The sequence below is a fragment of the Streptomyces sp. f51 genome (genome assembly GCF_037940415.1).
In the GTDB taxonomy this organism is placed as follows: Bacteria; Actinomycetota; Actinomycetes; order Streptomycetales; family Streptomycetaceae; genus Streptomyces.
This window is the reverse complement of the sequence record NZ_CP149798.1, coordinates 4,406,859-4,637,544: the sequence shown is the minus strand read 5'-3', so window position 1 is coordinate 4,637,544 and position 230,686 is coordinate 4,406,859. Positions and strand designations below refer to the sequence as shown.

Genomic DNA, 230,686 nt, shown 5'->3' with positions numbered 1-230,686 from the left:
CCGCGTGGGCGTCCTGCTGACCGTGCTGTGGGCGGCCCTGCCGGTCGGCCTGGTCCAGTGGATGGGCTACACGGAGTCGCTGTTCACGGCGTTCGCCGCGTGGGCGCTGTACGCGGTCCTCACCGGCCGGCTGCTGTGGGCCGCCTCGCTGGCCTCGCTCGCCGGGCTGACCCGGCCCACCGGTGTCGCGGTGGCCGCCGCGGTCGCCGTGACGGCCCTGCTGTCGCTGCGCCGGGGCTTCACCGTCCGCGCCCTGGCGGCGGCCGTCCTGGCACCGGCGGGCTGGCTCGCGTACGTCGGCTGGGTGGGCCTCAGGCTGGGCCGCTGGGACGGCTACTTCGCCGTGCAGCGGCTGTGGCACAACGAGTGGGACGGCGGCGCGGAGACCGTGCGCCGGCTGCGGGAGGTCCTGGCGCAGAACTCGTCGCCGGAACTGTTCCTGATCATGGTGACCGTGACCCTGCTGGCGTCGGTGGCGCTGTACGCGCTCTCGGCCTGGGACCGCCAGCCGCTGCCCCTGCTCGTGTTCACCGGGGTCCTGCTGCTGATCGTCCTCGGCAGCGGCGGCGTCTACTTCCCCCGGGCCCGCTTCCTGCTGCCCGGCTTCCCGCTGCTGCTCCCGGTCGCCCTCCACCTGACCCGGGCCTCGCCCCGCTTCCGGGCCCTGTTCCTCACCGCCGCGGTACTGGGATCGGCCTACTGCGGGGCGTACATGGTCCTGGTGTGGCCGAGCGCGCCCTAGGGACCCCTCCGCGGCCTCTCCGGCCCCCCGAAGGGGCTCACCAGTCCGGGAGCCCCACCACGGCGGCCAGCAGCGCCGTCAGCCACGCCAGGACGAACGGCACGGCAAGCGGCCACAGCGGCCGCCCCCGCTCCTTCTCCTCGCTGTCGCCCGTGGGGCGCAGGGCGCGGTCGCCGAGCATGGCGGTCACCTCGGCGGCCAGGGCGTCGTACGGGTGGGGCACGCCGCGCCGGCGCTGGAGCCAGGCCCAGCGGGGCGCGGAGACCGTCCAGGCCCCGCCGTGGCTCCAGCGCAGCTTCAACTCCAGGGCCTCCCGGCGGGCCGAGCGGAGGTCGTCCCACGGGACGTGGGTGGTCCCGCGCAGGCCGTTCAGCCAGAGCCCGGTCCGGTCGGCGGTGATCCGCCAGCGCAGCTTCACGGGGACACGGAACGCGGCGTACAGGCCGGTGAGGGCGGCGACGGTTCCCTGCCAGAGGCCGGAGACCCCGTCGCTGATCGCCCAGTACATCGAAGCGCCGGACACGACCACCAGGAGCCCGGCCAGCCTGTCCACCGGGCCCGCGCGCCAGCGGCGCACCGGCACGGTCGTCATCAGGCGGGCTGCCGCCACCAGGCCGAGGTGCTGTTCGTCCTCCGCCGCCCTGCGGGCCGCCGCCCGCTTCGCCTGTTTGAGCCGTCGCCGCACGGTGCTCTCCGGCACCGGGCGTACGGGCCCGGACGAGCGTTCCGTCACGAGCGGCCCGCCGGGCTCGGCCGCGGCGCTGACGAGCACGACCTCGGCGCCGTCGTACGGGGCCCCGTACAGGACGGCCTCCCGCAGCGGTCCCGGCTCGTCGTCGTGGAGCGGGTTCGTCTCCGCCGGTCCTGCGATGTCCGCCACGTCCGCCACGAGGTCCACCGTGCCGTCCGCCACGTCGTCGGCGTCGTAGTCCCCCTTGTGGTCCGGAGGGACCACGCCGACGGTGAACAACGGTCGCAGGCCCGCCACGTCGTCCGCGGCGAAGACCCTCGCGTCGCCGTGCCGGGTCGCGCGGGTCAGGACGCGCAGGACGGGCGCGGGCGCGGAACCCAGCGCGGCGGCCCGCCGTCCGCCCAGCAATCCGGAGATCAGCGCGGTGACGCCGAGCCCGGCCACGAAGCAGCCGCAGCCGACCACCACCCGGCGGCCGTCCGATGAGCCCCACAGGCCGGCGGTCGCGGCCAGCGGGACGCCCGCGAGAATCAGGAAGGTCCCGAGCCCGGAGAGGAACCGGCCGCGCCCGACCGGCCCGCCCGCGTCCGGCAGGGGTGCCGTCACACCTGCGGCGGCGGCCAGTGCCGCGTCCCGCTGCCGGGTGCGGGCCCGCAGCCGCAGGCCGGAGACCGCCAGGGCGGTCGCGCTCAGCAGGAGCGCGCCGGCGATCACGGGGAGGACCGGCGCGGGGTGCACGGCCAGGACCGTCAGGGCCAGGGCCGGCGCCGACACCCATACGATCTCGGGCCGCAGCGGCACCCATACGAGATGGAGCCCGGCCGCGGCCGCGAGGTACGGCGGCAGTCCGGCCGAGACCAGTCCCACCGCGGCCAGCACGCCCGTGAGCAGCGCCAGCTTCAGGTTCCGCAGCCCGAGCCGTTGCACGGACGTCCAGCCGGGTGGCAGCACCCGCGTCCAGCGTTGGGTCTGCTCCGTGCTCCAGGGCAGGCAGCCGTCGGGTATCGCGGTGGCGGGCAGGGTCCGCCGGACCTCGGTGTTCATCGTTTCCCAGGGACTCAGGCCGGGGGGCGGTCGTACGGAAGGCCCTCGGCTTCGTCTCCGGGTGGGGGAACGGTGGTCGCGGCCGAGGCGGGGCGGGGCCCCGCGAAGGGACGCGTCAGCCCGTCGCCAGCAGGATGGCCAGGACGACGAGGCCGGCGAGCGCGGGGCCGATGACCTCGTAGGCCCAGCGGACCGTGACCTCGCCCTGCGCGCCCTCGGCGGTGGCACGGGTCTCGGCCAGCTCACGCAGGTCGTCCATGATCCGGTCGGTCTCGGGGCGGGTCGGGGCGTCGGTGACGGCGCCCCGGCCGAACGCGGACGAGAGGCCCAGGGGCGACGGACGGCCGCCTCCGCGGCCGGACCTGCCCTCCACCGGCTGCCTGGCCGCCTTCTTGCGGGCGCGCAGCGACACGGGCACCGCCCAGAGCTGGTACTTCGTGCCCGAGGTGTCGATCACCTCGTTGGAGTAGTGCGAGCGCAGCGAGGCGACCTTGCCCCAGGGGAGCACGATCACGCGGAGGGGGTTGCGGACGCGCAGGCGGTCCTCGTTGGCGTAGACCGCGGGGCGCAGGGTGAAGGCGGTCACCACGGGGACGGCGAGGATCAGTCCGGCGAGCGCCAGCCAAGGGGTGCGGCCGGATCCGGAGATCAGCGCGTCGACGCCGAGCCAGCCCACGAGGAGCAGCAGGAGGACGCCGCCCGCGATACCGGCGGGCGACCGGTAGATCCGGTCCTTGGCCTCGGGTCGCGAGGCGTCCGGAAGGGGTGACTGGTGGTCCGGGGTGCTCATGGTCCCGATTGTGCACGACGTGTGCCGGACGGTTGAGGTCGGTGGGGTCTCGCTTCGGTCGCGAAACCCCGGGCGGGCCTGAGGGACCACGAGGGGTACGTGGGGTACGACGGGTACGGGGTGTGCGGGGTGTGCGGGGTGCGGGAACGGCGTACGGGGGCAATCCACGGGAGGCGGCATGGGAGCGAATCGCAGGGTGGACGGTACGGAGGACGGCGGACAGGCCGCGCGCTGGAACGGGCCGGCCGGGAACGCCTGGGTCGAGTCCCAGGATCTGGTGGACGCCCTGTTCGCGCCGCTGGAGCGGCTGGTCGTCGACGCCGTTCCGGCCGGGCAGGGGGGACGGGTCCTCGACGTGGGGTGCGGCACCGGCGGCACGACGGTGGCCGTCGCGCGCCGGCTCGGGCCCGGGGGACGGTGCGTGGGCGTCGACATCTCGGAGCCGATGCTGGTGGCGGCGCGGGCCCGTGCGGAGCGGGCGGGCGTGCGGGCGTCCTTCGTCCGGGCCGACGCCTCGGAGCACGTGTTCGAGCCCGCCTCCTTCGACGCGGTCGTCTCCCGGTTCGGGGTGATGTTCTTCGCTGATCCGGTGCGGGCCTTCGCCCGTCTGCGGCGGGCCGCGAAGGAGGACGCCGTGCTGCGGTTCGTCGTGTGGCGCGACATCGCGGAGAACCCGTTCATGACGACGGCGGAGCGGGCGGCTGCGCCGCTTCTGCCGGACCTGCCTGAGCGGGTGCCCGACGCGCCGGGGCAGTTCGCGCTGGCGGACGCCGGGAGGGTGCGGGGGCTGCTGGCGGAGGGTGGGTGGGCCGGGGTCGGGGTGCGGGCCGTCGACGCGGAGTGCGTGATGCCGGAGGCGGAGCTGGTGCCGTACTTCAGCCGGTTCGGGCCGGTCGGGATCGCGCTGCGGGGGGCGGATGCGAGGACCCGGGACCGGGTGGTCGAGTCGGTCCGGGGGGCGTTCTCGTCGTTCGTGCGGGGTGGGGAGGTGCGGTTCACGGCGGCGTGCTGGCAGATCGAGGCACGGGCCTCCGGCCGGTGAGCGGGGTTCGCACCGGTCCGGTGGGGGGTCGGGGCCGTGCCGGTGCATCAGCCCGTCGCCGTTGGGTGAGGAGTGGGCGTCGGTGGCGACGGGCATCGATGTACCGGCACGGCCCCTCGCGTCACATTCCGGCTGCGGGTGAGATTCCCAGCCCCTCCGGCGTTTGAGGAGCGGGGTCTGGGGCGGAGCCCCAGGGGTGGGCTCCCGGGGGGCTCCGCTTGGGGGCCGGGGGTGGGGTGGCTTGGGGTGGGGGAGAAAATCACTCGGGGGCCCGGGACTGTACAAGCCGCTACGCGCGTAGATATGCTCGTCTGGTGACCATGCCCACCTCTGCACCCGCCCTCGGCGACGTAACCGCGTCCGACAGCACGCTGCGCCGCTTCCTCCACGGGCTGCCCGGCGTCGACGCGGTCGGCCTGGAGGCACGCGCCGCCTCGCTCGGCACCCGTTCCATCAAGACCACCGCGAAGGCGTACGCCATCGACCTGGCCATCTCGATGGTCGACCTGACGACGCTGGAAGGCGCGGACACCCCGGGCAAGGTCCGGGCGCTCGGCGCCAAGGCGGTCCTCCCGGACCCGACCGACCGCACGGCGCCCACCACGGCGGCGGTCTGTGTCTATCCCGACATGGTGGCCGTCGCGAAGGAGGCCGTCGCCGGCTCCGGGGTGAAGGTCGCCTCGGTCGCGACCGCGTTCCCGGCCGGCCGCGCCGCGCTCGACGTGAAGCTGGCCGACGTGCGTGACGCCGTCGCCGCGGGCGCCGACGAGATCGACATGGTGATCGACCGCGGGGCGTTCCTCGCGGGCAGATACTTGAAGGTGTACGACGAGATCGTCGCCGTGAAGGAGGCCTCGGGCGCCGCCCGCCTGAAGGTCATCTTCGAGACCGGCGAGCTGTCGACGTACGACAACATCCGGCGCGCGAGCTGGCTCGGCATGCTGGCCGGGGCCGACTTCATCAAGACCTCCACCGGCAAGGTGGCCGTGAACGCGACACCGGCGAACACGCTGCTGATGCTGGAGGCCGTCCGCGACTTCCGCGCCCAGACCGGCGTGCAGGTCGGCGTGAAGCCGGCCGGCGGCATCCGCACCACCAAGGACGCCGTCAAGTTCCTGGTCCTGGTGAACGAGACCGCGGGCGCGGACTGGCTGGACAACCACTGGTTCCGCTTCGGCGCGTCCTCGCTCCTGAACGACCTGCTGATGCAGCGTCAGAAGCTGGCCACCGGCCGCTACTCCGGCCCCGACTACGTGACGGTGGACTGATCCATCATGGCTTCCGCATTCGAATACGCACCGGCGCCCGAGTCCCGCTCCGTCGTCGACATCGCCCCCTCCTACGGCCTGTTCATCGACGGTGAGTTCACCGAGGCCGCCGAGGGCAAGGTCTTCAAGACCGTCTCCCCCTCCACCGAGGAGGTCCTCTCCGAGATCGCCCAGGCGGGCGAGGCGGACGTCGACCGCGCGGTGAAGGCCGCCCGCAAGGCCTTCGTGAAGTGGTCCGCGCTGCCGGGCTCCGAGCGCGCCAAGTACCTGTTCCGCATCGCGCGGATCATCCAGGAGCGCAGCCGCGAGCTGGCGGTCCTGGAGACGCTGGACAACGGCAAGCCGATCAAGGAGACCCGCGACGCCGACCTCCCGCTGGTCGCCGCGCACTTCTTCTACTACGCGGGCTGGGCCGACAAGCTCGACCACGCCGGCTTCGGGGCGAACCCGCGTCCGCTGGGCGTCGCGGGCCAGGTCATCCCGTGGAACTTCCCGCTGCTGATGCTGGCGTGGAAGATCGCCCCGGCGCTCGCGACCGGCAACACGGTCGTCCTCAAGCCCGCCGAGACCACGCCCCTGACGGCGCTGTTCTTCGCGGACATCTGCCGCCAGGCGGGCCTGCCCAGGGGCGTCGTCAACATCCTTCCCGGGTACGGCGACGCGGGCGCGGCCCTCGTCGAGCACCCGGACGTGGACAAGGTGGCCTTCACCGGCTCCACCGCCGTCGGCAAGGCGATCGCCCGGCAGGTCGCGGGTTCGCACAAGAAGGTCACGCTCGAACTGGGCGGCAAGGGCGCGAACATCGTGTTCGACGACGCCCCGATCGACCAGGCCGTCGAGGGCATCGTCAGCGGCATCTTCTTCAACCAGGGCCAGGTCTGCTGCGCGGGTTCGCGTCTGCTGGTCCAGGAGTCGATCCACGACGAGCTGCTCGACTCGCTCAAGCGCCGTCTGTCGACGCTGCGTCTGGGCGACCCGCTCGACAAGAACACGGACATCGGCGCGATCAACTCCGCCGAGCAGCTCTCCCGTATCACCGCGCTGGTCGAGCAGGGCGAGGCCGAGGGCGCCGATCGCTGGTCCCCGGCCTGCGAACTGCCCTCCTCCGGCTACTGGTTCGCCCCGACGCTGTTCACGAACGTCACCCAGGCGCACACCATCGCCCGCGACGAGATCTTCGGTCCCGTGCTGTCCGTCCTCACGTTCCGCACCCCGGACGAGGCGGTCGCCAAGGCCAACAACTCCCCGTACGGCCTCTCGGCGGGCATCTGGAGCGAGAAGGGCTCCCGGATCCTCGCCGTGGCGAACAAGCTGCGCGCGGGTGTCGTCTGGTCCAACACGTTCAACAAGTTCGACCCGACCTCGCCGTTCGGCGGGTACAAGGAGTCGGGCTTCGGCCGCGAGGGCGGCCGGCACGGTCTGGAGGCGTACCTCGCCCCGTCGAGCCCGGAGGGCGAGCGATAAATGAGTGCAGCCGAGAAGTCCGAGCAGCAGCGTCTGAGCGTCTTCAAGACCTACAAGCTGTACGTGGGCGGCAAGTTCCCGCGTTCCGAGAGCGGCCGGGTGTACGAGGTGAGCGACTCCAAGGGCAAGTGGCTGGCGAACGCCCCGCAGTCGAGCCGCAAGGACGCCCGTGACGCGGTCGTCGCGGCACGCAAGGCGTTCGGCGGCTGGTCCGGCGCTACGGCGTACAACCGCGGACAGGTCCTGTACCGCGTCGCCGAGATGCTGGAGGGCCGCAAGGAGCAGTTCGTCCGCGAGGTGGCCGACGCGGAGGGTCTGTCTAAGGCGAAGGCCGCGGCCGTCGTCGACGCGGCGATCGACCGCTGGGTCTGGTACGCGGGCTGGACCGACAAGATCGCCCAGGTCGTGGGCGGCGGCAACCCGGTCGCGGGCCCGTACTTCAACCTCTCCTCCCCCGAGCCGACGGGCGTGGTGACGGTCCTGGCGCCGCAGGAGTCGTCCTTCCTCGGGCTGGTGTCCGTGATCGCCCCGGTGATCGCCACCGGCAACACGGTCGTCGTGATCGCCAGCGAGAAGGCCCCGCTCCCCGCGCTGTCGCTCGGTGAGGTGCTGGCCACCTCCGACGTGCCCGGCGGTGTCGTGAACATCCTGTCCGGCCGGACCGCGGAGATCGCGGCCCCGCTGGCCGCGCACCAGGACGTCAACGCGATCGACCTGGCCGGTGCCGACGAGGTGCTGGCGAAGGAGCTGGAGATCGCCGCGGCGGACAACCTGAAGCGCGTCGTCCGTCCACAGGCTGTGGATTACGCGCGGACCCCCGGGACCGAGCGCCTGACGGCCTTCCTGGAGACGAAGACGGTCTGGCACCCGACGGGCTCCCTGGGCGCCGGGGGCTCGTCCTACTGAGTCCCGGCCCGCGCGCCGCGGCGCCGGCGCCCTGAGACGCCGGGGCCCCGATCCGTGTCCCCGGGGCCCCGCGCACGAGAGAGCCGCGCTTCCCCTCCGTCCAGGGGGAGCGCGGCTCTCGCGTGTCCGGGGCCGTGCGCGAGGTTCAGTGAAGGAGCCCGGTCACCTGGCCGAGCACCGGGATCCCGCCGATCGACTGTGCCTCCGCCACCGGCCCGGTGAGCGCCTTCGAGGACAGCGGCCTGAAGTCGGCGAGCTGGGTGACCACGCCGTTGTCGAGCGGGTCCACACCGGTGCCGGCCAGCGGGTTGGGCTTGAGTCCCTCCACGGGACCCGTGACGTACCCCACGGTCCCGTTCAGCGCCGACAGTCCCGCCAGCGCGTCGACGTTGCCGAGGGGGGCGGACGGGCGGTGCAGGGCGTCCAGGGAGGGGGCCGAGTCCGCGAAGGCCGGGGTCGCCGCGGCCGCACCGGCGGCGGCCACGCCGACCGCCACGGCGATCCGCGCGGTCGTACGGGCCAGGGTGTTCCGCTGGGCTGCGTGTCGCGCCATCAGGTTTTCCTCTTCGGCTAGCGGTGGTCGAACAACGGGGGACGTGAAGCACAGTGCGATGGGTGCGACACGCAGAGTAGTTGACCCGGATCGTGCCCGGGCGAACTCCGCGACGGATTCGCCCCTGCGGGGCAACAGGCATATCAGCGCCACTCGTCACATCCGTCCGGTATCCGTCCGCACCCGCGGCGGAGCCGGGGATAATGAGGGGGAACCGCGCCGACGCGCGGTCCGCCGGACCTGTCACAGAAGGTACAGACCCTTGGGTTCCCCTCTCCCGATACCCGCCCGCGTGGTGCTGCTCTGCGGCCCCTCCGGATCCGGGAAGTCCCTTCTCGCCGCCGCCTCGGGACTCCCCGTGCTCCGTCTCGACGACTTCTACAAAGAGGCCACGGACCCGACGCTGCCCCAGGTCGAGGGCAGCGAGGACATCGACTGGGACCACCCGCGGTCGTGGGACGCGGACACCGCCGTCGCCGCGATCGAGGAACTGTGCCGTACGGGACGGACGACCGTCCCCGTCTACGACATCTCCCTGAGCGCCCGCACCGGGGCCGAGGCCCTCGGCATCGACGGGGCACCGCTGTTCATCGCGGAGGGGATCTTCGCCGCCGAGATCGTCGGGCGCTGCCGCGAACTCGGCCTTCTCGCCGACGCGTTGTGCCTGTCCCGGGGCGCGGTGACCACGTTCAGGCGCCGGTTCGTGCGGGACCTGAGGGAGGGCCGCAAGTCGGTTCCGTTCCTGCTGCGGCGCGGCTGGCGGCTGATGCGCTCCGAGCGGTCCATCGTGGCCCGCCAGGCGGCTCTCGGCGCCCACCCGTGCGACCGGGACGAGGCGCTGGACCGGCTGACGGCGGCCTCGGCCGCGCGGCGGGCGTCCGCGCCCACGACGGCCGCGTAGCCCATCACGGCGCCGCGTGGCCCGTCACGACAGCCATCGCGGCCATGACGGCCGCGGGGCTCCGCCGGGTCCGCGCCCCCTGAACACGAAGAAGGTCCAAGCGGACCCCCGACCGCCTGGACCTTCTTCTCTTCCCCCGTGGTCCCCCGTGACACGGTCTGTATCCCCGTGACCCGTTTCCCCGTGACCCCGTCGGTGTCGGCTCCCCCCGGAACCGACCTCCCGTCACCGGCTCCCCCCGGAGCCGGCCCCCCGTTCCCTCAGGCGACGAGCTCCCCGAAGGACTCCTCCTCGTCACGGCCGAAGCTGAGGACCTCGTCCTCGCGCATCCGGCGGAGCGACCGCCAGATGCTCGACTTCACCGTGCCGACACTGATGCCGAGGATCTCCGCGATCTCCGGGTCGGTGCGGCCCTCGTAGTAGCGGAGGACCAGCATCGTGCGCTGGAGTTCGGGCAGCCGGGCGAGCGCCTGCCACAGGACCGCGCGCAGCTCCGTGCCGCGCATCGCGTCCGTGTCGCCGGGCGTCTCCGGCAGCTCCTCGGTCGGGTACTCGTTCAGCTTGCGGCGGCGCCACGCGCTGATGTGCAGGTTCGTCATGGTGCGGCGGAGGTAGCCCCCGACCGCGGCCTTGTCACTGATCCGGTCCCAGGCCCGGTACGTCGAGAACAGCGCGCTCTGGAGCAGGTCCTCGGCCTCGAAGCGGTCACCGGTCAGGTGGTAGGCGGTTGCGTACAGGGAGGCGCGGCGCTCCTGGACGTAGGCGGTGAAGGCCGCTTCGGCCTCCGCGCTCACCGTCCCGGAGCGACGCTCCCCCGAGCCCTCCCCGTACGCGGCTCCCCCGTGAGCCTTCCCCCCCGTCGTGCCCACGGCGGCCTGCGCCGTGGTGTTCTCCCCCGTGAATCCGTCAACCACCGTCATGTACACGGTGTGCTGACGCCCGGCGCCACGAGCGCACCCCCGCTGGCTCACGACACCGGACTTCTCCGCCGTCCGGTTGACGTCGTGGAGCCGCGTGACAACTGCGCTAGTGCTGGTGCTGTGCAGCGTGTTCATCTCGCGCCCCCCGTCGTGGAGTCCCGGATCTTCGGTTCGTTCCGTCGTGCGTCCTGCCTTGTGCCGAGAAGCCTGCCGGGCCCACTTCATGGCCGTGTCCGCCGACTGTCACAGACCTGTCACAGGGGCCGGCCCCGGGCGCGGCACAGCCCGATCACAGAGAAGAGCGGTACGACTACGCAGATGATCCCTCGGGCCCCGGCCGCCGCCCGGGAGGGCTTCCGATGTGGCCGGGAGGTGAGTGGGAGCGCTCCAACAGTCGATACCCGGGCCTGACATGGGCCAGAATGACGTCCGTGCCTTCCCTGTTGCTGATCGAGGACGACGACGCCATCCGGACGGCCCTGGAGCTCTCTTTGACGCGCCAGGGTCACCGGGTGGCCACCGCTGCCACCGGCGAGGACGGTCTGAAGCTGCTGCGCGAGCAGCGACCGGATCTGATCGTGCTGGATGTGATGCTGCCCGGCATCGACGGTTTCGAGGTGTGCCGGCGCATCCGGCGCACCGACCAGCTGCCGATCATTCTGCTGACCGCGCGCAGTGACGACATCGACGTCGTGGTCGGACTGGAGTCCGGCGCCGACGACTACGTCGTCAAGCCGGTGCAGGGCCGGGTGCTCGACGCCCGGATCCGTGCCGTGCTGCGCCGCGGCGAGCGGGAGGCGAACGACTCGGCGTCGTTCGGCTCGCTGGTCATCGACCGTGCCGCCATGACGGTCACCAAGAACGGTGAGGACCTGCAACTGACGCCCACCGAGCTGCGGTTGCTCCTTGAGCTGAGCCGCAGGCCCGGACAGGCCCTGTCCCGGCAGCAGTTGCTGCGCCTGGTGTGGGAGCACGACTACCTCGGCGACTCGCGCCTGGTCGACGCCTGTGTGCAGCGGCTGCGCGCCAAGGTGGAGGACGTGCCGTCCTCGCCCACCCTGATCCGTACCGTGCGCGGCGTCGGCTATCGGCTGGACAACCCTCAGTGACCAAACCGCAGGACAAGCTCCGCGGCTGGGCCGCGGCGCGCAAGGCGTTGCTGTCCGGTCTGCGCTTCACCAGTCTTCGGCTGCGCCTGGTCGTGGTGTTCGGCCTCGTGGCGCTCACCGCCGCGGTGTCCGCCTCGGGCATCGCGTACTGGCTCAACCGCGAGGCCGTGCTGACGCGTACCCAGGACGCGGTGCTGCGCGACTTCCAGCAGGAGATGCGCAACCACGCGAGCATGCTGCCCGTGCACCCGGCGCAGGACGAACTCCAGCGCACGGCCGGGCAGATGGCCAACAGCAGCCAGCGCTTCAGCGTGCTGCTGACCGCCGAGGACGTCGACGGCAAGATGATCACCGGCAACTCGGAGCTGGACACGTTCACGCTGGAGGACGTGCCCAAGTCCCTGCGGAACGCGGTGAACAGGCAGCAGCCGCTGACCTCGACCAACACCTCCGCGTACCACCTGTACTGGCAGCGGATCACCGAGCACGACAAGTCGTATCTGGTGGGCGGGGCCCGCGTGATCGACGGCAGCACGACCGGCTACATGCTCAAGTCCCTGGAGCCGGAGGCCAAGGACCTCAACTCCCTGGCCTGGTCCCTCGGGATCGCGACGGGGCTGGCCCTGATCGGCTCCGCGCTGCTCGCCCAGGCCGCCGCGACCACGGTCCTCAAGCCGGTCCACCGCCTCGGCATCGCGGCCCGCCGGCTCGGCGAGGGCAAGCTGGACACCCGGCTGCGGGTCTCCGGCACGGACGAACTCGCCGATCTGTCACGGACGTTCAACCGGACGGCGGAGTCGCTGGAGAAACGGGTCGCGGACATGAGCGCCCGGGACGAGGCGTCCCGCCGGTTCGTCGCCGACATGTCCCACGAGCTGCGGACACCGCTCACCGCGATCACCGCCGTCACCGAGATCCTCGAAGAGGAACTGGACGCGCAGACCGGCAGCGTCGACCCGATGATCGAGCCGGCCGTACGGCTGGTCGTCAGCGAGACCCGGCGGCTCGGCGACCTCGTGGAGAACCTGATGGAGGTGACCCGCTTCGACGCGGGCACCGCCCGGCTCATCCTCGACGACGTCGACATCGCGGACCAGATCACCGCGTGCATCGACGCCCGCGCCTGGCTGGACGCCGTCGACCTGGACGCCGAGCGCGGGATGACGGCACGGCTCGACCCGCGCCGCCTCGACGTGATCCTGGCGAACCTGATCGGCAACGCGCTCAAGCACGGCGGCTCTCCGGTGCGGGTGTCGGTGCGGCTCGAGGGCGAGGACCTGGTCATCGAGGTGCGGGACCACGGCCCCGGCATCCCCGAGGACGTCCTGCCGCACGTCTTCGACCGGTTCTACAAGGCCAGCGCGTCCCGCCCGCGGTCCGAGGGCAGCGGTCTGGGCCTGTCCATCGCCCTGGAGAACGCGCACATCCACGGCGGCGGGATCACCGCGGCGAACTCTCCCGAGGGCGGGGCCGTGTTCACGCTGCGCCTGCCCCAGGACCCCTCGGAACTGCTCGCCGGCGACCCGCGGGACCGTGACGGCTCCGCGCCGGCGAACGGCACGGAAGGCACCGCCGGATGACCACCGCACACCCCACCGGCCCGGGAACGGGCCCCTCCTCCCGCCGAAGGGCGCTGCCCTGGCTGGCCGTTCCGCTGCTCGCCGCGCTGCTCACCGGGTGCGGCATCCGGCCCACGCAGGTGCCCACCGACTTCGGTCCGGCTCCCTCGCGGGTGCCCTGCGCGCTCTCCGGCCCCGACATCACCACCCAGTCCTCGCACGGGGTCCCGGTCCAGGTCTTCCTGCTGTGCTCGGAGCAGCTGGTGACGGTCGACCGGTCGGTGCGCATCGCGGACGGCACGGCGGAGGCCGCGCGCCGGGTCCTGGTGGCCCAGGCGCTGCTGGACGAGCTCGCCGAGGCGCCGTCGACGCCCGAGGAGCAGGCCGGGTACACGACGGACGTACGCGGCGGCATGACGGTCAGCGGTCCCCGCGCCGGGGACCCCGAGGACACGCTCCGGCTGAGCACCCCGCCGCAGGACCTCACCTCGACGGCGCTGGCCCAGATCGTCTGCACCTTCTCGGACTCGGCCGCGGCGCGGGACGACGGCAGTGTCGTCCTGGGCGGTCCCGCCCCCGCCGGCCTGCGCAGTTACGAGTGCACGCCCGAGACGCGCGCCGCCCCCGGCGACAAGGCCCCCACGTCCACGGCGGTCCGGGGTTCGTGACGCTGCGGGGCCGAAAAGCACCGCAGCGGAACCGATCGTGCCGGACTCCGCGTCTTGGGGGGCGTGCAGCGTCATGGTTCAGAGGACGGCAGCGCCGTCACCCGCGTCCGTGTGGCAGGAGGTGTCCTCCTCGTCGCACATCTGGCGCTCGTCGCCTGGATCACGCTGCGTCCGCTGGACGTCCCCTGGGTGAGCGCCGCCAACCTGCGGCCCTTCGCGGGCATCAGAGCCGACCTCGCACTGGGCCCCGAGGTGGCGGCCCGGCGTATCGCCGCGGGCCTCGGGCTGCTCGCCCCGCTCGGGGTGCTGCTCCCGATGGCGGGGGGCAGGCTCTGTGTCTCCCGGGTCGGCTCACTGCTGCGCACGACCGCGGCCGGCGTGCTGCTGTCGCTGGGCATAGAACTGCTCCAGACCGGGGTGCCCGGCCAGGTCGTGGACATCGACTCGATCATCCTGAACACCGTCGGCGTGGCCCTCGCGCACCTCGCGATCGTGCCCGCCGTCCGGGCCCGGCTGCGCCGCAGGGCCGAGACCCGGCGTCGTGCGGCCGTCCTCCCGGAGGAGCACGCTCAGGGTAGGACCCCGACGATTCCCAGGGTCGGGATCGCTCCCTGGAGCGAGGTCTCGCGCACGTCGTCCTCGTAGCGTTGAGGACATCGGTGAAGACACCGGTGAGAACGAGGAGGCCGGTCCCGCCGGCACTCGACGACGGTTCGCGAAGGAGCCACCATGACCGCCCTTGCCCGCCCCACGAACGGCCGCATGATCGGCGGAGTCTGTGCTGCGCTGGCACGGCGCTTCGGCACCTCGGCGACGACGATGCGTGTCGTCTTCGTCCTGTCCTGCCTGCTCCCCGGCCCGCAGTTCCTGCTCTACATAGCGCTGTGGATCCTCTTCCCGTCCGAGGACAAGGTCGCCCAGCGCGCCTGGTGACCCGCGGCGGGACCCGGCGGACGCCGGGGGGCGACCGCATCCGCACATGGCGAACGCCGGTGGGGCGCACCCGAGAAGGGTGCGCCCCACCGGCGTTCGTACGGCCGGGGACGGGCGCGGCCGGAACACACGCGAACCGGTCCTCGTACGGCGGAAGGCCCCGAGCTCGGACAGGCAGGGGGCTCTCCGGCGGCCGGGGAGCGCGGGCGGGGCGCGTCAGCCCAGCGGGATCCCGTTGACCGGCAGGCCGTGCGTGGGCAGACCCTGGAGCGGCAGACCCCCGAGCAGCCCGGCCACGGGCGCGGCCGGCCCGTCGGCGAGCAGACGCGTGGCGGCGGGCTTCGCGGCGGCCACGCCCGAGCCGAGCGCGCTCTGGCTCTGGGCGAGCGTCTGACCGGCTCCGGGCAGCATCGCGGCGACGTTCTCGGCGGGCAGCGTCCTCGTGACGGTGTCGAGCGCCGAGGAGGCGTCCGGCACGGCCGGGGCGGCGTTCGCGGCACCCGCGCCGACGGCGGCGAATGCGGCGCCGAGAGCGGCGACACCGAGAGTCTTGGCAGCAGACTGCTTCATCGTGAATGCGTCCTTGGGGTGGGTGAGACGGGTATGTGAGCGGTCCAGAACCGTAAACACGTGATCCCGCCGTCCGCAAACATCGAAAAGCGGCCGAGTCATGGAGGAAAAGTGAAGACCCGGCCGCTTTCCATTCGCCTCGATCAGGCCTGACCTCCCGCAGAACCGCTGGTGGAAGCGGTCTGCTGGAACAGCCATTCGGACTTCAATTCTGCATATCCGGGCTTGATCACGTCATTGATCATGGCGAGTCGTTCATCGAAAGGAATGAATGCTGACTTCATAGCATTGACCGAGAACCACTGCATGTCGTCGAGCGAGTAACCGAACGCCTCGACCAGGTGCTCGAATTCCCGGCTCATGCTCGTGCCCGACATCAATCTGTTGTCGGTATTGACCGTGGCGCGGAAATGCAGCCGGCGCAGCAGTCCGATGGGGTGGGCGGCGTAGGAGTCCGCGGCGCCGGTCTGGAGGTTCGAGCTCGGGCACAGCTCCAGCGGGATGCGCTTGTCACGGACGTACGACGCGAGGCGCCCGAGCTCCACCGAGCCGTCCTCGCGGACCTGGATGTCGTCGATGATGCGGACGCCGTGCCCGAGGCGGTCGGCGCCGCACCACTGGAGGGCCTGCCAGATGGACGGCAGTCCGAACGCCTCACCGGCGTGGATGGTGAAGTGGTTGTTCTCGCGCTTGAGGTACTCGAAGGCGTCGAGGTGCCGGGTGGGCGGGAATCCCGCCTCGGCGCCCGCGATGTCGAAGCCGACGACGCCCGAGTCGCGGTAGCGGTTGGCCAGTTCGGCGATCTCCAGGGCGCGGGCCGCGTGCCGCATCGCGGTCAGCAGGGCGCCGACCCTGATGCGGTGGCCGTTCTCCCGGGCCAGCCGTTCGCCCTCCCTGAAGCCCTCGTTGACCGCCTCGACGACCTCTTCGAGGCTGAGCCCGCCCTCCAGGTGCTGTTCGGGCGCGTACCGCACCTCGGCGTAGACGACCCCGTCCTCGGCCAGGTCCTCGGCGCACTCGGCGGCGACCCGCACCAGGGCCTCACGGGTCTGCATGACGGCGCAGGTGTGGGCGAACGTCTCCAGATACCGCTCCAGCGAACCGGAGTCGGCCGCCTCCCGGAACCAGATCCCGAGCTTGCCGGGATCGGTCTCGGGCAGGCCCGAGTAGCCGGTGTCGCGGGCGAGTTCGACGATCGTGCCGGGGCGCAGGCCCCCGTCGAGGTGATCGTGCAGCAGGACCTTGGGCGCCCGGCGGATCTGCTCCGCGCTCGGGGTGTTCCGGATCTGGCTCGTCATTTCGGCACTGTAGCCCCTACGCGCGTAGATCTCCTGATGTACGCATCCGCCGATATGTAACGGTGACCGTGCGGACGGGTGGCGTACACCCTTGCTTCTGACACTGTTCTGTCATGGCACAGCAAGCGACGGCGGTTCGCAGGGCCCGGCTGGGGAGGGCGATCGGCCCGGAGCCGACGGCGGTCAGCGGAGTTGTTCTGCTGCTTCCGGGCGGCGAGGAGAGCTCGGCCCGAAGACCCTCACCCATGATGGCGACCGCCTCCGTACGCGCGCTGGGGCGCAGGCTGACCCGCGCCGGACGCGCGGAGGGCCTGGTCACCCACGTGGTGCACTACCGCGTCCGCGGCTGGAACGGCAGCGAGGCCCATCTCGCGGCCGACGCCTCCTGGGCCGCCGACGAGATCGTCCGCCGCTACGGCGACGTGCCCGTGTGCCTGGCCGGCATCGACATGGGCGGCCGGGCGGCGCTGCGCGCGGGCGGGCATCCGGCCGTCAACTCCGTGCTGGCGCTGGCACCCTGGCTGCCCGAGGAGGACGTCGCCGCGCCACCCGAACCGGTGAAACAGCTGGCCGGGCGGCGGGTGCTGATCGTGCACGGCACCAACGACGCCCGTACCGACCCGGAGTTGTCCTTCCGGCTCGCGGCCCGCGCGAAGAAGGCCAACCGCGGCATCTGCCGCTTCGAGGTCCACTCCGACGGGCACGCGCTGCACCAGCACCGGCACGAAGTCCTCGCCCTCGCGGAGGACTTCGTGCTGGGCTCGCTGTTCGGGCACGCCTACTCCCGCCCGGTCGAGGACGCCTTCGCCGCACCGCCGCCACTGGGCCTGCGGATGCCGCTCGCGGCGGGCTTCGGGCAGTCGCTGCGCCGCTAGAGCCTGTCCGGCCCTGCGCGTCCACCCGGCGACGGGCGCGTCCGCCCGGCGTCCGGGACCGGTCAGTCGGGCAGCAGGTGGCCCCGGCGGGAGAGCAGGAACTTCTTGAAGGCGGCCACCGGCGGGGTGTCCGGGTGGCCGTCCAGCCAGGCGACGCCGATCTCGCGCACGGCGCGCGGGGCGGTGACCGTCAGTTCGACGACTCCCGGACGGGCGACGGCCGGTGGCGGCAGCAGGGCGACCCCGAGGCCGGCCGCGACCAGGCCCCGGAGCGTCTCCGCCTCCTCGCCCTCGAAGGCGATCCGCGGTCTGAACCCCGCCTCCTGGCACAGGTCGTCAGTGATGCGGCGCATCCCGTAGCCGGGTTCCAGGGTCACGAAGATCTCGTCGGCCGCCTCGGCGAGACGCACCCGCCTGCGCCCGGCGAGCGGATGGTCGGCGGGCACGACCAGCCGCAGCTTCTGCTCGTCGAGTCGGCGGCCCACCAGATCGGGGGCGTCCGGCACGGGCGAGGTCAGACACAGGTCGAGCTCGCCCGACCGCAGCCGCTCCAGCATGGCCTCCCCGTAGTTCTGCACGAGGCTGAACCGGATGCCCGGGTGATCGGCGCGGAAGGCGCGGATCAGCCCCGGTACCGTCTCCGAGCCCATCGTGTGCAGGAAGCCGAACGCGACCTTGCCGGTGGCCGGGTCGGCGTCCGCGCGCACCTCCTCGGCGGCGCGCTCGACCTCGGCGAGGGCCCGCTCCACGGAGGAGAGGAAGGCACGGCCCGCGGGGGTCAGCGACACCGTCCGGCCGTGGCGCGCGAACAGGTCGACGCCCAGGTCCTGTTCGAGCCTGACCATGGCCCTGGACAGGGTCGACTGCGGGACCCGCATCTGCTCGGCGGCCCGGGTGACGTGCTCGGTGCGCGCGACGCCGGCGAAGTACGCCAGGCGCGGAGCGAGCAGCCTCGCGAAGTGCGCGCCGTCTTCTGTGTCACTGAACGGTGACAGGTGAGCCTCTGACCTCTGCTGATGCGCCATGGGAACGATTATGGCGATTCCATGCATTGGACGGATGAACGGTCGGTCCCTACGTTCGGGGTATGCCTTCCGCCAGTACCGGGGCGCCCGTCACCACGGGCGCCGCCGCCTCCGCTCCCGCCGCCGTCTCCGTCCCCGCCGCCACCGACTCCCGCATGGCCCCCGGCGGGCCCGGCTACCGCAGGATGAGCTTCGCGCTCTTCCTGGCCGGTGTCGCGACCTTCGCGCTCCTCTACTCCACCCAGGCCCTGCTCCCGCTGGTCTCCTCGGACTTCGGGGTGAGCGCGGGCGAGGCGAGCTGGACGGTGTCGGCGGCCACGGGCGGCCTCGCGCTGTTCGTCCTGCCGATGAGCGCGCTGTCGGAGCGTTTCGGACGGCGTACGTTGATGACGGCGTCCCTCGTGGTGGCGGTCACCGTCGGTCTCCTGGTCCCCTTCGCGCCCTCGATCGGGGCGCTGGTGGCACTGCGGGCGGTGCAGGGCGCGGCGCTCGCGGGACTCCCGGCGTCGGCGACGGCGTATCTGGCGGAGGAGGTCCGCCCCAAGGCGCTGATCACCGCGATCGGTCTGTTCGTCGCCGGCAACAGCGTCGGCGGGATGAGCGGCCGGATCATCACCGGCTGGGTGGCGCAGGAATGGGGCTGGCGGGTCGCCGTCGGCACGATCGGGCTGATCGCCGTGGTCTGCGCGGTGGCCTTCCGGCTGCTGCTTCCGGCGCCGCGGCACTTCACGCGGGGTTCGCTGCGGCCCCGGGTGCTGGCCCGCACAGTGCGCGGCCATCTGGCGAACCCGCTGCTGTGCCGTCTGTACGCGATCGGCGCGCTGTTCATGATGGTGTTCGGCGGGGTCTACACGGTGATCGGCTACCGCCTCGCCGAGGCGCCCTTCTCGCTCCCGCAGGGCATCGTCGGCTCCGTCTTCCTGGTCTATCTCGTCGGTACGGTGTCGGCGTCGACGGCGGGCCGTCTGGCCGGCCGTGTCGGCCGCCGCGGCTCCCTCTATCTCGCGGGCGCCACCACGACCGCCGGTCTGCTGCTGTCCCTCGCCGGTTCGCTCGCGCTGGTCCTGCTCGGTCTGGTCCTGATCACCGCGGGCTTCTTCGCGGGCCACGCGGTCGCGTCGTCGTCGGTGAGCCACACCGCGAAGGAGGGACGGGCCCAGGCGTCGGCGCTGTACCAGTCCGCGTACTACATCGGCTCCAGCGCGGGCAGCACCCTGGGCGCGGTCGCCTTCCACGTGGGGGGCTGGGCGGGCACGGTGGCCATGGGGCTGTTCGCGGTCCTCGGCGTCGTCTCGATCACCCTGTTCGGCTCCCGCGCGGCGCGTACCGCCGCACGCAGCGCTCCCGTTCCCGCGCCCGCCCGCTGAGGTCCCGCCCCGGAGGGCCCCGAGCGGGGTCCCCGGGGCCTCGGGGTTCCTCAAGCACTTCTCGGGGCCCTCACGAACACCCCCTGTGACCTGCCGTCATGTCCGCTCCGCACGCCATTGTCAGTGGGCTGCGGTAGCTTCCGAAGTGCCGGCGCGAGACCGCGCGAACCGGCGACGGCCACAGGGGTGGGTTGGCGATGAGCGAGGGTACGGCGACGACGACGGACCTGGACGTCCGGCTGGAGAGGCACCGGGTCGAGCTGACCGGGTACTGCTACCGCATGCTCGGCTCGTCCTTCGAGGCCGAGGACGCGGTGCAGGACACCATGGTCCGCGCCTGGCGCAGCTACGACAAGTTCGAGGGCCGCTCCTCGATGCGGTCCTGGCTCTACCGGATCGCCACGAACGTCTGTCTCGACATGCTCAACGCGGGCAACCGAAGGGCTCGTCCGATGGATCTCTCGGCCCCCTCCCCGCTCGCCCGGGCCGCGCTCACCCCGCGCCCGGACAACACCTGGCTGGAGCCGGTGCCCGACGCCCGCGTGCTGCCGTCGACCGGTGACCCGGCGGAGGCGGCGGTGGCCAAGGAGTCGGTGCGTCTGGCCTTCATGGCGGCCCTCCAGCAGCTGCCGCCCAAGCAGCGCGCGGTGCTGATCCTGCGCGAGGTCCTGGCGTGGCGGGCGAGCGAGGTCGCCGAGCTCCTCGGAACCACGGTCGCCTCGGTCAACAGCGCGCTCCAGAGAGCCCGGGCGACGCTCGCGGAGAAGGCCGGGGAAGGCGCGGACGCGGCCGTCTCCGACCCGCTCGACGAGGAGCAGCAAAAGCTCCTGGAGCGCTATGTGGCGGCCTTCGAGGGGTACGACATGACGGCCCTGACGGCACTCCTGCACGAGGACGCGGTCATGACGATGCCGCCGTTCGACCTGTGGCTGCGCGGCCCCGAGGACATCACGGGCTTCATGACGACCCTGGGCGCGGCCTGCGCCGGTTCGCGGCTGGTCCCGGTCGAGGTCAACGGCCTGCCGGGCTTCGCCCAGTACAAGCCGGACGAGGACGGGATCGGTCACACGGCCTGGGCGGTGCAGGCCCTGGAGATCTCAAAGGGCCGTATCGCCGGGTTCCACTGCTTCCTGGACACGGCCCGCTGGTTCCCGCTCTTCGGGCTCCCCCTGCGTCTCGACGGATCCGGGGAGTCCGGGTCCGTCGGCGAGGGGGCAGTCGGCGCGCCCGGAACCGGCGCAGGTCTCGAAGCGCAGGCCGACGAGGTCGAGTAGGGCGCTCAGCGCGGGGTCCGGGCCGTGCAGGCGTATCCGGCCGCCCGCACGGCGGGCCGCCAGTTCCATGCGCGCCAGCGCGTCGACGGCGGTGAGTCCGGGCGGCCCGAGGCCCTCGACGTCGCAGATCACCACCCCGGCGCCGGTCGTGCCGAGGAGCGCCCGGACGGCCTCGCAGAGCCGGGGCACCTCGCCCGGGGCGAGGAGTCCCGGCAGCACGAGCACGGCCGGTTTCGCGGAGTCCACGGTCAGTAGACCGGCCGGCGGCTCCGAACTCATCGCGGACGGTCCGGAAGATCACATTGACCCGTGCCCGCTCCTCCCCGTTGGGTTGGATGCATGCCCCATGAACCGGTTCCGCCCGCGATACCCGACGGCCCTCTCCGCGCCGAGGGGGCTCCGTGCAGGGGGTGCTGAGCGGCTTCGCGGTCATCGCCGTCGTCATCGGCGTCGGGTACGCGCTCGGCAGGGGCGGTCATCTCGGGGAGCACGGCCGCGAGGTGCTGACCAGACTCGCGTTCCACGTGGCCTCCCCGGCCCTGCTGTTCACCATGCTCGCGCGGGCCGACCTGTCGGTGATCTTCTCCGCCCGGCTCCTGGTCACGGCGATGAGCACGGCCGCGGTGGCGGGCGTCTTCGTCGCGGTGGGTGCCGTCCGGGGCTGGGGCGTGGGCCGGACGACGATCGGCGCGCTGTGCTCCAGCTATGTGAACTCCGGCAACCTGGGCATCCCGATCGCCGTGTACGTCCTGGGCGACGCCTCGCTGGTGGCGCCCGTGCTGCTGTTCCAGCTGATCGGCGTGACGCCCGTCGCGCTGACGGTCCTCGACCTGTCGGGCGAGGGTGCCGAGGGCTCGCTGTGGCGTCGGCTGCTCACTCCCCTGCGCAATCCGATCGCGGTCGGCTCGCTCGCCGGGGTCACCGTCTCGGCGAGCGGCCTGAGCATCCCCGGCCCGGTCCTCGACCCGCTCACGCTGATCGGCAACATGTCGGTGCCCGCGGTCCTGCTCGCCTTCGGCATCTCGCTGTGCGGCAGCACGATGCCGGGCCGGGGTCCCGACCGGTTCCCGGTGCTCCTGTCGGTGGCGCTGAAGTCGGTGGGCCAGCCGGCGGCGGCCTGGGCGATGGCCTCGGGCGTCTTCGGCCTGCACGGAGCCCAGCTGCTCGACGTCGTGGTGACCTCGGCCCTGCCGGCCGCCCAGAACCTCTTCACCTACGCCTCCAGCTACGGCGTGGGCGAGCGCCTGGCCCGGGACTCGATCCTGCTGTCGACGGTGGCCTCGGTGCCGGTGCTCGTCGTGGTGGCGGCGCTCCTCGGCTGACTTGCCGAACGGGACCGGCGGAGGTCGACCGGTCCCGTTCGTCGGAAGGATGAGACCGCAGGTCAGGCGATGCGGTCCAGCACGATCGGGCTCGGCTTGAAGTCCGTACCCGCCGCGGCGATGTCGTACGAGCCCTCGACGGCCTGGAGCGCGTAGTCGAAGCGGTCCGGGGTGTCCGTGTGGAGGGTCATCAGGGGCTGGCCCGCGGTGACCGTGTCACCAGGCTTGGCGTGCAGCTCGACACCCGCGCCGGCCTGCACCGGGTCCTCCTTGCGGGCGCGTCCGGCGCCCAGGCGCCAGGCGGCGATGCCGACGTCGTACGCGTCGAGGCGGGTCAGCACACCGGAGGCCGACGCCGTCACGACGTGCTGCTCGCGGGCGACGGGGAGCGTGGCGTCCGGGTCACCGCCCTGCGCGGCGATCATGCGGCGCCACACGTCCATCGCGGAGCCGTCGGCGAGCGCCTTCGCCGGGTCGGCGTCCTTGATTCCGGCCGCGTCGAGCATCTCGCGGGCCAGGGCGACGGTGAGCTCGACGACGTCGGCGGGGCCGCCGCCGGCGAGGACCTCGACGGACTCGCGGACCTCGAGGGCGTTGCCCGCGGTCAGGCCGAGCGGCGTCGACATGTCGGTGAGGAGCGCGACCGTCTTCACACCGTGGTCGGTGCCGAGGCCGACCATGGTGGAGGCCAGCTCGCGGGCGTCCTCGATGGTCTTCATGAAGGCGCCGGTGCCGACCTTCACGTCCAGGACCAGCGAGCCGGTGCCCTCGGCGATCTTCTTGGACATGATCGAGGAGGCGATGAGCGGGATGGCCTCGACGGTGCCGGTGACGTCACGGAGCGCGTAGAGCTTCTTGTCGGCCGGGGCGAGTCCGTCGCCGGCCGCGCAGATGACCGCGCCGGTGGTGTCGAGGACGTGCAGCATCTCCTCGTTGGACAGCAGCGCGCGCCAGCCCGGGATCGACTCCAGCTTGTCCAGGGTGCCGCCGGTGTGGCCGAGGCCGCGCCCGGACAGCTGGGGCACGGCCGCGCCGCAGGCGGCGACGAGCGGGGCCAGCGGGAGGGTGATCTTGTCGCCGACGCCGCCCGTGGAGTGCTTGTCGGCGGTCGGGCGGGACAGGGAGGAGAACTCCATGCGCTCGCCCGAGGCGATCATCGCGGCCGTCCAGCGGGCGATCTCACGGCGGTTCATGCCGTTGAGCAGGATCGCCATGTTGAGGGCGGCCATCTGGTAGTCGGCGACCTCGCCGCGGGTGTACGCGTCGATGACCCAGTCGATCTGCGCGTCGCTGAGCTCGGCGCGGTCCCGCTTGGTGCGGATGACGGAGACGGCGTCCATGGCCATGGCGTTCCTTCCGAAAGATGAGCGGCCCCTCCCCGGCTTCAGCCGGTCGGAGGGGCCGCGGGGCATTACTTGGTGAGATGGCCCGGCCCGAAGGCCTGCGGGAGCATCTCGGAGAGGGGCACGAGCCCGAGCGGTGTCTCCAGGATCAGTTCCTCCCCGCCGAACTCGAACAGCAGCTGCCGGCAGCGTCCGCACGGGACGAGGATCTCGCCCTGCCCGTCGACGCAGGTGAAGTGCGTCAGCCGGCCGCCTCCGGTGGCCCGCAGTTCGGAGACCAGACCGCACTCGGCGCACAGGCCGAGGCCGTAGGAGGCGTTCTCGACGTTGCAGCCGGAGACGATCCGGCCGTCGTCGACGCGGGCGGCGGCGCCGACCGGGAAGTCCGAGTAGGGGGCGTACGCACGGGTCATCGCCGTACGGGCCACCTCCCGCAGCTCCTCCCAGTCGACGTCCGCGGACTCCGCGCCGGCGGCTGTCACTTGCCCTGTCCCTTCCGGTACGGCAGGCCGTCCGCCTTCGGCATGCGCAGGCGCTGCGCCGACAGGGAGAGGACGAGGAGGGTGATGACGTACGGCGTGGCGGAGACGATCTGGCTGGGCACCTCGTTGGTCGTGGCGTACCAGAGGAAGGCGAGGACGCCGACGACCAGGGTGATGACGGCCGAGACGTACTTCTTCTTGACCGCGAGCCAGATCGCGCCGATGGCGAGCAGGATGGCGCCGAGCAGCAGCAGGGCGTGGACGTTCTCCGAGCCGCCGCGCAGGTTGAGGCTGTCGGTGTAGCCGAACAGTCCGGCGCCGAGCGCGAGGCCGCCGGGCATCCAGTTGCCGAAGATCATCGCCGCGAGACCGATGTAGCCGCGGCCGGCGGTCTGGCCCTCCAGGTAGAAGGGGTTGGCGACGAGGGAGAGGAAGACTCCGCCGAGGCCGGCCAGTCCGCCGGAGATGATCACGGCGATGTACTTGTACTTGTAGACGTTCACGCCGAGCGACTCGGACGCGATCGGGTTCTCGCCGCAGGAGCGCAGGCGCAGACCGAACGAGGTGCGCCACAGAACCCACCAGGTGCCGGGGATCAGCGCGATGGCGATCAGGGTGAGCCAGGAGACGTCGGTGACCAGACCGCCGAGCAGACCCGCGAGGTCCGAGATGAAGAACCAGCCCTTGGAGTTCAGGGTGGTGAGCCAGTCGGAGAGCCCTGGCACGGTGAACTGGCCGAGCGAGTCGACCGGCGGGGACTGCTTGGCCGAGCCGCCCTCGTGGCCCACGAAGGCCATCGGGGACAGATAGCGGGTGACGCCGAGCGCGAGGATGTTGATGGCCACACCGGAGACGATGTGGTTGACGTTGAAGGTGACCGTGATGATCGCGTGCAGCAGGCCGCCGAGGGCGCCGCCGATGATGCCGATCAGGACACCGGTCCACGGGCCCCACTGGTAACCGGCCCAGGCGCCGAACCAGGTGCCGAGGATCATCATGCCTTCGAGGCCGATGTTGACGACGCCGGAGCGCTCGGCCCACAGACCGCCGAGACCGGCCAGGCCGATCGGGACGGCCAGTTCGAGGGCGGTCGACATCTGGCTGACGTTGGTGATGCCGTCGGCGCCGGTGATGATCCGGACGATCGAGGTGAGCGCCAGGGCGCCCGCGATCACCAGCAGGAGGACGGGAAGCGACATCCGGCGGCTGCCGGGAGCCGCGGGCTGAAGCGTGGGCTGGTTGACGTCGGTTGCGGTGGTCACTGGCCAGCCACCTCCTTCTGGGTGTTGTCGGTGCCGCCGAGGACGTTGCCCGCGGCGAGTTCCGCGCCGACGCGGCGCTGCTGGCGGCGCAGACCCCACTCGCGCACGGACTCGTAGGACACGACGACGGCGATCACGATGAGGCCCTGCATGATGACCGCGATCTCCTTGTCGTACCCGTGGAAGTCGAGCTCGGGCGAGGCCTTGTCGAGCCAGGCCCACAGCAGGGACGCGAACGCGATGCCGACGGGGCTGTTGCGGCCGAGGAGTGCGATACCGATGCCGAGGAAGCCGATGCCGACCGGGAAGTTCAGGCTGTACGTGTGGGTGTCGCCGAGCAGGATCGGCAGACCCGCGAGACCGGCGATGCCGCCGGAGAGCAGCATCGCGGTGAGCACCATGCGCTTGGGGTCGACGCCGCTGGCCGCGGCGGCGGACTCGGAGGCGCCGGAGGCGCGCAGGTCGAAGCCGAAGCGGGTGCGGTTGAGGACGATCCAGTAGCCGATGCCGAGGAGCACGGCGAGGATGACCAGGCCGTAGATCTCGCCCGCGTCGCCCATGTTGAAGCCGGGGATCCAGCCGGACTTGTGCATCTCGCCGGTGGTGTTGTTGTTGCCGAGCTTGACGCCGAAGACGTCCGGCAGCCACAGGTAGGCGATGACGGAGGTCGCGATCGCGTTCAGCATGATCGTCGCGACGACCTCGCTGACCCCTCGGGTGACCTTGAGGACACCGGCGATGCCGGCCCAGAACGCGCCGGTGCAGATCGCGGTCAGCATCAGCAGCGGGACCTGGAGCGCGGCCGGCAGCGCGACGTGCGCGCCGACGATCGCGGCCATCATGGCGGCGAGCTGGTACTGGCCGTCCACACCGATGTTGAACAGGTTCATCCGGAAGCCGATGGCCACCGCGAGCGCCGCGATGTAGTACAGCGAGGCCTGGTTGATGATCAGGACCTGGATGTCGGAGTACGTCGCCTGCTGGAACATGATCGTGTACGGCTCGATCGGGCTCTTGCCCGAGGCGAGCAGCACGATCGACGTCAGCGCCACGGCGACGACGAGCGCGATGACCGGTCCGGCCACTCCGAGGAGGATGCGCTCCTTGTCGAACTTCTTCATCAGCGGGCCTCGTCTTCCGGGGCGTCCGCCGGGTTCTCGGCGGGCTCTTCGAGCTCGGCCGCTTCGGCGAGCTCCTCGTTCTCCAGGTGTCCGGAGGCGGCGCCGGTCATGGCCGAGCCGAGTTCCTCCGGGGTGATGGTGGCCGGGTCCGCGTCCGCGACCAGCTTGCCGTTGTAGATCACCCGGAGCGTGTCGGACAGGCCGATCAGCTCGTCCAGGTCCGCCGAGATCAACAGGACGGCGAGTCCCTCGCGGCGCGCCGCGCGGATCTGGTCCCAGATCTGCGCCTGGGCACCGACGTCCACACCGCGGGTGGGGTGGGCGGCGATCAGGAACTTCGGCTTGTGGCTCATCTCGCGGCCGACGATCAGCTTCTGCTGGTTGCCGCCGGACAGGGAGGCCGCGGTGACGTCGATGCCGGGGGTGCGCACGTCGTACTGCTCGACGATGCGGCGGGTGTCCTGCTGGGCACCCTTGATGTCGATCCAGACACCCTTGGCGTTGGGCTTCTCGGTGACGTGGCCGAGGATGCGGTTCTCCCAGAGGGGGGCCTCCAGGAGAAGGCCGTGGCGGTGACGGTCCTCGGGGATGTAGCCGATGCCGTTCTCGCGGCGCTTGCGCGTGGACAGCGCGGTGATGTCCTCGCCCGCGAACCGGATGACGCCGGAGTCGGCTGCCTTCAGGCCGATCAGCGCGTCGATGAGCTCGGTCTGGCCGTTGCCCTCGACGCCCGCGATGCCCATGACCTCACCGGCGTGGATGGTGAAGGAGACGTGGTCGAGCACGAGCCGTACGGCGCCGCGCTCCACCTCGTCCATGAGCAGGGCGGCGGAGCCCTTGCCCATCGACACCGAGCCCTTGGCGAAGACGACCAGGTCGTCGACCTCGATCACGGCCTGGTCGGTGACCGTCGACTCGGACGTCTCCGGCGTGGGCAGTTCGCTGCCGACCATCAGCTCGGCGAGCTGGCGCGGGGTCGTCTCGGACGGGACGGCGGTGCCGACCGTCGTGCCGCGCCGGATGACGGTGATGTCGTCGGCGACGGAGAGGACCTCGCCCAGCTTGTGGGAGATGAAGATGACCGACAGGCCCTCGGCCTTGAGCTCGCGCAGGTTGTCGAAGAGCGCGTCGACCTCCTGCGGCACCAGGACGGCGGTGGGCTCGTCGAGGATCAGGATGCGGGCACCGCGGTAGAGGACCTTGAGGATCTCCACGCGCTGCCGGTCGGCGACACCGAGTTCCTCGACGAGGACGTCGGGGCGGGCTCCGAGACCGTAGCGCTCGGAGAGCTCCACGATCTTGCGGCGGGCCTTGGCGCCGATCCCGTACAGCTTCTCGCTGCCGAGGACGACGTTCTCCAGGACGGTGAGGTTGTCGGCCAGCATGAAGTGCTGGTGGACCATGCCGATGCCGCGGGCGATGGCGTCGCCGGGCGACGAGAAGGTGACCTGTTCGCCGTCGACGGCGATGGTGCCCTCGTCCGGCTTCTGCATGCCGTAGAGAATCTTCATCAGCGTCGACTTGCCGGCGCCGTTCTCGCCGACGAGGGCGTGCACGGTGCCCTTGCGGACGCTGAGGTGGATGTCGTGGTTGGCCACGACGCCAGGGAATCGCTTGGTGATCCCGGCGAGTTCGACAGCGGTCGTCTGACCGTCGACCGCGCCGGCCGGAGGGCTGCTGGACGCGTTGATGGCGCACTCTCCTGAGGGAAAGGGGGTCGTCTACGCGCGTAGCGCCCCTACGGCAACGAAAGGGGCCACAGGCCGCGAGAACGGGATACGTGGAGCAAGACTCCTCGTATCCCGTTGAGCGGACGTAACCCCGCGGTTACCAAGCGACTCCGGGGCAGAACGGGCGCCTCCCCGTGCCGGACGGCACTGAGACTTGCCCGTACTTCCCCGGGACCGCATTGGCTGCTCCTGAGGTAACTCTCGTCAGCTGGTCTTGACCTTGATCGCACCGCTGATGATCTTCTCCTGGGCGGCCTTGACGGCGTCCTGGATCGCGGTGTTGCTCTTGAAGGACGGGTTGGAGTCGGCCAGGCCGACCTCACCGGACTTCAGATCGCCCCGAACGATACCGCTCTCGGGCTTACCGTCCTCGACCGACTTCGCCAGGTTGTAGACCGCCTTGGCGACATCCTTGGTCGCGGAGGTCAGGATCGCGTCCTTGTACTGCGCGAGCGCGGCCTGCTGGTACTGGTCGGAGTCGACACCGATCGCCAGGACCTTCTTGGCGGAGGCGGCCTCGATGACACCCTGACCGGACAGACCGGCCGCCGCGTAGACGACGTCGGCCTTCTTCTCGATCTGGCCCTCGGCGGCCGTCTTGCCCTTGTCGGGGCTGGAGAAGCCACCCTCCTGGGCGGTCTGCGTCAGGTACTGCGAGAGGACCTTGACGCCGGGCTTGGTGTCCTTGACACCCTGCTCGAAGCCCGCCTCGAACTTGTGGATCAGCGGAACGTCCACGCCGCCGATGAAGCCGACGGTGTTGCTCTTGGTGGCCTTGGCGGCGGTGACGCCGGCCAGGTAGGAGGCCTCCTGCTCGGAGAAGACCAGGTCCGCGACGTTCTTCGCCGTGACGGTGGAGTCGTCGACGATGCCGAACGTGGTGTTCGGGAGCTTGGCCGCGGCGGCCTTGACGGCAGGGCCGTAGGAGTAGCCGATGCCGATGACCGGGTTGTAACCCTGCTTGGCCAGCGAGATCAGGCGCTGCGTCTTGTCCGCGTCCGTCTCGCCGTCGGTGGGCTCGAGGTCGGCGGTGGCGTACTTGAACTCGGCCTTCGCCTTCTTCAGACCCTCGTACGCGGCGTCGTTGAAGGACTGGTCGCCCTTGCCGCCGACGTCGTACGCGAGAGCGAGGCCCTTGTGACCACTCTTGGAGTCCGAGGAGGACGAGGAGGTCGAGGTGCCGCCACAGGCGGACAGAGCGAGGGCGAGAGAGGCGGTCGCAGTGCCTGCGAGCGCGATGCGGGTAACCCGGCGCATTACGTGTGCTCCTGTCGTTCAGCGCCTGACGGTTCAGCTTCGGCGCTGGCTTCGCCGCAGATTAACGCGCGTAGACCAACTAGAAAACCCCTTCTGTCCACCTTGTTATGCGGCTGTGCCCGACGCCACTCGCCCGTGGGGCCGGGGCGTGCCGATCGCAAAGGGAAGGTCGCGGAGGGTGACTTCGCGTGCGGGCAGCGGAACGGGCGGGCACCTGGGGTGCCCGCCCGTTCCGCTGTGCTTCGGTTGTGTTCGCCCGTCGGGCGTGAGCGCGGCGGGCGGGGCCCGTCGCGCCCACCTCGCTAGGAGGTCTTGACCTTGATGTCACCGGCGATGATGGCAGCCTTGGCCTTCGCCACGGCGTCGGTCAGACCGGCGATCTGCGCCATCTTCGGGTTGCTGTCGGCGAGGCCGACACCGTTGACCTTGAGGTCGAAGGTCTGCGTGCCCGTCAGCGGCTTACCGTCGTGCACCGAGCCAGCCATGCTGTAGACCGCGCCGCCGACGTCCTTGAGCGCGGAGGTCAGGATCTTGTCCTTGTACGCGGACAGCGCCGCCTGCTTGTACTGGTCGGAGTCGACACCGATCGCCCACACGCCCGCCTTGGACGCGGCCTCAATGACACCCTGGCCGGAGAGGCCGGCCGCGGCGTAGAGGACGTCGGCCTTCTTCTCGATCTGGCCCTCGGCGGCGGCCTTGCCCTTGTCGGGGCTGGAGAAGCCACCCTCGGCGGCGGTCTGCGTCAGGTACTGCGAGAGGACCTTGACGCCGGGCTTGGTGTCCTTGACGCCCTGGGTGTAGCCGGCCTCGAACTTGTGGATCAGCGGAACGTCCACGCCGCCGATGAAGCCGACGACGTTGCTCTTGGTGGCCTTGGCGGCCGCGACACCGGCGAGGTAGGAGGACTCCTGCTCGGCGAAGACCAGGGAGGCCACGTTCTTGCCCGGGACGACCGAGTCCACGATGCCGAAGCTGGTCTTCGGGAACTTCGCGGCGGCCTTCTCCAGCGCGGGGCCGTAGGCGAAGCCGATGCCGATGACCGGGTTGTAGCCCTGCCTGGCCAGCGACTCCAGACGCTGCTGCTTGTCGGCGTCGGTCTCGTTGTCGGTGGGCTCGACGTCGGCCGTCTGGTAGCCGAACTCCTTCTTGGCCTTCTGGAGGCCCTCGAACGCGGCGTCGTTGAAGGACTGGTCGCCCTTGCCGCCGACGTCGTACGCGATCGCGAGGCCCTTGGCGCCACCGCTCGAACTGCTGTTGCTGCTGCTGTTGCTGTCGCTGCTGGTGCCGCCGCAGGCGGTGGCGGCGAGTGCGAGCGACGCGACCCCCACCGCGACGCGGGTCAGGCTGGCTATCCGACGCATCTGAAGTTCCCCATTCTCCAAAGCCCCGCAGTGGGTGCTGAGTTCGGCGCACATTAACGCGCGTAGACCGTCCAGGGAACGGGATTCCGCCTGGCCGTTATCCATTCGTGCCGATGGCCGGTTACGTCCTTGTGAACCACGCGGCCGAAAGGCGTGTAGCGGGACGCAGTGTCCTTCACCGCCGCCACGCGCCGGTCCCGGGAAACGGAACCGTCGTGACGGAGCGGATGGACCCTGCTCCACGGAGTGACAGTTGTCGAAGAACTGCCGACCACGCTACTGCGGGGGGTCGAGGGGCGCGACCGGAGTTCACCCGATCGCGCCCAGGGGTTCCGGTGGGCCCTGGGCGCCGGGTCGGACAGGAGCTAGGGAGTGTCCTGCGCCAGGAGGGCGGCGGCGGTGAACATCTCCACGCCGACCGTGATCGCGTGCTCGTCGGCGTCGAAGTCGCCGCGGTGCAGGTCGCGGGTGGTGCGGTCGCCGGGGCGGCGCACGCCGAGCCGGGCCATGGCACCGGGCACGTGCTCCAGGTACCAGGAGAAGTCCTCGCCGCCCAGGCTCTGCTCGGTGTCCTCGATGGAGTGCGCGCCGCGCCGGGCCGTCATCGCCTCGCGGAGCAGCTCGGTGACGGCCGGGTCGTTGACGACGGGCGGAACGCCCCGGATGTAGTTGATCTCGGACTTGGCGCGGTAGAGGTTCGCGATCTCGTCGATGGCCGCGTGGACGAGGTCGGGCGCGGCCCGCCAGGCGTCGAGGTCCAGGCAGCGGATCGTCCCCGACAGCTCGGCGTGCTGCGGGATCACGTTGCAGGCGTGCCCCGACTCGATGCGGCCCCAGGTCACCGCGAGTCCGCTGCGGGCGTCCACCCGCCGGGCGACGAGCGCCGGCACGTCGGTGACGACCCGCGCGGCGGCGGTGACGAGGTCGGTGGTGAGATGCGGGCGCGCGGTGTGGCCGCCCGCGCCGTCGAGTGCCACCTCAAGACGGTCGCAGGCCGAGGTGATGGCGCCGTGCCGCAGTCCGATGCGCCCCGCGTCGACCCGCGGGTCGCAGTGGACGCCGACGATCCGCCCGACCCCTTCGAGCACGCCGGACTCGATCGCGTCCGGCGCGCCGCCCGGCAGGACCTCCTCCGCGGGCTGGAAGATCAGCCGGACCCGCCGGGGCAGCAGGCCCTGCTCGTGCAGGGCGGCGAGGACGAGACCGGCGCCGAGCACGACCGTCGTGTGGATGTCGTGACCGCAGGCGTGGGCGCGGTCGGGCACGGTCGAGCGGTAGGCGCAGTCACTCTTCGTGTCCGGGATGGGCAGCGCGTCGATGTCGGCGCGCAGCGCCAGCATGGGGCGTACGTCGTCCGCGTCCCCGATGTCACAGATGAGACCCGTACCGATGGAGAGGACCCGCGGTTCGAGGCCCGCCTGCTCCAGGCGCGCCTTGATGGCCGCGGTGGTACGGAACTCCTGGTTGCCGAGCTCCGGGTGCATGTGCAAGTCGCGGCGGAACGCGACGAGTTCGGCGCGCAGTGCCTCGGGCAGCGCGCCCGGGAGCAGCGGCTCCCCGGGGAGATCGGCCTCGGACTCTCGGGACATCAGTTGGTTCACCCTTTGAAGGGTAGGACGATCGGGCGGCCAACTAACCCACGATCAACAAAAGTTCAGCCCGTTAGGGGAAGAAAATCTGGCCGTGCGGCGCATGGTCGGCTGTGCGGATGGGTAAACTCGCCCGACTCTCCGGGCGTTTGGATCTTGAACGGACGCGGGTGACCGGCCGTGATCCGGGGCGGCGGGTGGCGTCCGCCGCTGTGCACCGGGGAACGCCCGGCGGGCCCGGGCCCATTCCCCTTCGTGTCTCCACGGTCTCACACCGACGCGCCCCGCTCCCGGAACGGTCACCGGGTCCGGCCTCCGGTGTCACGCTCGGTGACGCGAAGGCCCGGGCCGCGGCATCGGCATCGGCATCGGTGGGTGCGGCTCAGCCGAAGCGGCCCGCCACGTAGTCCGCCGTGCGCGGGTCCCTGGGAGTGCCGAAGATGTCGGTGGTGGCGCCGTGCTCGACGATTCCGCCCGGGGTGCCCTGCTCGGCGAGGAAGAAGGCGCACTGGTGGGAGACGCGGGCCGCCTGCTGCATGTTGTGGGTGACGATGACGACGGTCACCTGGCCGGCGAGCTCGTGGATGGTCTCCTCGACGCGGCGGGTGGAGGTCGGGTCGAGCGCCGAGCACGGTTCGTCCATCAGGAGCACCCGGGGCCGTACGGCGAGGGCGCGGGCGATGCACAGCCGCTGCTGCTGGCCTCCGGAGAGCGCGCCGCCGGGCTGCCGCAGCCGGTCTCTGACCTCCTTCCACAGGCCGGCCCTGGTCAGACTCTCCTCGACCAGCTCGTCCTTCTCCCGGCGGCCGGCACGCGTGCCGGTCAGACGCAGGCCCGCGACCACGTTGTCGTAGATCGACATGGCCGGGAACGGGTTCGGCTTCTGGAAGACCATGCCGATCCGGCGCCGTGCCTCGGTCAGCCGCCGCTCGGGGGCGTAGATGTCCTCGCCGTCGAAGAGCACCTCGCCGGCCATCTGGGCGGAGGGGATCAGCTCGTGCATCCGGTTGAGGGTGCGCAGGAAGGTCGACTTGCCGCAGCCGGAGGGGCCGATCAGGGAGGTGACCTGTCCGGCGGGCATGGTGAGGGAGACGCGCTCCAGCACCAGGTGGCTGCCGAACCAGGCCGACACCTCGCGCGCGTCGAGCTCCGCGGGGCCCGCGCCCTGCCGGGCCCTGAACGTCCCGTCCGACGGGACGGGCGGCAGGACGGCGGTGTCGGCGGCGGCCTTCGGGTCGATGAGGGCGGTGGCGGTGGGCGCGCGGCCGGTCCCGGCCGGAACGCTTTCGGTCGGGGCGGTCTCGGTCGCGGCGCTGTCACGCGCGGCGGTCGCATCGGTCACGTCGGGCACCTCATGACGGGGTCGGGGTGGATCGGATCGGATCGGGTCGGGCCACGCGGCGACCGGGCGGTCGGCCGGGCCCGGCGGGGTGACGGGGACCGGGCGGGCTCACGGGGACCGGGCGGGCTCACGGGGCCCGCGGCACGGACCGGAGGTCAGGTCCGGGCCGGTCTGGCCGGCCCGGTCAGGCCCGGTCTGGTCCGGTCTGGTCTGGTCCGGTCTGGTCTGGTCTGGTCAGGTCAGGTTCGGGAGGAGTTCCGTGGCGCGGGTCGCGACCTGGAGGCCGAGGACCGCGACGACCGGGGCGAAGACGATCCAGGTCTGGTGGCGGCCCCAGCGGTGCCAGGCCCACACCGCGCCGACCGCCACGGCCACCAGCGCCTGGAGCCACATCACCAGCGGCCACGGCATGCCGCCGGGCCGCGCCAGCGGCTGCTCGGACCCGGGGAGCGTGCCGGAGCGGATGACCGCGGCCGGGGTCTGCGCCGGCGCCGAGACCAGCTCGGCGTCGACCCGGAGCACCCCGCCGGGCATGAAGTCCGCTCCGGTGGCCGTCAGGAGGACGATGCGGCCCTTGCCCGGGTCGAGCGGGGCGGGTGCGGGGTCACCGGCGCGCCGGATGCCGAAGACCCGGTACTTCGCCCTGCCCTGGCCGGTGGTCACACTGAACGTGTCGCCGGCGGCGAGGTCGCCGAGGCGCTCGAAGGGACCGCCGTACGCGGCGGCGCGGCCCATGAGCACGCTGGTGCCCGCCTGCCCCGGCATCGGGGTGTCCCGGCGGTGGCCGGGGCCGTCGGTCATCACCCCGGAGTCGGTGCCCTCCAGGACCACCTGGCGGACGTGGAGGGCGGGGATGTCGAGGACCGCCACCGGGGTACCGGGGGCGAGCAGGGCGCCCTCCTGGTCGGTCTGTGCCACCGGGGCGGTGCCGAGGGCGAGTTGGGCGCGCAGGGAGTCGTACGCGGCGTGCTGGGCCGCCCGTTCCTGGAAGCCGCTGAGGAACAGCAGCTGCGCGGTGAGGCCGAGCAGCAGGGCCGCGAGGGTGAGGAGTCCGCCGCGGGCGAGATGCCGGACGGCGGTGACGCTGCGAACACCCGGCCGCGGCAAGGGTGTTGCGAGCGTGGTCTGTACGGCGACCGTCACGGCGGCACGTCTCCTTCACTCAACTCATGGAACGGGTGGGGCGGATCGGGGGCCTCGCCGGGGGCGTCCGGGGACGCCCCCGGCGAGAGGGTGGTCGGAGTGACCGCGGATCAGGTGGACTTGATCTTGAAGTTGGCGCCGTTCTTCGAGCTCACCGTGGTGGAGCCGACGTACCAGGCGTGCAGGGTGTGCGTGCCGCGGGACAGCTTCGGCAGCTTGACGGTGACCTTGCCGCCGCTCAGGGTGCCGGTGGCGATGACGCGCGAGCCCTCGTAGATGCGGACCGTGCCGGTCGGCGTGGTGCCGGTCGCGGTGACCTTGACGGTGACCTTGGCCTGCGAGAGGTGGCTGATCGAGGCGGGCGCCGTGGTGGAGACGGTCGCGGACGCCTTCGAGACGGTCAGCGACGTGGTGCCGTTGGACGTCAGGAGCTTGCCGTTGCCCGCGTACGACACCGTGAGGGCGTGCGTGGCGACCTTGAGGTGGCTGGACAGGCTGACGGAGACCTTGCCGGTGCTGTCCAGGGTGCCGGTGCCGAGGGTGGTGGTGCCCTCCTTCACGGTGACCGTGCCGGTCGGGACGACACCGTGCGTGCCGGTGACCGCGACGGCGACCTTCGGCGTCTTGCCGTACGCGGTCGTCGCGGTGGTCGCCTTCAGGGTGGTCGTGTACTTGATGTCGCCGGTCCAGGAGGCGGCGGTACCGGTGCCGTTGAGGTTGGCGGCGGAGACCGTGGCCGTGTAGTGGCCGAGGGCCAGACCGCTGAAGGTGTACGAGGTGGTGGTGGCCGGGAGGTCCTTGACGGCCACGACGGCGCCGTCCGAACCGGTCAGGGTCACGCGGTAGTCGGTGACCGGGAGGGCGGTGGCGGCCGGGGCGGTCCAGCCGAGCTTGACGCTGCCGTCGCCGCGGGTGCCGCTCAGAGTGGGCGCGGCCGGCGTGGAGGCGTCGACGCCCGACTCCTCCAGGCCGCCGAGCTTGGCGTGCTTGGCAAGGTTGACCGAGCCGTTGTAGGACTCGTTCACGAAGCCGAACTTGGCGATGACGCCCTCGGCGGCGTCGGAGGCGAGAGCCGCCTCGTGGGTGCCGCTGGTGACGAAGACGTCGTAGAGGTCCTTGTCGAAGAAGACGCTGGTCGGGTCGATCGCCCGGCTCGGGACGACGTTGTAGACGTCGCGGCCGAAGGTGGCGTTCTCGTAGTAGGCGCCGACCGGGGCGAGCTTGCCGTTCACGGTGGCGACCGGCGTGGTGGCGCCGGTGTCCCCGGGCAGCTGCACGGCGGCCAGGTGGGCGCCGGCGGCGGCCGCGGTGGTGCTGAAGTCCGGGGCGATGCCGTTGTTCTGGGCGATCCAGCTGCCCACCGAGAACGGGACGAGCGCGCCGTCCGCGTCGACGGCGCCGTTGGCCTGGTTCTCCTGGACGGTCGCGACGGTCGGGGAGAGCGTGGCGTCGGTGAGACCGATGGCGCCGAGGAAGAACTTGCGGGTGCCGGAGCCGCTCTGCGGGATCTTCGGGTGCACGGTCTGGCCGTTCACCACGGTCAGCGTGCCCGAGTAGATGTCGTGCAGCTGGTCCACGGTCAGCGTGCCCAGGGCCGAGCCGCGGACCGCGACGCCGACCGCGTCCCGTGCGAACGGGATGTAGGTGAAGGCGGTTCCCGAGGAGCTCGGGCCGCTTGAGGAGCGGGCGAAGTCGACCTGGCCCTTGATGGAGACGCCCGAGCTGTCGGGGAACTTGTCGCCGGTGAGCGCCATGCTCAGGGCGAGGCGGCCCTTGCCGGAGCCGTTGGGGCGCAGGAAGGACGGGCCGCCCGTACGGGTCTGGATGTTCGACGTGGTGGAGCCGGTGACGGGCTCGATCGCGTCGTAGGAGGCGATGCCCGCGCCGTCGGCCGACTTCACGGCGGTGGCCGTGTAGGCGTTGCCGTTGACCGTGTCGCCGGCGAGGGCGTTGAGCACGTCCTGGGTGGTGTCCGAACCCACGCCGACCAGCTTGCGGAACGTGCCGGCGGGGGTGGGGTCGGCGGACGCCGGGCTCGCCAGAGCCAGCGTGCCGGACACCACGGCGGCGGCGACCATGGCCGCCGAAAGGCGCGTCGTGCGCATTGAGAGTCTCCAGAGGGTGTGCGAGATGACGTCGGGTGGATCTGGCAGGGTGGTACGGGCCGTCCGCCCCGACTGCCTTTCGGGGCGGGCGGCCGTCTGTGGGGAGCGGGGCCCGGCGGGCCCGCGCTCCGGTCGGTTCAGTTCCGGCCGGAGGGCAGCCGCCTGCGCAGCCACTCGGGCAGGGTGAGGGCGGGCACGGTCACCGCCCGGCCGCCGGGCAGCGGGACGCGCAGCGGAAACCGGAGCCTGCCGCCGCCGGCGAACGGCGCCCCGATGCCGGCGAACGCGCCGAGCGCGGCTCCGACCGGGACGGCGTACCGCAGGGAGTTGGACGGATCGTCGGGCGTGGTGCCCAGCGCGGTGGTCTGAAGGGCCTGGCCGCCGTCGTAGGAGGGTGCGGCGCTCGGCTTCGCGCTCGCGGTGGCACCGGGAGTGGCACCGCCACCGCCGCTGCCGGCGCCCGTGGAGCCGCCGTCGCCGCCGCCCGTCGAACCGCCAGTGCCGCCGCCGCCCGATCCTCCGCCGGAGCTGTCGGAGCCTCCGCCCGTGGAGCCGCCGCCCGACGATCCGCCGGCGGAACCCGAGCCGCCGGTGGGCGTGGGGCCGGGTCCCGTGTAGTGGACGAGGGCGTCGGCGGCGGTGGTCGCCTTGGTGCGCAGGGCCGCGGGGAGCGGGGCGTAACCGGCCGGGAGCAGGCCCGGGTCGGCGCCGCTGGTCTGGCCGTCACCGGCGGCGTACCGCAGCAGGGTCGCGTAGTCCTTGCGGGCCGTCTTGTCGATCTGGCCCGGACGGACGGCGGCGTACACCAGCTGGGCGAGCGGGTAGGCGCCTTCCGCGTCGGCCGTGGCCGGGGTGATCTCGGGGGCTCCGGTGCCGGTGGCGCCGGAGGCCGCCGCGGTCAGGGAGCCAGCGGCGGGGCCGACGAACGTGCCCGCGGTGTTGCGCAGGCGGGCGGTCTGAAGGCCGTAGCGCGCGGCGGAGGCCGCGTCGGTGACGGTGATCACGAACCGGGAGCCGACCGTCTGGGGGCCGGGGCTCTTGAAGGCCGGCGGGTTGGCGAGCGCGTCCCAGCTGGACTTCCAGAGCGTGTCGGCACGCCGGGTGTGCAGGGCGCCGGAGTGCATGTCCTCGACGTAGGGATGGAAGTCGGTCATGCACTGCTTGACGGTGGCGTCGGTGCCCGGCGGGATCGTGCACCAGGGGTCGCTCTTGGGATAGTCGTCGGAGTGCGCGGGGTCGAAGGCGACACCGGTCGGGTTACGGGACGCGGTGGTGCTGTAGTACGGGTTGACCTTGGCGCCCCAGTCGTCGACGTCACCGGCGAGGAAGCCGCGGGCGTCCTTGTCGGCGAGGATCCACTGCCACAGGGCGCGGGCGGAGTCGCTGTGCCCGAGCGAGGTGATCAGGTCGGTGTCGGTGGACGGGGTCTCGGAGACCGAGAGGTCCGCGAACTCGGGGTTCAGGGAGATGAATTCGGGGTCGCTCGCCAGGCCGGCCGGATTGTTCTTCGCCCAGTCGTAGCCGGTGGCGGCCGAGTCGCCGAGGACGGCTCCCCAGGGCGAGTTGCGATAGGACTCGGTGAGCAGTTTGGCGACCAGGCGCGGGGTGAGGTCGACGGACTCGACCTTGGTGCCCGCGAGTCGGCGGACGGAGTCCGGCGCTCCCGCCTTGGGTCTGCGTTCGACGGTGAAGCCGATGACGGTTCCGGAGAGTGCCACGGGCGCGTACACCGTCGGGTCGGAGGGTGCCGTGGTGCCCGCGTCGGCGCCGAGGGCGCGGGTGGTGAACGCGAGCCCGGAGGAACCGTCGTTGATGAGCCGGGCGCGGGTGTCGGGTTCGCCGAGCTCGGTGTAGCCGTAGACCGTGCCGGTCGGGCACAGGGCCGCCTGCCAGCTGGTCATGGCGTCGGCGGCGAGCTCGCTGCCGGTGGTGGCGCGCTCCTTGGCGCCGAGCGCGCAGTTGGTGCCGACCGAGTTGAAGCCGAGCGGGATCGCGACCCGGTTCTTCCAGTTCGTGGAGGAGACGGGGGATCCGGCGTTGACCTGGCTGTGGTCGGCGTACGGGTTCCCGTCCAGGTCGAGATGGCCCTGCGGGACGATGACCAGCCAGCACGAGCGGGGCCTGGTCCCCCCGTTGACGGTGACCGGCACTCCGCAGCCCAGGTGCGGGGCCTCGTTGGCGGTCTGGACCTCGAAGTACTCCTTGCCGGTGCCGTCGGCGCCGGTGCGGGCGAAGTCGACCTCGTTGGTGGTGTTGCGGTTGAAGAAGGCGTTGTTCTGGGTGCCCGAGGTGATGACGGTGCCGTCGACGGACTTGAAGGGCACCTCGCCGGGGGCGTTGGGGTTGGCCGCGCCGTACCGGTTGTCCTGGCCGTAGTTGGTGGGGTCGGCGTTGTAGAACACCTTGCGGGTGTCGTCGTAGTCGTTGCCGGGCCAGCTGCCCCGGTCGGTGGTCGGGGAGGCCCCGTACTGGCACTGGGTGCGCGCGGGGCCCGGGTTGGCGGGGACGGTGCCGTCGTCGTCGCCCCAGCACTGCATGATCTGCACGAAGTCCGTGTTGAACGCCGTGCCGGCGAAGGTGGTCGGGGTGCCGCCCGACCAGGAGACCGTGACGGCCTGGCTGGTCAGGTGGGCCGTCCGGTCGACGGTGAACCGCATGTCCTTGAACTCGCCGCGTCCGGAGACGGTGACGGCCGAGGAGCCGGCGGCCGCGGTGCCGGTCGCGGCGGCCGGGGCGGCCGCCTGGGCCACGCCGAGTCCGGCGAGGGCGCCGACGGCGGTTCCGGCGACCAGACGCAGGAGCAGCCGCCGTACGCCGGCGACGCGGGATCCCGCGGTGCGCGGTCTCGCGGTGCCCGTTCCCGTGCTGCGGGGGTTCATCGGCGCTGCCCCTCTCCGGTGTCCTTGCCCGCGCCGCGTCCTGTGATCACCCGGGAGACCACGGAGGGCAGCAGGACCAGGCCGAGCACCAGGAAGGCGGCGATCAGCATGAGCGTCTGGGTGGTGGTCCAGCCCTGGCTGCCGGACACGGCGACCGGCTGGGCGAGCGCGATGGTGTCGGCCGCCGCTCCGCTTCCCCCGTTGCCGCCGCCGCTGCCGCCGGAGGCACCCGTTCCCGAGCCGCCGCCCGAGCCGGGCGAGAGCGTCTGGCCGGTGTCCGGGTCGACGACGGGTGCGGAGCTGCCGCCGGTCCCGCCTCCCGCGGCGGTGCCGCCGCTGCCCGAACTCCCGCCGGAGGTACCGCCGTCGGAGCCGCCGCCGGTGCTGCCGCCCGAGGCGGAGCCGCCGCTGCCGCCCGTGGAGCCCGAACCGCCCGAGCTTCCGCCCGCCTTGGCGCCGCCGCTGCCTGTGGTGCAGGGCGGGGCGCCCTTCTTGTCGCAGGCGGCCGGGTAGGGGGCGGTCTCGGCGAGCTTGTTGTGCCCGTCGCTGGAGAAGGTCGGGTTGTTGCAGCCCCTGATGTTGATGCTCTGGGCCTGGACGCCCGGGATGCGGCGGATCTGGTCGAAGCCCGCCTTCACCAGGTTGATCGGCAGCGGCGAGTAGCCGAGCGAGGGCGCCTGTTGCTGGCCCTGGCACATGAAGTAGTACGAGAACGCGCCGAGCGTCTTGCCCTTGGCCTTGGTGAAGGTGCCCTGCACCTTCAGGGGCAGGATCATGTACGAGTAGCTGGACAGCGGGTAGTTGCGCTTGTCGGAGTCGTTGTAGACGCCGTCGAGCTTCTGCGTGAGGTAGTCGGCGGAGTTCCGGTCGTTGTTGATCTGCGCCTTGAGCAGCGAGACCGCGACGTTCTGCGGGGTCGGCTCGGTGTAGTAGCCCGCGTGGTTGAGGACCTTGGCGACCGGATAGTGCGCGTTCAGGGCGTACGAGTAGTTGACGTACCCGATCGCGCCCTCGCCGTAGTTCTGGGCGACGTACCCCGCGACGCCGAGGTCGCCGGACTGGGCGATCATGCCGGAGACGGTCGGGTAGTACGAGGTCTGCCCGCAGGCCCCGGAGCGGCCGACCCTGGCGCAGTAGGCCTGCCACAGCGACTTGTGCTGGTTGGCCATCCACATCGTGAACTGGGCCGTGGAGCCCGAGCCGTCGGAGCGTACGACGGGGACGATCGTGCGGTGCGGAAGCTGGACGCCCGGGTTGTCGGCCTTGATGACCGGGTCGTCCCAGGTCTTGACGGCACCGGTGAAGATCTTGGTGACCACGTCGCCCGACAGGCGCAGGTTGGTGAGCCGCTTGCCGTTGACGGTCAGGTGGTACATGAAGACGGTGCCGCCGGCCACGATCGGCATGTAGGCGTACGACCCGGACGCGGGCCGCTCGGCGGCCGAGCCGTCGGTCGGGTGCGTCTGGAACGGGATGTCCGAGACGGCGAAGTCGACGGTTCCGCTGAGGAACTGGCGGCGGCCGTCGGACGATCCGGTGCCGGCGTAGCTGATCCGCATGCCGTACTGGTTGACGGCGCGCCGCCATTCGTCGACGGCGTTCTCGGCCCAGGTGGAACCGGCGCCGGATATCGGCGTGTAGCTCTCTGCCGCGGCGGGGGCCGCCAGCGGACCGGCCAGCAGCCCGGCGATCACGCCGAGCAGCGCGCCGAGCGTCCCGAGCGCCCGCAGGCGCCCGAGGGCGGTGTGGAGGTGGCTGCGCATCAGTCGGTCTCTCCGGTGGCGGGGGCGGACGGGGCGGTGCCCGCGGGGTTTTCCCCGGGGGTGTCGAACAGGGACAGGCCCGGCGCGCGCAGGTCCTCGAAGCGCTGCACGTCGGCCCGGGAGGCGCGGGCGGTGCGGCGGGCCTGGCGCCTGGTCTGGTGACCGGGGCCGCGCCCGCCGATGACGCGGGCGATCACGAACAGCACCAGGACGAGGGCCATCAGGACGGCGGCGGCGCCGAAGCCGCGGGCGATCATCGTGGGCTCGGGCGACTTGACGAAGTTGAAGACCGCGAGCGGCAGCGAGACCATCGGCCCGCTGGTCGCGTCCGTGTTGAGCGCGGCCGTGAAGCCCGCGGTGAGCAGGACGGGCGAGGTCTCGCCGATCCCGCGGGCGGTGCCCAGGATGACGGCGGTGGCGAGGCCGGAGCGGGCGGTGGGCAGCACGACGTGCCACACCGTGCGCCAGCGCGGGGCGCCGAGCGCCTCCGCCGCCTCGGTGAGGTTGCCGGGCACCAGGCGCAGCACCACGTCGGAGGCGCGGATCACGATCGGCAGCATCATGACGCTGATCGCGAAGCCGGCCGCGAGGCCCGACTTCTGCATGCCGAGGCCGAGGATCCAGGTGGCGTACACCATCAGGCCGGCGACGATCGAGGGCAGCGCGGTCATCGCCTCGACGATGGTGCGGACGAACCGGGAGAACCGGCCCGGGATCTGGTTCAGGTAGACGGCGCAGGCGAGACCCAGGGGCACGGTGATCGCGAGCGCGATGGTGATCATCGTGAGGGTGCCGAGCATCGCGTGGGCGATGCCGCCGTGGGTGAGCGGGTCGAGGGGGCCCGCGGCCTGCATGTCCTGGGTGAAGAAGTTGGCGTGCGGCAGTGCCTCGCGGCCGCGCCAGCCGGTGAAGCCGACGACCATGACGAGCCCGGAGAACAGCAGCGTGGCCGCCGTCCACAGCACCACGGTCATGACCCGGTCCCGTACGGCCTGGCCGTCCTCGTCGAGCCCGGTCAGCACCGCGTAGACCGCGAGGAACACGAGATACGCGGTGACGGTGAAGCCCAGCGCGCCCGAGAACGGGGCGAGTTGGCCGAAGAGCAGGACGGTGACGCACAGCGCGGAGGCGGCGGCGCCGCACAGGGACAGCACCCCGTTGCGGGTGACCCCGCCGATGCGGCGCGGGCGCGGTGGCGGCGGGGCGTGCTCCACGGCGGTGTCCGCGGGCGCGGGTGCCGCGTCCCGTACGGCGGACAGGGACGTCTCTTGGACGACGGTCATCTCATGCCTCGCTCTGCGCGCCGGAACGGCTGCGGGCCACCACGGAGGAGGCGGTGAAGTTGACCGCCAGGGTGAGCAGGAACAGCGCCAGGCCCGCGGCCATCAGCGCCGACATGCCGAACTCGGAGGCGTCGCCGTAGTGCAGGGCGATCAGCGAGGACACCGAGTTGGAGCCGGTCTGGAGGATGTGCGGCTGGATCACGAAGACCGGCGAGATGATCAGGTAGACCGCGATGGTCTCGCCGAGCGCGCGGCCGAGCCCGAGCATGGTGCCGCCGATGATCCCGCCCTTGCCGTACGGCAGGACGACCGAGCGGATCATGCCCCAGCGGGTGGCGCCGAGCGCGTAGGCGCCCTCGCGTTCGCCGGCCGGGGCCTGGGAGAAGACCTCGCGCATCACCGAGCACTGGATCGGCGCGACCATCAGGGCGACGACGATTCCGGCGACGAAGGTGGAGGCGGTGAACACGCTCTCGGAGGCGAGCGGTTCGCCCGGCTGGGTGCCGTCCACCGTGAACAGGGGTATCCAGCCCAGCCATTCGGACAGCCAGCGCGACAGGCCGATCACGTGCTGCTGGAGGAAGAAAAGCCCCCACAGTCCGTAGACCACCGAGGGGACGGCCGCCATCAGGTCGACCATGGTCACCAGGGTGCGGCGCAGTCCGCGCGGGGCGACGTCGGAGATGAACAGGGCGGTCCCGACGGCCAGCGGTACGGAGATCACGACCGCGACGCAGGCGATCAGGACCGTGCCGGTGAGGACGGCCGCGATGCCGAAGTTGTGGACGTCCGGCTGCCATGCGGCGGTGGTCAGGAAGGAGAGGCCCCGGGTGCGCAGGGCCTGGCCGGCCCGCAGGAGGAGGAAGAGTCCGACTCCCGCCATGCCGGCGAGGACGGCGACGCCGGTGGCGGTGAGCTGGAGCCGGAAGACACGGTCGCCGAGACCGCGGGCGGGGTTGATCCGCCGGGCGACGAGCGCCCGGGCCTCCGGCCGGCCGGGAACGACGGTGCCGCTCCCCCGCCCCGCCGCGTCCGCCCCGCCGGGCTCGGAGCCGCCGGGCTCCTGTCCGCCGGACTCGGGCCGGTCGGAGCCGAGGCGGCCGGACTCCCGGTCGCCGGGCGCGGAACCGCCGGGCGCGGAACCGCCGGGCGCGGGACTGCCGGGGGCCGGTCTCGCGGTCCCGGACGTCTCCGCCCCGGGTCTCTCCGCCTCCGGTCTGTCGGACTCCTCTGACACGGACGCCACGCGCTGCCCCCAATTCCGGAAACGGAATCCCCGCGCGACCGACGGCCGGTACCGCGCGCTGCGATTCAATGGCCGGATCGTGTCGCCCCAACGCGCGTGTTGTGGAGGACTGGTGAACACCACACGACTGTTCGGTGCGTTCGTCGTGGAGGACGGGCGGAGCGCGGTCCTGATGATCCGCGTAGATCGCGGTATGGACCAACGGAAGAGCCCGGCGCGGTACGCCGGGCTCTGAACGCCTGAAGTTGCCTGTGGCTCGAACTAGATGGTGGACACCGCCGAGAGACGGTGCACGTCCCGGGCGGTCCCGGTGACGCCGGACAGGAAGCCCTGGGCCCTCGGTGAGGCGTTCTCCGTCAGCCAGGCGGGGTCGATGTCGCAGACGGCGACGCGCACCTCGGTGCCGGCCAGGGCCAGCGGCAGCGTGTGGACGACCGTCGAGGGGAAGCTCAGGATCGTCCGGCCGATCGGGCCGCGCCGGGCGATCAGTTCGAGCGGCAGGTCGGGACGGACGATCTCCAGGCCCGTCTCGGCGGCCAGCCGGTGCAGTTTGTCGACGCTCTCGCGGCGGTGCGCGAAGTAGCGAGTCGCTCCGTGCGCCTTGGCGAGCGCGCGGACCGCGTCCAGGTAGCGGTCGGGGTCGACCACGCCCGTCTCGACGAGCGAGGTGCCGACCATGTCCGCGCTCTTGGTGATGCGCGGCGGGCCGAACCGGTCCCGGGTCCAGGAGAAGTCGTTGGCGGTGACGGTGACACCGTCCGGTGCCGATTCGATCGGCATGGAGGAGAAGACCTCGACGCTGCGGCGGTCACTGGGCGTCAGCCGGCGGCGGGCCGAGGCGGACACGGGAGCGAAGAGCACGTCCCGGGGGCCGGGGCGGCCACCGCGCCGGTGCCAGCGCACCAGGCGTTCACCGCGGGCGAGCTGGGCGACGAACTCCATCGTCGCCGTTCCGTCGTCGACCACGACCAGGTCGCGTGCCCTGGTGATGGTCAGCAGCAGCTGCACATAGCGGGAGAACGGGTCCCCCATGACGATCCGCCGGGCCCGGCGCAGCAGCGGAGCCAGTCCCCCGATGGTGTGGAAGGGGGCCGTGGTGCCACCGCGCGCCTCCTCCCAGCGGACCGCGTGGCCCTCGTCGCGGGCCAGTTCCGCCATCCGGCGGAGCTGGCCGCGGGTCATCGGGTCGTTGGGGGACAGGACGACGAGGGTGAGCCCCGCGTCGGGCGCCGTGCCGTCGTGGGCGTGTATGTGCGCCCACTCCAGCACGTTCAGGAGCTGTACCGGGCTCTCGACGAAGGCGAGAGTGGTGGAGCCGGCTGAACCGGCGCGGGGTCTCATCGACGTACGACCGTCCCGTCGTAAGGAATTCAGGGTGTTCAGACCGAGACGGGCTCGCCCGCGGCCGCGGCGATCTCGGCCTCGGCGATGACGCCCGTGACGCGGCGCAGCTTCTTCATCGGGCCGAGCTCGGACTCGTAGACCTTCTTGACGCCGTCACCGAGGGAGGCCTCGATGGTGCGGATGTCGCGGACGAGGCGGGTCAGGCCCTGCGGCTCGACGGAGGCGGCCTGGTCGGAGCCCCACATCGCGCGGTCGAGGGTGATGTGGCGCTCGACGAAGGTGGCGCCGAGGGCGACCGCGGCGAGCGTGGTCTGAAGGCCGGTCTCGTGGCCGGAGTAGCCGATCGGGACGTTCGGGTACTCGGCCTGGAGGGTGTTGATGACGCGGAGGTTGAGCTCCTCGGCCTGCGCCGGGTAGGTCGACGTGGCGTGGCACATCAGGATGTTGTCGCTGCCGAGGACCTCGACCGCGTGACGGATCTGCTTCGGCGTCGACATGCCGGTGGAGAGGATGACCGTGCGGCCGGTGGCGCGCAGGGCGCGCAGCAGCTCGTCGTCGGTGAGCGAGGCGGAGGCCACCTTGTGGGCGGGGACGTCGAACTTCTCCAGGAAGGCGACGGCCTCGGTGTCCCACGGGGAGGCGAACCAGTCGATGTTCTTGCTCTTGGCGTACTCGTCGATCTGGCGGTACTCGTCCTCACCGAACTCCACGCGGTGGCGGTAGTCGATGTAGGTCATGCGGCCCCAGGGGGTGTCGCGCTCGATGTCCCACTGGTCGCGCGGGGTGCAGATCTCCGGGGTGCGCTTCTGGAACTTGACGGCGTCGCAGCCGGCCTCGGCGGCGGCGTCGATGAGCTTGAAGGCGTTCTCCAGCTCACCGTTGTGGTTGATGCCGATCTCGCCGACGACGTAGACGGGGTGGCCGGGGCCGGCGGTCTTCGAACCGAACTGGCGCAGACGGGAGTTGGTGCTCATGGTGGAGAAGTTCCTTACTTGTCGAGGGAGTCGAGAGAAGGGCCGAGGATCCAGCTGGCGATCTCTCGGATCGCGCCGTCGCCACCGGGGACGGTGGTGACCGCGCGTGCGGCGCCGCGCACGACGTCGTGGGCGCTCGCGACCGCCACCGGCCAGCCCACGAGGGCGAAGCAGGGGAGGTCGTTGACGTCGTTGCCGACGTAGAGCACGCGCTCGGGCGCGATGCCCTGTTCCTCGCACCACTGCTTCAGTGCGAGGTCTTTCCGGTCGATGCCGTGCAGGACCGGGATCTTGAGCTTCCGGGCCCGGGCGGCGACGACCGGGTTCTGTTCCGTGGACAGGATCAGCATCGTCAGTCCGCTCCTGCGGAGGGCGGCGATACCGAGGCCGTCCCCGCGGTGCACGGAGACGAACTCCCGTCCGTCGGAGTCGATCAGCACCCTGTCGTCGGTCTGGGTGCCGTCGAAGTCGAGGACGACCGCGTCGATGTCTTCGGCGGTCGGGAGGGAGCCGGGCCTGTTCGCGTCGAAGAGCGGCGCGAGGGCCCGGGCGCGGGCGAGGTCGTGCGGGTCGTCGATCTCCAGCACGCGGGCCGGGTCGGTGCGCACGAGTTCGGTGCGGCCGAAGAAGCGGTGCTTGGCCTCGCGGAAGCCGGCGGCCTCCATGGCGTAGACGGCTCCGGTCTCCAGCAGGTCCTGGGGGCGGTCCTGGCGGCGCGGGCGGAAGGACTTGTCGTGGTTGACGCCGTAGCCGCCGGTGGTGGCGGTGTCGGCGACCAGGACGCCGGTGCGGCCGTCGACGGTCGCGCCGGCGGTCCCGGCGGCGGCGGTGTCGGCGACCAGGACGCCGGTGCGGCCGTCGACGGTCGCGCCGGCGGTCCCGGCGGCCACCGCCGCGGTGGGCTCGTCGTCGCCGTCGCGCCACACGAAGCCGTGGAAGGGGGCCACGGTCAGCGCCGTGTCCGCGCCGTTGGCGACGATCGCGTCGACGACGCCGTCCACGTCCTCGCGGATGATGAACGGGCTCGTGCACTGGACGAGCAGCACCACGTCGACCGGGGAGCCGTGCAGCGCCTCGTGGGTGTCCATGGCGTGCAGGACGGCGGCCTCGGAGGTGGCGGTGTCGCCGGCGATGGCGGCGGGGCGCAGCACGACCTCGGCGCCGGCCTGGCGGGCCGCCGCGGCGATGGCCTGGTCGTCGGTGGAGACGACGACGTCCGTCACCAGACGGGCGGCGCGGCACTCGCGCACCGCGCGGGCCACCAGCGGCACACCGCCGACGGGCAGGAGGTTCTTGGCGGGCACGCCCTTGGAGCCGCCGCGCGCGGGGATCACCGCGAGTACGCGGCGCACCGGCGCGGCCTGGCCCGCTTCCGAGTTGGTCATGCGCTGTTCTCCTTGACGAGGGAGGCGAGGAAGGCGTGGGGGGCGGTGGGCCGCGGTCGGCCCGTTGCCGGGGCGCTCACAGTTCGCCCATCCGCCGGATCACCGGTGCCACGCGCTGGACGCCGTGGCGGTAGGCGCCGCGGGCGGCCTTGCGCACGAACTGCCGTACGGGGCTGGGTTCCCGGTCCGCCGCCGGGGCACCGGGCAGCGGGCTGCCGTCGGGTCCGAGGTGGTGGCGGGCGAGGATGCCGGGCAGATAGCCGGGCGCGGTGACGGGGGTGTAGTAGGGGGCGAGGGGCGGCAGTTCAGCGGCGGCGAGCAGTCCGGTGATGCGCTCCCTCGCGGCGTCGAAGGCGGTCTCGTACGCGCCTCCCTCGGCCGCGACGCCCTGCCGGGCCACCCACCGGGGGTCGGGCTCCGGCCGGTGTCCCGCGTCGAGCTGGTCCCAGGAGGCGAGGCAGCCGGATCCCACGAAGTGGTGGTTGCCGAGCGCCTCGCGCACCCCGAGGTCGGTCAGGACGACGGTGGGGATACGGCGGTGCAGGGACTCCAGGGCGGCGGTGGAGCTGATGGTGACGAGCAGGTCGGTGCGGTCCAGGACCTCACCCATGTGCCCGTACACCAGGCGGAAGTTGGCCGGCGGGTCCGCCTTCTGCACCAGCTTCTGGTACGGCAGCTCCTCGATGTGGGTGGTGTGTTCACCCGGCTTGGAGCGCAGCTTGAGCAGGACCTCGCGGTCCGGGTGCAGCCGCGCGTGGCCGATGAGCCGGTCCAGCAGGTACGTACGGTCCCTGCGGTTCTCGGGTACGGAGGGCTGGGCGGCGAAGACGACCGTGTACGGCCTGCTCCCCTGCTCCGCGGACGGGTCGTGCTCCGCGTAGGCGTTCCCGCCGAGGAAGGGCAGGGCGACCTCGGTCACCGGTCCGGCGTCCGCGCCGACCCCTTCGTACACGTCCCGGAAACGGTCCGCGTCCTGGCGGGAGTTGGCGAGGACGAGGTCCGCGCCGTGCCGCAGGAGCAGTCCGTCGGCGAGCTTCTCGTAGACGACGCCGACGTAGCCGGTGACGACCAGGGGACGCTTCGCCCGTCCGGCCCAGGCACGGGAGAGACCGTGCAGGACCGCCTGGACGGCACCGCCGACCAGGGCGAGGACGACCACGTCGTAGACGCGGTCCTCCCGGCCCATCTCGCGCAGGAACTCGACGGCGGTGACCTCGCGGAGGGAGTCCGCGCGGACGCCGACCTCTTCGAGCTGGCGGGGGGTCGGGGTGGCTCGGCCGCGCAGGAGGAATCCGTCGAGGCGGATGTCCGATTCAACCGGGGAAATGCGGTTCGCGGTGAGCGAGCCCCATTTCCACCTGGTGTCGGAATCCGCGAGGACGGCAACCCGCAGCGACTTCTTGGTACTTGCTGGCACGCCCTAGACGCTAGGAAGCCATTTCGAGGAGCGGCCCAACCCGAATACAACAAACGGTTAACAGCGCGTCGACGAATGGGGAATCAGCCCGGGATCGGCTGAGAAAGCGGCGCGGTTCACGGTACCGCCACGCGTCGTTCACCTTGCATCTCACCAACGGTAAAGACGAATGCCGGGCCGGCCCCTAACGTCACAGGCGTGGTCAAGCTCTCCGTCATCGTGCCGTTCTACAACGTGCAGCAATATGCGCCCGACACCCTGAAGAGCCTGCGTGCGAACGCACGGCAGGATTTCGAATTCATTCTCGTCGACGACTGCTCTCGCGACGAGACACCGGACATCCTCGCGCGCGCGGAGCGCGAGCTCCCGGGTGCGGTGTATGTCAGACACGAGAAGAACGGAGGACTGGCCACCGCCCGCAACACCGGAATCGACGCGGCGCGTGGCGAGTACCTCACGTTCCTCGACGGGGACGACTGGCTCGCCCCCGGTTACTACGAACAACTCGTCTCCTCCATCGAGGACCTGGGCTGCGACTTCGTGCGCACGGACCATGTCCAGTGCACCGCGCGGGCCCGGACCATCCACCGGGTTCCGCACGGCCGGCGCGGAGTCGTGCTGAGTCCCCGCGACGCCATCCTTCCCTCCGACCGCTCCACCTCCGTCGACTACGCGTACGCCTGGGCGGGCATCTACCACCGCCGGCTGGTCGACCGGGGGCTGCTCCACTTCACCGACGGGCTGCGCACGGCCGAGGACCGGCCGTGGATCTGGAAGCTGCACCGGGAGGCGGAATCGTTCGCCACGGTGGGCCTGCTCGGCGTGTACTACCGGCGTGGTGTCGCCTCCTCCCTCACCCAGATCGGGGACGTGCGCCAACTCGATTTCATTCGCGCGTTCGACCAGGTCGTGGCGGAAACCGCCGAGGACCGGGACGCGGAGAAACTCCTTCCCAAAGCCGTGCGCACGTATTGCGCGATTATTTCCCATCACCTGGGATCCATCGAAAGGTTCGAGCCGGCAGTGGCACGGAAACTGAAGTCCATGAGTGCCGTCGCACTGCGCCGCATGCCCCAGGGCGTGCTCGACGAGGCCCTCGACTCGATGGACGTCCAGCGCGCCACCCGGCTGCGCCGGCTGCGCCGACGGCCCGCGCCCGCCGCGGGGGTGGCCGCGTGACCACCCAGATCTTCATGGCGTCGACGCTGTACGGGACGGCCACGCTCGCCGCGGCCCTCGACACCGACAGCTTCGGGCCCGCGGACCGGCGCATCCTGCTCGTCTCCAACAACGCGGCGACGCCCGAGACGACGCCCGGCGTGGACGAGATGCCCGGCTTCGAGCGGCTGCGCGGCCGCTTCGACGACGTCATCTCGTGGAACGAGACCATCTCCCCGTTCCACCCGGGCGGCTGGGCCCCGCGGCCCGACGACGTCCCGCTGTGGGAGCGGCATCTGCGGCTCGCCTGGAACCTCGGCGACGACGACGTCGAACTGGCCGTGGAGTCGATCCAGGTCAACCCGGCGCTCGGCGTCTCCCAGATCTTCATGGGCGCGCCCGTCACGGTGTACGCCGACGGCCTGATGAGCTACGGCCCCACCCGCAACAAGATCGACCCGCTGGTCGGCACGCGGGTGACCCGGCTGCTCCATCTGGACCTGGTCCCCGGTCTGAAGCCGCTGCTGCTCACCGAGTTCGGCGTCGAGCCGGAGATCGTGCCCACGGACGCGTTCGTGAAGGTGCTCGCGGAACTCGTCGACACCGGTGACGAGCTGCCGTCGGTGGAGGAGCCCGCGCTGCTGCTCGGCCAGTACCTCTCGGCGCTGGAGATCCTCACCGCCGAGGAGGAGGAGCAGCTCCACGTACGGATGCTGAAGGGCGCCCTGGCGCTCGGGCACACCCGGGTGGTGTTCAAGCCGCACCCCTCGGCCCCGGCGCGCTGGTCGCGGATGCTGGAGAAGGAGGCCGAGAAGCTCGGCGCGGACCTCACCGTCCTCGACACCCCGGTCCTGGCCGAGGTGCTCTACCAGCGGATGCGTCCCGCTCTGGTCGTCGGCTGCTTCTCCACGGCGCTGTTCACGGCGTCGGCGCTGTACGGCCTGCCGGTCGCCCGCGTCGGCACCGGCTCGCTGCTCGACCGTCTCACCCCGTACGAGAACAGCAACCGCGTCCCGGTGACCATCGTCGACGCGCTGGTGCCCGACCTGGCGGACGGCGCCGCGGTCACCGCGCAGCGGCCCGGCATGGACGTGGCGGACCTGACGAGACTCCTGAGAGCCGTCGGCTACGCGATGCAGCCGAAGATCTGCCCGGACCTGCGTCCGGCGGCCGAGAGCTATCTGACGAACCAGCTGACCCAGGACACCTGGCGCTACTTCAAGCGCAAGCGTCTGACCTCGCTGGCCCTGCCCGGGGCGGTCCCGGCCCAGCTCGCCTTCATCCCGCGCAACGCGACCGTGCGACGGGTCGCCCGCAGGGCGCGCTCGCTGAAGCGGGCGGTGGGCCGCTGAGGCGGCGGGCGCTTCCCGCGCGGGACACCAGGGGCGGGGCCGGGTCGGACACGACCCGGCCCCGCCCCTTTCACGCCACCGGCTCCCGCGTCCGATTTGTCACTCTTCGGAAGAGTCGTCAACGCGGGAGCGTCACACAGATGAACTCCCGTGGGCGGGACGCGGAACCGGCCCCGCCAGGCCGTAAGCATCCCCGACTATCGGACTAACGTGCTGTGGGCCAGCTGAGTCCCATCGAGGGGAACCTTGTGATCGACACGCCCGAGGAGGCCCGCGGGACGTCGACCGGCACCGTGGTCCGTACCGTCCTGCCACCCGCCGAGACGTCCGCCGCCCCCAAGCCCGTGGTGCGCCGGGAGAACCGGCTGCGCGCCCTCGACGGACTGCGGCTCGTCGCGGCCCTGATGGTGGCCGGATACCACTACGGCGGCCGGGACGGCGAGGTCGTCCAGGCCTGGGGCAGCTCCCCGAGACATCAGTTCCCCACCCTGCACCACCTGTTCGCCTACGGCTGCCTGGGCGTGCAGATCTTCTTCGTGATCAGCGGCTTCGTCATCAGCATGAGCGGCTGGGGCCGGCCGCTGCGCTCCTTCTTCGCCTCCCGCGCCTCACGGCTGCTGCCCGCGTACTGGGCCGCCATCGTCATCGTGACCGCCGTGTTCGCCCTGCCCGTCGTCGCGTACAAGGCGGTCTCGCCGAGCGACGCCCTGGTCAACCTCACGATGCTCCAGCAGCCGCTGGGCGTCGACCGGGTACTGGGCGTGTGCTGGACCCTGTGGGCCGAGATCCGCTTCTACGCCCTGTTCGCGCTGTGCATCGTGCTGCCGGGGGCGAACCGGCAGCGCGTGATCCTGTTCTGCGCCGGCTGGACGCTGGCCGCGGCCGTCGCGCAGGGCGTCCACGAGCCCCTGCTCACCCTGGTCCTGATGCCCGAGTACGCGCCGTTCTTCATCGGCGGCGTCGGTCTCTACCTCGTCCACCGCGACCGCCGTGACGCGTACGCCTGGGGCATCGTCGGCGTGAGCTGGCTGATCGGCCAGCACTACGCCGTCCAGCGCCTGTGGCACGCCCCGAACCCGGAGTTCTTCTCCAACCGTTCGGCCACCGCCATCATCCTCGTCGTCACCTTCGGCTACGTGGCCGTCGCCGCGATCGCGCTCGGCTGGCTGCGCTGGGCGAACTGGCGCTGGCTGACGGTCGCGGGCGCGCTGACGTACCCGTTCTACCTGGTCCACGAACACCTGGGCTGGGTCGTCATCAAGGCCTACCACCGGACCCTGCACATCCCGTCCTACGGCACCTTCCCGGCCACCGTCGCCACGATGCTGCTGCTCGCCTGGCTGCTCAACCGCCTCGTCGAGAACCGGCTCACCCCGAAGCTGCGTACAGCGCTGTCGAAGCCGCGCCGGTAGCCGCCCGGGGAACGGGCTTCCGGCCCGCTCAGCCGACGCCGTGGCGCGCCTCGACGCCGGCGACGATCAGGGCGAGCCCCTCCTCGAAGTGCCGCTCGTAGTCGTCGAAGATCTCCGCGCCCGCCGCGGCCGTCAGCGGGAAGTCGGCCATGCGGCGGGCGCGTTCGTCCACGTCGTACCCCTCGCGGCGCTCGCCCGGCAGCGGCTGGACGCCCTGCTCCTCGGTGACGAAGCCGAGCGTGTAGAAGTACGCCGTCGAGGTCGCGCGGACCGCCTGGGCCAGCGTGAACCCCGCCCGGGTGAAGACCGTCAGCGTCCGCTCCATCTCGACGGCGTGCAGGGTGCCGGTGAAGCGTGAACCGCTGAAGACCTTGGCGCCGTCGCGGTAGCTCAGCAGGGCGGCGCGCAGTCCGCGGTTGGCGGCGAGCAGCCGCTCGCGCCAGCCGTCGCCCTCAGCGGCCACGGGGGTGTCGGCCATGCGCCGGTACATCTCCGTGGCCATCTCGTCGAGCAGTTCCTGCTTGTTCTTGAAGTGCCAGTAGAGCGCCGGCGCCTGGACGTTCAGCTCCTTGGCGATGGCGCGCAGGGTGAGGCCGTCGAGGCCCGTCTCGTTGAGGAGCCGCAGCGCGGTCGCGACGACCTGCTTCTTGTCCAGCCCGGGGGACCGCTGAGTTCTCTGGGTAGCCACCCTTGACAGTTTAACGCCGTTAAGGACATGCTCGGGGCATGGAACTTAACAGCGTTAAGGAGAGGGGCGTGGACGGGATGCCGGAGCACGGGAGGAACGTGGACGTGGACGTACTCGTCGTCGGCGCGGGCCCGGCCGGCCTCGCCCTCGGAGTCGATCTGGCACGGCGGGGCGTGGACGCGCTCGTCGTGGAGCGGGGCCGGTCACTGGCCCCTGGATCGCGCGGCAAGGGGATCCAGCCGCGCACGATGGAGGTCCTCGACGACCTCGGCGTCCTGGACGCGATCCGCGCCGCGGGCGGCGACTATCCGGTCGGGCTGATCTGGCGGGACGGGAAGCGGGCGGGCGAGCAGTCGATGTTCGACCCGGCCGAGGACGGCGAGGAGGGCTCCGCGTTCGCCGAGCCGTGGATGGTGCCCCAGTGGCGCACCCAGGAGATCCTGTTCGAGCGGCTGGCCGCGCTCGGCGGCCGGGTCGCCTTCGGCCGCGAGGTGACCGCGCTCGACCAGGACGAGGACGGTGTGAGCGTGCGCTTCACCTCGGGCGAGGGCACGGGGACGATCCGCGCGCGGTACGTGGTCGCCGCCGACGGTGGCCGCTCGGCCGTGCGCCGGGCCGTGGGCATCGGCATGACCGGTGCCGGGTCCGACGGATCGGGCGTCGTGGACCCGGACCCGATCCTGGTCGGGGACGCCCTGATCAGCGGCCTGGACCGCGACCACTGGCATCTCTTCCCGCCGCGCGGGGACGGCGAGGGCTTCATGGCCGTCTGCCCGCTCGCGGGCACGGAGTACTTCCAGGTCGTCGCCGGGTTCCCGGCCGGAACCACCCTCGACAGCTCCGCCGACGGCGTGCGCGGGACCGTCGCCGCCCGCTCGCACCTGGCGGCCGACGCGGTCACCGAGGTGCGCTGGGTCTCGGACTTCCGGCCGCGCGCGGCGCTGGCGGACCGCTTCCGCGTCGGGCGCGTGTTCCTCACGGGGGACGCGGCACACATCCACTCCCCGGCCGGCGGCCAGGGGCTCAACACCAGCGTCCAGGACGCCTACAACCTGGGCTGGAAGCTCGGCGCGGTCCTGGGCGGCGGGGCTCCGGCGTCCCTGCTCGACACCTACGAGGAGGAGCGGCGGCCCGTCGCCGCCGGGATGCTGGGCCTGTCCACCCGGATCCACCGCGGCGAGGCCCGCCGCGGCAGGGAGACCCGTCAGCTCGGCCTCGGCTACCGCGGTTCCTCCCTGGCCGTGGAGACCCGTCAGGACCTGGGGGACGAGGCGGTGCGCGCGGGCGACCGCGCCCCCGACGCGGCCGTGGACGGCGGACGCCTCTTCGACGTGCTCCGGGGAGCGCACTGGACGCTGATCACCGCCGGCGCGGTCCCGCAGCCGCCGGCGCTCCCCGGCGTCCGCGGCGCGCGGATCGGATCGTGCGAGCGGTACGGGAGCGGGGTCTTCCTGGTCCGCCCCGACGGGTACGTGGGCTGGGCGGGCGCCGGCGCACAGGGCCTGCGGGAGTACGCGGCCCTGGTGGGCCTCGACGCCGGCTGAGGGCTACGCGCTGGCGAGCGTGAGCTTGACGGCGAAGCCGAGGAAGAGGGCGCCCGCGGCCGTGGTGGCACCCGCGGAGAGGCGCTTGCGGCGGCGGAATGCCTCCGCGAGGCGCGTACCGCTGAAGATCAGCGCGGTCAGGTAGAGGACGCTCGCGAGCTGGGCGAAGGCGCCGAGGACGACGAACGAGAGCGCCGGGTAGGCGTATCCGGGGTCGACGAACTGTACGAAGAAGGCGACGAAGAACAGGATCGCCTTCGGGTTGAACAGGCTGATCACCAGCGCCCGCCGGAACGGCCGCTCCCCGGCCACCGCCTCGGTCTCCGTGCTCGCGGCGACCGGCTCCCGCCGGGCCCGCCACATCGCCCGCGCGGCGCGCAGCATCCCGACCGCCAGCCAGGTCAGATATCCCGCGCCTGCGTACTTCACGATGCCGAACAGCACGGCGTTCGCCTGGAGCAGCGACGCCACACCGGCCGCCGACAGGGTCATCAGCACGGTGTCCCCGCACCACACGCCGGCGGCGGCGGTGTATCCCGTACGGACGCCTCGGCGGGCGGCGACGGAGAGCACGTACAGCGAGTTCGGCCCCGGCAGCAGGACGATCAGGACGAGGCCCGCGAGATAGGTGGGGAGATCGATGACACCAAGCATGAGAGCGAGTGTCGCACGGGGTCACGGCATCGCGTCCGGGGTGTCCCATCACGGCTCGGTCACCGTCGGGGAGGCCGTTCACCTGCGGGTTCCGATCACTCGTACGAGGGAATCGTCCGGCTCAGAAGGTGTCCGACGGCACGTACGTCCCCCAGACCTCGCGCAGCGCGTCGCAGACCTCGCCGACGGTCGCGCGGGCGCGCAGGGCCTCCTTCATCGGGTAGAGGACGTTCTCCGTGCCCTCGGCGGCCCGCTTCATCGCGGCGAGGGCGCTGTCGACGGCTTCGCCGTCCCGCTCGGCGCGGAGCCGGGCGAGGCGTTCGGCCTGCTGGGCCTCGATGGCCGGGTCGACCCGCAGCGGCTCGTACGGCTCCTCCGCGTCGAGCCGGAAGCGGTTGACACCGACCACGACCCGCTCGCCGGAGTCGGTCTCCTGGGCGACCCGGTAGGCGGAGCGCTCGATCTCGCCCTTCTGGAAGCCCTGCTCGATGGCCTCGACGGCCCCGCCGAGATCCTCGACCCGCGTCATGAGGGCGACGGCCGCCGCCTCGACGTCGTCGGTCATCCTCTCGACGACGTACGAGCCGGCGAAGGGGTCGACCGTCGCCGTCACGTCCGTCTCGTAGGCGAGGACCTGCTGGGTGCGCAGGGCCAGCCGGGCGGACTTGTCGGTGGGCAGCGCGATGGCCTCGTCGAAGGAGTTGGTGTGCAGCGACTGGGTGCCGCCGAGGACCGCGGCGAGCCCCTGGACCGCGACCCGCACGAGGTTCACCTCCGGCTGCTGGGCGGTGAGCTGGACGCCCGCCGTCTGGGTGTGGAAGCGCAGCATCAGCGACTTGGGGTTCCTCGCGCCGAACTCGTCCCGCATGACCCGGGCCCAGATGCGCCTGGCGGCACGGAACTTGGCGACCTCCTCCAGGAGCGTCGTCCGGGCGACGAAGAAGAAGGAGAGGCGGGGGGCGAAGTCGTCCACGTCCATGCCGGCGGCGACGGCCGTGCGGACGTACTCGATGCCGTCGGCGAGCGTGAACGCGATCTCCTGCGCGGGAGAGGCGCCCGCCTCGGCCATGTGATAGCCCGAGATCGAGATGGTGTTCCACTTCGGGATCTCGGCCCCGCAGTACTTGAAGATGTCCGCGATCAGCCGCAGGGACGGCTTGGGCGGGAAGATGTACGTGCCCCGGGCGATGTACTCCTTGAGGACGTCGTTCTGGACGGTGCCGGTCAACTGGTCCGCGGACACGCCCTGTTCCTCACCGACGAGCTGGTACATCAGCAGCAGCAGCGCGGCGGGCGCGTTGATGGTCATGGAGGTGGAGACCTTGTCCAGCGGGATCCCGCCGAACAGGACCCGCATGTCGTCGACCGAGTCGATCGCCACGCCCACCTTGCCGACCTCGCCGTGCGCGAGCGGGGCGTCCGAGTCGTGGCCCATCTGGGTGGGCAGGTCGAAGGCGACCGAAAGGCCCGTCGTGCCGTTGGCGATGAGCTGCTGGTAGCGGGCGTTGGACTCCACCGCCGTACCGAACCCCGCGTACTGCCGCATGGTCCAGGGACGGCCCGTGTACATCGACGGGTACACCCCGCGGGTGAAGGGGTAGGCACCCGGGGCGCCGAGCTTCTCGGCCGGGTCCCAGCCCTCCAGGGCCTCGGGGCCGTAGACCGGCTCGATGGGCAGTCCGGACTCGGATTCGCGCGCCATGGCTGTGCCTCCCGTGAAACGGTCCGATGATTCCGTGGTTCTCTTCCACCATGACGCCCCGTTCGCAACCGGTCACCCGCGGGGAGCATCTCAGGTGACACGACGGCGGGAGGGCGGCCCGATGGGCACGACAGGACGGGTGGAACAGGGGTCCGGATGCGTACGACTGGCTTGAGGAGAGCGCTGGCCGGGCTCGCGGTGCTCGCCGTGGTGAGCGGCTGCACGGTGAACGCCGGGGACGCGCGGGGCAAGGGGCCCAGCGCGCGGGCCGCCGCACCGGACGGGAAGGGCGGCGGCCGGCCCGGCGCCCCCTCGAAGGGCGGGGGCGGCGCGTCCGGCTCCGCGGGGGCGGGGAAGGGTGGCGCCGAGGCCGCCGAGGTTCTCTGGTCCCGGGGCGACCGGGGCGACGACATCCGCCGGGCGCAGGCCCGGCTGCACCAGGTCGCCTGGCTGATCACCCCGCCGACGGGGACGTACGACGCCCGGACCGTCGCGGCCGTGAAGGGGTTCCAGGGCAAGCGGGGTCTGCCGCGCACCGGTGATCTGGACACCGTCACCTGGCGGCGGCTGCGGGGGATGACGCACGAGCCGGCGGCCTGGGAGCTGTACCCCTACGGCGGGCAGCCGGCCGCGAGGCCCGACCCGCGCTGCATGACGGGCCGCGTGCTGTGCGTCAGCAAGACGAGCCGCACACTGCGCTGGATGATCGACGGCAGGACGGTCTCGGAGATGGACGTGCGGTTCGGCTCCCAGTACACGCCGACCCGCGAGGGCGTGTTCAGCATCTACTTCAAGTCGCGCTACCACGTGTCGACGATCTACCACACGTCGATGCCGTACGCGATGTTCTTCAGCGGCGGCCAAGCGGTGCACTATTCCTCGGACTTCGCGGCCCGCGGCTACTACGGCGCCTCGCACGGCTGCGTCAACGTGCGGGACAGGAGCAAGGTCTCCGCGCTGTTCGCCCAGGTCCGCACCGGCGACAAGGTCGTCGTCTACTGGTGAGGGACGCCCGCGCGACGGCGGGGAGGACGTATGGGGCGCGGGCGGGACCGGGGGAACGTGTCCCGCCCGCGCCAGTTGCACGAAGCCGTGGGTACGGGGGGAACCCCGGCTCCGTGCTACGGCCGATGACCAGTCGGCTCATCACGTACTGCGTCGCGGCGGCCGAAAACGTCACACCCAGCCGATAAAAATTTCAACGAAATACAAAAGTGCAGGTCAGAGCGGTATCAGAGCACGCGGGTCAGGCGGCTGACGGTGCGTCCGCGCGGCCTTCGACGAACTGACGGCACGTCGCGCGAGGAGCGGGGGCAGCCGGGCCGGGAGCCGGGCGGTTCAGGAGAGCGCGGCGGCCGACGGGGTCGGCGCCGGGTTCGACACCCGGGCCAGGGTCGGTACGAGCGGCAGGAACGGGGTCAGCACCGGGCGCAGGACGGACGGGGTGGTGACACCGTCGCTCCGGGGGTGGTTGCCGCCGGGCGCCGTGTGGTGGCCGTCGCCGTCACCACCGCCCTGGCCGGACCCCTCCCCCGAGCCCTGTCCGGTCCCCTGGTCGCCGCCGTCGCCCGTGCCGTCGCCACCGCCCAGTCCGCGGCCGAGGACACCCGAGCAGTAGAGCCGCACCCGGGCACCGCCGCCCGCCACGTGCTCCAGGGCGCGCCTGCTGTCCGCTTCGAGGTCCTTGCCGTCGAGGACGGCGCGGCAGTACGAACGCGTCCGGGCCCACCAGTCGCGGGAACGGTCGGCGTTCCCGGTGGAGTCGGGGCTCGGCGGTCCGCTCGCGCGGCCCGGCGTGGCGGAGGCGGGGGCGTCCGCCGACGGTTCGCCCGACGGGCCGTCGGGCGCGGGCACCACGGTGCCGTTGCCGCCGGTGATCCCGGGCGAGGGCAGGGGCGAGGCGGAGACGAGCGAGCGCTCCGACGTCCGCACGGCCGTGGCCGAGGCGGCGGGGCCGGGGTGTTCACGGGTGAACGGGGTCGGCAGCACTCCGGTTCCGGCCGCGACGGCGACACCGCCGACCATCCCGACGGCCAGCACGGCGGCGAGCCCGAACCGGGTGGGCCGTCCCCAGCGCGTCCGTCGTCCGTGCGCGGCGGGGCGGCCGATCCGTACCAGAGGGGCGTCCGCGGCATGCGCGCCGGAGCGGGCGCGACCGCGGTGGACGGGCTGCGCGACGACGCCGTCGCCGTCCGCGCGCGCCTTGCGGAACGCGGCCAACGCGGCCGCCTCGCCAGGGAGTTCGTCGCAGGTCGGCTCGGGTTCGGCGGACAGAGCGCCGAGGGCTTCGATGAGGCGGTTGGCCCGGTCACGCGTGCCGGGGTCGACGGCTTCCAGCGGCTCCCCGTTCAGCAGACGCTCCGCGGCGTCCCGGTCCAGCCACCTGTACTGCTCGTCGGCCATCACATGTCCTTCTGCGCCCGCGAACGCGTATGCGTCACACCGGCGGACGTCACCGCGCTGGTGCGCGAACCTCGTTGCGGGGGGACGGCGTCGAGCGCGCCGACGGATTCCGGATCGGTGCCGAGCAGCTCCGCGAGCCTTTTCAGACCCCGGTGCGCGGCCGTCCTGACCGCTCCCGGGCGCTTGCCGAGGGTCTCGGCGGCCGACTTGGCGTCGAGGCCGACCACGACCCGCAGGACGACGGCCTCCGCCTGGTCCTGCGGAAGCTGGGCGATGAGCGAGAGCGTGCTGCCGGTGGACAGCGCCTCCATCGCCTCGGTCGCGGTGTCGGACTCGGCGGCCTTGCCGGTCAGCTCGGTCTCGTCGCCGCCTATCGCGGGACGGCGGCCGCGCATCCGTATGTGGTCCAGCGCGCGGTTGCGTGCGATCCGGGCGGCCCAGCCGCGGAAACGGTCGGCGTCCCCGCTGAAGCGGTCCAGGTCACGGGCGATCTGGAGCCATGCCTCGGACGTGACGTCCTCGGCGTCCGGCTCACCGACCAGCGTCCGTACGTATCCGAGCAGGCGTGGGTGCACCGCCCGGTACACAGTCCGGAACGCGGTCTCGTCCCCGTCCTGTGCGGCAAGCACCGCGGCGGTCAGCTCCGCGTCGTCCCCCAGCACCCCCGCGCCCCTCTGTGCCTCAACCGGCCCCGCTCGCGCGGACCGGGTTCTCGCCGTCGTCTCGTGAACGGACGGTCGTGGTCTCGGGTCCGTGTGCTTCTGGTCTACGGCCCCGCACGGCTCCGGTCCTGGACCCACGTGGTCGCGGTACCCGGTCCACACAGGTGTGGTCCAGGTCCCTCGTGGTTGCGGTCGTCCGTTCTCCGCACCGGCGCGAAAGGCACGTTACGGCCTGAAACAGCTCCCCGTCCATGTTCGTACAACCTGCAACGACATGGTGACCGTGCGAGGTGTGACACAAAACGCAGTCGCGGCGCTGTAGAGAATACGGGTCGCCGCGCGGCCCGTGCCGCGCGACGGTCGGGGCCTCTCCTGTGGGGGGTGGCGGCCCCGGCCGTTGCCATCGGCAGACACGCCGCCCCTGCCCCGGCGCTGCACCCGCCGCGCCCCTGGCAGGGCCCGCCGCCGCGACTCCGGTGGAGACGCGTCCTCGCCGGCTCCGGCCGGGCAGACCCTCCGACTCCTGTGCCACGCACACCGTCGCCCCTCGGGGCAGGCCCGGTGCCGCGTCGGCCCGGGCCGGTCCCCGTCCGCGACGGTCCGGCTAGCGGCCGTTCCTGGACTTGTCCGGCTTGTTCGCGTCCGTCGTCCTTCCGGGCGCCTTCGTGTTCTTCGGACCCGTGTCCGACGCCAGTTGCGCGGCGCAGAACGCCTCGACCTTGTCCTCTCCGCCCGCGGCCGTGACGAGCCGCTGCCAGGCGCGCGAGTCCAGGGCCCTGCCCCGGCCCCGCACCGACGCGTACGCACGGCAGTGGGCCTCGGTGTCACGGGCCCGCGGGGGACGGCCCTCGGAGCCTCCGGGGGCCGGGGTGCCCGGGGCGGAGGCGCCGGGAACGGCCGAGGGGACGGGTCCGGGGAGCCGGTCCGCGGTGCTTCCGGACGGCCGGGGCACGGCCGCGCCCCGGTGCCCGGTGGTGTCGTGCGTGATGGGTCCGATGGCCGCGAAGGCGACGCCGCCCAGCGTCAGACCGGCCAGCAGTACGGCGAACGCGGCCCTGAGCGAACGGCTCGGCCGTCTCTCCTCCCCCGGGCGCCAGTCGTCCCGGCGCCGGGTACGCGCGGTGCGCGTGCCGCCGTCCCGCGCGACGCGGAAGGCGGCCACGGCCTGAGTCTCGGCCTCCCGGTCCTCCGCCCGGCCGCGCAGCGCCGCCGCGAGGAGGCTCTCCAGCGGGGGCCCGCCGTCCCCGGGGCCGGCCGCGGCCGCGGGCACGACGCGCGGACCGGGGGCCGCGCCGTCGCCGGTGTGCCGTTCACCCATGCCCGGCCGCACGGCCGGTTCCCTGTGCGGTTCCACGTCCGGTTCCATCTCCGCCTGCCGCTCCGCCCTGCAACCCCTCGCCGTGCCAGGACTCCGCTCCGCGCTCCACGCCGTACCACGGCAACGGCCCGCGTACCGGCCGCCGTCCGCGCGACGGCATTCCCGCGCCCGGCGCCCGGGCCGTGGCGGTCGGCCCACCGCCGTGCCGCAACCGTCGCGCGCGCCCCGGCCGTCCGCCGTGCACCATCCGTACACCGGTCGACTTCCTTCCGCCGTACGACCACGCGGTTCCGGACGGCGGCCCGGTACCGGCCGTTCCGGACGCACTTCTCATCCCGACTCCCCCAGCGTCCGGGGCTCCTCATCCGTCACACCCGCGACGCCGAGCTGGAGCGCGAGGCGCTTCAGGCCCCGGTGGGCGGAGGTGCGCACCGCGCCGGGGCGTTTGCCGAGCACCCGGGCCGCGGCCGGTCCGTCCAGGCCGACGACCACCCTCAGGAGCACGGCCTCGGCCTGGTCGCGCGGCAGCCCCGCGACCAGTTCCAGGGCGTACTCCGTGGACAGGCTCTCCAGCGCCTCGTCCTGGGTGCTGTGCCTGCCGGGCAGGTCCAGCGCGTCCTGTTCGAGGGCGGTTCCCCTCGGCCGCACCCGCAGCCGCCTCAGATGGTCGAGCGCCCGGTGCCGGGCGATGGTCGCGGTCCAGCCGCGGAACCCCGCGCCGTCCCCCCGGAACCGGCCCAGGTCCCGGGCGATCTCCAGCCAGGCGTCGGACGCCACGTCCTCGGCGTCGTCACCGACCATCCCGCGCAGATAGCCCAGCAGACCTGGCTGCACGATCCGGTACGCGGCCGCGAAGGCGGCCTCGTCCCCGTCCTGCGCCCGCGCCACCGCCGCGCCCAGTTCCGCGTCGTACGGCTGCACGCGGCGGGGTTCCCCTCGCTGGCCCAACACTGTCCTCGTTCGCACCGAGTTCGCCCGAATGTGCCCTGCCGGCGCGGCCGTCCGCGTCGACACCCCCATGGTCATCAGCGTCGGGCCACACGGAAGTGTCACAGTGCGTCAGCCACCACGTCCGGACCGGCCGGCGGGGCCCCGCGGCGCTCTCAGCGGGTGGTCTCGCGGCACAGCAGGCGCAGGGAGCCGTCGCCCGCGTAGCAGCGGCGGGCCTCCTCGATCGGATCCCACATGCGTCCGTCGGGGGTACGCAGCCAGTGCTCGCCGCCGCTCTCCCACCACTCGGCGCCGGTGTGACGGGCGATCACCTCACCGGCGTACGCGCCGAACCCGCGCAGCACGCTCTCGACGGCGGCGTACGGGGCACCGTCCCGGCGGATCTCGTCGATCACCCGGTCCACCCGCCACAGGCTCTGGGACGAGTAGTCGAGGCGCAGCCGGGCGCCCTCGCGCATGGTCGCGACCGTGTCGGCCGCCCAGCGAACGGGCTTCGTGGCAGCTGAGGGCCGGGTCGCTCGAGTTGCGTTCACATCCGGAAGAGCGTGACGGCGGCCGGATTCGTCACGCGCCGGGGCGGGGGTTCGCGACACCGGCCCAGGACCGCCATCTCCGCCTCAGGACCATCACAGAAACCCCTCGGACGCGGGGTTTGGGGGTGCGCAGGAGCCGTACCGCCTCCGGCGCACCCCTTCGCCCGTGCCGGGACTAGACCCGTCCGCGTGCCCTGCGGGAGACCACCGCTCGCAGGACGCGTCGCCCCTCCGTCGACGCGTCCAGCGCGAGCCGCAGCCCGCCCTTGCCGTGCTCGTTGAGCAGTTCGAGGACCGAGACCTGGCGGCGCAGTTCGGCGGCGACGAGCGGGGACATCCCCTCGGTGCGCCCCTCACGGCGTGCCGTCACGCACGCCTCCGCGTCGTCGGCGTGGTCGAGGAACCGGTGCACCTGGAGCGCCGCCACCGAGCACGCGTCCGACCAGGCACGCAGCTCCTCCTCGGAGGGCTTCTCGGGAACGGCGTCGAGCATGCCGCGGGCCAGCAGGGCGGCGTGGTCCTCGTCGGTCACGGCGGGCTCGGGGTCCTCCGCGTCCATCTTGGCCCGCGCCTCTTCCAGACGCGTTCCCCACTGGGCCCAGGCGTCGGCCTCCGACAGGCTCGCCCACAGCGGACGCAGGACGTCGTCGTCCCCGCCCAGCAGGGGCACGCACCGATCCAAACAAGCCAGACCGCTCGCCGCCAGACCTCGCTCGTCGGCCTGAGCGATCAGTTCCACCAGACTCATCACGACTCCCTCGAAATGCCTCGACAGGGCGCCCTTGCCTTACGGAGCCCGCACTTCCCCTTACTGCGTGCAACGGACCAGGAGTGTCACAGTGCGAGCCCACCCTGCCGCTCCGCGAGGCGAATGACTAGGTTTTCGGCCAAACACGCGCTCGCGGACCAGCGGGAATCCGGTGCGCGCCGACCGACGTCGGGCGACCGGCGGTCAGCCGAGGACGGTGCCCGGCCCCTCGTGCGCCTTGCGGTCCTGCATCCCGGTCAGCTTGAGGACGACGGCGATGGCCAGCACCGCGCTCAGGACGTCGAAGGCGTCGGTGAGCAGCCCCTGGAAGGCGGCGTCCCGGATCGCCCCGGCGGTCTCGGCCTTGCGGGAGGCGGAGAAGGCGACGCGGTCGGCCAGCAGGCCGACGAGCCAGAACGTCCACCAGGTGTTGACGAGCCCGTGCCGGGCGCGGGTGCCCTCGGGGCGGCTCGCGTCCCAGATCTCGGCCACGATCTGGCGCGGGCGGGCCAGGTTCACGAACGGCACGAACCAGCCCCAGCCCACCCACGCCCGGGAGTAGGTGTGCCCGAACGGGTTGAAGAACTCGGCGTTGACGCGGACCCGGAACAGCCAGACCAGGTAGCCGACGGCAGCCGCGACCAGGGTGGCCGCCTGTATGTACCCGGCGGTGGCGTTGAGCGAGTCGGCCCGATCGGCCCGTCGCGTGAGGGAGGCGAGGGACTCACCGCCCGCGAGAGCGCTCCCGATGCCGCTCGTCACGTCGTACAGCGTGTAGTCCGCCCAGACGGCGAGGAGGTCCGCGGCGATCACGAGGCCGAGCAGCGCGGCCGCGAGCCTGCCGAGGAGGACGGGCGAGCGCAGCGACACGGCGCCGTGCGGCGACGGGTGCGGCGGCAGCGGCGCCGCGGACTGCTGCGGCGATGACGGCATGGTCATGGGACCCCCAGAACGGCCGTCACGGTGTGGTGACGGCACAAGAAACCGGGCGGCACCCCTCCCCAGGGGTGACGCCCGGTACGCGAACAAGTAAGAGGAAGTTAAGGTTCCCGGCGCCCCCGCGTCCAGTCCGGCCGCCGGGGCCCCGGCGCCTGGGGCCGGCTCAGCCCAGTCGGTCCGCCAGGGCCCTGAACTGGGTCCAGGACATGGACGGTGTGCCCGGGTCCCACAGTTTCTGGGTCAGGGCGCGCAGCGGCATGCGGATGCCGGCCGCGACCTGGTCCTGCGTCTGGGAGTTGGCGAGGTCGCACCAGACGGCGAAGGACCCGCCGAGGATCTGGGAGTCGTACCGCGCGGGCACCGGGGTCGTGCCGCGCAGGACGAGGGGCGTCCACTGTTCGTAGATGCGCTGCCCGGTCGGATAGACGAAGGTCTGGGGCTCGCCGAGGACGTAGTAGAGGTACTCGTCGTTGTAGTTGACGACCTTGCGGCCCGCGCTCAGATACTCGACGGGCTGGCGGGCGCCGATCTCCTTGCCGGTCCAGTACGCCACCTGGAGGCCGCCGTCGGCCTTGACCGTGCTGCTGCGGAAGAAGCCGTCGTTCCAGGCCCGCGCCGTGCGGCCGTGACCGTGGATCAGCTTGGCGCGGTCGTTCAGCCAGCCGGTCGTCAGGTCGGCGACGCTCGCGCCGGCTCCGTATCTGCTCCGCGCCGCCGCGACCAGCTGCGGGAAGGACGCCGCGGGGTTCGCCACCGTCAGGGCCTGGTACTCGTCGCCGCCGAGATGCCAGTCGGTGCCGGGGAACAGGCCGGCGTACTCGTCGAGCAGATCGTCGACGATCTTCGCGGCGGCGGGCTTGGAGATGTCCACGGCGCCGCGGATGGGGACGCCCGAGACATTGCGCAGCTGGAGGTCGGGGTGGGCCGCGATGACCGCGCCGAGGTGTCCCGGCGAGTCGATCTCGGGCACGACGGTGATGTGCCGGCTCGCCGCCAGGGCGACGATGCGGCGCACCTCGTCCTTCGTCAGATGCTGCTGCGACACGATCTCGGGGTGCGTGTCGGACGCGATGCGGAAGCCCTGGTCGTCGGAGAAGTGCAGGCCGAGCTGGTTGTACTTCAGGTCGCCCAGCTCACGCACCCGGTCCTCGATCCAGGCCGCCGTGAAGTGCTTGCGCGCGATGTCGAGCATGAACCCGCGGACCGGCTTCGCTGGCCGGTCGTGGACGACGCCCTCCGGCGCCGTGCCGCCGCCGTGCACCTCCTGCTTGAGGGTGCGCGTGCCGTAGAAGACCCCGGCCTCGGCGGGCCCGGTGATGGCGACCCGGCCGTTCCCTACGGTGAGGGTGTACGACTCCGGGCCCGCCTTCCCCTTGTCGAGGCCGAGTTCGACATCGCCCGCCTTCGCGCCCGTCCGCCCCGCGTACGTCAGCTTCAGTTCACCGGCGAGCAGCCTGCCCTCGTCGGCGAGTCCGTCGCTGTCCACGACCACCCGGCCTCCGGGTGCCGGGCGCCAGCCGGGACCGTGGGCCGCGATGTGCTCGCGTACGGCGGGAATGGTGCGCGGCGCCTTGGAGAGCGGGTAGTTCCGGGTCGGGGAGGGACTGGCCGCGGACACGGCCTGCGACCTGTCCGCGGACGGCACCTTGGCCCCCGACGGTCCCCCTCCCCCGTCGGGCCAGACCGCCACGGCCACCGCCACGACACCGACGACCGCCAGACCGGCCGCGACGAGTTTGCCCCGCCCGTGCTGTTCCGTCCGCCGCCGCGGCGCGCGCCGCCTGCCACCGCTCACTCCGCCACCCTCGTCTCACCGCGCCCGCCCGCAGCGCTCACTCGCCCGGCCCGCCCAGGAGCGACCGGTCCACCGCGCCCGCCTCCGGGCGCCCGCCTCCATCGTGCCCTCGCCGGGCAGGTACTCCGTTCAGGTGTACTCGCCCCGCGAGGCGTCCGCCTCCCCGGAGCCGCACGCCGGACTCGCCGGAGCCGCACGCCGGACAGCCTCGGAGCGGCACGCCGGACTCGTCGAAGGCTCACGCCCGACCGGCTCCCCGCCACCCACCGCAAACTCTGCCCCGACCGTCACCCCAACCGTCCACCACACGCTCCGAAACTCTCCCGTGCGGGTGAAATCCGGGCATCCGTCGGACAGGTCACGACACGTCTCGATAGCGTGAGCACCACAGCTTTCACTTCTCCCCCTGCCGAAACACACGTATCGCACGCACGTCACGCTCACCGGACGTCGCGCGTCCCACCCCCACGCCGAGGACCCACGCTGACGTCTCACCGTCTCCCACGCCTCCCCGGCCAGGTCGCCCTGCCCGAACAGAAGAGCGCGGTACCGTCCCCGGTCCGCCTCGACGGGTTCAACTCCGCGCCCGCCGGAGAGGTCACCCGCGCCCTGCTGGGCTGCTGCCGCAGCCTGCGCTGGGTCCACCGCCTGGCCGACCACCGCCCCTACCCCGATCTCGGCGCCCTCCTGGCCGCGGCCGACGAGGCGGCGTACGACCTGACCCCCGCCGACCTGGCCGAAGCCCTGGCCGGCGAATCGCTGACACCGCTCCCGGACGGCGCGCACTCCGCGGCCCACACGGCGCTCAGCGCCGCGCACGCGGCGTACGAGAGCAGATTCGGACATGTGTTCGTCATCTGTCTGGACGCATTCTCTCCGGGCGAAGCCCTCGACCAGGTGCTCGTCGGCATCCGGTCGCGCCTGACGAACGACCCCGAGGAGGAGCGGGTCGTCACCGCGGACGAGCTGCGCCGGCTGGCCCGCGGCCGGCTGACCCGTCTCGTCCGTCAGTTCGCCCACGAGCCGCGACACGCCGACATCCGACGTCCGGAATAGCCCGAACGTGCCTGATTGATTGCCAGTTTGATCACATTGATAGGGCCGCTGTAAGCGTTCCGACAACACGTCGCTACGATGGCCGGGGCCGGTGGACCGTACCCGGCCGGGCCCGACCGACAGAGAAGCCGGCGCGGCCCCAATCCCCGCTCCCGGAGGGTTCTTCCGTGCCGGCTGGAACGCTGTACCGCGGCCGGGAAGGAATGTGGTCCTGGGTGGCTCATCGAGTCACCGGCGTCCTCATCTTCTTCTTCCTGTTCGTACACGTGCTGGACACCGCTCTCGTCCGTGTCTCCCCCGAGGACTACGACAAGGTCGTAGCCACGTACAAGACGCCGATCGTCGCGCTGCTGGAATACGGCCTCGTGGCCGCCATTCTCTTCCACGCGCTCAACGGCCTGCGTGTCATCGCCGTCGACTTCTGGTCCAAGGGCCCGCGCTACCAGAAGCAGATGCTCTGGTCCGTCGTCGGTATCTGGGTCGTGCTGATGTTCGGGGCTCTTTACCCCGTCCTCGGTCACGCATTCCGCGAAGTATTCGGGAGCTGACGCAGATGTCCACTACTGACACCGCCGCTTCCGGTATCGGCCCCGTCGAAGGTTCCGGAGATTTCTCGGCCTACAGCGTCGACAACCCGGCCCCGTTCATCGAGGCCCCGCGCAAGCGCACCAAGAAGACCCCGAAGTCGACCCGCGGCAACTTCGAGATGTACGGCTGGCTCTTCATGCGCCTGTCCGGCATCGTCCTGGTCGTCCTGGTCCTCGGCCACCTGCTGATCCAGCTCGTCCTCGACGGCGGCGTCTCCAAGATCGGCTTCGCCTTCGTGGCCGGCCGCTGGGCCAGCCCGTGGTGGCAGGCCTGGGACCTCGCGATGCTGTGGCTGGCCATGCTGCACGGCTCCAACGGCCTGCGTACCGTCATCAACGACTACGCGGAGCGCGCTGGTACCCGCCTGTGGCTGAAGGGCCTGCTCTACACCGCCACGGTGTTCACGATCCTGCTGGGCACGCTGGTGATCTTCACCTTCGACCCGAACATCCGCTAGGCACGGGGCTGAGGCAACCACTCATGAAGATCCACAAGTACGACACCGTCATCGTCGGCGCCGGCGGCGCCGGCATGCGCGCCGCCATCGAGGCGACGAAGCGCAGCCGCACCGCCGTGCTGACGAAGCTCTACCCGACCCGCTCCCACACGGGCGCCGCGCAGGGCGGTATGGCCGCCGCGCTCGCCAACGTGGAAGAGGACAACTGGGAGTGGCACACCTTCGACACGATCAAGGGCGGTGACTACCTGGTCGACCAGGACGCCGCCGAGATCCTGGCGAAGGAGGCCATCGACTCGGTCCTCGACCTGGAGAAGATGGGCCTGCCGTTCAACCGGACGCCCGACGGGACGATCGACCAGCGCCGCTTCGGCGGTCACTCCCGCAACCACGGCGAGGCCCCGGTGCGCCGGTCCTGCTACGCCGCGGACCGCACCGGTCACATGATCCTCCAGACGCTGTACCAGAACTGCGTCAAGGAGGGCGTGGAGTTCTTCAACGAGTTCTACGTCCTCGACCAGCTCATCGTCGAGATCGACGGGGTCAAGCACTCCGCGGGCGTCGTCGCCTACGAGCTCGCGACCGGCGAGATCCACGTCTTCCAGGCGAAGTCCGTGATCTACGCGTCCGGCGGCACCGGCAAGTTCTTCAAGGTGACCTCCAACGCGCACACCCTCACGGGTGACGGCCAGGCGGCCGTCTACCGTCGCGGGCTGCCGCTGGAGGACATGGAGTTCTTCCAGTTCCACCCGACCGGCATCTGGCGCATGGGCATCCTGCTGACGGAGGGCGCCCGCGGTGAGGGCGGCATCCTCCGCAACAAGGACGGCGAGCGCTTCATGGAGAAGTACGCGCCGGTCATGAAGGACCTCGCGTCCCGTGACGTCGTGTCCCGCTCCATCTACACGGAGATCCGCGAGGGCCGCGGCTGCGGTCCCGAGGGCGACCACGTCTACCTCGACCTCACGCACCTCCCGCCGGAGCAGCTCGACGCCAAGCTCCCGGACATCACGGAGTTCGCGCGGACCTACCTCGGCATCGAGCCCTACACGGACCCGATCCCGATCCAGCCCACCGCGCACTACGCCATGGGCGGCATCCCGACCAACGTCGAGGGTGAGGTCCTCTCGGACAACACCACCGTCGTCCCGGGCCTGTACGCGGCCGGCGAGGTCGCCTGTGTCTCCGTGCACGGCGCCAACCGTCTGGGCACGAACTCGCTGCTGGACATCAACGTCTTCGGACGCCGGGCCGGCATCGCGGCCGCGGAGTACTCGGCGAAGGCCGGCTTCGTGGAGCTGCCGGAGAACCCGGCCGAGCAGGTCGTCTCCCAGGTCGAGCGCCTGCGCGACTCCACGGGCACCGAGCGGGTCGCCGCGATCCGCCTGGAGCTCCAGGAGTGCATGGACGCCAACGTGATGGTGTTCCGCACCGAGCAGACGATCAAGACGGCCGTGGAGAAGATCGCGGAGCTCCGCGAGCGCTACAAGAACGTCTCGGTCCAGGACAAGGGCAAGCGGTTCAACACCGACCTGCTGGAGGCCATCGAGCTGGGCAACCTGCTCGACCTGGCCGAGGTCATGGCCGTCTCCGCGCTCGCCCGCAAGGAGTCCCGCGGCGGTCACTACCGCGAGGACTACCCGAACCGCGACGACGTCAACTTCATGCGCCACACCATGGCGTACCGCGAGGTCGGCGACGACGGCACCGAGTCCATCCGTCTCGACTACAAGCCGGTCGTCCAGACCCGCTACCAGCCGATGGAGCGTAAGTACTGATGGCTACTCCCACTCTGGACAAGGCGGACGCGGCCGGCGCACCCGAGCCCGGTTTCGCCGACTCCCCCTACATCACCGCCACGTTCCGCATCCGCCGGTTCAACCCGGAGGTCTCTGCGGAGTCGGTCTGGGAAGACTTCCAGCTCCAGATCGACCCCAAGGAGCGTGTCCTCGACGCGCTGCACAAGATCAAGTGGGACCAGGACGGCACGCTCACCTTCCGCCGCTCCTGCGCGCACGGGATCTGCGGGTCGGACGCCATGCGGATCAACGGCAAGAACCGTCTGGCCTGCAAGACGCTGATCAAGGACCTCAACCCCGAGAAGCCGATCACCGTCGAGGCCATCAAGGGCCTGACGGTGCTGAAGGACCTCGTGGTCGACATGGACCCGTTCTTCCAGGCGTACCGCGACGTGATGCCCTTCCTCATCACGAAGGACACCAACGAGCCCACGCGCGAGCGGCTTCAGTCGGCCGAGGACCGCGAGCGGTTCGACGACACGACCAAGTGCATCCTGTGCGCGGCGTGCACGTCGTCCTGCCCGGTGTTCTGGAACGACGGCCAGTACTTCGGTCCGGCCGCCATCGTGAACGCCCACCGCTTCATCTTCGACTCGCGCGACGAGGCCGGGGAGCAGCGGCTGGAGATCCTCAACGACAAGGACGGTGTGTGGCGCTGCCGCACCACGTTCAACTGCACGGACGCCTGCCCGCGCGGTATCGAGGTCACCAAGGCGATCCAGGAAGTCAAGCGCGCCCTGATCACGCGCCGCTTCTGACCCTCACCCCGTGACCCGCCGCCGGGCCCGCTCCTTCCGGGGCCCCGCCGGTCGATCCGGGACCTTGTGACGTCGGCCTCCGAGACCTGAGAACGGTCTCGGAGGCCGACGTCGTCGTTGGGGGCGGGTGCGGACGCCGTCGTGGCCGGGAGAGCCGGTGGGACCGGGCCGCAGACGGTCCCGCGCCGTCATCCGAGGACGTCCGTGGCGGCCTTGTCCTGGCGTTGCATGAGGGAGCTCCAGGACGCCACGGCCGCGGGGTGCGCGTCGAGCCAGGCCCGCTGGACGACGGCCAGTCGGGTGTAGGCCGTCCGCAGGTAGTCGGTGTCCGCCTTGCAGCGGATGTCGGCCCGGGCGACGGGGTTGGTGGCGAAGTCGGTGTCGCGGGGGAGGCTGTCGAGCAGGTTGACCGGGTCGTCCGTGGCGACTCCGGCGACTCGCATGCAGCGCGCCCAGCGGGCGTCGGCCGCGCGGAAGGCCGGGTCCTTGTCCAGGTTCTTGCGGGCCTGCTCCTCGCCCTCGCCGAGCTGGATGCTGACCTGGAGCCACCGCAGGCGCTCGGAGCCCAGCAGCCGCTTCTCGGCCTCCGCCTGGCAGCCCTGGGCCGGCCAGGACACCTTGATGGACGTGCCCCGGGCGGTGATGCGCCGGTCGGCGGGGCCGTAGAGCGCGGCGAGGAACGCCTTGCTCTCGCGGTGTTCCGTCGCGGCCGGCGCGGGGCTCGCGGTCGCGGTGGTGAGCGACTCCAGGCCGAACGGCAGCGGGTGGTCGACGGTAGACGTGCTCGGCCGGGGTATCGCGGCCGGCGCGTACCGGTGGCCGTGGGCGGTCATGCAGGTGACGGCCAGCCGCCGTTCCGCCTCCGCGATCCGCCACTGCCGCTCGCTGGGGGCGTGCAGCAGCGGGTGGAACGGCAGCCGGGCGCTCAGGCGTCCGGCGTCCGCCGTCGGCCTCGGGGTGGCGGTGGACGGACCGGACCGGCCCGCGTACACCCAGGCGGCACAGGCGGCGACCACCACGGCGGTCGCGGCCGTGACGAGTGCGGTGATCCTACGGGTCTCCAAGGTCTTCCTCCTCCCGGCGCGGTGGATCCGGCGGCGGACCGCCGCCGGATCCGTGACGCGGCGCGGGTCAGTAGCAGCCGCCCGGGTTGGAGGTGGTCAGCGAGAGGGAGCTGGCCGACAGCGCGGCGGACAGTTCCTCGACCTCGCTGCCCGGCTTGACGCAGAAGAGCATCCCGCCGCCGGAGTTGATGTTCAGGTAGTACCGGGAGTAGTAGCCGCCGCTGCTGGAGTTGCTGGCGGACCACGCGTTGTCGTTGACGGTGGTGCCGGAGCCGGCGGTGCCGTAGGTCGTGTCGTTGAACGTGTCGTTCGTGAAGTTGGGGTCGCTGTTGTAGTACGAGTGCCTGGCGCTGCTGAAGCTGGACCAGAACACACAGTGGTAGCCGCCGGCACAGTTCGTGCCGGCCGATGCGGGGGACGCCGTGACGACTCCGCCGACGGCGAGAGCCGCGGCCAGGGCCGCCGTCGCCGCGAGCGCCTTGCGTGACCGGGCCCATCCAGCCTTTATCGGTACTAACATGACAATCCTTTCATGTCGACCTCGAGGTGGCTCCACCACCCTGGCAGCACCCGGACCGATTTCCCACGCGTTGCGGCCAGGGCCGAAAAGCGCAGGTCAGCGCCCCATGGGGAACATCCGAAGACGCACAGGTGATGCACAGGTATATCCGTACATGGCCGAATAACGCCTGTTGCAGGTGTTGTCAGCCGTGTCCGGCGGCGGACATGATGACTCGCCGGGCCGGAACAGGCCGGACGGACGGCCGTTGTCACAGCGCGGCCGCACGGGGGGCGGTCGCCGTCACAGCGCGGCCGTACAGGGGCCGCCGTTGTCGCAGTGCGGCCGTACGGGGGGCGGCCGTTGTCACAGCGCGGCCGCACGGGGGGGCGGCCGCGGTCACACCGCGGCCGGACGGGAGGCCGTCATGCTGCACATCCATTTCACCGAGGCCGACCTGGCACGTACCCGGCTGGCGTCCGAGCCGGATCCGCTCTGGGAGATCGCCCTGAGCCTGCACCGGTTACAGACGCGCCAGGGGCGCAGCGCGCACGCGGAGTGGTACCGCACGACCCGCCTGCGGCTGGCCGACCAGGGACTCGAGGGAGTCCTGCGGCACCTTCTGCTGCCGGTCTTCCCGAGAGCCGCGTACTTCCCCGACTTCCTCACCCCGACACGGGGCGGCCAGGGACTCGCGGCCGGACTCGCGGCACTGGTGGACACCCCCACCGACCGGGTGCGCCGGGAGGTGAGGCGCTTCGTGGCGGTCAGGGCTCCGTCGTGGGCACCGCGGCTCGTGGAGCGCGAGACGCGTCAGGACCTGGCGAACGCCCTGCGGAGGTACCACGAGGTCGCCCTGGCGCCCTACCGGGAGCGGACGCTGGCCCGGGTGGAGGCGGACCGGTCGGTCCGGGGGCGGGCCCTGCTGGCCGGCGGAGCGGACGGGCTGCTCGACGGGCTGGGCCCGCAGATGCGCTGGGATCCACCGGTGCTCCACGTGCACTACCCGGCGGAGGAACGCGACCTCGTGCTCGACGGGCGGGGGCTGACCCTCGTGCCGTCGTACTTCTGCTGGGGCCCTCCGATCTCGCTGGCCGACTCGGCGCTGCCGCCCGTGCTGGTCTATCCCGTGCTCCGTGAGGCCCGGCCGGCCGCCGTCGACCGCCCGCTCGGCGTGCTGCTGGGCCGGACCCGGGCACAGGTGCTGCGGGGAACCGCGCTGGGCGCGAACACGGGCGAACTGGCCCGGCTTGCCGGGGTGTCGGCCCCCACGGTGAGCCAGCACATCTCGGCCCTGCGGGACGCGGGCCTCATCAGCAGCCTCCGGTACGGCACGAGTGTCCTGCACACGCTCACGCCGCTCGGGGCGGCCCTGCTGCGGGGTCCCGACAGACCGGTCTCCGCGCTGTCCTGACCGGCGGCGGGCGGCGAACGGCCCGCGCCCGTGCGGCGGACCGGGGCCGGTCAGAGCTGACTCAGGATCGTCGGGTCGGTGATCCTCAGGTCGTCGGCCAGCAGCATCGCCTTGCTGAGGATCACCGCGAGCATGCGGTCCCCCTCGAACGGCAGATAGCCGGTCTCGGGCCCTGCCGCCGCGGACTTCGGGACGATGCACAGGTACTGGTCGTTCGGGGTCATCAGGATGTTGCCCGAGCCCAGATGGATCTTGTACGTGTGCCGCTCGCCCTTCACGTGCAGGAAGCGGCCCTGAAGGGTGCAGCGGTCGGCCATCGCCAGCCGGGGTATGAGCCGTTCGAGCAGGGCGCGGCGGGTCTGCGCGGTCTCGGTCAGGTCGCCGAAGCCGTACGACGTCCAGTACTCCTGGAACCGGCCGCCGGGGCCGCCGTCCTGCCAGGCCGGGTCGTTGCCGACGCTCGCGACCCCGACGAACAGGTCGACGTCGCGCAGGACTTCGGACAGGACGAGCGGCGGGATCTCCGTGAGCGGCAGGGGTTCGACGGGGGTCTCGTCCGGGCCGAGCCACATGCGGTACTCGCCACCGTGGCAGTGCGCCGAGTTCCGCGGGGCGTCGATCGGATAGAAGCGGACCTGGTCGGTGCGCAGCCGCAGATAGCTGCCGGACTCGGTGGTGTCCTCGCCGTACTCGCCGTCGCCGGTGATCCAGTACTCGGCGCGCAGCCCCCATCGCGGCAGTTCCCGGGTGGCCGGGGGCGCCTCGTCGTCGACGCAGAGGCGGAGTTTGTTGTGCCAGCCCCTGACGGCGGCCAGGGAGTTGAACTGGTGCTGGCGCACGAAGTGGGCGGCGAAGCGGTTGGAGTAGGTGCCGGTCGCGCGCTCGGCGTCGGTGAGGAGGTACACCTCGCGGTGGGCCTGCTTGAAGGGCTGGGTGATCTCGTGCCGCTCCAGCCAGTCCCGCCAGGCGACGACCTCGGCGGGTTCGCGGCCGGCCGGGTGCCAGAGGGTGACCTCCTCGCCCGTGGCCACCGGGTCGCCGGCGAGGGTGGACAGTCCGCCGTTCGCGTAGCCGACGGGAGTGCCGTCGACGGTCCACAGGAGCCGGCGGGCGAGGGTGCCGACGAGCGGGTGGTCGAGGTACCGCTCGCGCCAGGTGCCGTACCTCCAGGTGCGCCGGCCGAGGAACTGCCGGTCCAGGCGCTCGGTCTGCGCCGAGAGCATCCTGTCGATGTCCTTGACGGCCGCCTTGAGCTCCTTGAGCTCCTCGGCGTGGTCGCGCCGCACGGCGGCGGGCACGCTCCTGACGGCCTTGCCGCTCGCGTTGCGCCAGCTCAGCACGACGCGTGAGCCGTGGACCTCGAGGAGGGCGGTGTCGCCGCCGAACGCGTGACGCGCCTGCCCGACGCCGGTGAGCCCGTACGCCGGGACGGCCAGTTCCTCGATCTCCTCGCGGCTCAGACCGAGGGCGGTGGCCTTGGCCTCCAGGAAGCCGTCGACGAGCTTGGCCGTGGCCTTGTACGTCACCCGGGCGGCCAGTCGGGCCAGTTCGGCGAGGGCGGCCTCGCCGTCGATCCGGGACAGCGCGACGACACCGGCGTTGGCGACCTTCGGGTTGCGCGGGCCGAGTCCGGCGACCTTCTTCAGGGAGGTCTCGACGAGCGCGCCGAGGGCCCGGACGGTGTCGGGGTGGGGCGGCAGCACGGAGACCAGCCAGGCGAGGCCGCGCAGGGCGTTGGCGTTGTAGGGGTCGTACGCGTCGTTCAGGTCGGCGCCGTAGGACTGGCTCCGCAGCCGGAACGTCCGGGGGCGGCCGGCGAGGGCGAGCCAGGGCAGCACGGTGACGCGGACGTGGTCGGCGCCGAGGGCTTCGACCAGCGCCCGTGACCGCTGGTCCCACTTGGCGGAGGGCTTGGAGGCGGTGGCGGTCGTCAGATGGGCCAGCAGGGCCCGCCAGTCGGGCCCGGAGCCGTCCCGCATGGCCGCCTCGGCCCATTCCTCACCGACGTTGAGGACCGGATCCGTGATCGTCTTCGCCAGGTCCCCCAGGTTCGTGGAGCGGTAGGCGTCCATGGCCGAGCGGCGGAGCACCGCGACGACGGCCGGGGAGAGCGCGCGGCCGGTCCCCAGCTCGGCCTCGATGAGCCCGTCGGGCCGCGACGCGTACCAGATGGAGTACATCGTGCCGAGTTCGTCGAGCCGCTTCAGCCGCTCCACCGGGAGCCGGTCGCCGGGGAGGCCCCGGGAGACGACGCCGACCAGGGTCAGCGCGTGGTCCCGGGCGTCCGTCCCCTCGCCGAGCGCGTGGTAGCGCTGCACCAGCACGTCGGCCAGCCGGGTCCGCCGCTCGGCGGGCAGCGCCCTGAGCAGGTCGAGGATCTCGGTCCATCCGCCGTGCCAGCCGCCCCTGTTGACCGTCGCGGCGCGAAGGACGTCGGTGGCGAGCGCCTCCATGTCGTCCTTGGCCACCCACGCGCGGATCCACCGCACCCACTTCGCGACGTCGGTCATCGTCATCCCCCCACCAGTGCGACGAGCTTGAGGAAGGTGACCTCGGTCCCGAGGGCCAGCTCGATCTCCTCGTCGAGGGCGGTCACCTGACGGTCCCCCACGAGCACCAGGAAGCCGTTGCCCTCGAACGCGCGGAGTGCCAGCGCGGTCTGGGCCTCCGGGTCGATCCGGCGGGGCGTGCGCAGCGCGTAGCCGTTCAGCACGCGCTCGGTGTCCTCGGGCTGCACGAGCCCCTGGAACACCGCGGGCATGGCCGCGTTGTACTCGGCGACCTCCTGGAAGACCCGGCGCCTGATCAGCTCGCGCACCGCGAGCCGCTCCTCGGCGAACTCGATGCCCCAGCCCGCGCCCCGGGTCCCGCTGGTCGTCTCGTCGACGAACGTCACCATTCCCATGCCGACGAACAGTACGAGCCCCCACTGACAACCGGCCCTCGGGTCCTGCCGAGTTCGGCGTCCGGCCTGTTCGCGACGGTCGCCGGGCCCGTCCGCGACAGTCACCCCGGATCCGACTTGAACATGTTCAAAAGCAGGTCTACATTCATCTCAGACAGCGTTTTGAACGCGTTCAAGAAGGGGTGGGGACATGGATCTCACAGTCGTCGCGTACGTCATCTATCTGCTGGTCAGCATCGCGCTGACGGTCTGGGTGGCGCGCACGCTCAGCCACAACGGACGGATCTTCCTGTCGGACGTCATGCACGGCGACGAGAAGCTCGCGGATGCCGTCAACCATCTGCTGGTCGTGGGCTTCTACCTCGTCAACCTGGGCTTCGTCGCCCTCTATCTGCACCAGAGCGAGGAGATCTCCAACGCCCGCGAGATCTTCGAGGCCCTCTCGACCAAGCTGGGTGTCGTCCTGCTGGTGCTCGGCGTGATGCACCTGGGCAACGTCTACGCGCTCAACAGGATCCGGCGGCGGGGCGTCATGGAGCGGGAGCAGACCCCGCCGGTGCGGCCGACGGACTGGGCCGCTCCCGCGGCCGGGGCGTGATCGCGGTGACCGGCGCACCGGCCGCCGGGGACCGGGACGCCGAGCGCGTCCCGGTCCTCGGGCTCACCGTCCTCTACGACGCGCGGTGCTCGCTGTGCGCGGCGCTGAAGAAGTGGCTCGCCGCACAGCGCCAGCTCGTGCCGCTGCGGTTCGTGCCCGCGGGCTCCGCGGAGGCCGCCCGGCTCTGCCCGGGACTCGACCACGGCGCCACCCTGGACGAGATCACCGTCCTGGGCGACGCCGGGCAGGTCTACCAGGGAGCCGCCGCCTGGATCGTCACCCTGTGGGCGCTGCGCGAGTACCGTCCGCTGGCCCACCGGCTGAGCACTCCCGCGGGTGCCCGGCTGGCCAGGGGCGCCACCCTCGCCGCCGCCAGGTGGCGGGAGGCGCAGGCGTCCCGGCGGTGGGGCGGCGGCGTGTACGACCGGGGCGACGGCTGGCGCTACGACCCGGCCGTCGGCTGGACCTTCGAGCCGCCCGCCTGCGACAGCGGGGGCTGTCCCGCCGTCCCCAGTCGTTAGGCTCGTCCCGTGCCAGCACCGACAGACAGCCCCGGCCCCGGCGGGTCCTCCGAGCCCACCGCGGCCCCCCGGCCCGCCAAGTCCCCCGACAGGGAAGCGAAGAGCCCGGCGAAGAGCGAACAGACCCGGGCCCTGATCCTGGAGACCGCGATGCGGCTCTTCCAGGAACGCGGGTACGACAAGACGACGATGCGGGCCATCGCCCAGGAGGCCGGGGTCTCGGTCGGCAACGCGTACTACTACTTCGCCGGCAAGGAGCACCTGATCCAGGGCTTCTACGACCGGATCGCCGCCGAGCACCGCGAGGCGGTCCGGGACGTCCTGGACCGCGAGACGGACCTGGAGGCCCGGCTGGGCGGCGTGCTGAAGGTGTGGCTCGACATCGCCACGCCGTACCACGAGTTCGCCGTGCAGTTCTTCAAGAACGCCGCCGACCCGGACAGTCCGCTCAGTCCGTTCTCGCCCGAGTCGGAGCACGCGCGCCTGGAAGCGATCAGCGTGCACAAGGAGGTGCTGGCCGGGGCGAAGACCAAGGTCCCGGAGGAACTGCGCGAGGTGCTGCCGGAGCTGATGTGGCTCTCGCAGATGGGACTCGTCCTGTACTGGGTCTTCGACCGCACCGAGGGCCGCGAGCGCAGCTACCGGCTCGCCGAGCGCGGCGCCCGGCTGACCGCGCGGGGCGTCTACCTCTCCCGCTTCCGTCTGCTGCGCCCGCTGGTCCACGAGGTGCACGAACTGTTCACGGACTTCCTGCCGGGCATGACGAAGGCTCTGCCGGACCCGGCGAAGAAGCAGGGATCCGGCCCTTCGCAGCCGGCCGGGGAGACGGAGTGAGGGGCGCCCGCCGAGGCGGGCACCCCCCGTCGCGCCGGAGCGATCCGGCGGTGCACGGCCTCAGTTGACCGCGTCGGCGTCCACCTCTCCCTGCGCCAGCTCCACGTCGTGCACCAGCGGCTCGTCCGTGACGACGACGTGCCGTGCCCGCGCCCCGTACGAACGGGCCGTCGCGGAGAGCAGATACGTCCCCGGGGCGGGGACCGAGACGATGTAGGAACCGTCGGCCAGCGAGGTCACCCGGTCCAGCTGGCGTCCTCCCTTGGACAGCAGCGTGAGAACCGCTCCGTCGACGGCCTCGCCGTCCGCGTCCCGGACGAAGCCGTGCACGGCCGAGGCCCCGCCCGGGACCGGGGCCGCATCCTCCGAGGGCTCCTCGGCGGGCTCCACCGCCAGATGCGGCAGCCGCTTGTCCAGCCAGGCGGGCAGCCACCAGTTGGAGTCGCCGAGCAGGTGCATCGCCGCGGGCACCAGGGCCGTACGGAGGATGAAGGCGTCCAGGGCGACCGCGGCCGCGAGGCCGACCCCCGCCATCGCCGCCCCCGCGTCACCGCTCAGGACGAAGGCGAGGAAGACGCACACCATGATCAGGGCGGCCGAGTTGATGACCCGCCCGGTCTCCGCGAGACCGACGCGCACCGCGCGCGCGTTGTCCCTGGTGTGCACCCACTCCTCGTGCATCCGGCTCACCAGGAACACCTGGTAGTCCATGGACAGGCCGAAGAGCAGCGAGAGCATGATGACGGGCAGGAAGGCGTTGATGGGGCCCTCCTTGCCGAGGCCCAGCGGTCCGAGGCCCCAGCCCCACTGGAAGACCGCGACCAGGACGCCGAAGGACGCGGCGGCCGCGATCAGGTTCATCAGCGCGGCCGTCAGCGGGACCATCAGGGAACGGAAGGCGATCAGCAGGAGCAGGAATCCGAGGCCGATGATCGTGGCGACGAACCAGGGCAGCCGGTCGCCGGTGATCGTGGCGAAGTCCTTGGACACGGCGGTCACACCGCCCACATGGGCCGTGGCCCCTGCGTCGGGGATCACCCGGTCCCGCAGGGTGTCGATGAGGTGGTCGGTCCGTACCGACTGCGGTGAGGAGGCCGGCACCACCTGGATCACCGTCACGCCGTTGGCGGGCGGCAGCGCGGCGACCGCGGCGACCCCGGGCGTGCCGCCGATGCTCTTCGCCAGGACGTCGGTGTCACCCTTGGTCGCGACGACCAGCAGGGGGCCGTTGAAGCCGGGGCCGAAGCCCTCGGCGAGCAGGTCGTAGGCCTGCCTGGTGGTCGTCTTCGCGTCGTCGTTGCCCTGGTCGGTGGCACCGAGGTGCAGCGAGAGGACGGGGACCGCGAGGACCGCCATCACGGCCAGCGCGAGCGCCGCGATCGTACGGGGGCGGCGCTGCACGGTCATCGACCAGCGCGCCGCGGCCCCGCTCGCCCGCTCCGGCTCGGGGCCGCCTTCCGCCAGCTTGCGCCGCTGGCGCCGGCTGAGCACCCGGACGCCGAGCACTCCGAGGAGCGCGGGCAGCAGCGTGACGGCGGCGAGCACGCTGAACACGACGGTCAGGGAGGTGCCGATGACCACGCCGTCCAGGAACCTGAGGTTCGTCACGAGCATGCCCGCGAGCGCGATGCACACCGTTCCGCCCGCGAACAGCACCGCGCGCCCCGAGGTGTTGAGGGCGACCACCGCCGACTCCTCGGGCGCAAGCCCCCGCAGGAGGCCGCGCCGGTGCCGGGTGACGATGAACAGCGCGTAGTCGATGCCGACGCCGAGGCCGATCAGGGTGGCCAGCAGCGGGGCCAGGTCCGGGATGGCCGTGGTGTGGCTGAGCAACTGGGTGGAGAACAGGCCCGTACCCACACCGAAGATCGCGATGCCGATGGGCAGCAGCATGGCGAAGAGCGAGCCGAAGGCGAGGAAGAGGACGACGGCCGCCGCCAGGATGCCGACCATCTCGGCGAGCCCGGTGGGCGGCTCCTGCACCCGCTGGATCGCCTGTCCGCCCAGCTCGACCTGAAGTCCAGCCCGTTCGGCGCCCTGCGCGGTGTCGACGACCTTCTGCACCAGGTCCTTGGGTACGGCGTTCGCCTGCTCGGCGAAGGTGATCTGGGCGTACGCGATCCGGCCGTCCCTGCTGATCTGCGCGGCGCCCCGCTCCCCCCGGTACGGCCCCGCGACCTGGCCGACCCCCTTCATCCCGGCGATCTCGTCCAGCACCGGCTGGATCCGGGACCGCACGGAAGCGTCCTTCACCGTGCCGTGCGCGACCTTCCACACCACCGTGTCGGTGTCCCCCGCGCTGTTCGGGAAGGCCTTCTCCATCTGGTCGTACGCGCGCTTGGAGTCCGTGTTCGGAAGGGAGAACACGTTCGCGTAGTCCGTGCCCGCGGTGGTCGCCGCGAAGCCGAGACCGAACAGCGCACCCACCCACAGCAACAGGACCACCAGCCGGTGCCGATAGCACCACCGTGCCAATACCGCCACGTTCAACGCTCCTTAATCGGTCGGTCCCCCAGGTCCTGGACACCAGCATTCGCGACCCCGCGCGCGAGTGGACCCGACCCGCCCATGACTCTCAAGGAACTCCAAGGCGCGAACGGCACGCGCCGCCAACGACCCGGCCGATACTGGGGACATGACCGCTCACGAGGGAGCCACCGTCCTCGTCGTCGAGGACGAGCCGAGCATCGCGGACGTCCTCACCATCGCGCTGCGCTACCACCGCTTCGAGGTGATGGCCGCGGGCTGCGTGCGCGAGGCGCTCGCCCTGGCCGAACGCACCCGCCCGGACGCGGCCCTGCTCGACGTGATGCTCCCGGACGGCGACGGCCGGGCCCTCGGCCGTGAACTGCGCCTGCGGCAGCCCGACCTGGCCGTCGTCTTCCTCACCGCGCGCGACGCGCCCGCCGAAATCGTCGGCGCGCTCGGCTTCGGCGACGACTACATCACCAAGCCCTTCAACATCGACGAGGTCGTCGCCCGGATCACCGCCGTCCTGCGCCGGACCCGGCAGGGCGACGTCCTGCCGCAGCGCCCGCCCCTGCGCTACGGCGATCTGGAACTGGACGAGACGACGTACCGCGTCCACCGCGCGGGCACCACCGTCGAACTCACCCCCACCGAGTACGCGCTGCTGCGCTTCCTCGTCCGCAACGGCGGACGGATCGTCCCCAAGGAGCAACTCCTGCGCCACGTATGGCAGTACGAGCACCCCGCCGAGTCGACGGTCGTCGAGACGTACATCAGCTATCTGCGGCGCAAGCTCGAACCGCTGGGTCCGCCGGTGATCGAGACCCGCCGGGGCGTGGGATACGGGCTCGCGTGAAACCGCCCGTCCTGACCGGCTGCCGACCCGTGCGCCGCAAGCACGGCATCCACTCCCTGCGCGGCCAGCTCACCATCGCGAACGTGGGACTGCTGGCCCTCGGCATCGTGGTGGCCACCGCCGTGAGCCTGATGGGCATGCGGCACTATCTGCTCGACCAGGTGGACGCCCAGCTCCTCAAAACCCGTGCATCACTGGGCGGTTCACAGCTCACCATGCGCCAGATCGACTCGCTGAGCGCCCTCGCGTTCGTCCACGACCGGATCGGTCCGGCGGCGGACGAGTCGCCGAAGCCGGATTCCCTCTTCGCGGCCGTCGACCGACGCGGCGAGGCGATCGAGGTCGCCGGCTTCCGGCCCGGGGACACCCAGCGCGCCTTCGCCGCCGTCGTCGACGACCCGGCCGCCCTCGCCCGCGCCGGCGAACCACGGGACGTCACCGTGCACGGCGCCGCCTACCGGGCGACCGCCATCCGGCTCGCCGACGGCACCTACGTCCTGTTCGCCGCCTCGACCGACGGGCTGCACAAGGGCATCGCCAAGGCGCTCAAGCTCGATCTCGCCGTGGGCACCCTGCTGTTGGCGCTCCTCGCCTGCCTCACGATGTTCAGCGTGCGCCGGCGGATGCTGCCACTGGAGGCCATGGTGGAGACCTCGTCCGCCATCGCCGAGGGCGATCTGACCCGGCGCGTCCCCTCCAGCCACCATCCGACCCAGGAGGTCGAACAGCTGCGGCTCGCCCTCAACTCCATGCTGCACCAGGTCGAGTCGGCCTACCGGACGCGCGAGGACAGCGCCGCCCAGCTGCGGCGTTTCGTCGGCGACGCCTCGCACGAACTGCGCACCCCGCTCGCGGCGATACGCGGCTACCTCCAGCTGTACGACAAGGGGATGCTGACCGATCCCGCCGAGCGCAGACGGGCCTGGGACCGGATGAACGCCGAGGCCGACCGGATGGGCCGGCTGGTCGACGAGCTGCTCACCCTGGCCCGCCTCGACCAGCGTCCCGAACTCCGGTTCAGGAACGTCGATCTGAGCCGGCTCGTGCGGGACGCGGCCGCCGATCTGCGCGCCCAGCAGCCCGGCCGGCCGGTGACCGTGGACGCCGACGGCACGCTGCTCGTACGGGCCGACGAGTCGGGGCTGCGCCAGGTGCTGGGCAATCTCGTGGCCAACGTACGCACGCACACGCCCGACGACGTGCCGGTACGGCTCGGCCTGGAGCGCGCGGACGGTGTCCTGCGGCTGTGCGTCGCGGACAAGGGTCCCGGGCTCGCGCAGGAGGACGCGGCGCGCGTCTTCGACCGCTTCTTCCGGGCCGGCGGCGGCGCGGGCAGCGGGCTCGGCCTGGCGATCGTGGAGGGCGTGGTGCGGGCGCACGGCGGAGACGTCGCGGTCCGGACGGCACCCGGCGAGGGCCTAGCAGTGACGGTGACGCTGCCGGTGCGGTGAGGCCCGCGGGACCGGCGTGGCTCCCGAGGCTCCGGCGCGGGTCGGGGACCCCTCATCCGCACCGCCGTGACCTGCGGAAACGTACTTGAACAGAAGCTGACCCGGGCGGTTGAACACCGGCTGCCCAGGCCCCGTACACCACGATGAGGGCGAATCGGTCGCTTCGGATCGGCCCGCCACGCCACCACCGCGCACCGCACGGAAGGACCGCCGGGTTGTCGTTCAAAACGAGCTCTCGACAGCAGCCGAACACGGACGAGACGCCTCCGCGCGACGAGCCGGCACCGGAACCGCCCACGGACACCGACGCCGACGCGCCCGCGGACGGAGAGGACGCCGCCGCCTCGGGTGAGGGAGAGGCAGCGGCCGGGGCGGCCCCCGAGATCACCGCGAACGACGGGGCCGCCTCTTCCGCTTCCGGGGACCCGGAGGGCACACCGCCCACCGCCGCGACGGAGGACACCACCGCTCCCGGGAGCGGGGCGGCGGTCACGCGGGACGGGACCGGCACCGGGACGCCCTCCGGCACGGAACCCGGCACCGGCGCGCCCGCCGGATCCGGCCGGACGGACCCGGACGCCCCCGACGCACCGGACACGACCGCTGCCGCTGCTGACACCGAGACCCTGCCCGACACCGGACCCGGCACCGACGCGTCCGCCGGATCCGGCCCGACGGACCCGGACTCCCCGGACGCCCCCGACGCACCGGACACGACCGCTGCCGACACCGACACCCTGCCCGAGACCGGACCCGGCACCGAACCCGGCACCGACGCGCCCGCCGACGCCGGTGCGGTCGGCCCGGACTCCTCGGACGGCGCCTCGGAGGCGGCTGCTGCGCCGGACGGCGAGGACCCCGCCGGAGAAGTCCCGGGCCCGGCCGCCGGGGACGGGGCCGGCGGCGGGGAGGAGTCGCCGGCGGACGAGCCGCCCGGGCGGGGCAACGGATGGCGGGGCCGGTATCCCGTCGCCGCGCGCACCCTCGCCTGGACCACGACCCTCCTCGCCGCCGCGCTCGTCCTGTTCGCCCTGCTCATGCCGAGCCACGCGGACAAGTTCCGGCCCGCCGAGTTCCTGCGGCTGCCGGTGGAGGCGATCTTCGGCGCCGCGCTGCTGATCGTCCTGCCCCGCCGGCCGCGGATCGCGGTGTCGGTGGCCGCCGGACTGCTCCTGGGCGTGCTGACCGTCCTGAACATCCTCGACATCGAGTTCAACGAATACCTCGGGCGGGGCTTCAACGTCGTCCTCGACTGGTCGCTCTTCGGCGACGCGCAGGCCTACCTCCAGGACACCTTCGGCAACGGCGGCGCGCTCGGCATAGCCGCCCTGGCCGTGGCGCTCGTGCTCGCGATACTGGCCCTCACCACCCTGTCGGTCGTCCGGCTGGGCGGCCTGGTCGCCAGGAACACCGTGACGGCCACCCGCACGACGCTGGTCCTGGCCATCGCCTGGGTCACCTGCGCCACGCTCGGCGTGCAGTACACGGGGGTGCCCATCGCCTCCGAGCACGTGGCCCTGGTCGTCCAGGACCGGACGGAGGCCGTGCGGCAGACCCTGCGGGACGAGGCCGAGTTCGCCAGGATCTCCAAGAAGGACAACTTCGCCAACACTCCGCCCAGCCAGCTGCTCACCGATCTGCGCGGCAAGGACATGATCGTCACGTTCATCGAGAGCTACGGCCGCAGCGCCGTCGAGGACCCGCTCATGGCGCCGCGCGTCGACGCGACGCTGACCGCCGAGAACAAGAAGCTGACCCAGGCCGGTTTCGCGGCGAAGAGCGGCTGGCTCACCTCGGCGACGTACGGCGGCAGCAGCTGGCTCGGCCACTCGACGTTCCTGTCCGGCCTGTGGATCAACAACCAGCAGCGCTACCGCACGGTGACCGCGGGCGATCACCTGACCCTGGTCGGCGCCTTCAAGAAGACCGGCGACTACGACACCGTGGGCGTCATGCCGGGTGTCCAGAAGGCCTGGCCCGAGCAGAAGTTCTACGGCATCGACAAGCTCTACGACGCCCACCACCTCGGCTACAAGGGACCGAAGTTCAGCTGGTCGACCATGCCCGACCAGTACGCCCTGGCCGCGTACCAGCGTCTGGTGCACAGCAAGAAGCACGACAAGCCGCTGATGTCGACGATCATCCTGACCTCCAGTCACCAGCCCTGGGCCCCCATCCCCAGGACGGTCCCCCAGGACCAGGTCGGCGACGGCTCGGTCTACGGCGCCATCGAGAAGGCGGGCAAGCGGCCCGCCGACATCATCACCAGCTCGCCCAAGTCCAAGGTGGAGTACGGCAAGGCGATCTCGTACTCGGTGACGAGCCTGATCGACTGGCTGGTGAAGTACGGCAACAAGAACACGGTGCTGATCTACCTCGGCGACCACCAGCCGATCGCCCGGGTCAGCGGCGACCACGCCAGCCGTGACGTGCCCGTCTCCATCGTCGCCAAGGACCCGAAGGTGCTCGACAGGATCGCCGACTGGGGCTGGACGGACGGTCTCCGGCCCGAGCACAACGCCCCGGTGTGGAAGATGAGCGACTTCCGCGACCGCTTCCTGACCTCGTACGGATCCACACCGCACCCCTAGGGTCCGGGGTCCACTCCTCCGCCGCGGGCGGCGGTCACGGCGACGGCCGTCGACCGCCGCCCGCGGCCGTGCGGCCGACGGCCGCGGGAGTCACACCGGCGGTCACAGCCAGCTCAGCCGCCAGAGGCGGAAGACACCGGTCCCGTCGGAGAGGTACTCGCCGCCGCCGATGTCCTCGGTGCTGATGACGTAGTCCTTGCGCTGCCACAGCGGGATCAGCGGCACGTCCTGGGCCACGTCCGCCTGGAGCCTGCGGAACGCGTCCGCCGTACGGCTGCGGTCGGCGTCCTCCTGGGTCTGCCGGATCAACCCGTCGACGTCCTTGTTGCTGTAGCCGTTCTTCATGCTGTTGCCGGTGCCCACGAGCGGCGCGCCGAAGGTGTCGGCGTCGGGGTAGTCGGCGACCCAGCCGACCGCCCAGGCGTCCAGGCCGCCCTCCGCGTACTTCTTCTGGAACTCGGTCCACTCGTAGCCCACGGTCGTCACCTTGAACAGGCCGTCCGCCTCCAGCTGCCGCTTGAGTTCGGCCGCCTCCTCGGCCGCGGCGCCGCGCCCCTCGGCGAAGCCGTAGGTGAAGCGCACGGGCAGCTTGACCCCGGCCTCGGTCAGCAGGGCCCGCGCCTTCTTGGCGTCCGGCTGCGGATAGTCGTCGAAGAACGCGGTGGTGTGCCCCGTGATCCCGGCCGGGATCAGCCCGTAGAGCGCGTCGGTGGTCCCGCGGTACGTGCGGTCGACGAGCTTCTCGCGGTCGATCAGCGAGGCGAGCGCCTGCCGGACCCGCCGGTCGTGCAGCGGGGACGCGGGGCGCACGTTGAGGACGAGGTTGCGGGTCTCGGCGCTGTCGGCCGCCGTGACGCGCTGGGCGGGGTCGCTCGGCGAGAGCGCGGCGAGGACGGCGGGCGGCAGCTGCCGGGCCACGACGTCCAGCTCCTTCGCCTTCCAGGCCACCTGGAGCGCCTGCGAGTTGGGGTAGTAGCGCAGGACGACGGGCCGCCCGGAGTCGTCGACGGCACCCTTGTAGCGGGGGTTGGGCGCGAGGACGGCCTTCGCGTCCCGCGTGTACGTCTTCAGGACGTACGGCCCGGTGCCGTCGGCGCCGCTGTCGGTGCGCAGGCTGCGCCGGGGGTAGGCGGTGCTGTCGACGATCGATCCCGCACCGGTCGCCAGCTTGAACGGGAACGTGGCGTCCGGCGAGGCCAGATGGAACGTGACGGTCAGGCCGCTCGCGTCCACGCTGCCCAGGGTGGAGAGCAGGGAGGCGGGCCCCACCTCGTCGTTGATGCGCTTGATCCGGTCGAAGGAGAACTGCACGTCCTCCGCGGTCACCTTGCGTCCGCTGGCGAAGGTCAGGTCGTCACGCAACGTGCAGCGATAGGTGCGCAGCCCCGCGTCGGTGAAGGCGCAGCTCCTGGCAGCGTCCGGAACGGGCTTGGTGCCGCCGGGCTCGAAGGTGAGCAGCGACTGGAAGACATTGCTGAACAGGGCCCAGGATCCGGCGTCGTAGGCGCCGGCCGGGTCGAGCGAGGTGACGGCGTCCGTCGTGCCCACCGTGATGGTGCGGTCGCTGTTCTGTTTGGCGGGCAGCAGCTGCCAGCCGGCCACACCCGCGCCCGCCAGGACGAGCAGCGTCGCGAGAATCCATAAGCGAACCGATCGCATCGGTGCCCTCCCCAGGCGCCCCGCACGTCACTCCCCTAGTGACGCGGATCACCTAACCACAGGAGTTTCAGCCGGGGAAGGGAATCGGGAAGAGTGCCCAGGTCCGATGAAAATGATCTTTTCCGGCCGCCGCACAGCGGATTCTCAGGCTTCCGGCGACGCCAGCTCGACGACCGTGATGTCCGAGGGCGCGCCGACGCGGGTCGGCGGTCCCCAGGCTCCGGCGCCCCGGGACACATAGAGCTGGGTGTCTCCGTAGCGCTCAAGACCGGCGACCGTCGGATTGGCGGCGGCCGCGACGAAGTTGCCCGGCCACAGCTGTCCGCCATGGGTGTGTCCGGACAGCTGGAGGTCGACGCCGTGGCGCACCGCCTCGTGGATCTGCACCGGCTGGTGGGCGAGCAGCACGCAGGCCCGTGTCCTGTCGCGGTCCCCGAGCGCCTTGCCGAAGTCGGGACCCTGGCCCTCGCTCTCGCCCTGGAGGTCGTTCACACCGGCGAGGTCGAATCCGGCCAGTTCGGTCCGCACGTTCTCCAGCGGGTGGATTCCCAGCTCCCGCACCTGACGGACCCACTGCGCGGCTCCGGAGAAGTACTCGTGGTTCCCGGTGACGAAGTAGGAGCCGTGCCGGGCGCGCAGCCCGGCGAGCGGCGCGGCCGCGGGGCCGAGGTTCTTGACGCTGCCGTCGACCAGGTCGCCGACGACGGCGATCAGATCGGGCTGCGTGGAGTTGATGGTGTCGACCACCTTCTGCGCGAACCCGCGCCCCAGCACCGGCCCGAGGTGGATGTCGCTCACGACGGCGATCCGGAAACCGTGGGCGGACCGGGGCAGTTTGGCGAGCGGCACGGTGACGCGCTTCACCCGGGGCCCGCGCAGCACGCCGTAGGTTCCGTATCCGACGGTGCCCACGGCGACGGCCGCGGCCGTGCCGCCCACGACCCGGGAGACGAACAGCCGCCGCGACGGCTCAGGGCGCGCCGCCGTCTCGTCGGCCACCCCCTCGGCCGCCACCGCCTCGGCAGCCACCGCCTCACCCGCCGGTTCGGCGGCCGGTTCGGCGGTCACCGTGTCCTCCGAGGGCGCGTGCCCTTCGTTCTCCCCTTGCCGGGCGGCCCTTCGCTCCAGAGCGCGCCTCAGCAGTGGCCTGACGAGTTCCCCTGCCAGCAGCGCCAGTACGAGGTAGAGGCCGAGCGGCATCCACAGGAAGCCGGGCCAGGACAGCGTCCGCTGGAGCCAGAACGGGGCTCCCGCGCGCTCGCTCGCGACGGCTCCCACCATCAGCAGCGGCCCGGCGACGAAGACGGCCGCGCCCAGCCGGCGGACCGGTCCCGGGCCGCTCGTGGTGTCGCGCACCAGCCGGACATAGGCGTACCGGTGCAGCCCGACGATCAGGGCCAGCGCGGCCAGGGCCGCCGCCACGAACAGGATGACCATGACGCCGTACCCCCCGTTATGACGTCTGGCGCAAAGCGCGTACGCCGCGCAACCCGATGACCCCGACGACCGTCCCAAGGACAAACGACACGACGGCGAGGGTGAGATGCACCCAGAAGTACGCCGTCGGATCGCCCGCGTCGTCGAACGCGAGCCCACTGGCGTCTTCCCAGAGATTCTTAGCGAAAGTGACCCAAATGACCCAACTCCACACCCCGAAGGCGAGCAGGAACCAGGACACGGGGCGGCTGAGCTTCATGCGTTCAGTATCGCCGTCGCCCACCGTGGTCCGGCGCCGGGGTGGAGAGGGCGGGGCGGCTTACCCGGACGGTGACGCGAATTCCGGTCACAACCCCTGTACTTTCTCGATCGTGCCCGCCTCGAAAAAGACCATTCGGCGATCCCTGCTGACCGCTTCCGCCACCTTGCTGGCCCTTTCGCTCACCGCGCCCGCGTTCGCCGACACCAAAGACACCACCGACACCACCGACGCGAGCCCGTCGGAGAGCCCCACGGCCTCTCCGTCGGCCACACCCCCCGCGCACATGTCGAGCCTCGGCGGCGAGCGGCTCGGCCGGCCCGGCAACCAGGTGAGCCTCGGCGGCGGCGCCCCCGTCCTGCCCGCGGACGTCACCGCCCGTTCCTGGATCGTCGCCGACGCGGAGTCCGGGGACGTCCTGGCCGCGCACAACGCCCACTGGCGACTGCCCCCGGCGAGCACCCTGAAGATGCTGTTCGCCGACACGGTGCTGCCCAGGTTCCCGAGGAGCACCTCGCACAAGGTGACCTCCTCCGACCTGGCGGGCATCGGCGCGGGCTCCAGCGTGGTGGGGATAAAGGAGAACCAGACGTACTCCGTCCACGACCTGTGGCTCGGGGTGTTCCTGCGCTCCGGCAACGACGCCGTGCACGTGCTGTCCGCGATGAACGGCGGTGTCGACGAGACGGTCAAGGACATGCAGGCGCACGCCGAGGACCTCCAGGCCCTCGACACGCACGTGGTCAGCCCGGACGGATACGACGCCGGGGGCCAGGTGTCGTCGGCGTACGACCTGACCCTGTTCGCCCGTTCGGGGCTCCAGAAGAAGGACTTCCGGGAGTACTGCTCGACGGTGCGGGCCGAGTTCCCCGGCGTGAGGGCCAAGAACGGGAAGGGCACGGGCCGCTCGACCTTCGAGATCCAGAACACCAACCGGCTGCTCGCCGGTGACAGCGACGTGACCCCGTATCAGGGCATCGCGGGCGTGAAGAACGGCAACACCACCAACGCGGGCGCCACCTTCACGGGCGTCGCCGAACGCGGCGGCAAGGTGCTGCTCGTGACGGTCATGAACCCGGAGAAGAAGGAGCACAACGAGGTCTACAAGGAGGCCGCGCAACTGCTCGACTGGGGATTCCAGGCCGCGGGCAAGGTGCAGCCGGTGGGCGAGCTGGTCCCGCCCAAGGGCGTCGACACCACCGCCCAGCCGGGCGCCAACGCGTCGGGCGGAGCGAGCCACGGCACGGGCTCCGGCACGGGCGGCGCGAACGCCTCCACGAAGCCGGTGGCGGCCTCCACCGCCGGGGCGAGGGGCGGTTCGAGCGGCATCGGCGTCGCGCTCGGTCTGGCCGGCGGCTTCCTCGTCCTGCTCGCGGCGGGCGTCTTCCTGGTCAACCGGCGCTGGCCGCTGCCTGACCTGATGCGCCGCCGCCGCTGACAGCCCGGGGCTCAGGGGCCCGCGCGGACCTCGCGGCCCCCCGGGTCCTTCCGGCCCTCGGGCCCCGCCGGTTCCCGCGGACCGGCGGGCTCGTCCGGGACCTCCGGCTCCCGCGGACCGGCGGCCTCCCGCTCCTGCCCCTCGCTCCGGGTCGCCGTCCAGGCGGCGGCGTACAGGAGCAGTTTCGAGGTGAAGTTGATCCACAGGAGCAGCGCGATGGGCACGCCGAAGGCGCCGTACATGCTCTTCGACGCCACCCCCCGCATATAGCCGCTGAGCAGCAGCTTGAGCAGCTCGAACCCGACGGCGCCGATCAGCGCCCCGACGATCAGCCGGCGGCGCGGCGGCTCGACACCGGGCAGCAGGGTCAGGACGTACAGCAGGACCAGGAAGTCGGCGAGGACGGCCACCGCGAAGGCGACGCCCTGGAGCAGGGTGGTCCCCCAGCCGTGCTCGTCGAGTCCCACGTGCCGCGCCGACCAGCCCATCGCCGTGGACGCGAGGGTGGAGACGGCGATCGTCAGGAGCACGGCGCCGCCGAGACCGATGAGGATCCCGCCGTCCTTGAGCTTGCGCAGGAGGGGGTTCTCCTCGCTGTCGGGCAGTTCCCAGACCGCGCGCAGACAGTCCCGCATCTGGCCGACCCAGCCGATGCCGGTGATCAGCAGCAGGGCGCCCGCGACGAGCCCGATCGTGCCCGCGTTCTGGACCAGGGCGTGGATGTCGAGCTGGTCGGAGATGCCCGGCACCTGCTCGGCGAGCTTGTCCTGGAGGTCCTTCTGCTGCTGGGGACTCAGCGTGGCGGCGCCGATCGCCGCGGCCACGGTCAGCAGCGGGAACAGCGCGATGAAGCTGATGAAGGTCATCGCCGCGGCGAGCCGCGTCCATTTCACCCGGTCGAGCCGCTCGTACGACCGCCACGCGTGCGTCGCCATGAGGCGTACGACCAGAGGTCCCACGCCGGGAATCTTTTTCAGCCAGTCCATGATCCGACTCTGCCCTCGCCTCGGAAAACCAGTGAGCGGGTACCCCAGAATCGCAAGGCAGTGGCCAGCGCCATGCCGATTCCCGCTCCGGAGACCGTGTCCGCGCGCGGGGAGGTGAAACCGAGCGCGTAGTGACTGACGGCGATACAGAGCAATTGCACGAGCGCGCCCGCGATGTTCACCCCGAAGAAGATCACGTACTGCCGCGGGCCGCGTGCCGCCGCGTGCCGGTAGGTGCCGAGCGCGTTCCCGGCGTACGCCACCGAGCAGCCGGCGAGGAACGACAGCGACTTGGCGGTCAGCGGGTCGAGACCGGCCGGGCCGCGGAGCCAGACGAAGAGGCCGAGGTCGGCCGCGTAGGCGAGGAGGCCGACCGAGGCGAACCCGGCGAGTTCACGCAGCAGCCCCCGCCGTCCCGCCCCGGGCCCGGTCACCGCTTCCGCGACGGCCGGCCCCGGGGCGGCCGGCTCCCTGACGGCGGACCCCGGCACGTCCGGTGCACCCGCACCGGTCCCGCCCCTGGTGGGCGGCCCCGGGGCGGGCCGGTTCCCGGTGACGCTCACCAATGGGCCACGGCCAGTCCGTACATCGCCAGCCACACCAGCCCGATGAGGGCGAGCGGGCGGTCGCGCAGGACCACGTCCTCCGGCTCGCCCGCCGAACCCCGGTCGGCGAAGACCGCGTAGCGCAGGACCGCCAGGATGAAGGCGACCATGGACAGCTGGCGCCACGGCAGCAGGCCGGTGCTCGGCGCCCCGCCCTCCTCCAGCGCCCACAGGCAGTAGCCGAGGACGGAGACCCCGGCGGCCAGCTGCCAGACGAAGCGCAGATAGCCGGTCGTGTACTCGGTCAGCAGAGCCCGCGTGGCCCCCGCCTTCCCCGCCATCTGGACGGCCTCGGAGTAACGCTTCGCCGAGACCATGAACAGCGCCCCGAAGCCGGTGGTGATCAGGAACCAGCGCGAGAGCGGGATGCCCAGGGCCAGACCGCCGATCACGGCCCGCATCAGGAACCCGGTCGTGACGACGACGAGGTCCACGACGAGCACGTGCTTGAGGCTGACGCAGTACGCGAGCTGCATGCCGATGTACGCGGTCAGCAGCGCGCAGACGGACGCCGAGCAGAGCCAGGCGGCGGCCGCGGGCGCGAGGACCCCGAGGGTGCCGCCGACGGCGTACGCGGCCGGTACGGGGACCTGGCCGGCGGCGACGGGGCGGTGGCGCTTGACGGGGTGGGCGCGGTCGGCGGCGGCGTCCCGGGCGTCGTTGATCAGGTACACGGCGGCGGCGCAGGCCGTGAACAGCACGAAGACGAGGGCGAGCCGGCCGAACGCGTGCGGCGAGAAGAGCCGTCCCGCGGCGGCCGGGGCCGCCACGACGAGCACGTTCTTGACCCACTGGCGGGGCCGCGCCGTTCTGACCAGGCCCCGCACCAGCCCGGTCAGGGTCCGCGGCGGCGGGGCGAGGACCGGGGCGCGCTCCAGGAGCGCGGTGCGCTCAGCCATGGCCGGCTCCGATCCAGCGGGCGCCCAGTCCGGCCGTCGCGGCGCCCAGGGCCGCGCCGGCGGCGATGTCCGTGGGGTAGTGGACACCGACGACGAGGCGGGAGAGGCACATCGCGGCGGCGAGCGGCGGCACGGCGTAGGCGCCGAGCATGCCGTAGGCGACCGCGGCCGCGGTGGCGGAGGCCGCGTGGGAGCTGGGGAAGGAGTGCCGTCCTGCGGTGCGGGCCCGGGGCGCCACGTGTGTGGGGCGCGGACGGCGCACGATCCGCTTCACGCCCATGCTGGCGAGGTGCGCGCCCGCGGTGAGCGCCGTGGCGCGCAGCCACGCCGCGCGCCTCCCGTGGTCGGCGGCCGCCCCGGTGAGTCCCGCGGCGAGCCACAGGGCACCGTGCTCCCCGCTCCAGGACAGGGCGCGGGCGGCGGCCGCGACGCGCGGGTCCCCGCCGTACGCGTGGAACACGGACAGCAGCCGTCGGTCCATGCCGCTGCCCCGGTGGCCGTGGCCGTCCGGGCGTTGATCCCTGTCGTCCCGGTGGCCATGGTCGTCAAGCCGCCGATCCATCTCGTCACGGTCGTCAAGGTCGTCCATGTGAGGCCACTCTTCTAGGGAGCGGTCAAAGAATTACGGCAATCTTGGACGACATCCCATTAATCACCCATTTCGGTGAGGAGCCCGGAGTGCTGGGTGGATTGCCCCGTTGCGTCCCCTCGGCGGCGCTACGGTCACGGTCATGCCTGCCGACTCCGTCTCCGTCACGGGTTGGGGCCGCACCGCCCCGACCACCGCCCGAATGGTCCGCCCGCGCACCTACGGGGAGGCGGCGGCCGCCGTCCGGGAGTGCGGGGCACGGGGAGGGATCGCCCGGGGGCTCGGACGGGCGTACGGCGACGCCGCGCAGAACGCCGGCGGGGCGGTGCTCGACATGACGGGCCTGGACCGGATCCACGCCATCGACGCCGACGGCGGCACGGTCCTGTGCGACGCGGGGGTGTCCCTGCACCGGCTGATGGAGGTCCTGCTTCCCCTGGGCTGGTTCGTGCCGGTGACCCCGGGGACCCGCTACGTCACCGTGGGCGGCGCGATCGGCGCGGACATCCACGGCAAGAACCACCATGTGTCGGGCTCCTTCTCCCGTCATGTCCTGTCCTTCGAGCTGCTGACGGCGGACGGCGAGATCAGGACGGTCGGGCGCGGCACCCCCCTGTTCGACGCCACGGCGGGCGGCATGGGCCTGACCGGGGTGATCCTGACGGCCACCGTCCGCCTCCGGCCGGTGGAGAGCGGCCTGATGTCCGTCGACACCGAACGCGCGGCGGACCTGGACGACCTGATGGCGCGCCTCACCGCCACCGACCACCGCTACCGCTACTCGGTGGCCTGGATCGACCTCCTCGCGCGCGGGGCGGCGACGGGCCGCGCGGTCCTGACGCGCGGCGATCACGCGCCGCTGGACGCGCTGCCGGCGCGGGCGCGCAGACACCCGCTGGAATTCCGGCCCTCGCGACTCCCCGCCGCCCCCTCCTTCCTGCCCGAAGGGCTCCTCGGACGGACGACGGTGGGCCTGTTCAACGAGCTCTGGTACCGCAAGGCACCGCGCGCGCGGCGCGGTGAACTCCAGCCGATCCCGGCCTTCTTCCATCCCCTCGACGGGGTGCCCCACTGGAACCGCGTCTACGGGCGCGGCGGCTTCGTCCAGTACCAGTTCGTCGTCGGACACGGCCGGGAGGAGACCCTGCGCCGGATCGTGCGGCGCATCTCCGGACGCCGCTGCCCCTCCTTCCTCGCCGTCCTGAAGCGCTTCGGCGACGGCGACCCCGGCTGGCTGTCCTTCCCCGTGCCCGGCTGGACCCTCGCCCTGGACATCCCCGCCGGCCTGCCGGGCCTCGGCACCTTCCTTGACGGTCTCGACGAGGAGGTGGCGGACGCAGGAGGACGGGTGTACCTCGCCAAGGACGCACGGCTGCGTCCGGAGCTGCTGGCCGCGATGTATCCGCGGCTCGGCGTGTTCCGGGCGCTGCGGCGGGAGCTGGACCCGCGCGGAGTGTTCACCTCGGACCTGTCCCGCCGGCTCGGTCTCTAGGTCCGGGGCTCGTCGGCGACGTCCCGCCCGCAGGGCCACCCCCCGGCGCCCCCGCGCCGGTCCCCCCACCCGCACGGCGGCCCGTTCCCCGGCCGCCCGCCCTGTTCCCCCCGTCTCTAGGAGCGAGCTGTCATGAAGGACGCCTTCGGTATCCCCCAGTCCCTGCTGGTCCTCGGCGGCACGTCCGAGATCGCGCTGGCCACCGCCCGCCGGATGATCACCCGGCGCACCCGGACGGTGTGGCTCGCCGGACGGCCGGCGCCCGGCCTGGAGGAGGCGGCCGGGCGGCTGCGCGGGCTCGGCGCGGACGTCCGCACCCTCGCCTTCGACGCCCTCGATCCCGAGTCCCACGAGGCCGTGCTCGGCAAGGTGTTCGCCGAGGGGGACATCGACATGGTGCTGATGGCCTTCGGGGTGCTCGGCGACCAGGCCGTGGACGAGAAGGAGCCGGTCGCCGCGGTCAGGGTCGCGCAGACCAACTACACGGGGGCCGTGTCCTCGGGCCTGGTGTGCGCGCGGGCGCTCCAGACGCAGGGGCACGGCTCCCTGGTGGTGCTGTCCTCGGTCGCGGGCGAGCGGGCCCGCCGCTCGAACTTCATCTACGGCTCCAGCAAGGCGGGCCTCGACGCCTTCGCGCAGGGCCTGGGCGACGCCCTGCACGGCACGGGCGCCCACGTCATGGTCGTACGCCCCGGGTTCGTCCGTACGCGGATGACGGCCCATCTGCCGGAGGTGCCGCTGTCGACGACTCCGGAGGCGGTGGCCGCGGCGATCGAGCTGGGGCTCAGGCGCCGCTCCGAGACGGTGTGGGTGCCGGGGGCGCTCAGGATGGTCATGTCGGCGCTGCGGCACACGCCGCGGGCCGTGTTCAGGCGGCTGCCGGTCTGAGGCCGCGCGGACCGGGCCGAGCGCCGGAAGGGCCGGTCACCGGAGGGAGCGCCGGAAGGACGGTCAGAGTGCCGGAAGGGTGGTGTCCCGCTCGGGCGAGGACGCCTGAGGGGGCACCACCGCGCTGCCGAAGGGGAACTCCCGCAACTTGCGCCACACGCCGTCCGCGCCCTGTTCGTAGAGGGCGAACCCGGTGCAGGGCCACCCGGCCTCGAACCCGGACAGCGCCTCGAAGGCGTGGTCCATGGCCTCTTCGCCGATGCCGTGCGCCACGGTGACATGCGGGTGGTACGGGAACTGGAGCTCGCGGGCGACGGGGCCGGAGGCGTCCCGTACCTGGCTCTGAAGCCGGGTGCAGGCCTCGGCGCCCTCGGCGACGCGTACGTACACGACCGGGGAGAGCGGGCGGAAGGTGCCCGTGCCGGACAGCCGCATCGGGAACGGGCGCCCGGCGGCGGCGACCCGGACGAGGTGCGCCTCGATCGCGGGCAGCGCCGACCGCTCGACCTCGGTCGGCGGCAGCAGGGTGACATGCGTGGGAATGCAGCAGGCCGCGGGGTCGCCGAAGCCCGCGCGCCGCTCCTGGAGCAGGCTGCCGTGAGGCTCCGGGACCGCGATCGACACGCCGATCGTTACGGTCCCCACGTCGTCTCCTGTCGTCGTCGATGATCGGGCTGTCCGGTGGTGCTGCGCGGAGGAGGCGATCGCTTCGCTCCCCGGCTTCCGACTGTACGGCGGTATGACCCGCAATCGGCCGTCACGGCAGTGTCGCGCTCGTCTCGTACTGACTGCCGAAGGTGGTGTGGTAGGGAGCCGCGCCGCCGCCGCGGGGCCGGGCACGGCCACCCCTGCGGCGGCGGCCTCGGCCGTCAGTGCTTGGCGGGCAGGAAACCGACCCGGTCGTACGCCTGCGACAGCGTCTCCGCGGCGACGGCCCGCGCCTTCTCCGCGCCCTTGGCCAGGACCGAGTCGAGCGTCTCGGGGTCGTCCAGATACTGCTGGGTGCGCTCCCGGAACGGCGTCACGAAGTCGACCATGACCTCGGCGAGGTCCGTCTTCAGCGCGCCGTACATCTTGCCCTCGTACTCCTGCTCCAGCGCGGCGATCGACGTGCCGGTGAGGGTGGAGTAGATGGTCAGGAGGTTGCTGACGCCCGGCTTGTGCTCCGCGTCGTAGCGGATGACGGTGTCGGTGTCGGTGACCGCGCTCTTGACCTTCTTGGCCGTCACCTTCGGGTCGTCGAGCAGATTGATGAGGCCCTTCGGCGTCGACGCCGACTTGCTCATCTTGATCGACGGGTCCTGGAGATCGAAGATCTTCGCCGTCTCCTTGAGGATGTACGGCTTGGGGATCCGGAACGTCTCGCCGAAGCGGCCGTTGAAGCGCTCCGCGAGGTCGCGGGTCAGCTCGATGTGCTGGCGCTGGTCCTCGCCGACCGGGACCTCGTGGGCCTGGTACAGCAGGATGTCCGCCACCTGGAGGACCGGGTACGTGAACAGGCCGACGCTCGCGCGGTCGGCGCCCTGCTTGGCGGACTTGTCCTTGAACTGGGTCATGCGGGAGGCCTCGCCGAACCCGGTGAGGCAGTTCATGACCCAGGCCAGCTGTGCGTGCTCGGGGACATGGCTCTGGACGAAGAGCGTGCAGCGCTCGGGGTCGAGGCCCGCGGCCAGCAGCTGCGCCGCGGCCAGCCGGGTGTTGGCCCGCAGATCCGCGGGGTCCTGCGGAATCGTGATCGCGTGCAGGTCGACGACCATGTAGAACGCGTCGTGGGACTCCTGGAGCGCCACCCACTGACGGACGGCGCCGAGGTAGTTGCCGAGGTGGAACGAGCCTGCGGTGGGCTGGATTCCGGAGAGCACGCGAGGACTGTCAGAGGCCATGTTCACCATTCTCTCAGGTGCCGGGGCCCGCTCCGGAACTGGCCGGAAAGAGACGGCACGCGGGCGGGCCGACATCACGGGTCCGGGAACCGCGCCCACCCGGCCTCCACACCACCGGCACAGAAGGTGACCGATTCGCTCACCTGAGCTGCTTTCGGCCACGCACCGTCATGGAAGTGCAACGGTGAGATGACGTTCCTGCTGGAGGGGGTGTTGTTCGAGGTCACCGGCGTTTAAGAATGCCGGACCGCCTGGTAACCGGATTCGGCACGGCGGAGCGCTGCTCGGACGTCGCCGTCGAGGGGAACCCCCGGCGGGTCCTTCGGCGCACCCAGGAAGTGGCACAACGGTGTGCGGGCCGGCTCAGCGCCGGTCGTTTGGGGGTTCCATGCGCGGGCTTCGTGAAGTGGTCACGGTGGTGGGGGCGTTGGGGGCGACCGCCGCCGCGGTGGTGTCCGTGGCGCCGTCCGCCCTGGCCGGCCCGGCGGCGAGTGCGCCGGTGCTCTCGCACACGGTCCTGGACAGCGCGGAGCGCTCCTCGGGGGCGAGTCCGGACGTCGCCCTGACCATCGCGGGCGACACGGGACGGACGACCACCCTCCACAACGCGGACCCGGACTTCGGACGGCTGTGGCGGCTGCTGTCGCCCCGGTACGAGGGCACGCAGAAGGCGCCGGACGGGTGGAGGGACGGTCACCTCCCGGAGCTTCAGGCCACGGTGATCTGGGGGGTCACGGGTCCCGGGGACGGGACGCGGACCGCCCATGTGACACCCGGCGGCGACGTCATCCTCAGCCGCCAGGACCAGGTGTACCTCGACTCGGACGGTACGCCCTGGGTGCGGTCGAATCTGTCGCCGGACTCGATGAACCACGACATCCGCTGGCATGTGGCGCCGCGCTCGGTGTTCGACGAGCTGATGAAGGACGGACGGCTCTTCGGCTCCGGGTCGGTCGCGTCCGCCCCCACGGTGCAGCTGGACCCGGCGTTCTGGGCGGTGCCCGGACTCGCGGCGGGCGTGGCGCTCGGCGCCGGCGCCGCGTGGTTCATCAGCCAGGCGGCGGTCAGGGCCCGGCGGGAGAACGCCGGGCCGCTGCTGGGCTCGCGCCAGGAGCTGGCCGAAGCCCAGTGACCGCGGGGGACGCGCGTCAGCCGAGGTCGATCTCCGGGTAGAGCGGGAAGCCGGTGAGCAGGTCGCTCGCGCGGTGGGCGATCTCGTCGGAGATCTTCGCGTCCAGGACGTGCTGCGCCTTGGACGGGGCGCCCTTGGCGGTGGTCCCGGCCTCGGCCGCGGTCAGGACCCGGTCGATCAGACCGGCGATCTCGTCCATCTCGGTCGCGCCGAGACCACGGGTGGTCAGCGCGGGAGTACCGATGCGGATGCCGGAGGTGTACCAGGCGCCGTTCGGGTCGGCCGGGATGGCGTTGCGGTTGGTGACGATGCCCGAGTCGAGCAGCGCGGACTCCGCCTGGCGGCCCGTCAGGCCGTAGGAGGAGGCGACGTCGATGAGGTTGAGGTGGTTGTCCGTGCCGCCGGTGACCAGCGTGGCGCCGCGGCGCATCAGGCCCTCGGCCAGGGCACGGGAGTTGTCGACGACGGCCCGGGCGTAGTCGCGGAACTCGGGGCGGCGGGCCTCGGCGAGCGCGACGGCCTTGGCGGCCATGACGTGGGGCAGCGGGCCGCCGAGGACCATCGGGCAGCCGCGGTCGACCTGCTCGGCGAGGGTCTCGTCGCACAGGACCATGCCGCCGCGGGGGCCGCGGAGCGACTTGTGCGTGGTGGTGGTGACGATCTGGGCGTGCGGGACCGGGTCGAAGTCGCCGGTGAGGACCTTGCCCGCGACCAGTCCGGCGAAGTGCGCCATGTCGACCATGAGGGTGGCGCCGACCTCGTCGGCGATCTCCCGCATGATCCGGAAGTTCACCAGGCGGGGGTAGGCGGAGTAGCCGGCGACGATGATCAGCGGCTTGAACTCGCGGGCGGAGACGCGCAGCGCCTCGTAGTCGATGAGACCGGTGGCGGGGTCGGTGCCGTACGAGCGCTGGTCGAACATCTTGCCCGAGATGTTCGGACGGAATCCGTGCGTGAGGTGGCCCCCGGCGTCCAGGGACATGCCGAGCATGCGCTGGTTGCCGAAGGCCTGCCGCAGTTCGGCCCAGTCGGCCTCGGAGAGGTCGTTGACGTTGCGGACACCGGCCTCGGCGAGCGCCGGGGCCTCGACCCGGGCGGCGAGGACGGCCCAGAAGGCGACGAGGTTCGCGTCGATGCCGGAGTGCGGCTGGGCGTAGGCGTGCTCGGCGCCGAACAGCTCGCGGGCGTGCTCGGCGGCGAGGGCCTCGACGGTGTCGACGTTGCGGCAGCCGGCGTAGAAGCGGCGGCCGACGGTGCCCTCGGCGTACTTGTCGCTGAACCAGTTGCCCATGGCCAGGAGGGTGGCCGGGGAGGCGTAGTTCTCGGAGGCGATCAGCTTCAGCATGTCGCGCTGGTCGGCGAGTTCCTGGCCGATGGCGTCGGCGACGCGGGGCTCCACGGCCCTGATCACGTCGAGGGCGCTGCGGAAGGCGGTGGACTCGGTGGAAAGGGGCTCTGGCATGACGGCCTCCGGACGTTGCGTTCAGCGTTCACGGGTCGGCCCAGGCGCACGGCACTCGGTTGCCACGACTCCTCGCCCGGTGGTCCGGGCTCCTCGGGGCGGCCTGTCACTCCGTCCTGAGGTCCGGGATCGTCCCGGGAAAGCCACAGCGCTGGTGCCGCTCCCCGATGGTCGGTCCCATCCCAGCGCGCCAGTCACGGCCCCGCCGGGAAGCCTACCGGGCGCGCCGGATCGGCGGGGTCCCCGGTCCACCATGCGAGCGACGATAGGAAAGGGGGCACAGACCCGCCCGCGCGCGAACGGAGATCCCGTGACCACCATGGATGCCAGGGAGACGACGGAGGCGTTCATCGCCTCGGCCGAGGCGCACAGCGCGCACAACTACCACCCGCTGCCGGTCGTCGTGGCGACGGCGGACGGTGCCTGGATGACGGATGTCGAGGGGCGCCGCTTCCTCGACATGCTCGCCGGGTACTCGGCGCTGAACTTCGGCCACGGCAACCGGCGGCTGATCGAGGCGGCCAAGGCGCAGCTGGACCGGGTGACGCTGACGTCGCGCGCGTTCCACCACGACCGGTTCGCGGACTTCTGCCGGGAGCTGGCCGCGCTGTGCGGCATGGAGATGGTGCTGCCGATGAACACCGGCGCGGAGGCGGTGGAGACGGCGGTGAAGACGGCCCGAAAGTGGGGGTACCGGGTCAGGGGCGTCCCGGCCGGGATGGCGAAGATCGTGGTCGCGGGCAACAACTTCCACGGGCGTACGACGACGGTCATCAGCTTCTCGACGGACCCCGAGGCCCGGGCCGACTTCGGGCCGTACACACCGGGCTTCGAGATCGTGCCGTACGGGGACCTGACGGCCCTGCGGGCGGCGGTCACGGAGAACACGGTGGCGGTGCTGCTGGAGCCGATCCAGGGGGAGGCGGGAGTGCTGGTGCCGCCGGCCGGATATCTGCCGGCCGTGCGGGAGCTGACGCGGGAGCGGAACGTGCTGTTCGTCGCGGACGAGATCCAGTCGGGTCTCGGGCGCACCGGCCGTACGTTCGCGTGCGAGCACGAGGGCGTGGTGCCGGACATGTACGTCCTCGGGAAGGCGCTCGGCGGCGGGGTGGTGCCGGTGTCGGCGGTGGTGTCGAGCGCGGAGGTCCTCGGAGTGTTCCGGCCCGGGGAGCACGGGTCGACCTTCGGGGGGAACCCGCTGGCCTGCGCGGTGGCCCTGGAGGTGATCGCGATGCTGCGGTCGGGCGAGTACCAGGAGCGGGCGGCCCGGCTCGGCGAGCGTCTGCACCGCGAACTGGGCCGGCTGAAGGACTCCGGTCACGTCACGGCGGTGCGCGGGCGCGGTCTGTGGGCGGGCGTCGACATCGCCCCCGCGCACGGCACCGGCCGGGAGGTCTCGGAGCGGCTGTTGGAGCGGGGCGTCCTGGTCAAGGACACGCACGGCGTCACCGTCCGGATCGCCCCGCCGCTGGTCATCTCCGAGGAGGACCTGGACTGGGGTCTGGCCCAGCTCCGGGCCGTGCTCGGCGCGTAGGCACCCGGGCCCGGGAGGACCACGAAGGGACCCGGGCCCGGCAGGACCCGCGAACGGCGCTAGAGGATCACGTGCGGCAGGAAGCGGGCGTACTCGTCCGTGATCAGGCCTGAGGACTCCCGGATGCCGAGGCCCGCCGGCTCGTCCCCGACGACCCAGGCGCCGAGGACGACACGGTTGCCGTCGAAGTCCGGGAGCGGCGCCAGCTCCTGGTAGCAGCAGGCCTCTTCGCGTACGACGGGTGCGGCGCCGGGCTCGTGGACCGTCACCCCGGCGCCCTCGCGGCCGAGCAGGGGCTTGGCGACGTAGCCGTTCGCGCGGGCGAGCTCGCGGGGGCCGTCGAGGTACGCGGGGAGCAGGTTCGGGTGGTCCGGGTAGAGCTCCCAGAGGACGGCGAGGAGCGCCTTGTTGGACAGGAGCATCTTCCAGGCGGGCTCGATCCACAGGGTCGAACCGGTGCCGCCGCCGTTGTCGAGGGTGTCCAGGACGTGGCCGGCGAACGCGTCGGTGGTGAGCCACTCCCAGGGATAGAGCTTGAAGCAGCTCCGGATGAACGCGAGCCGGTTGTCGACGAAGCGGCCGGACAGGGGGTCCCAGCCGATCTCCTCCATGGAGATCCAGTCCGTGGCCAGTCCCGCCTGCTCGGCGGTCTCCTTCAGGTAGGCGACCGTCATCAGGTCCTCGCCGAGTTCGTCCTCGGCGGAGTGCGCGAAGTAGAGCGGGCCGCCCGGCGGCAGGAGTGCGCCCTGCTTCCTCCAGGCCGCGACGAGGCGTTCGTGGAGGGAGTTCCACTGGTCGGCGCCGGGGAAGCGGTCCTCCATCCAGAACCACTGGGGGCTCGCGGCCTCCACCAGCGAGGTCGGCGTGTCGGCGTTGTACTCCAGGAGTTTCGCGGGGCCCGTTCCGTCGTAGCGGAGGTCGAAGCGGCCGTAGACCGAGGGGAGTTCGCCGCGCCGGTGCCAGGCCTCGGCGACGGCCGCCACGACCCGGGGGTCGTCGATGCCGAGGTCGGCGAACCGTCCGTGCTCGACGATGTGCCCGGCCGCCGTCAGACACATGGCGTGCAGTTCCTCGACGACCTCCTCCAGCGCCTCGACCTCGGGCAGCGAGAAGACGTAGTAGGCGCTCTCGTCCCAGTAGGGGCGCAGGGAGTCGTCGGGGTGACGGGTGAGCGGGTAGATCAGCCCCTGCCGCTCGACGGTCTGCTGCCAGCCGGGACGGGGGGTGGTGGTGCGGCGTTCCATGGGATGCGTGCGTTCTCCGGCTCGGCGGGTGGGTCGGGGCCGGAGGTCTCGCTCCGGTGGGCGGGCGCGGATCAGCCGCCGGAGCCGCCCTTTCCGCCGCCGAAACCGCCGCGGTGGACGCCGCTGCCGCCCGAACCCCCGGAGCCGCCCCCGCTGGGCTTGACGAAGGAGCCGCCCTCGACCCGACCGCTCTTCCTGCTGCCGCCGTAGTACCAGCCGGTGTGGTACGAACCCGAGGACGACGTGCAGTACTTGTCCGCGACGACCTCGTAGCCCTTGGCCGCGTTGTAGCTGTCGCGGTCGACACAGCGCTTGTCGGGGTCCGAGGAGCAGGCGGTGAGGGTCGCCGCGAGAAGTCCCATGCCGCCGAGGACGACCGTGCCCGAGCGCAGTTGACGCCGTACGTCTGCCATGTTCGTTCCCCCGCTTGTTCTCGGTGGTTCATCTTTTGATCGAAGAGGACAGATTAGAGATCCCGCGCACAGCGAGTCCACGACGGCCCCCTGGTAACGCGCCGTCCCCTACAGTCGCTTCGTGCTCTTTGGAATGATCTGCGCCCTCGGCGCCTCGGTCTGCTTCGGTACGGCGACGGTTCTCCAGGCGATGGCCGCGCGGACCGCGGGTGAGGGCGGGACGGGCGGCGGAGCCGGCGGCGCGGCCGTCCTGCTGCTGCGGGCGCTGCGGCAGTGGCGCTATCTGGCGGGACTTGGCCTCGACGGGGTCGGGTTCGTGCTCCAGATCCTCGCCCTGCGCTCGCTTCCGATCTACGCGGTCGGCGCGGCCCTCGCGGCGAGCCTGGCCGTCACCGCGGTGGTCGCGGCGCGGCTGCTCCATGTGCGGCTGAGCCGGGTCGAGTGGGGCGCCGTGGCGGTGGTGTGCGGCGGACTCGCGATGCTCGGGCTGGCGTCCGGCGCGGAGGGTGACCGTACGGGCTCCCTGGCGCTGAAGTACGCGATGCTCGGGACGTCCGTGGCCGTCCTGGTGCTGGCGCTCGTCGGCGGACGGCTGCCCGACCGGGGGCGGGCGCTCGCGCTGGGCCTCGGGTCGGGGTTCGGGTTCGGGGTGGTCGAGGTGGCGGTGCGGCTGATCGCCGACCTCGATCCGGGGACCCTGCTGGCCAATCCGGCGACGTACGCCCTGCTCATCGGTGGCGGTGCCGCGTTCCTGCTGCTCACCACGGCCCTGGAACGGGGCTCGGTGACCACGGCCACCGCCGGTCTGGTCATCGGGGAGACCATCGGGCCGGCGCTGGTCGGGGTGGTGTGGCTGGGCGACCGTACCCGCGAGGGACTGACCTGGCTGGCCGTTCTCGGTTTCGCGGTGGCGGTGGCGGGCGCGCTGGCGCTGGCGCGGTTCGGCGAGGCCCCGGGCACGGAGCCGTCCGCGCCGGTGCCGTCGTGAGCCGTCAGGGAAGCGCCCGGCACAGTGCGTCCAGGGCGCCCGCCCAGGCGTGGTCCGGCGGCGTGCCGTAACCGACGACCAGGGCGTCCTGGTGCGCGGTCGGCGCGTCCGGGTGACGGTGGTGCGCGAGACCGTGGACGGCCAGGCCCTGGAAGGCGGCGGCCTGCACGACCGGCCCCTCGGTGCCGGTCGGGAGCCGCAGCACCGCGTGCAGCCCGGCCGCGATACCGGTGGCACGCACCTCGGGGGCGCGGGTGGCGAGGGCGGCGACGAGGGCGTCACGGCGGCGGCGGTAGCGCAGCCGGGCCGAGCGGACGTGGCGGTCGTAGGCGCCCGAGGTGATGAACTCCGCCAGGGTCAGCTGGTCGAGCGCCCCGGTGGACCAGCCGCCCTCCGCCTTCAGGGAGACGACCTCGTCCACGAGCGACGGGGGCAGGACCAGCCAGCCGAGGCGCAGCGCGGGGGCCAGCGACTTGCTGGCGGTGCCCAGATGGACCACGTGGTCGGGGTCCAGTCCTTGCAGCGCGCCGACGGGCTGCCGGTCGTAGCGGAACTCGCCGTCGTAGTCGTCGTCCAGGACGAGCCCGCCGGTGCGGCGGGCCCAGGCGACGACGGCGGCCCGGCGGTCCGGGTGCAGCGGCACGCCCATCGGGAACTGGTGGGCGGGGGTGAGGAGTACGGCCCGCGCTCCGGCCATGTCCCTTGTGTCGGTGCCGAGTTCGTCGAACGGCAGGGGGGTCGTGCGCAGGCCCGACCGGTGCAGGAGATTCCAGTGCGTGTCCAGCCCGTACGACTCCACGGCGACCGAGCGGAGCCCTCGCCGGCGCAGGATCGGGCCGAGCAGGGTGAGGCCGTCCGAGAAGCCGGAGCAGATCACGATGCGCTCCGGGTCGGCGCGCACTCCCCGGGCACGGGAGAGATAGCCCGCGAGGGCGGTGCGCAGTTCGGGGCGGCCGCGGGGATCGCCGTAGCCGAGGGCCTCGTGCGGAGCGCGGGCCAGGGCGCGGCGGGCGGCCTTGAGCCAGGCGGTGCGCGGGAAGGACGCGAGGTCGGGCCGGCCGGGGACGAGGTCGTAGGCGGGACCGGCCGGTTCACGGCGGGGCGGGGCGGCCTGCGGCGCCGGTCGTACGACGCTCCGCCCCGCCACGCGTGTGCCGGAGCCCTGGCGTGCGGTGAGCCAGCCCTCGGCGACGAGGTCGGCGTAGGACTCGGCGACCGTGTTGCGGGCGATGCCGAGGTCGGCGGCGAGCGAGCGGGAGGACGGCAGACGGGTCCCGGGGGCGAGCCGGCCGCCGCGGACGGCCTCGCGCAGCGCCTCCGTCAACCCCTTGCGAATGCCGGACCCCGTCGGCTCGACATGAAGGTCGACTCCCAGAGTGGCCCACGTTTTCCCCATGGGAATGGACCATACTCCCGGGCTACTCCCCTCGTAGGGTCGATCGCATGACGACGCAGGACACGACCACGCAGCACACCCCGACGACCCCGGACGCCCCCGCCGCGGGCGCGCCGTACGCGCCCGAGCACTCCCCCCGGCTGGCCTGGGCCGAACTGGCCCCCGACGTCTACAAGGCGATGGTCAGGCTCGACGCGGCGGCCCGGCGCGGGGTGGACCCCACGCTCCTCGAACTGGTGAAGATCCGCGCCTCGCAGCTCAACCACTGCGCGTTCTGCCTGGACATGCACACCAAGGACGCGCTCGCGGCGGGCGAGAGCGTCGAGCGGATCGTCCAGCTCGGCGCGTGGGAGGAGTCGCGGCACTTCTACACGGAGAAGGAGATCGCGGCGATCGAGCTGACCGAGGCCGTCACGGTGATCACTGAGGGCTTCGTGCCGGACGCGGTGTACGAGCGCGCCGCCCGGCACTTCGAGGAGGCCGACCTGGCCCAGCTGATCGCCTCGATCACGGTGATCAACGCCTGGAACCGGTTCGCCGTGACCTGCCGCATGGTGCCCGGCCACTACCGGCCCGGCGGGCACAGGTGACGGCGCCGGGCAGGGAGCGCTCGGTGACGAGCGGCGCGGAGCGGTTCCGGGCGCTGCACCACATGCGGGTGCCGGGCGATCCGCTGGTGCTGCCCGGCCCCTGGGACGCGGCGAGCGCCCGGGTGTTCGCGGACGCAGGCTTCCCCGCGCTCGCCACGCCGAGCGCCGGGGTGGCCGCCTCGCTGGGGTACGCGGACGGACAGACGCCCGCCGACGAGATGTTCGCCGCCGTCGGGCGGATCGCCCGGTCCGTGGACGTGCCGGTGTCGGCCGATGTCGAGGGCGGCTACGGCCTGGCGCCCCGGGAGCTGGTGGAGCGGCTGCTGGAGGCGGGGGCCGTGGGCTGCAACCTCGAGGACTCCGAGGGCGGAGTCCTCAAGGACGCGGACCGGCACGCCGACTGGCTGGCCGAGGTGCGGGACGCCGCGGCGGACCTGCTCTTCCTGAACGCCCGGGTCGACGTCTTCGCGTACGGCGACGGCGATCCGGGGCAGGCCGTCCGGCGGGCCGCGCTGTACGTCGCGGCCGGTGCGGACTGCGTGTACCCGATCGGGGCCCCGGCCGAGGTGCTTCCGCTGCTGCGGTCCGGCATCCAGGGGCCCTTGAACGCCTTCGCCAGGATCGACGGGGCGTCCCCGGCCGAACTGGGTGAACTGGGCGCCACACGCGTCACGTTCGGCCCCGGGCTACAGCGCCGGGCGGCCGAGGCGCTGGGGGACGTCGCGGCGGGGCTGCGGTCCTGACAGGAACCGTCGTGCCCCCGTCGCCCGGGCGCGGGCGGCCCGGACGGCAGGGGCACGACGGTCGAGCCGCGGCGAGCCGGTCACGACGGCAGCCACGCCTTCCAGGTCGACCGGTGGCGCTCCACCCACTTCTTCGCCGCCTCCTGCGGGGTCAGCTTGTCGTTGGCGATCATCAGGGAGACCTCGTTCTGGTCCCCGGTGGTCCACCGGAACTTCTTCAGGAACGCCGCGGCCTTGCCGCCGGTCCGCGCGAAGTCGGCGTTCAGGTACTTCTTCAGCGGGGTGTGCGGGTAGGCGCAGGCGACCTTCGCCGCGTCGGCGTCGCAGCCCTCCTTGTAGGCGGGCAGCCTCACCTCGGTCATGGGGACCTTCTCGAACAGCCACTGCGGCGAGTACCAGTACGTGAGGAAGGGCTTCTTCTCCTTCGCGAACTGCTTCATCTGCGTGATCTGCGCGGCTTCCGAACCGGCGAACACGACCTGGTAGTTCAGCTTCAGGTTGTTCACCAGCGCCTTGTCGTTGGTGACGTACGAAGGGGAGCCGTCGAGGAGCTGTCCCTTGCCGCCGCTCTCGGGGGTGCGGAGCCGGTCGGCGTACTTGTCCAGGTTCCTCCAGTCCGTGACGTCGGGATGCTGCTTCGCGAAGTACGTCGGCACGTACCAGCCGATGTGACCGGTCACGCCCAGGTCGCCACCGGGCGCGATCGTCCTCTTGTCCTGGACGTACCGCTTCTCCTGGTCGGGGTGCCCCCAGTCCTCCAGGATGGCGTCGACACGGCCCTGGCTGAGGGCGTCCCAGGCGGGCACCTCGTCGACCTGCACGGTGTCGACGCGATATCCCATCTCGTGTTCGAGGAGGTACTGCGCGACGGCCACGTTGGACTGGGCGCCGACCCACGACTGCACGGACAGGGTCACCGTCCGCGCGCCCCGGGCGTTCGCGAAGGGCGAGGCCTGCTTGGTCATGTCGGCGGCGCCGCAGCCGGTGAGCAGCAGCAGGGCCGAGGCCCCGGCCACCACGGATGTCGTACGAAGTCGCATGTCACGCTCCCTTCTTGGCGCGGCGCCCGGTCGGCTGGGTCACCCGGTCGAGCATCAGTCCGAGGCAGACGATCGCGGCGCCGGCCACCAGTCCGGTGGCCAGGTCGCCCTGGGCCAGGCCGAACACGACGTCGTAGCCGAGCGCGCCACCGCCGACCAGACCGCCGATGATGACCACGGCGAGGACCAGGACGACGCCCTGGTTGACGGCCAGCAGCAGCGCGGGCCGTGCCAACGGGAGCTGGACCTGGCGCAGTTGCTGCCCGGCGGTCGCACCGAGGGAGCGGGCCGACTCCAGTGCGGCGGGGTCGACGGCCCGCAGTCCCTGGGTGGTGATGCGGATGACGGCGGGCAGCGCGTAGACGACCGCGGCGGCGACGGCGGGGGCGCGCCCGACACCGAACAGCGCGACGACGGGGATGAGGTAGACGAACTGCGGCATGGTCTGGAAGACGTCGAGGACGGGCCGCAGCAGACGCTCGAAGCGTTCGCTGCGCGCGGCCGCGATCCCGGTGGCGAAGCCGAGCACCAGGGTGACGGCGACCGCCGCGAGCACCTGGGAGAGCGTGTCGAGGGACGGCTTCCACGCGCCCAGGACACCGATCGCGGCCATGGCGAGGACGGCGGTGAGCGCGGTGCGCCAGGTGCCGATCAGCCAGGCCAGGGCGGCGACGGTCAGCAGCACGGCCCACCAGGGCAGCCACTGGAGTCCGTCCCGGAGCGGGTCGAGGACCCAGGTGGTGAAGTGGCCCGCCCAGTCGGCGGTGCCGCCGATGTACGGGACGCCCGAGTAGAGGTGGCCGGTCATCCAGTCGACGGCGCTGTTGACCGGCTCGGCGATGTTCACCACCCAGGCGTCGGGCCAGTCGGGGCTGCCCGTGAGACGGCCGGTGAGGGCGACGGCCACGACGGCGAGGGCGGCGAGCGCCGTGTACAGCCGGGGCGGGTTCGCGCCGACCGCTCCGATCCGCTCGCCGGCGGCGGCCGTGACCCGGTCGAGGACGACGGCCAGCAGGACGATCGGGATGCCCGCGGAGAGGGCGGCGCCCACGTCCACCGAGGCGAGGGCCTGGTAGACGCGGTCGCCGAGGCCGCCGGCGCCGATCACGGAGGCGATGACGGCCATGGACAGCGCCATCATGATCGTCTGGTTGAGGCCCAGGAGGAGTTCCTTGCGGGCCAGCGGAAGGCGGGCGGTCAGCAGGCGCTGGCGGGCGGTGGCGCCGAGCGAGGCGACGGCCTCCATCACGCCCTCGTCCGCGTCGCGCAGGCCGAGCGCGGTGAGGCGGGCCATGGGCGGGGCGGCGTAGACGACGGTGGCGAGCACGGCTGCGGGGACGCCGATGCCGAAGACCAGCACGACGGGCAGCAGATACGCGAAGGCCGGGAGCACCTGCATGGTGTCGAGGACGGGGCGCAGCGCGCGGTGGGTGCGCTCGGAGAGCCCGGCGGCGAGGCCGAGCAGCAGGCCGAGCACGACGGAGGCGAGCACGGCGACCGTCATGACCGCCAGCGTCTGCATCGTGGGCACCCACATGCCGAGCAGTCCGCAGACGAGGAACGCGGCACCGGCGCCGAGCGCCTGGCGCACTCCGGCGGCCCGCCAGGCCACCAGCGCGGCCAGGGCGGTCACTCCGGCCCAGCCGGCCGCGAGGAGCAGCAGATAGACGGCGCGTACGGACAGGACGACGGCGTTGCTGACGTAGCCGAAGAAGTACAGGAACAGCGGGTGGCTGTCGCGGTTGTCGATGATCCAGTCGCCGGCGCGGCCGAGCGGTCCGGTCAGGTCGACGGTCAGGGCGTGCGGCCAGCTGCCGCCGGACCAGCGGGCCTCGGCGAGCGGCACGAGCACCGCCGCGACGACGGCGAGGACCGCGAGCTTGCCGACGGCCGGATGCCGCAGGCGTCCGGGCAGGACCGTACGGGGAGGGGTTGCGGTGACAGCCGCCATCACGCCGCCTCCCCGATCGTGTCCGGGCCGGCGACGACCTGGAGCAGCCGCTCGTGGTCGACGACGCCGAGGCAGCGGCCGTCGCGCACGACGCAGGCGGCCCGGCCGGTGCGGGCGACGGCCTTGATCGCGTCGGCGACCACGGTGTCGGGGGCGAGCGCGCCGGGGTGGTCGGGGCCGCCGCAGTCCCCGGGGCGCATGGCCGTGCGGACCGTCATGACCTGCTCGCGGGGCACGTCCCGGACGAACTCGCGGACGTAGGCGTCGGCCGGGGAGCCGACGATCTCCTCCGGGGTGCCGAGCTGGACGATCCGGCCGTCGCGCATCAGGGCGATGCGGTCGCCGAGGCGCAGGGCCTCGGTCAGGTCGTGGGTGATGAAGACCATCGTGCGGCCCTCCTCGCGGTGCAGCCGCACGACCTCGTCCTGCATGTCGCGCCGGATCATCGGGTCGAGCGCGCTGAACGGCTCGTCGAAGAGCAGGACCTCGGGGTCGACGGCGAGCGCGCGGGCCAGCCCGACGCGCTGCTGCTGACCGCCGGAGAGTTCCGCGGGCCTGCGCTGCTCCATGCCCTCCAGGCCGACCTTGGCGACGACCTCGGCGGCCCTCGCCCGGCGTTCCTCGCGCGGGACGCCCTGGATCTCCAGGCCGTAGGCCACGTTGTCGAGGACCGTGCGGTGCGGCAGCAGGCCGAAGTGCTGGAAGACCATGGCGGCGCGGTGGCGGCGCAGTTCGCGCAGCCGGCCCTTGTCCATCGCGAGGACGTCCTCGCCGTCGATCGCGAGGCTGCCCGAGGTGGGTTCGATCAGCCGGGTGAGGCAGCGTACGAGGGTGGACTTGCCGGAGCCGGACAGGCCCATGACGACGAAGACCTCGCCCTTGCGCACGTCGAAGCCGACGTCACGGACGGCGGCGGTGCAGCCGGTGGCCTCGCGCAGTCCGGCGGCGTCCAGGGAGGCGAGTTCGGGGTCGCCGGGAACACGGTCGGCTTTGGGTCCGAACACCTTCCACAGACCGCGCACGGAGAAGACGGTGCCGGGGGCGGCGGTGTTCTCGGCGGTCGTGGGCACGGCGTTCGCGGTGCTCTCGGCGCTCTCGGTGTTCGCGGTGCTCTCCGTGCTCTCGGTGTTCGCGGTGCTCTCCGTGCTCCCGGTGCTCTGCGTGTTCTCGGTGGGTGTGTTCATCGCGCGTCACCACCGATCAGCTCGGCGGCCTTCTCGCCGACCATGAGCACCCCGATCATCGGGTTCACCGCGGGCATGGCGGGGAACACGGAGGCGTCGGCGATCCGGATGCCGTCCAGGCCGCGGACCCGCAGTTCGGGGTCCACCACGGCGAGTTCGTCCAGGAGCCCGCCCATCCGGCAGGTGCCGGCCGGGTGGTACACGGTGTGCGCGACCTGGCGTGCGTACGCGCTCAGTTCCTCGTCCCCGGTGACGTCGGGCCCTGGGCAGACCTCACGCTTGAGCCAGCCGGCCAGTGGTTCGGCCCTGGCGATCTCGCGGGCGATCCTGATGCCGTCGACGAGGGTACGGCCGTCGTAGTCCTCCTCGTCCGTGAAGTACCGGAAGTCCAGGGCGGGTTTGACGGTCGGGTCCGCGCTGGTGAGGTAGAGGCGGCCGCGGCTGCGCGGCTTGGGGATGTTGGGGGTCATCGAGACGCCGTGCGCGGGGCGTTCGTAGCCGATGCGCTCCGGATTGTCCGTGAAGGGGATCTGGTAGAAGTGGAACATCAGGTCGGGGCCCGGCTGTTCGGGGTCCCGCCGGACGAAGAGTCCCGCGTCGGAGTCCATCGCGGAGTTCTCCGGAATCGGCCCGTGCGTCTCCCAGACGATCACCGACTCGGGGTGGTCGAGCAGGTTCTCGCCGACGCCCGGCAGATCGTGCGCGACGGGGATGTCCAGTTCCTCCAGGTCACCGGCGGGTCCGATGCCTGAGTGCAGCAGCAGGCGGGGCGAGTCGACGGCTCCCGCGCACAGCAGGACCTCGCGGCGCGCCCGGACGAGGACCTCCTCGTCGTCCTTGGTCCTGACGTGCACGCCCGTGACGCGCTTCCCCTCCAGCTCCAGCTTGTACGCCCACGTCTCCAGCAGGAGCGTCAGGTTGGGCCGTTCGTCCATCACGGGGTGGAGATACGCGACCGAGGCGCTCGACCGCTTGTTGTCCTCGGGGTGGTAGGCGAGGTCGAAGAAGCCGGCGCCCTCGGTGAACGGCTGCCGGTTGAAGCCCTCGACCAGCGGGACGTCGAGGGCGGACCGGGCCGCGTCCACGAAGTCCCGCGCGATGGCGTTCCGGTCCTTCTCGTCGACGGGGACGATGTTGTTCAGGAGCCGCGCGTAGTACTCCTCCATCCCCGCCGCGCCCCAGCCCTTGGCGCCGGCCGCCTCCCACTCGTCCCAGTCGGACGGCAGGGGCTTGAACGCGATCAGCGTGTTGTGCGACGAGCAGCCTCCGAGCACCCGGGCACGGCTGTGCCGGATGTGCGAGTTGCCGCGCGGCTGTTCGGTGGTCGGGTAGTCGTAGTCGAGCTCCCCGCCGAGCAGGCCCATCCAGCGGCGCAGGGTGAGGACGTCCTCGCGTCCCACGTCGCTGGGGCCGCCCTCGATGACGGCGACGCTGACATCCGGGTTCTCGGTGAGGCGGGACGCGATCACGGAGCCCGCGGTGCCGCCGCCGATGACGACGTAGTCGTACGTTTCCTCGTGCTGGGACATGAAGGGGTGCTCCAAAAGGCCAGGGAAGGTAGGGGAGTTCGCCGGACGGCGGGAGTCAGCCGGCGAACCAGCGGACGGGCTTCGGCGCGAGGTTCTGGTAGACGTGCTTGCTCTCGCGGTACTCGGCGAGCCCGGCGGGGCCGAGTTCGCGTCCGACGCCGCTGCGTCCGAAGCCGCCCCACTCCGCCTGCGGGAGATAGGGGTGGAAGTCGTTGATCCAGACGGTGCCGTGGCGCAGCCGCCCCGCGACCCGGCGGGCACGGCCGGCGTCGGCGGTCCAGACGGCGCCCGCGAGGCCGTACTCGGTGTCGTTGCCGAGCGCGACGGCCTCGTCCTCGGTGGCGAACGTCTCCACGGTCAGGACGGGCCCGAAGACCTCCTCGCGGACGACCCGCATCCCGCGGTGGCACTGGTCGAGCACGGTCGGCTCGTAGAAGTACCCGGTGGCGGGCCGGACTTCGGACGGCTCGGGCCGCCTGCCCCCGGCCCGCAGGACCGCGCCCTCGGCCAGCGCGGAGGCGACGTACTCCTCGGTCTTCGCGCGCTGCTGCTCGGAGACGAGCGGACCGCACTCGACACCGTCCCCGGTGCCGCGGCCGAGCCGGATCGCACCGGCCCTGCGGGCGAGTTCGGCGACGAAGCGCTCGCGTACGGACTCCTCGACGATGAGCCGGGAACCGGCCGAGCACACCTGACCGCTGTGGATGAAGGCGGCGTTGAGCGCCTGGTCGACGGCGGTGTCGAAGTCCTCCGGGGTGGCGCAGGCGTCGGCGAAGACGATGTTGGGGTTCTTGCCGCCGAGTTCGAGCGCGACCTTCTTGACCGTGTCGGCGGCGGCACGCGCCACCTTCGTCCCGCTGGCCAGGCCGCCGGTGAAGGAGACGAGGTCGACGTCGGGGTGCTCGGCGAGGCGGGCGCCGACGGTGTGCCCGGGGCCGGTGACCAGGCCCGCGACCCCGTCGGGCAGGCCCGCCTCGGCCAGCAGCCGCAGCAGCGCGACGGTCGTCATCGGGGTGATCTCGCTGGGCTTGACCACGAAGGTGTTGCCGGCGGCGAGGGCGGGGGCGATCTTCCAACTGGCCTGGAGCAGCGGATAGTTCCAGGGGGTGATCAGGGCGCACACGCCGACGGGCTCGTGCACGACCACACTGTGGACGTCGGCCGAACCGGCGTCCACGACACGGCCGCCGCCCTCGCCCACCACAAGGTCGGCGAAGTAGCGGAAGGCGTCGGCGACGCAGTCGATGTCGACGCGCCCCTCCTCCGCCGTCTTGCCCGCGTCACGGCTTTCGAGCAGCCCGAGCGTCTCGCGGTCACGGACGAGGAGACCGGCCACGCGGCGCAGCAGGGCGGCGCGTTCGGCGACGGGGGTGTGCGGCCAGGGCCCCTCGTCGAAGGCACGGCGCGCGGCGGCGACCGCGAGGTCCGCGTCCTTCCCGTCTCCCTCGGCGACCACGGCGAACGGCTCGGCATCGGCGGGGTCGAGGATCTCGCGTGTCGATCCGGAGAGTGCCGCGCGCCACTCGCCGTCCACGTGGATGGTCTGTTCTGCCTGCTGTCCTGCCATGGCCGGTGTTGCCTTCCGTTCCTGTTCGATCCCCCTGTGTCACGGAGGCGTCGCCCCCGTGAGCTGTGAGCGCCTGCCCCTGCGCCCCCTCCACATGCGCGATCCGTCACGAGAAGTGCGCCGGGTCACTGAAAAATCCCACGAAAAGGGACAAGAGCGGGCGATGGACAGCCCGTTTTCCTTTGACTAAAGTCAAAAGAAGAGCGCCGTCCTGGCGGAGAACCGCGGGAAGGCGGCCGGACCGGGAGCCGAAGGAAGATGGAGCCAGTGCCGACGGACACGGTGACCACGGACCAGGTGACGGCGCTGCGGCGCTTCAACCGCTACTTCACGCGGCGCATCGGAGCCCTCGACGACCACTACCTCGGCCAGGACCGCCCCCTCGGCGAGGCCCGGCTCCTGTTCGAGATCGGCGGGGAGGGAGCCTCCCTGCGCGACCTGCGGGCCCGGCTCGGCCTGGACGCGGGGTACCTGAGCCGGATGGTGCGCGCCCTGGAGCGCCAGGGGCTCGTCCGGGTGAGCGTCCATCCCTCCGACAGCAGACTGCGGGTCGCCGGTCTCACGGACGCCGGACGGGCCGAGATCGCGGAGCAGAACCGGCTGGCCGACGCGCTCGCCGAGGGGTTGCTCAGCGGTCTCGACGCGCACCGGCGCACGGAGCTGACCGCGGCCCTGGACACCGCCCACCGGCTGCTCCGGCTCGCCGCGATCACCGTCGAGACGGTCGACGGCGCCTCCCCCGACGCCCGCGCCTGCCTCGCCGCGTACGCGGCCGACATCGACGCACGGTTCCCCGAGGGCTTCGACCCCGCCACCCTCGTACGGCCGCGAGAGGTGTCCGGGGACGCGGGCGCCTTCCTCGTCGCCTACGAGGAGGGCCGGCCCGTGGGCTGCGGCGCGCTGCGCCGTCTCGGTCCCCGGGCGGGCGAGATCCGTCATGTGTGGGTGGACCCCGGGGCCCGCCGGCTCGGCCTCGGGCGCCGGATCCTCGACGGCCTCGAACAGCGGGCGGCGGAGCGCGGGTTCGGCGTCGTACGCCTGGACACGCACGCCGTGCTCACCGAGGCCCAGCGGATGTACCGGGCGTGCGGGTACACGGAGATCCCGCGCTACGACGACAACGTGTACGCGGCGCACTGGTTCGAGAAGCGGCTCCCCGTCAATGCGCAGGAGCCGCCCGCGCCTTGAGCGTGCCTCAGGTGGTGTTCGAGCAGGCGTACCCGCTCGGGCAGAAGGAGTTGACGGCCGTCGCGAGCTGCTGGGTCATGTCGGTGCCCGGCGGGCTGCTGGCGACGATGGCGTACGGCGTGCCGTCGGCGGCCTGGAAACGGTGGTCGATGTTCTGGGTGGGCCCGGTCTGCTTGCTGTCGTAGCGGTAGCTGAACTCCGTCCAGTCGGTGCCGCTGCGCCGGTCCAGGTACTGGTAGCCCCGGGCCCCCTCCGCGATGGACTGGGCCTGCGCCGAGGACTCCGCCACGGAGTCCTCCTTGATCTCGAACACCAGCAGGCTGCGGACGCCGTCGGGCGCGGTGTACGTGACGACGGGCGCCAGCTTGCCCTGCTTCTCCTGACGCGCCCAGCCGGCCGGGACGTCCACGGTGTAGCCGACCGGATCGACCGAGCGGCTGTACCCGGGGGCGGGCGCCGGGGCGGTGGTGACGGCCGGAGCGGTGTACGTGCCCTCGCCGCCGGTGACGTTCGAGTTGTCCGGTGTGACACCGGCCTGCGGTGTCGTGACGCCGACCGAGGGTCCGGACGAGTGCGCCTGCGGATGCCGCGCCGAGCCGCCCCGGGTCACCGCCCACAGTCCGCCGCCCACACCGCCCGCGAGAACCGCCACGGCCACGATCACCAGAAGCAGCTTCCGCGCGTCACCCGAGCCAGGCGGCCGGCCACCGGCACCCGGCGGTACGACACCACCGGGCCACGTCGGCGGCTGCGACTGCTGGTGCGACCAGGCGGCCTGGGCCTGCTGCTGAGCCTGGGCCCACTGCTGTTGCTGCTGCTGCTGTTGCTGTTGCGGTGGAAGCGGTGGCTGGTGCGGTCCGAAGCCCGCGGGCGGCGGGACGTCGGGCCGCGGCGGACCCGTCTGCGTGGCCGCCGCCCACCACTGCTGGTCCCCGGCCGGCGGCGCTCCGCCGGCGTCCGCACCGTCCTGGACCCCGCCGTCCGCGGGGCCCGTACCGTCGTCGACCCACTGCCGACGGTCCGCGTCCCATCGCTGCGCCATGCCGCCCCCGCTCCCCCGTCGGCCCCACCCGACGGCCCGATCCCGGCGTGTTCGCCGCCGCACCCTGCCGCGCCCAGCCCCCCGGCGGACCGCACCTCACGACCATAGTGAGGTTTCCGCCATCGGCACCCCTCTTTATGGCGACAAAGCACATACGTTCGGCACGTACTTTCCCTACGCCCAATGGCCCCCAAACACACCGATGCCCGGGTGGTCGTCACCACCCGGGCATCGCGGGTACTGCTGCGCACCGAGCGCCACCGGGCCGAGCCGGCCGGACGGCCGTCCGGCTCAGGCCTGTTCGCGCCGGATCAGATCAGGCCGAGGGCGCGGACCGCCTCGCGCTCCTCCTCGAGCTCCTTGACGGAGGCGTCGATGCGGGTGCGGGAGAACTCGTTGATGTCCAGGCCCTGGACGATCTCGTAGCGGCCGTCCTTCGTGGTGACGGGGAAGGAGGAGATGAGGCCCTCCGGCACACCGTACGAACCGTCCGAGGGGATGCCCATGGAGGTCCAGTCGCCCTCGGCGGTGCCGTTGACCCAGGTGTAGACGTGGTCGATGGCGGCGTTGGCGGCCGAGGCGGCCGAGGACGCGCCACGGGCCTCGATGATCGCCGCACCGCGCTTGGCGACGGTCGGGATGAAGTCCTCGGCGAGCCACTTCTCGTCGTTGACGACCTCGGCGGCGTTCTTGCCGTCGACCGAGGCGTGGAAGATGTCCGGGTACTGGGTGGCGGAGTGGTTGCCCCAGATGGTCAGACGCTTGATGTCGGCGACCGTCGTGCCCGTCTTCTTCGCGAGCTGGGTCAGCGCGCGGTTGTGGTCCAGACGGGTCATCGCGGTGAAGCGCTCGGCGGGTACGTCCGGAGCGGCGGCCTGGGCGATCAGCGCGTTCGTGTTCGCCGGGTTGCCGACGACCAGGATCTTGACGTCGTCGGCGGCGTTGTCGTTGATCGCCTTGCCCTGCGGCTTGAAGATGCCACCGTTGGCCGAGAGCAGGTCGCCGCGCTCCATGCCCTTGGTGCGGGGGCGGGCGCCGACGAGCAGACCGACGTTGGTGCCGTCGAAGGCGACGTTCGGGTCGTCCGTGATGTCGATGCCCTGAAGAAGCGGGAAGGCGCAGTCGTCGAGCTCCATGGCGGTGCCCTCGGCGGCCTTCAGCGCCGGCGTGATCTCCAGCAGGCGCAGCTTGACCGGCACGTCCGCGCCGAGCAACTGGCCGGAGGCGATGCGGAAGAGCAGGGCGTAACCGATCTGGCCGGCCGCGCCGGTGACGGTGACGTTCACGGGAGTGCGAGTCATGGCGTTCTCCGTATGACAGCTGGCGGTGGGGCGTCCCTGCCCCGGGTGCAGGATCGTCCCCTGCAACCACCGCAATGATCGATCAAAGGTCCCGATGATCGATCTCTCGGCGTCAAGAGAGATCCGCCGTCAGGCTATCGCGCATCCGGGACGCCGGACGTCAGGGTGCGTGTGGCCCACCCCACAGATGTCCCGGGATTCCCCGGGGAGGCGGTCGCCGGGCTCGGGAGAGGGTGAACTCGGCGACCGCCAAAGGGGGTACCAGCGGCTCGCGGGAAGGGATCTCCCCCCTTCCCGACGGCACCGGATCCCGTGGGGGTACGAAGCCCCTGCCCCCTCGGAACCAACTCAATCCCCCAAACCAGAAGTTTCCCCCTGCCCCACCACAACCTCCTTCTCGCCCCCTCCGCCCCTACCCAACCCGACCCCGAGGGCGCCGCCCCCGGACCCCCGCTCCTCAATCGCCGGAGGGGCTGAAACTTTTCCCGGCCGGGGCTGGAATTCGGGCGGCCGGGGCTGGGATTTCGGTGGTCGCGGCTGAGGTTTCGGCGGCCAAGGCTGGGATGCGGACCGGGCACCACGAATCACCCGCAGCCGGGATCCGACGCGAGGGGCCGTGCCGGTACATCGATGCCCGTCGCCACCGACGGTCACTCCTCATCCAACGGCGACGGGCTGATGCACCGGCACGGCCCCGACCCACCACCGAACCGGGAGCCGGAGCCAGAGGCGAGCGAAGCCGCTACGAGGTGCACTCCCGTCGCCCCGAACTCGGCACCAGACAAGCCTTCACCGAGCCGGCGTCCTTCACCACCACCATCGGCGTGTACGTGTACACGTCCGCGCCCGCCACAGCCGTCCGCGTCCCCGCGGCCCCCGGCGACGACACCTCCACCCGGTCCCCCACCCCCGCCCGCGCGACCCGCGCCCAGGCGACCCCGCACGTCGCGCTGTACCGCACCTCCACCAAAGCGGCCCCCACCGTCACACTGGTGACCGTCGTGGCCATCCGACCACCGCACCCCATGAGCTCGGGGTCCTTCCCGGCGCACGAGGCGCGGACGCACTTGACCCCCGGCGGCAGCTCGGACCGGGCGCTCACGGAGGCGGCCGACGCCTTCGGCACACCGCCGGAAGCCGTCCCACCCCCACCAGAACCGACCCAGACGACGGCCGCGACAACGACAAGAACCCCCAGGACCGCCGCGAGCAACACCGTCCAGAGCCGCCTCCGCCGAGCGGAGTCCCCCGCAACGGCCCCCTCGGGCCGCGCGTCCCGCGGCTCCGGCGCGCCCCGCGCCCGGGACATCCGCATCGCCTCCACCCCCGAGTCGTACCGCGTCTCCGAACGACTCCAGGCCCGTTCGGCCAGCTCCCACATCGTCGCCAGATCCACGGGACTGGCCCCGGTCACCTCGGCCAGCGCGACGACCGCCCCCTTCGGCGCGAGCAGCCCGCCGTCGAGGTAGCGCTCCCAGGACGCCCTGGGGTAGCCCGTGCGGTCGGCCACGGCCGCGACGTCCAGCCCGCTCCGGTCGACGAGCAGTCGCAACTGACCGACGAACTCCGTCACCCGCGGATCGAGTTCATCCGGCAGCGCCTTCCAACGAGGCATTCCCTCCCCCTACTTCCCCTGGTGCATGCCCAACGGGGCAGAAGATCAAGTATGTCAACAACCGTCATAAGAGCCGGAGTTGGGCCGGTTCCCGGCAGAGGGCGAGCACACCGTGCCGGAATGGTCACTTCCGTGCCACAGGGGACCGCGGGCTGTTGAACGGCACGTTCGCGTGCACAAGGGTTGACCCCGGGCGGAACACGCGCCCGATCGCGGCCCGTCCTTACTCGGGGGAGGGGACGGGCCGCCGTCGTTCCCCAACCCGGGCACGAGGCCGGGTTGGGGAACGACGAAGCCCGCCCTCCCCGAAGGAGAGGACGGGCCGCACAGGCGGGCCGAGGGGCACGGCCCGTTCAGCGCACCGTGAAGTGCAAGGTGTCGTCCAGGAACGGAATCACCAGCACCGGGTTGGGCTGCGCCATCAGCGCGAGCACCACGATGGCGATGCCCAGGACGCTGTAGGTGAGCATGTCCGTGAAGCGGGAGCGGACCGCGAGCATGCCGACGCTCGGGAGCATCCATCGCATCACGGCACCCGCGAGCAGCGCGGCCCCGATCAGGATCGTGCCGACGCGGAACTGGTCGAGCGCGGTGAGCAGCAGGCCGAGCGCGACGGCGGACAGCACGGTGAGGATGGGCCACTGACGCGCGGGCGCCGGGGCGTCCCCGGGCGCGGCCCGGCCGCCGCCCTCGGGCCGCGCGGTGTCACGCGTGAACAGCGGGAAGCGCCGTGTGGTGCGCCGCGGCCGCCCCTCGGCGTCGGGCGCGCTGATCGCGTCCCGAACGGTGGCCTCGGCCTCGGCCTCGACCCCGCCCGCAGCCTCGACCTCAGCCCCCGAGACAGCCTCGACGCCGTCCTCGGACCCGGACCCGGACCCGGACCCGGCCTCGGCCTCGGCCTCGGCAGCCCCGACGCCGTCCCTGGCCCCGCCGTCGACCTCGGAGACATCGTCGCCCCGAGCCTCGGCCCGAGTGCCGGCCTCGGCCCGAACGCCGGTCTCGGCCCGCGAGCCGGCCCCGGCCCCGGACAGGACCCCGGCGTCACCGCCCGCCTCGGACACGCCCTCGCCCTCGACCTCGGTCTTCAACTCCGCCTCCCGCACGGCCGACTCGACGCCACCGCGCCCCACGCCGGCCCCGGCCTCATCGCTCTCGCCGTCAGCCGACACTTCGCTCCGCCGCTTCCACCACGTTGACGAGCAGCTGGGCCCGGGTCATCGGCCCGACACCGCCGGGGTTCGGGGAGATCCAGGCGGCGACCTCGGCGACGTCCGGGTGGACGTCTCCGACGATCTTGCCCTCGGCGCTGCGCGAGACACCGACGTCGAGGACGGCGGCGCCCGGCTTCACGTCCTCGGCGCGGATGAGGTGCGCGGAGCCCGCGGCGGCGACGATGATGTCGGCGCGCTTGAGGTGCGCGGAGAGGTCACGGGTGCCGGTGTGGCACTGGGTGACCGTCGCGTTCTCGCTGCGCCGCGTGAGCAGCAGCGGCATCGGGCGCCCGATGGTCACACCGCGGCCGACGACCACGACCTCGGCGCCCTTGATCTCCACGCCGTAGCGGCGCAGGAGCGTGAGGACGCCGTTGGGGGTGCAGGGCAGCGGGGCGGGCTCGTTGAGGACGAGACGCCCGAGGTTCATCGGGTGCAGGCCGTCCGCGTCCTTGTCCGGGTCCATCAGTTCCAGGATGCGGTTCTCGTCGATGCCCTTGGGGAGCGGCAGCTGGACGATGTAGCCGGTGCAGGCGGGGTCCTCGTTCAGCTCGCGGACCACCGCCTCGATCTCTTCCTGCGTGGCGGTGGCGGGCAGTTCGCGCTGGATGGAGGCGATGCCGACCTGGGCGCAGTCGCGGTGCTTGCCCGCTACGTACTTCTGGCTTCCGGGGTCGTCCCCGACCAGGACCGTCCCGAGGCCGGGCGTGACGCCCTTCTCCTTCAGGGCCGCCACGCGGACGGTCAGGTCGGACTTGATCGCGGCTGCGGTGGCCTTGCCATCGAGAATCTGGGCGGTCATGCCCCCCATCCTCCAGGATGACGCGGCCCAGGTTCCAATCCGGGGCCACGGCAGCCCCGCGAGGACCGGCCCGGCGACCTCCGAACAGCCTCCGAACAGGCTCGGAACGGCCTCGGAACGGCCCCCGAGTGCCTGCCGGCGACCTCGCGGCGGCGAGCCGGCGGCCCCCCGGCACCCGGCGGCCGACCGATTCGCCCGTATCCGGCCATGATCACGCATGTTGCACTTGGACAACACATACCGAATGGCGCTGGACAAGTAAGAGTCTGCTAAAGAACGATGAGCACATACAGTGCCGCGGGCAGTACCGGGGGGACGGACCGCTCTGTAGAAATTCCTCCGAACCGTGCCGCGCGTAGTCCCCGCACCAGGCAACGGAGGAAACCCGCCATGAGTTTCGGCGACCCGAACAACCCCTACGGCCCCCCGCCGCAGCAGCCTCCGGTCGCACCGCCGGCCGCTCCTCCCGGCTACGGGTACCCGCAGGCGCCGCCCAGCGTGCCCCCGCAGGGCTACGGCTACCCGCAGCAGCCGGCGTACCCCGGCTACCCGGGCGGCAACATGATGCCGCAGACCATGCCGGGTCTGATGATGACCGCGCGCGTGCTGCTGTTCATCGTGGCGGGCGTCCAGGTCCTGATCGGCATCTTCGCCATCTTCGGCGCGGCCACCATCAACGACGCCTCCAACGCGGGCGAGGACACGTTCGGCAACAACGGCCTGTCCGACATCGGCCACGACTCCGCGGGCGTGATCTTCGTGATCGCGCTGCTCTTCCTGGCCCTCGCGGGCCTGTCGATCACGCTGGGCGTCAAGTTCAGCAGAGGCGGCCAGGGCATCCGGATCACCACCATGGTGTACGGAATCCTGGGCTCCCTGTTCGGCGTCCTCGGCCTGATCAACGCGGCGAACGTCAACTCCTCGGCGGCGCTGGTGTTCGCGCTGCTGTGGATCGGCTTCGGCGGTGTGATGGCGGCGGCGATGATCGCCCCGTCGGGCGCCGCGTGGTTCAACCGCCCGCGCTACTGAACGGCCGGTACGCACCGAGGGCCGTGTCCCACCCCATGCCGGGGGGACACGGCCCTCGCGTGTTCCACGGGGTCGACGCGGCCGGCGCGACCGAGGCGGTCACGCCGGCCGGAGCGATCAGTGGAAGAAGTGGCGCGTACCGGTGAAGTACATCGTGATGCCGGCCTTCTTCGCGGCCTCCACGACCAGCTCGTCGCGGACCGAGCCGCCGGGCTGGACCACGGCCTTGACGCCCGCGTCGGCGAGGATCTCCAGGCCGTCGGGGAACGGGAAGAACGCGTCCGAGGCGGCGTAGGAGCCGCGGGCGCGCTCGGCGCCGGCCCGCTCGACCGCGAGCTTCGCGGAGTCGACGCGGTTGACCTGGCCCATGCCGACGCCGACCGAGGCGCCGTCCTTGGCGAGCAGGATCGCGTTGGACTTCACCGCGCGGCAGGCGCGCCAGGCGAAGGCCAGCTCATCGAGCTCGCCCTCGCTCAGGGCGTCACCGGTCGCCAGCGTCCAGCTCGCCGGGTTGTCGCCGGCGGCCTGGAGCCGGTCGGTGACCTGGAGCAGCGCGCCGCCGTCGACGGGCTTGATCTCGACGGGGTCGGCCGGGGCGTTGTGGGCCCGCAGCACGCGGATGTTCTTCTTCTTGGTGAGGGCTTCGAGGGCGCCGTCCTCGTACTCCGGCGCGACGATGACCTCGGTGAAGATCTCCGCGACCTGCTCGGCCATCTCCTTGGTGACCGGCCGGTTGACCGCGATCACGCCGCCGAACGCGGACAGCGGGTCGCAGGCGTGCGCCTTGCGGTGCGCCTCGGCGACGTTCGAGGCGACCGCGATCCCGCACGGGTTGGCGTGCTTGATGATCGCGACGCACGGGTCCTCGTGGTCGTACGCGGCACGGCGGGCGGCGTCCGTGTCCGTGTAGTTGTTGTACGACATCTCCTTGCCGTGCAGCTGCTCCGCCTCGGCGAGACCGCCGGTGCCTGAGGTGTAGAGCGCGGCGGGCTGGTGCGGGTTCTCGCCGTAGCGCAGGGTGTGCGCGCGCTGCCAGGTGGCACCGAGGAAGTCGGGGAACTGCCCCTCGGCGGAGCCGCTGTCGGCCGCAGCGTCGACCGGCGCGTACGAGGACGCGAACCAGGAGGCGACGGCGACGTCGTACGCGGCCGTGTGCTGGAAGGCCTCGGCGGCGAGCCGCTTGCGGGTGCGCAGGTCGAAGCCGCCGCCCTGGACGGCGTTCAGGACGTCGTCGTAGCGGCCGGGGCTGGTGACGACGGCGACGGAGGGGTGGTTCTTGGCCGCCGCGCGGACCATCGAGGGACCGCCGATGTCGATCTGCTCGACGCACTCGTCGGGGGTGGCCCCGGACGCGACCGTCTCCCGGAACGGGTAGAGGTTGACGACGACCAGGTCGAACGGCTCGACGCCCAGCTCGGCGAGCTGCTGCCGGTGGCTCTCCAGGCGCAGGTCGGCGAGGATCCCGGCGTGGACCTTGGGGTGCAGGGTCTTGACGCGGCCGTCCAGGCACTCGGGGAAGCCGGTCAGCTCCTCCACCTTGGTGACGGGCACGCCGGCCGCGGCGATCCTGGCGGCGGTGGAGCCGGTGGAGACGAGCTCGACACCGGCCGCGTGCAGCCCGCGGGCCAGCTCTTCGAGCCCGGTCTTGTCGTACACGCTGACGAGCGCGCGCCGGATGACCCGCTTGGTGCCCTCGGTGCTCTCGGCCGTGACTGTGCTGTCGGCGGTCACTGGATAACTACCTTTCGTCCCTCAATGCGATAGCCGTTGCGGGCGAGCCGCCCCACGACATCGACGAGCAGTCTTCGCTCGACTTCCTTGATGCGCTCGTGCAGAGCGCTCTCGTCGTCCTCGTTGCGGACCTCGACCACGCCCTGGGCGATGATCGGGCCGGTGTCGACGCCGTCGTCGACGAAGTGGACGGTGCAGCCGGTGACCCGGACTCCGTACGCGAGCGCGTCACGGACTCCGTGGGCGCCGGGAAAACTGGGCAGCAGCGCGGGATGGGTGTTGACGAACCGTCCCCCGAACCGGGCGAGGAATTCCTTCCCCACGATCTTCATGAATCCGGCGGACACCACGAGGTCGGGCTCGTACGCGGCGGTCGCCTCGGCGAGCGCGCGGTCCCAGTCGTCCCGGCCGGCGTGGTCCCTGACCTTGCACACGAAGGTCGGGATCCCGGCCCGTTCGGCCCGCGCGAGCCCCTCGATGCCGTCCCGGTCGGCGCCGACGGCCACGATCTCGGCACCGTAGGCCGCCGGGCCCGCCTCCGCGACGGCGTCGATCAGTGCCTTCAGATTCGTACCTGATCCGGAGACCAGCACGACGAGGCGCTTGGCCTTGGCCACGACGGGGCCCTTTCTCGGGGGAGCGTTTGTACGGTCGTACGAATGCTTCGCGCCCCGGGATACGGGGAAGTCTACGAAGCGGCCGACCGTCAGCAACGATACCGGCACACCGGGCGGCCCCCACGGGACGGGGGCGAGGCCGGAAGGTAGCGTCTGGGGAGGATCCACCCGGGAACGCCTCCGGCACGGGGAACGCCCTGTGTGCGCGGGACGTTGACCTGGGACGAGGACGAAGGTCCGGGGCACGGCCCCGGCACCACCCGCGACACGGGCCCCGGAGCCATCCGGAGCGCGTGTCCGGGGGTACGAAGCTCGGGGCGCGAGTCCGGAGTGCGAAGCTCGGGGCGTCTGTCCGGGGCGGACCGGCCCGAGGCGTCAGCCCGGGAGGACCGGCTCGGGGCGCGCGTCACGAACGGCCTGACCGTGTGGACATGCCGCCTGCCAGAACCACCAAGGGGAAGACGCTCACCTGATGCCGGACCGCAGTCTCCGACTCCCTCCGCTCCTGCTGCGCGAGCGGCGCCCTTCGTCCACCCCGCCGAGGCCGGAAGGGAACGGCCCCACCGGCGGGCCCGGTTCCGCGAGCGGTGAGGGCGGCTCGGCGGGAGGAAGCGGCGGCCCCTCGGACGAGCGCGGCTCCGACGCGCCCGGCACTCCCCCGTCCGGCCCCGACTCCTCCTCAGGCCAGGAGGACAATCCGTTCGCGCCGCCGCCGGAGGGAACACCCGACCGGCCCTGGCAGCCGCGCCGGCCGGGACAGGGCTCCGGCGAGAACGGCGGGGGCGGACAGCAGGACCCCGGGCACTCCCCCTGGGGAAGCCAGTGGAGCGACCGGCAGCCCGGCCCCTCCAGCGGCGGCGGCTTCGGCGACCGGCCGGGCACGCCGCAGGGACGGGGCGGCCCCGAGGGCCCCGGCGGCACACCCGGCGGCGGCATGCGCTGGGACCCGACCGACCCGGCCCAGCGCCGCGCCCGGTACGCGCTGCTCTCCGGCATGTGGGCGTTCTTCTTCGTCCTCTTCGGCTGGCCGTACGTGGCACTTCTGCTCGGCGCGCTCGCCCTGTACTGGGGCGGCAGCGCGCTGCGTTCCAAGGGGCGTTCCCCGGACCCGGACGCCCCGGCGCCCGATCCGAACCTGCGCCCGCAGATGACGGCCGCGGTGAGCGGGATCGTCACCGCGTCGCTGGCCATCGTGCTGGTCGCCGGGGTCTTCACCGCCCACCTCGTCTACAGCGACTACTACTCCTGCACGAACGACGCCCTGACGAACGCCGCGAAGCAGTCCTGCAACGACCTTCTCCCGAAGGATCTGCGCGGGATCCTGGGCAGCCACAACTGACATCCCGCCTCCCGCCCGGCTCCACCGCCGGACGGGAGGGCGGTCCCGGGTCAGCCGGGGGAGCCACCCGCGGCCTCCGGGCCATGGCCGTCCGGCCCGTTCCGGTGTTCGGCGTCGTGCGGATACCCCTCGTCCCCCGCTTCCTTCCGGGGTTCCGGGTCCTTGAGGTCGTCGGAGCTCTTCCGGCCTCCAGAGCCTCCAAGACCCTCAGGACCTCCGGGACCTTCGGGGCCTCCGGGCTCGGGCGAGCCGCCCGCCTTCCGCAGGGCCTCCCAGCGCGTCTCCCTGGACAGATCTCCGTACCAGGCGCCCGGCGCGGCCTCCCCCGGCAGCAGGTCGTACGGCTCGAAGGGGTCGTAGGAGTCGTCCGGGTCGAAGGCCTCGTACGGGTCGAAGCTCTCGACGACGGACTCCAGCACCGCCGGATCGACCCGGCCCGCGGAGCGCGCGCCCTGGAGCGGAAGCGGCGTCGGCGTCGCGGAGGTACCCCCGCGCCGCGGGAGCCAGGCGCGCGGCCGGAACCGCGAGGTCCACCCGGTCCCGTGCTCGTACCGGCGCGCGCCCGCGCGCGCGACCGCGGCGCGTCCCCGGTCCCTCCACTCGGCCGCGCCCGCCGCGACGGGAACCCCGACGACCGCCGTCCACACCGCCGTCGCGGGTCCCACCTGCCACCACACCGGCCCGAAGTGCGTCAGCGTGTGGACCCCCAGCGGCCCTCCGGCCAGCCCGGCGAGCAGACCGAGCGCGACACCGCACCACGCGGCGGCGATCGCGACGGCGGCCACCGTCCGCCGCAGCGGCCAGGGCTCCGCGCGGCCCGGGGTCGCTCGCGCGGCCCCCGCCCTCACCGCGAACCACGCCACCGTCACACCGGCGGCCAGCGGCACCAGCGCGCCCAGCCAGGCGGTCGGCGCCTCCGAACCCGCCCGCGGCAATGCGGCGAGCAGCGGAAACGCGGGGAGCAGCTCGGTCGGCGCGTGCTCCGCCGGAATCGCCGCGGTCAGCGGTCCCGCGACATGCCCCGCGCTCAGGACGACGCCGGGCCCGAGCCCGTACGCGGCCCCCCACACGGCCGCGTTCGGCACCAGGACCAGGCACAGCAGCAGGACGGCGAACCGGCCCGACCACACCCCGGTGAGCTGGACGAACGCGGCGCGAGCCGTGTCTCCGTGCCAGACGAGCGAGGCCGCCACGAGCAGCGCCCCGCCTCCGACGAGGACCGCGACCCCGGCCGCGGCGGCCCGTGCGGAGGCGCCGAGCACCCGGTCGTCGGCGGCGGCGAGACGGCGTACGGCCGCGACCGCCGGACGTCCTTCGGGCAGACGCCCGCCGGGAAGCGGAAGCGGCTTCACGGCCCGCTTCCCCCGGAACGGCCCGGGTCCCCAGGGGCGCCCGTTCGCCGTCCAGACCCCCGCTCCCGCGGCGATCACCGCGAGGAGCGGCAGACAGACCGCGGCCCAGGCCCAGGAGGGACGCAGCGTCCCGCCGGAGGCGTACAGCGCCGCGGCCCAGGCGACGGACAGATAGCCGGCCACGACCCCGGCCCACGCCGTGCCCGGCGACGACGCCGACGTGACGTCGGCCGCCTCCCTGGCGGCCCGGTGCAGCAGCCACACCGGCAGGGCGAGCAGGAGGAGCGGCGTCACCCCGACGGGCATGGGCAGGCCTGACAGTGTGTCGGTCCGGATCAGCTCCACGCCGTGCGCGAGCAGCCAGAGCGCCGCGGCGAGGTGCAGCGCGCCGCCCGGACCGCTGTCCGGATACGGCGAACTGATCCACAGCGCCATGACGAGGACGGCGAGCGAGGCGAGCCCGAGCCCCGCGGCGAGGGCGCCGCCCAGGACGCTCGCGGCCAGTCCGGGTGATCGGTCGCGCATCCGGGTGAGCAGGTGCGACAACGGGAGCCTGCGGTGGGTGATTTGGGTCACGACCCTCATGCTCCCAACGACACGCGCTTTCCCGTCGTAACAGGCGAACCCCGGATGTGTCGCTCAATATGCAGTTATGTACTTTTTCGTACGAAGGGGCCTTCTGTGGAATCCGACCTGACACAGAGCCCCGCCACCCCGCTGCCGGCGCCCAAGGAGCGCCGCCGTCTGCGCGAGACCCGGTCCCTGTCCCAGGCCGACGTGGCGACCCGGCTCGGCGTCAGCCGGGCGACGGTCCGTTCGTGGGAGACCGGCCGTTCGGCCCCGCGCGGTCGTATGCGGGAGGCGTACACGAGGCTGCTCCTGGCCGATCCCGCCGCCGCCCGGGCCGAGGTGACCACCCCTCAGAAGGAGACCGGCTCCGAGCCGGTGGGGGCCGCCGCCGCTCATGGGGAGCGGGCCGCCAGGGTAAAGAAACGTTCCGTCCGAACCGGGGGGCGGTCCGCGCTGCACCCCGCGGAGGAGCCTCTCGCCGAGGAGCACCTCCCCGAGGACGGGCTCTCCGGGCTCTCCGAGCCGTCACTGACGCCCGCTCAGGCCTTCGACGCGCTCTACGCGTTCTGCGCCCCCGCCCTCGTACGACAGGCATATCTGCTGACCGGGCGGCGCGAGCTGGCCCGGGAGTCCGTGGAGCGGGCCTTCCAGCAGGCCTGGTACCGCTGGCCCGAGGTGGCCGTGGACCGGGACCCGGCCGGATGGGTGCGCGCGACGGCGTACGAGTACGCGCTCTCCCCCTGGCACCGGCTGCGCCCGCGCCACCGCCACCCCGAGGCACCGCCCGCCGAGGCCGCCGACCGCGCCCTGCTGGACGCGCTGCTCGATCTGCCGCCCGTGTACCGCCGCACGCTGGTCCTCTACGACGGTGTGGGGCTCGGGCTGCCCGAGACCGCGGCCGAGACGGAGGCGAGCACACCCGCGGCGGCCAACCGGGTGCTGCACGCGCGCGAGGCCGTCACCACGAAGCTGCCGGAGCTGGCCTCGCCCGAGGACCTGCACTGGCGGCTCGCCGAACTCGCGAGCGCGGAGCGGCTGCGGGCGGCGAAGCCCCGTACGGTCCGCTGGTACGGCGAGCGCCGGGCCCAGCAGTGGACCCGGGCGGCGATCGCCTTCACCGTCCTGCTGATCGGGGTCACCCTCCTGACGCTGGGCACGGCCCCGGACCACTACGAGGCCCCCCTGGCGCCGCCGGAGACCATCCACGGCCTGCCGCCCAAGGGCGCGCCCGGGCCGCTCTCCGCGGCGCAGCTGAAGCTCCGCGCCCGGCTGCGGTCCCAGGAGATGAACGGCCCGGAGCGGCTGGTCCCGGAGAACCGCTGAGGTCCGTGACGGCGAACCCCGGAGACGGCAGTGACGGCCGGAGACGGCGGTGACGCCCGTGACACTGGTGACGGCCATGACGGCTGGTGACGGCGAACGCCGGTGGGCCCGCACCCCCGAAAGGGTGCGGGCCCACCGGCGTTCGGTCGGGCGAGTGCTCAGCCGGCGAGGATCTCGCGCGCCAGCTTGGCCGTCTCGGTCGGGGTCTTGCCGACCTTGACGCCCGCGGCCTCGAGGGCCTCCTTCTTCGCGGCGGCCGTACCGGAGGAGCCGGAGACGATGGCGCCGGCGTGGCCCATGGTCTTGCCCTCGGGCGCGGTGAAGCCGGCGACGTAGCCGACGACCGGCTTCGTCACGTTCTTCGCGATGAAGTCCGCGGCCCGCTCCTCGGCGTCGCCACCGATCTCGCCGATCATGACGATCAGGTCGGTGTCGGGGTCGGCCTCGAACGCGGCGAGCGCGTCGATGTGCGTCGTGCCGATGACCGGGTCGCCACCGATGCCGACGGCGGACGAGAAGCCGATGTCACGGAGCTCGTACATCATCTGGTACGTCAGCGTGCCGGACTTCGAGACCAGGCCGATGCGGCCCGGCTTCGTGATGTCGCCCGGGATGATGCCGGCGTTGGACTGGCCCGGGGTGATGAGACCGGGGCAGTTCGGGCCGATGATGCGGGTCTTGTTGCCCTTCGACTTCGCGTACGCCCAGAAGGCGGCGGAGTCGTGGACGGCGATGCCCTCGGTGATGACGACCGCGAGGGGGATCTCCGCGTCGATCGCCTCGACGACGGCGGCCTTGGCGAAGGCCGGCGGCACGAAGAGGACGGAGACGTTGGCGCCCGTCTTCTCCATGGCCTCGGCGACCGTGCCGAAGACGGGGATCTCGGTGCCGTCGATGTCGACGGAGGTGCCCGCCTTGCGCGGGTTCACGCCACCGACGATGTTCGTCCCGTCCGCGAGCATGAGCTTGGTGTGCTTCATACCCGTGGCACCGGTCATGCCCTGGACGATGACCTTGCTGTCCTTGTTGAGGAAGATAGCCATGGCTGTTTAGTCCCTCGTCCCTTACTTCGCAGCCGCGAGCTCGGCGGCCTTGTCGGCCGCGCCGTCCATGGTGTCCACGCGCTGGACCAGCGGGTGGTTGGCGTCCGACAGGATCTTGCGACCCAGCTCGGCGTTGTTGCCGTCGAGACGCACGACCAGCGGCTTGGTGACGGCCTCGCCCTTGTCGGCGAGGAGCTGGAGCGCCTGGACGATGCCGTTGGCGACCTCGTCACAGGCGGTGATGCCACCGAAGACGTTGACGAACACGGACTTGACGTCCGGGTCGCCCAGGATGATCTCCAGGCCGTTCGCCATGACCGCGGCGGAGGCGCCGCCGCCGATGTCGAGGAAGTTGGCGGGCTTGACGCCGCCGTGGTTCTCACCGGCGTACGCGACGACGTCGAGGGTGCTCATGACGAGACCCGCGCCGTTGCCGATGATGCCGACCTCACCGTCGAGCTTGACGTAGTTGAGGTTCTTGGCCTTGGCGGCGGCCTCGAGGGGGTTGGCGGCCGCGTGGTCGACAAGCGCCTCGTGGTCGGGCTGGCGGAACTCGGCGTTCTCGTCCAGCGACACCTTGCCGTCAAGGGCGATGACCTTGCCGGAGGCGACCTTGGCGAGGGGGTTCACCTCGACGAGGAGGGCGTCCTCCTTGATGAAGGTGTCCCACAGCGTCACCAGGATCTCGGCCACCTGCTCGGCGACCTCGGCCGGGAACTTCGCCTGGGCGACGATCTCGCGGGCCTTCTCGATCGACACGCCTTCGTTGGCGTCGACCGGCACCTTCGCGAGGGCGTCGGGGTTCTCCTCCGCGACGACCTCGATCTCCACGCCGCCCTGGACGGACGCCATGGCGAGGAAGGTGCGGTTGGTGCGGTCGAGGAGGTACGAGACGTAGTACTCCTCGACGATCTCGGGCGCGGTCTCGGCGATCATCACCTTGTGGACCGTGTGGCCCTTGATGTCCATGCCGAGGATGTCCGTCGCGCGGGCGACGGCCTCGTCCGGGGTGGCGGCGAGCTTGACGCCGCCGGCCTTGCCGCGGCCACCGACCTTCACCTGGGCCTTGACGACGGACTTGCCGCCAAGACGCTCGGTCGCCTCGCGGGCTGCCTCAGGCGTGTCAATGACTTCACCGGCCAGCACCGGTACACCGTGCTTGGCGAAGAGGTCCCTCGCCTGGTACTCGAACAGGTCCACGCGCGTCCGTCCCTATCAGTGATCTCGCGGTTCGTTGGATGCGTGGGCGTGCCGCGAAGGGCAACGTGACGTCCGCTGTCACAAGGGTGGCGCACACGGTGTCCGAGCGCGCGGCATGTCCGTCTCGCAGGTTATCGCCGAGGGGCACGGGACCCTAAATCGCAGATCACACCTCAGCGGTGATACCTGTCACAGATCGGGCCCACAGGGGTCCTCACCAGGCCATGGATCCCCTGGTGAGGCCCCTGTGAGCAGCCGCCGGGCGTCCGGTCGGGCGGACGCCGCGTGGATCCGCCGCCCCTCGGCCGTCCGGGCCCCCGAACCCGCCGAAACCGGTCATCCATGGCCAGAGGGCAGTCAGGGGGAGACTCTCACCCGGCGTCCGGTATCGGAAGGGGCCTCTTCTCGATCGCCGCCGCCATCACCTCGGGAAACAGATCGGGTGTGCACGCGAACGCCGGCGCGCCGAGCGCCGCGAGCGCCGCCGCGTGCTCACGGTCGTACGCGGGCGCCCCCTCGTCGGACAGCGCGAGCAGCGCCACGAACTGCACCCCCGACGCCTTCATCGCCGCGACCCGCTTCAGCATCTCGTCGCGGATGCCGCCCTCGTAGAGGTCGCTGATGAGGACGACGACCGTGTCGGCCGGCCGGGTGATCTGCGACTGGCAGTAGGCGAGGGCCCGGTTGATGTCCGTGCCGCCGCCGAGCTGCGTGCCGAAGAGGACGTCGACGGGGTCGTCGAGCTGGTCGGTGAGGTCGACGACCGCCGTGTCGAAGACGACGAGCCGGGTGGCGATGGACCGCATCGACGCCAGCACGGCGCCGAACACGGAGGCGTAGACGACCGACGCCGCCATCGAGCCCGACTGGTCGATGCAGAGGACGACCTCCTTCTTCACGGACTGGGAGGCCCGCCCGTAGCCGATCAGCCGCTCGGGCACGACCGTGCGGTACTCGGGCAGGTAGTGCTTCAGGTTGGCCGCGATCGTGCGGTTCCAGTCGATGTCGTGGTGGCGGGGTCTGCTGATCCTGGCGCTGCGGTCGAGGGCGCCGGTGAGGGTGGCCCGGGTGCGGGTGGCGAGCTTCTTCTCCAGGTCCTCCACGACCTTGCGCACCACGGCCCGGGCGGTCTCCTTCGTCGTCTCCGGCATGGCCTTGTTGAGGGAGAGAAGGGTGCCGACCAGGTGCACGTCGGCCTCGACCGCCTCCAGCATCTCGGGCTCCAGGAGCAGCGCGGACAGCCCGAGCCGGTCGATGGCGTCGCGTTGCATCACCTGGACGACGGAGGAGGGGAAGTAGGTCCGGATGTCGCCGAGCCAGCGCGCGACCGACGGAGCCGACGCCCCGAGCCCCGCCGAGCGGTCCCGCCCCGGCCGCCGTCCGCCGTCCCTGCCGTAGAGCGCGCTCAGCGCCCCGTCCATGGCCGCGTCCCGGCCGGAGAGCGCGCATCCGGTGCCGTCCGCCTCGTCACCGCCGAGCACCAGCCGCCATCGCCGCAGCCGCTCTTCCCCGGCGTCCGACGCCAGCTCGGTCATGGGGCCACCCTCGCAAGATCGTTTCCGGTGTGGAGGTCGGTTTCGGGATCGCCGAGGCCCAGGAGCAGGCTCAGCAACGGCAGCACGGCGTCGGCGCGCTCGGTGTCGAGAACGGGGGCGAACCCGGGGATGCCGGATCCGGAGCCGCCGGTCCCGGTGTTCGCGCGCGGCGCGGGGCCGCGCCGGACGAGCTCGCCCAGCGTCCTGCGCACCCCCGTCTCGTACGCCGAGAACGTCCGGCGCAGCAACGGCAGCACATCGGTGAACGCCTCCGCCGGCACCCCGGTCAGCCAGGTGTCCACCAGGGCGAGCAGCCGCTCGTCGTGCACGAGCAGCATGCCGCCGGAGCCGCCCCCGACGAAGCCCTCGATCCACGCGGCCCCGTCCGCGGGCGGTGTCCCCGGCGAGAGCACGAGGCCCATGAGCCGCGCGGCCTCCTCCTGCGCCAGCTCCCCCTCGTCGAGGAGCAGGCGGACCGCCCGGCCTCTGATCACCCCCGGCACGGTGTCCCGGGTCGCGAGGACCCGCAGCACCGCGTACCACCGGCCGCGGACACCGCCGGTCTCCGCGGCCTCGGCGGTCGCCTCGCCCAGCAGGCCCACCGCTCCGTGCACGGCGTCGACGTGGCCGCGCATCTCCTGGGCGGCGTCGCCGTCCAGCGCGGCGCAGGCCGGCGGGAGACCGACGAAGACGCGCTCGGCGAGTCCGGCCGCGACGCCTGCGAGGGCGTGGGTGTCGGTGCCGCGCACATCGCCGTAGCGCAGGGAGCGGACGAGCGCGGGCAGGGCCCGCGCCAGCTGGCCCACGTCCGTGTCGAGGGCCGCACGGTCGGCGAGCACCCGCATCACCACGGGCAGCGCGTCCGCGAGCTCGGCGAGAAGGCAGCGTTCGGCGAGCGCCGTCACGTCCGCGAGCGACGGTGCGCCGACGGCGTCCGCCTCGGCCTTGGCCGTCGCCGCGGACACGACGGTCGTGCCCCACACCCCGGCCTCGGCGACCCGCACCGACAGCTCCGGCTCCCAGCGCAGCCGCCAGGTCTCCCGGAAGGTGCCCGTGCTGCCGCGGGACTCCGAGAGCTCGCCCCACCCGACGCCGAGGAGCCGCAGCCGGTGCAGCAGTGTGCTGCGCCCCGCGTCGGTCTCCTTGCGCAGGTCGAGCTCCAGCTCCCGCTCCAGCGCCTCGGGCTTGAGCCGCAGCCGCCGCTGCGAACGGCCGAGGTCCCGCTGCAACGGAACCGCCGGGGCGGACTCCGGCACCTCCCCGAGCACCTCGCCGACCACGAGCCTGTCGCGCACCAGTTCCAGGGGGACGTCCGAGCCCTCGCACATCACGGCCCGGACGGCGTCGGTGGTCTCGGTCAGTCCCGGCAGCGGGCGACCGCGCATGGCGGCGAGGGTGCCGGCCAGGCGCACGGCCTCGATGACATGGGCCGACGACACGCCCCGGTCCTCGTCGCGCAGCAGCCTGGCGACCTTGGTCATCCACCGCTCGACAGGGCGGTCGGGGGCGCTGAACAGGTGTCCGTACCAGCCCGGCGAGTCGATGCCCGCGCCGTATCCACTGGCCCGGGACAGTCTGCGGTGGGTCCAGGGCACCCAGGTCAGCTGGACCCTGGCCTTCGGCAGGCCCTTGAGGAGCGCCCTGTCGGCGCCGACGGTGGCACTCTGCCGCAGCGCGGGGACGTGCCAGGCCCCGCACACCACGGCCAGGTCGTCCCCGAACTCCCTTCGCGCCGAACGGATCTGGAGCCGCATGTACGCCTCGCGCACCAGGTCCCGGTCGTGCCCCCCGACCCCGTACGCCTCGCGCAGGGCCCCCATGGCCTCCTCCAGCACCGTGAACGGAGCGAACGGGTCGTCCGCCGTCCCGGCCCGGTGCTCGACCACGTCCTCCCACCAGCGCTCCGGGTCGTCGTACCCGGCCGCCCCGGCGAGCACCGCGAGGGGGTCGATCCGTACGGCGCCCACGTCGACGGGGCTTCCGGACCCCTCGGCCGCGGCCGGCTCTCCGGGCTCGCCCCCGCGGCCGGGATCACCCGGGAGGCTCCCGGCCCCCTCGGGCCCGTCCCGGTCGCAGTCAGGCCCGTCCCGGTCGGGGTTCGTACCGGTGCCGTCGGGGGCCGGACCGTCGCTTCCCCAGGCGAGGGTGTGGGCGGCCGGCAGGTCGATGAAACGGGCCGCCACCCCGTGCTCCAGGGCCCACTGGATCGCCACCCACTCCGGGGAGAACTCGGCAAGCGGCCAGAAGGCCGACCTGCCGGGCTCGTCCACCACGTGGGCCAGCAGCGCCACGGGCGGCCGCATCTCCTTGTCGGCGGCCAGCGGGACCAGCTCGTCCGCCTCGGGCGGCCCCTCGATCAGCACGACCCGGGGAGCCGCGGCCTCCAGCGCCGCCCGTACGGCCCGGGCCGACCCGGGTCCGTGATGCCGTACACCGAGCAGCAGCGGCCCCGGCCCCCTGCTCGCCCCGCCCCCGGGAGCGGGCGGGCCTGCGTCCCGCTCGGCACTCACGCGCTCACCTCGCGGCAGGCGCGGTAGAAGTCCTTCCAGCCGTCCCGCTCGCGGACGACCGCCTCCAGGTACTCCTGCCAGATGACGCGGTCGGCGGCCGGGTCGCGCACGACGGCGCCGAGGATGCCCGCGGCGACGTCGCCCGCCCGCAGGACACCGTCGCCGAAGTGGGCGGCCAGGGCGAGGCCGTTGGTCACGACGGAGATCGCCTCGGCCGTGGACAGGGTGCCGCTGGGCGACTTCAGCTTCGTCCGGCCGTCGGACGTGATCCCGTCACGCAGCTCCCGGAAGACCGTGACGACCCGGCGGATCTCGGCCGCGCCGTCGGGCACGGCGGGCAGGTCGAGGGAGCGGCCGATCTGGTCGACGCGGCGCGAGACGATGTCGACCTCGGCCTCGGCGCTCTCCGGCAACGGCAGCACCACGGTGTTGAAACGGCGGCGCAGCGCGCTGGAGAGTTCGTTGACACCGCGGTCGCGGTCGTTGGCCGTGGCGATCAGGTTGAACCCGCGCACGGCCTGCACCTCCTGGCCCAGTTCCGGTATCGGCAGGGTCTTCTCGGAGAGAATCGTGATCAGGCTGTCCTGAACGTCGGCGGGAACGCGGGTGAGTTCCTCGACGCGGGCCGTCATGCCCTCGGCCATGGCCCGCATGACGGGGCTCGGCACGAGCGCGTCCCGGCTGGGCCCGTGCGCGAGCAGCTGCGCGTAGTTCCAGCCGTACCGGATGGCCTCCTCCGGGGTGCCGGCGGTGCCCTGCACGAGCAGCGTCGAGTCGCCGCTGACGGCGGCCGCCAGATGCTCGGACACCCACGTCTTCGCGGTGCCGGGCACACCGAGCAGGAGCAGGGCCCGGTCGGTGGCGAGGGTCGTGACGGCGACCTCGACGATGCGGCGCGGCCCCACGTACTTGGGGGTGATCACAGTGCCGTCCGGCAGGGTGCCGCCCAGCAGATAGGTGGCCACGGCCCAGGGTGACAGCAGCCAGCGCTCGGGGCGGGGACGGTCGTCCTGGGCCGCGAGCGCGGCGAGTTCGGCGGCGAAGGCGTGCTCGGCGTGCGGGCGCAGCGCCTCGCTCGGCCCGCTCGCGCCCCTCTCTCCCGCGGGTGCGTCGACAGACGTCGGTTCAACGGACACGGACATGGCTCGGTCCCCCTCCAGCTCGGCCGGTTCGGATCTGGTTCCACCGTGCACCACGCCACTGACAATGCACTCTGACCTGCGCAAACACGCTTGCGGAGGTCGATTGTCAGTGGCGGGACCTACCTTCGATCCCATGACACAGCAGGCGGTGCGCTGGACGGCGGATCAGGTGCTGGCACTGGCACCTGACGCCGCGTCACGCAAGGCGGGGAGCAAGCTCGGCGCGGCCGGACCGTGGTCGCAGGCGGGCACCACCGAGGAGGGGACGGTATGGGGACTGTGCAGGGGAAGTGGCAGCAAGCCGTATCAGACGGTCGTCGACATCGCGGACTCGGCGGGTCCGGCTTACAAGTGCAGTTGTCCGAGCCGGAAGTTCCCGTGCAAGCACGCGCTGGGACTGCTGCTGCTCTGGGCGGGCGCGGACGGGGCGGTGGAGTCCGGGCAGGCTCCGGACTGGGCCGCCGAGTGGCTGGAGGGAAGACGCAGGCGCGCGGAGGTCAGGCGCGCGGAGGGCGGGGGATCTGGAGCTTCCTCGACGGGTGATCCCGAGGCGGCGCGGCGCAGGGCGGAGCGGCGGGCCGAGCGGATCACCGCGGGGGCGGCCGAGTTGGAGCAGCGGCTGGCGGACCTGCTGCGCGGCGGCCTCGCCTCCGCCGAGCGCGCCGGGTACGGCATGTGGGAGGAGACGGCGGCCCGGATGGTCGACGCGCAGGCCCCTGGTCTGGCCGCGCGCGTAAGGGAGTTGGGGGCGATCCCGTCGTCGGGGCCGGGCTGGCCCGTGCGGCTCCTGGAGGAGTGCGCGCTGCTGCATCTTCTCGACCAGGGCTGGCTGCGGCGCGAGCGGCTGCCGGACGGCGTGGCCGCGACGGTCCGCTCCCGCGTCGGACTGCCCGGCTCGGCGGACGGCCCGCCGCTGCGGGACAGCTGGCTGGTCCTCGCCCAGTACGACACGGCGGACGCCCGGCTCACGACCCGCAGGATCTGGCTGTACGGCGCCGGGTCGGGCCGCACGGCCCTGCTTCTCTCCTACGGCGCGGCGGGCCGGGCACCCGAACTGGCGCTGCCGGTGGGGCTGTCCTTCGAGGCGGACCTGTCCGGGTACCCGGGATCCGGCCAACTGCGGTCGGCGCTGGGCGAGCGGTTCAGCGCCCCGGCACCCTCGGCGATACGGCCGACCGGGCTGACCACGGCCCAGGCCGCCGCCCGTTACGGGGAGGCCCTGCGCGACGATCCCTGGCTGGACTCCTGTCCGGTCACTCTGGACCGGGTCGTGCCGACGCCGGACGGCGACTTGTGGCAACTTGCCGACCTGGACGGCGAGTTGGCCCTTCCGCTCAGTCCTTCCGCGCTGTCGCGCCCCGAACTGTGGCGACTGGTCGCCCTGTCCGGCGGCGCACCGGTCACGGTCTTCGGAGAGTGCGGACACCGCGGCTTCACTCCCCTGACGGCGTGGCCGGAGGGCAAGGGCGAGGCGGTGCCGCTGTGCTGACAGCGGCCACCACCCCCGCCGCACCGGCTGCACCGGCCGCACCCGCTCCATCCGCTCCACCCGCTCCACCCGCTCCACCCACTGCACCCACTGCACCCACTGCACCCACTGCACCCGACACGCTCACCGCACCCGGCGCCCTTGCCGCCGCCGACACACCCACCGCACCCGGCGCCCTTGCCGCCCCCAACCCGCCCACCACACCCGGCATGTTCGCCCCTCCCGTCACCCCGGCCACGCGGGCCGGGTGCCGGACGCCAACCGCGCCCCGCTCGCGTCGGCCGTCGCGACCCGACGACCGACCGGCCCTGAACCCCCCGCCCTCCGCGCAGAAAGGACGCTCATGAACCCGACCTCGACCCCGGCCGCGACCCCGGCCCAGGCCGGCACGCCCGCCGGCGGTTCCTGGGAGGAACTCGTCACCGTGGCGCTCCTCGGTACCGACCGGCGGACGCTCCCGGAACAGCACACCGGGCGCCAGGCTCCGGTGGCGCTGCTGGACGCGGCCGCCGTGGAGACCGTACGGCGACGGGCCGGAGTCCGGCCGGCGCGGGCGGCGGCCCGGCCCGAGCCCGCGGCGCCGGACCCGCGCCCCGCGCTGCCGGCCGCCGCGGCCCGGCGGCTGGCGACGCTGCTGGCGGACCGCCCCGGCGCGGGCGGCGGCGGTCGCAGGGGCGCGGCACCGGACCTCATGGAACTGCTGCCCCAGTGGCTGGCGCTGGCGAACTCCCGCGGATTCGGCGCTCCCCCGCAGACACTTCCCGCGCTCCTCGACGCGGCCCGGGGGCGCACCGACCTGCGGCCCGCGGCGCTCGCCTTCGCCGGACCGCGCGCCCTGTGGCTGGCCCGGCTGAATCCGGAGTGGCGGTTCGCTCTGCGTTCCTCGCCGGGAGGTTCGACCGCGCTGCCGCGGGAGGCCGATCACATACAACGGCTCTGGCAGGAGGGCCTGTTCGCGGAGCGGGTCGCGCTGCTTGCGGCGGTCCGGGCCAAGGATCCTTCCGCCGGGCGGGAGTTGCTGGTCGCGACCTGGGCGACGGAGCGGGCCGAGGACCGGCTGATGTTCCTCGACCTGCTGCGCTCCGGGCTGTGCGCCGAGGACGAGGCGTTCCTCGAACGGGCCCTGGCCGACCGCAGCCGCAACGTACGGGCCACGGCGGCCGAGCTGCTGTCCGCCCTGCCGGGGTCCGCGCTCGCCGCGAGGATGGCGGCCAGGGCCGTCACCTGTGTGGCCGTGGACCATACGCAGGGGACACCGGTGATCACGGTCGAGGCTCCGCACGAGTGCGACGCGGCGATGGAGCGGGACGGGGTGGTCGCCAAGCCCCCGGCCGGCCGGGGCGAACGGTCCTGGTGGCTGGGCCAGTTGGTCGAGGCGGCACCGCTCGGGGCCTGGCGGGAGCGCCTCGGGGGGCGTTCGCCGGAAGAGGTGGTGGCCTTGGCCGTGGCGGACGGCTGGCACGCGGAGCTGCACGCGGCGTGGTGCCGGGCGGCGGTGCGGCAGCGCGATCCGGCGTGGTCGAGGGCGCTCCTCGGATCGCCCTCCGCTCCGGAGGCCGGGGGTCCGGGGGCCGTGTCACTGGCCGAGCGGGCCAAGCTGCTCGCCACCCTGGGTGCCGGGGAACGGGCCGAGTGGGTGGCCGGGTTCATCGGTACGCACGGGCTGTCCGAGGCGTTCCAGCTGCTCGGGGTGTGCGCGGTGCCGTGGTCGGGGAGTCTGGGTCGGGCGGTCGTCGACGCGCTCGACATCGCGCGGGACGCGGGAAGCTACCCGTGGAGCTTCAGCGGGGTGATGGGGCTGGCCGAGCGCTGTCTGGACCCCGCGGAGGCCGGGCGCCTCGAAGGTCTCACCTCGGTCCCCGACGAGTCGGAGCACGCGGCGCCGGGGTCCGGTGACTACTGGGCCGAGGCGTTTCAGCGGCTCGTGACGACCCTGCGGCTGAGAGCGACCATGTCCGCCGAACTCACGGCGCCATGACCACTCGCCCGCGGCCCCACGCCTTCCCGCCGTTCGCGACCGGACCGCATCCCGCCCGGCCCGCACCAGGGCATTCCGCGCTCCCGGCCGGCCCCGGATTGCGCCCCCGGGGCATGAGGGCCCTGCGCGTCCGGCGGTCGCGGGTGGCCGAAGCCCGCGCGATCACGCCGGACGGCGCGGGCGTCCGAGGGGTCAGGCGCCGGCCGGCTGCCTGACGTTCGCGCGGACCCAGTCCACGATCGACACCGTCGTCGCGCCCGGGGTGAAGATCTCCGCGACGCCCTTCTCCTTGAGGGGGGCGATGTCCGCCTCGGGGATGATGCCGCCGCCGAAGACCTTGATGTCCTCGGCCTCGCGCTCCTTGAGGAGGGCGATGACGGCCGCGAAGAGCGTGTTGTGGGCACCGGACAGGATGGACAGACCGATCGCGTCGGCGTCCTCCTGGATCGCGGTGTCGACGATCTGCTCGGGGGTCTGATGAAGACCGGTGTAGATGACCTCCATACCGGCGTCGCGCAGCGCACGCGCGATCACCTTGGCCCCACGATCGTGGCCGTCGAGCCCCGGCTTGGCCACCACCACGCGAATCGGACCGGCTGCCACACCCATCACTGCCTCCATGAACGGACTGCTTCAACCCTGCACCGACGAGGACTGCCGGCACACGCCTGCGACGGCCACCGCGGACGGTGACCTGCGGCCGACGGACGGCCGCCCACGGCCGGTGGCCGATCGGTGCATACCGATCGATACCTCGCGGCTACCCGTTGTCACCAACAGGTGTCCACCGACCGTGCCGACTACTGACCATCGACACATATCGCTCAGTTTTCCGCTCGCCACACCGGATCGCTCCGGATCGCCGATCGCGCCAAGCGGCACAGGCGTCCCGGGCCCTTTCGGCCCGGGAAGTGAACGAACGTTATCGCCAGCATCCCGCAACCGGCAGTTTCGCGGTGGAGACCGAGGGGGAAATCACACACTGGGACAAGTTCGCCGCGCACGGTTCCGTATCGCGGCACCGGCGCCGCAGGGACCTGCGGCGTACGGGCCAGGCCGGAGCAGGCGCAAGAAGAGCCGCGACCAGGTGGCCGCACCATCGCGTCGTCAGCGGGACGGCGGGGTGCTGGGGCGCATGGACGACGGCACGACAGCGGGGAGCGAGGCCGGGCCAGAGGACAGAGGGAACACGTAGGGCGACTCCACGCCACGACACGAGGCCGCTGCACCCAGCACGGCGGACCGTCGGGGAGCCGGGGTCGGCGTCGTATTCCGCGCCCTTCGGCCGAGCACTCCGCAGCGTCACCGGTCTCAGCGACCGCGGACGCGCCGTCGGCCGCCGCCGTCACCGACCTCACGGCTTTCCACTAGGGCACACGGGGGACGGAGTGGTCCTCCCGCGTGCCGACTGGAGGTCGGCCATGAAGGTCACTGAGGCTGCGTCGCCCTTTCTGCCCCTGTGCCAGCGCCTGTTTCCGACGAAACTGGCGGGGCTCTCGGTGGCCCTGCTGAAGGCGACGGCCCTGGAACTGGCGATCCTCGCCGGGCACCTCCTCCTGTATCCCTCCGGCATCACCCAGGAACGCCGCACCGGACACCCGCTCCCCCCGCCCGACGTCGCCGCCCATCTGCCCACCGGGTCCAAGCCCCCGGTCGTCCTCCTGCACGGCTTCATCGACAACCGCTCCGTCTTCGTCCTGCTGCGCCGCAACCTCGCGCAGCACGGCAGGCAGCACGTGGAGTCCCTGAACTACTCACCGCTGACGTGCGACATCCGGACGGCGGCGGAGCTGCTCGGCCGGCACATCGAGGAGATCTGCGAGCGCACGGGCCACGACCGGGTGGACATCGTCGGGCACAGCCTCGGCGGGCTGATCGCGCGGTACTACGTGCAGTGCCTGGGCGGCGACACCCACGTCCGCACCCTCGTCACGCTCGGCACCCCGCACTCCGGCACCCGCGTCGCGCCCTTGATGAACGCGCACCCGATCGTGCGCCAGATGCGCCCCGGTTCCGCGGTGATCGAGGAACTGACCGGTCCCGCGCCGGGCTGCCGCACGCAGTTCGTCAGCTTCTGGAGCGACCTCGACCATCTGATGGACCCGCTGGAGACGGCCTGCGTCGAGCACCCCGACCTGCTCGCCCAGAACGTCCGGGTGAGCGGTGTCGGTCATCTCGCGCTTCCGGTGCATCCGGCCGTGGCGACCGGAATCCGGCAGGCCCTGGACATCGAGATGTCGGGACCGCGTGCCGTGGCCAGGACCGGCGGCCTCACGGTGGCGTGAGAAGCGCCGCGGACCGGCCCGAGGGCGGCCGTCGGGAGGGCTGACGGCCGCCCGACGGCCCTTCCAGGGACCGGGAACCTCGAACACTTATCGAACGCCAGGCCAAGGCCTTGCCCGCGCTCCCCCGAAACACGGCCGAATGCCCGTTTCCTGCGACAGGGAAACCTGCCGAAGATTGTCGCGCCCGCATACCGCCGGGTACAGTCGCCGCACTGCTCTGCCAGCCCCTGTTGTCGAGGCGAAAGAGAAGTTGGTGAACGACCGTCACCCGTCGGGGATCGCGACTCCCCCGGCTCCGGCTTCCGACGCCTCCTCGGCGCTCTACGGGCCCTATGGCGCGCACGAAGCCCAGTACGGCGACTTCACCGCGTACGGCGACTACGCCGCCGCTCCTTTCGACCCGGGCATGAACACGGGCGTCCACCCCACCTCCGACTTCGCGGGCGACCCGCTCTTCGGCACCATGCCGGGCGGGGCCGGCACCGGCTCGTACGACGCCACGCAGTGGAACGCCGGGATCCAGCAGCCGATGGGCTACGACCCGTACGCGGGCTACGACACCGGCGCCCACCACACCGCGGCCTGGACCGACGGCTACCAGCAGCACCCCGACATCCCCGCCCAGCACCCGGGCCCCGACGCCTCGGGCCAGTGGGACGCGAACGCGTGGATCCAGCCGGACCAGCCGCTCGACGGGACCCAGCAGTGGACCGTGCCGACGCAGGACACGGGCGCGTACGACGCCACCCAGTGGAACGGCGCCGGGGGCCAGGACGCCTACCAGGCCTACGAGCACGCGCCGGCCGAGTCCTACGAGCAGCCGCGGGCCGAGTCCGAGCCGTACGGCCACGACCTCACCCAGCTCGACATGACGTACGCGGACCCGGCGGAGCAGGTCCCCTTCGACCAGCAGGCGACCGCGACCTTCGACCAGGCGGTCCACGGTGAACTCGCCGCAGACGAGGACGAGTTCGACGCGGCCGAGGACTTCACGGCCACGGACGGCGCCGACGACGGGCACGGCGACGGACACGACCCGTACGACGAGGGGCGCGAGCGGCCCCTGCTGGAGGACCAGGAGGAGATCACCCCGGTCCGGCATCCCGCGAGCCGCGCCGCTTCCCGCTCCCGGCGCCGCAGTCCCGCGAAGCGTTCCGCCCTGCTGACCGTCGCGGTGCCCTCGGCCTGTGTGATGGGTGTCGCGGGGATCGCCGCCGCCTCCGTGGGCGGCGTCGGCGGCCTCGGCGGAAGCGACGCGAAGGACACGACGGTCAGTGCCTCCGACGCGACCTCGGTGAAGCCGTCGGCCGCCAACGTCAAGCTGGACTCACAGCTCCGGAGCCTGTCCGCCGGCGCGGACGACTTCGCCGACCGGGCCAGCCGCACCCAGGAACGCATCGACCTCAAGGCCCAGCAGGCGACGGAGAAGAAGAAGGCGGCGGAGGAGGCGGCCCGCAAGGAGCGGCTGCGTCCGAAGTTCGTCCTTCCCGTGACGCAGCGGGGCCTGAGCGCCTACTTCGGCCAGGCCGGCGTCAACTGGATGTCCGTGCACACGGGCATCGACTTCCCCGTCTCCTACGGCACGCCGGTGATGGCCGCGACCGACGGCACCGTGCGGACGCAGTGGAACAGCGCCTACGGCAACATGCTGATCCTGACCGCGATGGACGGCACCGAGACGTGGTACTGCCACCTCTCGTCGTACAAGGTCCCCTCCGGCACCACCGTCAGGGCCGGCGACCAGATCGCCTTCTCCGGGAACTCCGGCAACTCGACCGGCCCGCACCTGCACTTCGAGGTCCGCCCGGCGGGCGGCGCGGCGATCGACCCGCTGCCGTGGCTGCGCAGCCACGGCCTGGACCCCACGTAACAGCCGCCCCCGTCAGGGGAGTCGGCGACCGCCCGGCCGGCGCGTGACCGCGCGCCCCCGGCCGTCGTCGGACGGCCGGGGATTCCGCGATCGGATCCCGCGCCCGCTCGCGCGGACTACAGCTTCTCCACCGGCGCGTACCGCAGCAGCAGCCGCTTCGGCTTGGGCTCTCCGAAGTCGACCGTCGCCTCCGCGTTCGCGCCCGTCCCCTTCACCCCGACGACGGTGCCGAGACCGAACTGGTCGTGCGTGACCCGGTCCCCGACGGCCAGCGAGACCACCGGCTTCTCGGTGACGCCGCGGCGGGTGGCGAACCCGGAGGCACCCGAGGCCGCGGACCGCGCACGCGAGGACGAGAGGGAGGCGGCGACACCGGAGACGGGACCGGCGGGCACGGGCGCGGTCGCCCCCGTGCGCTTCCAGTCCAGATGGGTCGCCGGGATCTCCTCCAGGAAGCGGGAGGGCGGGTTGTACGAGGGCTGCCCCCACGCGCTGCGCATCGAGGACCGGGTGAGGTAGAGCCGCTCGCGGGCGCGGGTGATGCCCACGTACGCCAGGCGCCGCTCCTCCTCCAGCTCCTTGACCTGTCCGAGCGCGCGCATGTGCGGGAAGACGCCGTCCTCCATGCCGGTCAGGAAGACCACGGGGAATTCGAGGCCCTTGGCGGTGTGCAGGGTCATCAGGGTGATGACGCCGTTGCCGTCCTCCTCGTCCGGGATCTGGTCCGAGTCGGCGACGAGCGCGACCCGCTCCAGGAACGCGGAGAGTCCGGGCGGGGTCTCGCCCTCGCCGGTCTCCTGCTCGAACTCCAGGGCCACGGCGGCGAGTTCCTGGAGGTTCTCGATCCGGGTCTCGTCCTGCGGGTCGGTCGAGGCCTGCAACTCGGCGAGATATCCGGTGCGTTCGAGGACGGCCTCCAGGACGGTGGCCGGGCCCGCGCCCGACTCGACGATCGTACGGAGGTCCTCCATGAGCGTGTTGAACCGCTTGACCGCGTTGGTGGACCGCGCGGCCATGCCGTAGGCCTCGTCGACGCGGCGCAGCGCCTGCGGGAAGCTGATCTTCTCGCGCTGCGACAGGGCATCGATCATCGCCTCGGCGCGGTCGCCGATGCCGCGCTTGGGCACGTTCAGGATGCGGCGCATCGGGACGGAGTCCTCGGGGTTGGCCAGCACCCTGAGGTAGGCGAGGACGTCCCGGACCTCCTTGCGCTCGTAGAAGCGGACACCGCCGACGACCTTGTACGGCAGGCCGACGCGGATGAAGACCTCTTCGAAGACACGGGACTGGGCGTTCGTGCGGTAGAAGACCGCGACGTCGCCGGCCCTCGCCTCGCCCGCGTCGGTGAGGCGGTCTATCTCGTCGGCGACGAACTGGGCCTCGTCGTGCTCGGTGTCCGCGACGTACCCCGTGATGTTCGAGCCCGCGCCGGCGTTGGTCCACAGGTTCTTGGGGCGGCGGGACTCGTTGCGCTCGATGACCGCGTTGGCGGCGGACAGGATCGTCTGGGTGGAGCGGTAGTTCTGCTCCAGGAGGATCGTCGTCGCGTTCGGGTAGTCCTCCTCGAACTGGAGGATGTTGCGGATGGTCGCGCCGCGGAAGGCGTAGATCGACTGGTCCGCGTCACCCACCACGCACAGTTCGGCCGGAGGCAGGTCGTACGCGTTGGGCGGTACGTCCACGGGGTGCTCGGAGGTCCCCACGAGTTCGCGGACGAGGGCGTACTGCGCGTGGTTGGTGTCCTGGTACTCGTCGACCAGGACGTGCCGGAAGCGGCGGCGGTAGTGCTCGGCCACGTCCGGGAAGGCGCGCAGGAGGTTGACCGTGGTCATGATCAGGTCGTCGAAGTCGAGCGCGTTGGCCTCGCGCAGCCTCGACTGGTACATCGCGTAGGCCTGGGCGAGGGTCTTCTCGAAGCCGTCGGTGGCCTGGGCGGCGAAGTCCTCCTCGTCGATCAGCTCGTTCTTCAGGTTCGAGATCTTGGCGCTGAAGGACTTCGGCGGGAAACGCTTGGGGTCGAGGTCCAGATCACGGCAGACGAGCGCCATCAGACGCTTGGAGTCGGCGGCGTCGTAGATCGAGAACGACGAGGTGAAGCCGAGCGTCTTGCTCTCGCGGCGCAGGATGCGCACGCAGGCGCTGTGGAAGGTCATCACCCACATCGCGTTGGCGCGGGGGCCCACGAGCGCCTCGACGCGCTCCTTCATCTCGCCCGCGGCCTTGTTCGTGAAGGTGATCGCGAGGATCTGGCCGGGGTGGACGTTCCGCTCGCCGAGCAGGTGGGCGATGCGGTGCGTGAGCACGCGCGTCTTGCCGGAGCCGGCGCCGGCCACGATGAGCAGCGGGGAGCCGGAGTGCACCACGGCCGCGCGCTGGTTCTCGTTCAGGCCGTCCAGGAGGGCCGCCGGGTCCACGGCGGGCCTGGGCGCGCCGTCGCGGTAGTAGGCGTCACGGGTCGGCGGCAGGTCGAACTTCCCGCCGAACAGATCGTCCGGAACCGGCTCCGGTACGTGATCGTCCTCGGGCGGCGGCGGGTGTTCGTCCTCGTGCGCCGCGGAGGGCTTGAGGTCCGCCAGGAAGCTGTCGTCAAAGAGGCTGCTCATCGCTCTCCGAGTCTAGGCCGCCCCACTGACAACCCGCCGCCACCTCGGGAACTCCACCGGAAGTCGTGACGCGCGCCACCATGACCGTACGCGCCCGGCCGGACACTTGGAGTCAGGGGACGCCCGCACTCCGTCGTCGCAGATCCCGGGGCGCGGCCCAGGTCACGAAAATGTATCGGGCATATCGCCCATCAACCTTCACACGGGCCACACCGGTTGGCTAGCGTGCCGCAAGGCCGCTCGACCGCGACCGGCGAACATCGCCGGGCCGGGCGGCCTCCGCCGAATCCGGTACGCCGCGAGGCCGCCGGAGCCGGGGACCCACCGACCAAGGGGTGAATCGGTCCAACCGCCTTGTGGGGCACGGACCGTAGGGCAACCTTCCGGAACCACCCGCCCGAACCCGACAGCTAACTCGGCAGGCGGATGACGGAAGGAGTCGCCTCTCTTGGCGTCACACCGCAAGGCGCGTCCCACGGGTACGCGCATCGCAGGCATACGGACCCCGGCCCTGGCCACGGCGGCCCTCACGTCCGTGGCCCTGCTCTCGCAGACGGCCACCGCGGCCCCCTCGGCCGAACCGAGGCCCGGCATCGAAGCGGTCTCGAAGAAGGTCGACGACCTCTACCACCAGGCCGAGACGGCCACGAACAAGTACAACGCGACCCGGGAGAAGACCGCCGAGCAGCGCAAGCGCGTCGACACCCTGCTCGACGACGTCGCCCGGCGCACCGAGAAGCTCAACACCGCGCGCGAGGAACTGGGTTCGTTCGCGGCGGCGCAGTACAGGACCGGGGCCGCCGCACCCGGAACGGCGACCCTGCTGCTCGCGGACAACCCGCAGGACTACTTCGACCAGACCCAGTTGATGAGCCGTCTGACGAAACGCCAGAAGGCGGCCGTCGACGCCTACATCACCGACCAGGCCGCCACCACCAGGAAGCGGGCGGAGGCCACGCGGAACCTCGAATCGCTGACCGCCTCGCAGAAGGCGCTCAAGACGTCCAAGACCGCGGTGCAGCAGAAGCTCTCCGAGGCCCGCGACCTCCTGTCGAAGCTGAACACCGAGGAGAAGGCGCGGCTGGCGGCGATCGAGAGGAAGAAGCAGGAGCGGGCCGCGGCGAAGGCGGCGGAACTGGCACGGCAGCAGGCCGCCGCCGCCAAGGCCGAGCGGACGCAGCCGTCGTCGAGCGGCACGGGCACCCCGGCCGCCGGCTCGACGGCCGGGTCGCCGACGGGATCGACGGCGACGGGCTCCTCGTCGAAGGCGGCCGACGCGCTCGCCTTCGCCCGCGCCCAGATCGGCAAGCCGTACGTCTGGGGCGCCACCGGCCCCGACTCCTACGACTGCTCGGGCCTGACCCAGGCCGCCTGGAAGGCCGCGGGCGTCAGCCTCCCGCGCGTCACCTACGACCAGGTGAACGCCGGCACCACGGTCCCCCTCGCCGACGCCCGGCCCGGCGACCTCGTCTTCTTCTACGACGACATCAGCCACGTCGGCCTGTACATCGGTGGCGGCATGATGATCCACGCGCCGAAGCCGGGGGCGTACGTCCGCGAGGAGTCGATCTACTACGACGGCACGTCGGCGATCCACAGCGTGGTGCGCCCGGCGTAGACCGGACCTCCGCATCGCGGGGCGCGCGCGGGGCTCACCGGTCCCCGCGCGCGCCCCGCGTTTTCGCCCCCGCCCGAGCGTGCCCCGCCCGCAACCGCTCCGCGGGTCCCTAGCATCGACGCATGCCAGACACACCGGACATGACGGACATGATTCCGCTCCGCTCCTGGTGGGTGGGGTGGGCACCCGCCGCCGGGGCCGCCGTCATGGCCACCGGCATTCTCTCGATCGGTCTGCATCTGACCGGCCACGAGACCCTCTCCCGGATCGCGCTCGTTCTCGCGTCGCTCACCTGGGTCGGGCTCGCCTCGGACTTCCTCGCCCGGCTGCTGGGCGACCGGGAGCAGTGGGCGCGACGGGCCGGAACGCCCGCGGGGCTCGACGCGGTCGCGGCGACCACCGTGCTCGGCACCCGGTTCTCGGTGCTGGGGTGGCGGGGGCTCGCGGAGGTCCTGCTCGCACTGTCGGCCGTCCTCTGGCCGGTCCTGCTCCTGGCCGTCCTGCGGCACTGGCGGCGCCGTATGGCCGGCGAGGTGTTCCTCGTCTGCGTGGCCACGCAAGGGCTCTCGGTCCTCGGGTCGGCGATCGCCACCGAGGCTGGCTCGGACTGGCTCGCGCACGCCGCGATGACGCTGTTCTGGGTGGGAACCGCGCTCTACGTGCTCGCGTTCGCGTCCTTCGACCCCTGGGAGGTGCGGAAGGGGGCCGGGGACCACTGGGTGGCGGCCGGCGCGCTGGGCATCTCCGCGCTGGCCGGGGCGGGACTCGTCGCGGCGCACCACGTGAATCCGTATCTGTGGAACAACGACGACCAGGGCGTCCTGCGCGCCACGACGGGCGCGCTGCTGGCGCTCGACCTCGTCTGCTACCTCGTGCTGGCCGTCGCGGAGGTGGTGTGGCCGCGCCCGCGCCGCGACGTGCGGCGGTGGTCGACCGTCTTCCCGATGGGGATGACGGCGGTGGCGGCCCTCGCGGTCGCGGACGCGCTCGACGTCTTCCGGCTCAAGGGGCCGGGCCAGGTGCTGCTGTGGATCGCGGTGGCGGCGTGGCTCGTGGCGGCCGTGGTCACCGCTCTCGCCTTCCGGTCCGCCGCGCGGGAGCGACGGCGCTGACCGGGTCCCGGTGGTCGGGTTCCGCTGATCGAGGCCTGCCGATCAGGTCCCGTCCCGGGGGCGGTGCTCAGGTCCACAGGACGGCGATGAAGATGTTCGTGACGGTCAGCAGGCCCACCAGACCGAAGAGGCGCTTGTCCACCGTCTCGTCGTCCCGCTTCACGTAGACGAGTCCGAGAATCACGATCAGCAGGGCCAGCTTGACGCCGATCTTGACGGTGTTGACCGTGTTGCCGTCGGCCTGGTTGAGTCCGACCAGGGCGACTCCGGTCACCAGCATGGTCAGCGCACCGTGCAGCATCGCCGGGACGAAGCGGGCGGTGCCCTTGCCCATGGCCTTCATCTGGGTGAAGAAGCCGCCGAGGAGCGCGGCGATGCCGATGATGTGCAGGCCGACGAAGAGGTGGATGAGTACGCCCATGGAGCCGGAGCCTAATCGCACGCCTTCACGCCCCTGACGACGGGGCCGCCTCTCCCGGCCGCCGCCGTCCGCCGTGGCCGCCCCTTCTCCTCCGGCCCCCTCCGCCCGCCGTGGCCGCTCCCTCCCCTGCGGCCCCCGTCGCCCCATCCTCTCCTCCGGACCATCGCGCGTCACCCATAGCACCGGTATCGCACGGACGCCTCGGGATTCGCCGCTTCGGTCATCACCTCGCGTCGAGTCGGCGCCGGACGGCCGGGAAATTACCCCTATACGGTCACTCCGCGATCCAAACGCAATAGTTCCGTACATAGCGTTACCAACGGCGCACGCGCAGGTTTAGCGTCCTCCACCAGGTGACCGGCACCCCACCACCGTCCGGGCCAGGGACGGCAGTCGGACACCACCGCCGAAGAAGGTCCGGCGGCGGCCGCTCCCCCTGTGAGCCGCCGCCGGACGTGTCACCGCCAGACCGCACCTCGAAGGGCGGTCGCACGGAAGGATGTGGGCCCTCGTGGCAGCGCACCGCAAGGCCAAACAGCGCTCGATCGGCGGAAACACGGCTCGCACGGCGGCCACCATCGCCCTCGCGGGCGCGGCGACGGCCACCGGCTTCGACGGAGTCGGTCACGCCGACCCCCAGCTCTCCCCGGCCCAGGTGAAGGCCCAGGTCGACAAGCTGTACGTGGAGGCGGAGGCCGCCACCCAGAAGTACGACGGGGCCAAGGAGAAGGCCGGCCAGGCGGAGGCGAACCTGCGCAAGCTCCGCGACGAGGCGGCGCGCCGGGAGGACAAGCTCAACTCGGCCCGGGACGCGCTGGGTTCGATGGCGGCGGCGCAGTACCGCAGCGGCGGTCTCGACCCCGTGGTGCAGCTCGCCCTCTCCGACCACCCGGACCAGTACCTGGAGGGAGCCGCGTTCGCCGAGCGGGTCGGCACCCGGCAGTCGGCGGAGATCGACGGGGTGCGCCAACAGCTGCGCGAGCTGGAGCAGTTGCGCGGTGCGGCGCACGTCGAGCTGTCCGCGCTCACCTCGCGGCAGGCCGAGCTGAAGCGGCAGAAGAAGACGATCAACGAGAAGCTGGGCGCGGCACGCCAGTTGCTCGACCGGCTCACTCCGCAACAGCGCACGCAGTACGCGGAGCGCGGGGGCGCGGGCGACCAGCAGCACGTCTCGCGCGACGCGGCCCGCGATCCCGCGCCGGTCGCCTCGTCCGGCGCGTCGGGTGGCTCCGCGGCCGGCACCGGGGTGGCGGCGCCCAACTCCCGCGCGGCGGCCGCCGTCGCCTACGCCTACTCGAAGCTCGGCAGCCCCTACGTCTGGGGCGCCACCGGCCCCGACGCCTTCGACTGCTCGGGGCTCGCCCAGGCCGCGTACCGTTCCGCGGGCATCTCCCTGCCCCGTACGACCTATGCGCAGATCGACGCGGGGCAGCGGGTCACGCTCTCCCAACTCCAGCCCGGCGACCTGGTGTTCTTCTACGCGGGTGTCACACACGTGGGCATCTACGTCGGCAACGGCCAGATGATCCACGCCCCGAACCCGTCGGCGCCCGTGCGGCTGGCCCCGATCAGCGAGATGCCCTTCGCGGGGGCCGCCCGGGTCGCGTGATCGACGCGGGATGCGACCGGTGGGGCGCGCCGGGTCAGACCAGCCGGCGCGCCGTCGCCCAGCGGGTCAGCTCGTGGCGGTTGGAGAGCTGGAGCTTGCGCAGGACAGCCGAGACGTGCGACTCGACGGTCTTGACGGAGATGAACAGCTGCTTGGCGATCTCCTTGTACGCGTACCCCCGGGCGATGAGGCGCAGGACCTCGCGCTCGCGCTGGGTGAGGCGGTCCATGTCCTCGTCGACGGGCGGGGCGTCGGTGGAGGCGAAGGCGTCGAGGACGAATCCGGCGAGGCGCGGGGAGAAGACCGCGTCGCCGTCCTGGACGCGGAAGACCGAGTCCACCAGATCCGTGCCGGTGATCGTCTTGGTGACGTACCCCCTGGCGCCGCCGCGGATCACACCGATCACGTCCTCCGCGGCGTCCGAGACGGACAGCGCGAGAAAACGGACCGGCTGCTCGGCGTCGGCCATCAACGGAGCGCAGCGGCGCAGCACTTCGACACCGCCGCCGCCGGGAAGGTGGACGTCCAGGAGGACTACCTCGGGGCGGGTGGCCGTGATGACCGTGACCGCCTGGTCGACGTCCGCGGCCTCGCCGACGACCTCGACGCCGGTCCGCGCGGTCTCGCCGATCTCGGCCTGGACCCCCGTACGGAACATGCGGTGGTCGTCGACGAGCACCACGCGCACCCGGCGCCCGCCCTCGGGGGCGTCGCCCGCGGACGCGGGGGCCTCCGCCGCCGAACCGCCGGACTCCACAGGCTCGTTCGTCTCGCTCATGACGTTTTCTCCGCCCTCTCCATCTCCAGCTCGACCTCCGTGCCGCCATCCGGCACCGCGCGCAGCCGCGCCGTGCCGCCGTTGCGCTCCATGCGGCCGATGATCGATTCTCTGACGCCCATGCGGTCGGCGGGTATCGCGTCGAGGTCGAAGCCGGGGCCGCGGTCGCGGACGGACACGAAGACCGTCCTTTCCTCGACCTCGGCGTAGACCTGAACGGCGCCGCCCTCGCCACCGTACTTGGCCGCGTTCACCATCGCTTCCCTCGCCGCCTGCATCTGCGCGGTCAGACGGTCGTCGAGCGGGCAGTCGCCCACGACGACGACCTCGATGGGCACGCCGTGCTTGTCCTCGACCTCGGCGGCATGGCCGCGGACGGCCTCCGCGAGGGTGCCGGGCCCCTCGTCGTCGTCCTTGCCGCTGCCCTCCGGTTTGTAGAGCCAGGCCCGCAGATCGCGCTCCTGGGCGCGGGCGAGGCGCCGCACCTCGTTCGCGTTCTCCGCGTTGCGCTGGATCAGGGTCAGGGTGTGCAGCACCGAGTCGTGGACGTGGGCGGCGACTTCGGCCCGCTCCTGCGCGCGGATGCGCATCAGGCGCTCCTCGGAGAGGTCCTGGGTCATCCGGATCAGATACGGGCCGGCGAGCAGCGCGACGCCGACGAGGACCGCGAGCGCCGCCTGGAGCACCGAGCCGAGGTGGGCCGCGGAACCCTGGAGGACGAAGATCCCGGAAACGCCGGCGGTGACGAGCAGGACGCCCGCCGCGGACCGCAGCAGCGTGAGCGTACGGCGGCGGCGGCCGACCTCGGCCCAGCGGGCCCGCCGGGCGTTGTCCGCCTGGCGCCAGACGAGGGCGACGCCCGCGCCGACGAGGACCGTCGGCCACAGATACGCCTTCGTGCCGCCGCCGAGGTTCACGTTGCCGACGAAGACCATCGCCACGACGACCATGAGGAGAAGGGCGACGATCTGGCCCTTGTCCGGCTTGCGGGCCACGAGTCTGCGCCGGCCGTCGGGCGAGGTCTCGGTGGTGAACGCGGGCGTCCGGCCGGAGCCGACACCGCCGACGCCGAGCGGCACGAAGAACCAGAAGGCCGCGTACAGCAGCGCGCCGAGCCCGTCCGCCATGAACAGCCCGGCGAACACCAGCCGCACCCAGACCACGGGCAGCCCGAGATGCCCGGCGAGCCCGCGCGCCACGCCACCGAGCCAGCGTCCGTCGCTGCTGCGGTAGAGCTTGCGCGGGGGCCTCGGGTCGTCGGCGGGCGTGACAGCGGCATCCGGCATGCCACCGATGTTCACACGCCCGGCGGACCCGAGCATCAGGGTCGGCCCCCGATACTCCCCTGATCTTCGGGAACCGGCGTTCGAACGGTCCCCGGCGTCCCCTCCGGGCGGATATCAGGGTTCGGCCAGGGTCGTCCCGGCTCCCGCCGCGCCGTCCCGCCCGTCACCATGGACGCATGACAGATCAGCAGCACGCGGCGGCGGAGCCGGACCCCGGCGCCGCTCCGGGCGGCGAGCCGCGCGCTCACGGGGAAGCGGCCGCGGCACGGCCGGCGGACTCCGGCGCCGACGTCTCCTCCGGGGCGCCGAGCAGGTTCCGGCGCGACCGCCGGCAGAAGGTGCTCGGCGGGGTGTGCGCAGGGCTCGGCCGGCAGTGCGACATGGACCCGGTGATCTTCCGGATCGTGCTCGCGGTGCTCTCCGCGACCGGCGGCATCGGGCTCATCTTCTACGGTTTCGCCTGGCTCTTCGTCCCGTACGACGACGAGGAGGAGAACGAGGTCCGCAAGCTGCTCACCGGCCGGGTCGACGGCCCCGCGCTGACCGCCGTGCTGTTCGCGCTGGTCGGCTGCGGGGTGTTCCTGTCCATGCTGAGGAACGGCAGCGTGCTGACGTTCGCCGTCGTCCTGTCCCTGCTGCTGGCGGGCGCCGGGTACTGGTCGCAGAACCGCGGCGCCGCGGACCCGGACCCCCTGGCCGCGCAGGCCGCCGCGGACGCCCCGCCGGAGGCGAAGGCACCGCCCGCCCCCGACTCCTACCCCTCCTGGTGGCGCGACCCGATCGTCAAGGACGGTTCGCACGTCGGCGGCACCGGTTACATGTGGGGCCCGGTGGAGGCCCGGGACCGCGATGTGGCGGCCGCGCTCAACATCGCCCGCGGCACCTCACGCCCCGACGCCCGCGCGGACCGCGAGCGCGGACCGCGCGGACCCCGTCCCATCGGCGGCCGGATCTTCCTGCTCGCCCTCCTGGCGGGCGGCCTGACGACGGGCCTGAACTGGCACGACCGGGCGCTCGGCACCAGCCTCCAGGCCGGACTCGCCGCGGCGCTCATCGTGTTCGGCCTGGGCATCGCCGTGAGTTCCCTGCGCGGCCGCACGGGCGCGGGGACGGTCTTCCTCGCGGTGGTCACGGCGGGGCTCCTCGCTGCCTCGGCGGCCCTGCCGAAGGACATCGACACGCACTGGGTGCGGACGAACTGGACCCCGGCGACCGTGGCCGACGTACGGCCGCGATACGAACTGGGCACGGGAGTGGGCACCCTCGACCTCAGCCGGGTCGACCTCTCCGGGGGGCAGACGCTCAAGACCGGCGCCCAGGTGGGCGCGGGCCGGCTGAGGGTGATCGTCCCCAAGGACGTGACCGTGCGGCTCACCGCCGAGGTGGGCGTCGGGGACATCCAGCTGCCGGGCGACGACAAGAAGGATGTGGACGTGCAACCGGGCAAGCACGAACAGGCGACCTTGCCACCGGCGCCGGGCGCCAAGAAGGGCGGCACCGTGGACCTCGACCTCCAGGTCGGCGTCGGCCAGGCGGAGGTGGACCGTGCCGCGTCATGAGTTCCAGCCCGGAAAGCTGGTCGCGGGCCTCTTCCTCACCGCCGCGGGCATCGCCTACGCCGGGGACGCGGGCGGCTGGTGGGAGACCCCGTGGTTCGCCGTGATCCCCATCATCTTCGTCGGCCTGTGCCTCGCGGGCGCCGTGGCCTCCGTGAACCACGCGGTCCGCAGACGCCGCGCGGCCCGGGGGCCGCGGGGCGTGAACTCCTAGGGAGCGGCGGCGCGGAGCGTCAGTAGGCGCTCCGTTGCTGGCGCCGTCGCCTGATCACGGCGTCCAGCGACCAGTAGGACGCCCCGGCCAGCAGGAGCGGGGTCCAGCAGAACAGGTACGGAAGGTCGTTGCCGTAGTAGTACGGGTCGGAGGCCCAGCTCACCGTCAGCCACAGGCTGAGCGATATGAGCGCGCCGCCGAGCGCGGCGAGGCGGGCCAGCAGGCCGATCAGGGTGCCGATCCCGACGGCGAGTTCGCCGAAGGCGATGGCGTAGCCGAAGCCGACGGGGCTCTTCAGGGACAGGTCCACGAGGGCCGGGATGGCGGAGGAGTCGCGCACCGTGCGCATCATGTCGCCGATCGAACCCGAGCCGGAGGCCTTCATGAAGGCGCTGTTCGTGAGTTTGTCCAGGCCGGCGTAGATGAAGGTGACGCCCAGGAAGATCCGGAGTGGCAGCAGGGAGTAGCGCGTGGCGGTCTCCCGCCAGCCGCGTCGTTCCTCCAGATACTGGGTGTGAGTATCCGTCCGCATACCGTGAGTCATCGCTCTCCGCCACCTCTCACCCGCGTGCCGTTGACCACTCAACAGACCATACGTACGAATCGGTTCCCCGACTCACCCCCCGGAACCCTTTTCCGCCCCCCGACCCCCTTCCCCCGACCACAACCGTCTTTTCTCCCCCTCCGCCCCTACCCAACCCGAACCCGAGGCTCCGCCCACGCCCCCCCGCTCCTCAATCCCCAGAGGAGCTGAACGCTCCCCGGAACCGGAACCGGAACCCGAAGGGCCGACCGGCGGAGAGACCACCCCCGGGGCTCCACCCCAGCCCCCGCTCCTCAAACGCCGGAGGGGCTGAAAATCTCACCCGCACCCGGAATCGAACGCGAGGGGCCGTGCCGGTACATCGATGCCCGTCGCCACCGACGTGCACTCCTCACCCAACGGCGACGGGCTGATGCACCGGCACGGCCCCGACCCACCCACCGAACCGAACCTGGACCCGGACCAGACCGGGCCTCAGTCCGTCACCTCGATCTCGTACCGGTTCGTCTCGACCCCCGCCGCCGTGACCACCTGCACCTCCACCCGCCCCGGCTCCACATCCACCGGCACCGGCACCGTCAGCACCGCGTCCGTGGGATTGCTGAACCCCCCGGACACCGGCACCAGCGGCACATGCACATGCACCGCCCCGATCCGCACGACCATCCGCGACAACCGGTCCGCACCCTGCGCCCCCGGCGCAACGAACCCCGCCCCCCGGATCTCGATGTCGTCCCCGGTCCGGATCGGCGCGTCCAGATCGCCCGCCTCACGGGACCGGACCACGGAGAGGATCACCGGCCGCCCGCCCTCGGCGTACTTCCCGGCGAGATAGGTCGCGGCCGACACCAGCACGAGCAGAGCCAGCCCCCACGGAAGATCGGGCAACTGCGACGGCCGCCTGGCCAGCCGCACCGCCGCGAACACCAGAGCGACCCCGCTGATCACGACGTACTGGATGTCGGCGAACGCGCCCCGCCCGGAATCGTCGGTCAGCAGGTCCGCGGCCCGCGGCCGGTCCGCGCGGAGCTTCTGGAGCCGCTGCCCCAGCACCCGCAGTCCCACCACCCGCCGCACCAGCACCGCGACCCCGCACACCACGGCGACGACGGTCACGACACCGGCGGCCCGGCCGAGTTCGAGCCCGGCGACGAGTTCGTCCCGGCGGCCGTGAGCCGAGGCCCCCGCCAGCTGTCCCACCAGCACGAGCACCGCGTACACCACGAGCAGCACCCAGCCGGCGGCCACCGCGCGGGAGGTGGAGAGCCGGTTGTCCTCACCGATGACCGGCGCCAGGGCCCCGCCCCGCGCCCGGTGCAGCCAGGCCGCCCCGCTCAGCAGTCCGGCCAGGACAACCGCGGCGAGCAGCCCCGCCGTCCGTGCCGGCGTCCAGCCCGCCCCGATCGCGGTGAGCGACTGCACGAGCAGGAGGACGACGACGGCGGCCCAGACGGTGTACGCGGTGTACCGCCACAGACGGCCGAGCCACGCCTCGCCCTCCAGACGGCCCCGCTCGGCGACGAGGTCCGCGGACTGGGTGAGTTCGTCGGACACCCACTGCCGTGAGGCGGAGGCGGAGTGCGCCACCCCGGCGGGCAGCCCCCGCCCGGACGCCAGCGCGTCCCGTTTGGCGAGGAACGCAGCGACGGCGCGCCGGTGCCCCGTACGCGCCCCGTGCGGGCAGTCCCCGCACGTACAGCCGCCCTCGTGCACGCCCGATCCCCCGCCCGGTTCCCCGCCGGCCCCGCCACCCCGGCCACCGCTCCGCCCGGCACCCGACCCGGCACCCGACCCGCCGCCCCCCGGCCCGGCACCGTGTCCCGTCTCCTGCACCGCCACGCCCGCTGCCGCCTTCCCGCGCCAGAAATGGCTCCGTAGAGCCGAAATGTCACCAATCTCCGGCCGCCGCGCCCCCACCCGGCAACTCTCCTGTGACGACAGCGAATTGTGCCGTACGGAACACCATGCGATGCGCCAGGCCGGCTCGGCGCGGGTGAAGCGAATACTCCCCCGTTGACCCGGCTGCGACAATTCGTCCATGGCCGAGATCATCCAGCGCGACGGCGGCTGGGCCTTCGACGGCAGCACGGTCAGGATCACGCCCGGACTGCACCGCAGCGTGCCGCTGTTCCGGCAGACGTACGGGGAGATCTCCGTTCCGCTGGAGGCGGTGGCCGGCGTCGTCCACGAGGCGGAGCGCAGGCGCGGCCGGCTGCGACTGCGGCTGCGCGAGGGCGCCGACCCGCTGCTCCAGGCGACCGGGGGCCGGCTGCCCGACGCGGCGGACCCCTACAGCCTGTCGGTCGGCACCGACCCTTCCGGGGTCGCCGAGTACCTGGCCGAGGAGATCCGCCGCGCCCTGCTCCTCGACCGGATTCCCAGGGAACCGGCGGGGGCGTATCTGCTTCCGGGGCCGCCGGTCCCGGTGTCCGTACGCTCCAGCGACGGCACGGTCTCCTTCGACGGGACGCGGGTGCGTATCGACTGGGCGGACACCTCGGACCGGGTCAAACGCGCGACGGGGCCGCGGATCATCGACCTGGACGACGTGGTCCGGGTCGAATGGCTGCCCAACTCCGGCCACGGGGACGGTTTCCTGCGCTTCGCGACGCGTGGGACGGAGTGCTCCGCGCTGCCGCCGGAGAAGGACCCGTACGCCCTCGATCTGTGGGGCAGCCCCCGCCGCGACCTGCTCACCGCGCTGATCGCCACGGCGGTCACGGCGCGGCTGCCGCATCCCTCCACCCGCACCGGGGCGGACGCGGGACGGCCCCGGCAGGCCCCGCTGGTGCCGTCGCAGTCCGACCACCACGACGTACTGCTGCGCCGGCTGCGGGAGTTGGGCGAGCTGCGCCGTGACGGCGTCCTGACGGACGAGGAGTTCACCGTGACGAAGGCGGCGATCCTCCGGGGTTTCCACCAGCGGCACCCCACCGACCGGGAAGCGCCTGGGGGAGCCGTCACGGAACCCGGCGGACGCCGCCGCCGCGGGACTAGCTGAGAAGGTCCGGCTCGCTGCGGCTGATGTCCTGCCAGAGCGGCTGGTAGTTGATCCACGCCACCAGGTCGCCGCCGAGCTGTTCGCGGGTGGCGACCGCCAGCTTGTGGTCGATGAGGACGGGCCGGCCCGCGGCCTTCGCGGTGAGCTGGACCTGGCTCGACCGCTCCATGGACAGGAACCACCAGGCCGCCGCGTCCACCGAGTCCCCGACGGTCAGCAGTCCGTGGTTGCGCAGCACCAGCGCCTTGCGGCTGCCCAGCGCGGACGCGATCCTGCGCCCCTCCTCGGCGTCCACGGCGACTCCGGTGTAGGCGTCGTACAGAGCGTGGTCCTCGTAGAAGGCGCAGCTCTCCTGGGTGATCGGGTCGAGCAGGTCGCCGAGGGCGGCGAGCGCGCGGCCGTGCACGGAGTGGCAGTGGGCGACGGCGACGACGTCGGGGCGGGCCGCGTGGACCTGGGAGTGCACGGTGAACGCCGCCTGGTTCACGTGGTACCGGCCCTCGATCACCTGGCCCTCCTGGTTGGCCATGACCAGGTCGCCCACGGTGACGTGCTTGAACGGCATGCCGAAGGGATTGACCCAGAAGCAGTCGCTGTACTCGGGGTCGCGCGCGGTGATGTGCCCGGAGACGCCGTCCTCGAAGCCGAGCCGTCCGAACAGCCGCAGCGCACCGGCCAGCCGCTCCTTGCGGTGGCGTCGCTCGTCGTCGGTCGACTCGTGCATCGGCGGCATGGCGAAGCGCAGCTGGTCGGTCGGGCGGGGCAGCGGCGGAGTGGACCCGTGCATCTGTCCTCCAGCACTGGCGTGTTCGGTACGAGCGGAAGTTACCCGGGGTCAGCGCAGGAGAACAGGGGTGTTCCGTGAGAGAAAAATGTGGAACGCCGAGGAACACAGGCCATACCCGACAGGAGATGTCGGGTATGGGCGCCAGACTCGGTGCCATGAACTGGGCAGCCCTCTCCACCGCCGAACCGGCCTTCGCCGGCACCGTCGAACAGCGCTTCGGCGCCTTCACCCATCACGTCCTCGCGACCCTTCGCAAGGACGGTTCGCCCCGCACCTGCGGCATCGAGGTGCGCTTCCTCGACGGCGAGCTGTGGCTCGGCATGATGCCGGACTCGCTCAAGGTGCTCGACCTGCGCCGCGACCCGCGTTTCGCGCTCCAGGCGAACCCCGGGGCCGGCACGGACATGGGCGGCGGCGACGTACGGATCAGCGGGCGGGCCGTCGAGGTGGGCGACGGCGTCCCCGCCAAGGCCGCGTACGTGAAAGAGGTGGAACCGCCGGAGCCGTTCCACCTCTTCCGCACCGAGCTGACGGAGGTCACGCGGACCTACGTGGAGGACGACACGTATCTGGTCGTCCAGGTCTGGAAGCCCGGCGTGCCGGTGCGCACGCTCAGGCGGACCTGAGGCGGGAGGGTCACTCCCGCCCCTGGGAGGACTACTCCCACTCGATGGTGCCCGGGGGCTTGCTCGTCACGTCGAGCACGACGCGGTTGACGTCCGCGACCTCGTTCGTGATGCGGGTCGAGATCTTCGCCAGCGTCTCGTACGGCAGCCGCGACCAGTCGGCCGTCATGGCGTCCTCGCTGGAGACCGGGCGGAGCACGATCGGGTGGCCGTAGGTCCGGCCGTCGCCCTGGACGCCCACGCTGCGCACGTCCGCGAGCAGGACCACCGGGCACTGCCAGATCTCGCGGTCGAGACCGGCGGCGGTGAGTTCCTCGCGGGCGATGGCGTCGGCCTGGCGGAGCAGGTCGAGACGCTCCTTGGTCACCTCGCCGACGATGCGGATGCCGAGGCCGGGGCCGGGGAACGGCTGGCGCTGGACGATCTCCTCGGGCAGGCCGAGCTCCTGGCCGACCATGCGGACCTCGTCCTTGAACAGCTTGCGCAGCGGTTCGACGAGCTGGAACTCCAGGTCCTCGGGCAGGCCGCCCACGTTGTGGTGGGACTTGATGTTGGCGGTGCCGGTGCCGCCACCGGACTCGACCACGTCCGGGTAGAGCGTGCCCTGGACCAGGAACGCGACGTCCTCGCCCTCGGCGGCCTCGGCGATGATCTCCGCCTGGGCCTGCTCGAAGACGCGGATGAACTCGCGCCCGATGATCTTCCGCTTCTCCTCGGGGTCCGAGACGCCCTTGAGCGCGGTGAGGAAGCGCTCCTCCGCGTCCACGACCTTCAGCTGCACGCCGGTCGCGGCGACGAAGTCCTTCTCGACCTGCTCGGTCTCGCCCTGGCGCATCAGACCGTGGTCGACGTACACACAGGTGAGCTGGGAGCCGATGGCCTTCTGCACGAGGGCCGCGGCGACCGCGGAGTCCACGCCGCCGGACAGCCCGCAGATGGCGCGCTTGGTGCCGACCTGCTCGCGGATCAGGGCGACCTGCTCGTCGATGACGTTGCCGGTCGTCCAGGACGGGGTGAGACCCGCGCCGCGGTACAGGAAGTGCTCCAGGACCTGCTGGCCGTGCGTGGAGTGCATGACCTCGGGGTGGTACTGGACGCCGTAGAGCTTCTTCTCGTCGTTCTCGAACGCGGCGACCGGGACGACGTCCGTGGAGGCCGTGACGGTGAAGCCCTCGGGGGCGGCGGAGCAGGCGTCGCCGTGCGACATCCACACCGGCTGCTCGTCCGGGGTGCCCTCGAACAGGGTGGAGCCGGACTTCGAGACGTGCAGCGGGGTACGGCCGTACTCGCGGGCGCCGGTGTTGTCCACCGTGCCGCCGAGGGTCGTGGCCATCAGCTGGAAGCCGTAGCACATGCCGAAGACGGGGACTCCGGCCTCGAAGATCTCGCGGTCCAGGCGCGGTGCGCCCTCCGCGTAGACCGACGAGGGACCGCCGGACAGGATGATCGCGGCCGGGTTCTTGGCGAGCATCTCCTGGACCGGCATGGTGCTCGGCACGATCTCGCTGTAGACCCGGGCCTCACGGACGCGACGGGCGATGAGCTGGGCGTACTGCGCACCGAAGTCGACGACCAGGACGGTGTCGGTGGCGGCGGGGGACGCTTCTGGCACGGTCTGCCTTCCGGCGGTGAGCAAAAGGGTGTGTACGGCCGATTCTACCGGGGGCCGCGGTGGGCCCGGCCCCCGCGGGGTTACGGGGGCCGCGGCGGGCCCGGCACCCCCGGATGCCGGAGGCTCCGGCGGACCCGGCGCCCACCGGACATCGGGGCTGCGGCAGACCTGGTGCCCAGCGGGTTCCGGGCCTCCGGTCTCACCATCCGAACCGGCTTGGCCGGCGCCGCCGCGGGCGTGCATACTGCCGTCATGCTCACGCACACGACCTTCCTGTTTACCTATGGCAACCGGCCCACCGGCTGCCATGGTCGTGCCGCTTGAGCAACTGACAAGCGACTTCCCAGGCGCCCCGGGCCGACAAGGCCCGGGGCGTCTGCCGTTTCCGGGCCCTGCCGCTCCGGGGCACCCCTTCCACCGAGGAGCCCCACCATGGCCGACGTACTCGGCAAGACCGGCGCCCGCACCGACGAGGCCGCCGATGTGATCACCGGTGCCCGTGAGCGCATCGACGCCCTCGACGACCGGATCATCGGTCTCGTGCAGGAACGGATGGCCGTCTCGGCCGTGATCCAGGAGGCCCGGATCACCTCGGGCGGCCGCCGGGTGAACCTGTCCCGCGAGATGGAGGTTCTCGGCCACTACCGGGACGCGCTCGGCAGGCCGGGCACCTCGCTGGCCATGACCCTGCTCGAACTGTGCCGCGGCCGGATCTGAGCCGCGCCGCCGGGGGCACGGCCCGCGTACCCGGCGTACGCACGTACGCATCGCCTCTCACCCGTACGGCGCGTATCCGGGGCGGTGCGGGCTTCGTTTCTTCAGGTGTCCGTGTCAGCCAGGGGCGGGCCCGAAAGAACCACGCGTGGCTTCACTGGAGCGATGAGACGTACGGATCGTGCCGTACGTCGTGGGACCTCGCTCCAGGTCGTGCGACCGGACGGCAGGGGACAGCAGCCCGGTCGCTCAAGGGAACGGTCGGCCCCGGGGACGCCCGGGGCCGCCCGACGGAAATCTTTCCGGACCGTCGTCGGGTGCGCGCCCCCATGGGACGTGGCGCGCGGCCCGGCCGCTCCCGTGATCAGCGGCGCATCCCCCGACGCCGCTTCGAGGCACCGGCCCGCCCTGACGCCGGTGCTGTCGGAAGAAGGGCCCCGCGGACATGTGTCCCGCGGGGCCCTTCACCGTGCCCGGGCCCTTCACCGTGCCCGGGCCCTTCACCGGACCCGGGGGGCCCGGGAACGGACGCCGTCAGGTGCGGGACACCGTGCCGCAGCCGGCCGTCGAGGCGTCGCGCAGATCTCGGCTGCGGTCGTACGGGTCGACGGCCGGGCCGGTCGGCGACGCGCTGCCGGACGGGGAGGCGGTGGACATGGCCGACACGAACTGCGGGTGCAGGAAGCCGTCGTAGACGTCGCAGGCCGAGTTGCCGATGTTCTCGTCGTAGTGGCGGATCACCAGCTTGCCGGGGGTGACCTGGAACTTCCTCGGGTCGGAGAACGCCACGTCGAGGACGCGGCGGACGATGGTGCGGGTCACCTCGGCCTTGTTCCCGTGCACCGGGGACACCGGGTAGACGAAGGTGTAGTCGGCGTGGACGGCGACGGCGGCGTCCTCGCCCGCCTTGAAGGTGATCCGGCCGCGCACCTTGACGACGTCCCCGACCAGGGCCACCTCCCGGGAGTCGAAGCGGCTGAAGAGATTCAGCGGATCGTGCTTCCTGTCCGGTGCGCGCAGCATGCGGTTGACGTCGTCGAGCATCCGGGGCTGCTTGGGGTCGATGACGGACAGGGCCGTGTCCGGACGTCCGCCGCGCACGGTCGCCGGTTCGAGGTTCGCTCCGACGAGCAGCTTCTTGGTCTGCCGCAACGCGGTGGCCACCTGCTCCTTGGTGAGCGAGCCGACCGGGGCGGCCTTCGGGACGATGATCGCGTCGGCGCCGTCGGCCCACCGCTCGGCGGGCGATCCGGCGAACGGCCTCTTCCTGGCGGGTGTCGAGGAGTCCCGGGCGGAGGGCGCGGCGGTCGGGGCCGCGGTCTCCGCGGGCAACTGGGGCCCGGCCGCGGCGGACTTGGCCGAGGAGCCGAAGAGGCCGCCCGGCAGCAGGGACGGCTTCATCGCGACGACGGCCACGGCGACGGCGAGGGGGACCCCGAGGACCGCCCACACCCTGCGGCGCCGTGCCGCGCGGCCGTCCATCTCGCGCCAGGCGGGGCCCGTCCGCCAGCCCTCGGGCTGCGCGGCCGGCCGCGGGTCCTTCTTCCGGGCGCCGCGCCGGGCGGCCCGATCGGCCTCCCGTTCGTCCTGAAGGCGCAGACGTTCCGTCACCATGCGCGCACGGGCGGACGGTTCCTTGGGGGCCGAGGCGCGGATCTCGCGTTCGCTGTCGCGCGCGAAGCGCTCCCACACATCGTCAGGAACGGTAGGTTCCCCGGTCTCCCCGGGCTGCTGATCAGACACGACGCCCTTTTTAAGCGTCTCGAACGGGCGTGCGCAAGGCGCACACGGATGTGACCCAGCCCACATAAGAATCCGGTGAGAAGCAGGACAACCATTCCAGGGCCCCGCCGGTCTCATCTCCAGAACCAACGGCCACATCCGCGCTTGCACGCGGGGGTGCCCCGCCAACCAAACGCCATAATCGCGCCGCGAGTTCACGGCGCACTGGACTTCCGAGGTCTTCATGAAGCTTCGCCGTGCCATGGCCACTGCGGCCGCGACGGCTGCCATAGCCCCGCTCGCGTTGCTGTCGGTCGCGCCGGCCGCGTTCGCGGATGAGAGCCCGTCCCCGAGTGCGAGCGTGTCAGAGTCCGCGTCCGAGTCGGCGTCGCCGAGCGCGTCCGCGTCGGCCCCGGAGCCGGGCAACTCGGCTTCGGCCACCGCGTCGGCGTCCGCCGGCACGTCCGCGTCCGCCCCGGCCCCGAGCGGCTCCGCCTCGGCGTCGTCGCCCGCGCCGAGCGCCTCCGCGTCCGCGTCGGCGTCGGAGTCCCCCGAGCCCGAGCCCTCCGAGTGCTCGGACTCCAAGGTCGACGTCTCCATCACGGGCCTGCCCGGCAAGATCGCGGCGGGCAGCGGCTGGCACAAGTTCTCCCTGAACGTCCTGAACAACTCCGACTCCACCCTGAGCGACCTCGGCTTCTTCGCCGGCGCGTCCTCCGACAAGGCGGGCGAGGACCTCTTCCAGAGCAAGAAGGTCCAGCTCCAGGCGTACAACCCGGACGACAGGACCTGGGAGGACGTCGACTCCGAGGGCTACGCGGTGGGTTACGTCGGCTACACCGACTCCCTCAAGCCCGACTACGAGGTCGACATCCCGCTCCGCATCAACGTGCACTCCAGCGCCCCGGTCGGCGCGGGCTTCTCCCTCGGCGCCAGCATCTACGGCGACGCCGACGCGGAGTGCACCGGCTACGGCGAGGTCGCGTACAAGTTCCAGATCGTCTCGTCCGGCACGGACACCGGCGGCACCAAGCCGCAGGAAGGCGGCAAGGTCCCGGTTTCGGACAAGCCCGCCGACAAGAGCAGCACGCCGCAGGTCGACGGCAGCCTCGCCGCGACGGGCTCCAGCTCCGCCCTGCCGATGATCGGCCTCGCCGGCGGTATCGCCGTCGTCGCCGGCGCGGGCGCGCTGGTCGTCGTCCGCCGCCGCAAGTCCGGCGCGAGCGCGTAGCACCGAGGCTCGGCACGGCACGACCGACGCGCACGTCGGGCGCGTACGAAGAGCACGTACGAAGAGAAGGACCTGCGCTCGGAGGGGGGCGCAGGTCCTTCCTTTCGTTCCACGGGCCTCCTCGGCGGCCGGGGCCGCGGCCGCCGGGGCCCTACGGCTTCGGGGGCATCGCGGGCATGCCCAGGAACGGCAGCCGCAGCGCGCCGAAGGCGTCGGCGGGGACGGCGGGGCTCTGCGGCTCGACCGCCTTGAGACGCTCGTACGAGGCCCCCGGGGCCGGTCGCGGATCGGCCTCGCCCTTGTTGGGCCAGAACGACATCGCCCGCTCGGCCTGCGCGGTGATGGTGAGCGACGGGTTGACGCCGAGGTTCGCGGAGACGGCGGCGCCGTCGACGACGGAGATGCCGGGGTACCCGTGGAGCCGGTGGTACGGGTCGATGACACCCGCCTCCGCGTCGGCGCCGATCGGGCAGCCGCCGAGGAAGTGCGCGGTCAGCGGAGTGCCCATCAGCTCACCGACGTTGCTGCCCGGGAAGCCGTTGATCTCCTCGGCGAGCACGGAGGCGGCCCGTGAAGCGGCCTCGATCTGCTTGGGGTTGGGGGCACCGTGTCCCTGACGTGCCGTCAGGAGGCCCTTGCCCGCGCCCTTCGGCTTGAGGTACGTCGTCAGCGAGTTGTCGAGCGACTGCATCACCAGCCCGATGATGGTGCGTTCGGACCAGCGGCGGTTGGAGAGCGACCTGAGCACGAGCAGCGGATGGCGGGCCGCGTTGACGAACCATCCGGCCACCCTCGACGAGCCCTCGGCGTAGGGGACCTGGAGGATGGACATGCCGCCCATCGCGTTGGAGCCCTTGCCGTAGCGGACGGGTTCGATGTGGGTGTCCGCGTCCGGGTGGATCGAGGACGTGATGGCCACGCCCCGGGTGAAGTCGGCGTTGCTCCCGTGCGCCTTGCGGTAGCGGCGGTCGTCGGTCTGCGCGCCCACCAGCGCCTCGGAGTTGGTGCGGGTCAGCTCACCGAGCCGCTTCGAGAGATACGGCAGCTGCCCTCCGGCCTTCATGCGGTGCAGCAGCGTCTGGGTGCCGTAGGTGCCGGCCGCGAGAACGACCCGCCGCGCGGTGAACGTCCGCCCCTCCCCCTTGCGCCGGTCGTCCGTCGGCAGGGTCTGGACGGCGTAGCCGCCCCGCGAGTCGTCGGTGAGGGACACGACGGTCGTCATGGGATGGACGACCGCGCCCGCCTTCTCGGCGAGGAAGAGATAGTTCTCGTTGAGGGTGTTCTTGGCGCCGTGGCGGCAGCCGGTCATGCACTCGCCGCACTCGGTGCAGGCCTTGCGCGAGGGCCCGGCACCACCGAAGTACGGGTCGGCGACCTCCTCGCCGGGCCGCGCCCCGGCGGACCCGTCCGCGTCCTGCCCGTCGCCGAAGAAGACACCGACGGGCGCCATGTGGAAGGTGTCGCCGACCCCCATCCGCTCCGCGGCGGCCTTGAGGTGCACGTCCGAGGGGGTCGTGGTGGGGTTGAGCCGCACGCCCAGCATGCGCCGGGCCTGGTCGTAGTACGGCTTCAGCTCCTCCTCCCAGTCGGTGATGTCCTTCCACTGCGGGTCCTCGAAGAACGGCTTCGGGGGGACGTAGAGGGTGTTGGCGTAGTTGAGCGAGCCGCCGCCCACACCCGCCCCGGCGAGCACCATCACATTGCCCAGCAGATGGATGCGCTGGATGCCGTACATGCCGAGCCGGGGGGCCCAGAGGTAGTTCTTGAGGTCCCAGGAGTTCTTGGGCAGGGTGTCGCGGGTGAAGCGCCGGCCGGCTTCGAGGACACCGACGCGGTACCCCTTCTCCGTCAGCCGCAGGGCGGTGACGGAACCGCCGAAGCCGGAGCCGACGACGAGGACGTCGTAGTCGTACGTTCCCTCGTCGTCGTGCGTACCCTCGTCCGGCTGTTCCTGGACAGAGCTCTCCTGTGACACGTGCCGCTCTCCTCGTTGAGAACCGTCAAGAACCGTTCGAGAACCGTGGGGATCCGGTCATGGGACCGCGGGCTACCGCAGCCGGAAGGCCTTCATCACCTTCAGGCTCCGGCTCATGAACGCCGCGTACTTCTCGTCGTCCATGCCGAGCGAGGGCGCCATCGGCAGCAGCCTCTGGTGGGCGACCGTCTGCGCCTCGGTGTACTTGAGGATGCCCTCGGAGCCGTGCCGGCGGCCGAGACCGGAGTCCTTCATGCCGCCCATCGGCGACTGGACACTGCCGTACGCGGGCGCGTAGCCCTCGTTGACGTTCACGGTGCCGGTGCGCAGCCGGGCCGCGATCGCACGGCCGCGCCGCCCGTCCTTCGTCCAGACGGACGAATTGAGGCCGTACGACGTGGAGTTGGCTCGCTCGACGACCTCGTCCTCGGTCGCGAACCGGTAGATGGAGACGACGGGCCCGAAGGTCTCCTCGGCGCAGACGGCCATCGGGGCCTCCACGCCGTCGAGGATGGTGGGCTCGAAGAAGTACGGGCCGACGTCGGGCCGGGCGACCCCGCCGGCGACGACCGTGGCCCCCTTGGCGACGGCCTCCTCGACGTGCCGCGTGACGGTCTCCAGCTGCCGCTCCCCGACCAGCGAGCCCATGTCCGCCCCGAAGGCGAGGGACGTGCCGAGCCGCATGGCCCTGGTCCTGGCGGCGAACCGCTCGATGAAGGCGTCGGCGACCGACTCGTGGACGAACAGCCGCTCGATGGAGATGCAGAGCTGGCCGGCGGAGGAGAAGCAGGCGCGGACGGCGCCGGCGGCGGCCTTGTCCAGGTCGGCGTCCTCCAGGACCACCATGGCGTTCTTGCCGCCGAGTTCGAGGGAGACACCGACGAGCCGGGCGGCCGCGCCCTGGGCGACCTCGCGGCCGGTGCGGGTCGAGCCGGTGAAGGAGACGTAGTCGGCGTGCCGGACGACCTCGGGTCCGACGACCGGTCCGTCGCCGATGACGACCTGGAAGACCTCGGCGGGCAGTCCCGCCTCGATCAGCAGGTCGCGCGCCCACAGGGCGGTCAGGCAGGTCTCGGTGTCGGGCTTCATGACGACCGCGTTGCCCGCGACGAACGCCGGGATCGCGTCGCCGACGGACAGCTCCAGCGGGTAGTTCCAGGGCGCGATCTGCCCGACGACACCGCGCGGGTGCCGCAGTTCGGTGACCTTGGTGAGGGTGGGCATGGCGCCCGCGTGGCGCTTGGGACGCAGGTACGAGGGTGCCTTGAGCCCGTAGTGCCGGGCGGCGATGAGGACGGCCTGGATCTCCTCGTGGGCGTGCAGCCGGGTCTTGCCGGTCTCCAGCTGGATGAGGTCCAGGACCTCGGCCTGCCGGGCGAGCACGAGGTCGTGGAAGCGGAGCAGGACGGCGGCGCGGCGCCGTACCGGGGTGGCCGCCCAGGCGCTCTGCGCGGTACGGGCCCGCTCGAAGGCCTTCTCGACGTCCTCCGGGGTGGACTCGGGGACGTCGGCGAGCTTCTCGCCGGTGAACGGTGTGTGGTTGGCGGTCCGCCCGGATCCCGCGACCCCCTTGGTGAGCTGCGCGACGAGCTCGGGGGTGACCACGTCGGCGGCGGTGCGGGCGCCTGCCGGCGAGGGAGCGATCGGGTTGGTGCCGAGGGCCGCGGGGGGGGCGGGCGTCTCCGCGACGGCCGGCGTTTCGGCCACGGCTGCGGCGGGCGTCTCCGCGACGGCCGGCGTTTCGGCCACGGCCGCGGGCTCCGGGGCTACGGGCGTCCCCTCGGGGTTCGCCGTGTCGCCCGCCGTGTCCGCGTCGGCGGCGGACGCCAGGTCCGCGTCCGTCGCGGCGGCCACGCCGACCGCTGTGTCGGTACCGGCCGCCTCGTCGGCGCCGGTGCTTTCCGTGGCCTGCTCCGCGGCCTGCGAGTCCGTCATGAGGCGCAGAGTATGCCTCCTCGCTCCCTTTGGGTACCCGTCGGTAATGGCCTTTCACGGAGTACTCACACACTGCCAGTGATCACTGGCAGCAAATGCGCTGATCAGGGCGTTGTCGGTCCGGCGATCACGGTCGGTCGACCTCCAGGTTCGCGATCGCCGCCGCGGCGACCTCACGGCCCCGCGCGGTGAAGTCACCACGGCCCGGATAGCTGACCGTGAGCCGGTACATGTCGCCGGACTTCGACTTGTAGTAGAAGAACCGCACCTCGCGCGGACGGGGGTTCTGGCTGTCGTCGGTCTTGTAGACCACCGTGTTCTCGGCGGACTCCCTGCCCCGGTACGTCGTCCTGGCGTCCGGCTTCGTCCGGGGACCGGCCGGCATGTTCAGGATGTAGGCGCCGCTCGCCTTGAACTCTCCGTCGTCCGCGTACATCTCGGCCCGCGCCGAGTCCTTGATCTCCTTGCTCGTGTCCTCGGACTTCAGGGCGAGGCTCAGCCCGACCGAGATGCTCCCGCTCCAGTCGGTGTACGTGACCCAGTGCGCCTTGTCCGTCTTCCGGTCCGGGGTCCCCACCTGGTACTCCGCGGGCACCGCGAGCGTCGCGGCGACGTCCGCCACGTGCCGCTTCCGCCAGCCGTCCGGCAGCGGACCGGCGAACGGGTCCTTGATCACCACGTACGCCGTCGCCGCCCCCGCGACGACCACGGCCGCGAACGACGCCACGAGGCCGATCAGGGCCCTGCGGCCGATCCGGACGCCCCCGCCGGAGACTGCCGGGGCGCCGCCCGGGCCCCCGCCGCCCTCGAACCGCTCGACCCGCGTCGGGGCCGGCTGCCGTACCGCCTCCTCCAGCAGGCGCCGCACCTCGGCCGCCGCGGGACGGCGGGACGGCTCCTTGGCCAGCAGGCCGCTGATCGCCTCCGCCAGCGGGGCACCCGCCGAGGAGGGCGCGGCCGGCGCCGCGTTGAGGACCGACTGGAGCGTGGCGAGGGTGTTGCTGCGCCGGAACGGCGAGACTCCCTCGGTGGCGGCGTAGAGCAGCACGCCGAGCGACCACAGGTCGGAGGCGGGGCCCGGGCGCACTCCCAGCACCCGCTCCGGGGCGACGTACTCGGGCGAGCCGACGAAGCCGCCGGTGTCCGTCAGGCTCGTGTCGCCGTCGATGCGGGCGATGCCGAAGTCGGTGAGCACGACACGGCCGTGGGGGCCGAGGAGCACGTTGTCGGGCTTGACGTCACGGTGCAGGACGCCCGCCGCGTGCGCCGCCTCCAGGGCGCCGAGGACCTCCAGGCCGATGCGCGCGGCCTCCGGGCCGTCGAGCGTGCCCTCCTTCAGCGCGTCGCCGAGCGAGCGGCCCCGCACGAGCTCCATGACGATCCAGGGCTGTCCGTCCACGACCGCCACGTCGTGGACGTTCACCACGGCGGGATGGTCGAGCCGTGCCGCCGCGCGGGCCTCGCGGCGCATCCGTTCGTGGGCGTTGGCCCGTTCGCGCTCGGGAAGGTGGTCGGGGACGCGGGGCTCCTTGACGGCCACCTCACGGTCCACGGTCTCGTCCCTGGCCCGCCACACCGTGCCCATGCCGCCGTGTCCCAGCCTGCCGAGCAGGCGGTAGCGCCCTGCGACGAGCCGGCCCGCCCCCGGTTCCGCCGCGGGGGTCGGCGACCGGTCCGGGGCGGGGGTCGGCGACCGGTCCGGGGCGGTGGCGCCGGACGCGTCTTCGGGCGTGGCGTCGGGCGTGGCAGCGAGCGTCGCGGCGGGCGTGGCGTAGGGATTGCCCGGGTACGGGACCGCGACCGGGATCCCGGGCTGCCCGGCGTACACCGCGGCCTCCGCCGGCCGGTCCGCCGCCCCGTCCTCCGCAGCCGTGCCCCGCGCCCCGCCCTCGGCCGGCGGCCCCGGCACGATGGCGCCCTGCTGCGCCCGCGGTTCCCGCGTCACGGGTCTCGGCGGTTGCAGACTGAAACTCGTCGTCGCGTCGCCCCCGTGAGGGACTCCCCCGTCGTCGCTCATGGGTTCATCTGTATCGCGGCGGGCACGGCGTCATCCAGCCTCCGCCCCCAGCGGTCACAGACCCGTGACGCGGGCATCCCTTATCTCCCGGTTGCGGACCCTCTCCGTCACGGGACCGCGAAGGTGTCCACCGCCACGTCGAAGTACTCCTTCGCCTCCGTGACCCGGCCCACCGGCGCGGAGACCCAGACGTCGTACATCCGGCCGCCCTGCTCCCAGCACAGGTCGTAGGTGTGCCGGGGGCCCTCCGCCGTGGTGAAGCCGTTCCAGCTGAACTCCCAGAGGGCGGCGGTGTGTCCGTCGTGCACCGTCCGGGCGACCGTGCCGTCGTGATAGCCGGGGTTGTTCGCCGGCCCGGAGGCGTCCGCGCGCTGCATCACGCCGAGCGGGCCGCCCGCCGCGGGGTCGGCCACCTTGACGCCGATGCGGAAGGTTTCCCCCGGTGACATGTAGAAGATCCGCTCCCCCTGCGGATCGCGGGTGAAGCCGTCCGGTACGGCGAGCGAGAAGCCGTTCGGGTCGGAGGCGACGCGGTAGCCCGAGGGCGCGGTGCGGGCGGGGGCGGACGGCGTCCGGCGGCTGGTCACGGTGACGGTGGGGCCGGCCGCGTGGGCCGGGGCCGACGGCGTGCCCGAGGCACCGGGCGCGGTGGAGGACGTACTCGGGGTGCCGGGTGTGCCCGGCGCGCTCGACGAGGCCGGTCCGCCGTGCCCGCCGCCGCCCACCAGCAGCGCGGCCGCGGACACGCCGGCACCGGCCATGGCGGCGACCAGGGCGGCGGCGACCAGGAGACTGCGGGTGGACTGCCGGGGCGGCTGGCCGGCCACGGCGGCGGAGGCCGGCGTCGGCTCGGGGGCGGGTCTGCGCAGGGACACCTTGGGCACGTCCCGCCGGGTCGGCGTGTACGGGACCAGGAGCCGCGGGGTGCGGCCGGTGTCCCGGAAGGCGCGCAGCATCCGCTCCGCCTCCGCCGCGTCGAGCCGCCGCTCCGGATCCCGCTCCAGCAGCCCGCGTACGACGGGCAGCAGGGGCGCGGCCTGGGCCGGCGGGCGGATCTCGTCGACGACGACCGCGTGCAGGATGCCGCCGAGGGAGTCGCGCCGGAAGGGGGACGCCCCGCTCAGCACCGCGCACAGCAGCACGCCGAGCGACCACAGGTCGGACTCGGGGCCGGTGCGCGCCCCGGCCATCCGTTCGGGCGCGGTGTACTCGGGCGAGCCGACGAACGCGCCGGTCTCGGTGAGGGTCGTCGCGCCCGCGACCTGGGCGATCCCGAAGTCGGTGAGCACGACGCGGTCGGTGCCGGCCTCGACCAGGACGTTGGCGGGCTTGAGGTCGCGGTGCAGGACGCCCGCCTCGTGCGCGCGGCGCAGCGCTCCGAGCAGGTCGATGCCGATACGGGCGGCCTCGCGGGCGTCGACCGGGCCGTTCGCGGAGATCCGTTCGGCGAGGGAGCCGCCGTCGATCAACTCCATGACGATGTACGGGCGTTCGTCGTCCTCGACGACGTCGTGGACGACGATGATGTGCGGGTGGTGCAGCTGGGCGACGGCTCGCGCCTCGCGCAGGGTGCGGTCGCGCTGGAGCCGGGACTCCTCGGCGGAGAGCGAGTCGTCGAGGGCGAGCTCCTTCACTGCGACCCTGCGGCCGAGCAGTTGGTCGGTGGCACGCCAGACGACACCCATGCCGCCCCGGCCGATCCTGGTCTCCAGCCGATAACGCCCCGCGATCAGCCGGACGTTCTCCCCCTCGGTCCCCATGTGCCCCATCATGCCGCACCGGACGAACGTCTTCCGTGGCAGCGACCGGCCACTGTGCCACCACTCCAGGACAGCGGCGGGCACGCTCAGGGGAAGCCGGAGCGGAAACGTCCGCTCCGGCCGGGTCAGTTCTCCTTGAAGCTCCGCAGGATCCAGTCGAACTGTTTGCTGGTGGTGGCCCAGTCGGCGGCCGGTGAGGCCGAGTAGAGGGCGTACTCGGTGCCCGCGCGGTTCATGTAGCCGACGTCGATCGCGTGGTAGGGCCCGGGGAAGTAGTGCGGCGGGTCCTTGGCCAGCGCGTTCCACGAGTACTCCCAGCGCAGGTCCGGCTGGTCGCGGAAGAGCTCCTTCTTGAAGGTGAGCTTCTTGTAGTCCACGAGCCGCCGCGAGACCCTGTATTCCAGGTCGCTCATGTGCTCGTACGAGGTGGGAAAGTCCGGCGCGGTGTCGACGGCGACCCGCACGAGGTGCTTGCCCTTGTCGGGCGAGTAGTCGACCTGCTGGAGACCGTCCTTGTCGATGGACACGGACCGCTTCCATCCCCGGGGCAGGGAGATGCTGAAGCCCACCGGGTCGTCGAGCCGCTCCCAGCCGGCGGGAACCGTCCCCTGGCCGCCGTCGCCGCCCGGCGTGGTGTCGGCCTTCGGGGTCGACGTTCCGGAGGCGGAGTCGCCGTGGCGGTCACTCGTGCCGAACTGCTGGAGGCCGACCGCGACACCCCCGCCGACGATCGTGGCGAGGGCGACGACCAGCGCGAACGTACGCAGGCGGTGCCGCTTCGACGTCGCGGGCACGACCCCGGCCGTCCCCTGCGGATACGGCGTCACCACGGCCGTCTGGGAGCGGGTGCCGATACCGGTCCCCGTCTCCGCGGTGTCGTACCCGGCCGGCCCCGCCACCGCATGCGACTGCGCCGCACCGGACAGTCGCCCCTCCGCCACGTCGGCGAGCATCTGCTCGGCCTGCGCCGCACCGGGCCGCTCGGCCGGATCCTTGCGCAGCAGCGCGGCGAGGACGGGCCCCAGCGCTCCCGCGTTGACCGCTTCGGCAGGTTCCTCCTCCACCACGGCCTGCATCGTGCCGATCGGGGACGTGCGGCGGAACGGGGATCTGCCCTCGACCGCCGTGTACAGCGTCGCGCCGAGGGCCCAGAGGTCGGAGGACGGGCCGGGGACATGGCCCCGCACGCGCTCGGGCGCGAGGTAGTCGACGGAGCCGACGATCTCGCCGGTGCGCGTGATCGTCGTGTCCCCCTCGACCTGCGCGATACCGAAGTCGGTGAGCAGGACCCGCCGGTCGGGCGACAGCAGGACGTTGCCCGGCTTCACGTCGCGGTGCAGCACCCCGGCCGCGTGCGCGGCGCGCAGCGCGCGCAGCACCCACAGCCCGATCCGCGCCGCCTCGGCCGGTTCGAGGCGCCCCCGGTCCTTGACCTCGTCGGCCAGCGAGTTGCCCTCGACCAGTTCCATGACGATCCACGGCCGGTTGTCGTGTTCCAGCACGTCGTGGATGGTGACGACGGCGGAGTGGTTGATCCGGGCCGCGGCCCGTGCCTCGGCGTGGGTCCTGGCGAGCAGCCGGGCCAGGTCGCTCTCGGCGACGTAGAGCGCGGCGGTCAGTTCCTTGACCGCGACGGCGCGGTGCAGCACCTCATCGTGGGCGCGCCAAACCCGGCCCATGCCACCGCTGCCGATGGATTCGACAAGCCGGTAGCGGCCCGCGAGGAGCAGGCCCTGCATCTGATTCACGTTTCCCCGCAATGGTCTTGACAGGGTCAGACTAAAGAGCGGTGCCCACCCTGGGAACAAGCGGGGTCGTACGGAGACCGCACTGTGACGGTTGTCCCTTCCTTGTACGGAAGGGAACCGTTTGGCGTTCAGCCGCTCCCGCCTGCGCATACGCGGCGCGCGGCGGGACAAATGGGTTGTTCAGCGGGTGACTTGGTACGTCGACGAGGCCTGTTCGTACAGCCGGGTCACCTCGTCGCGTTCGGCGTCCGGGCCGCGCACCTGCACCACGTGGTAGTGCCCTGAGACGAGGATCGCGAGGTTGCGCACGTAGAGCGAATGCCCGGCCGTGTCCTGCCAGGTGAACTGTCCTTCGGCCATCGCTTTGCCGCCCACGTCGATCCGGCGCATCCCGCTGGAGGTGGCCCAGGTCGAGTCCCGGAAGGGCTGCAACTCCTTCTCGCTCTCCCGCTGATAGGTCATCGGGTCGCTGCCGTACGTGCCCGTGCCGTCGCGGCCGGGGACGACGATGAGCTCGAAGTCCCCCTGGGAGTAGACGATCTGGCCGCTTCCGTTCCTCGGCGAGCGGGTCCAGCCGCTCGCCACGGCGACCTGGAATCCCTCGGGGTCCTTGCGGAGGGTGAACCCCTGGGCGACACCGGGGTCGGGGCTGGTGTGCGAGGCGGTCGAACTGGACTTCCCCGAGGGGCTCTTGCCGGGGTCCGGCGAGGTCTGGTCCGAGGTGGGCCCGCCGCTCGCCGTCGGGTCGCCGCCCGCGGGGGTGGCGGGACCGGCCTGTCCGGCGGCCCCCGTCCGCTCCGAACCGGTGCCGCTGCGGTCCGCCTTGGGCATGAAGGCGACCGCGTACGCGACCGCGGCGGCCAGCAGGAGCAGGACCAGCAGGAGCAGGTTGCGGCCCAGCCTGCGGGGCGGGGCGTTCTCCCGCCTGGCGCGCTTGTGACGGGCGTGCGGACTGGTCGCGGGCAGCCCGGCCCTGCGCCTGCGCACGAGTTCGCCCCGGCGCCGCACGATCGGCAGCCGGCTGGGATCGGCGGGCGGCACGGACACGACGTGCGTCCCGGCCTCGGGCTCGGGCGCGGAGCGCACCAACGACCGCAGCCAGCCGCGCAGTTCCTCGAAGTCGAGCCGCTCGGTGGGGTCCTGGCGCAGCAGCGACTCCACGACGGGCCGCAGCGGCCCGCACTCCTCGGCGAAGGCGGGCGGCTCCGCGCACACCAGCTGGACCAGCTCGGCGGTGTTCTCCTCCGGGTACGGGGCGTGGCCCTGTACGGCGCGGAAGAGCAGCGCGCCGAGCGCCCACAGGTCGGTCGCCGGTCCGATGGGGGCCGCCAGCTGCCAGTTCTCGTGCACCGGTCCTGCCTGCTCGGGCGCCCAGCGCTCGGTGACCGGTCCGACCACCGCCATCCGCGCCTGCCGGGCCCGCTCGGCCGCGAGCGCGGTGGCCGGTCCCCGGCGCGGCGGCGTCCCGGCGGCCGGGTCGCCCCAGCCGACGCCGGGACGGTGCGGGGCGGGGGCGGGGGCCGGAGCGGAGTGCTGCGCGGGCACGCGGGTGGGACCGGGGGGACGGGCGTGTCCTGGGTCCGTGAATCCGCCGGGCGGCACGGGCACTTGGGTGCCGCGCGGGGCCTGGAACCCGCCGGCGGGGCGGCCTTCGTACGCGGCCCGGTCGCCGCCCACCGGCCGACCGGGGGCGGGAGCGCCGGGACGGTCGCCGTGTCCGGTGCCGTGGGGTGTCTGTCCCGGCGCGAGCGCCGAACGGCCGTACGCCGTGTCGTCCGGCCCCGGCGCCGATCCAGCGGCGAACGGGGGGCGCGCCCTGCCGTCGTCCCCGCCGGGCCGCGGCTGGACTCCGTACCTGCTCGTGCCGCCGACTCCGTACGGGTCGGCTATCTGGCCCGGGGGCGTGCCGTGGGGGTGCTGCCGTTCGCCCTGGCCGGGGAGCTGCGGCGAGGCGGGGGTCCGGTCCTGCGGGGAGTGCGGCGAGGTGCCGTACCGGCCGTCCTGGGCGGTCTGCTCGCCGGGTGCCGAGGGCCGGGGCGCGGGAAGGGCGAGCGGGTCGCCGCCCTTCCACTCTCCCTGGACGCGGGCGGCGGCACGGGCTCGGGCTCGGTAGGCGGCGATGGCTCCGGCGCGCGCGGCACGGATGTCTTCCCCGGCGTCCTCCGGTCCGCCGCCCGTCTCCGGCCCGCCGTCCGGTGCCGCCGCTCCCGTCGGACGGCCCCGGCCCGCCGGACCTCCGGATTCCAGCGCGCGGGGGGCCCGGCCCGCCACGGGGGCGCCGGGGACCGGTGCCCCTGGGACCGGTGTTCCCTGCTCGGCGCGCGCCTCGATCGCCGCGCGCCGGGCCGCTTCCGCGTCGGCGCCGCTCGTGGCCGCCACGGCGACACCGCGGGGGGCACCGCCGAATCCGGTCCCTCCGGCGGGGCCCCGGGAGGCGCCCCGCCCGGCCGGACCCGGGTCGGGCCGCCCGGCGCCGGGGCCGGTCCCGCCGCCGGCCGTGAAGTCGTCCTCGGGCGCCGGCACCGGGTCGTACCCGCACAGCGCCTCTTCGGCGGCCCCGGCCGCCAGCCCGGTGAGCAGGACACGTCCGTCGTCGCAGACGAGGACCGTGCGCGCGGTGATGTTCCGGTGCACCCAGCCGTGCGCGTGCAGGACCCGCAGCGCGGTCAGGACGTCGGCGGCGACCTCCGCTGCGCGGTACGGGCTGAGCGGCTTCTCGGCGAGCAGCGCCGCCAGCGGCCGGGCGGGCACCAGTTCGCTGACGATCCACAGCGACCCGCCCTCGGCGAACACGTCGAAGACCTGGTCGAGCCGGGGGTGGTCGGGGATGCGCGCGGCGGCCTGTGCCGCGTCGATCGCGCGCAGGACCGCCGGTTCGGTGGGCCGCCGGGTGGTGCGGGCCGACGCCCGCCGCACGCCGCCGTCCCTGGCCACGAATCCGTCGGGCAGTCCGTCCGCGTCGAGCATCTCGGCCTCGACGACCTCGGGCAACGGCACCTGCCGTACCAGGACTTCCTGCCCGCTGTAGGTGTCGAAGGCGCGGCTCTCGGCGAGTTCGTAGGCGTCGGAGGGCGGCAGGGGCAGGCGGTAGCGGTCGGCGAGTACCCGTCCCGCGTAGTCGTCCACGATGCTCCCCCAGCCGACCGGTTGGTCAATTCCGTTCGCCGTGCGTTCCGTTGTGGCTTCGTTCGGTCCGCAACCACTCACGATACGTGCCCGAGGCAATCCGCAGAGCGGGGATGCGAGATCTCGGGCCCCGTTTCGTCGCGGACCGTCACCTGAGGGTGCCGTCCGGATCGGCCGGGGTCGTGGACCCGGACCGCTCCGAACGGCACCCCTCGGTGAGCGGCGCGTCACTTCTTCGGCTGGAACGTCCCGGTCAGCGTCGCCCAGGTGCTCTTGCGCAGCGCGCTGTCCCAGGCGGAGTCCTTCGCCGTGTACATCAGCGCGTACCCCTGGTGGGAGTTCACGACGAATCCGCGGTCGATCGTGTGGAACGTGGTGCCGCCGTCCTCGGAGGTGAACTCCCAGTCGGCCGTGTTCCAGCCCCGGTAGCTCACGCTCTCTATGCGGATCCTCGAGTACTGGGAGCGCGTCATGTAGCGCTCCTGGTTCTTCCAGTCGGCGACCGGGTCGTCCTTGGGGGTCGACGTCCAGCCCACGAGGAGCTTCTGCCCGTCGGGTCCGGTGAACCGGGCTCCCGCGGCGTCCTGGGACTGGTACTTCCATCCCTTCGGCAGCCCGATCGAGAAGCCCTGACCGCTCGTGTACGTCTTCACGGCGGTGGAACCCGAACCCGAGCCCGCCTCCTTGCCGCCGGAGCCCGAACCGTCCGACGCGCCCGTGTCCGAGCCCGGGTCCGACGGGGTGTCCGAGGAACCGTCCGAGCCGGAGGTCGACCCCGACTTGTCGTCGCTGTCGGTGTGGGCGGCGTCGCTCTTGCCCTTGTCCTTGGCACCGCTCTTGCCGGTGTCGCCGCTCTTCGCGTTCCCGGAACCCGTTCCGGCGGAGGCGGTCGCCTTGGCGCCGCCACCGGTGCCGCCCTTGGCTCCGTTGTCGTCCCCGCCGCCGAGCGTGATGGCCAGCACGGTGCCGACCACGGCCAGCGCCAGGACGACCGCGATGATCACCAGGGTCCGCAGCGGCACGACATCCGTGAGCGAGGCCTTGGGAACCGGGCGTGCCGGACGCTCGGGCGCCACCGGCCAGCCGGAGCCCGCGCCACCGCGCTTGCCGTCGGAACCGCTCGTCCGCCCGGGCACCGACGGATTCACCGTGGTGGTCGGCGCGGAGGTCCCGCCGGCCGTACCGGCGTCCGTGCCGGACCCCGCGCCCGCGCTCGGGGAGGCCGTCACGGCGGCTCCCTCCGCCCCGGAGGCGTCCGCGCCGCCGGCCGACTTCGCGCGGGCCGTGGCCGCCGCCGTGGCGGCCCCGGCCGCGGTCGCGGCCTTGCGCACCGAACGCAGGGCCCCGCGCAGCCGCTCCGCGGGCTCCTCGCCCTTCTTGGCGCCGGACGCGGAGCCGCCCGCACCCCGCCCCGCCGGTTCCTCCGGCAGCGGCGGCATGGCCACGACCCTCGTCGCGTCCTGCGGCTCGGGCTCCTTCTTCTCGGGCCCGGCCTTGCGCAGCACCTCGACGAGCATGGCGCGGGCGCCCTCGTCGTCGAGCCGCTGCTCGGGATCCTTGGCGAGCAGGCCGTAGATCACGTTCTCCAGCGGGCCCGCGTTCTTGGGCTGCTCGACCGGCTCGGTCATCACCGCGGTGAGCGTCGCGATCGCGGAGCCCTTGTCGTACGGCGGCACGCCTTCGACCGCCGCGTACAGCAGACCGCCCAGCGACCAGAGGTCGGCCGCCGGTCCCGGCTTGTGGCCGCGCGCCCGCTCCGGCGAGATGTACGAGGGCGCGCCGACGAGCATGCCGGTCGAGGTGATGGACGGGTCGCCCTCCACCTGGGCGATGCCGAAGTCGGTGAGCACGACCCGGCCGTCGTCGGAGATCAGCACGTTCGACGGCTTCACGTCCCGGTGCAGGATGCCCTCGCGGTGCGCCGCCCGCAGCACGTCGAGGATGGCCAGACCCACCTCGGCGGCGCGCTTCGGCGTGAGCAGTCCGTCCTCGCGGATGGCCTCGGCGAGGGACTTGCCCTCGATGAGCTCCATGACGATCCACGGCCTGTTGTCCTCGTCGACCACGTCGAAGACCGTCACCGCGCCGTTGTTGCGGATCCGCGCGATGGCCTTGGCCTCCCGCAGGGTGCGCGTGATCAGCCGGCGCTTCTCGTCCTCGTCGATGGCCGAAGGGAACCGCAGCTCCTTCACGGCGACCGTGCGGCCCAGGGTCTCGTCCTCGGCGCGCCACACCGTGCCCATGCCGCCGCGGCCGAGAACGTCCCCCAACCGGTACCGACCGGCGAGGAGACGTTCGCTCTTGTCCTGACGGGATGCTCCCGCCCGCTCCGCCTCCGACATGCGTCCCCTCATGCAACCCGCCCTGACAGAGCCTTCATTGTCCCTCACCCGACAAGTGCCCAGCGCCCTGGGGGCCCCTGGAACCGCAACTGCTCGGCCAGTGAGACGCCCGGACCCCGCCGGCGGCTCGCCCGCGCCCCGGAGCCGTCCCGTTCCCGGGCACAGGAACGTGCCTCATGATGTGCCGCGACGAGGAAGGACCCAGCGATGCCACGGGCCAGGACACCCCGGACACTTCTGGTCATACCCGTGTCCCTGACGCTGCTGGCCATGGTCCAGGGCGGTCTGCCGGGGCCGGCCCCGGTGGCCGCGCACACACCCGCCGCCCGCACCACGAGGGCCGCGCTCGCCCGCCTGGTGACCCGCGGCGGCGCTCCCGCCGCCGCCCTGCTCGCCGACGACGGTTCCGGGACGCGCTTCGCCGACACCGGAAACGGAATTGGCCGTTCCGATCATTTCCGCGCGGGGAGCGTCACCAAGTCGTTCGTCGCGACGGTCGTCCTGCAACTCGCCGCCGAACACCGGCTGTCCCTGTCCGACCCGGTCGACGACCATCTGCCCGGCCTGGTGCGCGGCGCGGGCAACGACGGCCGCGACATCACCGTGCGCTCCCTGCTCCAGCACACCAGCGGCCTCTACGACTTCACCTCGACGACCGGGGGCACTGTCCCCGTGACTCCCCTTCAGGCCCTGCGCATCGCCCTCGCCCATCCCCCTTCCGCCCGTGGCACATTCGCCTACTCGAACACCAACTACGTGGTGCTCGGCATGATCATCGAGCACGTCACCGGCCACTCGTACGCCACCGAGGCCGAGCGGCGCATCATCATCCCCCTTCATTTGAACGGCACTTCGTTCCCGGGTGCCCGGGCGTCACTGCCCGAGCCGCACGGCCGCGCGTACGCGGCCGACGGCTCCGACGTCACCGAGCTCGACCCGCGCGTGGCCGGCGCGGCGGGCGAGCTGGTGAGCACACTGGCCGACCTGAACCGCTTCTACGCGGCCCTGCTCGGCGGCCGACTGCTGCCCCCGCGCCGGCTGCGCGAGATGCTCGGCACCCGTGCCGCACACGGCTCGTACGGCATGGGACTGTTCCCGGTGAGACTGCCGTGCGGGACCACGGTGTGGGGACACAACGGCCGCATCGCCGGGAGCTACGTGCGCAGCGCGGCCACCGTCGACGGCCGTCGTGTCCTCACCTTCCGGGTGAACACGGGCGGGGTCACGGACCCGACACTCGAACCGGCCCTGCTCGCCGCCGAGTTCTGCCCCCGCACCTCGTAGAACGGACGGGCCGCCGCCGGAGATCCCGGCTCGGCACACCCGTTCGAGTGACATCGGCGGCCGGCGACGGCGGTCAGAACTGCACGATGTCCGGCGCGCCCAGCCGGGCCGCGTCCGCCGTCAGGTCGTCCGGCTGGCGCTGGGACTCCCGCTCGGCCTCGACCCGCTTCTCGTAGTGCTCGACCTCGCGCTCGATCTGGTCCTTGTCCCAGCCGAGGACCGGCGCCACCAGCTCGGCGGCCTCGCGGGCACTGCGGGTGCCCCGGTCGAAGGTCTCGATGGAGATGCGCGTGCGCCGGGTCAGGATGTCGTCCAGGTGGCGTGCGCCCTCGTGCGAGGCGGCGTAGACGATCTCGGCCCGGAGGTAGTCCTCGGCGGCCGGGAGGGGTTCACCGAGGGAGGGGTCCGCCGCGATGAGGTCGAGGAGCTCCTCGGCGAGCGAGCCGTACCGGTTCAACAGGTGCTCCACACGCACCACATGGATGCCGGTGCGGGCCGCGATCCGCGCTCGCGCGTTCCACAGCGCGCGGTATCCCTCGGCTCCGAGCAGCGGGACGTCCTCGGTGACGCACTCGGCGACGCGCTGGTCGAGGCCGTGCACCGCCTCGTCCACCGCGTCCTTGGCCATCACGCGGTAGGTCGTGTACTTGCCACCCGCCACCACCACGAGTCCGGGCACCGGGTGGGCCACGGTGTGCTCGCGCGACAGCTTGCTGGTGGCGTCCGACTCCCCGGCCAGCAGCGGCCGCAGCCCCGCGTACACCCCCTCGACGTCGTCGCGGGAGAGCGGGACGGAGAGCACCGAGTTCACGTGCTCCAGCAGATAGTCGATGTCCGCGCTGGAGGCCGCCGGATGCGCCTTGTCGAGGTCCCAGTCGGTGTCGGTGGTGCCGACGATCCAGTGGCGGCCCCACGGGATCACGAACAGCACGGACTTCTCGGTGCGCAGGATCAGGCCCGTCGAGGAGTTGATCCGGTCCTTCGGGACGACCAGATGGATGCCCTTGGACGCGCGGACGTGGAACTGGCCCCGCTCCCCGACCATGGCCTGGGTGTCGTCGGTCCACACGCCGGTGGCGTTGACGATCTGCCGGGCGCGGACCTCGTACTCGCCGCCGCCCTCGACGTCGCGCACGCGGGCCCCGACCACCCGCTCGCCCTCGCGCAGGAACCCGGTGACCCGCGCGCGGTTGGCGACCTTCGCGCCGTACGAAGCGGCCGTGCGCACCAGGGTCGCCACATAGCGGGCGTCGTCCATCTGCGCGTCGTAGTACTGGAGGGCGCCGATCAGGGCGTCCTTCTTCAGGGCCGGTGCCACGCGCAGGGCGTGGCGGCGGCTCAGATGACGGTGGCCGGGCAGTCCCCTGCCGTGGCCGCGGGCCATCGACATGGCGTCGTACAGAGCGACGCCGGAGCCCGCGTACAGCCGCTCCCAGCCCTTGTGCTGGAGGGGGTAGAGGAACGGGACGGGCTTGACCAGGTGCGGGGCGAGCCGTTCCAGGAGCAGTCCGCGCTCCTTGAGCGCCTCGCGGACGAGCGCGAAGTCGAGCATCTCCAGATACCGCAGACCGCCGTGGATCAGCTTGCTGGATCTGCTCGACGTGCCCGAGGCCCAGTCGCGGGCCTCGACCAGTCCGGTGGACAGACCGCGGGTCACGGCGTCCAGCGCGGTGCCCGCGCCGACCACACCCGCGCCCACGACCAGCACGTCCAGCTCACGCTCGGCCATTCCCGCCAGTGACTCGGCACGCTCCGCCGGCCCCAGTGTCGCTGTCCTCACCGCTGCCTCCCGCTGTAGGTCGTGCTGGCCGCACCGCACCTGTCCGGCGACGCCCGGCTCACATCCCCCCTGCCCAAAGTCTGACCGTCTCTCCCCTCATCGGCCACCGTCCGTCCGCAGCCTGTGGACAACTCTCGGCGACGCGTAGGGAATCTTGATCGATCAATCCCACAAATCGGTCATATTTACTCCTAGTCTGACATTGCTCTCGCCCATCCTGTCCACAGGGCTTGCGCACCTGTCCCGCTTCGGTTACTGGGAAGGACGGCCCATCCATGCCCGCAGACCTCGCCGTCATCGGACTCGGTCACCTCGGCCTGCCCCTGGCCCAGGCCGCCGTCGCCGCCGGCATCCCCACCCTCGGCTACAGAACTGGACCCGAGGGCGGCTCCCTCACCCCCGCCGAACTGCGCCGGATGCTCTCGGGAGGCTTCCGGCCGGCCACGAACCCGGCCGAGCTGGGCCGCGTCCGCACCGCCGTCATCTGCGCACCGACCCCGCGGGGCGCGGACGGCACCCTGGACCTCGGCCAGGTCGAGTCGGCGGCGCGCACCCTGGCCGCACGGCTGCGCCCGCACACCACGGTGATCCTGGAATCACCCGTGCACCCCGGGACCACCGAGGGGTTCCTGCGCCCGCTCCTCGAAACCGGCTCCGGACTGCGCGCGGGCCGCGACTTCCACCTCGCCTACTCCCCCAGCCGGGTCGACCCCGGCAACCGCGACTTCACCCCCGCGGGAACGCCGAAGGTCATCGGCGGCCTCACCCCCGCCTGCACCGAGTCGGCCGCCGCCTTCTACGGACGGCTCACCGACAAGGTCGTCCGCGCGCGCGGACCCCGCGAGGCGGAGACCGTGCAGGTCCTGGAGACCAATTTCCGGCACGTCAACATCGCCCTCGTCAACGAGATGGCCGTGCTCTGCCACGACCTGGGCGTCGACCTGTGGGACGTCATCCGCTGCGCGGAGACCAAGCCGTTCGGGTTCCAGGCGTTCCGGCCCGGCCCGGGGGTCGGCGGCCACGGACTCGCCCAGGACCTCGGCGGCCCCTCCGGGCGCCCGCTGCGGATGGTCGAACTGGCCCGGCAGGTCAACGACCACATGCCCCAGTACGTCATCCAGCGCGCCGCCGCGCTGCTCAACGAGCACGGGAAGTCCGCCCGGGCCGCGCGGGTGCTCCTCCTCGGCGTCACCTACAAGGCCGACACCGCCGACCAACAGGGCGCCCCCGCCCACGAGATCGCCGTACGGCTGATGGAACTCGGCGCCTCCGTCAGCTATCACGACCCGCACGTACCGGCCTGGAGCGTCCTCGGGCGGCCCGTACCGCGCGCGGACTCGCTCTACGAGGCCGCGGCCGACGCCGACCTGACGATCCTGCTCCAGCAACACCGCACGTACGACCTGCAAGGACTGTCCGTGAAGGCCCAACTCCTCCTGGACACAAGGGGAGCGACCCCGACGGGCGCGGCGCACCGGCTCTGAGCCGGGGAAAATGACCTCACCGATTGTCACTGCCCCCTGCTAATCTGCGGCAGCTCTCGTACACACGTGCGCCCGCGCCCCGGGCGCCGATCGGTGTGCGGCGCTTTCCACGCGCACGTCCACCGTGCGCCCGCATCCCAGGGGGGAACCACATGAGCCAGCCGACGCCGCCCGGTCCACCGGTCGAGAACAACCCGTACGCGGGCGAGCCCGCCGACCAGCCGCCCGTCCCGCAGCCGGGCATCCCGCAGCAGGGCGTCCCGCAGCAGGCCGCGCCGCAGGGCACGCCCCAGCCGGGCTTCCCCGCCGCGCCCGGCTTCCCGACCGCGCCCGTCGCCCCGGCGGCGCCGGCGCGCGAGAACTTCGCGCTCGGCCTCGTCGCCGCCATCGGCGCCGGTGTGGTCTCCGCGATCCTGTACGGCCTCGTGACCGGCCTGACCAAGCACGAGATCGGCTACGCCGCCGTCGGCGTCGGCTTCCTCGTCGGCATCGCCACGGGCCGCGCCGGAGGCCGCAGCCAGAGCCTCCCGGTCGCCGGTGTGATCATCTCCGTCGCCGCGATCTACCTCGGCCAGCTGATCGGCGAGGCCATGATCATCGCCAAGGCCGCCGGCGTCAGCTTCAGCGAGGTCTTCTTCCACCACATCGACATCGCCCAGGCAGGCTGGAAGGCCGACGCCAACCCCCTGACCTTCGTGTTCTTCGCGATCGCGGCCTACGTCGCCTTCCAGAGCGCCCGCAAGGCCGGTCACGGCCACTGAGATGCCCTCGCGGGCGTCGCCGAACTGCTCACCGGCGGCTGACCCGCCCCCGTACATGCCGGAAGGCCCCCACCGATTCGGTGGGGGCCTTCCGGCGTACGACGCGTGAGAGCGCCGGTGGAACCGCGCGGTCAGCGCTTGTGCTGGGCGTCCGCGACCGTCACCTCGACGCGCTGGAACTCCTTGAGCTCGCTGTAGCCGGTGGTGGCCATGGCGCGGCGGAGGGCGCCGAAGATGTTCATCGAGCCGTCCGGGATGTGCGACGGGCCCGTGAGGATCTCCTCGATGGTGCCGACGGTGCCGAGGTCGACCTTCTTGCCGCGCGGCAGCTCCTCGTTCACCGCCTCCATGCCCCAGTGGTGTCCGCGGCCGGGCGCGTCGGTGGCGCGCGCGAGCGGGGAGCCCATCATCACGGAGTCGGCGCCGCAGGCGATCGCCTTGGGGAGGTCGCCCGACCAGCCGACACCGCCGTCGGCGATGACGTGCACGTACCGGCCGCCGGACTCGTCCATGTAGTCGCGGCGGGCCGCGGCGACGTCCGCGACGGCGGTGGCCATCGGGACCTGGATGCCCAGAACGTTGCGCGTGGTGTGCGCGGCGCCGCCACCGAATCCGACCAGCACGCCCGCCGCGCCGGTGCGCATCAGGTGCAGGGCCGCGGTGTACGTGGCGCAGCCGCCGACGATCACCGGGACGTCGAGCTCGTAGATGAACTGCTTCAGGTTCAGCGGTTCGGCGGCACCGGAGACGTGCTCGGCCGACACCGTCGTACCGCGGATGACGAAGATGTCCACGCCCGCGTCGACGACGGCCTTGGAGAACTGCGCCGTGCGCTGCGGGGACAGGGCCGCGGCGGTGACGACTCCGGAGTCGCGCACCTCCTTGATGCGCTGCCCGATCAGCTCCTCCTTGATGGGAGCCGCGTAGATCTCCTGGAGCCGGCGGGTCGCGCTCTCCGAGTCCAGTCCGGCGATCTCGTCGAGCAGCGGCTGCGGGTCGTCGTACCGCGTCCAGAGGCCTTCCAGGTTCAGGACGCCCAGGCCGCCCAGCTCGCCGATACGGATCGCGGTGGCCGGGGAGACGACCGAGTCCATGGGGGCGGCCAGGAAGGGCAGCTCGAAGCGGTACGCGTCGATCTGCCAGGCGATCGAGACCTCCTTCGGGTCCCGCGTACGGCGGCTCGGGACGACGGCGATGTCGTCGAAGGCGTACGCCCGGCGGCCGCGCTTGCCGCGCCCGATCTCGATCTCAGTCACGTTGTGGCCTTTCCGTCTTCGCTTCTGCGCCTCCCAGTATCCCCGACGCCCACGACGAGGGCGGCCCCGGAACCTCCGGGGCCGCCCTCGTGGCGGGCCTCCACGCGCGCGTGGAAGCCTTTTCAGCTGTACGGGTGACTACTTGAGGCGGCTGTAGTTCGGCGCCTCGACCGTCATCTGGATGTCGTGCGGGTGGCTCTCCTTGAGGCCCGCCGAGGTGATGCGGACGAACCGGCCGCGGTCCTGGAGCTCGGGCACGGTGCGGCCGCCGACGTAGAACATCGACTGGCGCAGACCGCCGACCAGCTGGTGGACGACCGCGGAGAGCGGGCCGCGGTAGGGCACCTGACCCTCGATGCCCTCGGGGACGAGCTTCTCGTCGGAGGCGACGCCCTCCTGGAAGTAGCGGTCCTTGGAGAAGGAGCGCTGCTCGCCACGGGACTGCATCGCGCCCAGGGAGCCCATGCCGCGGTACGACTTGAACTGCTTGCCGTTGATGAAGAGCAGCTCGCCCGGGGACTCCTCGCAGCCCGCGAGCAGCGAGCCGAGCATCACCGTGTCGGCGCCCGCGACCAGGGCCTTGGCGATGTCGCCCGAGTACTGGAGGCCACCGTCGCCGATGACCGGGACGCCGGCCGCCTTGGCGGCGAGGGACGCCTCGTAGATGGCCGTGACCTGGGGGACGCCGATGCCGGCGACGACGCGGGTGGTGCAGATGGAACCGGGGCCGACACCGACCTTGATGCCGTCGACGCCCGCGTCGATGAGGGCCTGGGCACCGTCACGGGTGGCGATGTTGCCGCCGATGACGTCGACGCCCGAGGAGTTCGACTTGATCTTGGCGACCATGTCGCCGACCAGCCGGGAGTGGCCGTGCGCGGTGTCGACGACGATGAAGTCGACGCCCGCCTCGATCAGGGCCTGGGCACGCTCGAACGCGTCACCCGCGACACCGACGGCCGCGCCGACCAGCAGACGCCCCTCGGAGTCCTTGGCGGCGTTCGGGTACTTCTCGGCCTTGACGAAGTCCTTGACCGTGATGAGGCCCTTGAGGACGCCCGCGTCGTCGACCAGCGGGAGCTTCTCGATCTTGTGGCGGCGCAGCAGCTGCATCGCGTCGTGGCCCGAGATGCCGACCTTGCCGGTGACCAGCGGCATCGGCGTCATGACGTCGCGCACCTGCTGCGAGCGGTCGGTCTCGAAGGCCATGTCGCGGTTGGTGACGATGCCGAGCAGCTTGCCGCCGCCGTCGGTGACCGGGACACCGGAGATGCGGAACTTGGCGCAGATCGCGTCGGCCTCGACGAGCGTGGCGTCCGGGCGCACGGTGATCGGGTCGGTGACCATGCCGGACTCGGAGCGCTTCACCAGGTCGACCTGGTTGGCCTGGTCCTCGATGGACAGATTGCGGTGCAGGACACCGACGCCGCCCTGACGGGCCATCGCGATCGCCATGCGCGACTCGGTGACCTTGTCCATGGCGGCGGAGAGCAGCGGGATGTTGACCCGGACGTTCTTCGAGATGTGCGAGGCGGTGTCGATCTGGTCGGGCGCCATGTCCGACGAGCCCGGCAGCAGCAGCACGTCGTCGTAGGTCAGCCCGAGTGTCGCGAACTTGGCGGGCACTCCGTCGACGTTGGCAGTCATGACACCTTCCCCAAATGGCCTTGATCGGTGCGGATGTCCATGCTAACGGGAAGCATGGCTCTCTCATTCCACGGTTGTGGGTGGGCTTCGGCTTCGTATGTTCGTACGGGATGACGGCCTTCCCCGTTCAGTCCGTGCCCGGACGGGTGCCGGAGGCCCGCTCCGGGCCCGCGGAACGAGCGGGCGGGGACCTCGGACGGGCGGCCCGTTCCCGTGGAACGCCCGCGGCACGGCAGGGCCCGGAGGGGCCGGTCGGGCGCCGCCGGGGTACGTCACCTTTTGCCTGCAATTTGCGGAGGGGAAGGTCTCCGGTTCTCCCGGCGCCCGACGACGCCCCCTCACCAGGTGACAGGCATCACCGGAAAGAGTGACGCCGGGCCACCGGAAGAGTGGCCCCGGGGCACCGGAAGGAGTGACCCTGAGTCACCGGAAGGCGTGGCTCCGCATCACCGGAAGGAGTGCGCCGCCGACCGGACGCAAGGCCGCTCGACGGGCCGGCGCGGCGGGCCCGTCCCAGCGCGCGGTCACTGCTCCGCCAGGGCCCGCAGCCTGCTCAGCGCACGGTGCTGGGCCACCCGGACCGCGCCCGGGGACATCCCCAGCATCTGGCCCGTCTCCTCGGCCGTGAGACCCACCGCGATCCGCAGAAGGAGCAGTTCACGCTGGTTCTCGGGCAGGTTGGCCATGAGCTTCTTGGCCCATTCGGCGTCACTGCTGAGCAGCGCGCGCTCCTCGGGGCCCAGGGAGTCGTCGGGCCGCTCCGGCATCTCGTCCGACGGAACGACCGTGGACCCCGGATGGCGCATCGCGGCACGCTGGAGGTCGGCGACCTTGTGTGCGGCGATCGCGAAGACGAACGCCTCGAAGGGACGCCCGGTGTCCTTGTAGCGCGGCAGCGCGAGGAGCACCGCGACACAGACCTCCTGCGCCAGGTCCTCCACGAAGTGCCGCGCGTCCCCCGGGAGCCGGGACAGACGGGCGCGGCAGTAACGCAGCGCGAGCGGGTGTACGTGGGCGAGCAGGTCGTGCGTGGCCTGTTCGTCACCGTCGACCGCGCGAAGGACGAGCGCACCGATCCCCGTCGTCTCGTCTTCACGCATCGGTCCATGGTGCCTTGACGTCGTTCTGTCCGTGGCACCGCGTCCGTAGTTGTGCACCGAAGCGTTATGAGCAGGTGCGCCGGAACTCATCTCCTGCGCCCTCCCCTCCCGCTCGACCGACTTGTCCCCAAGGAACTCCACACCTCAAGGATGCGGCATCCGCCGGGAAACGGGGATCGGACACCGAAGAGGCCCTCCGCAAGGACCCGGCCCTGCCCGCCGTCCGGCGGGCAGGGACTGCCGACGTCATACCCACGACGCGGCCCGGCCAAGGGCCGCACCGCGGCTCCCGGCGGGCGCGCGACGACCGTCCGGGCACCTCGCCGCGCCGCCGGATCACCCGGACAGGCCCGGCACGAGGACGCCCCGCGGTCCTGCGACGCACCGCGTCCGACGCCGCGCGCCGATCCACAGGGGACCACCACGGGACACCTCTCAGCGAACCAGGCCCCAGCGGAATCCGAGCGCGACCGCGTGCGCCCGGTCCGAGGCACCGAGCTTCTTGAAGAGCCGCCGGGCGTGGGTCTTGACCGTGTCCTCGGAGAGGAACAGCTCACGGCCGATCTCCGCGTTCGAGCGTCCGTGGCTCATTCCTTCGAGCACCTGGATCTCACGCGCGGTGAGCGTGGGCGCGGCGCCCATCTCCGCCGAACGCAGTCTGCGCGGCGCGAGCCGCCAGGTCGGGTCGGCGAGCGCCTGGGTCACAGTGGCGCGCAGCTCGGCCCGCGAGGCGTCCTTGTGCAGATAGCCGCGGGCGCCGGCGGCGACGGCGAGTGCCACGCCGTCCAGGTCCTCGGCGACGGTGAGCATGATGATGCGCGCACCGGGGTCGGCGGACAGCAGCCGCCTGACCGTCTCCACGCCGCCCAGTCCGGGCATACGTACGTCCATCAGAATCAAATCCGAACGGTCGGCTCCCCAGCGGCGGAGGACTTCCTCGCCGTTGGCCGCCGTCGTCACGCGCTCGACGCCGGGCACGGTCGCGACCGCGCGGCGGAGCGCCTCTCGGGCAAGCGGGGAGTCGTCGCAGACGAGGACGGATGTCATGACCGTCCTCCGCAGCTGATGCGCGTCACCTTGAGCCTCCAGGCTGTTACGAATCGTCACCTGTGCGGTCGACACTCGCAGGCGGATATGACCGCCTACCCGAGCGCTTGTTCCTTCAACCGCCTCAGCCATCTCAACGATGGTCACTCGAAAGAGTTACGGGGCAGTCGGCCGTCATCGGCACTGTACGTGAGGGCGCGGACACGGTGCAGACATGCGCGCCGACCCTCAACGTTTCATCACAACCCATGCCCCATTTAGCCTGTTTTCTTCCCATTTGCTGGTGTCTGAGGCTAGATTCGCAATGAGTCATATTTTCATCTCCTTAGATCGTAGATGTACGGTCGGTGGGCACAGAGCAGCCCAGAACGGCAACAAGGGGACACGCAATGGCAGATTTCTCTCGCCTTCCCGGTCCGAACGCGGACCTCTGGGACTGGCAGCTCCTCGCAGCCTGCCGAGGGGTCGACAGCTCGCTCTTCTTCCACCCGGAGGGCGAGCGTGGTGCGGCACGGAGCGCTCGTGAGAACTCGGCCAAAGAGGTCTGCATGAGATGCCCGGTGCGCGCGGAGTGCGCGGCACACGCGCTGGCGGTGCGCGAACCGTACGGCGTGTGGGGCGGACTGACCGAGGACGAGCGCGAAGAGCTCATGGGACGGGCACGCAACCGACTGGTCTCGGCGGCGGCCACAGGAAACACTTCCGCCTCGAACAACTGAAGGAACGTTTCTGCCAACTGGGTGAGTGCCGGCCGCGCGTGAGGGTCGCCGGATACGGCCGCGCGTGACGGCCGCCGGATACGGCTGTGCGTGAGGGTCGGCGGACATACGGCCGTGCGTCACGGCCCCTGCGGGACGGTCCGTGCCGTACCGGCCCGCGCGTGACGGTCCGGCTCCGTCGCGGGTGGAGCGCTAGCGGGCGGCCGCCCGTGCCAGCCGGTCCAGCGTCGCGGCCACCGCCGGCACCTCGGCGAGGTCCGGGAGGGTCAGGGCGACGATCTCGCGGCGCACCGCGGGCTCCACCGTCACGGTCCGCGCCCCCTTCGGGCGTACGGACTCGATCGCGAGCTCCGGCAGGACGGCGACGCCGAGTCCCGCGCCCACGAGTCCGACCACCGCCGGGTAGTCGTCGGTGGCGAAGTCGATGCGGGGCTCGAACCCGGCACCGCGGCAGACCTCGACGAGCTGGCCGCGGCAGCGCGGGCAGCCCGCGATCCACGACTCACCGGCGAACTCGCCGATCGCCGCCGACCGCGAGCGCGCGAGCGGATGCCCCTCGGGCACCAGGCCGACCAGGCGGTCCATCAGCAGGGGCCGCACGACGAGGTCGTCCCACTCCTCTACGCCCGGAGCGCCCTCGTAGCGGAACGCGAGCGCGATGTCGCAGTCACCGGCCCTGAGCTTCTCGACGGACTCGGGCGGTTCGGCCTCCTCCAGGGAGACACGGGTGCCCGGGTGCGCGGCGCGCAGCGCGGCGAGGGCCGTGGGGACGAGGGTGGAGCTTCCGCTGGGGAAGGAGACCAGGCGGACGCGGCCCGCGCGGAGCCCGGCGATCGCGGCGACCTCCTCCTCGGCGGCCGTGAGCCCGGACAGGATGCTCGCCGCGTGCTTGACCAGAGCCTCGCCCGCCTGGGTGAGACGCATCTCGCGCCCGGTCCTGACCAGCAGCGGGGTGCCCACGGACGACTCCAGGGCCTTCATCTGCTGGCTCACCGCGGGCTGGGTGCAGCCCAGCTCGCGCCCCGCGGCCGAGAAGGATCCGGTGGTGGCGACTGCGCGCAGGACACGGAGATGTCGGGCCTCGATCACCCTGCGAGCATAAGCGCATCTTGGGTTCGGCGCCGAATATCACGTCGACGCTTTGGGGCGGATCGCCTAGCTTGGTCCCATGAATCTTCTGTCGCTGAACCTGGGCCGGGCGCAGGCCGTCGCGTACACGGACCAGCCGGAGGGCGTGACCGGCATCGACAAGCGTCCGGTCGACGGGCCGGTCCGTGTGACGGCGCCGGGGCCCAAGGGGACCGGCGGGAGCGGGCTCGCGGGGGACGCGGTCTGCCATCTTCGGCATCACGGCGGTGACGACCAGGCGGTGTACGCGGTCGCGCGCGAGGACCTGGACGACTGGGAGCGCGAGCTCGGCCGGGCGCTGCCGAACGGCGTGTTCGGCGAGAACCTCACGACGCTGGGGCTCGACGTGTCCGGTGCGCTGATCGGCGAACGCTGGCGGGTGGGTTCCGGCGTCGTCCTGGAGGTCACGAGCGGGCGGATCCCGTGCCGCACCTTTCAGGAACATCTCGGTGAGAAGGGCTGGGTCAGGCGGTTCACCGGCCGGGGTGCGCCCGGCGCGTATCTGCGGGTGATCGAGCCCGGCGAGATCCGCTCCGGCGACCGGGTCGAGATCGTGCACCGGCCGGACCACGATGTCACCGTGGCCCTCCAGTTCCGCGCCGCGACGACCGAACGCACGCTGCTGCCGCGTCTTTTGGCGGCGGGCGAGGCACTGCACCCGGAGTCGCGGGCCGCGGCGCGGGAGTACGTGGCGAAGTACGGCGGCTAGCGGCGGCCCGCGTTCCCCGGCGATGCCGACCCGGGCATCCGGGTCCGTGGAGGCCGGGTGCGGATTCGGCGTGGCGGCCGGGCGAGGAAATCCCGCGACCGCCAGGCACGGAAGATCCCTGGCCACCAGGCGCGGATTACGGGGGCGGCCGACGCGAAGCACCCGCAGCCGCCGGGCTTGAAGAAACCCGCAGCCGCCCCGCGCGGAAGACTCCCGGCCGTCGGTGCGAAGGGTCCGTGGAGGGCCGGTGCCGAAGGTGTGCCGCATGGTGTCGGGCAACTGATGGCGCCGGGCGGCGCGGGGTCCGGGCGGTCACTACCCTGACGCCATGACAACGGCTCTGATTACGGGATCGACCGCGGGGATCGGTGCCGCGTTCGCGCGGCGGCTGGCGGCGGACGGGCACGACCTCGTGCTGGTGGCGCGGGACACGAAGCGGCTGCGGGAGCAGGCGACCGAGCTGCACGACCGGCACGGCATCGAGGCGGAGGTGCTCACCGCGGACCTGGCGACGGACGCGGGCATCGAGGAGGTCGCCGCCCGGCTCTCCGACCGCAAGAACCCGGTCGACCTGCTGGTCAACAACGCCGGCTTCGGCAACAAGGGCCGCTATCTGGACGTGTCGATGGCGGACGAGCTGAAGATGCTCAAGGTGCACTGCGAGGCGGTGCTCCGGCTGACGTCGGCGGCGGCCGAGGCGATGCGGGAGCGCGGCCGGGGCGGTGTCGTCAACGTGGCGTCGGTGGCCGCGTTCGTGCCGCGCGGTACGTACGGGGCGTCGAAGGCGTGGGTCGTGCAGTTCACGCAGGGCGCGGCGAAGGATCTCGCGGGCAGCGGGGTGCGGCTGATGGCGCTGGCCCCGGGCTTCGTGCGCACCGAGTTCCACGAGCGGGCGGGCATGGGCACGGACAACATCCCGAACTGGATGTGGCTCGACGCCGACAAGCTGGTCGCGGCGGCGCTTGCGGACCTGGCGCGCGGGAGAACCCTGTCCGTCCCGGATCCGCGCTACAAGGTGCTGATGGGCGTGGTGAAGGTGACCCCGCGGGCGCTGCTGGGCGGGATCTCGTCGAAGACGGGACGCAAGTACGGGCCCCAGTGAACCGGGGCGCGCCGCCGGACCCCGGCTCGCGATGATCGTGCGGTGGGTGATGCCGCCCCTCCGGTGGGAGGATTGAGGGTGTTTCGACCGGAATGAGAGCCGGAGGCGGCGCCATGACTTTCGTACAGCTGATTGACGGCAGGACCAGTCGGTTCGACGAGATGAACCGGCTGATGGACACCTGGGTCGAGAAGACCAACGGCAGACGGACCGCCACGCGCGGTGTCGTCGGCAAGGACCGCTCGGACGCGCACCACTTCGTGGAGATCGTGGAGTTCCCGTCGTACGAGGAAGCGATGAAGAACTCGAAGATGCCGGAGACCGAGCAGATCTTCCAGGAGATGGTGGCGCTCTGCGACGGGATGCCGACCTTCACGGACCTCGACGTGATCCGCGACGACAAGCTCTGAGACACGGGCCGGTTCGAGGAGCCCGCGCAGCACACGGGACCGGAGGGAGCCGGTCCGGGCCGCGCGCCGGAGTCGGCCCGCCGCGCGGCTCGGCCCCGGTTGCCGCGGGCCGTCGGGCAGAACGCACGAGGTCCCCGCTCCTGTCGGAACGGGGACCTCGTCACGCCGTCACACCCGGCAGGGTGCGGCGGCGCTCATGACGTCGGGCGTCAGTGGGAGTGGCCGTGGCCGCCGTGGCCGGCGTCGCCCTCGTCCTCGGCCGGCTTCTCGACGACCAGGGTCTCGGTCGTCAGGAGCAGCGAGGCGATGGAGGCGGCGTTCTCCAGGGCGGAGCGGGTGACCTTGACCGGGTCGATGACGCCGGCCTTGACCAGGTCGCCGTACTCGCCGGTGGCCGCGTTGAAGCCCTGGCCCTTGTCGAGCTCGGCGACCTTCGAGGTGATGACGTAGCCCTCGAGGCCCGAGTTCTCGGCGATCCAGCGCAGCGGCTCGACGGCGGCGCGGCGGACGACCGCGACACCCGTGGCCTCGTCGCCGGTCTTGCCGAGGTTGCCCTCCAGGACCTTGACGGCGTGGACGAGCGCGGAGCCACCACCGGAGACGATGCCCTCCTCGACCGCGGCGCGGGTCGCGGAGATGGCGTCCTCCAGACGGTGCTTCTTCTCCTTGAGCTCCACCTCGGTGGCGGCGCCGACCTTGATGACGCACACGCCGCCGGCCAGCTTCGCGAGGCGCTCCTGGAGCTTCTCGCGGTCCCAGTCCGAGTCGGTGTTCTCGATCTCGGCCTTGATCTGGTTGACGCGGCCGACGACCTCGTCGCTGCTGCCGGCACCGTCGACGATGGTGGTGTCGTCCTTGGTGACGGTCACGCGGCGGGCGCTGCCGAGCACGTCCAGGCCGATCTGGTCGAGCTTGAGGCCGACCTCCTCGGCGATGACCTGACCACCGGTGAGGGTGGCGATGTCGCCGAGCATGGCCTTGCGGCGGTCACCGAAGCCGGGGGCCTTCACGGCGACGGCGTTGAACGTGCCGCGGATCTTGTTCACGACCAGGGTCGACAGGGCCTCGCCCTCGACGTCCTCGGCGATGATCAGCAGCGGCTTGGAGGCGTTCGCCTGGATGACCTTCTCCAGCAGCGGCAGCAGGTCCTGGATGGAGCTGATCTTGCCCTGGTGGATGAGGATGTACGGGTCGTCGAGGACGGCCTCCATACGCTCCTGGTCGGACACCATGTACGGGGACAGGTAGCCCTTGTCGAAGGCCATGCCCTCGGTGAAGTCCAGCTCCAGACCGAAGGTGTTGGACTCCTCGACGGTGATGACACCGTCCTTGCCGACCTTGTCCATCGCCTCGGCGATGAGCTCGCCGACCTGGCTGTCCTGGGCGGAGAGCCCGGCCACGGCGGCGATGTCGGACTTGTCGTCGATCGGGCGGGCCGTCGCGAGGAGCTCCTCGGAGACGGCCTTGACCGCGGCGTCGATGCCCTTCTTCAGGAGGGCGGGCGACGCGCCGGCGGCGACGTTGCGCAGGCCCTCGCGCACGAGCGCCTGGGCGAGCACGGTGGCGGTGGTCGTACCGTCACCCGCGATGTCGTTGGTCTTGGTCGCCACCTCCTTCACCAGCTGCGCGCCGAGGTTCTCGAACGGGTCCTCGACCTCGACCTCGCGGGCGATGGTCACACCGTCGTTGGTGATGGTGGGAGCGCCGAACTTCTTGTCGATGACGACGTTGCGGCCCTTGGGGCCGATCGTCACCTTCACCGTGTCGGCCAGCTTGTTGACGCCGCGCTCAAGGGCGCGACGGGCGTCTTCGTCGAACTTCAGGATCTTCGCCATGGAAGCGGTTCAGCCCTCTCGGAAAATATGGAGAACGAACAGCGCCCCCGGCGCCCGGCTGGAATGATCGCGGGTGCCAGGGGCGTGGTTCACTGCAATGCTTGGTGCGGGGTTGTCCGGGGGCGAACCCCGAACTCCCTTACCAGGTGAATTACTTCTCGATGATCGCGAGCACGTCGCGAGCCGAGAGGACGAGGTACTCCTCGCCGTTGTACTTCACCTCGGTGCCGCCGTACTTGCTGTAGAGAACGATGTCGCCGACGGCGACGTCGAGCTCGACACGCTTGCCGTCCTCGATGCGGCCCGGGCCCACGGCCAGGACGACGCCCTCCTGGGGCTTCTCCTTGGCGGTGTCCGGGATGACCAGGCCGGAGGCCGTGGTCTGCTCGGCGTCGAGCGGCTGGACCACAATGCGGTCCTCGAGCGGCTTGATGGCAACCTTGGAGCTGGTGGTCGTCACGATCCGACCTCCCCCTTCGGAGATCTCACGGGGTTAACTGTCTGAGGTGGCGACCAGGTCGATCCGTCGTCGCGGGTGCCGGACCTGCCTGTCGCTGTTGGCACTCTCCAGGGGTGAGTGCCAGACCTGAGACTATGACTGTGATTAGCACTCGGTCAAGCGGAGTGCCAAAGGCGTCGGCGTGGCGTGGTCGGGAAGGTGCCCGATCACGCCGAATGGGCGTCTCGCCGGCGGCGCCGACCGGCCCTGCGGCGGTCCCCCTGGAGGGGGTTCTCCTCCTCCGTGGGGCCCCTAGAGGTAGTTCTCCAGCCGCGCCAGGGTGAAGCCCTCGCGCTGGATCCGCCGGAGCAGCCGGAGGGTGGCGTTCGTGAGTCCGGGTTCGCCGGGGCCGGAGAGGATGTCCCCGGGCCTGAGCCGGTGCGCGTCGGCCGTCCTGCCGAGGACGATCGCGGCGACCCCGCAGTCGGCGGCGGCACGCAGGGTGGTGTCGTCGTATCTGCCGTACGGGGGCCGCAGCAGCCGGGGCCGGACGCCGAAGCGCCGGGTGAGCTTGTCCTGTTGTCCGCAGATCTCGGCGCGCTGGCCGGCGTAGGGCAGACCGGCCAGGACGGCGTGGTCGAGGGTGTGGTTCTGGACGCTCGCGCCGACGGCGCGCAGCCGGGCGAAGTGCCCGTACCCGGGTCCGGCGACCCGGTCCGTGAGGAACATGCTGACCGGCAGGCGCAGTTCGCGGACCATGTCGGCGAACCGCGGATCGCGCTCGGCCCCGTCGTCGTACGTCAGGAAGACCACTTTGTCGCGGGTGCGGACCTGGTTCACGACGGGCGGCAGTCCGGTGTCGGCGGTGCGCGCGGTGGTCCGGACGGACACCGCGGGCGCCGGGGCGAGCGGGCTGGCGAGCCCCCAGCGGCGGTACGCCGACTGTGTCGGGTGCACCCGTTGGGCGGCCTTCTTGCCCAGCCGTTCGATGGGGTCGACGGACTGCGCGCAGCCGCCGAGCAGCGCCGCCACGAGCAGCCCGGCGACCGGGACCCGGACCCTCACCGGCACCCGCACCCGCACCCGCACCCTCACAGGTAGTCCTCCAGGCGTGCGACCGCGTATCCCTTGGCCGTGACGGTCCTCAGGAAGCGGCGGACCATGTCGGGCATGGTGCCGTTCCACTCCTCGCGGCCCTGGAAATGGGTCAGGACGATGTCGCCGGGGTGCAGGTCCTGGTCCTCCTCGCGGTACTCCCAGTGGTCGACGAAGACCTCCTCGTTCCAGATGGGCGCGTACCGGATGCCGCAGGACTTGGCGGCGCGCAGGGTGTCCTGGTCGTAGTTGCCGTACGGCGGCCGGAAGACGGTCGGGCGCCTGCCGAACTCCTTCTCCATCACGTCCTGCATGCCGCAGATCTCGTGCTTCTGCCGCTCGTAGGAGAGTGCGGGCAGGTAGGGGTGGTGCAGGGTGTGGTTGTTCAGGGTGATGCCGCGGTCGCGCATCCTCCGGAAGTACCCGTAGTCGTCCTTGACGAGGAAGTCGCTGAGGAAGGCGGTGTACGGGATCTTCAGGTCGCTCATCATCCGCAGGAACGCGGGGTCCTTCTCGGAGCCGTCGTCGACGGTGAGGAAGACGACCTTGTCCTTGGTGGGGACGGTCGTGAAGACCGGCGGCAGCCCCAGTTCCCTCTGGTCGTCGACCTCGAAGCCCTTGCGTGCCCGGATGCGGGGCTTCCTGGCGGGCGGCGCGGGGGGTGTCAGCGGCACCGCGGCCAGTCCCCAGCGTTTCGCGACGGCGGCGCGCCTGGCCTGTGCCTGGCGGAGGCGGACGGCGTACGCGGCGAGGGCGCGGGCGGGGTCCGCGGGGAGCCCGGCCCGCAGGGCGGGGGCGTGGGCCGGTCTGGCGCCTGCGGCTCCCGCGGCCGGGACGGAGGCGGCCCCGGCGCAGCCGGAGGCGAGCAGGGCGAGGGCGAGCGCGCCGACTCCCCAGCGCGCACCAGCCCCGTTCGCGCCGGTTTTGTAATTTTGTCGTACGGGTCGCATGGGGCCGGATCCTCCCAGCTCAGCGCCCCGCGAGAGCTCCGACACCGCCGCCGGAAGCGCACCGTCCACCGACTGGCCCACAATGGCCGGGTGAACGACGTCTCCTTCGCCCCCCTCCTCACCGCCGAGGGCCGCGCCCTGCTCGACGAGGTCCGCGCCACCGAACCGGCACAGGAACTGGCCGTCGCCACCCGGCTGCGCCGCGAGCACCCCGCCGAACTGGTCTCTGCGGCCCTCGGACAGGCCCGGCTGCGGCAGCGGGCGGTGGCGAAGTTCGGCGCCGAGGACGCCGGACGGATGTTCTTCACCCCGAACGGGGTCGAGCAGTCGACCCGTACGAGCGTGGCCGCGTACCGCGCCGAGCGGATGCGCGCGCTGGGGGTGCGCTCCGTGGCCGACCTGTGCTGCGGCATCGGCGGCGACGCCATCGCGCTGGCCCGCGCCGGAATCCGCGTCCTGGCCGTCGACCGCGACCCGCTGACGGCCGCCGCCGCCCGCGCCAACGCCGACGCGCTGGGACTCGCGGATCTGATCGAGGTGCGCGAGAGCGATGTGACCGAGGTGGACACCGCGTCGTACGACGCCGTCTTCGTGGACCCCGCGCGCCGGGGCGGCCGGGGCCGGATCTTCGACCCGGAGGCGTACTCGCCGCCGCTGTCCTGGGCGGTCGCGGCGGCACGGAAGGCTCCGCTCGCCGCGCTGAAGATCGCGCCCGGCATCCCGCACGAGGCGATCCCCGCCGAGGCGGAGGCCGAGTGGATCTCGGACGGCGGGGACGTGAAGGAGGCCGTGCTCTGGTTCGGCACGGAACCCGGCCTGGTGCGCGCGACCCTGCTGCCGGGCCCGCGCGGGCTGCGCGGCCGCGGCCTGCCGGATCCGGCGGTCAGGGCGGTCGGCCGCTATCTGTACGAGCCGGACGGCGCCGTCATCCGCGCGCATCTGGTCGCCGAGGTGGCCGAGGACCTGGACGGCGGGCTCATCGACGAGACGATCGCCTACGTCACGGCGGACGAATTGCGCCCGACGCCGTACGCCACCGCGTACGAGATCACCGATCGCATCCCCTTCAACGTGAAGAAGCTGAAGGCGCTGCTGCGGGAGCGGGAGGTCGGGGTGCTGACCGTGAAGAAGCGCGGTTCCGCCGTCGAGCCGGAGGAGCTGCGGCGCAAGGTGAAGCCGCAGGGCCGGAACTCCGCGACGGTGTTCCTGACCCGGGTGGCGGGGGCCCCGACCATGCTGGTCGGAGCCCCCGCCCGGCCGTCCGCCGACGGCGGGGCCTGAGCCCGCGGCCGACTAGTGCTCCTGCTGGTGGCGGGTGCCGAGCGCGCTCAGGTCCGGCGCGACGACGGGCCGCGACGCGGTGCCGGTGCGGACCGGCTGGGCGCCGGTGACCGGACCGGCCGAGGAGAGCGACGTCGCCGTGGGCGCCAGGCCGTTGTAGTACGGCGTGTACTTCCACTGGCTGCCGCTCGCGCTGATCGCCGCGCCCGCGGAGTTCAGCGCCGACGCCGACACCGAGCCGGTGCCGCCGAACACGGCCAGGCCGTTGATGCCGGCCGCGCCCTTGACCAGGTAGGACTTGGTCTCGGAGGGGAGGGAGGCGACGTCCGTCCACAGCACGGGGCCGAAGACGTTCATCGCCGCCGCGGCCGAGGTGCCACCGCGCCAGCTGTCGGTGGAGGCCAGGGCCACGTTGGCCGGACCGCCCCACCAGAACCGCGCGAGGGCGGCCGCGTTGCCCGCGTTGGTGCTCTCCGCGATCGGGTAGTAGGTGTACGACGACGGCCAGTGGGAGAAGGACGTGTGCGTGAGCGCGTACTTCGCCGAGCCGCCGACCGGGATCATGTAGGTGTCGCGCGGGTCCAGGCCGTTGAGGTACGCCTTCACCGACGCGGTCAGCGTGTTGCCGTCGTTGAGCACGACGACCGCCTTGCCGCTCGTTCCGTCCGCGCCCGCCGCCGCCGCCGCGGCGAGCGCCGAGTGGTAGTCGGTGCCGGTCGCGATGAAGACGTAGTCGGGCGCGCTGGTGATGGACTTCGCGACGGCGACCGAGGTCGAGTAGCGCGAGGTGCCCGCAAGCCGCTTCGAGGTGAAGCCGAGCGCGGAGATCTTCGAGGCGACGAAACTGCCGAGGATCGAGGTGCCGCCGACGAGGTAGACCGGGGCGCCGGGCTTGAGGACCCGCTTCAGCTCCGCCTGCACGGACGCGGAGACCGAGGTGGCGGACGTCAGCAGGACCGGCCCGTGCTTCTTGCCCGCGAGGGCGGGGGCGGTCAGCGCGTACGACTGGCTGTCCTGGGAGACCAGCACGGCGGACGAGGCGTTCATCAGGCCCGGCTCGCTCTTGCCGACCGTGTTCCAGGTCCAGCGGGACGCGGCGATGTTGCTGGCGTTGACGTCGGCGCCCCAGACCCGGGCGACGGAGTTCTTGCGCAGCGGCTGCCAGGCGAGGTCCCCCTTGGTCATGGTGGGCGAGTCGTAGATGACCTTCGCCGTGCCTCCGACGAGGTCCAGGACCTGGTCCTGCCACGCGCCGGAGGTCGTCGTCAGCTGGTACGCGAGGCGGGTGCCGTCGGGCGACCAGGCGGGCTTGCTGATGTAGCCCGTCTCGTCCGCCAGCAGCCGGGTCGCCCCGGTGCCGTCCACGCCGACCGTGTACAGCTTGCCGTCGACCGTGTAGGCGACCTTCGTGCCGTCCGGGGAGATGGCCGGCGCGTTGGCCTTGCCGGTCACCAGCCGCTTGAAGGCGCGGGTCGCACCGTCGTACAGCCACACGGCGCCGAACCGCGTGTCGCCGCTGCACGTGCTGCCCGAGCGGATGAACACCAGCTTGCCGTCGACCGAGCCGCTGGGCTGGCTGTCGCAGCCCTCGTCCGCCGTGGCGAACAGGTGCTGCTGGTAGCGGGTGCCGTCGGAGGCGGCGACGCGCAGCCGCCCGCTGAGCGTGAACACGACCGAACTGCCGCCCCACCAGAAGGTCGGGTCGGCGGCCAGGATCGAGTCGGTCGTCTTGACCGGGAGCTCCACGGAGCCCTTGAAGTCGTGACCGATGACGTCGACGCGGCCGGTGCGGGTGTTGACGTAGGCCATCCGACTGCCGTCCGGCGACCAGGTGGGCTGGTCGGCCCTGTCCAGCCGCATGACGGGCGGCGTGGAGCCGTCGGCGCTCATCGTCGAGATCGTCTCGTCGAGGTCACCGGTGAGGATGCCGTTGCCGGCCGTCCAGGTGACGTCGGCCGACGCGGCCGGCGCCAGGGCTGTCGCGGTGCCGGCGGCCAGGGCCGTCATCGCGGTGAGCGCCACGAGTCTGTGGCGCGCGGATATGCGCAAGGGTCTACCCCCCCCCCAGGTAGGTGTGATGGGCTGCCGGACCACGCCTCACGGGGGCCTACGGGTGAACGGAGAGCGTCATTCCCGTGTACGGCAGCGGCGTCACTGTAAGCCCTTTCCGATCACCTTGGGAACGGGGTTACCGTGCGGGAACCTCACGGCCCCGGCAGTTCCCGCGCCCGGGTCTCCAGCAGCTCCCGTTCCCGCCCGTTGCGGGCCAGCGCGGCGGCCCGCCCGAACTCGGCGCGCGCCTCCTCCGTCCGTCCGAGCCTGGCCAGCAGGTCCCCCCTGACGCTGGGCAGCAGGTGGTAGTCGCGGAGCGCGGGTGCGCCGGCGAGGCCGTCGACGATGACGAGCGCGGGCTCCGGGCCCTCGGCCATCGAGACGGCCACGGCGCGGTTCAGCTCGACCACGGGCGACGGGGAGCGGGCCGCCAGCAGGGCGTACAGGGCGGCGATCCGCCGCCAGTCGGTGTCCCCGTAGGTGAAGGCCTGCGCGTGGCAGGCGGCGATGGCGGCCTGGAGCGCGTACGGCCCCGGGCTGCCGGTGGCGACGGCGTTGGCGCGGCTCAGCGCGGTGTAGCCGCGGCGGATCAGCATGCGGTTCCAGCGGCGCCGCTGCTGGTCCTTGAGCAGGACGGGTTCGCCGCCGGGCCCGGTGCGGGCGGCCGACCGGGACTCCTGGAGTTCCAGCAGGGCGGCGAGAGCGTGCACCTCGCTCTCCTTGGGCATCAGCTCGGCGAGCACCCGGGCCAGCCGCAGCGCGTCCTCGCACAGCGCGGGGCGCAGCAGGTCGTCGCCCGCCGTGGCCGCGTACCCCTCGTTGAAGACGAGGTAGATGACCTCAAGCACGGACCCGAGCCGGGCCTCACGCTCGGGCCCGTAGGGGACCTCGAAGGCGACCCCCTTCGTGGCCAGCGTCCGCTTGGCCCGCACGATGCGCTGGGCGACCGTCGCCTCCGGGACGAGGAAGGCGCGGGCGATCTCGGACGTCGTCAGTCCGCCGAGCAGCCGCAGCGTGAGCGCGATGCGGGCCTCGGCGGACAGGACGGGGTGGCAGGCGGTGAAGACCAGGCGGAGCAGGTCGTCGTCGATGTCGTCCGGGTCGGAGGGTTCGTCGAGGTGGTGCGGCGCGGACAGCGACAGGTCGCGCCCGACCTCCTCCAGCTTGCGCGCGTAGCGCTCACGGCGGCGTACGAGGTCGATCGCGCGGTGCTTGGCCGTGGCCGTCAGCCAGGCGCCAGGGTTGTCCGGGACACCGTCGCGCGGCCACTGCTCCAGTGCCGCGACCAGGGCGTCCTGCGCGAGTTCCTCGGCGATGCCGACGTCACGGACGATCCGGGCCACGCCCGCGATGATGCGGGGGGACTCGATACGGAAGATGGTCTCGACGGCGGTGCCGACGCCGCCGGCGGGTGCCGGTGCGGGGTGCTGTTCCACAACCCACCATGAGACACCCACGGCGGCGTCCGGCCAAGGAGCGCTCAGCCCCCGGCGATCTCCCGCACCTCGCAGGTGACCGTCCAGTGCTCCTCGTGCACCTTCAGGAACCGCTTGGTCCACTCCACGGCCTCGGCCATGTCCTTGCACTGCATGATCGCGTAGCCGCCGACGACCTCCTTGGACTCGGTGAAGGGGCCGTCGGTGACGGACAGTTCGCCGCCCGAGTAGTGGACGCGCTTGCCCTGCGCGCTGGGCGTCAGACCCTCGGTCTCCAGCATGACGCCGGCCTTGGTGATCTCCTCGATGAGCTCGCCCATCCGCTGCATCAGTTCGGGGCTGGGTCCTTCGGCGGGCGCGGTGCGCTCGTCGATCTGGACGAGGGAGAGGTAGCGGGGCATGGTGACTCCTCGTGTCTGGGTGTCTTCGGTATCCCGGAGGCGGGCTTCTTCCCGCCTCTCACCCGTGCGTCGAACACCGGACACCCGTTTCGACACCCTCCCCGGATTTCCTCGGATTTCTTTCCCCCGGCGGGGTGAGGGGGTCGGACGGCGGAGCCCCGCGAAGCCCTCGGGTCATGCGAGCGATGCCCAGAGGTCGCTCGCCTCCGGTTCGTCCGCGATCACCCGGTTGTGGTCCGAGGGGGCCGTCACGACCGGCATCATCACCGTCCTGACCTCGTCGGACGAGAGGGACTTCAGGCTCTGGCCGAGTCTCGTCAGTTTGCCGAGCGAGTCCAGTCCCGTGTCCGTCGTGAGGCTGCCGGTCACCGCGTTCGCGACCTCGTAGAGCCTGGCCGGGTCGGTGAGCAGGCCGGCCGAGGAGATCTGCTCCAGCAGGGCCTTGACCAGCTTCTGCTGGAGTCCTATCCGGCCCAGGTCGCTGCCGTCGCCTATGCCGTGCCGGGTGCGGGCCAGGGCGAGGGCCTGTGTGCCGTCCAGATGGTGGGTGCCCGCCGCGAGGTGCAGATGGCTCTTGTCGTCGTCGATGTCCTGGCCGGTGGTGACGGTGACCCCGCCGAGGGCGTCGACCAGCTTCGCGAAGCCCGAGAAGTCGATCTCGATGTAGTGGTCCATCCGGACGCCCGTGACCGCCTCGGCCGTCTTCACGGCGCACACCGGTCCGCCCACCGAGTAGGCGCTGTTGAACATCGCGTCGTGGGCCACCGCCGTCGAACCCCCGGACGGCAGCGGGCAGGACGGACGGGTGACCAGGGTGTCCCGCGGGATGCTGACGACCGTGGCGGCGGTGCGTCCCGCGTCGATGTGCACGACCATCGCCGTGTCGGAGCGCGCCCCGGAACTGTTTCCCCCGCCGAGCTTCGCGTTCGCCTTGCCGCTGCGCGAGTCGGAGCCGAGGACCAGGATGTTGAGGGCGCCGCTGGGCAGCGGCGACGCGGACGCCGAGGCCGGGGCGGACGCCTCGGGCAAAGGTGTCACCACCGCCCGCGCCGGCCGGTTGTCCCCGAGCGCGCTGTCGATGTCGACGCTTCTGATGTTCTGGTTCAGATGCCAGTACGCCCAGCCCGCGGTGCCGGCGCCGAGCACCAGCAGTCCCGTCAGGGTGAGGCCGGCGGCCTTCAGTACGCGCGACCGCCGGCCCCGCCGTCCGCCCACTTCGCCGTTCTCGTCATGTCCGGTCACGGACAGGAACGTAAGTCCGAATTATTAGGGGACTGTTAGGGACAGTGACACGGGACGGTTTTCTTCGGAGAATCTCATGCTTCTCAGCCAGGGCTCAGCGCGGCCCCGGAGCGGACCGCCCCGCCCGCTCCCCTCAGCTCCGGCTCAGCCGAGCGTCACCGTGGGCGCCGGATTGGCCCCGCTCCAGGAGGCGTTGAACCCGAACGTCACCGAACCCCCGTCCGGGACCGTCCCGTTGTAGGAGGCGTTGGCGCAGCTCACCGCCGCACCGGTCTGGGTGCAGTTCGCGTTCCAGGCCTGGGTGATCCGCTGGCCCGCCCCGTACGTCCAGTTCACCTTCCACGAGGAGAGCGCGGCCCCGGAGCACGCGATGCGCACCTGCCCGGTGAACCCGGTGTTCCACTGGGTCTGGACGCTGTACACCGCCGTGCAGGCGCCCGTGGGCGGTGGGGTCGTGGCCCCTCCGCCGAGCGAGGCCGCGATGGCGTCGTAGGCCGGTTTGGGCGCGTAGTTCTCGTCGTACGGGGTCGCCGCGCCGTAGCCCGAGAAGACGTCCGGGATCCAGGAGTCGGAGTCGGTGAAGCCCCAGACGGTCACGCCGTAGCAGCGGGCCACGGCGACGCAGGCGTCGAAGACCGCCTTGTAGTCGGCGGCCTGCTGCGCCAGTTTGGCGCTGTCGGACGGGAGTTGCATGCGGACGTCGAGCTCGGTGACCGCGACGTCGACGCCGAGGTCGGCGAAGCGCTGGATGTTCTGCTGGAGGGTGCCGGGGACCTGGCCGACGATGAGATGGGCCTGGAGGCCGACGCCGTCGATCGGGACGCCGCGCGCCTTCAGGGACTTGACCAGGTCGTACAGGGCGGTGCTCTTGGCGTTGACGCCCTCGACGTTGTAGTCGTTGATGTAGAGCTTGGCGCTCGGGTCGGCGGCGTGCGCCCAGGTCAGAGCCTGGGCGATGTAGTCGGAGCCGAGGCCGTTGTACCAGAGGGTGGAGCGATAGGTGCCGTCCTCGTTGAAGGGCTCGTTGACCACGTCCCAGGCGGCCAGTTTGCCTTTGTAGCGGGTGACTTCGGTGGTGATGTGGTCCTGGAGCAGACCGCTCAGCTCGGCGGTCGTCCAGGTGCCGTTGGTCAGCCAGCTCGGGTTCTGGCTGTGCCAGACCAGGGTGTGACCGCGCACCTGCTGGTTGTGGGCCTGCGCGAAGGCGACGATCTGGTCGGCCTCGGCCCAGTTGAAGCTGCCCCGGGTGGGCTCGACGGTGCCCCATTTCATCGCGTTGCCCGGGGTCAGCGAGCTGAACTGGCCTCCGGCGATGTCGCCGTAGGTCCCGGTCAGCTTGGAGCCGGTGACGGCGGTGCCGATGGCCTTGCCCTTGGCGGCGGCGAGGTCGCGCAGCGGGGCTGCGGCGGCGTGGGCCGTCGTGCCGGCCGCCAGCAGGGTCGCCACGGTGACGGCTCCGGCGAGCAGGGCGGCGGCGCGGCGGCGTAAGGGGCGGGTTCTGATCACACGGGTTCGGGAGGTTCTCATGGCGGGTGCCTCCGAAAGTTTCGGTCGTCCAACCGATTGACTTCGCAGGAGTGTGAAGGGGGACGCCCCACCCGTCAATACGGCCTCCTGGCCCCGGGTTGCCCCACCCCACTTTTTTCGCCCCCTCCGCCCCTACCCGACCCGTACCCGGGGCTCCGCCCCGGACCCCGCTCCTCAAACGCCAGAGGGGCTGAATGTTCCCGCGCTGAAAGGTGACCGGGCAGGGCTGAACTTTCACCGGCCGGAGCTGAAAGGCGGCCGAAATAGGCACGCACCCGCAGTCGGCCGCGGGCCGTCGGGGCCGTGCCGGTACATCGATGGCCGTCGCCACCGACGCCCACACCTCACCCAACGGCGACGGCCTGATGCACCGGCACGGCCCCGACCCACCCACCGGACCGAAGCCGAAGCCGAAGCCGCGACCCCGACCTCACGCCGGAGGCGCCCCCGTGCTGCTGCGGACCACCAGGCTCGTCGCCAGTTCCATCCGCGTCCCCGCCGACGGCCGCTCCTGGCGGCTCAGGTCGAGCACCAGCTTCGCCGCCGCCTCGGCCATCTCGGTCAGCGGCTGCCGTACGGTCGTCAGCGGCGGCCCCACCCAGCGGGCCACCGGCAGATCGTCGAAGCCGACCACGCTCAGGTCCTCGGGAACGCGCAGCCCCAGCTCACGGGCGGCCTCGTACAGACCGAGCGCCTGGAGGTCGTTGCCGGCGAACACGGCCGTGGGCCGGTCGGGGCGGCGCAGCAGGTCGAGACCGAGGCGGTAGCCGGCCTCGTGGTGGAAGTCCCCGGCGACGATCAGCGAGGGATCGACGGGCACCCCGGCCGTCTCCAGCGCGGCCCGGTAGCCGTCGACCCGGGCCCGGCTGCACATCATCCGCGAGGGCCCGCTGATGGCGCCGATCCGGGTGTGGCCGAGTTCGACGAGATGCCGGGTGGCGGCGAGGCCGCCCTGCCAGTTGGTGGCGCCGACCGAGGGCACGTCGACGCCCGGGTCGCCGGCCGGGTCCATCACCACGAACGGGATGGATCTGCTGGTCAGCAGGGCGCGCTGGGAGTCGTCGAGACCCGAGAGGACGAGGACCACGCCGTGCGGGCGGCGGGCGGCGACCTGGTCGGCCCAGGTCCGGCCGGGGGTGAGCCGCCCGGCGGACTCGGAGAGCACCACGCTGAGCCCGGCCTCCCTGGCGACGTTCTCCACCCCCCGGATGACCTCCATCGCCCAGGCGCTCTCCAGCTCGTGGAAGACCAGGTCGATCAGCGGCGAACGGGAAGCCTCGGCCCGGCGGCGCCGGTAGCCGTACGCGTGCAGCAGCTCCTCGACACGCGAGCGGGTCGCGGGGGCGACGTCGGCGCGGCCGTTGAGCACCTTCGAAACAGTCGGAGCCGAGACCCCGGCCTCCCGGGCGATCTCGGCCAGCGTCGCCGTCTGTGCTTCTGCGGACTTCCCAGGCTTCATGGCGGCGATCGTATCTCTGCGCGACCCCTTGACGGACCCAGCGGATCGCCTTACGTTCCCGGAACATTCGAAAAATAACTCGAAACATTCGCGATGGATCATCGACGATCCTTCGCGCCTACCGAGAGGTGCCGTCCCATGGAGTCCCACAGCAGACGTTGGTTCCTCGGCGCGGGCACGGTCGCGCTGGCCTCTGTCGGCGGGCTCACCGCCTGCGGCTCCGGCAGCGGCTCGGGCGCCGACGGGACGCTCACCGCGTTCGTCTACGGGGACGACGCGGCGAAGATCCAGGTCAAGTCCGTGAACCGGTTCAACGCCTCGGCCGCCGCGAAGAAGGCCAAGGGCACGATCAAGCTCCAGAAGGTGCCCGCCACCGACTACCCGGCCAAGCTGCGCACGGCGATGGGCTCCCCCAACGCGCCCGACGTGTTCTTCAACTGGGGCGGCGGCTCCATCAAGGCCTACCGGGAGGCCGGCCAGCTGGTCGACCTGACCGACGTCATCGCGTCCGACCCGGTGCTCAAGAGCGGCTTCCTGCCGTCGGTGCTGGCGGCGGGCGGGCTGGACGGCAAGAACTACGGCGTGCCGATGCGCGGCATGCAGCCCGTGATCCTCTTCTACAACAAGTCCGTCTTCGCGGAGCACAAGCTCCAGCCGCCCACCACCTGGGACCAGTTGCTGGACCTCAACACCAAGCTGAAGAAGGCGAACATCACCCCGTTCGCCCTCGGCGGCGCGGACATCTGGCCCGAACTGATGTGGCTGGAGTACCTGGTCGACCGGATCGGCGGCCCCCAGGTCTTCGAGAAGATCAAGAACGGTGACGCCTCCGCCTGGGGCGACCCGGCCGTCCTCAAGGCCGCCCAGACGGTCAAGCAGCTGATCGACGACGGCGCCTTCGGCAAGGGCTACAGCTCGGTGGGCTACGGCAACGGCGGCGCGCCCGCGGTCTTCGCCAAGGGCAAGGCGGCGATGCACCTGATGGGTTCGTGGGAGTACTCCACGCAGCTCGGCAAGTTCCCCGACTTCGCCAAGAAGAACCTCGGCTGGTGCGCCTTCCCGCAGATCGAGGGCGGCGCAGGCGACATCCGCAACGTGGTCGGCAACCCCACCAACTACTGGTCGGTGAACGCCCACACCTCCAACAAGGACGCGGCGATCGCCTTCCTGCGGGACTCCGCCTCCCTGGCGTACACCAAGGAACTCATCGCCAACGGCGACGTCCCGGCCACCGCGAACGCGGCGACCCTCCTGGACGCCTCCCCGAACCCGGAGTTCGCCAAGTTCCAGTACGAGATGGTGCAGAAGGCCCCGGCGTTCACGCTGAGCTGGGACCAGGCGGTCGACCCGAACGTGGCGACGCCGATGCTCACCGAGGTCAACAAGCTGTTCGTGGGCAAGTCCTCGCCGGCGCAGTTCGTGGCGGCGCTCAAGGAGCTGAAGTGAGCGTCACGCAGCTCAAGGGCGGCCCGCGCAGCGCCGCGGGCCGCCCCCGCTCCGCCCGGCGCAACCGGGCCGGCCGCCCCAGCGCGGTCCTGGCCCTTCCCGGCGTCCTGTTCTTCGCGTTCTTCGCCCTCGCCCCGATGGTCCTGGCCTTCTATCTGTCGTTCACCCGGTGGAACGGCCTGGGCGACCCGCAGCCGGCCGGTCTGGCCAACTGGCGCAAGCTGCTGAGCGACGACCGGCTGGGCCAGTCGCTGACGGTCACCGTCGCGCTGACCGCGGTGAGCTGGGCGTTCCAGACGGTGATCTCACTGCTGCTGGGTGTCTGGGCCGCGGGCAGACAGCGCAACCGCGCGGTGCTCTCGGCGATCTTCTTCGTGCCGTTCCTGCTGTCGTCCACGGCGATCTCGCTGCTCTTCTACGCCCTGCTCGACCCGAACTTCGGCATCATCCACCGGGACACCCTGGGCACGACCAGCGGCGCCTTCCTCGCGATCGTGTTCGTCGGCGGCTGGCAGTTCATCCCCTTCCACACCCTGATCTACCAGGGCGGGGCCCGACAGATCCCCGAAGTCCTGTACCAGGCGGCCGCGATCGACGGCGCCGGCCGCTACCGCCAGTTCTTCTCGATCACCCTGCCGCAGCTGCGCAACACCGCGACGACGTCGAGCGTGCTGATGATCGTCGGTTCGCTGACGTACTTCGAGACGGTCCTGATCCTCACCCAGGGCGGTCCGGGCACCGACACGGCGATCCTGCCGTACCTGATGTACGAGGCGGGCTTCAAGAGCTACGACTTCGGCTACGCGAGCGCCGTCGCCTCCTTCCTGGTGCTCGCCGCGACCGCGTTGTCCCTGCTGATGGTGAAGCTGTCCGGCTTCGGCGCGATGCGCAGCACCCGGGAAGGGATGTGACGGCATGTCACACGACACCTTGTCCCGTCCCGTGAGGACGGACTCCGCCCCGGCCGCCGAGCGGCCCGCGCGCCGCCGCGGGCACTGGTCCCGGCGCGCCAACCCGCTCGCCGGCGCCGGCGCGCTGATCTGGCTGGCGGTCGTGATCGTCCCGATCTACGCGATGATCTCGGCCTCGCTCACCCACCAGGACGAGGCACTGGGCCACAACGCCCTGAAGCCGCCGTCCCATCCGACCCTGGACAACTACAACACCGTTCTGCACAACGGCTTCGGCCACCTGCTGTGGAACACCGTGCTCGCGGCGGCCGGGGTCGTCCTGATCGTCCTGGTGCTGTGCGTCCCGCTGTCCTACGTGGCCGTGCGCACCCGCGGCGTCTGGTCGGGGGCCGCGTTCCGGCTGTTCCTGCTGGGCGTGGCGATCCCGGCCCAGGCCGTGGTGGTGCCCCTCTATCTGATGATCGCCAAGCTGAACCTCTACGACAGCCTGCTCGCGATCGTCCTGCCGACGGCCGCGTTCGCCATGCCGGTGTCGGTGCTGATCCTCACCGGCACGCTGCGGGACATCTCGGAGGAGATGTACGAGGCGATGGCGCTGGACGGCGCGTCCACCACCCGGATGCTGTTCCAGCTGGTCATCCCGATGGCCAAGGGCGGCATCAGCACCGTCGTCATCTTCTCGGCGCTCCAGGCCTGGAACGGCTTCCTCTTCCCGCTGATCTTCACCCAGTCCGACGGACCGCGGGTCCTGACACTCGGCCTGTTCAACTACGTCAGCGAGTTCGGCGTGAACATCCCCGCGATCCTCGCCTCGGTCGTCCTCTCCGGTGTCCCGATCTTCATCGTGTACCTGGTGGCCCGCCGCGCGCTGGTCGGCGGCCTCATGGGTGTGGGCGGCAAGTGAACGTGTACGACCAGGGGCGGCCGAACCCCCCTTTCCCCGACAGGAGTTCCATGACCACCCCTCCCTGGCGCGACCCCGCCCTGCCCGCCGCGACCCGCGTCGACGACCTGCTCTCCAGGATGACCCTGGAGGAGAAGACCGCCCAGCTGTACGGCGTATGGGTGGGCGCCGACACGGACGGCGGCGGAGTCGCCCCGCTCCAGAGCGAGATGACCTCCGCGTACGACTGGGACGAGCTGATCACCCGCGGACTCGGCCAGCTGACCCGCTCCTTCGGCACCGCCCCCGTGGACCCGGCGCTGGGCGCGCAGGCCCTGGCCCGCGCCCAGCGCCGGATCACCGAAGCAGGCCGCTTCGGCATCCCCGCGGTCGCCCACGAGGAGTGCCTGGCGGGCTTCACGGCCTGGCAGGCGACGGCGTACCCGGTCCCGCTGTCCTGGGGTGCCACCTTCGACCCCGCGCTGGTGGAGGAGCTGGGCCGGCGCATCGGCGAGGACCTGCGCTCGGTCGGCGTCCACCAGGGCCTCGCCCCGGTCCTGGACGTGGTCCGCGATCTGCGCTGGGGCCGGGTGGAGGAGACGATCGGCGAGGACCCCTACCTCGTCGGCACCGTCGCCACCGCCTACGTGCGGGGCCTGGAGTCGGCCGGGATCGTGGCCACGCTCAAGCACTTCGCCGGATACGCGGCCTCGGCGGGCGCCCGGAACCTGGCACCGGTGCGGGCGGGGGTGCGCGAGCTCTCCGACATCACCCTGCCGCCGTTCGAGATGGCGCTGCGCGAGGGCGGCGCCCGTTCGGTGATGGCCGCCTACAACGACACCGACGGCGTCCCGGCGTCGGCCGACCCCTCCCTGCTGACCGAACTGCTCCGCGAGCAGTGGGGCTTCACCGGCACGGTGGTCTCGGACTACTTCGGCGTCGGCTTCCTCCAGAGCCTGCACCGGGTGGCCGGCAGCGAGGCCGAGGCGGCGCACAAGGCGCTGGAGGCCGGCATCGACGTCGAGCTGCCCACCCTGAAGTGCTACGGCGAACCGCTGGTGGCCGCCGTCCGCGCGGGCACCGTGCCCGAGTCGCTGATCGACCGGGCGGCCCGCCGGGTGCTGCTCCAGAAGTGCGGACTCGGCCTGCTGGACGAGGACTGGCGACCGGAGACGGGCCGCCCCGTCGACCTGGACTCCGCGGGGAACCGGGCGCTCGCCCGCAGGCTCGCCGAGGAGTCGGTGATCCTGCTGGACAACGCCGACGGCGTGCTGCCGCTGGCCCCGGACACGCGGATCGCGGTGATCGGCCCGCGCGCGGACGACCCCCTGGCGATGCTCGGCTGCTACTCCTTCCCCTCGCACGTGCTCACGCACCACCCCGACGTTCCGGCCGGCGTGGACATCCCGACCGTCCTCGACGCGCTGCGCGCCGAACTGCCGGACGCCAAGGTGACGTTCGCCCCGGGCTGCGGGGTCTCGGAGCCGGACCGCTCCGGTTTCGAGGAGGCGGTGGCACGGGCCGCCGAGGCCGACGTGTGCGTGGCGGTGCTCGGCGACCGGGCCGGTCTGTTCGGCCGGGGCACCTCGGGCGAGGGCTGCGACGTGGCCGACCTCGGGCTGCCGGGCGTACAGGGCGAACTGCTCGACGCGCTGGTCGCCACGGGGGTGCCGGTGGTCCTGGTGCTGCTCACCGGCCGCCCGTACGCGCTGGGCCGCTGGCGGGAGCGTCTCGGCGGCGTGGTCCAGGCGTTCTTCCCCGGCGAGGAGGGCGGTCCCGCACTGGCGGGCGTACTGTCCGGCCGGGTCGGCCCGTCGGGCCGGCTGCCGGTGAGCGTGCCGCGCGATCCGGGCGGCCAGCCGTGGACCTATCTCCAGCCGCCGTTGGGCCTGAAGGGCGAGGTCAGCAATCTGGACCCGACACCGCTGTACCCGTTCGGCCACGGCCTCTCGTACACGTCGTTCGCCTGGGAACCGGACGGGACGCCCGGGGCCGAGATCGGCACCGACGGCTCGTACGACGTGTCGGTGACCGTGCGCAACACCGGTGAGCGCGCGGGCGCCGAGGTCGTCCAGCTGTATCTGCACGACCCGGTGGCCTCGGTGACCCGCCCTGACGTGCGGCTGATCGGCTACGAGCGGCTGGACCTGGCGCCGGGTGAGGCCCGCCGGGTGACCTTCCGCTTCCACGCGGACCTCTCGGCGTTCACCGACCGCACCGGCACCCGGATCGTCGAGCCGGGCGCCCTGGACCTGCGGCTCGCCGCTTCGAGCGCGGACACGCGCCACACCGTCCGGCTCGATCTGACGGGTCCGGTACGGCGGTTGGGCACGGACCGGCGCATGCGCTGCGGGACGGAGGTCGTGCCGGTGCCCTGACCCGGCGTCCGGCCGGTGTGCCCCGTGCCGACGGGGGACACCGGCCGGACCCGTGCCGTCAGCCCACCGACTCGAATCGCCACCTGTGGACCGCCCGGGAGACCAACTCGTCGTCGGGGTCCGGCAGTTCGGGAAGCTCGGCGTGGTACTCCGCGTCCCACCAGGTGATGACGAGGACCCGGTCCTGCGGGGCCCGGAGGATCTCCTGGCGCACCGGGCTCCCGGGGATCTTGTGCCCCCGCACCCAGGCGAGCAGGTCCTCGCCCCGGCCGGCGGCGGCCCGGGCCTCCCACATCACGGCGACGGTCACGGGTACAGGTTCTCCTTCGCGACCTCGTGCACGTGATCGTGCGTGTGCGTGTGCCCGCGCCCCGGCACGTGCGGGTCCGTCACCGGCAGAGAGGAGTCCGCCGACAGGTCCCAGTCGGAGGCGGCCCGGTTGCGGGCGACCATCTCGGCGCCCAGCGCGGCGACCATCGCGCCGTTGTCCGTGCACAGCTTGGGGCGCGGCACCCGCAGCCGGATCCCGGCGGCCTCGCAGCGCTCCTGGGCCAGCACGCGCAGCCGTGAGTTCGCGGCCACGCCGCCGCCGATCATCAGGTGGTCGACGCCCTCGTCCTTGCACGCGCGGACGGCCTTGCGGGTGAGCACGTCCACCACGGCCTCCTGGAAGGACGCGGCCACGTCGCGCACCGGCACCTCCTCCCCCGCCGCCCGCTTCGCCTCGATCCAGCGGGCCACGGCGGTCTTCAGACCGGAGAAGGAGAAGTCGTACGCGGGATCGCGCGGACCGGTGAGACCGCGCGGGAACGTGATGGCGTTCGGGTCGCCCTCCTTGGCGTACCGGTCGATGACCGGGCCGCCGGGGAAGCCGAGGTTCAGCACCCGGGCGATCTTGTCGAAGGCCTCGCCCGCCGCGTCGTCGATGGTCGCGCCCATCGGCCGTACGTCGGAGGTGATGTCGGTGGACAGCAGCAGCGAGGAGTGGCCGCCTGACACCAGCAGGGCCATCGTCGGCTCCGGCAGCGCGCCGTGCTCCAGCTGGTCCACGCAGATGTGGGAGGCGAGGTGGTTGACGCCGTACAGCGGCTTGCCCAGCGCGTAGGCGTACGCCTTCGCGGCCGAGACGCCGACGAGCAGCGCCCCGGCGAGTCCGGGTCCCGCGGTGACCGCGATGCCGTCCAGGTCCCTGGCCGACACCCCCGCCTCCTTCAGCGCGCGTTCGATGGTCGGGACCATCGCCTCCAGGTGCGCCCGGGACGCGACCTCGGGAACGACCCCGCCGAAGCGCGCGTGCTCGTCGACGCTCGACGCGATGGCGTCGGCGAGCAGGGTGTGGCCGCGGACGATGCCGACGCCGGTCTCGTCGCAGGAGGTCTCGATGCCGAGGACGAGGGGTTCGTCAGCCATGGGTCTCTGTTCCTTGTACGGAGGTCGATGGGTCGTGCAGCCGCATCACCAGGGCGTCGATGTTCCCCGGCTGGTAGTAGCCGCGCCGGAAGCCGATGGGCTCGAAGCCGAAGCGCTCGTACAGCTTCTGGGCGCGGACGTTGTCCACGCGGCACTCGAGCATCACCTCGGCGCAGTCGAAGTCGCTGGCCGCCCGCAGCAGTTCGGTCAGCAGCCGGCCGCCGAGGCCGGTGCCCCACTGGTCCTGGCGCACCGCGATCGTCTGCACGTCGCCCAGGTCCCCCGAGGCGGCGAGCCCGGCGTAGCCGACGATCCGGCCGCCGTCGCAGGCGACCAGATAGCGCCGGGTCGCCTCCGGGCCGCGGGCATGGGCCAGTTCGGACCAGAACATGCCCCGGGACCAGGCGTCCACGGGGAACAGTTCCTTCTCCAGCTCCAGGACGGGATCGATGTCCCACCAGCGCATCTCGCGCAGCACGACGGTCACTTGGGGGTGACCACCTTGTAGTTCTTGGGCACCTGGGCGTCCGGGCGGCGCAGGTACAGCGGCCTGGGCGGCTCCAGTTCCTCGCCCGCGGCCAGCCTCTCGGCGGCGAGCGAGGCGAGGGCCGCGGCCGAGACGTTCTCGGGCGCGCGGGCGTCCTTGAACGTGTCGGGGTAGAGGAGGGCGCCCGCGCCGACGGCGGGCAGCGCGGCGACGGCCTCGTCGATCTCGGCGGGACGGTCCACGGCGGGCTCCGACAGCCGCGTCGTGCGGTCGGCGTAGCGCGCCCAGTAGACCTCCTTGCGGCGGGCGTCGGTGGCGACGACGAACGGTCCCTCCACGTCGGCCGCGTAGGCGAGCCCGTCGAGGGTGCAGACGCCGTGCACGGGCACGCCGAGCGCGACCCCGAACGTGTCGGCGGTCATGAGGCCGACGCGCAGCCCCGTGTAGGGGCCGGGGCCGACGCCCACGACGACGCCGGTGACGGCGTCCAGCCTGAGGCCTGCGTCGGTGAGCACCCGGTCGACTGCCGGCAGCAGAAGCTCTCCGTGCCGGCGCGCGTCCACCTGGCTCGACGAGGCGATGACGGACGTGCCGTCGTGCAGGGCGACGGTCACGGCGGGGGTGGCGGTATCCAGAGCGAGCAAGAGCACGCAAACAGCGTACGGCGCCGGAGCCCGGAGCAAGGCCGCCCGGGACTCTCGTCCCTCGGCTGCTACCGTCAGCGCAAGGACGTACGAAGGTCGAGAGGTGGGCACACAAGGTGGCTAGGAGCAGCTCGGGAATCGTGGCCGGGCTCACCGTGGCGGCGCTCGCCGCAGTCGGCTTCCTCGCCTTCCAGGCACACGCGAACGTTCCGGACAGCCTGGGCAAGCCGAGCGGAACCGTTTCGGTCAGGACCTCGGCCCCGAAGGCTCCCAAGACGGCCAAGAAGGACCCGAACGCTCTGCCTGCCCCGTCCGGCACCGGGACCCGGGTCGTCTACTCGCTCGGCGCCGACCGGGTGTGGCTCGTGGGCGCGGGCGACAAGGTGAAGCGCACCTTCAAGGTCACCCCGGGCACGGTCGACCCGGCCGCCGGCACGTACGCCGTCACCTCGCGGACGGGCCTGACCCCCGGGTCCGACGGAACACAAGTCGAGCACGTCGTACGGTTCACGCAGGTCAGCAGCATCGCCGTCGGCTTCAGCGCCGCGGTGGACGGCACCACGGAGGCCCCGGACCCGGGGAAGAAGCTCGGCGGCATCCGCACCTCGCGCGGCGACGGCAACGCGATGTGGGCGTTCGCCACCGTGGGCGCGAAGGTCGTCGTCGTCAAGTGACCGCCGGCCTCCCGCCGAGCCGCCGACAGACGCTGTCCTGACTCCGCCGCTGTCCTGACTCCGCCGGGGCCCTGACTCCGCCGGCCCTGATCCCGTCGCGGTCCTGATCCCGTCGCGGTCCCGGCAACCGATGCCCCGGCCCCGCCGTGGCCTCAGGCGGCCCTGCGGGGGTGCCGGTGCTCGGCGGCGGCCGGTTCGCCCAGAGGCGGGGCGGGCGGCCTCGACACCGCCTCCGCCATCGCGCACGCCGCCAGCAGATCCCGCATCGGCACCCCGGCCGTCGCGCGCGGCGCGGCCGGCACGTCACGTTCTGAAGCCGGCACTTCGGCCGACTCTGCTGCCGACATGGACGCCTCCTCGGGTTTCGGGGGCAAGCGTGGTTAGGTAGACCTAACTACGTACTGATGTCCATGTGACCACGGCCGGGACACGGAACGCAATATTTTGCCGACGACCTGTCGGAAACGTTGGCCGAATGTACGAGCGAGGGACACCGCCCCGCTCAGGAGGCGGTGACGTGGGACGCCCGCCCCGTTCAGGCCGCGAGCACGGTCAGATCGGCGGCGGCCCAGCGCCGCCCGAGGCCCCTGACGCTCACGTGCCGCACCTCGTCGGTGGTGTCGCCGACGGCCCGGTGGATGACCACGTGCAGCCGGTCGTCGGTCAGCTCCTCGACCTTGCCCTCGCCCCACTCCACGACGATCACGGAGTCGGAGAGCGAGACGTCGAGATCGAGGTCCTCCATCTCGTCGAGCCCGCCGCCGAGGCGGTACGCGTCCACGTGCACGAGCGGCGGTCCGTCGCCGAGGGAGGGGTGCACGCGGGCGATGACGAAGGTCGGCGAGGTGACGGCTCCGCGCACGCCGAGTCCCTCGCCGAGTCCGCGGGTCAGCGTTGTCTTGCCCGCGCCGAGCTCGCCGTTCAGCATCACGAGATCGCCCGCGCGCAGCAGCTTGGCCAGTCTGCGGCCCAACTCCTGCATCTGCTCGGGAGAGTTGACGGTGATCTGCGCGCCGACGCCGTCCTGGGCGGGCTCAGCCGGGTTGTGCGCTGCTGCTGGTGCTTCCATAAGGGCCCACGGTAGCCCCTGCCGGCACGGCCCCGGCGCGCACGAGGAGGTCGGCGAGGCGGTCTATGACGACCTCGGGATGCTCCAGCATGACCAGGTGCCCCGCGTCCGGGACGAGGACCAGCTCGGCCTCCGGCAGCAGGTCCGCGATGGCCTCGCTGTGCTCGCTCGGCGTCACCAGGTCCTTGACCCCGGCGAGGACGAGGACGGGCATCTCGGCGAAACGGGCCAGGGCCGCGGTCTTGTCGTGCTCGGTGAACGCCGGGTAGAACTCGGCGACCACGTCGATCGGCGTGCCCTCGATCATCCGTTCGGCGAACCGCTCGACGGCCGGATCGACGTCCCGGCTCGCGAACGAGTACCGCTTGATGACCCCGGCGAACAGATCCGCCGTGGCCCGCCGGCCCCGCTCCACCAGGGCCGCCTGCTGCCCCAGCGCCTTCAGCACGCCCGGGAGCACGCGCCGCACGGCGGCGACGCCCGCGACCGGCAGGCCGAAGTTGACCTCGCCGAGCCGCCCCGACGACGTGCCGACCAGGGCGACACCGACGACCCGGTCGCGGATCAGCTCGGGGAACTGGTCGGCGAGCGCCATGACGGTCATGCCGCCCATCGAGTGCCCGACGAGCACGATCGGGCCCTCGGGCACCGCCGCTTCTATGACGGCGAGCAGGTCGCGGCCGAGCTGGTCGATGGTGACCGGCTTGCGGTCCTCCAGCTGGGCCACACCCCGTCCGGACCGTCCGTGGCTGCGCTGGTCCCAGTGCACGGTGCGCACGACACCACGCAGGGCCGCGCGCTGGAAGTGCCAGGAGTCCTGGTTGAGGCAGTAGCCGTGGCTGAAGACGACGGTCACGGGGGCGGGCGCCTTGCGGCCGAAGAGCCGGCGCCTGCGCGGGGCGAGCGAGGACTCCGGCTCGGCCTCGTCGACCTCGTAGTACAGCTCGGTGCCGTCGTCCGCGTACGCCTTGCCGGGCGTCCCGCGCAGCGTGCCGTACGGGCCGGTCGAGTCGAGGGCGAGCCGCGCCTTCTTGCGCATCCCCCGCCCGACCGTGAGCCGCTCGATCGCGACCCCCGCCGCGGCGCCCGCCGCGACCACGCCTATCGCCGCTCCGGCGACACCGGCCTTGCGCCAGTTGCCGGCGGAGGCGGCGGCCGAGGCCGCGCTCACGACGACCTCCGCGCTGGTCTCGCTCACGTCCCGCTCCTCTTCGCTCCGGCTCTCGGCTGTCCGCTGTGGGCTGTCGGCTCTGGCTGTACGCGCGTCGGCGCGGCTTCCGCCCGCCGGGTGCCGCCCGGCGCCGTTCACCCGCCGGGTCCCGCGCGCCTGTTCGGCTAAGGGGTGTTACCCGCCTTGTTCCTCTTTCACTTTCACGTAGACGCGCGGAACGCGGGTTCCGATGCGTGTCACGATCTCGTACGCGATCGTGCCCGCCGCGCGCGCCCAGTCCTCGGCGGTGGGCTCGCCGCCGTCGCCCGGCCCGAAGAGGACCGCGCGGGCCCCCGGCTCCGGCTCGTCGCCGCCGAGGTCGACGACGAACTGGTCCATGGCGACGCGGCCCGCGACGGTACGCCACTTGCCGCCGACCAGGACGGGGCCCGTGCCCGAGGCGTGCCGCGGGACGCCGTCCGCGTAGCCGACGGGGACGAGGCCGAGGGTGGTCTCGCCCGGCGTGACGTAGTGGTGGCCGTAGCTCACGCCGTGGCCGGCCGGTACGTGCTTGACCAGCGCGAGCGAGGCGCTCAGGGTCATCACCGGGCGCAGTCCGAAGTCGGCGGGGGTGCCGAGCTCGGGGCTCGGCGAGATCCCGTAGACCGCGATCCCGGTCCGTACGAGATCGAAGTGGCTCTCGGGGAGGGTCAGGGTCGCGGGCGAGTTGGCGATGTGCCGCACCTCGGGGCGGACGCCCTGCTCCTCGGCGTACGACACCATCTCGCGGAAGAGCGCGAGCTGGGCCTGGATCGAGGGGTGGCCCGGTTCGTCGGCGCAGGCGAAGTGGGACCAGAGACCGGTGACGGTGATCAGCCCGCGGGCCTGCGCGGCCAGGGCCCCGGCGACGAGTTCGGGCCAGTCGGCGGGCTGGCAGCCGGCCCGCCCGAGGCCGGTGTCGGCCTTGAGCTGCACCCTGGCCCGCGTCCCGACGGCCTCGGCGGCCGCCACGGCCTCCCTGAGCGCCCACATCCCGCTGACCGAGACGTCGATGTCTGCCTCGATGGCCTCGGCCCAGGGGCCGCCCGGCGTCCAGAGCCAGCACATGACCCGGCCCGGCAGGCCGGCGGCCCGCAGGGCGAGCGCCTCCTCCGGGGTGGCCGTGCCGAGCCAGGTGGCGCCCGCCTCGCGCGCTGCGCGGGCGCACGGGACCGCGCCGTGGCCGTACGCGTCGGACTTGACCACGGCCATCAGGGCCGCGGTCGGCGCGTGGGCACGCAGGGTCCTCACGTTGGCTCGCAGGGCGGCCAGATCGATCTCGGCGCGGGCGCGCAGGGGCGCGGTCCGCGGGTGTGCTGTCTCTGTCATCGCGCCCCAGTCTCTCAGAGGCGCACGGCGGCCTTCCGGCACCGGTCCCCGCTCCACGTCACGACGCCGCCCCCGGGGGGGGGGCCGATCCCGGGGTGTCCCGGTCCGGGGTCCGGGCCGGGGGTTGGGCCGTGGGTGTGGACCGGCCCCGGACGACCGGCCCCGGACCGGTCCGAGGCGGACCCGTCCGGGGCCGGACGGTTGTGCGCGGTCCCTGCCTGGACCTCGCCGCCGGCCGCCGGCCCCTGCCCCCGTCCTGTCCCTGTCCCCTAGCCGTGGTGCCTTCGGCCCCACACGTAGACGTGGTCGCCCTTCCTGAGCACCTTCCAGAGCCCGCGGGCGTCGGCGAGCCGCAGGTTCACGCAGCCCATCGAGCCGCCGCGCGTGCGGATGCTGCCGCGGACGGCGTGGAAGGCCTGCCCGCCGCTGAAGAACTGGGCGTACGGCATGGGGCTGTTGTACAGGGTCGACCAGTGGTACCGGTGCCGCCAGTAGATCCTGAACCAGCCCGTACGGGTGGGGTGCCGGACCCCGCCGCTGCGCATCGGCACCGGGCCGAACAGGATCCGGCCCCGCTGCTGCACCCAGGTGCGCTGGTGCGTGAGATCGACGCAGGCGACCCGGTACGAGCGGACCGGGCAGCCGGGGAGGGTCCGGGCGCCGGCGTCGGCCGACAGCGCCCGCGTCCGGGCCCAGGTCGCCGCTCCGGGGGTCCCGTCGGCGGGCTCGACACCGTGCCTCTTCTGGAAGGCGCGGACGGCCCGGCAGTCGGCCGCCGACTGCTTCCCGTCCTCCCTCAGCCTCAGCCACCGCTCGACCCGCCGCTGATACGGCCCGCCGTGCCCTCCGCAGTCCCTCGCGCCACGACCCGGGCCGGAGCGGTCCGACCCGGCACCGGCGGGAGCCGACCGGCCCGACGGGGATCCGGCCTGCCCGAAGCGGACGGGTACGGACCCGTCCGACCGCGGGCCGACCGGACCGGAGTCGCGCCCGGACCCGGTCGGCCAGGACCCGTGGGCCGGGGACATGACCCACGCGGGCATGCCCGACGCGCCGCCGTCCGCTCCGCCCCCGCGCGACCCGGCACCGGGAGCCGGTCCACCCGACCCGGCCAGCGCGGACGTCGTCGGCGTGAACCCGCCCCGTGCGAACGTGCCCCGCGGGGTCCGCCCCGCGGCGGGGCCGCCGTTGGCCGTCGGCAGTATCCGGTCGCCCGGGGTGTCCCCCGGCCAGGACCGATGCGATCCCCCGTCCGCGCGGGGCCATCGTTCACCGGCATGCCCGGAGGGGGGCGGCAGCGGAGCGGACGCGGCCGCCACCGTCCCGACGGGCACGGCCGCCACCGCCGCCAGCAGCACCGCGATCCCCCGGCAAGCCCTTCGTCTGCTCATCACGCGAACAGACATACGCAACATCACCCGCCCCCGGGCCACGCCACACGCAACGGGTCCCCCGATCGCGGCAACGCCCCCGGCACCTGCACCCCGGGCCGACCGAACGGACCCGACCTGTGCGAACACCCCGAACCAAGCCAGCCGCACCGAGCCACACCGGCAGGTCGAGCCACGCCACGCTGGGCCGGGCGAGCCGCGCCACGCTGGGCCGGGCGGGCCGCGCCACGCTGGGCCGGGCGGGCCGGGCGGGCCGCGCCACGCTGGGCCGGACAAGCCGAGCCGGACCGCGCCGCGAGGCTGCACCAGACCGAGCCGAGCGAGCCGGGCGGGCCAGGCGGGCCGGGCCGGGCCGGGCGGGCCAGGCGAGCCGCGCCGGGCGGGCCAGGCGAGCCGCGCCACGCCGGGCCGGGCCGGGCCGGGCAAGCCGAGCCGGACCGCGCCGCGAGGCTGCACCAGACCGAGCCGGGCAGGCCGCGCCACGCTGGGCAGGCCGCGCCGGGCCGGGCGAGCCGCGGGGCTGCACCAGACCGAGCCGAGCGAGCCGCGCCGGGCCGGGCGGGCCGGCCCGAGCCGGGCGGGCCGGGCCGAGCCGCGCGGGCCGGGCCGAGCCGCGCGGGCCGGGCCGAGCCGCGCGGGCCTGGCGAGCCTGGCGAGCCGCGCCAAGCTGGGCCGGACAAGCCGAGCCGAACCGCGCCGCGAGGCTGCACCAGACCGAGCCGAGCGAGCCGCGCCGCGCTGGGCAGGCCGCGCCGGGCCGGGCGAGCCGCGCCACCCTGGGCCGGGCAAGCCGAGCCGGACCGCGCCGCGAGGCTGCACCAGACCGAGCCGGGCGGGCCGGGCGGGCCGCGCCTGGTGGGTCAGGGGCGCGCCTGGCGGGTCAGGGGCGGCGATGCCCTGGTGGGACCGTCAGGGGCGGTCGAGGGTGTCGCGCCAGGCCTCCGGGATCGCCTCGGCCACGTCGTGGGCTCCCGCGGGGGCGCCGTTCGCGGCGAAGCGGCCGGCCAGGCCGTGGAGGTACGCGGCCACGCTTCCCGCGTCGAGCGCGGAGAGTCCCGACGCGAGCAGCGAGCCCGCCAGGCCCGACAGCACGTCCCCGCTCCCCGCGGTGGCCAGCCACGCCGTGCCGGTGGCGTTCACCCGCACCGCGCCGCCGGCGGGCCCCGCGACCAGTGTCGTCGCGCCCTTGAGGAGGACCGTCGCGCCGTACAGCCCGGCCAGCTCCCGAACGGCCGCCAGCCGGGCCTCCTCGACCGCCTCCCGGGCGACCCCGAGCAGCGCGGCGGCCTCCCCGGCGTGCGGGGTCAGCAGCGTGGGCGCGCTACGGGCCCGTACGGCCCCCCGGTCGGCGAGCCGCAGCCCGTCCGCGTCCACCAGCACCGGCACGTCCGCGTCCAGCACCTCGGCGACCGCCGAGGCGTCGTCCCCGGCCCCGGGGCCCACCACCCAGGCCTGCACCCGGCCCGCTTTCGCCGGCCCTGTGCCGGACACCAGCGTCTCCGGGAAGCGCGCGATCACGGCGTCCGCGGCCGGTCCGACGTACCGCACCGCGCCCGCCCCGCCGCGCAGCGCCCCGGCCACGGCGAGCACGGCCGCCCCCGGATAGCGGGCGGACCCGGCGGCGATCCCGACGACACCGCGCCGGTACTTGTCGCTCTCCGCGCCGGGCGAGGGCAGCCGGGCCGCGACATCGCCGTGCTGGAGTGCCTCCAGATCGGCCGGGTCCGGCAGGTCGAGCCCGATGTCCACGAGCCGTACGGAACCGGCGTACCCGCGCGCCGGATCGACGAGCAGCCCCGGCTTGTGGGTGCCGAAGGTGACGGTGAGGTCGGCGCGGACGGCCGGGCCGAGCACCTCTCCGGTGTCGGCCTCGACCCCGCTCGGGAGGTCGACGGCGACGACGGCCGCGCGGGAGGCGTCCGCGAGGCCGGCGAGCCGTGCCGCCTCGGGCCGCAGGCCGCCCTTGCCGCCGATCCCCACGATGCCGTCGACCACGAGGTCGGCGCGCCGCAGCAGGGGTTCGGCCGCGGCGGGCGCGGCCGTGGTGCCCCCGGCACGCAGCAGCGCCGCCAGTCCCCCCGGGTGGGTCCGCTCGGGGGCGAGCAGCACGGCGGTGACGCCGGCCCCGCGCCGGGCGAGGCGCGCCCCGGCGTAGAGGGCGTCGCCGCCGTTGTCCCCGCTGCCCACCAGCAGGACCACCCGGCGGCCGTAAACCCGGCCCAGCAGGTCCGCGCAGGCGGCGGCCAGTCCGGCGGCCGCCCGCTGCATCAACGCCCCCTCGGGGAGCCGTGCCATCAGCTCCCGTTCGGCGGCTCTCACGGTCTCCACGCTGTACGCAGTACGCATGGGGCCGAGTCTCCCGCACCGGCCCGCCCCGTGCCCGCTCCCCGCACCGGGAACCCGTGTCACGCGGGCCCGCGCGGCTCCGTACCGACCGGCCCCGGGGGCACGGCCCCGGTCACCCCTCCGCCACGACCACGGCCGAGGCCACCCCGGCGTCGTGACTGAGCGACACGTGCCAGGAGGACACGCCCAGTTCGGCCGCGCGGGCCGCGACCGTGCCCTTCACACGCAGCCGCGGCCGGCCGCTGTCCTCCACGTAGACCTCGGCGTCCGTCCAGTACAGCCCGGCCGGGGCGCCCAGCGCCTTGGCGAGCGCCTCCTTCGCCGCGAAGCGGGCGGCGAGCGAGGCGATGCCCCGCCGTTCTCCGCTGGGCAGCAGCAACTCGCTCTCCACGAAAAGGCGTTCGGCCAGTCCGGGCGTCCGCTCCAGCGACGCCCGGAACCGGTCGATCTCGGCCACGTCGATACCGACCCCGATGATGCTCATGCCGAAACCCTAGAGGGCGGGGCCGTCACGGGGTCCCACGCGGCCGTGCGGCTCACTCCACCGTCACGGACTTCGCCAGGTTGCGCGGCTGGTCCACCTCGTTGCCCCGGGCCGTCGCCAGCTCGCAGGCGAACACCTGGAGCGGCACGGTCGACACCAGCGGCTGGAGCAGCGTCGGCGTGGCCGGGATGCGGATGAGGTGGTCGGCGTACGGGACGACCGCCTCGTCGCCCTCCTCCGCGATGACGATGGTGCGGGCGCCCCTGGCCCGGATCTCCTGGATGTTGGAGACGATCTTGTCGTGCAGCACCGAGCGCCCGCGCGGCGACGGGGCCACGACCACGACCGGCATGTCCTCCTCGATCAGCGCGATCGGCCCGTGCTTGAGCTCCCCGGCCGCGAAGCCCTCGGCGTGCATGTACGCCAGCTCCTTGAGCTTCAGCGCGCCTTCCAGCGCGACCGGATAGCCCACGTGCCGGCCGAGGAACAGCACGGTGTCCTTGTCCGCGAGGGAGCGGGCGAGTTCCCGTACGGGCTCCATGGTCTCCAGGACCCGCTCGACCTCGCGGGAGATGCGTGACAGCTCCCGGATGACGGCCTGGATCTCGTCGCCCCACTTGGTGCCGCGCACCTGTCCCAGGTACAGGGCCACCAGATAGCAGGCCACCAGCTGGGTGAGGAACGCCTTGGTGGAGGCGACGGCGACCTCGGGTCCCGCGTGGGTGTACAGCACCGCGTCGGACTCGCGCGGGATCGTCGAGCCGTTGGTGTTGCAGATCGCCAGCACCCTCGCGCCCTGCTCGCGGGCGTGCCGCAGGGCCATCAGCGTGTCCATGGTCTCGCCGGACTGCGAGATGGCGATGACGAGCGTCTGCCGGTCCAGGATCGGGTCCCGGTAGCGGAACTCGCTGGCCAGCTCGACCTCGCACGGGATGCGGGTCCAGTGCTCGATGGCGTACTTGGCGATCAGCCCGGCGTGGAAGGCGGTGCCGCAGGCGACGATGACGACCTTGTCGGCCTCGCGCAGCGCCCGCACCGGGATGCGCACCTCGTCGAGCGTCAGCGAACCGGCCGCGTCGATCCGTCCGAGCAGGGTGTCGGCGACCGCCTTGGGCTGCTCGGCGATCTCCTTGAGCATGAAGTAGTCGTAGCCGCCCTTCTCCGCCGCCGACGCGTCCCAGTCGACGTGGTACGAGCGGACGTCGGCGGGGCTGCCGTCGAACCCGGTGACGGTCACTCCGTCGCGGCGCAGTTCGACCACCTGGTCCTGGCCCAGCTCGATCGCCGACCGGGTGTGGGCGATGAACGCGGCGACGTCGGAGGCGAGAAAGGCCTCGCCCTCGCCGACCCCGACCACCAGAGGCGAGTTCCGGCGGGCGCCGACGACCACGTCCGGCTCGTCGGCGTCCACCGCGACCAGCGTGAACGCGCCCTCAAGACGCCGGCACACCAGCCGCATCGCCTCCGCCAGGTCGGCGCAGGAGGAGTACTCCTCGGCGAGCAGATGGGCGACCACCTCGGTGTCCGTCTCGGAGGCTAGGTCGTGCCCCCGCTCGGCCAGTTCGGCGCGGAGCAGGGCGAAGTTCTCGATGATGCCGTTGTGGACGACGGCGACCCGGCCCGCGTTGTCGAGATGGGGGTGGGCGTTGGCGTCCGTGGGACCCCCGTGGGTGGCCCAGCGGGTGTGCCCGATGCCCGTCGTTCCGGACGGCAGCGGTCTGCCGCCCAGTTCCTTCTCCAGGTTGACCAGTTTCCCGGCCTTCTTCGCGACGGCGAGTCCCCCGTCCGCGAGAACGGCGACACCCGCCGAGTCGTATCCCCGGTACTCGAGCCTCTTCAGTCCGGCCATCACCACGTCGAGCGCCGGCTGCGACCCCACATATCCCACGATTCCGCACATGGCGGCAGCGTACGGTCCGACGGCGTCCCGAATCAGGCTCACCGTGCCCGATATCGGAAATTCAGGCCGCCTGCGGGAGGGCCTCACGAGCTCATGCCATCCGGGAGGTGTCACCCGGCGTGACGGACCCCACCCTCCATCCCGGCCATACTCCCGTAACAATGGACTGTGATCTCTCCGGTCTCCTCGTTGCCGCGGAGCGCCCACCGGTCGAAGCCGGAGGCGACTCCCTACGTCGACCTCACCCGTGCCGAGTGGAGCGCGCTGCGCGAAAAGACGCCGCTCCCGCTCAACGCCGAGGAGGTCGAGAAGCTGCGCGGTCTGGGCGATGTCATCGACCTCGACGAGGTGCGGGACATCTATCTGCCGCTGTCACGGCTGCTGAACCTGTACGTCGGCGCCACGGACGGGCTCAGAGGCGCGCTGAACACCTTCCTCGGCGAGAAGGGCTCCCAGTCCGGCACCCCCTTCGTCATAGGCGTCGCCGGTTCCGTGGCCGTCGGCAAGTCCACCGTGGCGCGACTGCTCCAGGCCCTGCTCTCCCGCTGGCCCGAGCACCCGCGGGTCGAGCTGGTCACCACGGACGGCTTCCTGCTCCCGACCAAGGACCTCGAAGCGCGCGGGCTGATGTCCCGCAAGGGCTTCCCCGAGTCGTACGACCGCCGGGCCCTGACCCGGTTCGTCGCGGACATCAAGGCGGGCAAGGACGAGGTGACGGCGCCCGTCTACTCGCACCTGATCTACGACATCGTGCCCGGCGAGCGGCTCACGGTCCGCCGCCCCGACATCCTCATCGTCGAGGGCCTGAACGTGCTCCAGCCGGCGCTTCCGGGCAAGGACGGCCGCACCCGGGTCGGCCTCGCGGACTACTTCGACTTCAGCGTGTACGTCGACGCCCGTCCCGAGGACATCGAGCGCTGGTACCTCAACCGCTTCCGCAAGCTGCGCGCGACGGCCTTCCAGAAGCCCGACTCGTACTTCCGCAGGTACACCCAGGTCTCCGAGGAGGAGGCCCTGGACTACGCCCGTACGACCTGGCGCACCATCAACAAGCCGAACCTGCTGGAGAACGTGGCTCCCACCCGCGGCCGGGCGACCCTCGTCGTCCGCAAGGGCCCGGACCACAAGGTCCAGCGCCTGAGCCTGCGCAAGCTGTAGGCCCCGGGGCCGGCCCCGGTACGTGCGGCTACTGTGCGGCCATGCTGCACCTGCGTCTGATCACGCCCCCGGACCGGACCGACGACGTCGTCGGCCTCATCGAGCGCACGGTCGGCACCGCTCACCTCGTGGTGCTCCCCGGCACGGCCCGCAGTCCGGCGGGGGACGTGGTGATGTGCGACGTCGCTCGCGAGGCGGGCGACGAGCTCGTCGCAGGGCTGCGGAGGATGGGTATCGACCGCACGGGCTCGATCGCGGTCGAGGACATCGACCTGTCCCTGTCGAAGCGGGCCGACGAGGCCGAGGCGGAGGCCCCGGGCGAGGGCGCCGACGCGGTGCTCTGGGAACACCTGGAGGACG

Annotated in this window: 189 protein-coding genes, 2 pseudogenes and 1 riboswitch (2 of these 192 only partly in view); of the genes and pseudogenes, 72 read left to right on the top strand and 119 right to left on the bottom strand. The window is 72.3% G+C overall.

Features of this window, described 5'->3' with window-relative positions:
* On the top strand, positions 1–742 hold the 3' portion of the coding sequence (locus tag WJM95_RS20320; RefSeq protein ID WP_339135713.1) for a hypothetical protein. It extends 365 nt beyond the left edge of the window; 742 of the gene's 1,107 nt are visible here — the last part of the coding sequence; its start codon lies off the left edge, out of view; its stop codon occupies positions 740–742.
* A gap of 37 nt (positions 743–779) precedes the next feature.
* Here the strand turns inward: WJM95_RS20320 and WJM95_RS20315 are convergent, their stop codons facing one another.
* A complete protein-coding gene (locus WJM95_RS20315; protein WP_339131109.1) occupies positions 780–2,477 on the bottom strand; it encodes a hypothetical protein in 1,698 nt (565 codons plus the stop codon).
* Between the two features lie 115 nt (positions 2,478–2,592).
* Positions 2,593–3,267: a PH domain-containing protein gene (locus tag WJM95_RS20310; RefSeq protein ID WP_339131108.1), complete on the bottom strand. Its 675-nt coding sequence runs from the start codon at positions 3,265–3,267 to the stop codon at positions 2,593–2,595.
* A gap of 178 nt (positions 3,268–3,445) precedes the next feature.
* Here WJM95_RS20310 and WJM95_RS20305 point away from each other — a divergent pair, with 178 nt between their 5' ends.
* The 4 genes from WJM95_RS20305 to WJM95_RS20290 all read left to right on the top strand — a co-directional run bounded on the left by WJM95_RS20305 (position 3,446) and on the right by WJM95_RS20290 (position 7,947).
* Entirely contained in the window at positions 3,446–4,309 is an 864-nt protein-coding gene (locus WJM95_RS20305; protein ID WP_339131107.1) for a class I SAM-dependent methyltransferase, read from the top strand.
* A gap of 320 nt (positions 4,310–4,629) precedes the next feature.
* Complete coding sequence (gene deoC, locus WJM95_RS20300) at positions 4,630–5,577, top strand: deoxyribose-phosphate aldolase (protein WP_339135711.1); 948 nt, start codon at positions 4,630–4,632, stop codon at positions 5,575–5,577.
* 6 nt (positions 5,578–5,583) lie between these two features.
* Positions 5,584–7,041 carry an aldehyde dehydrogenase family protein gene (locus WJM95_RS20295; protein ID WP_339131106.1) on the top strand — a complete coding sequence of 486 codons (1,458 nt, stop codon included), beginning with the start codon at positions 5,584–5,586 and terminating at the stop codon, positions 7,039–7,041.
* On the top strand, positions 7,042–7,947 hold the full coding sequence (locus WJM95_RS20290; RefSeq protein WP_339131105.1) for an aldehyde dehydrogenase family protein: 906 nt from the start codon (positions 7,042–7,044) through the stop codon (positions 7,945–7,947). It abuts the gene before it with no gap.
* A gap of 145 nt (positions 7,948–8,092) precedes the next feature.
* Here the strand turns inward: WJM95_RS20290 and WJM95_RS20285 are convergent, their stop codons facing one another.
* Positions 8,093–8,500: a hypothetical protein gene (locus WJM95_RS20285; protein WP_339131104.1), complete on the bottom strand. Its 408-nt coding sequence runs from the start codon at positions 8,498–8,500 to the stop codon at positions 8,093–8,095.
* A 262-nt stretch (positions 8,501–8,762) separates the two neighbouring features.
* Here WJM95_RS20285 and WJM95_RS20280 point away from each other — a divergent pair, with 262 nt between their 5' ends.
* On the top strand, positions 8,763–9,401 hold the full coding sequence (locus tag WJM95_RS20280) for a uridine kinase (RefSeq protein ID WP_339131103.1): 639 nt from the start codon (positions 8,763–8,765) through the stop codon (positions 9,399–9,401).
* 260 nt (positions 9,402–9,661) lie between these two features.
* Here the strand turns inward: WJM95_RS20280 and WJM95_RS20275 are convergent, their stop codons facing one another.
* Positions 9,662–10,456, bottom strand: a complete 795-nt coding sequence (locus WJM95_RS20275) for a SigE family RNA polymerase sigma factor (RefSeq protein WP_339131102.1) — start codon at positions 10,454–10,456, stop codon at positions 9,662–9,664.
* A 296-nt stretch (positions 10,457–10,752) separates the two neighbouring features.
* Here WJM95_RS20275 and afsQ1 point away from each other — a divergent pair, with 296 nt between their 5' ends.
* The 5 genes from afsQ1 (at position 10,753) to WJM95_RS20250 (ending at position 14,590) form a co-directional block, all read left to right on the top strand.
* Positions 10,753–11,430: a two-component system response regulator AfsQ1 gene (gene afsQ1 / locus WJM95_RS20270; protein ID WP_037625670.1), complete on the top strand. Its 678-nt coding sequence runs from the start codon at positions 10,753–10,755 to the stop codon at positions 11,428–11,430.
* Positions 11,427–13,010, top strand: a complete 1,584-nt coding sequence (locus WJM95_RS20265; protein WP_339131101.1) for a HAMP domain-containing sensor histidine kinase — start codon at positions 11,427–11,429, stop codon at positions 13,008–13,010. Before afsQ1 ends, WJM95_RS20265 begins: the two co-directional genes overlap by 4 nt.
* Positions 13,007–13,657, top strand: coding sequence for a hypothetical protein (locus WJM95_RS20260; protein WP_339131100.1), 651 nt, complete (start codon positions 13,007–13,009; stop codon positions 13,655–13,657). The genes WJM95_RS20265 and WJM95_RS20260 overlap by 4 nt, the downstream gene beginning before the upstream one ends.
* Positions 13,658–13,720: 63 nt before the next feature.
* Positions 13,721–14,302: a VanZ family protein gene (locus tag WJM95_RS20255; RefSeq protein ID WP_339131099.1), complete on the top strand. Its 582-nt coding sequence runs from the start codon at positions 13,721–13,723 to the stop codon at positions 14,300–14,302.
* A gap of 84 nt (positions 14,303–14,386) precedes the next feature.
* Positions 14,387–14,590, top strand: coding sequence for a PspC domain-containing protein (locus WJM95_RS20250; protein ID WP_339131098.1), 204 nt, complete (start codon positions 14,387–14,389; stop codon positions 14,588–14,590).
* Between the two features lie 216 nt (positions 14,591–14,806).
* Here the strand turns inward: WJM95_RS20250 and WJM95_RS20245 are convergent, their stop codons facing one another.
* Together WJM95_RS20245 and WJM95_RS20240 are read right to left on the bottom strand one after the other, a co-directional pair.
* On the bottom strand, positions 14,807–15,160 hold the full coding sequence (locus WJM95_RS20245; RefSeq protein WP_339131097.1) for an ATP-binding protein: 354 nt from the start codon (positions 15,158–15,160) through the stop codon (positions 14,807–14,809).
* Between the two features lie 143 nt (positions 15,161–15,303).
* On the bottom strand, positions 15,304–16,458 hold the full coding sequence (locus tag WJM95_RS20240; RefSeq protein WP_339131096.1) for an adenosine deaminase: 1,155 nt from the start codon (positions 16,456–16,458) through the stop codon (positions 15,304–15,306).
* A gap of 113 nt (positions 16,459–16,571) precedes the next feature.
* On the opposite strand from WJM95_RS20240, the gene WJM95_RS20235 reads away from it, so the two are divergent.
* Entirely contained in the window at positions 16,572–17,333 is a 762-nt protein-coding gene (locus WJM95_RS20235) for an alpha/beta hydrolase (protein WP_339131095.1), read from the top strand.
* A gap of 62 nt (positions 17,334–17,395) precedes the next feature.
* On the opposite strand, the gene WJM95_RS20230 is transcribed toward WJM95_RS20235, so the two are convergent.
* Positions 17,396–18,358 (bottom strand): LysR family transcriptional regulator, encoded by a 963-nt coding sequence (locus WJM95_RS20230; RefSeq protein ID WP_339131094.1) that lies wholly within the window; start codon positions 18,356–18,358, stop codon positions 17,396–17,398.
* A gap of 62 nt (positions 18,359–18,420) precedes the next feature.
* Between WJM95_RS20230 and WJM95_RS20225 the strand changes: the two genes are divergently transcribed.
* Complete coding sequence (locus WJM95_RS20225) at positions 18,421–19,725, top strand: MFS transporter (RefSeq protein WP_339131093.1); 1,305 nt, start codon at positions 18,421–18,423, stop codon at positions 19,723–19,725.
* A gap of 197 nt (positions 19,726–19,922) precedes the next feature.
* Positions 19,923–20,999 carry a sigma-70 family RNA polymerase sigma factor gene (locus WJM95_RS20220; protein WP_339131092.1) on the top strand — a complete coding sequence of 359 codons (1,077 nt, stop codon included), beginning with the start codon at positions 19,923–19,925 and terminating at the stop codon, positions 20,997–20,999.
* Between the two features lie 39 nt (positions 21,000–21,038).
* On the opposite strand, the pseudogene WJM95_RS20215 reads toward WJM95_RS20220, so the two are convergent.
* A pseudogene (locus tag WJM95_RS20215) lies at positions 21,039–21,278 on the bottom strand (hypothetical protein); the annotation flags it as partial.
* 122 nt (positions 21,279–21,400) lie between these two features.
* Here WJM95_RS20215 and WJM95_RS20210 point away from each other — a divergent pair.
* The gene (locus tag WJM95_RS20210; protein WP_339131091.1) at positions 21,401–22,321 is read left to right on the top strand and encodes an AEC family transporter; all 921 of its coding nucleotides are present in this window, start codon (positions 21,401–21,403) and stop codon (positions 22,319–22,321) included.
* A gap of 62 nt (positions 22,322–22,383) precedes the next feature.
* Here WJM95_RS20210 and WJM95_RS20205 read toward each other — a convergent pair whose 3' ends face one another.
* The 19 genes from WJM95_RS20205 to WJM95_RS20115 all read right to left on the bottom strand — a co-directional run bounded on the left by WJM95_RS20205 (position 22,384) and on the right by WJM95_RS20115 (position 49,347).
* Positions 22,384–23,667 (bottom strand): thymidine phosphorylase, encoded by a 1,284-nt coding sequence (locus tag WJM95_RS20205; RefSeq protein WP_339131090.1) that lies wholly within the window; start codon positions 23,665–23,667, stop codon positions 22,384–22,386.
* Positions 23,668–23,732: 65 nt separating this feature from the next.
* Positions 23,733–24,146 (bottom strand): cytidine deaminase, encoded by a 414-nt coding sequence (locus WJM95_RS20200; protein WP_339131089.1) that lies wholly within the window; start codon positions 24,144–24,146, stop codon positions 23,733–23,735.
* A complete protein-coding gene (locus WJM95_RS20195) occupies positions 24,143–25,345 on the bottom strand; it encodes an ABC transporter permease (RefSeq protein ID WP_339135709.1) in 1,203 nt (400 codons plus the stop codon). The genes WJM95_RS20200 and WJM95_RS20195 overlap by 4 nt, the downstream gene beginning before the upstream one ends.
* Before the next feature lie 59 nt (positions 25,346–25,404).
* A complete protein-coding gene (locus WJM95_RS20190) occupies positions 25,405–26,529 on the bottom strand; it encodes an ABC transporter permease (RefSeq protein WP_339131088.1) in 1,125 nt (374 codons plus the stop codon).
* Entirely contained in the window at positions 26,529–28,220 is a 1,692-nt protein-coding gene (locus tag WJM95_RS20185) for an ABC transporter ATP-binding protein (protein ID WP_339135707.1), read from the bottom strand. The genes WJM95_RS20190 and WJM95_RS20185 overlap by 1 nt, the downstream gene beginning before the upstream one ends.
* 243 nt (positions 28,221–28,463) lie before the next feature.
* On the bottom strand, positions 28,464–29,516 hold the full coding sequence (locus WJM95_RS20180) for a BMP family ABC transporter substrate-binding protein (RefSeq protein WP_339131087.1): 1,053 nt from the start codon (positions 29,514–29,516) through the stop codon (positions 28,464–28,466).
* 302 nt (positions 29,517–29,818) lie between these two features.
* The gene (locus WJM95_RS20175) at positions 29,819–30,877 is read right to left on the bottom strand and encodes a BMP family ABC transporter substrate-binding protein (RefSeq protein ID WP_339131086.1); all 1,059 of its coding nucleotides are present in this window, start codon (positions 30,875–30,877) and stop codon (positions 29,819–29,821) included.
* 365 nt (positions 30,878–31,242) lie between these two features.
* Complete coding sequence (locus tag WJM95_RS20170; protein WP_339135705.1) at positions 31,243–32,466, bottom strand: M20 family metallopeptidase; 1,224 nt, start codon at positions 32,464–32,466, stop codon at positions 31,243–31,245.
* A 382-nt stretch (positions 32,467–32,848) separates the two neighbouring features.
* Positions 32,849–33,598, bottom strand: a complete 750-nt coding sequence (locus WJM95_RS20165; protein ID WP_339135703.1) for a phosphate ABC transporter ATP-binding protein — start codon at positions 33,596–33,598, stop codon at positions 32,849–32,851.
* 444 nt (positions 33,599–34,042) lie between these two features.
* Positions 34,043–34,951: a sortase gene (locus WJM95_RS20160; protein ID WP_339131085.1), complete on the bottom strand. Its 909-nt coding sequence runs from the start codon at positions 34,949–34,951 to the stop codon at positions 34,043–34,045.
* Positions 34,952–35,061: 110 nt separating this feature from the next.
* On the bottom strand, positions 35,062–37,056 hold the full coding sequence (locus WJM95_RS20155; RefSeq protein WP_339131084.1) for an Ig-like domain repeat protein: 1,995 nt from the start codon (positions 37,054–37,056) through the stop codon (positions 35,062–35,064).
* A gap of 137 nt (positions 37,057–37,193) precedes the next feature.
* Complete coding sequence (locus WJM95_RS20150) at positions 37,194–39,935, bottom strand: hypothetical protein (RefSeq protein WP_339131083.1); 2,742 nt, start codon at positions 39,933–39,935, stop codon at positions 37,194–37,196.
* On the bottom strand, positions 39,932–41,698 hold the full coding sequence (locus tag WJM95_RS20145) for a phosphate ABC transporter substrate-binding protein PstS (RefSeq protein WP_339131082.1): 1,767 nt from the start codon (positions 41,696–41,698) through the stop codon (positions 39,932–39,934). Before WJM95_RS20145 ends, WJM95_RS20150 begins: the two co-directional genes overlap by 4 nt.
* A complete protein-coding gene (pstA, locus tag WJM95_RS20140) occupies positions 41,698–42,981 on the bottom strand; it encodes a phosphate ABC transporter permease PstA (RefSeq protein WP_339131081.1) in 1,284 nt (427 codons plus the stop codon). The genes WJM95_RS20145 and pstA overlap by 1 nt, the downstream gene beginning before the upstream one ends.
* Position 42,982: 1 nt before the next feature.
* On the bottom strand, positions 42,983–44,227 hold the full coding sequence (pstC, locus tag WJM95_RS20135) for a phosphate ABC transporter permease subunit PstC (protein ID WP_339131080.1): 1,245 nt from the start codon (positions 44,225–44,227) through the stop codon (positions 42,983–42,985).
* A 261-nt stretch (positions 44,228–44,488) separates the two neighbouring features.
* The gene (locus tag WJM95_RS20130) at positions 44,489–45,568 is read right to left on the bottom strand and encodes a hypothetical protein (protein WP_339131079.1); all 1,080 of its coding nucleotides are present in this window, start codon (positions 45,566–45,568) and stop codon (positions 44,489–44,491) included.
* Positions 45,569–45,606: 38 nt separating this feature from the next.
* Positions 45,607–46,545: an N-acetylneuraminate synthase family protein gene (locus WJM95_RS20125; RefSeq protein WP_339131078.1), complete on the bottom strand. Its 939-nt coding sequence runs from the start codon at positions 46,543–46,545 to the stop codon at positions 45,607–45,609.
* Positions 46,546–46,559: 14 nt separating this feature from the next.
* A complete protein-coding gene (locus WJM95_RS20120) occupies positions 46,560–47,930 on the bottom strand; it encodes an N-acylneuraminate cytidylyltransferase (RefSeq protein WP_339131077.1) in 1,371 nt (456 codons plus the stop codon).
* A gap of 76 nt (positions 47,931–48,006) precedes the next feature.
* Complete coding sequence (locus WJM95_RS20115) at positions 48,007–49,347, bottom strand: DUF6716 putative glycosyltransferase (protein WP_339131076.1); 1,341 nt, start codon at positions 49,345–49,347, stop codon at positions 48,007–48,009.
* Positions 49,348–49,545: 198 nt separating this feature from the next.
* Here WJM95_RS20115 and WJM95_RS20110 point away from each other — a divergent pair, with 198 nt between their 5' ends.
* From WJM95_RS20110 to WJM95_RS20100, 3 genes are all read left to right on the top strand, one after another.
* A complete protein-coding gene (locus tag WJM95_RS20110) occupies positions 49,546–50,526 on the top strand; it encodes a glycosyltransferase family 2 protein (RefSeq protein WP_339131075.1) in 981 nt (326 codons plus the stop codon).
* Positions 50,523–51,857, top strand: a complete 1,335-nt coding sequence (locus WJM95_RS20105; protein WP_339131074.1) for an alpha-2,8-polysialyltransferase family protein — start codon at positions 50,523–50,525, stop codon at positions 51,855–51,857. The genes WJM95_RS20110 and WJM95_RS20105 overlap by 4 nt, the downstream gene beginning before the upstream one ends.
* 308 nt (positions 51,858–52,165) lie before the next feature.
* Entirely contained in the window at positions 52,166–53,269 is a 1,104-nt protein-coding gene (locus tag WJM95_RS20100; protein ID WP_339135701.1) for an acyltransferase, read from the top strand.
* A 28-nt stretch (positions 53,270–53,297) separates the two neighbouring features.
* On the opposite strand, the gene WJM95_RS20095 is transcribed toward WJM95_RS20100, so the two are convergent.
* Positions 53,298–53,957 (bottom strand): TetR/AcrR family transcriptional regulator C-terminal domain-containing protein, encoded by a 660-nt coding sequence (locus WJM95_RS20095; RefSeq protein ID WP_339131073.1) that lies wholly within the window; start codon positions 53,955–53,957, stop codon positions 53,298–53,300.
* A gap of 77 nt (positions 53,958–54,034) precedes the next feature.
* On the opposite strand from WJM95_RS20095, the gene WJM95_RS20090 reads away from it, so the two are divergent.
* Positions 54,035–55,501, top strand: coding sequence for an FAD-dependent monooxygenase (locus WJM95_RS20090; RefSeq protein ID WP_339135699.1), 1,467 nt, complete (start codon positions 54,035–54,037; stop codon positions 55,499–55,501).
* Between the two features lie 3 nt (positions 55,502–55,504).
* Here WJM95_RS20090 and leuE read toward each other — a convergent pair whose 3' ends face one another.
* Both leuE and WJM95_RS20080 read right to left on the bottom strand, forming a co-directional pair.
* Entirely contained in the window at positions 55,505–56,155 is a 651-nt protein-coding gene (leuE, locus tag WJM95_RS20085) for a leucine efflux protein LeuE (protein ID WP_339131072.1), read from the bottom strand.
* Between the two features lie 121 nt (positions 56,156–56,276).
* Positions 56,277–57,857 carry a methylmalonyl-CoA mutase family protein gene (locus WJM95_RS20080; protein WP_339131071.1) on the bottom strand — a complete coding sequence of 527 codons (1,581 nt, stop codon included), beginning with the start codon at positions 57,855–57,857 and terminating at the stop codon, positions 56,277–56,279.
* Positions 57,858–58,013: 156 nt separating this feature from the next.
* Here WJM95_RS20080 and WJM95_RS20075 point away from each other — a divergent pair, with 156 nt between their 5' ends.
* Positions 58,014–58,862, top strand: a complete 849-nt coding sequence (locus tag WJM95_RS20075; protein ID WP_339131070.1) for a L,D-transpeptidase family protein — start codon at positions 58,014–58,016, stop codon at positions 58,860–58,862.
* Between the two features lie 333 nt (positions 58,863–59,195).
* On the opposite strand, the gene WJM95_RS20070 is transcribed toward WJM95_RS20075, so the two are convergent.
* The 8 genes from WJM95_RS20070 to WJM95_RS20035 all read right to left on the bottom strand — a co-directional run bounded on the left by WJM95_RS20070 (position 59,196) and on the right by WJM95_RS20035 (position 67,206).
* On the bottom strand, positions 59,196–60,260 hold the full coding sequence (locus WJM95_RS20070; RefSeq protein ID WP_339131069.1) for a hypothetical protein: 1,065 nt from the start codon (positions 60,258–60,260) through the stop codon (positions 59,196–59,198).
* On the bottom strand, positions 60,260–60,922 hold the full coding sequence (locus tag WJM95_RS20065; RefSeq protein WP_339131068.1) for an RNA polymerase sigma factor: 663 nt from the start codon (positions 60,920–60,922) through the stop codon (positions 60,260–60,262). The genes WJM95_RS20070 and WJM95_RS20065 overlap by 1 nt, the downstream gene beginning before the upstream one ends.
* Before the next feature lie 604 nt (positions 60,923–61,526).
* Positions 61,527–62,276: a hypothetical protein gene (locus WJM95_RS20060; protein WP_339131067.1), complete on the bottom strand. Its 750-nt coding sequence runs from the start codon at positions 62,274–62,276 to the stop codon at positions 61,527–61,529.
* A gap of 294 nt (positions 62,277–62,570) precedes the next feature.
* Complete coding sequence (locus WJM95_RS20055; RefSeq protein ID WP_339131066.1) at positions 62,571–63,188, bottom strand: RNA polymerase sigma factor; 618 nt, start codon at positions 63,186–63,188, stop codon at positions 62,571–62,573.
* 155 nt (positions 63,189–63,343) lie between these two features.
* Positions 63,344–63,724 carry a hypothetical protein gene (locus WJM95_RS20050; protein ID WP_339131065.1) on the bottom strand — a complete coding sequence of 127 codons (381 nt, stop codon included), beginning with the start codon at positions 63,722–63,724 and terminating at the stop codon, positions 63,344–63,346.
* 175 nt (positions 63,725–63,899) lie between these two features.
* Positions 63,900–64,472, bottom strand: coding sequence for a hypothetical protein (locus WJM95_RS20045; RefSeq protein ID WP_339131064.1), 573 nt, complete (start codon positions 64,470–64,472; stop codon positions 63,900–63,902).
* Positions 64,473–64,676: 204 nt separating this feature from the next.
* On the bottom strand, positions 64,677–65,411 hold the full coding sequence (locus tag WJM95_RS20040; protein ID WP_339131063.1) for a DUF4328 domain-containing protein: 735 nt from the start codon (positions 65,409–65,411) through the stop codon (positions 64,677–64,679).
* Between the two features lie 163 nt (positions 65,412–65,574).
* On the bottom strand, positions 65,575–67,206 hold the full coding sequence (locus WJM95_RS20035; protein ID WP_339131062.1) for a glycoside hydrolase family 20 protein: 1,632 nt from the start codon (positions 67,204–67,206) through the stop codon (positions 65,575–65,577).
* Positions 67,207–67,689: 483 nt separating this feature from the next.
* Here WJM95_RS20035 and WJM95_RS20030 point away from each other — a divergent pair, with 483 nt between their 5' ends.
* The 5 genes from WJM95_RS20030 to WJM95_RS20010 all read left to right on the top strand — a co-directional run bounded on the left by WJM95_RS20030 (position 67,690) and on the right by WJM95_RS20010 (position 71,864).
* The gene (locus tag WJM95_RS20030; protein ID WP_339135697.1) at positions 67,690–68,262 is read left to right on the top strand and encodes a 2-oxo-4-hydroxy-4-carboxy-5-ureidoimidazoline decarboxylase; all 573 of its coding nucleotides are present in this window, start codon (positions 67,690–67,692) and stop codon (positions 68,260–68,262) included.
* Between the two features lie 167 nt (positions 68,263–68,429).
* The gene (gene sdhC, locus WJM95_RS20025) at positions 68,430–68,810 is read left to right on the top strand and encodes a succinate dehydrogenase, cytochrome b556 subunit (protein ID WP_078943667.1); all 381 of its coding nucleotides are present in this window, start codon (positions 68,430–68,432) and stop codon (positions 68,808–68,810) included.
* A 5-nt stretch (positions 68,811–68,815) separates the two neighbouring features.
* Entirely contained in the window at positions 68,816–69,307 is a 492-nt protein-coding gene (locus WJM95_RS20020) for a succinate dehydrogenase hydrophobic membrane anchor subunit (protein ID WP_339131061.1), read from the top strand.
* Between the two features lie 23 nt (positions 69,308–69,330).
* Positions 69,331–71,085 carry a succinate dehydrogenase flavoprotein subunit gene (sdhA, locus tag WJM95_RS20015; protein WP_339131060.1) on the top strand — a complete coding sequence of 585 codons (1,755 nt, stop codon included), beginning with the start codon at positions 69,331–69,333 and terminating at the stop codon, positions 71,083–71,085.
* A complete protein-coding gene (locus WJM95_RS20010; protein ID WP_339131059.1) occupies positions 71,085–71,864 on the top strand; it encodes a succinate dehydrogenase iron-sulfur subunit in 780 nt (259 codons plus the stop codon). The genes sdhA and WJM95_RS20010 overlap by 1 nt, the downstream gene beginning before the upstream one ends.
* A gap of 188 nt (positions 71,865–72,052) precedes the next feature.
* On the opposite strand, the gene WJM95_RS20005 is transcribed toward WJM95_RS20010, so the two are convergent.
* Together WJM95_RS20005 and WJM95_RS20000 are read right to left on the bottom strand one after the other, a co-directional pair.
* Positions 72,053–72,928, bottom strand: coding sequence for a hypothetical protein (locus WJM95_RS20005; RefSeq protein ID WP_339131058.1), 876 nt, complete (start codon positions 72,926–72,928; stop codon positions 72,053–72,055).
* Positions 72,929–72,995: 67 nt separating this feature from the next.
* Positions 72,996–73,448, bottom strand: coding sequence for a hypothetical protein (locus WJM95_RS20000; protein WP_339131057.1), 453 nt, complete (start codon positions 73,446–73,448; stop codon positions 72,996–72,998).
* A 406-nt stretch (positions 73,449–73,854) separates the two neighbouring features.
* Here WJM95_RS20000 and WJM95_RS19995 point away from each other — a divergent pair, with 406 nt between their 5' ends.
* The gene (locus WJM95_RS19995; protein WP_339131056.1) at positions 73,855–74,841 is read left to right on the top strand and encodes a helix-turn-helix domain-containing protein; all 987 of its coding nucleotides are present in this window, start codon (positions 73,855–73,857) and stop codon (positions 74,839–74,841) included.
* A gap of 50 nt (positions 74,842–74,891) precedes the next feature.
* On the opposite strand, the gene WJM95_RS19990 is transcribed toward WJM95_RS19995, so the two are convergent.
* Positions 74,892–77,357 carry a DUF4132 domain-containing protein gene (locus WJM95_RS19990; RefSeq protein ID WP_339131055.1) on the bottom strand — a complete coding sequence of 822 codons (2,466 nt, stop codon included), beginning with the start codon at positions 77,355–77,357 and terminating at the stop codon, positions 74,892–74,894.
* Entirely contained in the window at positions 77,354–77,746 is a 393-nt protein-coding gene (locus tag WJM95_RS19985) for a hypothetical protein (protein WP_339131054.1), read from the bottom strand. The genes WJM95_RS19990 and WJM95_RS19985 overlap by 4 nt, the downstream gene beginning before the upstream one ends.
* 190 nt (positions 77,747–77,936) lie before the next feature.
* Between WJM95_RS19985 and WJM95_RS19980 the strand changes: the two genes are divergently transcribed.
* Genes WJM95_RS19980 through WJM95_RS19970 form a run of 3 tightly spaced genes read left to right on the top strand, consistent with a single transcriptional unit; the run spans position 77,937 to position 79,699 of the window.
* A complete protein-coding gene (locus WJM95_RS19980; protein ID WP_339131053.1) occupies positions 77,937–78,344 on the top strand; it encodes a hypothetical protein in 408 nt (135 codons plus the stop codon).
* 5 nt (positions 78,345–78,349) lie between these two features.
* The gene (locus WJM95_RS19975; RefSeq protein WP_339131052.1) at positions 78,350–78,865 is read left to right on the top strand and encodes a DUF393 domain-containing protein; all 516 of its coding nucleotides are present in this window, start codon (positions 78,350–78,352) and stop codon (positions 78,863–78,865) included.
* 9 nt (positions 78,866–78,874) lie between these two features.
* Positions 78,875–79,699 (top strand): TetR family transcriptional regulator, encoded by an 825-nt coding sequence (locus WJM95_RS19970; RefSeq protein WP_339131051.1) that lies wholly within the window; start codon positions 78,875–78,877, stop codon positions 79,697–79,699.
* A 60-nt stretch (positions 79,700–79,759) separates the two neighbouring features.
* Here WJM95_RS19970 and WJM95_RS19965 read toward each other — a convergent pair whose 3' ends face one another.
* A complete protein-coding gene (locus tag WJM95_RS19965; protein ID WP_339135695.1) occupies positions 79,760–82,174 on the bottom strand; it encodes an MMPL family transporter in 2,415 nt (804 codons plus the stop codon).
* 160 nt (positions 82,175–82,334) lie between these two features.
* Here WJM95_RS19965 and WJM95_RS19960 point away from each other — a divergent pair, with 160 nt between their 5' ends.
* The 3 genes from WJM95_RS19960 to WJM95_RS19950 all read left to right on the top strand — a co-directional run bounded on the left by WJM95_RS19960 (position 82,335) and on the right by WJM95_RS19950 (position 87,066).
* A complete protein-coding gene (locus WJM95_RS19960) occupies positions 82,335–83,024 on the top strand; it encodes a response regulator transcription factor (protein WP_339131050.1) in 690 nt (229 codons plus the stop codon).
* Positions 83,021–84,475, top strand: coding sequence for a HAMP domain-containing sensor histidine kinase (locus WJM95_RS19955; protein ID WP_339131049.1), 1,455 nt, complete (start codon positions 83,021–83,023; stop codon positions 84,473–84,475). The genes WJM95_RS19960 and WJM95_RS19955 overlap by 4 nt, the downstream gene beginning before the upstream one ends.
* Before the next feature lie 143 nt (positions 84,476–84,618).
* Positions 84,619–87,066, top strand: a complete 2,448-nt coding sequence (locus WJM95_RS19950; protein ID WP_339131048.1) for a sulfatase-like hydrolase/transferase — start codon at positions 84,619–84,621, stop codon at positions 87,064–87,066.
* A 102-nt stretch (positions 87,067–87,168) separates the two neighbouring features.
* On the opposite strand, the gene WJM95_RS19945 is transcribed toward WJM95_RS19950, so the two are convergent.
* From WJM95_RS19945 to WJM95_RS19935, 3 genes are all read right to left on the bottom strand, one after another.
* Complete coding sequence (locus WJM95_RS19945) at positions 87,169–88,725, bottom strand: ABC transporter substrate-binding protein (RefSeq protein WP_339131047.1); 1,557 nt, start codon at positions 88,723–88,725, stop codon at positions 87,169–87,171.
* Between the two features lie 144 nt (positions 88,726–88,869).
* Complete coding sequence (locus WJM95_RS19940; protein WP_339131046.1) at positions 88,870–90,162, bottom strand: metallophosphoesterase; 1,293 nt, start codon at positions 90,160–90,162, stop codon at positions 88,870–88,872.
* 16 nt (positions 90,163–90,178) lie between these two features.
* On the bottom strand, positions 90,179–90,421 hold the full coding sequence (locus WJM95_RS19935) for a hypothetical protein (protein WP_339131045.1): 243 nt from the start codon (positions 90,419–90,421) through the stop codon (positions 90,179–90,181).
* 112 nt (positions 90,422–90,533) lie between these two features.
* Between WJM95_RS19935 and WJM95_RS19930 the strand changes: the two genes are divergently transcribed.
* Complete coding sequence (locus tag WJM95_RS19930; RefSeq protein WP_339131044.1) at positions 90,534–91,859, top strand: D-alanyl-D-alanine carboxypeptidase; 1,326 nt, start codon at positions 90,534–90,536, stop codon at positions 91,857–91,859.
* Between the two features lie 11 nt (positions 91,860–91,870).
* Here WJM95_RS19930 and WJM95_RS19925 read toward each other — a convergent pair whose 3' ends face one another.
* The 4 genes from WJM95_RS19925 to WJM95_RS19910 all read right to left on the bottom strand — a co-directional run bounded on the left by WJM95_RS19925 (position 91,871) and on the right by WJM95_RS19910 (position 94,830).
* Positions 91,871–92,845, bottom strand: a complete 975-nt coding sequence (locus WJM95_RS19925; RefSeq protein WP_339131043.1) for a YihY/virulence factor BrkB family protein — start codon at positions 92,843–92,845, stop codon at positions 91,871–91,873.
* Complete coding sequence (locus tag WJM95_RS19920) at positions 92,833–93,279, bottom strand: GtrA family protein (RefSeq protein ID WP_339135693.1); 447 nt, start codon at positions 93,277–93,279, stop codon at positions 92,833–92,835. Before WJM95_RS19920 ends, WJM95_RS19925 begins: the two co-directional genes overlap by 13 nt.
* Before the next feature lie 125 nt (positions 93,280–93,404).
* Entirely contained in the window at positions 93,405–94,349 is a 945-nt protein-coding gene (locus tag WJM95_RS19915; RefSeq protein ID WP_339131042.1) for a decaprenyl-phosphate phosphoribosyltransferase, read from the bottom strand.
* Positions 94,342–94,830: a phosphatase PAP2 family protein gene (locus WJM95_RS19910; RefSeq protein WP_339135691.1), complete on the bottom strand. Its 489-nt coding sequence runs from the start codon at positions 94,828–94,830 to the stop codon at positions 94,342–94,344. The genes WJM95_RS19915 and WJM95_RS19910 overlap by 8 nt, the downstream gene beginning before the upstream one ends.
* 250 nt (positions 94,831–95,080) lie before the next feature.
* Here WJM95_RS19910 and WJM95_RS19905 point away from each other — a divergent pair, with 250 nt between their 5' ends.
* Together WJM95_RS19905 and WJM95_RS19900 are read left to right on the top strand one after the other, a co-directional pair.
* Positions 95,081–96,430 (top strand): FAD-binding oxidoreductase, encoded by a 1,350-nt coding sequence (locus WJM95_RS19905; protein ID WP_339131041.1) that lies wholly within the window; start codon positions 95,081–95,083, stop codon positions 96,428–96,430.
* Positions 96,431–96,562: 132 nt separating this feature from the next.
* Positions 96,563–97,318: a decaprenylphospho-beta-D-erythro-pentofuranosid-2-ulose 2-reductase gene (locus WJM95_RS19900; protein WP_339131040.1), complete on the top strand. Its 756-nt coding sequence runs from the start codon at positions 96,563–96,565 to the stop codon at positions 97,316–97,318.
* 63 nt (positions 97,319–97,381) lie between these two features.
* Here WJM95_RS19900 and WJM95_RS19895 read toward each other — a convergent pair whose 3' ends face one another.
* Positions 97,382–97,963: a 2'-5' RNA ligase family protein gene (locus WJM95_RS19895; RefSeq protein ID WP_339131039.1), complete on the bottom strand. Its 582-nt coding sequence runs from the start codon at positions 97,961–97,963 to the stop codon at positions 97,382–97,384.
* A gap of 224 nt (positions 97,964–98,187) precedes the next feature.
* Complete coding sequence (gene trpS / locus WJM95_RS19890) at positions 98,188–99,201, bottom strand: tryptophan--tRNA ligase (RefSeq protein WP_339131038.1); 1,014 nt, start codon at positions 99,199–99,201, stop codon at positions 98,188–98,190.
* A gap of 388 nt (positions 99,202–99,589) precedes the next feature.
* Here trpS and WJM95_RS19885 point away from each other — a divergent pair, with 388 nt between their 5' ends.
* The gene (locus WJM95_RS19885) at positions 99,590–100,333 is read left to right on the top strand and encodes a hypothetical protein (RefSeq protein ID WP_339131037.1); all 744 of its coding nucleotides are present in this window, start codon (positions 99,590–99,592) and stop codon (positions 100,331–100,333) included.
* Between the two features lie 16 nt (positions 100,334–100,349).
* Here WJM95_RS19885 and WJM95_RS19880 read toward each other — a convergent pair whose 3' ends face one another.
* Positions 100,350–101,795 carry a glycine hydroxymethyltransferase gene (locus tag WJM95_RS19880; protein WP_339131036.1) on the bottom strand — a complete coding sequence of 482 codons (1,446 nt, stop codon included), beginning with the start codon at positions 101,793–101,795 and terminating at the stop codon, positions 100,350–100,352.
* A gap of 319 nt (positions 101,796–102,114) precedes the next feature.
* On the opposite strand from WJM95_RS19880, the gene rocD reads away from it, so the two are divergent.
* Positions 102,115–103,329, top strand: a complete 1,215-nt coding sequence (rocD, locus tag WJM95_RS19875) for an ornithine--oxo-acid transaminase (RefSeq protein ID WP_339135689.1) — start codon at positions 102,115–102,117, stop codon at positions 103,327–103,329.
* Positions 103,330–103,388: 59 nt separating this feature from the next.
* On the opposite strand, the gene WJM95_RS19870 is transcribed toward rocD, so the two are convergent.
* Both WJM95_RS19870 and WJM95_RS19865 read right to left on the bottom strand, forming a co-directional pair.
* Positions 103,389–104,573: a glutathionylspermidine synthase family protein gene (locus tag WJM95_RS19870; RefSeq protein ID WP_339131035.1), complete on the bottom strand. Its 1,185-nt coding sequence runs from the start codon at positions 104,571–104,573 to the stop codon at positions 103,389–103,391.
* Between the two features lie 71 nt (positions 104,574–104,644).
* Positions 104,645–104,986 carry a hypothetical protein gene (locus WJM95_RS19865; RefSeq protein WP_339131034.1) on the bottom strand — a complete coding sequence of 114 codons (342 nt, stop codon included), beginning with the start codon at positions 104,984–104,986 and terminating at the stop codon, positions 104,645–104,647.
* Positions 104,987–105,119: 133 nt separating this feature from the next.
* On the opposite strand from WJM95_RS19865, the gene WJM95_RS19860 reads away from it, so the two are divergent.
* Positions 105,120–105,974, top strand: coding sequence for a hypothetical protein (locus WJM95_RS19860; protein ID WP_339135687.1), 855 nt, complete (start codon positions 105,120–105,122; stop codon positions 105,972–105,974).
* Positions 105,975–105,978: 4 nt separating this feature from the next.
* On the opposite strand, the gene WJM95_RS19855 is transcribed toward WJM95_RS19860, so the two are convergent.
* Positions 105,979–107,370 (bottom strand): PLP-dependent aminotransferase family protein, encoded by a 1,392-nt coding sequence (locus WJM95_RS19855; protein WP_339131033.1) that lies wholly within the window; start codon positions 107,368–107,370, stop codon positions 105,979–105,981.
* A gap of 47 nt (positions 107,371–107,417) precedes the next feature.
* On the opposite strand from WJM95_RS19855, the gene WJM95_RS19850 reads away from it, so the two are divergent.
* Together WJM95_RS19850 and WJM95_RS19845 are read left to right on the top strand one after the other, a co-directional pair.
* Entirely contained in the window at positions 107,418–107,960 is a 543-nt protein-coding gene (locus tag WJM95_RS19850) for a carboxymuconolactone decarboxylase family protein (protein ID WP_339131032.1), read from the top strand.
* 23 nt (positions 107,961–107,983) lie between these two features.
* A complete protein-coding gene (locus WJM95_RS19845) occupies positions 107,984–108,703 on the top strand; it encodes an isocitrate lyase/phosphoenolpyruvate mutase family protein (RefSeq protein WP_339131031.1) in 720 nt (239 codons plus the stop codon).
* Positions 108,704–108,783: 80 nt separating this feature from the next.
* On the opposite strand, the gene WJM95_RS19840 is transcribed toward WJM95_RS19845, so the two are convergent.
* From WJM95_RS19840 to WJM95_RS19820, 5 genes are read right to left on the bottom strand one after another with little or no spacing between them, the layout of a single operon-like run.
* Entirely contained in the window at positions 108,784–109,743 is a 960-nt protein-coding gene (locus tag WJM95_RS19840) for an ABC transporter substrate-binding protein (RefSeq protein WP_339131030.1), read from the bottom strand.
* 1 nt (position 109,744) lies between these two features.
* Positions 109,745–111,694 carry an ABC transporter permease subunit gene (locus WJM95_RS19835; protein WP_339131029.1) on the bottom strand — a complete coding sequence of 650 codons (1,950 nt, stop codon included), beginning with the start codon at positions 111,692–111,694 and terminating at the stop codon, positions 109,745–109,747.
* Complete coding sequence (locus WJM95_RS19830; protein WP_339131028.1) at positions 111,694–112,878, bottom strand: glycine betaine/L-proline ABC transporter ATP-binding protein; 1,185 nt, start codon at positions 112,876–112,878, stop codon at positions 111,694–111,696. The genes WJM95_RS19835 and WJM95_RS19830 overlap by 1 nt, the downstream gene beginning before the upstream one ends.
* Positions 112,875–114,407 (bottom strand): GMC oxidoreductase, encoded by a 1,533-nt coding sequence (locus tag WJM95_RS19825; RefSeq protein ID WP_339131027.1) that lies wholly within the window; start codon positions 114,405–114,407, stop codon positions 112,875–112,877. Before WJM95_RS19825 ends, WJM95_RS19830 begins: the two co-directional genes overlap by 4 nt.
* A 55-nt stretch (positions 114,408–114,462) precedes the next feature.
* Positions 114,463–115,974, bottom strand: coding sequence for an aldehyde dehydrogenase family protein (locus WJM95_RS19820; RefSeq protein WP_339131026.1), 1,512 nt, complete (start codon positions 115,972–115,974; stop codon positions 114,463–114,465).
* Between the two features lie 258 nt (positions 115,975–116,232).
* On the opposite strand from WJM95_RS19820, the gene WJM95_RS19815 reads away from it, so the two are divergent.
* Complete coding sequence (locus WJM95_RS19815; RefSeq protein WP_339131025.1) at positions 116,233–117,162, top strand: helix-turn-helix domain-containing GNAT family N-acetyltransferase; 930 nt, start codon at positions 116,233–116,235, stop codon at positions 117,160–117,162.
* Positions 117,163–117,169: 7 nt separating this feature from the next.
* On the opposite strand, the gene WJM95_RS19810 is transcribed toward WJM95_RS19815, so the two are convergent.
* From WJM95_RS19810 to WJM95_RS19790, 5 genes are all read right to left on the bottom strand, one after another.
* Positions 117,170–118,204, bottom strand: a complete 1,035-nt coding sequence (locus WJM95_RS19810; RefSeq protein ID WP_339131024.1) for a hypothetical protein — start codon at positions 118,202–118,204, stop codon at positions 117,170–117,172.
* 311 nt (positions 118,205–118,515) lie between these two features.
* Positions 118,516–119,505 (bottom strand): malate dehydrogenase, encoded by a 990-nt coding sequence (locus WJM95_RS19805; RefSeq protein WP_339131023.1) that lies wholly within the window; start codon positions 119,503–119,505, stop codon positions 118,516–118,518.
* 742 nt (positions 119,506–120,247) lie between these two features.
* Positions 120,248–121,120 (bottom strand): XRE family transcriptional regulator, encoded by an 873-nt coding sequence (locus WJM95_RS19800; RefSeq protein ID WP_339131022.1) that lies wholly within the window; start codon positions 121,118–121,120, stop codon positions 120,248–120,250.
* 353 nt (positions 121,121–121,473) lie between these two features.
* Positions 121,474–121,893: a DUF3017 domain-containing protein gene (locus tag WJM95_RS19795; RefSeq protein ID WP_339135685.1), complete on the bottom strand. Its 420-nt coding sequence runs from the start codon at positions 121,891–121,893 to the stop codon at positions 121,474–121,476.
* Positions 121,894–122,278: 385 nt separating this feature from the next.
* Positions 122,279–123,133, bottom strand: coding sequence for a bifunctional methylenetetrahydrofolate dehydrogenase/methenyltetrahydrofolate cyclohydrolase (locus tag WJM95_RS19790; protein ID WP_081218974.1), 855 nt, complete (start codon positions 123,131–123,133; stop codon positions 122,279–122,281).
* A 390-nt stretch (positions 123,134–123,523) separates the two neighbouring features.
* Here WJM95_RS19790 and WJM95_RS19785 point away from each other — a divergent pair, with 390 nt between their 5' ends.
* A complete protein-coding gene (locus tag WJM95_RS19785; protein ID WP_339131021.1) occupies positions 123,524–124,162 on the top strand; it encodes a hypothetical protein in 639 nt (212 codons plus the stop codon).
* 117 nt (positions 124,163–124,279) lie between these two features.
* Here the strand turns inward: WJM95_RS19785 and purH are convergent, their stop codons facing one another.
* Together purH and purN are read right to left on the bottom strand one after the other, a co-directional pair.
* Complete coding sequence (gene purH / locus WJM95_RS19780; protein ID WP_339131020.1) at positions 124,280–125,893, bottom strand: bifunctional phosphoribosylaminoimidazolecarboxamide formyltransferase/IMP cyclohydrolase; 1,614 nt, start codon at positions 125,891–125,893, stop codon at positions 124,280–124,282.
* Positions 125,890–126,510, bottom strand: a complete 621-nt coding sequence (gene purN / locus WJM95_RS19775) for a phosphoribosylglycinamide formyltransferase (RefSeq protein ID WP_339131019.1) — start codon at positions 126,508–126,510, stop codon at positions 125,890–125,892. Before purN ends, purH begins: the two co-directional genes overlap by 4 nt.
* 472 nt (positions 126,511–126,982) lie before the next feature.
* On the opposite strand from purN, the gene WJM95_RS19770 reads away from it, so the two are divergent.
* Positions 126,983–127,849 (top strand): hypothetical protein, encoded by an 867-nt coding sequence (locus tag WJM95_RS19770; RefSeq protein WP_339131018.1) that lies wholly within the window; start codon positions 126,983–126,985, stop codon positions 127,847–127,849.
* A 50-nt stretch (positions 127,850–127,899) separates the two neighbouring features.
* On the opposite strand, the gene WJM95_RS19765 is transcribed toward WJM95_RS19770, so the two are convergent.
* Entirely contained in the window at positions 127,900–129,786 is a 1,887-nt protein-coding gene (locus WJM95_RS19765) for a DUF6350 family protein (RefSeq protein WP_339131017.1), read from the bottom strand.
* Positions 129,787–129,894: 108 nt separating this feature from the next.
* Here WJM95_RS19765 and WJM95_RS19760 point away from each other — a divergent pair, with 108 nt between their 5' ends.
* The gene (locus WJM95_RS19760) at positions 129,895–131,094 is read left to right on the top strand and encodes a helix-turn-helix domain-containing protein (RefSeq protein WP_339135683.1); all 1,200 of its coding nucleotides are present in this window, start codon (positions 129,895–129,897) and stop codon (positions 131,092–131,094) included.
* A gap of 158 nt (positions 131,095–131,252) precedes the next feature.
* On the opposite strand, the gene sucD is transcribed toward WJM95_RS19760, so the two are convergent.
* The 5 genes from sucD to WJM95_RS19735 form a co-directional block, all read right to left on the bottom strand.
* The gene (gene sucD, locus WJM95_RS19755) at positions 131,253–132,137 is read right to left on the bottom strand and encodes a succinate--CoA ligase subunit alpha (RefSeq protein ID WP_060901445.1); all 885 of its coding nucleotides are present in this window, start codon (positions 132,135–132,137) and stop codon (positions 131,253–131,255) included.
* 21 nt (positions 132,138–132,158) lie between these two features.
* Positions 132,159–133,337 (bottom strand): ADP-forming succinate--CoA ligase subunit beta, encoded by a 1,179-nt coding sequence (gene sucC / locus WJM95_RS19750; RefSeq protein WP_339131016.1) that lies wholly within the window; start codon positions 133,335–133,337, stop codon positions 132,159–132,161.
* A 371-nt stretch (positions 133,338–133,708) separates the two neighbouring features.
* Positions 133,709–134,872 carry a VWA domain-containing protein gene (locus WJM95_RS19745; protein ID WP_339131015.1) on the bottom strand — a complete coding sequence of 388 codons (1,164 nt, stop codon included), beginning with the start codon at positions 134,870–134,872 and terminating at the stop codon, positions 133,709–133,711.
* On the bottom strand, positions 134,869–137,382 hold the full coding sequence (locus WJM95_RS19740) for a DUF5682 family protein (RefSeq protein WP_339131014.1): 2,514 nt from the start codon (positions 137,380–137,382) through the stop codon (positions 134,869–134,871). Before WJM95_RS19740 ends, WJM95_RS19745 begins: the two co-directional genes overlap by 4 nt.
* Positions 137,379–138,524, bottom strand: a complete 1,146-nt coding sequence (locus WJM95_RS19735; RefSeq protein ID WP_339131013.1) for an AAA family ATPase — start codon at positions 138,522–138,524, stop codon at positions 137,379–137,381. The genes WJM95_RS19740 and WJM95_RS19735 overlap by 4 nt, the downstream gene beginning before the upstream one ends.
* Before the next feature lie 133 nt (positions 138,525–138,657).
* On the opposite strand from WJM95_RS19735, the gene WJM95_RS19730 reads away from it, so the two are divergent.
* Positions 138,658–140,013 (top strand): SWIM zinc finger family protein, encoded by a 1,356-nt coding sequence (locus WJM95_RS19730; protein ID WP_339131012.1) that lies wholly within the window; start codon positions 138,658–138,660, stop codon positions 140,011–140,013.
* Positions 140,014–140,356: 343 nt separating this feature from the next.
* Positions 140,357–141,991, top strand: a complete 1,635-nt coding sequence (locus WJM95_RS19725) for a DUF5691 domain-containing protein (RefSeq protein WP_339131011.1) — start codon at positions 140,357–140,359, stop codon at positions 141,989–141,991.
* A gap of 192 nt (positions 141,992–142,183) precedes the next feature.
* Here the strand turns inward: WJM95_RS19725 and WJM95_RS19720 are convergent, their stop codons facing one another.
* Positions 142,184–142,600, bottom strand: a complete 417-nt coding sequence (locus WJM95_RS19720) for a cobalamin B12-binding domain-containing protein (RefSeq protein ID WP_037626795.1) — start codon at positions 142,598–142,600, stop codon at positions 142,184–142,186.
* A gap of 812 nt (positions 142,601–143,412) precedes the next feature.
* Between WJM95_RS19720 and WJM95_RS19715 the strand changes: the two genes are divergently transcribed.
* Complete coding sequence (locus WJM95_RS19715; RefSeq protein WP_339131010.1) at positions 143,413–144,276, top strand: alpha/beta fold hydrolase; 864 nt, start codon at positions 143,413–143,415, stop codon at positions 144,274–144,276.
* Positions 144,277–144,529: 253 nt separating this feature from the next.
* Complete coding sequence (locus WJM95_RS19710; RefSeq protein WP_339131009.1) at positions 144,530–146,146, top strand: peptidoglycan DD-metalloendopeptidase family protein; 1,617 nt, start codon at positions 144,530–144,532, stop codon at positions 146,144–146,146.
* Positions 146,147–146,262: 116 nt separating this feature from the next.
* Here WJM95_RS19710 and pcrA read toward each other — a convergent pair whose 3' ends face one another.
* Positions 146,263–148,749 (bottom strand): DNA helicase PcrA, encoded by a 2,487-nt coding sequence (gene pcrA / locus WJM95_RS19705; protein ID WP_339131008.1) that lies wholly within the window; start codon positions 148,747–148,749, stop codon positions 146,263–146,265.
* A 270-nt stretch (positions 148,750–149,019) separates the two neighbouring features.
* Positions 149,020–149,190: riboswitch (cyclic di-AMP (ydaO/yuaA leader) on the top strand.
* Positions 149,191–149,197: 7 nt separating this feature from the next.
* Between pcrA and WJM95_RS19700 the strand changes: the two genes are divergently transcribed.
* Together WJM95_RS19700 and WJM95_RS19695 are read left to right on the top strand one after the other, a co-directional pair.
* Complete coding sequence (locus WJM95_RS19700) at positions 149,198–150,367, top strand: NlpC/P60 family protein (protein ID WP_339131007.1); 1,170 nt, start codon at positions 149,198–149,200, stop codon at positions 150,365–150,367.
* A gap of 122 nt (positions 150,368–150,489) precedes the next feature.
* The gene (locus WJM95_RS19695) at positions 150,490–151,479 is read left to right on the top strand and encodes a tellurite resistance/C4-dicarboxylate transporter family protein (RefSeq protein WP_339131006.1); all 990 of its coding nucleotides are present in this window, start codon (positions 150,490–150,492) and stop codon (positions 151,477–151,479) included.
* A 67-nt stretch (positions 151,480–151,546) separates the two neighbouring features.
* Here WJM95_RS19695 and WJM95_RS19690 read toward each other — a convergent pair whose 3' ends face one another.
* Positions 151,547–151,900: a hypothetical protein gene (locus tag WJM95_RS19690; RefSeq protein ID WP_339131005.1), complete on the bottom strand. Its 354-nt coding sequence runs from the start codon at positions 151,898–151,900 to the stop codon at positions 151,547–151,549.
* 511 nt (positions 151,901–152,411) lie between these two features.
* On the opposite strand from WJM95_RS19690, the gene WJM95_RS19685 reads away from it, so the two are divergent.
* On the top strand, positions 152,412–153,509 hold the full coding sequence (locus WJM95_RS19685) for an NlpC/P60 family protein (protein ID WP_339131004.1): 1,098 nt from the start codon (positions 152,412–152,414) through the stop codon (positions 153,507–153,509).
* 34 nt (positions 153,510–153,543) lie between these two features.
* On the opposite strand, the gene WJM95_RS19680 is transcribed toward WJM95_RS19685, so the two are convergent.
* Together WJM95_RS19680 and WJM95_RS19675 are read right to left on the bottom strand one after the other, a co-directional pair.
* Positions 153,544–154,287 (bottom strand): response regulator transcription factor, encoded by a 744-nt coding sequence (locus WJM95_RS19680; RefSeq protein WP_339131003.1) that lies wholly within the window; start codon positions 154,285–154,287, stop codon positions 153,544–153,546.
* Positions 154,284–155,573 carry a PspC domain-containing protein gene (locus WJM95_RS19675; protein WP_339131002.1) on the bottom strand — a complete coding sequence of 430 codons (1,290 nt, stop codon included), beginning with the start codon at positions 155,571–155,573 and terminating at the stop codon, positions 154,284–154,286. Before WJM95_RS19675 ends, WJM95_RS19680 begins: the two co-directional genes overlap by 4 nt.
* Positions 155,574–155,749: 176 nt before the next feature.
* Between WJM95_RS19675 and WJM95_RS19670 the strand changes: the two genes are divergently transcribed.
* Together WJM95_RS19670 and WJM95_RS19665 are read left to right on the top strand one after the other, a co-directional pair.
* Complete coding sequence (locus WJM95_RS19670; RefSeq protein WP_339131001.1) at positions 155,750–157,132, top strand: PspC domain-containing protein; 1,383 nt, start codon at positions 155,750–155,752, stop codon at positions 157,130–157,132.
* Entirely contained in the window at positions 157,119–157,343 is a 225-nt protein-coding gene (locus WJM95_RS19665) for a hypothetical protein (protein ID WP_339131000.1), read from the top strand. Before WJM95_RS19670 ends, WJM95_RS19665 begins: the two co-directional genes overlap by 14 nt.
* A 19-nt stretch (positions 157,344–157,362) precedes the next feature.
* Here the strand turns inward: WJM95_RS19665 and WJM95_RS19660 are convergent, their stop codons facing one another.
* Together WJM95_RS19660 and WJM95_RS19655 are read right to left on the bottom strand one after the other, a co-directional pair.
* Entirely contained in the window at positions 157,363–157,887 is a 525-nt protein-coding gene (locus WJM95_RS19660; protein ID WP_339130999.1) for a DoxX family protein, read from the bottom strand.
* Positions 157,888–158,361: 474 nt separating this feature from the next.
* Complete coding sequence (locus tag WJM95_RS19655; RefSeq protein ID WP_339130998.1) at positions 158,362–159,600, bottom strand: hypothetical protein; 1,239 nt, start codon at positions 159,598–159,600, stop codon at positions 158,362–158,364.
* Positions 159,601–159,925: 325 nt separating this feature from the next.
* Here WJM95_RS19655 and WJM95_RS19650 point away from each other — a divergent pair, with 325 nt between their 5' ends.
* Positions 159,926–160,888, top strand: a complete 963-nt coding sequence (locus tag WJM95_RS19650; RefSeq protein ID WP_339130997.1) for a DUF4429 domain-containing protein — start codon at positions 159,926–159,928, stop codon at positions 160,886–160,888.
* On the opposite strand, the gene WJM95_RS19645 is transcribed toward WJM95_RS19650, so the two are convergent.
* Entirely contained in the window at positions 160,881–161,675 is a 795-nt protein-coding gene (locus WJM95_RS19645) for a class II aldolase/adducin family protein (protein ID WP_339130996.1), read from the bottom strand. The two genes, WJM95_RS19650 and WJM95_RS19645, sit on opposite strands and share 8 nt — an antisense overlap.
* A 155-nt stretch (positions 161,676–161,830) precedes the next feature.
* Between WJM95_RS19645 and WJM95_RS19640 the strand changes: the two genes are divergently transcribed.
* Positions 161,831–162,301, top strand: a complete 471-nt coding sequence (locus WJM95_RS19640) for a pyridoxamine 5'-phosphate oxidase family protein (protein ID WP_339130995.1) — start codon at positions 161,831–161,833, stop codon at positions 162,299–162,301.
* Positions 162,302–162,332: 31 nt separating this feature from the next.
* On the opposite strand, the gene guaA is transcribed toward WJM95_RS19640, so the two are convergent.
* Positions 162,333–163,913, bottom strand: coding sequence for a glutamine-hydrolyzing GMP synthase (gene guaA / locus WJM95_RS19635; RefSeq protein WP_339130994.1), 1,581 nt, complete (start codon positions 163,911–163,913; stop codon positions 162,333–162,335).
* 432 nt (positions 163,914–164,345) lie between these two features.
* Here guaA and WJM95_RS19630 point away from each other — a divergent pair, with 432 nt between their 5' ends.
* Complete coding sequence (locus WJM95_RS19630; RefSeq protein ID WP_339130993.1) at positions 164,346–164,630, top strand: chorismate mutase; 285 nt, start codon at positions 164,346–164,348, stop codon at positions 164,628–164,630.
* A gap of 531 nt (positions 164,631–165,161) precedes the next feature.
* On the opposite strand, the gene WJM95_RS19625 is transcribed toward WJM95_RS19630, so the two are convergent.
* Positions 165,162–166,370 (bottom strand): hypothetical protein, encoded by a 1,209-nt coding sequence (locus WJM95_RS19625; protein ID WP_339130992.1) that lies wholly within the window; start codon positions 166,368–166,370, stop codon positions 165,162–165,164.
* Between the two features lie 340 nt (positions 166,371–166,710).
* Here WJM95_RS19625 and WJM95_RS19620 point away from each other — a divergent pair, with 340 nt between their 5' ends.
* A complete protein-coding gene (locus WJM95_RS19620; protein ID WP_339130991.1) occupies positions 166,711–167,580 on the top strand; it encodes an LPXTG cell wall anchor domain-containing protein in 870 nt (289 codons plus the stop codon).
* A 151-nt stretch (positions 167,581–167,731) separates the two neighbouring features.
* Here the strand turns inward: WJM95_RS19620 and WJM95_RS19615 are convergent, their stop codons facing one another.
* From WJM95_RS19615 to WJM95_RS19585, 7 genes are all read right to left on the bottom strand, one after another.
* Positions 167,732–169,555, bottom strand: a complete 1,824-nt coding sequence (locus WJM95_RS19615) for a GMC family oxidoreductase (RefSeq protein ID WP_339130990.1) — start codon at positions 169,553–169,555, stop codon at positions 167,732–167,734.
* Positions 169,556–169,627: 72 nt separating this feature from the next.
* Complete coding sequence (locus WJM95_RS19610; RefSeq protein ID WP_339130989.1) at positions 169,628–171,490, bottom strand: succinic semialdehyde dehydrogenase; 1,863 nt, start codon at positions 171,488–171,490, stop codon at positions 169,628–169,630.
* Positions 171,491–171,617: 127 nt separating this feature from the next.
* Complete coding sequence (locus WJM95_RS19605; RefSeq protein WP_339130988.1) at positions 171,618–173,507, bottom strand: protein kinase; 1,890 nt, start codon at positions 173,505–173,507, stop codon at positions 171,618–171,620.
* 107 nt (positions 173,508–173,614) lie between these two features.
* Positions 173,615–175,267, bottom strand: a complete 1,653-nt coding sequence (locus WJM95_RS19600) for a protein kinase (RefSeq protein ID WP_339130987.1) — start codon at positions 175,265–175,267, stop codon at positions 173,615–173,617.
* Positions 175,268–175,392: 125 nt separating this feature from the next.
* Positions 175,393–177,006, bottom strand: coding sequence for a serine/threonine-protein kinase (locus WJM95_RS19595; protein ID WP_339135681.1), 1,614 nt, complete (start codon positions 177,004–177,006; stop codon positions 175,393–175,395).
* 189 nt (positions 177,007–177,195) lie between these two features.
* Positions 177,196–180,141 (bottom strand): protein kinase, encoded by a 2,946-nt coding sequence (locus WJM95_RS19590; protein WP_339130986.1) that lies wholly within the window; start codon positions 180,139–180,141, stop codon positions 177,196–177,198.
* A 227-nt stretch (positions 180,142–180,368) separates the two neighbouring features.
* Positions 180,369–182,483 (bottom strand): serine/threonine-protein kinase, encoded by a 2,115-nt coding sequence (locus tag WJM95_RS19585; protein WP_339135679.1) that lies wholly within the window; start codon positions 182,481–182,483, stop codon positions 180,369–180,371.
* A 207-nt stretch (positions 182,484–182,690) separates the two neighbouring features.
* On the opposite strand from WJM95_RS19585, the gene WJM95_RS19580 reads away from it, so the two are divergent.
* The gene (locus tag WJM95_RS19580) at positions 182,691–183,767 is read left to right on the top strand and encodes a serine hydrolase domain-containing protein (RefSeq protein ID WP_339130985.1); all 1,077 of its coding nucleotides are present in this window, start codon (positions 182,691–182,693) and stop codon (positions 183,765–183,767) included.
* Positions 183,768–183,840: 73 nt separating this feature from the next.
* Here the strand turns inward: WJM95_RS19580 and WJM95_RS19575 are convergent, their stop codons facing one another.
* Entirely contained in the window at positions 183,841–185,547 is a 1,707-nt protein-coding gene (locus tag WJM95_RS19575; protein WP_339130984.1) for a glycerol-3-phosphate dehydrogenase/oxidase, read from the bottom strand.
* A gap of 275 nt (positions 185,548–185,822) precedes the next feature.
* Here WJM95_RS19575 and WJM95_RS19570 point away from each other — a divergent pair, with 275 nt between their 5' ends.
* Both WJM95_RS19570 and WJM95_RS19565 read left to right on the top strand, forming a co-directional pair.
* On the top strand, positions 185,823–187,031 hold the full coding sequence (locus tag WJM95_RS19570; RefSeq protein ID WP_339130983.1) for a nucleotide sugar dehydrogenase: 1,209 nt from the start codon (positions 185,823–185,825) through the stop codon (positions 187,029–187,031).
* Positions 187,032–187,183: 152 nt separating this feature from the next.
* A complete protein-coding gene (locus WJM95_RS19565; protein WP_339130982.1) occupies positions 187,184–187,792 on the top strand; it encodes a hypothetical protein in 609 nt (202 codons plus the stop codon).
* Between the two features lie 131 nt (positions 187,793–187,923).
* Here the strand turns inward: WJM95_RS19565 and WJM95_RS19560 are convergent, their stop codons facing one another.
* From WJM95_RS19560 to WJM95_RS19545, 4 genes are all read right to left on the bottom strand, one after another.
* On the bottom strand, positions 187,924–189,048 hold the full coding sequence (locus WJM95_RS19560; protein ID WP_339130981.1) for a GuaB3 family IMP dehydrogenase-related protein: 1,125 nt from the start codon (positions 189,046–189,048) through the stop codon (positions 187,924–187,926).
* 138 nt (positions 189,049–189,186) lie between these two features.
* Positions 189,187–190,695 (bottom strand): IMP dehydrogenase, encoded by a 1,509-nt coding sequence (guaB, locus tag WJM95_RS19555; protein ID WP_339130980.1) that lies wholly within the window; start codon positions 190,693–190,695, stop codon positions 189,187–189,189.
* A 524-nt stretch (positions 190,696–191,219) separates the two neighbouring features.
* Positions 191,220–191,795, bottom strand: coding sequence for a sigma-70 family RNA polymerase sigma factor (locus WJM95_RS19550; protein ID WP_326785994.1), 576 nt, complete (start codon positions 191,793–191,795; stop codon positions 191,220–191,222).
* 435 nt (positions 191,796–192,230) lie between these two features.
* Positions 192,231–192,842 carry a response regulator transcription factor gene (locus WJM95_RS19545; RefSeq protein WP_003948568.1) on the bottom strand — a complete coding sequence of 204 codons (612 nt, stop codon included), beginning with the start codon at positions 192,840–192,842 and terminating at the stop codon, positions 192,231–192,233.
* Positions 192,843–193,231: 389 nt separating this feature from the next.
* On the opposite strand from WJM95_RS19545, the gene WJM95_RS19540 reads away from it, so the two are divergent.
* The gene (locus tag WJM95_RS19540) at positions 193,232–193,561 is read left to right on the top strand and encodes a WhiB family transcriptional regulator (RefSeq protein WP_037626848.1); all 330 of its coding nucleotides are present in this window, start codon (positions 193,232–193,234) and stop codon (positions 193,559–193,561) included.
* A 192-nt stretch (positions 193,562–193,753) separates the two neighbouring features.
* On the opposite strand, the gene WJM95_RS19535 is transcribed toward WJM95_RS19540, so the two are convergent.
* Positions 193,754–194,650, bottom strand: a complete 897-nt coding sequence (locus tag WJM95_RS19535; RefSeq protein WP_339130979.1) for a LysR family transcriptional regulator — start codon at positions 194,648–194,650, stop codon at positions 193,754–193,756.
* A 79-nt stretch (positions 194,651–194,729) separates the two neighbouring features.
* Between WJM95_RS19535 and WJM95_RS19530 the strand changes: the two genes are divergently transcribed.
* The 3 genes and pseudogenes from WJM95_RS19530 to WJM95_RS19520 form a co-directional block, all read left to right on the top strand.
* Entirely contained in the window at positions 194,730–195,398 is a 669-nt protein-coding gene (locus WJM95_RS19530; RefSeq protein ID WP_339130978.1) for an MOSC domain-containing protein, read from the top strand.
* Between the two features lie 328 nt (positions 195,399–195,726).
* Positions 195,727–196,500 carry an SDR family oxidoreductase gene (locus tag WJM95_RS19525; protein ID WP_339130977.1) on the top strand — a complete coding sequence of 258 codons (774 nt, stop codon included), beginning with the start codon at positions 195,727–195,729 and terminating at the stop codon, positions 196,498–196,500.
* Between the two features lie 113 nt (positions 196,501–196,613).
* Positions 196,614–196,907, top strand: a pseudogene (locus WJM95_RS19520) (ester cyclase); the annotation flags it as partial.
* 212 nt (positions 196,908–197,119) lie between these two features.
* Here WJM95_RS19520 and groL read toward each other — a convergent pair.
* From groL to WJM95_RS19500, 4 genes are all read right to left on the bottom strand, one after another.
* Positions 197,120–198,745, bottom strand: coding sequence for a chaperonin GroEL (gene groL / locus WJM95_RS19515; RefSeq protein ID WP_339130976.1), 1,626 nt, complete (start codon positions 198,743–198,745; stop codon positions 197,120–197,122).
* 151 nt (positions 198,746–198,896) lie between these two features.
* Complete coding sequence (groES, locus tag WJM95_RS19510; RefSeq protein WP_266761820.1) at positions 198,897–199,205, bottom strand: co-chaperone GroES; 309 nt, start codon at positions 199,203–199,205, stop codon at positions 198,897–198,899.
* A gap of 291 nt (positions 199,206–199,496) precedes the next feature.
* On the bottom strand, positions 199,497–200,249 hold the full coding sequence (locus WJM95_RS19505) for a polysaccharide deacetylase family protein (protein ID WP_339135677.1): 753 nt from the start codon (positions 200,247–200,249) through the stop codon (positions 199,497–199,499).
* Positions 200,250–200,275: 26 nt separating this feature from the next.
* Positions 200,276–201,229 (bottom strand): polysaccharide deacetylase family protein, encoded by a 954-nt coding sequence (locus WJM95_RS19500; RefSeq protein ID WP_339130975.1) that lies wholly within the window; start codon positions 201,227–201,229, stop codon positions 200,276–200,278.
* A gap of 90 nt (positions 201,230–201,319) precedes the next feature.
* On the opposite strand from WJM95_RS19500, the gene WJM95_RS19495 reads away from it, so the two are divergent.
* Positions 201,320–202,510, top strand: coding sequence for a methyltransferase domain-containing protein (locus WJM95_RS19495; protein WP_339130974.1), 1,191 nt, complete (start codon positions 201,320–201,322; stop codon positions 202,508–202,510).
* A 12-nt stretch (positions 202,511–202,522) separates the two neighbouring features.
* On the opposite strand, the gene WJM95_RS19490 is transcribed toward WJM95_RS19495, so the two are convergent.
* From WJM95_RS19490 to WJM95_RS19465, 6 genes are all read right to left on the bottom strand, one after another.
* Positions 202,523–204,559 carry a cell wall-binding repeat-containing protein gene (locus tag WJM95_RS19490; protein ID WP_339130973.1) on the bottom strand — a complete coding sequence of 679 codons (2,037 nt, stop codon included), beginning with the start codon at positions 204,557–204,559 and terminating at the stop codon, positions 202,523–202,525.
* Positions 204,560–204,714: 155 nt separating this feature from the next.
* Complete coding sequence (locus WJM95_RS19485) at positions 204,715–205,998, bottom strand: sigma-70 family RNA polymerase sigma factor (RefSeq protein ID WP_339130972.1); 1,284 nt, start codon at positions 205,996–205,998, stop codon at positions 204,715–204,717.
* A gap of 44 nt (positions 205,999–206,042) precedes the next feature.
* Positions 206,043–206,399 carry a YciI family protein gene (locus WJM95_RS19480; protein WP_339130971.1) on the bottom strand — a complete coding sequence of 119 codons (357 nt, stop codon included), beginning with the start codon at positions 206,397–206,399 and terminating at the stop codon, positions 206,043–206,045.
* A gap of 174 nt (positions 206,400–206,573) precedes the next feature.
* Positions 206,574–207,641, bottom strand: coding sequence for an LCP family protein (locus WJM95_RS19475; protein ID WP_339130970.1), 1,068 nt, complete (start codon positions 207,639–207,641; stop codon positions 206,574–206,576).
* A gap of 144 nt (positions 207,642–207,785) precedes the next feature.
* Positions 207,786–209,168 (bottom strand): endo-1,4-beta-xylanase, encoded by a 1,383-nt coding sequence (locus WJM95_RS19470; RefSeq protein WP_339130969.1) that lies wholly within the window; start codon positions 209,166–209,168, stop codon positions 207,786–207,788.
* 430 nt (positions 209,169–209,598) lie between these two features.
* Positions 209,599–210,627 carry a LacI family DNA-binding transcriptional regulator gene (locus WJM95_RS19465; protein ID WP_339130968.1) on the bottom strand — a complete coding sequence of 343 codons (1,029 nt, stop codon included), beginning with the start codon at positions 210,625–210,627 and terminating at the stop codon, positions 209,599–209,601.
* Positions 210,628–210,765: 138 nt separating this feature from the next.
* On the opposite strand from WJM95_RS19465, the gene WJM95_RS19460 reads away from it, so the two are divergent.
* From WJM95_RS19460 to WJM95_RS19445, 4 genes are all read left to right on the top strand, one after another.
* Positions 210,766–212,073, top strand: a complete 1,308-nt coding sequence (locus WJM95_RS19460; RefSeq protein WP_339130967.1) for an extracellular solute-binding protein — start codon at positions 210,766–210,768, stop codon at positions 212,071–212,073.
* Positions 212,074–212,162: 89 nt separating this feature from the next.
* Positions 212,163–212,984, top strand: a complete 822-nt coding sequence (locus tag WJM95_RS19455) for a sugar ABC transporter permease (protein WP_339135675.1) — start codon at positions 212,163–212,165, stop codon at positions 212,982–212,984.
* Between the two features lie 4 nt (positions 212,985–212,988).
* On the top strand, positions 212,989–213,888 hold the full coding sequence (locus WJM95_RS19450) for a carbohydrate ABC transporter permease (protein ID WP_339130966.1): 900 nt from the start codon (positions 212,989–212,991) through the stop codon (positions 213,886–213,888).
* 50 nt (positions 213,889–213,938) lie between these two features.
* The gene (locus WJM95_RS19445) at positions 213,939–216,245 is read left to right on the top strand and encodes a glycoside hydrolase family 3 N-terminal domain-containing protein (RefSeq protein ID WP_339130965.1); all 2,307 of its coding nucleotides are present in this window, start codon (positions 213,939–213,941) and stop codon (positions 216,243–216,245) included.
* Positions 216,246–216,303: 58 nt separating this feature from the next.
* Here the strand turns inward: WJM95_RS19445 and WJM95_RS19440 are convergent, their stop codons facing one another.
* Genes WJM95_RS19440 through tsaB form a run of 4 tightly spaced genes read right to left on the bottom strand, consistent with a single transcriptional unit; the run spans position 216,304 to position 218,792 of the window.
* Entirely contained in the window at positions 216,304–216,555 is a 252-nt protein-coding gene (locus WJM95_RS19440) for a hypothetical protein (protein WP_339130964.1), read from the bottom strand.
* Positions 216,552–217,655 carry a tRNA (adenosine(37)-N6)-threonylcarbamoyltransferase complex transferase subunit TsaD gene (tsaD, locus tag WJM95_RS19435; RefSeq protein ID WP_339130963.1) on the bottom strand — a complete coding sequence of 368 codons (1,104 nt, stop codon included), beginning with the start codon at positions 217,653–217,655 and terminating at the stop codon, positions 216,552–216,554. The genes WJM95_RS19440 and tsaD overlap by 4 nt, the downstream gene beginning before the upstream one ends.
* Positions 217,648–218,121 carry a ribosomal protein S18-alanine N-acetyltransferase gene (gene rimI, locus WJM95_RS19430; protein WP_339135673.1) on the bottom strand — a complete coding sequence of 158 codons (474 nt, stop codon included), beginning with the start codon at positions 218,119–218,121 and terminating at the stop codon, positions 217,648–217,650. The genes tsaD and rimI overlap by 8 nt, the downstream gene beginning before the upstream one ends.
* A 17-nt stretch (positions 218,122–218,138) precedes the next feature.
* Positions 218,139–218,792 carry a tRNA (adenosine(37)-N6)-threonylcarbamoyltransferase complex dimerization subunit type 1 TsaB gene (tsaB, locus tag WJM95_RS19425; RefSeq protein ID WP_339130962.1) on the bottom strand — a complete coding sequence of 218 codons (654 nt, stop codon included), beginning with the start codon at positions 218,790–218,792 and terminating at the stop codon, positions 218,139–218,141.
* A gap of 110 nt (positions 218,793–218,902) precedes the next feature.
* Between tsaB and WJM95_RS19420 the strand changes: the two genes are divergently transcribed.
* Positions 218,903–219,460, top strand: a complete 558-nt coding sequence (locus WJM95_RS19420) for a hypothetical protein (protein ID WP_339130961.1) — start codon at positions 218,903–218,905, stop codon at positions 219,458–219,460.
* A 152-nt stretch (positions 219,461–219,612) separates the two neighbouring features.
* Here WJM95_RS19420 and WJM95_RS19415 read toward each other — a convergent pair whose 3' ends face one another.
* The 8 genes from WJM95_RS19415 to glmS all read right to left on the bottom strand — a co-directional run bounded on the left by WJM95_RS19415 (position 219,613) and on the right by glmS (position 229,168).
* Complete coding sequence (locus WJM95_RS19415) at positions 219,613–219,807, bottom strand: hypothetical protein (protein WP_339130960.1); 195 nt, start codon at positions 219,805–219,807, stop codon at positions 219,613–219,615.
* A 188-nt stretch (positions 219,808–219,995) separates the two neighbouring features.
* Positions 219,996–220,529, bottom strand: a complete 534-nt coding sequence (tsaE, locus tag WJM95_RS19410; RefSeq protein WP_339130959.1) for a tRNA (adenosine(37)-N6)-threonylcarbamoyltransferase complex ATPase subunit type 1 TsaE — start codon at positions 220,527–220,529, stop codon at positions 219,996–219,998.
* Positions 220,495–221,727 (bottom strand): alpha/beta hydrolase, encoded by a 1,233-nt coding sequence (locus WJM95_RS19405; RefSeq protein ID WP_339130958.1) that lies wholly within the window; start codon positions 221,725–221,727, stop codon positions 220,495–220,497. Before WJM95_RS19405 ends, tsaE begins: the two co-directional genes overlap by 35 nt.
* A gap of 147 nt (positions 221,728–221,874) precedes the next feature.
* Positions 221,875–223,047, bottom strand: a complete 1,173-nt coding sequence (gene alr, locus WJM95_RS19400; protein WP_339130957.1) for an alanine racemase — start codon at positions 223,045–223,047, stop codon at positions 221,875–221,877.
* A 269-nt stretch (positions 223,048–223,316) separates the two neighbouring features.
* Positions 223,317–224,438 carry a L,D-transpeptidase family protein gene (locus WJM95_RS19395; RefSeq protein ID WP_339130956.1) on the bottom strand — a complete coding sequence of 374 codons (1,122 nt, stop codon included), beginning with the start codon at positions 224,436–224,438 and terminating at the stop codon, positions 223,317–223,319.
* A gap of 909 nt (positions 224,439–225,347) precedes the next feature.
* On the bottom strand, positions 225,348–226,784 hold the full coding sequence (locus WJM95_RS19390; RefSeq protein WP_339130955.1) for an NAD(P)H-hydrate dehydratase: 1,437 nt from the start codon (positions 226,782–226,784) through the stop codon (positions 225,348–225,350).
* 112 nt (positions 226,785–226,896) lie between these two features.
* On the bottom strand, positions 226,897–227,268 hold the full coding sequence (locus tag WJM95_RS19385; RefSeq protein WP_339130954.1) for a holo-ACP synthase: 372 nt from the start codon (positions 227,266–227,268) through the stop codon (positions 226,897–226,899).
* Between the two features lie 52 nt (positions 227,269–227,320).
* On the bottom strand, positions 227,321–229,168 hold the full coding sequence (glmS, locus tag WJM95_RS19380; protein ID WP_339130953.1) for a glutamine--fructose-6-phosphate transaminase (isomerizing): 1,848 nt from the start codon (positions 229,166–229,168) through the stop codon (positions 227,321–227,323).
* A gap of 168 nt (positions 229,169–229,336) precedes the next feature.
* On the opposite strand from glmS, the gene coaA reads away from it, so the two are divergent.
* Both coaA and WJM95_RS19370 read left to right on the top strand, forming a co-directional pair.
* Complete coding sequence (coaA, locus tag WJM95_RS19375; RefSeq protein ID WP_339130952.1) at positions 229,337–230,326, top strand: type I pantothenate kinase; 990 nt, start codon at positions 229,337–229,339, stop codon at positions 230,324–230,326.
* Between the two features lie 41 nt (positions 230,327–230,367).
* Positions 230,368–230,686: the start of a DUF389 domain-containing protein gene (locus WJM95_RS19370; protein WP_339130951.1), read on the top strand. Its footprint extends 617 nt past the window's final position; 319 of the gene's 936 nt are visible here — the first part of the coding sequence; it begins with the start codon at positions 230,368–230,370; its stop codon lies beyond the right edge, outside the window.

Excerpts from the sequence above, each read along its gene's own strand:
- WJM95_RS20195 (WP_339135709.1), bottom strand. The coding sequence starts at position 25,345 with ATGTCGCTTCCCGTCCTCCTGCTGGTGATCGCGGGCGCCCTGGCGCTC.
- WJM95_RS20190 (WP_339131088.1), bottom strand. The coding sequence starts at position 26,529 with ATGAAGAAGTTCGACAAGGAGCGCATCCTCCTCGGAGTGGCCGGACCG.
- WJM95_RS20240 (WP_339131096.1), bottom strand. The coding sequence starts at position 16,458 with ATGACGAGCCAGATCCGGAACACCCCGAGCGCGGAGCAGATCCGCCGG.
- WJM95_RS19525 (WP_339130977.1), top strand. The coding sequence starts at position 195,727 with ATGACAACGGCTCTGATTACGGGATCGACCGCGGGGATCGGTGCCGCG.
- WJM95_RS20250 (WP_339131098.1), top strand. The coding sequence starts at position 14,387 with ATGACCGCCCTTGCCCGCCCCACGAACGGCCGCATGATCGGCGGAGTC.
- WJM95_RS20245 (WP_339131097.1), bottom strand. The coding sequence starts at position 15,160 with ATGAAGCAGTCTGCTGCCAAGACTCTCGGTGTCGCCGCTCTCGGCGCC.
- WJM95_RS19390 (WP_339130955.1), bottom strand. The coding sequence starts at position 226,784 with ATGCGTACTGCGTACAGCGTGGAGACCGTGAGAGCCGCCGAACGGGAG.
- WJM95_RS19660 (WP_339130999.1), bottom strand. The coding sequence starts at position 157,887 with ATGACTCACGGTATGCGGACGGATACTCACACCCAGTATCTGGAGGAA.
- WJM95_RS19850 (WP_339131032.1), top strand. The coding sequence starts at position 107,418 with ATGACGACGCAGGACACGACCACGCAGCACACCCCGACGACCCCGGAC.
- WJM95_RS19605 (WP_339130988.1), bottom strand. The coding sequence starts at position 173,507 with ATGAGCGACGACGGGGGAGTCCCTCACGGGGGCGACGCGACGACGAGT.
- WJM95_RS19715 (WP_339131010.1), top strand. The coding sequence starts at position 143,413 with ATGAAGGTCACTGAGGCTGCGTCGCCCTTTCTGCCCCTGTGCCAGCGC.
- WJM95_RS19790 (WP_081218974.1), bottom strand. The coding sequence starts at position 123,133 with ATGACCGCCCAGATTCTCGATGGCAAGGCCACCGCAGCCGCGATCAAG.
- WJM95_RS19725 (WP_339131011.1), top strand. The coding sequence starts at position 140,357 with ATGAACCCGACCTCGACCCCGGCCGCGACCCCGGCCCAGGCCGGCACG.
- WJM95_RS19415 (WP_339130960.1), bottom strand. The coding sequence starts at position 219,807 with ATGTCGGCAGCAGAGTCGGCCGAAGTGCCGGCTTCAGAACGTGACGTG.
- WJM95_RS19645 (WP_339130996.1), bottom strand. The coding sequence starts at position 161,675 with ATGCACGGGTCCACTCCGCCGCTGCCCCGCCCGACCGACCAGCTGCGC.
- WJM95_RS20175 (WP_339131086.1), bottom strand. The coding sequence starts at position 30,877 with ATGCGTCGGATAGCCAGCCTGACCCGCGTCGCGGTGGGGGTCGCGTCG.
- WJM95_RS20040 (WP_339131063.1), bottom strand. The coding sequence starts at position 65,411 with ATGACCATGCCGTCATCGCCGCAGCAGTCCGCGGCGCCGCTGCCGCCG.
- WJM95_RS19800 (WP_339131022.1), bottom strand. The coding sequence starts at position 121,120 with ATGCCTCGTTGGAAGGCGCTGCCGGATGAACTCGATCCGCGGGTGACG.
- WJM95_RS19470 (WP_339130969.1), bottom strand. The coding sequence starts at position 209,168 with ATGAGAACCTCCCGAACCCGTGTGATCAGAACCCGCCCCTTACGCCGC.
- WJM95_RS19630 (WP_339130993.1), top strand. The coding sequence starts at position 164,346 with ATGGCCGACGTACTCGGCAAGACCGGCGCCCGCACCGACGAGGCCGCC.
- WJM95_RS19675 (WP_339131002.1), bottom strand. The coding sequence starts at position 155,573 with ATGCCGGATGCCGCTGTCACGCCCGCCGACGACCCGAGGCCCCCGCGC.
- WJM95_RS19550 (WP_326785994.1), bottom strand. The coding sequence starts at position 191,795 with ATGCGTGAAGACGAGACGACGGGGATCGGTGCGCTCGTCCTTCGCGCG.
- sucD (WP_060901445.1), bottom strand. The coding sequence starts at position 132,137 with ATGGCTATCTTCCTCAACAAGGACAGCAAGGTCATCGTCCAGGGCATG.
- groL (WP_339130976.1), bottom strand. The coding sequence starts at position 198,745 with ATGGCGAAGATCCTGAAGTTCGACGAAGACGCCCGTCGCGCCCTTGAG.
- WJM95_RS20010 (WP_339131059.1), top strand. The coding sequence starts at position 71,085 with ATGGCTACTCCCACTCTGGACAAGGCGGACGCGGCCGGCGCACCCGAG.
- WJM95_RS19680 (WP_339131003.1), bottom strand. The coding sequence starts at position 154,287 with ATGAGCGAGACGAACGAGCCTGTGGAGTCCGGCGGTTCGGCGGCGGAG.
- WJM95_RS19720 (WP_037626795.1), bottom strand. The coding sequence starts at position 142,600 with ATGGGTGTGGCAGCCGGTCCGATTCGCGTGGTGGTGGCCAAGCCGGGG.
- trpS (WP_339131038.1), bottom strand. The coding sequence starts at position 99,201 with ATGGCCTCTGACAGTCCTCGCGTGCTCTCCGGAATCCAGCCCACCGCA.
- WJM95_RS19860 (WP_339135687.1), top strand. The coding sequence starts at position 105,120 with ATGATCTGCGCCCTCGGCGCCTCGGTCTGCTTCGGTACGGCGACGGTT.
- WJM95_RS19450 (WP_339130966.1), top strand. The coding sequence starts at position 212,989 with ATGTCACACGACACCTTGTCCCGTCCCGTGAGGACGGACTCCGCCCCG.
- rocD (WP_339135689.1), top strand. The coding sequence starts at position 102,115 with ATGGATGCCAGGGAGACGACGGAGGCGTTCATCGCCTCGGCCGAGGCG.
- pstA (WP_339131081.1), bottom strand. The coding sequence starts at position 42,981 with ATGACCGTCGTCCAAGAGACGTCCCTGTCCGCCGTACGGGACGCGGCA.
- WJM95_RS19910 (WP_339135691.1), bottom strand. The coding sequence starts at position 94,830 with ATGGACCGACGGCTGCTGTCCGTGTTCCACGCGTACGGCGGGGACCCG.
- WJM95_RS19855 (WP_339131033.1), bottom strand. The coding sequence starts at position 107,370 with ATGGGGAAAACGTGGGCCACTCTGGGAGTCGACCTTCATGTCGAGCCG.
- tsaD (WP_339130963.1), bottom strand. The coding sequence starts at position 217,655 with ATGGCTGACGAACCCCTCGTCCTCGGCATCGAGACCTCCTGCGACGAG.
- WJM95_RS19545 (WP_003948568.1), bottom strand. The coding sequence starts at position 192,842 with ATGACATCCGTCCTCGTCTGCGACGACTCCCCGCTTGCCCGAGAGGCG.
- WJM95_RS19830 (WP_339131028.1), bottom strand. The coding sequence starts at position 112,878 with ATGAACACACCCACCGAGAACACGCAGAGCACCGGGAGCACGGAGAGC.
- WJM95_RS19935 (WP_339131045.1), bottom strand. The coding sequence starts at position 90,421 with ATGAAGCTCAGCCGCCCCGTGTCCTGGTTCCTGCTCGCCTTCGGGGTG.
- WJM95_RS19395 (WP_339130956.1), bottom strand. The coding sequence starts at position 224,438 with ATGAGCAGACGAAGGGCTTGCCGGGGGATCGCGGTGCTGCTGGCGGCG.
- WJM95_RS19695 (WP_339131006.1), top strand. The coding sequence starts at position 150,490 with ATGCCAGACACACCGGACATGACGGACATGATTCCGCTCCGCTCCTGG.
- WJM95_RS19600 (WP_339130987.1), bottom strand. The coding sequence starts at position 175,267 with ATGGGGACCGAGGGGGAGAACGTCCGGCTGATCGCGGGGCGTTATCGG.
- WJM95_RS20150 (WP_339131083.1), bottom strand. The coding sequence starts at position 39,935 with ATGAACCCCCGCAGCACGGGAACGGGCACCGCGAGACCGCGCACCGCG.
- deoC (WP_339135711.1), top strand. The coding sequence starts at position 4,630 with ATGCCCACCTCTGCACCCGCCCTCGGCGACGTAACCGCGTCCGACAGC.
- WJM95_RS19570 (WP_339130983.1), top strand. The coding sequence starts at position 185,823 with ATGCCCGCAGACCTCGCCGTCATCGGACTCGGTCACCTCGGCCTGCCC.
- leuE (WP_339131072.1), bottom strand. The coding sequence starts at position 56,155 with ATGCTTGGTGTCATCGATCTCCCCACCTATCTCGCGGGCCTCGTCCTG.
- WJM95_RS19385 (WP_339130954.1), bottom strand. The coding sequence starts at position 227,268 with ATGAGCATCATCGGGGTCGGTATCGACGTGGCCGAGATCGACCGGTTC.
- WJM95_RS19745 (WP_339131015.1), bottom strand. The coding sequence starts at position 134,872 with ATGACCGAGCTGGCGTCGGACGCCGGGGAAGAGCGGCTGCGGCGATGG.
- WJM95_RS19640 (WP_339130995.1), top strand. The coding sequence starts at position 161,831 with ATGAACTGGGCAGCCCTCTCCACCGCCGAACCGGCCTTCGCCGGCACC.
- WJM95_RS20235 (WP_339131095.1), top strand. The coding sequence starts at position 16,572 with ATGGCACAGCAAGCGACGGCGGTTCGCAGGGCCCGGCTGGGGAGGGCG.
- WJM95_RS19980 (WP_339131053.1), top strand. The coding sequence starts at position 77,937 with ATGGATCTCACAGTCGTCGCGTACGTCATCTATCTGCTGGTCAGCATC.
- rimI (WP_339135673.1), bottom strand. The coding sequence starts at position 218,121 with ATGCGCTGGTGGGACATCGATCCCGTCCTGGAGCTGGAGAAGGAACTG.
- WJM95_RS19870 (WP_339131035.1), bottom strand. The coding sequence starts at position 104,573 with ATGGAACGCCGCACCACCACCCCCCGTCCCGGCTGGCAGCAGACCGTC.
- WJM95_RS20180 (WP_339131087.1), bottom strand. The coding sequence starts at position 29,516 with ATGCGCCGGGTTACCCGCATCGCGCTCGCAGGCACTGCGACCGCCTCT.
- WJM95_RS20315 (WP_339131109.1), bottom strand. The coding sequence starts at position 2,477 with ATGAACACCGAGGTCCGGCGGACCCTGCCCGCCACCGCGATACCCGAC.
- WJM95_RS19815 (WP_339131025.1), top strand. The coding sequence starts at position 116,233 with ATGGAGCCAGTGCCGACGGACACGGTGACCACGGACCAGGTGACGGCG.
- WJM95_RS19540 (WP_037626848.1), top strand. The coding sequence starts at position 193,232 with ATGGCAGATTTCTCTCGCCTTCCCGGTCCGAACGCGGACCTCTGGGAC.
- WJM95_RS20205 (WP_339131090.1), bottom strand. The coding sequence starts at position 23,667 with ATGGCCATGGACGCCGTCTCCGTCATCCGCACCAAGCGGGACCGCGCC.
- WJM95_RS19820 (WP_339131026.1), bottom strand. The coding sequence starts at position 115,974 with ATGGCAGGACAGCAGGCAGAACAGACCATCCACGTGGACGGCGAGTGG.
- WJM95_RS20230 (WP_339131094.1), bottom strand. The coding sequence starts at position 18,358 with ATGGCGCATCAGCAGAGGTCAGAGGCTCACCTGTCACCGTTCAGTGAC.
- WJM95_RS19990 (WP_339131055.1), bottom strand. The coding sequence starts at position 77,357 with ATGACGATGACCGACGTCGCGAAGTGGGTGCGGTGGATCCGCGCGTGG.
- WJM95_RS19765 (WP_339131017.1), bottom strand. The coding sequence starts at position 129,786 with ATGAGGGTCGTGACCCAAATCACCCACCGCAGGCTCCCGTTGTCGCAC.
- WJM95_RS19445 (WP_339130965.1), top strand. The coding sequence starts at position 213,939 with ATGACCACCCCTCCCTGGCGCGACCCCGCCCTGCCCGCCGCGACCCGC.
- WJM95_RS19670 (WP_339131001.1), top strand. The coding sequence starts at position 155,750 with ATGACAGATCAGCAGCACGCGGCGGCGGAGCCGGACCCCGGCGCCGCT.
- WJM95_RS20260 (WP_339131100.1), top strand. The coding sequence starts at position 13,007 with ATGACCACCGCACACCCCACCGGCCCGGGAACGGGCCCCTCCTCCCGC.
- WJM95_RS20130 (WP_339131079.1), bottom strand. The coding sequence starts at position 45,568 with ATGAGACCCCGCGCCGGTTCAGCCGGCTCCACCACTCTCGCCTTCGTC.
- WJM95_RS20155 (WP_339131084.1), bottom strand. The coding sequence starts at position 37,056 with ATGCGCACGACGCGCCTTTCGGCGGCCATGGTCGCCGCCGCCGTGGTG.
- WJM95_RS20120 (WP_339131077.1), bottom strand. The coding sequence starts at position 47,930 with ATGACCAACTCGGAAGCGGGCCAGGCCGCGCCGGTGCGCCGCGTACTC.
- WJM95_RS19690 (WP_339131005.1), bottom strand. The coding sequence starts at position 151,900 with ATGGGCGTACTCATCCACCTCTTCGTCGGCCTGCACATCATCGGCATC.
- WJM95_RS19900 (WP_339131040.1), top strand. The coding sequence starts at position 96,563 with ATGAAGGACGCCTTCGGTATCCCCCAGTCCCTGCTGGTCCTCGGCGGC.
- WJM95_RS20045 (WP_339131064.1), bottom strand. The coding sequence starts at position 64,472 with ATGAGTCTGGTGGAACTGATCGCTCAGGCCGACGAGCGAGGTCTGGCG.
- WJM95_RS19950 (WP_339131048.1), top strand. The coding sequence starts at position 84,619 with ATGAGGGCGAATCGGTCGCTTCGGATCGGCCCGCCACGCCACCACCGC.
- WJM95_RS19610 (WP_339130989.1), bottom strand. The coding sequence starts at position 171,490 with ATGACGGACTCGCAGGCCGCGGAGCAGGCCACGGAAAGCACCGGCGCC.
- WJM95_RS19730 (WP_339131012.1), top strand. The coding sequence starts at position 138,658 with ATGACACAGCAGGCGGTGCGCTGGACGGCGGATCAGGTGCTGGCACTG.
- WJM95_RS20310 (WP_339131108.1), bottom strand. The coding sequence starts at position 3,267 with ATGAGCACCCCGGACCACCAGTCACCCCTTCCGGACGCCTCGCGACCC.
- WJM95_RS19580 (WP_339130985.1), top strand. The coding sequence starts at position 182,691 with ATGCCACGGGCCAGGACACCCCGGACACTTCTGGTCATACCCGTGTCC.
- WJM95_RS20000 (WP_339131057.1), bottom strand. The coding sequence starts at position 73,448 with ATGTTAGTACCGATAAAGGCTGGATGGGCCCGGTCACGCAAGGCGCTC.
- WJM95_RS20285 (WP_339131104.1), bottom strand. The coding sequence starts at position 8,500 with ATGGCGCGACACGCAGCCCAGCGGAACACCCTGGCCCGTACGACCGCG.
- WJM95_RS19835 (WP_339131029.1), bottom strand. The coding sequence starts at position 111,694 with ATGGCGGCTGTCACCGCAACCCCTCCCCGTACGGTCCTGCCCGGACGC.
- WJM95_RS19925 (WP_339131043.1), bottom strand. The coding sequence starts at position 92,845 with ATGGACTGGCTGAAAAAGATTCCCGGCGTGGGACCTCTGGTCGTACGC.
- WJM95_RS19880 (WP_339131036.1), bottom strand. The coding sequence starts at position 101,795 with ATGCCAGAGCCCCTTTCCACCGAGTCCACCGCCTTCCGCAGCGCCCTC.
- WJM95_RS19905 (WP_339131041.1), top strand. The coding sequence starts at position 95,081 with ATGCCTGCCGACTCCGTCTCCGTCACGGGTTGGGGCCGCACCGCCCCG.
- WJM95_RS19805 (WP_339131023.1), bottom strand. The coding sequence starts at position 119,505 with ATGACTCGCACTCCCGTGAACGTCACCGTCACCGGCGCGGCCGGCCAG.
- WJM95_RS19885 (WP_339131037.1), top strand. The coding sequence starts at position 99,590 with ATGCGCGGGCTTCGTGAAGTGGTCACGGTGGTGGGGGCGTTGGGGGCG.
- WJM95_RS20090 (WP_339135699.1), top strand. The coding sequence starts at position 54,035 with ATGCCGGAGCACGGGAGGAACGTGGACGTGGACGTACTCGTCGTCGGC.
- WJM95_RS19840 (WP_339131030.1), bottom strand. The coding sequence starts at position 109,743 with ATGCGACTTCGTACGACATCCGTGGTGGCCGGGGCCTCGGCCCTGCTG.
- guaB (WP_339130980.1), bottom strand. The coding sequence starts at position 190,695 with ATGACTGCCAACGTCGACGGAGTGCCCGCCAAGTTCGCGACACTCGGG.
- WJM95_RS20075 (WP_339131070.1), top strand. The coding sequence starts at position 58,014 with ATGCGTACGACTGGCTTGAGGAGAGCGCTGGCCGGGCTCGCGGTGCTC.
- WJM95_RS20305 (WP_339131107.1), top strand. The coding sequence starts at position 3,446 with ATGGGAGCGAATCGCAGGGTGGACGGTACGGAGGACGGCGGACAGGCC.
- WJM95_RS19785 (WP_339131021.1), top strand. The coding sequence starts at position 123,524 with ATGAGTTTCGGCGACCCGAACAACCCCTACGGCCCCCCGCCGCAGCAG.
- WJM95_RS19995 (WP_339131056.1), top strand. The coding sequence starts at position 73,855 with ATGCTGCACATCCATTTCACCGAGGCCGACCTGGCACGTACCCGGCTG.
- WJM95_RS19650 (WP_339130997.1), top strand. The coding sequence starts at position 159,926 with ATGGCCGAGATCATCCAGCGCGACGGCGGCTGGGCCTTCGACGGCAGC.
- WJM95_RS19480 (WP_339130971.1), bottom strand. The coding sequence starts at position 206,399 with ATGCCCCGCTACCTCTCCCTCGTCCAGATCGACGAGCGCACCGCGCCC.
- WJM95_RS19460 (WP_339130967.1), top strand. The coding sequence starts at position 210,766 with ATGGAGTCCCACAGCAGACGTTGGTTCCTCGGCGCGGGCACGGTCGCG.
- glmS (WP_339130953.1), bottom strand. The coding sequence starts at position 229,168 with ATGTGCGGAATCGTGGGATATGTGGGGTCGCAGCCGGCGCTCGACGTG.
- WJM95_RS19940 (WP_339131046.1), bottom strand. The coding sequence starts at position 90,162 with ATGGTCATCCTGTTCGTGGCGGCGGCCCTGGCCGCGCTGGCCCTGATC.
- pcrA (WP_339131008.1), bottom strand. The coding sequence starts at position 148,749 with ATGAGCAGCCTCTTTGACGACAGCTTCCTGGCGGACCTCAAGCCCTCC.
- WJM95_RS19595 (WP_339135681.1), bottom strand. The coding sequence starts at position 177,006 with ATGCAGGGCCTGCTCCTCGCGGGCCGCTACCGGCTTGTCGAATCCATC.
- WJM95_RS20145 (WP_339131082.1), bottom strand. The coding sequence starts at position 41,698 with ATGCGCAGCCACCTCCACACCGCCCTCGGGCGCCTGCGGGCGCTCGGG.
- WJM95_RS19465 (WP_339130968.1), bottom strand. The coding sequence starts at position 210,627 with ATGAAGCCTGGGAAGTCCGCAGAAGCACAGACGGCGACGCTGGCCGAG.
- WJM95_RS20070 (WP_339131069.1), bottom strand. The coding sequence starts at position 60,260 with ATGGCCGACGAGCAGTACAGGTGGCTGGACCGGGACGCCGCGGAGCGT.
- alr (WP_339130957.1), bottom strand. The coding sequence starts at position 223,047 with ATGACAGAGACAGCACACCCGCGGACCGCGCCCCTGCGCGCCCGCGCC.
- WJM95_RS20275 (WP_339131102.1), bottom strand. The coding sequence starts at position 10,456 with ATGAACACGCTGCACAGCACCAGCACTAGCGCAGTTGTCACGCGGCTC.
- WJM95_RS19770 (WP_339131018.1), top strand. The coding sequence starts at position 126,983 with ATGCCGGACCGCAGTCTCCGACTCCCTCCGCTCCTGCTGCGCGAGCGG.
- WJM95_RS20225 (WP_339131093.1), top strand. The coding sequence starts at position 18,421 with ATGCCTTCCGCCAGTACCGGGGCGCCCGTCACCACGGGCGCCGCCGCC.
- WJM95_RS20080 (WP_339131071.1), bottom strand. The coding sequence starts at position 57,857 with ATGGCGCGCGAATCCGAGTCCGGACTGCCCATCGAGCCGGTCTACGGC.
- WJM95_RS19810 (WP_339131024.1), bottom strand. The coding sequence starts at position 118,204 with ATGGCGCAGCGATGGGACGCGGACCGTCGGCAGTGGGTCGACGACGGT.
- WJM95_RS19500 (WP_339130975.1), bottom strand. The coding sequence starts at position 201,229 with ATGCGACCCGTACGACAAAATTACAAAACCGGCGCGAACGGGGCTGGT.
- WJM95_RS20020 (WP_339131061.1), top strand. The coding sequence starts at position 68,816 with ATGTCCACTACTGACACCGCCGCTTCCGGTATCGGCCCCGTCGAAGGT.
- WJM95_RS19585 (WP_339135679.1), bottom strand. The coding sequence starts at position 182,483 with ATGTCGGAGGCGGAGCGGGCGGGAGCATCCCGTCAGGACAAGAGCGAA.
- WJM95_RS19915 (WP_339131042.1), bottom strand. The coding sequence starts at position 94,349 with ATGGCTGAGCGCACCGCGCTCCTGGAGCGCGCCCCGGTCCTCGCCCCG.
- tsaE (WP_339130959.1), bottom strand. The coding sequence starts at position 220,529 with ATGGAAGCACCAGCAGCAGCGCACAACCCGGCTGAGCCCGCCCAGGAC.
- WJM95_RS19565 (WP_339130982.1), top strand. The coding sequence starts at position 187,184 with ATGAGCCAGCCGACGCCGCCCGGTCCACCGGTCGAGAACAACCCGTAC.
- WJM95_RS19945 (WP_339131047.1), bottom strand. The coding sequence starts at position 88,725 with ATGCGATCGGTTCGCTTATGGATTCTCGCGACGCTGCTCGTCCTGGCG.
- WJM95_RS19825 (WP_339131027.1), bottom strand. The coding sequence starts at position 114,407 with ATGTCCCAGCACGAGGAAACGTACGACTACGTCGTCATCGGCGGCGGC.
- WJM95_RS19530 (WP_339130978.1), top strand. The coding sequence starts at position 194,730 with ATGAATCTTCTGTCGCTGAACCTGGGCCGGGCGCAGGCCGTCGCGTAC.
- WJM95_RS20220 (WP_339131092.1), top strand. The coding sequence starts at position 19,923 with ATGAGCGAGGGTACGGCGACGACGACGGACCTGGACGTCCGGCTGGAG.
- WJM95_RS20295 (WP_339131106.1), top strand. The coding sequence starts at position 5,584 with ATGGCTTCCGCATTCGAATACGCACCGGCGCCCGAGTCCCGCTCCGTC.
- WJM95_RS20125 (WP_339131078.1), bottom strand. The coding sequence starts at position 46,545 with ATGAGCACCAACTCCCGTCTGCGCCAGTTCGGTTCGAAGACCGCCGGC.
- WJM95_RS20170 (WP_339135705.1), bottom strand. The coding sequence starts at position 32,466 with ATGTCCCGAGAGTCCGAGGCCGATCTCCCCGGGGAGCCGCTGCTCCCG.
- WJM95_RS19985 (WP_339131054.1), bottom strand. The coding sequence starts at position 77,746 with ATGGGAATGGTGACGTTCGTCGACGAGACGACCAGCGGGACCCGGGGC.
- WJM95_RS19865 (WP_339131034.1), bottom strand. The coding sequence starts at position 104,986 with ATGGCAGACGTACGGCGTCAACTGCGCTCGGGCACGGTCGTCCTCGGC.
- sdhA (WP_339131060.1), top strand. The coding sequence starts at position 69,331 with ATGAAGATCCACAAGTACGACACCGTCATCGTCGGCGCCGGCGGCGCC.
- WJM95_RS19735 (WP_339131013.1), bottom strand. The coding sequence starts at position 138,524 with ATGTCCGTGTCCGTTGAACCGACGTCTGTCGACGCACCCGCGGGAGAG.
- WJM95_RS19960 (WP_339131050.1), top strand. The coding sequence starts at position 82,335 with ATGACCGCTCACGAGGGAGCCACCGTCCTCGTCGTCGAGGACGAGCCG.
- WJM95_RS20290 (WP_339131105.1), top strand. The coding sequence starts at position 7,042 with ATGAGTGCAGCCGAGAAGTCCGAGCAGCAGCGTCTGAGCGTCTTCAAG.